This window comes from Thiothrix fructosivorans, assembly GCF_017349355.1.
In the GTDB taxonomy this organism is placed as follows: domain Bacteria; phylum Pseudomonadota; class Gammaproteobacteria; order Thiotrichales; family Thiotrichaceae; genus Thiothrix; species Thiothrix fructosivorans.
On record NZ_JAFMPM010000008.1, the window covers coordinates 633,772 to 864,457 of the forward strand.

At 51.1% G+C, this 230,686-nt stretch carries 207 protein-coding genes, 8 tRNA genes and 2 CRISPR repeat arrays (2 of these 217 running past the window's edge); of the genes, 130 read left to right on the top strand and 85 right to left on the bottom strand.

Going from position 1 to position 230,686, the window contains the following annotated elements; translation table 11 throughout:
* From cls to J1836_RS17430, 5 genes are all read left to right on the top strand, one after another.
* A protein-coding gene (gene cls, locus J1836_RS17410; RefSeq protein WP_207252382.1) for a cardiolipin synthase crosses the window boundary here: on the top strand, positions 1–400 show its 3' end. It extends 1,034 nt beyond the left edge of the window; the window shows 400 of its 1,434 coding nt (coding positions 1,035–1,434); the start codon falls outside the window, past its left edge; it ends in the stop codon at positions 398–400.
* Between the two features lie 23 nt (positions 401–423).
* Complete coding sequence (locus tag J1836_RS17415; RefSeq protein WP_207252383.1) at positions 424–1,287, top strand: DUF72 domain-containing protein; 864 nt, start codon at positions 424–426, stop codon at positions 1,285–1,287.
* A 90-nt stretch (positions 1,288–1,377) separates the two neighbouring features.
* On the top strand, positions 1,378–1,614 hold the full coding sequence (gene rpmB, locus J1836_RS17420; RefSeq protein WP_207252384.1) for a 50S ribosomal protein L28: 237 nt from the start codon (positions 1,378–1,380) through the stop codon (positions 1,612–1,614).
* 20 nt (positions 1,615–1,634) lie between these two features.
* Positions 1,635–1,805: a 50S ribosomal protein L33 gene (gene rpmG / locus J1836_RS17425; protein ID WP_028487722.1), complete on the top strand. Its 171-nt coding sequence runs from the start codon at positions 1,635–1,637 to the stop codon at positions 1,803–1,805.
* Between the two features lie 83 nt (positions 1,806–1,888).
* Positions 1,889–2,374, top strand: a complete 486-nt coding sequence (locus J1836_RS17430; RefSeq protein ID WP_207252385.1) for an SRPBCC family protein — start codon at positions 1,889–1,891, stop codon at positions 2,372–2,374.
* Here the strand turns inward: J1836_RS17430 and folK (J1836_RS17435) are convergent.
* From folK (J1836_RS17435) to J1836_RS17445, 3 genes are all read right to left on the bottom strand, one after another.
* On the bottom strand, positions 2,364–2,864 hold the full coding sequence (folK, locus tag J1836_RS17435; protein WP_207252386.1) for a 2-amino-4-hydroxy-6-hydroxymethyldihydropteridine diphosphokinase: 501 nt from the start codon (positions 2,862–2,864) through the stop codon (positions 2,364–2,366). The two genes, J1836_RS17430 and folK (J1836_RS17435), sit on opposite strands and share 11 nt — an antisense overlap.
* On the bottom strand, positions 2,846–3,217 hold the full coding sequence (folB, locus tag J1836_RS17440; RefSeq protein ID WP_207252387.1) for a dihydroneopterin aldolase: 372 nt from the start codon (positions 3,215–3,217) through the stop codon (positions 2,846–2,848). Before folB ends, folK (J1836_RS17435) begins: the two co-directional genes overlap by 19 nt.
* A 107-nt stretch (positions 3,218–3,324) precedes the next feature.
* Positions 3,325–3,600, bottom strand: coding sequence for a YMGG-like glycine zipper-containing protein (locus J1836_RS17445; RefSeq protein ID WP_207252388.1), 276 nt, complete (start codon positions 3,598–3,600; stop codon positions 3,325–3,327).
* A gap of 240 nt (positions 3,601–3,840) precedes the next feature.
* On the opposite strand from J1836_RS17445, the gene J1836_RS17450 reads away from it, so the two are divergent.
* The gene (locus J1836_RS17450) at positions 3,841–5,187 is read left to right on the top strand and encodes a glycoside hydrolase family 18 protein (protein ID WP_207252389.1); all 1,347 of its coding nucleotides are present in this window, start codon (positions 3,841–3,843) and stop codon (positions 5,185–5,187) included.
* Here J1836_RS17450 and J1836_RS17455 read toward each other — a convergent pair.
* A complete protein-coding gene (locus J1836_RS17455; protein WP_207252390.1) occupies positions 5,184–6,362 on the bottom strand; it encodes a M20 aminoacylase family protein in 1,179 nt (392 codons plus the stop codon). The two genes, J1836_RS17450 and J1836_RS17455, sit on opposite strands and share 4 nt — an antisense overlap.
* 89 nt (positions 6,363–6,451) lie before the next feature.
* On the opposite strand from J1836_RS17455, the gene J1836_RS17460 reads away from it, so the two are divergent.
* Positions 6,452–7,072, top strand: a complete 621-nt coding sequence (locus J1836_RS17460) for a hypothetical protein (RefSeq protein WP_207252391.1) — start codon at positions 6,452–6,454, stop codon at positions 7,070–7,072.
* 72 nt (positions 7,073–7,144) lie between these two features.
* A complete protein-coding gene (gene mltB, locus J1836_RS17465; protein ID WP_207252392.1) occupies positions 7,145–8,290 on the top strand; it encodes a lytic murein transglycosylase B in 1,146 nt (381 codons plus the stop codon).
* A gap of 53 nt (positions 8,291–8,343) precedes the next feature.
* Here mltB and corA read toward each other — a convergent pair whose 3' ends face one another.
* Positions 8,344–9,297: a magnesium/cobalt transporter CorA gene (corA, locus tag J1836_RS17470; protein WP_207252393.1), complete on the bottom strand. Its 954-nt coding sequence runs from the start codon at positions 9,295–9,297 to the stop codon at positions 8,344–8,346.
* A gap of 200 nt (positions 9,298–9,497) precedes the next feature.
* On the opposite strand from corA, the gene queF reads away from it, so the two are divergent.
* The 3 genes from queF to J1836_RS17485 all read left to right on the top strand — a co-directional run bounded on the left by queF (position 9,498) and on the right by J1836_RS17485 (position 13,030).
* Complete coding sequence (queF, locus tag J1836_RS17475) at positions 9,498–9,887, top strand: preQ(1) synthase (RefSeq protein WP_207252394.1); 390 nt, start codon at positions 9,498–9,500, stop codon at positions 9,885–9,887.
* Between the two features lie 170 nt (positions 9,888–10,057).
* A complete protein-coding gene (locus J1836_RS17480; RefSeq protein ID WP_242632903.1) occupies positions 10,058–10,561 on the top strand; it encodes a peptidylprolyl isomerase in 504 nt (167 codons plus the stop codon).
* Between the two features lie 99 nt (positions 10,562–10,660).
* Positions 10,661–13,030, top strand: coding sequence for a sugar-binding protein (locus tag J1836_RS17485; protein WP_207252396.1), 2,370 nt, complete (start codon positions 10,661–10,663; stop codon positions 13,028–13,030).
* Here J1836_RS17485 and J1836_RS17490 read toward each other — a convergent pair.
* The gene (locus J1836_RS17490; protein ID WP_207252397.1) at positions 13,013–13,552 is read right to left on the bottom strand and encodes a hypothetical protein; all 540 of its coding nucleotides are present in this window, start codon (positions 13,550–13,552) and stop codon (positions 13,013–13,015) included. The two genes, J1836_RS17485 and J1836_RS17490, sit on opposite strands and share 18 nt — an antisense overlap.
* A 74-nt stretch (positions 13,553–13,626) precedes the next feature.
* On the opposite strand from J1836_RS17490, the gene J1836_RS17495 reads away from it, so the two are divergent.
* The 6 genes from J1836_RS17495 (at position 13,627) to dnaE (ending at position 21,817) form a co-directional block, all read left to right on the top strand.
* Entirely contained in the window at positions 13,627–14,019 is a 393-nt protein-coding gene (locus J1836_RS17495; protein ID WP_207252398.1) for a nucleotide pyrophosphohydrolase, read from the top strand.
* 12 nt (positions 14,020–14,031) lie between these two features.
* Positions 14,032–15,276, top strand: a complete 1,245-nt coding sequence (locus J1836_RS17500) for an ISL3 family transposase (protein WP_207249679.1) — start codon at positions 14,032–14,034, stop codon at positions 15,274–15,276.
* A gap of 80 nt (positions 15,277–15,356) precedes the next feature.
* Positions 15,357–16,439, top strand: coding sequence for an AAA family ATPase (locus J1836_RS17505; protein WP_207252399.1), 1,083 nt, complete (start codon positions 15,357–15,359; stop codon positions 16,437–16,439).
* Positions 16,429–17,586, top strand: coding sequence for an AAA family ATPase (locus tag J1836_RS17510; RefSeq protein ID WP_207252400.1), 1,158 nt, complete (start codon positions 16,429–16,431; stop codon positions 17,584–17,586). Before J1836_RS17505 ends, J1836_RS17510 begins: the two co-directional genes overlap by 11 nt.
* On the top strand, positions 17,586–18,287 hold the full coding sequence (locus J1836_RS17515) for a retron system putative HNH endonuclease (RefSeq protein ID WP_207252401.1): 702 nt from the start codon (positions 17,586–17,588) through the stop codon (positions 18,285–18,287). Before J1836_RS17510 ends, J1836_RS17515 begins: the two co-directional genes overlap by 1 nt.
* The gene (gene dnaE, locus J1836_RS17520) at positions 18,284–21,817 is read left to right on the top strand and encodes a DNA polymerase III subunit alpha (RefSeq protein ID WP_207252402.1); all 3,534 of its coding nucleotides are present in this window, start codon (positions 18,284–18,286) and stop codon (positions 21,815–21,817) included. Before J1836_RS17515 ends, dnaE begins: the two co-directional genes overlap by 4 nt.
* Positions 21,818–21,823: 6 nt before the next feature.
* Here the strand turns inward: dnaE and J1836_RS17525 are convergent, their stop codons facing one another.
* Positions 21,824–22,813, bottom strand: coding sequence for a polysaccharide biosynthesis tyrosine autokinase (locus tag J1836_RS17525; RefSeq protein WP_207252403.1), 990 nt, complete (start codon positions 22,811–22,813; stop codon positions 21,824–21,826).
* A gap of 256 nt (positions 22,814–23,069) precedes the next feature.
* Here J1836_RS17525 and carA point away from each other — a divergent pair, with 256 nt between their 5' ends.
* From carA to J1836_RS17560, 7 genes are all read left to right on the top strand, one after another.
* On the top strand, positions 23,070–24,209 hold the full coding sequence (gene carA, locus J1836_RS17530; protein WP_207252404.1) for a glutamine-hydrolyzing carbamoyl-phosphate synthase small subunit: 1,140 nt from the start codon (positions 23,070–23,072) through the stop codon (positions 24,207–24,209).
* Positions 24,202–27,432, top strand: coding sequence for a carbamoyl-phosphate synthase large subunit (gene carB / locus J1836_RS17535; RefSeq protein WP_207252405.1), 3,231 nt, complete (start codon positions 24,202–24,204; stop codon positions 27,430–27,432). Before carA ends, carB begins: the two co-directional genes overlap by 8 nt.
* Before the next feature lie 4 nt (positions 27,433–27,436).
* Complete coding sequence (gene greA, locus J1836_RS17540; RefSeq protein WP_207252406.1) at positions 27,437–27,922, top strand: transcription elongation factor GreA; 486 nt, start codon at positions 27,437–27,439, stop codon at positions 27,920–27,922.
* The gene (gene cobC, locus J1836_RS17545; protein ID WP_207252407.1) at positions 27,922–28,527 is read left to right on the top strand and encodes an alpha-ribazole phosphatase family protein; all 606 of its coding nucleotides are present in this window, start codon (positions 27,922–27,924) and stop codon (positions 28,525–28,527) included. The genes greA and cobC overlap by 1 nt, the downstream gene beginning before the upstream one ends.
* Entirely contained in the window at positions 28,527–29,234 is a 708-nt protein-coding gene (locus tag J1836_RS17550) for an adenosylcobinamide-GDP ribazoletransferase (RefSeq protein ID WP_207252408.1), read from the top strand. Before cobC ends, J1836_RS17550 begins: the two co-directional genes overlap by 1 nt.
* Positions 29,235–29,315: 81 nt before the next feature.
* Positions 29,316–29,594 carry a segregation and condensation protein A gene (locus J1836_RS17555; protein WP_207252409.1) on the top strand — a complete coding sequence of 93 codons (279 nt, stop codon included), beginning with the start codon at positions 29,316–29,318 and terminating at the stop codon, positions 29,592–29,594.
* Between the two features lie 2 nt (positions 29,595–29,596).
* Positions 29,597–30,034: a DUF2384 domain-containing protein gene (locus J1836_RS17560; protein ID WP_207252410.1), complete on the top strand. Its 438-nt coding sequence runs from the start codon at positions 29,597–29,599 to the stop codon at positions 30,032–30,034.
* A 50-nt stretch (positions 30,035–30,084) separates the two neighbouring features.
* On the opposite strand, the gene grxD is transcribed toward J1836_RS17560, so the two are convergent.
* The 5 genes from grxD to J1836_RS17585 all read right to left on the bottom strand — a co-directional run bounded on the left by grxD (position 30,085) and on the right by J1836_RS17585 (position 33,899).
* Positions 30,085–30,429, bottom strand: a complete 345-nt coding sequence (gene grxD, locus J1836_RS17565) for a Grx4 family monothiol glutaredoxin (protein WP_207252411.1) — start codon at positions 30,427–30,429, stop codon at positions 30,085–30,087.
* A gap of 93 nt (positions 30,430–30,522) precedes the next feature.
* Positions 30,523–30,780 (bottom strand): EF-hand domain-containing protein, encoded by a 258-nt coding sequence (locus J1836_RS17570; RefSeq protein ID WP_207252412.1) that lies wholly within the window; start codon positions 30,778–30,780, stop codon positions 30,523–30,525.
* 146 nt (positions 30,781–30,926) lie between these two features.
* Positions 30,927–32,318: an ATP-binding protein gene (locus tag J1836_RS17575; RefSeq protein ID WP_207252413.1), complete on the bottom strand. Its 1,392-nt coding sequence runs from the start codon at positions 32,316–32,318 to the stop codon at positions 30,927–30,929.
* Positions 32,311–33,432: an FIST signal transduction protein gene (locus tag J1836_RS17580; RefSeq protein WP_207252414.1), complete on the bottom strand. Its 1,122-nt coding sequence runs from the start codon at positions 33,430–33,432 to the stop codon at positions 32,311–32,313. Before J1836_RS17580 ends, J1836_RS17575 begins: the two co-directional genes overlap by 8 nt.
* A gap of 83 nt (positions 33,433–33,515) precedes the next feature.
* Positions 33,516–33,899: a thioredoxin family protein gene (locus tag J1836_RS17585; protein ID WP_207252415.1), complete on the bottom strand. Its 384-nt coding sequence runs from the start codon at positions 33,897–33,899 to the stop codon at positions 33,516–33,518.
* Between the two features lie 42 nt (positions 33,900–33,941).
* Between J1836_RS17585 and J1836_RS17590 the strand changes: the two genes are divergently transcribed.
* From J1836_RS17590 to pbpC, 9 genes are all read left to right on the top strand, one after another.
* Positions 33,942–34,478, top strand: coding sequence for a phosphatidylglycerophosphatase A family protein (locus J1836_RS17590; protein WP_372447683.1), 537 nt, complete (start codon positions 33,942–33,944; stop codon positions 34,476–34,478).
* 246 nt (positions 34,479–34,724) lie between these two features.
* Positions 34,725–36,137, top strand: coding sequence for a glutamate--tRNA ligase (gene gltX / locus J1836_RS17595; protein WP_207252416.1), 1,413 nt, complete (start codon positions 34,725–34,727; stop codon positions 36,135–36,137).
* A gap of 95 nt (positions 36,138–36,232) precedes the next feature.
* On the top strand, positions 36,233–36,682 hold the full coding sequence (locus J1836_RS17600; protein ID WP_207252417.1) for a CBS domain-containing protein: 450 nt from the start codon (positions 36,233–36,235) through the stop codon (positions 36,680–36,682).
* A 43-nt stretch (positions 36,683–36,725) separates the two neighbouring features.
* Positions 36,726–36,801: transfer RNA gene (locus J1836_RS17605), tRNA-Ala, on the top strand.
* A 25-nt stretch (positions 36,802–36,826) separates the two neighbouring features.
* Positions 36,827–37,027, top strand: a complete 201-nt coding sequence (locus J1836_RS17610) for a hypothetical protein (RefSeq protein WP_207252418.1) — start codon at positions 36,827–36,829, stop codon at positions 37,025–37,027.
* Between the two features lie 21 nt (positions 37,028–37,048).
* Positions 37,049–37,124, top strand: a tRNA-Glu gene (locus tag J1836_RS17615).
* Between the two features lie 46 nt (positions 37,125–37,170).
* Positions 37,171–37,246, top strand: a tRNA-Glu gene (locus J1836_RS17620).
* Between the two features lie 108 nt (positions 37,247–37,354).
* A complete protein-coding gene (locus tag J1836_RS17625) occupies positions 37,355–42,220 on the top strand; it encodes an alpha-2-macroglobulin family protein (RefSeq protein ID WP_207252419.1) in 4,866 nt (1,621 codons plus the stop codon).
* 2 nt (positions 42,221–42,222) lie between these two features.
* Positions 42,223–44,574, top strand: a complete 2,352-nt coding sequence (gene pbpC / locus J1836_RS17630) for a penicillin-binding protein 1C (RefSeq protein ID WP_242632904.1) — start codon at positions 42,223–42,225, stop codon at positions 44,572–44,574.
* A 26-nt stretch (positions 44,575–44,600) separates the two neighbouring features.
* On the opposite strand, the gene J1836_RS17635 is transcribed toward pbpC, so the two are convergent.
* The 5 genes from J1836_RS17635 to purB all read right to left on the bottom strand — a co-directional run bounded on the left by J1836_RS17635 (position 44,601) and on the right by purB (position 50,013).
* On the bottom strand, positions 44,601–46,076 hold the full coding sequence (locus J1836_RS17635; protein WP_207252420.1) for an ATP-binding protein: 1,476 nt from the start codon (positions 46,074–46,076) through the stop codon (positions 44,601–44,603).
* A gap of 27 nt (positions 46,077–46,103) precedes the next feature.
* Positions 46,104–46,805, bottom strand: coding sequence for a response regulator transcription factor (locus J1836_RS17640; RefSeq protein WP_207252421.1), 702 nt, complete (start codon positions 46,803–46,805; stop codon positions 46,104–46,106).
* Between the two features lie 191 nt (positions 46,806–46,996).
* On the bottom strand, positions 46,997–47,302 hold the full coding sequence (locus tag J1836_RS17645; RefSeq protein WP_207252422.1) for a hypothetical protein: 306 nt from the start codon (positions 47,300–47,302) through the stop codon (positions 46,997–46,999).
* Positions 47,303–47,489: 187 nt separating this feature from the next.
* Positions 47,490–48,644, bottom strand: a complete 1,155-nt coding sequence (locus J1836_RS17650) for a cupin domain-containing protein (protein ID WP_242632905.1) — start codon at positions 48,642–48,644, stop codon at positions 47,490–47,492.
* Position 48,645: 1 nt separating this feature from the next.
* Positions 48,646–50,013 carry an adenylosuccinate lyase gene (gene purB / locus J1836_RS17655; RefSeq protein WP_207252423.1) on the bottom strand — a complete coding sequence of 456 codons (1,368 nt, stop codon included), beginning with the start codon at positions 50,011–50,013 and terminating at the stop codon, positions 48,646–48,648.
* A gap of 181 nt (positions 50,014–50,194) precedes the next feature.
* On the opposite strand from purB, the gene cas3 reads away from it, so the two are divergent.
* The 8 genes from cas3 (at position 50,195) to cas2 (ending at position 58,089) form a co-directional block, all read left to right on the top strand.
* A complete protein-coding gene (gene cas3, locus J1836_RS17660) occupies positions 50,195–52,435 on the top strand; it encodes a CRISPR-associated helicase Cas3' (RefSeq protein ID WP_207252424.1) in 2,241 nt (746 codons plus the stop codon).
* 12 nt (positions 52,436–52,447) lie between these two features.
* On the top strand, positions 52,448–53,110 hold the full coding sequence (gene cas5c, locus J1836_RS17665; protein WP_207252425.1) for a type I-C CRISPR-associated protein Cas5c: 663 nt from the start codon (positions 52,448–52,450) through the stop codon (positions 53,108–53,110).
* Complete coding sequence (gene cas8c / locus J1836_RS17670) at positions 53,107–54,858, top strand: type I-C CRISPR-associated protein Cas8c/Csd1 (RefSeq protein ID WP_207252426.1); 1,752 nt, start codon at positions 53,107–53,109, stop codon at positions 54,856–54,858. Before cas5c ends, cas8c begins: the two co-directional genes overlap by 4 nt.
* Positions 54,855–55,742 carry a type I-C CRISPR-associated protein Cas7/Csd2 gene (gene cas7c, locus J1836_RS17675; RefSeq protein ID WP_207252427.1) on the top strand — a complete coding sequence of 296 codons (888 nt, stop codon included), beginning with the start codon at positions 54,855–54,857 and terminating at the stop codon, positions 55,740–55,742. Before cas8c ends, cas7c begins: the two co-directional genes overlap by 4 nt.
* Positions 55,743–55,798: 56 nt before the next feature.
* Positions 55,799–56,065, top strand: a complete 267-nt coding sequence (locus J1836_RS17680) for a hypothetical protein (RefSeq protein WP_207252428.1) — start codon at positions 55,799–55,801, stop codon at positions 56,063–56,065.
* Positions 56,062–56,697 (top strand): CRISPR-associated protein Cas4, encoded by a 636-nt coding sequence (gene cas4 / locus J1836_RS17685; RefSeq protein ID WP_207252429.1) that lies wholly within the window; start codon positions 56,062–56,064, stop codon positions 56,695–56,697. The genes J1836_RS17680 and cas4 overlap by 4 nt, the downstream gene beginning before the upstream one ends.
* Positions 56,694–57,728: a type I-C CRISPR-associated endonuclease Cas1c gene (gene cas1c, locus J1836_RS17690; RefSeq protein WP_207252430.1), complete on the top strand. Its 1,035-nt coding sequence runs from the start codon at positions 56,694–56,696 to the stop codon at positions 57,726–57,728. The genes cas4 and cas1c overlap by 4 nt, the downstream gene beginning before the upstream one ends.
* Before the next feature lie 70 nt (positions 57,729–57,798).
* Positions 57,799–58,089: a CRISPR-associated endonuclease Cas2 gene (gene cas2, locus J1836_RS17695; protein ID WP_207252431.1), complete on the top strand. Its 291-nt coding sequence runs from the start codon at positions 57,799–57,801 to the stop codon at positions 58,087–58,089.
* Positions 58,090–58,349: 260 nt separating this feature from the next.
* Positions 58,350–61,323: a CRISPR direct-repeat array (repeat unit 37 nt; unit sequence ATTCTCCCGGCTTTATTAGTCGGGAGTGGATTGAAAC).
* Between the two features lie 20 nt (positions 61,324–61,343).
* Here cas2 and tnpC (J1836_RS17700) read toward each other — a convergent pair.
* The 3 genes from tnpC (J1836_RS17700) to map all read right to left on the bottom strand — a co-directional run bounded on the left by tnpC (J1836_RS17700) (position 61,344) and on the right by map (position 71,178).
* Positions 61,344–62,921: an IS66 family transposase gene (tnpC, locus tag J1836_RS17700; RefSeq protein ID WP_242632653.1), complete on the bottom strand. Its 1,578-nt coding sequence runs from the start codon at positions 62,919–62,921 to the stop codon at positions 61,344–61,346.
* Between the two features lie 85 nt (positions 62,922–63,006).
* A CRISPR array of direct repeats spans positions 63,007–67,715; the repeat unit is 37 nt; unit sequence ATTCTCCCGGCTTTATTAGTCGGGAGTGGATTGAAAC.
* A 17-nt stretch (positions 67,716–67,732) separates the two neighbouring features.
* Positions 67,733–70,369, bottom strand: a complete 2,637-nt coding sequence (glnD, locus tag J1836_RS17705; protein ID WP_207252432.1) for a [protein-PII] uridylyltransferase — start codon at positions 70,367–70,369, stop codon at positions 67,733–67,735.
* On the bottom strand, positions 70,366–71,178 hold the full coding sequence (gene map, locus J1836_RS17710; RefSeq protein WP_207252433.1) for a type I methionyl aminopeptidase: 813 nt from the start codon (positions 71,176–71,178) through the stop codon (positions 70,366–70,368). The genes glnD and map overlap by 4 nt, the downstream gene beginning before the upstream one ends.
* Positions 71,179–71,354: 176 nt before the next feature.
* Here map and rpsB point away from each other — a divergent pair, with 176 nt between their 5' ends.
* Both rpsB and tsf read left to right on the top strand, forming a co-directional pair.
* Positions 71,355–72,119, top strand: a complete 765-nt coding sequence (gene rpsB, locus J1836_RS17715; RefSeq protein ID WP_207252434.1) for a 30S ribosomal protein S2 — start codon at positions 71,355–71,357, stop codon at positions 72,117–72,119.
* A gap of 30 nt (positions 72,120–72,149) precedes the next feature.
* Complete coding sequence (gene tsf / locus J1836_RS17720; protein WP_207252435.1) at positions 72,150–73,022, top strand: translation elongation factor Ts; 873 nt, start codon at positions 72,150–72,152, stop codon at positions 73,020–73,022.
* Between the two features lie 93 nt (positions 73,023–73,115).
* Here tsf and J1836_RS17725 read toward each other — a convergent pair whose 3' ends face one another.
* On the bottom strand, positions 73,116–73,379 hold the full coding sequence (locus J1836_RS17725; RefSeq protein WP_207252436.1) for a hypothetical protein: 264 nt from the start codon (positions 73,377–73,379) through the stop codon (positions 73,116–73,118).
* 6 nt (positions 73,380–73,385) lie between these two features.
* Positions 73,386–74,669: a hypothetical protein gene (locus tag J1836_RS17730; protein WP_207252437.1), complete on the bottom strand. Its 1,284-nt coding sequence runs from the start codon at positions 74,667–74,669 to the stop codon at positions 73,386–73,388.
* Between J1836_RS17730 and pyrH the strand changes: the two genes are divergently transcribed.
* From pyrH to J1836_RS17815, 17 genes are all read left to right on the top strand, one after another.
* Entirely contained in the window at positions 74,668–75,402 is a 735-nt protein-coding gene (gene pyrH / locus J1836_RS17735) for a UMP kinase (RefSeq protein ID WP_207252438.1), read from the top strand. The two genes, J1836_RS17730 and pyrH, sit on opposite strands and share 2 nt — an antisense overlap.
* Before the next feature lie 4 nt (positions 75,403–75,406).
* On the top strand, positions 75,407–75,964 hold the full coding sequence (gene frr, locus J1836_RS17740; protein ID WP_207252439.1) for a ribosome recycling factor: 558 nt from the start codon (positions 75,407–75,409) through the stop codon (positions 75,962–75,964).
* Positions 75,965–76,008: 44 nt separating this feature from the next.
* Complete coding sequence (gene uppS / locus J1836_RS17745; RefSeq protein WP_207252440.1) at positions 76,009–76,758, top strand: polyprenyl diphosphate synthase; 750 nt, start codon at positions 76,009–76,011, stop codon at positions 76,756–76,758.
* Positions 76,751–77,569, top strand: a complete 819-nt coding sequence (locus tag J1836_RS17750; RefSeq protein WP_207252441.1) for a phosphatidate cytidylyltransferase — start codon at positions 76,751–76,753, stop codon at positions 77,567–77,569. The genes uppS and J1836_RS17750 overlap by 8 nt, the downstream gene beginning before the upstream one ends.
* The gene (gene ispC, locus J1836_RS17755; protein ID WP_207252442.1) at positions 77,559–78,734 is read left to right on the top strand and encodes a 1-deoxy-D-xylulose-5-phosphate reductoisomerase; all 1,176 of its coding nucleotides are present in this window, start codon (positions 77,559–77,561) and stop codon (positions 78,732–78,734) included. Before J1836_RS17750 ends, ispC begins: the two co-directional genes overlap by 11 nt.
* Positions 78,735–78,737: 3 nt before the next feature.
* Entirely contained in the window at positions 78,738–80,108 is a 1,371-nt protein-coding gene (gene rseP / locus J1836_RS17760) for an RIP metalloprotease RseP (RefSeq protein ID WP_207252443.1), read from the top strand.
* A 41-nt stretch (positions 80,109–80,149) separates the two neighbouring features.
* On the top strand, positions 80,150–82,402 hold the full coding sequence (gene bamA / locus J1836_RS17765; RefSeq protein ID WP_242632906.1) for an outer membrane protein assembly factor BamA: 2,253 nt from the start codon (positions 80,150–80,152) through the stop codon (positions 82,400–82,402).
* Between the two features lie 3 nt (positions 82,403–82,405).
* On the top strand, positions 82,406–83,005 hold the full coding sequence (locus J1836_RS17770; RefSeq protein WP_207252445.1) for an OmpH/Skp family outer membrane protein: 600 nt from the start codon (positions 82,406–82,408) through the stop codon (positions 83,003–83,005).
* A 4-nt stretch (positions 83,006–83,009) separates the two neighbouring features.
* Positions 83,010–83,999: a UDP-3-O-(3-hydroxymyristoyl)glucosamine N-acyltransferase gene (lpxD, locus tag J1836_RS17775; protein ID WP_207252446.1), complete on the top strand. Its 990-nt coding sequence runs from the start codon at positions 83,010–83,012 to the stop codon at positions 83,997–83,999.
* A 5-nt stretch (positions 84,000–84,004) separates the two neighbouring features.
* A complete protein-coding gene (gene fabZ / locus J1836_RS17780) occupies positions 84,005–84,457 on the top strand; it encodes a 3-hydroxyacyl-ACP dehydratase FabZ (RefSeq protein WP_207252447.1) in 453 nt (150 codons plus the stop codon).
* 5 nt (positions 84,458–84,462) lie between these two features.
* Positions 84,463–85,233 (top strand): acyl-ACP--UDP-N-acetylglucosamine O-acyltransferase, encoded by a 771-nt coding sequence (gene lpxA, locus J1836_RS17785; protein WP_207253206.1) that lies wholly within the window; start codon positions 84,463–84,465, stop codon positions 85,231–85,233.
* A 3-nt stretch (positions 85,234–85,236) separates the two neighbouring features.
* Complete coding sequence (gene lpxB / locus J1836_RS17790; RefSeq protein WP_207252448.1) at positions 85,237–86,391, top strand: lipid-A-disaccharide synthase; 1,155 nt, start codon at positions 85,237–85,239, stop codon at positions 86,389–86,391.
* Positions 86,392–86,403: 12 nt separating this feature from the next.
* On the top strand, positions 86,404–86,943 hold the full coding sequence (locus J1836_RS17795; protein ID WP_207252449.1) for a hypothetical protein: 540 nt from the start codon (positions 86,404–86,406) through the stop codon (positions 86,941–86,943).
* Positions 86,943–87,518 (top strand): ribonuclease HII, encoded by a 576-nt coding sequence (rnhB, locus tag J1836_RS17800; RefSeq protein ID WP_242632907.1) that lies wholly within the window; start codon positions 86,943–86,945, stop codon positions 87,516–87,518. The genes J1836_RS17795 and rnhB overlap by 1 nt, the downstream gene beginning before the upstream one ends.
* A 165-nt stretch (positions 87,519–87,683) precedes the next feature.
* On the top strand, positions 87,684–89,162 hold the full coding sequence (locus J1836_RS17805) for a circularly permuted type 2 ATP-grasp protein (protein ID WP_207252451.1): 1,479 nt from the start codon (positions 87,684–87,686) through the stop codon (positions 89,160–89,162).
* Positions 89,162–90,121: an alpha-E domain-containing protein gene (locus J1836_RS17810; RefSeq protein WP_207252452.1), complete on the top strand. Its 960-nt coding sequence runs from the start codon at positions 89,162–89,164 to the stop codon at positions 90,119–90,121. The genes J1836_RS17805 and J1836_RS17810 overlap by 1 nt, the downstream gene beginning before the upstream one ends.
* Positions 90,122–93,481, top strand: coding sequence for a transglutaminase family protein (locus J1836_RS17815; protein WP_207252453.1), 3,360 nt, complete (start codon positions 90,122–90,124; stop codon positions 93,479–93,481).
* A 34-nt stretch (positions 93,482–93,515) separates the two neighbouring features.
* On the opposite strand, the gene J1836_RS17820 is transcribed toward J1836_RS17815, so the two are convergent.
* Together J1836_RS17820 and J1836_RS17825 are read right to left on the bottom strand one after the other, a co-directional pair.
* A complete protein-coding gene (locus J1836_RS17820; protein ID WP_207252454.1) occupies positions 93,516–95,054 on the bottom strand; it encodes a PD-(D/E)XK nuclease domain-containing ATP-binding protein in 1,539 nt (512 codons plus the stop codon).
* Between the two features lie 30 nt (positions 95,055–95,084).
* Entirely contained in the window at positions 95,085–95,339 is a 255-nt protein-coding gene (locus J1836_RS17825; protein WP_207253207.1) for a DUF2238 domain-containing protein, read from the bottom strand.
* Between the two features lie 40 nt (positions 95,340–95,379).
* On the opposite strand from J1836_RS17825, the gene trhA reads away from it, so the two are divergent.
* Entirely contained in the window at positions 95,380–96,015 is a 636-nt protein-coding gene (trhA, locus tag J1836_RS17830; protein WP_207252455.1) for a PAQR family membrane homeostasis protein TrhA, read from the top strand.
* 59 nt (positions 96,016–96,074) lie between these two features.
* Here trhA and J1836_RS17835 read toward each other — a convergent pair whose 3' ends face one another.
* Positions 96,075–96,695: a DUF2238 domain-containing protein gene (locus J1836_RS17835; RefSeq protein ID WP_207252456.1), complete on the bottom strand. Its 621-nt coding sequence runs from the start codon at positions 96,693–96,695 to the stop codon at positions 96,075–96,077.
* A gap of 121 nt (positions 96,696–96,816) precedes the next feature.
* Here J1836_RS17835 and J1836_RS17840 point away from each other — a divergent pair, with 121 nt between their 5' ends.
* Positions 96,817–97,800 (top strand): zinc-binding metallopeptidase family protein, encoded by a 984-nt coding sequence (locus tag J1836_RS17840; protein WP_207252457.1) that lies wholly within the window; start codon positions 96,817–96,819, stop codon positions 97,798–97,800.
* Here the strand turns inward: J1836_RS17840 and J1836_RS17845 are convergent.
* Entirely contained in the window at positions 97,792–98,541 is a 750-nt protein-coding gene (locus J1836_RS17845) for a proteasome-type protease (RefSeq protein WP_207252458.1), read from the bottom strand. The two genes, J1836_RS17840 and J1836_RS17845, sit on opposite strands and share 9 nt — an antisense overlap.
* A gap of 93 nt (positions 98,542–98,634) precedes the next feature.
* Here J1836_RS17845 and J1836_RS17850 point away from each other — a divergent pair, with 93 nt between their 5' ends.
* Positions 98,635–99,363, top strand: a complete 729-nt coding sequence (locus J1836_RS17850; RefSeq protein ID WP_207252459.1) for a UDP-2,3-diacylglucosamine diphosphatase — start codon at positions 98,635–98,637, stop codon at positions 99,361–99,363.
* Complete coding sequence (locus tag J1836_RS17855; RefSeq protein WP_207252460.1) at positions 99,363–102,050, top strand: ABC transporter substrate-binding protein; 2,688 nt, start codon at positions 99,363–99,365, stop codon at positions 102,048–102,050. The genes J1836_RS17850 and J1836_RS17855 overlap by 1 nt, the downstream gene beginning before the upstream one ends.
* On the opposite strand, the gene phoR is transcribed toward J1836_RS17855, so the two are convergent.
* The 7 genes from phoR to J1836_RS17890 form a co-directional block, all read right to left on the bottom strand.
* The gene (phoR, locus tag J1836_RS17860; protein ID WP_207252461.1) at positions 102,047–103,342 is read right to left on the bottom strand and encodes a phosphate regulon sensor histidine kinase PhoR; all 1,296 of its coding nucleotides are present in this window, start codon (positions 103,340–103,342) and stop codon (positions 102,047–102,049) included. The genes J1836_RS17855 and phoR overlap by 4 nt on opposite strands.
* The gene (gene phoB / locus J1836_RS17865; protein WP_207252462.1) at positions 103,342–104,040 is read right to left on the bottom strand and encodes a phosphate regulon transcriptional regulator PhoB; all 699 of its coding nucleotides are present in this window, start codon (positions 104,038–104,040) and stop codon (positions 103,342–103,344) included. Before phoB (J1836_RS17865) ends, phoR begins: the two co-directional genes overlap by 1 nt.
* Positions 104,041–104,049: 9 nt before the next feature.
* Positions 104,050–104,760 carry a phosphate signaling complex protein PhoU gene (gene phoU / locus J1836_RS17870; protein ID WP_207252463.1) on the bottom strand — a complete coding sequence of 237 codons (711 nt, stop codon included), beginning with the start codon at positions 104,758–104,760 and terminating at the stop codon, positions 104,050–104,052.
* Positions 104,757–105,641, bottom strand: a complete 885-nt coding sequence (gene pstB, locus J1836_RS17875) for a phosphate ABC transporter ATP-binding protein PstB (RefSeq protein ID WP_207252464.1) — start codon at positions 105,639–105,641, stop codon at positions 104,757–104,759. Before pstB ends, phoU begins: the two co-directional genes overlap by 4 nt.
* A gap of 6 nt (positions 105,642–105,647) precedes the next feature.
* Positions 105,648–106,931 carry a phosphate ABC transporter permease PstA gene (gene pstA, locus J1836_RS17880; RefSeq protein ID WP_207252465.1) on the bottom strand — a complete coding sequence of 428 codons (1,284 nt, stop codon included), beginning with the start codon at positions 106,929–106,931 and terminating at the stop codon, positions 105,648–105,650.
* Between the two features lie 12 nt (positions 106,932–106,943).
* Complete coding sequence (gene pstC / locus J1836_RS17885; protein WP_207252466.1) at positions 106,944–108,332, bottom strand: phosphate ABC transporter permease subunit PstC; 1,389 nt, start codon at positions 108,330–108,332, stop codon at positions 106,944–106,946.
* 100 nt (positions 108,333–108,432) lie between these two features.
* Positions 108,433–109,212 (bottom strand): GNAT family N-acetyltransferase, encoded by a 780-nt coding sequence (locus tag J1836_RS17890; RefSeq protein WP_242632908.1) that lies wholly within the window; start codon positions 109,210–109,212, stop codon positions 108,433–108,435.
* Between the two features lie 171 nt (positions 109,213–109,383).
* Between J1836_RS17890 and J1836_RS17895 the strand changes: the two genes are divergently transcribed.
* The 6 genes from J1836_RS17895 to J1836_RS17920 all read left to right on the top strand — a co-directional run bounded on the left by J1836_RS17895 (position 109,384) and on the right by J1836_RS17920 (position 114,163).
* On the top strand, positions 109,384–109,914 hold the full coding sequence (locus tag J1836_RS17895; RefSeq protein WP_207252468.1) for a hypothetical protein: 531 nt from the start codon (positions 109,384–109,386) through the stop codon (positions 109,912–109,914).
* 120 nt (positions 109,915–110,034) lie between these two features.
* On the top strand, positions 110,035–110,766 hold the full coding sequence (locus J1836_RS17900; protein WP_207252469.1) for a cadherin: 732 nt from the start codon (positions 110,035–110,037) through the stop codon (positions 110,764–110,766).
* Between the two features lie 180 nt (positions 110,767–110,946).
* Complete coding sequence (locus tag J1836_RS17905) at positions 110,947–111,405, top strand: helix-turn-helix domain-containing protein (RefSeq protein WP_207252470.1); 459 nt, start codon at positions 110,947–110,949, stop codon at positions 111,403–111,405.
* An 85-nt stretch (positions 111,406–111,490) separates the two neighbouring features.
* Entirely contained in the window at positions 111,491–112,705 is a 1,215-nt protein-coding gene (locus J1836_RS17910; protein WP_207252471.1) for a BtaA family protein, read from the top strand.
* 2 nt (positions 112,706–112,707) lie between these two features.
* Entirely contained in the window at positions 112,708–113,406 is a 699-nt protein-coding gene (locus J1836_RS17915; RefSeq protein ID WP_207252472.1) for a class I SAM-dependent methyltransferase, read from the top strand.
* Positions 113,357–114,163, top strand: coding sequence for a UDP-2,3-diacylglucosamine diphosphatase (locus J1836_RS17920; RefSeq protein WP_207252473.1), 807 nt, complete (start codon positions 113,357–113,359; stop codon positions 114,161–114,163). Before J1836_RS17915 ends, J1836_RS17920 begins: the two co-directional genes overlap by 50 nt.
* 114 nt (positions 114,164–114,277) lie before the next feature.
* On the opposite strand, the gene J1836_RS17925 is transcribed toward J1836_RS17920, so the two are convergent.
* Complete coding sequence (locus J1836_RS17925) at positions 114,278–115,321, bottom strand: substrate-binding domain-containing protein (protein ID WP_207252474.1); 1,044 nt, start codon at positions 115,319–115,321, stop codon at positions 114,278–114,280.
* A 194-nt stretch (positions 115,322–115,515) separates the two neighbouring features.
* Between J1836_RS17925 and J1836_RS17930 the strand changes: the two genes are divergently transcribed.
* The 3 genes from J1836_RS17930 to J1836_RS17940 all read left to right on the top strand — a co-directional run bounded on the left by J1836_RS17930 (position 115,516) and on the right by J1836_RS17940 (position 118,175).
* Positions 115,516–117,342, top strand: a complete 1,827-nt coding sequence (locus J1836_RS17930) for a pyruvate kinase (RefSeq protein ID WP_207252475.1) — start codon at positions 115,516–115,518, stop codon at positions 117,340–117,342.
* Positions 117,343–117,423: 81 nt separating this feature from the next.
* On the top strand, positions 117,424–117,810 hold the full coding sequence (locus J1836_RS17935; RefSeq protein WP_207252476.1) for an acetylxylan esterase: 387 nt from the start codon (positions 117,424–117,426) through the stop codon (positions 117,808–117,810).
* Positions 117,811–117,875: 65 nt separating this feature from the next.
* On the top strand, positions 117,876–118,175 hold the full coding sequence (locus J1836_RS17940; protein WP_207252477.1) for an isoamylase early set domain-containing protein: 300 nt from the start codon (positions 117,876–117,878) through the stop codon (positions 118,173–118,175).
* A 46-nt stretch (positions 118,176–118,221) separates the two neighbouring features.
* Here the strand turns inward: J1836_RS17940 and J1836_RS17945 are convergent, their stop codons facing one another.
* A complete protein-coding gene (locus tag J1836_RS17945) occupies positions 118,222–119,037 on the bottom strand; it encodes an RMD1 family protein (protein ID WP_242632909.1) in 816 nt (271 codons plus the stop codon).
* A 98-nt stretch (positions 119,038–119,135) separates the two neighbouring features.
* A complete protein-coding gene (locus J1836_RS17950) occupies positions 119,136–120,287 on the bottom strand; it encodes an RNA-guided endonuclease InsQ/TnpB family protein (RefSeq protein ID WP_207252479.1) in 1,152 nt (383 codons plus the stop codon).
* A 140-nt stretch (positions 120,288–120,427) separates the two neighbouring features.
* Here J1836_RS17950 and J1836_RS17955 point away from each other — a divergent pair, with 140 nt between their 5' ends.
* The 7 genes from J1836_RS17955 to ppk1 all read left to right on the top strand — a co-directional run bounded on the left by J1836_RS17955 (position 120,428) and on the right by ppk1 (position 128,881).
* Positions 120,428–121,180: a lysophospholipid acyltransferase family protein gene (locus J1836_RS17955; protein ID WP_207252480.1), complete on the top strand. Its 753-nt coding sequence runs from the start codon at positions 120,428–120,430 to the stop codon at positions 121,178–121,180.
* A gap of 67 nt (positions 121,181–121,247) precedes the next feature.
* A complete protein-coding gene (locus J1836_RS17960; protein WP_207252481.1) occupies positions 121,248–123,506 on the top strand; it encodes a PhoX family protein in 2,259 nt (752 codons plus the stop codon).
* Between the two features lie 150 nt (positions 123,507–123,656).
* Complete coding sequence (phoB, locus tag J1836_RS17965; protein WP_207252482.1) at positions 123,657–124,343, top strand: phosphate regulon transcriptional regulator PhoB; 687 nt, start codon at positions 123,657–123,659, stop codon at positions 124,341–124,343.
* Between the two features lie 84 nt (positions 124,344–124,427).
* Positions 124,428–125,606 (top strand): glycosyltransferase family 4 protein, encoded by a 1,179-nt coding sequence (locus J1836_RS17970; RefSeq protein ID WP_207252483.1) that lies wholly within the window; start codon positions 124,428–124,430, stop codon positions 125,604–125,606.
* Positions 125,603–126,136, top strand: a complete 534-nt coding sequence (locus J1836_RS17975) for a phosphatase PAP2 family protein (RefSeq protein WP_207252484.1) — start codon at positions 125,603–125,605, stop codon at positions 126,134–126,136. Before J1836_RS17970 ends, J1836_RS17975 begins: the two co-directional genes overlap by 4 nt.
* 11 nt (positions 126,137–126,147) lie before the next feature.
* Positions 126,148–126,816 carry a GNAT family N-acetyltransferase gene (locus tag J1836_RS17980; RefSeq protein ID WP_207252485.1) on the top strand — a complete coding sequence of 223 codons (669 nt, stop codon included), beginning with the start codon at positions 126,148–126,150 and terminating at the stop codon, positions 126,814–126,816.
* Positions 126,785–128,881 (top strand): polyphosphate kinase 1, encoded by a 2,097-nt coding sequence (gene ppk1, locus J1836_RS17985; RefSeq protein WP_207252486.1) that lies wholly within the window; start codon positions 126,785–126,787, stop codon positions 128,879–128,881. Before J1836_RS17980 ends, ppk1 begins: the two co-directional genes overlap by 32 nt.
* Before the next feature lie 61 nt (positions 128,882–128,942).
* On the opposite strand, the gene J1836_RS17990 is transcribed toward ppk1, so the two are convergent.
* The 11 genes from J1836_RS17990 to J1836_RS18040 form a co-directional block, all read right to left on the bottom strand.
* Positions 128,943–130,028: a substrate-binding domain-containing protein gene (locus J1836_RS17990; protein ID WP_207252487.1), complete on the bottom strand. Its 1,086-nt coding sequence runs from the start codon at positions 130,026–130,028 to the stop codon at positions 128,943–128,945.
* A 65-nt stretch (positions 130,029–130,093) separates the two neighbouring features.
* On the bottom strand, positions 130,094–130,957 hold the full coding sequence (gene rapZ, locus J1836_RS17995) for an RNase adapter RapZ (protein ID WP_207252488.1): 864 nt from the start codon (positions 130,955–130,957) through the stop codon (positions 130,094–130,096).
* A gap of 4 nt (positions 130,958–130,961) precedes the next feature.
* Positions 130,962–131,450, bottom strand: coding sequence for a PTS sugar transporter subunit IIA (locus J1836_RS18000; RefSeq protein WP_207252489.1), 489 nt, complete (start codon positions 131,448–131,450; stop codon positions 130,962–130,964).
* Positions 131,451–131,456: 6 nt separating this feature from the next.
* Positions 131,457–131,792, bottom strand: coding sequence for a ribosome hibernation-promoting factor, HPF/YfiA family (gene hpf, locus J1836_RS18005; RefSeq protein WP_207252490.1), 336 nt, complete (start codon positions 131,790–131,792; stop codon positions 131,457–131,459).
* 59 nt (positions 131,793–131,851) lie between these two features.
* A complete protein-coding gene (locus J1836_RS18010; protein ID WP_207252491.1) occupies positions 131,852–133,336 on the bottom strand; it encodes an RNA polymerase factor sigma-54 in 1,485 nt (494 codons plus the stop codon).
* Positions 133,337–133,417: 81 nt separating this feature from the next.
* Positions 133,418–134,143, bottom strand: coding sequence for an LPS export ABC transporter ATP-binding protein (gene lptB / locus J1836_RS18015; protein WP_207252492.1), 726 nt, complete (start codon positions 134,141–134,143; stop codon positions 133,418–133,420).
* The gene (lptA, locus tag J1836_RS18020) at positions 134,140–134,619 is read right to left on the bottom strand and encodes a lipopolysaccharide transport periplasmic protein LptA (protein WP_242632910.1); all 480 of its coding nucleotides are present in this window, start codon (positions 134,617–134,619) and stop codon (positions 134,140–134,142) included. The genes lptB and lptA overlap by 4 nt, the downstream gene beginning before the upstream one ends.
* Positions 134,620–134,644: 25 nt before the next feature.
* Entirely contained in the window at positions 134,645–135,085 is a 441-nt protein-coding gene (locus J1836_RS18025; protein ID WP_207252494.1) for an LPS export ABC transporter periplasmic protein LptC, read from the bottom strand.
* Entirely contained in the window at positions 135,082–135,636 is a 555-nt protein-coding gene (kdsC, locus tag J1836_RS18030; protein ID WP_207252495.1) for a 3-deoxy-manno-octulosonate-8-phosphatase KdsC, read from the bottom strand. The genes J1836_RS18025 and kdsC overlap by 4 nt, the downstream gene beginning before the upstream one ends.
* The gene (locus tag J1836_RS18035) at positions 135,636–136,610 is read right to left on the bottom strand and encodes a KpsF/GutQ family sugar-phosphate isomerase (protein ID WP_207252496.1); all 975 of its coding nucleotides are present in this window, start codon (positions 136,608–136,610) and stop codon (positions 135,636–135,638) included. The genes kdsC and J1836_RS18035 overlap by 1 nt, the downstream gene beginning before the upstream one ends.
* Before the next feature lie 95 nt (positions 136,611–136,705).
* Positions 136,706–136,792: transfer RNA gene (locus J1836_RS18040), tRNA-Leu, on the bottom strand.
* Between the two features lie 108 nt (positions 136,793–136,900).
* On the opposite strand from J1836_RS18040, the gene queA reads away from it, so the two are divergent.
* Both queA and J1836_RS18050 read left to right on the top strand, forming a co-directional pair.
* On the top strand, positions 136,901–137,953 hold the full coding sequence (gene queA / locus J1836_RS18045; RefSeq protein WP_207252497.1) for a tRNA preQ1(34) S-adenosylmethionine ribosyltransferase-isomerase QueA: 1,053 nt from the start codon (positions 136,901–136,903) through the stop codon (positions 137,951–137,953).
* A gap of 209 nt (positions 137,954–138,162) precedes the next feature.
* Entirely contained in the window at positions 138,163–138,336 is a 174-nt protein-coding gene (locus J1836_RS18050; RefSeq protein WP_207252498.1) for a hypothetical protein, read from the top strand.
* On the opposite strand, the gene tnpC (J1836_RS18055) is transcribed toward J1836_RS18050, so the two are convergent.
* On the bottom strand, positions 138,300–139,796 hold the full coding sequence (gene tnpC, locus J1836_RS18055) for an IS66 family transposase (RefSeq protein WP_207250294.1): 1,497 nt from the start codon (positions 139,794–139,796) through the stop codon (positions 138,300–138,302). The genes J1836_RS18050 and tnpC (J1836_RS18055) overlap by 37 nt on opposite strands.
* A gap of 53 nt (positions 139,797–139,849) precedes the next feature.
* Here tnpC (J1836_RS18055) and J1836_RS18060 point away from each other — a divergent pair, with 53 nt between their 5' ends.
* Positions 139,850–140,590, top strand: coding sequence for a hypothetical protein (locus tag J1836_RS18060; protein WP_207252499.1), 741 nt, complete (start codon positions 139,850–139,852; stop codon positions 140,588–140,590).
* Between the two features lie 55 nt (positions 140,591–140,645).
* On the opposite strand, the gene folD is transcribed toward J1836_RS18060, so the two are convergent.
* The 3 genes from folD to ppsA are packed head-to-tail and all read right to left on the bottom strand — an operon-like array spanning position 140,646 to position 144,778.
* The gene (folD, locus tag J1836_RS18065) at positions 140,646–141,503 is read right to left on the bottom strand and encodes a bifunctional methylenetetrahydrofolate dehydrogenase/methenyltetrahydrofolate cyclohydrolase FolD (RefSeq protein ID WP_207252500.1); all 858 of its coding nucleotides are present in this window, start codon (positions 141,501–141,503) and stop codon (positions 140,646–140,648) included.
* Positions 141,504–141,548: 45 nt separating this feature from the next.
* Positions 141,549–142,394, bottom strand: a complete 846-nt coding sequence (gene ppsR / locus J1836_RS18070) for a posphoenolpyruvate synthetase regulatory kinase/phosphorylase PpsR (protein WP_207252501.1) — start codon at positions 142,392–142,394, stop codon at positions 141,549–141,551.
* Positions 142,391–144,778: a phosphoenolpyruvate synthase gene (gene ppsA, locus J1836_RS18075; protein WP_207252502.1), complete on the bottom strand. Its 2,388-nt coding sequence runs from the start codon at positions 144,776–144,778 to the stop codon at positions 142,391–142,393. The genes ppsR and ppsA overlap by 4 nt, the downstream gene beginning before the upstream one ends.
* Positions 144,779–145,031: 253 nt before the next feature.
* On the opposite strand from ppsA, the gene J1836_RS18080 reads away from it, so the two are divergent.
* Entirely contained in the window at positions 145,032–145,943 is a 912-nt protein-coding gene (locus tag J1836_RS18080; protein WP_242632972.1) for a LysR family transcriptional regulator, read from the top strand.
* Here the strand turns inward: J1836_RS18080 and J1836_RS18085 are convergent.
* From J1836_RS18085 to J1836_RS18095, 3 genes are all read right to left on the bottom strand, one after another.
* On the bottom strand, positions 145,847–146,272 hold the full coding sequence (locus J1836_RS18085) for an asparagine synthase-related protein (RefSeq protein ID WP_207252504.1): 426 nt from the start codon (positions 146,270–146,272) through the stop codon (positions 145,847–145,849). The genes J1836_RS18080 and J1836_RS18085 overlap by 97 nt on opposite strands.
* Positions 146,205–147,428, bottom strand: coding sequence for a glycosyltransferase (locus J1836_RS18090; RefSeq protein ID WP_207252505.1), 1,224 nt, complete (start codon positions 147,426–147,428; stop codon positions 146,205–146,207). The genes J1836_RS18085 and J1836_RS18090 overlap by 68 nt, the downstream gene beginning before the upstream one ends.
* Before the next feature lie 118 nt (positions 147,429–147,546).
* Positions 147,547–148,959: a hypothetical protein gene (locus J1836_RS18095; protein ID WP_207252506.1), complete on the bottom strand. Its 1,413-nt coding sequence runs from the start codon at positions 148,957–148,959 to the stop codon at positions 147,547–147,549.
* A gap of 408 nt (positions 148,960–149,367) precedes the next feature.
* On the opposite strand from J1836_RS18095, the gene ccoN reads away from it, so the two are divergent.
* The 7 genes from ccoN to hemN all read left to right on the top strand — a co-directional run bounded on the left by ccoN (position 149,368) and on the right by hemN (position 156,140).
* Entirely contained in the window at positions 149,368–150,804 is a 1,437-nt protein-coding gene (gene ccoN, locus J1836_RS18100) for a cytochrome-c oxidase, cbb3-type subunit I (RefSeq protein WP_207252507.1), read from the top strand.
* Between the two features lie 12 nt (positions 150,805–150,816).
* Entirely contained in the window at positions 150,817–151,431 is a 615-nt protein-coding gene (ccoO, locus tag J1836_RS18105) for a cytochrome-c oxidase, cbb3-type subunit II (protein ID WP_207252508.1), read from the top strand.
* 10 nt (positions 151,432–151,441) lie between these two features.
* Positions 151,442–151,621: a cbb3-type cytochrome oxidase subunit 3 gene (locus J1836_RS18110; RefSeq protein ID WP_207252509.1), complete on the top strand. Its 180-nt coding sequence runs from the start codon at positions 151,442–151,444 to the stop codon at positions 151,619–151,621.
* Positions 151,618–152,517, top strand: coding sequence for a cytochrome-c oxidase, cbb3-type subunit III (gene ccoP / locus J1836_RS18115; protein ID WP_207252510.1), 900 nt, complete (start codon positions 151,618–151,620; stop codon positions 152,515–152,517). Before J1836_RS18110 ends, ccoP begins: the two co-directional genes overlap by 4 nt.
* Before the next feature lie 65 nt (positions 152,518–152,582).
* Entirely contained in the window at positions 152,583–153,953 is a 1,371-nt protein-coding gene (gene ccoG, locus J1836_RS18120; protein WP_207252511.1) for a cytochrome c oxidase accessory protein CcoG, read from the top strand.
* Between the two features lie 11 nt (positions 153,954–153,964).
* Positions 153,965–154,462 carry a FixH family protein gene (locus tag J1836_RS18125; RefSeq protein ID WP_207252512.1) on the top strand — a complete coding sequence of 166 codons (498 nt, stop codon included), beginning with the start codon at positions 153,965–153,967 and terminating at the stop codon, positions 154,460–154,462.
* Positions 154,463–154,754: 292 nt separating this feature from the next.
* Positions 154,755–156,140, top strand: coding sequence for an oxygen-independent coproporphyrinogen III oxidase (hemN, locus tag J1836_RS18130; RefSeq protein ID WP_207252513.1), 1,386 nt, complete (start codon positions 154,755–154,757; stop codon positions 156,138–156,140).
* Here hemN and fnr read toward each other — a convergent pair.
* Positions 156,137–156,898 (bottom strand): fumarate/nitrate reduction transcriptional regulator Fnr, encoded by a 762-nt coding sequence (fnr, locus tag J1836_RS18135; RefSeq protein ID WP_207252514.1) that lies wholly within the window; start codon positions 156,896–156,898, stop codon positions 156,137–156,139. The two genes, hemN and fnr, sit on opposite strands and share 4 nt — an antisense overlap.
* Before the next feature lie 174 nt (positions 156,899–157,072).
* Here fnr and J1836_RS22025 point away from each other — a divergent pair, with 174 nt between their 5' ends.
* A complete protein-coding gene (locus J1836_RS22025; RefSeq protein WP_207252515.1) occupies positions 157,073–157,189 on the top strand; it encodes a DUF3149 domain-containing protein in 117 nt (38 codons plus the stop codon).
* Positions 157,190–157,267: 78 nt separating this feature from the next.
* Positions 157,268–158,044, top strand: a complete 777-nt coding sequence (gene pssA, locus J1836_RS18145) for a CDP-diacylglycerol--serine O-phosphatidyltransferase (protein WP_207252516.1) — start codon at positions 157,268–157,270, stop codon at positions 158,042–158,044.
* Positions 158,045–158,138: 94 nt separating this feature from the next.
* On the opposite strand, the gene J1836_RS18150 is transcribed toward pssA, so the two are convergent.
* The 5 genes from J1836_RS18150 to J1836_RS18170 form a co-directional block, all read right to left on the bottom strand.
* Positions 158,139–158,909: a hypothetical protein gene (locus J1836_RS18150; protein ID WP_207252517.1), complete on the bottom strand. Its 771-nt coding sequence runs from the start codon at positions 158,907–158,909 to the stop codon at positions 158,139–158,141.
* A gap of 106 nt (positions 158,910–159,015) precedes the next feature.
* Entirely contained in the window at positions 159,016–159,657 is a 642-nt protein-coding gene (locus J1836_RS18155) for a hypothetical protein (RefSeq protein WP_207252518.1), read from the bottom strand.
* 3 nt (positions 159,658–159,660) lie between these two features.
* On the bottom strand, positions 159,661–160,620 hold the full coding sequence (locus J1836_RS18160) for a hypothetical protein (RefSeq protein WP_207252519.1): 960 nt from the start codon (positions 160,618–160,620) through the stop codon (positions 159,661–159,663).
* Positions 160,604–160,918: a hypothetical protein gene (locus J1836_RS18165; protein ID WP_207252520.1), complete on the bottom strand. Its 315-nt coding sequence runs from the start codon at positions 160,916–160,918 to the stop codon at positions 160,604–160,606. The genes J1836_RS18160 and J1836_RS18165 overlap by 17 nt, the downstream gene beginning before the upstream one ends.
* A 122-nt stretch (positions 160,919–161,040) precedes the next feature.
* On the bottom strand, positions 161,041–161,832 hold the full coding sequence (locus J1836_RS18170; RefSeq protein WP_207252521.1) for a hypothetical protein: 792 nt from the start codon (positions 161,830–161,832) through the stop codon (positions 161,041–161,043).
* Positions 161,833–162,408: 576 nt separating this feature from the next.
* On the opposite strand from J1836_RS18170, the gene J1836_RS18175 reads away from it, so the two are divergent.
* The 6 genes from J1836_RS18175 (at position 162,409) to folK (J1836_RS18200) (ending at position 168,146) form a co-directional block, all read left to right on the top strand.
* The gene (locus J1836_RS18175) at positions 162,409–163,335 is read left to right on the top strand and encodes an SPFH domain-containing protein (protein WP_207252522.1); all 927 of its coding nucleotides are present in this window, start codon (positions 162,409–162,411) and stop codon (positions 163,333–163,335) included.
* A 108-nt stretch (positions 163,336–163,443) separates the two neighbouring features.
* Positions 163,444–164,994, top strand: coding sequence for a 2-isopropylmalate synthase (locus J1836_RS18180; RefSeq protein WP_207252523.1), 1,551 nt, complete (start codon positions 163,444–163,446; stop codon positions 164,992–164,994).
* A 6-nt stretch (positions 164,995–165,000) separates the two neighbouring features.
* Positions 165,001–165,783 (top strand): uracil-DNA glycosylase, encoded by a 783-nt coding sequence (locus tag J1836_RS18185; RefSeq protein WP_242632911.1) that lies wholly within the window; start codon positions 165,001–165,003, stop codon positions 165,781–165,783.
* Positions 165,767–166,234 (top strand): ribosomal protein S18-alanine N-acetyltransferase, encoded by a 468-nt coding sequence (gene rimI / locus J1836_RS18190; RefSeq protein WP_207252524.1) that lies wholly within the window; start codon positions 165,767–165,769, stop codon positions 166,232–166,234. The genes J1836_RS18185 and rimI overlap by 17 nt, the downstream gene beginning before the upstream one ends.
* Positions 166,235–166,332: 98 nt before the next feature.
* Positions 166,333–167,658 (top strand): polynucleotide adenylyltransferase PcnB, encoded by a 1,326-nt coding sequence (pcnB, locus tag J1836_RS18195; protein WP_207252525.1) that lies wholly within the window; start codon positions 166,333–166,335, stop codon positions 167,656–167,658.
* Positions 167,655–168,146, top strand: coding sequence for a 2-amino-4-hydroxy-6-hydroxymethyldihydropteridine diphosphokinase (gene folK, locus J1836_RS18200; protein WP_207252526.1), 492 nt, complete (start codon positions 167,655–167,657; stop codon positions 168,144–168,146). Before pcnB ends, folK (J1836_RS18200) begins: the two co-directional genes overlap by 4 nt.
* Here the strand turns inward: folK (J1836_RS18200) and J1836_RS18205 are convergent.
* From J1836_RS18205 to J1836_RS18215, 3 genes are read right to left on the bottom strand one after another with little or no spacing between them, the layout of a single operon-like run.
* Positions 168,131–171,271: an efflux RND transporter permease subunit gene (locus J1836_RS18205; RefSeq protein WP_207252527.1), complete on the bottom strand. Its 3,141-nt coding sequence runs from the start codon at positions 171,269–171,271 to the stop codon at positions 168,131–168,133. The genes folK (J1836_RS18200) and J1836_RS18205 overlap by 16 nt on opposite strands.
* On the bottom strand, positions 171,268–172,347 hold the full coding sequence (locus J1836_RS18210; RefSeq protein WP_207252528.1) for an efflux RND transporter periplasmic adaptor subunit: 1,080 nt from the start codon (positions 172,345–172,347) through the stop codon (positions 171,268–171,270). The genes J1836_RS18205 and J1836_RS18210 overlap by 4 nt, the downstream gene beginning before the upstream one ends.
* A complete protein-coding gene (locus J1836_RS18215; RefSeq protein WP_207252529.1) occupies positions 172,344–172,982 on the bottom strand; it encodes a TetR/AcrR family transcriptional regulator in 639 nt (212 codons plus the stop codon). Before J1836_RS18215 ends, J1836_RS18210 begins: the two co-directional genes overlap by 4 nt.
* Positions 172,983–173,100: 118 nt before the next feature.
* On the opposite strand from J1836_RS18215, the gene J1836_RS18220 reads away from it, so the two are divergent.
* On the top strand, positions 173,101–173,451 hold the full coding sequence (locus J1836_RS18220) for a YajD family HNH nuclease (RefSeq protein ID WP_207252530.1): 351 nt from the start codon (positions 173,101–173,103) through the stop codon (positions 173,449–173,451).
* A 23-nt stretch (positions 173,452–173,474) separates the two neighbouring features.
* Here J1836_RS18220 and J1836_RS18225 read toward each other — a convergent pair whose 3' ends face one another.
* From J1836_RS18225 to J1836_RS18235, 3 genes are read right to left on the bottom strand one after another with little or no spacing between them, the layout of a single operon-like run.
* Positions 173,475–176,546 (bottom strand): efflux RND transporter permease subunit, encoded by a 3,072-nt coding sequence (locus J1836_RS18225; protein WP_207252531.1) that lies wholly within the window; start codon positions 176,544–176,546, stop codon positions 173,475–173,477.
* 60 nt (positions 176,547–176,606) lie between these two features.
* Positions 176,607–177,170: a riboflavin biosynthesis intermediates N-glycosidase gene (ybiA, locus tag J1836_RS18230; RefSeq protein ID WP_242632912.1), complete on the bottom strand. Its 564-nt coding sequence runs from the start codon at positions 177,168–177,170 to the stop codon at positions 176,607–176,609.
* Positions 177,154–177,624 (bottom strand): hypothetical protein, encoded by a 471-nt coding sequence (locus J1836_RS18235; RefSeq protein WP_207252532.1) that lies wholly within the window; start codon positions 177,622–177,624, stop codon positions 177,154–177,156. Before J1836_RS18235 ends, ybiA begins: the two co-directional genes overlap by 17 nt.
* Positions 177,625–177,759: 135 nt before the next feature.
* On the opposite strand from J1836_RS18235, the gene rlmD reads away from it, so the two are divergent.
* The 5 genes from rlmD (at position 177,760) to J1836_RS18260 (ending at position 181,521) form a co-directional block, all read left to right on the top strand.
* The gene (gene rlmD, locus J1836_RS18240) at positions 177,760–179,109 is read left to right on the top strand and encodes a 23S rRNA (uracil(1939)-C(5))-methyltransferase RlmD (protein WP_207252533.1); all 1,350 of its coding nucleotides are present in this window, start codon (positions 177,760–177,762) and stop codon (positions 179,107–179,109) included.
* 22 nt (positions 179,110–179,131) lie between these two features.
* Positions 179,132–181,141, top strand: a complete 2,010-nt coding sequence (ligA, locus tag J1836_RS18245; RefSeq protein ID WP_207252534.1) for an NAD-dependent DNA ligase LigA — start codon at positions 179,132–179,134, stop codon at positions 181,139–181,141.
* Positions 181,142–181,213: 72 nt separating this feature from the next.
* Positions 181,214–181,288 (top strand) — tRNA-Gly (locus J1836_RS18250).
* A gap of 50 nt (positions 181,289–181,338) precedes the next feature.
* Positions 181,339–181,413 (top strand) — tRNA-Gly (locus J1836_RS18255).
* Between the two features lie 34 nt (positions 181,414–181,447).
* Positions 181,448–181,521: transfer RNA gene (locus J1836_RS18260), tRNA-Cys, on the top strand.
* Positions 181,522–181,603: 82 nt separating this feature from the next.
* On the opposite strand, the gene J1836_RS18265 is transcribed toward J1836_RS18260, so the two are convergent.
* The 3 genes from J1836_RS18265 to J1836_RS18275 all read right to left on the bottom strand — a co-directional run bounded on the left by J1836_RS18265 (position 181,604) and on the right by J1836_RS18275 (position 185,147).
* Positions 181,604–181,678 (bottom strand) — tRNA-Arg (locus J1836_RS18265).
* 20 nt (positions 181,679–181,698) lie between these two features.
* Positions 181,699–184,041, bottom strand: a complete 2,343-nt coding sequence (locus tag J1836_RS18270; protein WP_207252535.1) for a mechanosensitive ion channel family protein — start codon at positions 184,039–184,041, stop codon at positions 181,699–181,701.
* An 8-nt stretch (positions 184,042–184,049) separates the two neighbouring features.
* Positions 184,050–185,147, bottom strand: coding sequence for a polysaccharide lyase (locus J1836_RS18275; RefSeq protein WP_242632913.1), 1,098 nt, complete (start codon positions 185,145–185,147; stop codon positions 184,050–184,052).
* Positions 185,148–185,255: 108 nt separating this feature from the next.
* On the opposite strand from J1836_RS18275, the gene pyrG reads away from it, so the two are divergent.
* The 5 genes from pyrG (at position 185,256) to ispD (ending at position 190,168) form a co-directional block, all read left to right on the top strand.
* Complete coding sequence (gene pyrG, locus J1836_RS18280) at positions 185,256–186,914, top strand: CTP synthase (protein ID WP_207252536.1); 1,659 nt, start codon at positions 185,256–185,258, stop codon at positions 186,912–186,914.
* Positions 186,911–187,744, top strand: coding sequence for a 3-deoxy-8-phosphooctulonate synthase (gene kdsA, locus J1836_RS18285; RefSeq protein ID WP_207252537.1), 834 nt, complete (start codon positions 186,911–186,913; stop codon positions 187,742–187,744). The genes pyrG and kdsA overlap by 4 nt, the downstream gene beginning before the upstream one ends.
* 18 nt (positions 187,745–187,762) lie before the next feature.
* On the top strand, positions 187,763–189,043 hold the full coding sequence (gene eno, locus J1836_RS18290) for a phosphopyruvate hydratase (RefSeq protein ID WP_207252538.1): 1,281 nt from the start codon (positions 187,763–187,765) through the stop codon (positions 189,041–189,043).
* A 68-nt stretch (positions 189,044–189,111) separates the two neighbouring features.
* Entirely contained in the window at positions 189,112–189,456 is a 345-nt protein-coding gene (locus J1836_RS18295; protein WP_242632914.1) for an FtsB family cell division protein, read from the top strand.
* Positions 189,446–190,168, top strand: a complete 723-nt coding sequence (ispD, locus tag J1836_RS18300) for a 2-C-methyl-D-erythritol 4-phosphate cytidylyltransferase (protein ID WP_207252539.1) — start codon at positions 189,446–189,448, stop codon at positions 190,166–190,168. Before J1836_RS18295 ends, ispD begins: the two co-directional genes overlap by 11 nt.
* Before the next feature lie 83 nt (positions 190,169–190,251).
* On the opposite strand, the gene glcF is transcribed toward ispD, so the two are convergent.
* Genes glcF through J1836_RS18315 form a run of 3 tightly spaced genes read right to left on the bottom strand, consistent with a single transcriptional unit; the run spans position 190,252 to position 194,045 of the window.
* Positions 190,252–191,490 carry a glycolate oxidase subunit GlcF gene (gene glcF / locus J1836_RS18305; RefSeq protein WP_207252540.1) on the bottom strand — a complete coding sequence of 413 codons (1,239 nt, stop codon included), beginning with the start codon at positions 191,488–191,490 and terminating at the stop codon, positions 190,252–190,254.
* On the bottom strand, positions 191,490–192,563 hold the full coding sequence (gene glcE, locus J1836_RS18310) for a glycolate oxidase subunit GlcE (protein WP_207252541.1): 1,074 nt from the start codon (positions 192,561–192,563) through the stop codon (positions 191,490–191,492). Before glcE ends, glcF begins: the two co-directional genes overlap by 1 nt.
* A gap of 12 nt (positions 192,564–192,575) precedes the next feature.
* Complete coding sequence (locus tag J1836_RS18315) at positions 192,576–194,045, bottom strand: FAD-linked oxidase C-terminal domain-containing protein (RefSeq protein ID WP_207252542.1); 1,470 nt, start codon at positions 194,043–194,045, stop codon at positions 192,576–192,578.
* Positions 194,046–194,265: 220 nt separating this feature from the next.
* Between J1836_RS18315 and serS the strand changes: the two genes are divergently transcribed.
* From serS to J1836_RS18350, 7 genes are all read left to right on the top strand, one after another.
* A complete protein-coding gene (gene serS / locus J1836_RS18320; protein WP_207252543.1) occupies positions 194,266–195,537 on the top strand; it encodes a serine--tRNA ligase in 1,272 nt (423 codons plus the stop codon).
* A gap of 114 nt (positions 195,538–195,651) precedes the next feature.
* Complete coding sequence (gene ccoG / locus J1836_RS18325; RefSeq protein WP_207252544.1) at positions 195,652–197,052, top strand: cytochrome c oxidase accessory protein CcoG; 1,401 nt, start codon at positions 195,652–195,654, stop codon at positions 197,050–197,052.
* Positions 197,053–197,059: 7 nt separating this feature from the next.
* The gene (locus tag J1836_RS18330; RefSeq protein ID WP_207252545.1) at positions 197,060–197,881 is read left to right on the top strand and encodes a FixH family protein; all 822 of its coding nucleotides are present in this window, start codon (positions 197,060–197,062) and stop codon (positions 197,879–197,881) included.
* A gap of 6 nt (positions 197,882–197,887) precedes the next feature.
* Positions 197,888–200,320, top strand: a complete 2,433-nt coding sequence (locus J1836_RS18335; RefSeq protein ID WP_207252546.1) for a heavy metal translocating P-type ATPase — start codon at positions 197,888–197,890, stop codon at positions 200,318–200,320.
* A 43-nt stretch (positions 200,321–200,363) separates the two neighbouring features.
* Positions 200,364–200,576, top strand: a complete 213-nt coding sequence (ccoS, locus tag J1836_RS18340; RefSeq protein WP_207252547.1) for a cbb3-type cytochrome oxidase assembly protein CcoS — start codon at positions 200,364–200,366, stop codon at positions 200,574–200,576.
* Positions 200,577–200,850: 274 nt separating this feature from the next.
* The gene (locus tag J1836_RS18345) at positions 200,851–201,759 is read left to right on the top strand and encodes a selenium metabolism-associated LysR family transcriptional regulator (protein ID WP_207252548.1); all 909 of its coding nucleotides are present in this window, start codon (positions 200,851–200,853) and stop codon (positions 201,757–201,759) included.
* Between the two features lie 39 nt (positions 201,760–201,798).
* The gene (locus J1836_RS18350; protein ID WP_242632915.1) at positions 201,799–202,278 is read left to right on the top strand and encodes a hypothetical protein; all 480 of its coding nucleotides are present in this window, start codon (positions 201,799–201,801) and stop codon (positions 202,276–202,278) included.
* On the opposite strand, the gene uvrB is transcribed toward J1836_RS18350, so the two are convergent.
* The gene (gene uvrB / locus J1836_RS18355) at positions 202,225–204,249 is read right to left on the bottom strand and encodes an excinuclease ABC subunit UvrB (RefSeq protein ID WP_207252549.1); all 2,025 of its coding nucleotides are present in this window, start codon (positions 204,247–204,249) and stop codon (positions 202,225–202,227) included. The two genes, J1836_RS18350 and uvrB, sit on opposite strands and share 54 nt — an antisense overlap.
* Positions 204,242–204,838: a TetR/AcrR family transcriptional regulator gene (locus tag J1836_RS18360; RefSeq protein ID WP_207252550.1), complete on the bottom strand. Its 597-nt coding sequence runs from the start codon at positions 204,836–204,838 to the stop codon at positions 204,242–204,244. Before J1836_RS18360 ends, uvrB begins: the two co-directional genes overlap by 8 nt.
* 95 nt (positions 204,839–204,933) lie before the next feature.
* Between J1836_RS18360 and J1836_RS18365 the strand changes: the two genes are divergently transcribed.
* Together J1836_RS18365 and fghA are read left to right on the top strand one after the other, a co-directional pair.
* Positions 204,934–206,043 (top strand): S-(hydroxymethyl)glutathione dehydrogenase/class III alcohol dehydrogenase, encoded by a 1,110-nt coding sequence (locus J1836_RS18365; protein ID WP_207252551.1) that lies wholly within the window; start codon positions 204,934–204,936, stop codon positions 206,041–206,043.
* A gap of 9 nt (positions 206,044–206,052) precedes the next feature.
* The gene (gene fghA / locus J1836_RS18370; RefSeq protein ID WP_207252552.1) at positions 206,053–206,889 is read left to right on the top strand and encodes an S-formylglutathione hydrolase; all 837 of its coding nucleotides are present in this window, start codon (positions 206,053–206,055) and stop codon (positions 206,887–206,889) included.
* A 9-nt stretch (positions 206,890–206,898) separates the two neighbouring features.
* Here fghA and queE read toward each other — a convergent pair whose 3' ends face one another.
* From queE to J1836_RS18405, 7 genes are all read right to left on the bottom strand, one after another.
* On the bottom strand, positions 206,899–207,540 hold the full coding sequence (gene queE, locus J1836_RS18375) for a 7-carboxy-7-deazaguanine synthase (RefSeq protein WP_207252553.1): 642 nt from the start codon (positions 207,538–207,540) through the stop codon (positions 206,899–206,901).
* The gene (locus J1836_RS18380) at positions 207,537–208,625 is read right to left on the bottom strand and encodes a 6-carboxytetrahydropterin synthase (RefSeq protein ID WP_207252554.1); all 1,089 of its coding nucleotides are present in this window, start codon (positions 208,623–208,625) and stop codon (positions 207,537–207,539) included. Before J1836_RS18380 ends, queE begins: the two co-directional genes overlap by 4 nt.
* 154 nt (positions 208,626–208,779) lie before the next feature.
* Positions 208,780–213,648: an AlbA family DNA-binding domain-containing protein gene (locus J1836_RS18385; RefSeq protein WP_207252555.1), complete on the bottom strand. Its 4,869-nt coding sequence runs from the start codon at positions 213,646–213,648 to the stop codon at positions 208,780–208,782.
* Positions 213,649–214,046: 398 nt separating this feature from the next.
* Positions 214,047–214,646 (bottom strand): Uma2 family endonuclease, encoded by a 600-nt coding sequence (locus J1836_RS18390; RefSeq protein WP_207252556.1) that lies wholly within the window; start codon positions 214,644–214,646, stop codon positions 214,047–214,049.
* 16 nt (positions 214,647–214,662) lie between these two features.
* Positions 214,663–215,268: a Uma2 family endonuclease gene (locus tag J1836_RS18395; RefSeq protein ID WP_207252557.1), complete on the bottom strand. Its 606-nt coding sequence runs from the start codon at positions 215,266–215,268 to the stop codon at positions 214,663–214,665.
* A 24-nt stretch (positions 215,269–215,292) separates the two neighbouring features.
* Positions 215,293–215,985 carry a 7-cyano-7-deazaguanine synthase QueC gene (queC, locus tag J1836_RS18400; protein ID WP_207252558.1) on the bottom strand — a complete coding sequence of 231 codons (693 nt, stop codon included), beginning with the start codon at positions 215,983–215,985 and terminating at the stop codon, positions 215,293–215,295.
* An 11-nt stretch (positions 215,986–215,996) separates the two neighbouring features.
* Positions 215,997–217,163 carry an RNA/DNA-binding domain-containing protein gene (locus tag J1836_RS18405; RefSeq protein ID WP_207252559.1) on the bottom strand — a complete coding sequence of 389 codons (1,167 nt, stop codon included), beginning with the start codon at positions 217,161–217,163 and terminating at the stop codon, positions 215,997–215,999.
* A gap of 101 nt (positions 217,164–217,264) precedes the next feature.
* On the opposite strand from J1836_RS18405, the gene dapC reads away from it, so the two are divergent.
* Positions 217,265–218,458 (top strand): succinyldiaminopimelate transaminase, encoded by a 1,194-nt coding sequence (dapC, locus tag J1836_RS18410; RefSeq protein WP_207252560.1) that lies wholly within the window; start codon positions 217,265–217,267, stop codon positions 218,456–218,458.
* 14 nt (positions 218,459–218,472) lie between these two features.
* Complete coding sequence (gene dapD, locus J1836_RS18415; RefSeq protein ID WP_207252561.1) at positions 218,473–219,306, top strand: 2,3,4,5-tetrahydropyridine-2,6-dicarboxylate N-succinyltransferase; 834 nt, start codon at positions 218,473–218,475, stop codon at positions 219,304–219,306.
* Here the strand turns inward: dapD and J1836_RS18420 are convergent.
* Positions 219,303–220,262, bottom strand: coding sequence for a hypothetical protein (locus J1836_RS18420; protein ID WP_207252562.1), 960 nt, complete (start codon positions 220,260–220,262; stop codon positions 219,303–219,305). The genes dapD and J1836_RS18420 overlap by 4 nt on opposite strands.
* Positions 220,263–220,289: 27 nt before the next feature.
* Between J1836_RS18420 and tnpC (J1836_RS18425) the strand changes: the two genes are divergently transcribed.
* Positions 220,290–221,867: an IS66 family transposase gene (gene tnpC, locus J1836_RS18425; RefSeq protein WP_242632653.1), complete on the top strand. Its 1,578-nt coding sequence runs from the start codon at positions 220,290–220,292 to the stop codon at positions 221,865–221,867.
* Between the two features lie 4 nt (positions 221,868–221,871).
* On the opposite strand, the gene J1836_RS18430 is transcribed toward tnpC (J1836_RS18425), so the two are convergent.
* On the bottom strand, positions 221,872–222,558 hold the full coding sequence (locus tag J1836_RS18430) for a hypothetical protein (protein ID WP_207252563.1): 687 nt from the start codon (positions 222,556–222,558) through the stop codon (positions 221,872–221,874).
* Positions 222,559–222,763: 205 nt separating this feature from the next.
* On the opposite strand from J1836_RS18430, the gene J1836_RS18435 reads away from it, so the two are divergent.
* The 8 genes from J1836_RS18435 (at position 222,764) to J1836_RS18470 (ending at position 229,793) form a co-directional block, all read left to right on the top strand.
* Positions 222,764–223,417 (top strand): lytic transglycosylase domain-containing protein, encoded by a 654-nt coding sequence (locus tag J1836_RS18435; protein ID WP_207252564.1) that lies wholly within the window; start codon positions 222,764–222,766, stop codon positions 223,415–223,417.
* 166 nt (positions 223,418–223,583) lie between these two features.
* Positions 223,584–224,336 carry a MotA/TolQ/ExbB proton channel family protein gene (locus J1836_RS18440; RefSeq protein WP_207252565.1) on the top strand — a complete coding sequence of 251 codons (753 nt, stop codon included), beginning with the start codon at positions 223,584–223,586 and terminating at the stop codon, positions 224,334–224,336.
* Positions 224,333–224,767 (top strand): ExbD/TolR family protein, encoded by a 435-nt coding sequence (locus J1836_RS18445; RefSeq protein ID WP_207252566.1) that lies wholly within the window; start codon positions 224,333–224,335, stop codon positions 224,765–224,767. Before J1836_RS18440 ends, J1836_RS18445 begins: the two co-directional genes overlap by 4 nt.
* 1 nt (position 224,768) lies before the next feature.
* Entirely contained in the window at positions 224,769–226,511 is a 1,743-nt protein-coding gene (gene msbA / locus J1836_RS18450; protein ID WP_207252567.1) for a lipid A export permease/ATP-binding protein MsbA, read from the top strand.
* Complete coding sequence (lpxK, locus tag J1836_RS18455; RefSeq protein ID WP_207252568.1) at positions 226,501–227,427, top strand: tetraacyldisaccharide 4'-kinase; 927 nt, start codon at positions 226,501–226,503, stop codon at positions 227,425–227,427. Before msbA ends, lpxK begins: the two co-directional genes overlap by 11 nt.
* Positions 227,420–227,611 (top strand): Trm112 family protein, encoded by a 192-nt coding sequence (locus J1836_RS18460; protein ID WP_207252569.1) that lies wholly within the window; start codon positions 227,420–227,422, stop codon positions 227,609–227,611. The genes lpxK and J1836_RS18460 overlap by 8 nt, the downstream gene beginning before the upstream one ends.
* Positions 227,608–228,351 (top strand): 3-deoxy-manno-octulosonate cytidylyltransferase, encoded by a 744-nt coding sequence (gene kdsB / locus J1836_RS18465; protein ID WP_207252570.1) that lies wholly within the window; start codon positions 227,608–227,610, stop codon positions 228,349–228,351. The genes J1836_RS18460 and kdsB overlap by 4 nt, the downstream gene beginning before the upstream one ends.
* A gap of 149 nt (positions 228,352–228,500) precedes the next feature.
* Positions 228,501–229,793, top strand: a complete 1,293-nt coding sequence (locus tag J1836_RS18470; protein ID WP_207252571.1) for an OmpP1/FadL family transporter — start codon at positions 228,501–228,503, stop codon at positions 229,791–229,793.
* A gap of 173 nt (positions 229,794–229,966) precedes the next feature.
* Here J1836_RS18470 and J1836_RS18475 read toward each other — a convergent pair whose 3' ends face one another.
* Positions 229,967–230,272 carry a hypothetical protein gene (locus J1836_RS18475; RefSeq protein ID WP_207252572.1) on the bottom strand — a complete coding sequence of 102 codons (306 nt, stop codon included), beginning with the start codon at positions 230,270–230,272 and terminating at the stop codon, positions 229,967–229,969.
* A gap of 306 nt (positions 230,273–230,578) precedes the next feature.
* Positions 230,579–230,686: the end of a hypothetical protein gene (locus J1836_RS18480; RefSeq protein WP_207252573.1), read on the bottom strand. The gene runs 210 nt beyond the window's last position; 108 of the gene's 318 nt are visible here — the last part of the coding sequence; the start codon falls outside the window, past its right edge; its stop codon occupies positions 230,579–230,581.

Consider the following 230,686-nt stretch of genomic DNA (forward strand, 5'->3'; position numbering starts at 1 on the left):
GCAAACGGCGGCGTTGCGCGGCGTGGATGTACGTTTGTTGTTGCCGGGGCGTTCGGATCATCCTTTAGTGTTGTATGCAGGGCGTTCCTTTATAGATGAATTGCTGGATGTGGGGGTGCGGGTATTTGAAATGCACCAAGCGATGCCGCACGGTAAGGCGGTGATGATTGACGGGCATTTTGCAACCTTAGGTTCGGCGAACATGGATCAGCGCAGTTTCCGCCTGAATTTCGAGGGCAATATCTTCTTTTACGGCACGGAGATTGCGAGCAAGTTGGAAGAAGATTTCCTCGCGGCATGTGCTGGTGTGCAAGAAGTTACGCTGGTACAACGCAGCCAGTTAAGTAAGTGGCAACGCTTGGCGGAGAGTGCCGCGCGGTTGCTTGCACCTTTATTATAGAGTGGTTGAACGTGGATCAAGTGATGCCAGCATTACCGTATTACCTTGGTTTACCGTTATGGGCGAACCCGCAGTGGAAAGGTTCAGTTTTTCCTGTTGACGCGAAAGCGGCAGATTTTCTAGCGCACTATGCGCAGGTGTTTAATGCGGTGGAAGGGAATAGCACGTTTTATTCTGTACCCTCGGTTGAAATGGTGAGCCGTTGGCTGGCGGCTACGCCAGAATCGTTCCGGTTTAGTTTTAAGTTTCCGCGCACGATTACCCATCAACATCACTTGAGCCAAGCAGCACAAGAAACGCAGGTGTTTTTGCAACGCATGACACCGCTGGGACAACGCCTAGATGGGTTGATGGTGCAATTGCCAGCAACGTTTTCACCGGCTGATTTGCCAACGTTGGAAACGTTTTTGCGACGCTTGCCAACAGATTTTACGTATGCAGTGGAGGTGCGGCATCCCGCGTTTTTCACGCAGCCAGCGGTGCGTGCTGCTTATAATGCGTTGCTGGCAACGTTGGGGGTGGATCGGGTGATTTTTGATAGTCGCCCGTTACATTCTGCCGCGCCTGTCGCGGAGGCAACCCGTGATGCACAGCGCCGTAAACCCCGTTTGCCGGTGCAATTGGATACGCCGGGAAATCAGCCGGTCATCCGTTACATTGGGCATCCCGTGTTAGCGGAAAACCACGCGTGGTTGGAACGTTGGGTTGCGCAAACGGCGCGTTGGTTGATGGAAGGCAAATGCCCGCGTGTTTTCCTGCATACGCCTGATAATACCTTTGCGCCTGCATTGGCACGGCTGTTTCACCAGCAGTTACAACAACGTATCCCAACATTGCCGGATTTACCTGCTTGGATAACAACACCGCAACAAGCTACGCTTCTATAAAAAAAATTCCCGCTGGGTTGCTTGCAGAGGGGGCTTCTGGTATCCTCACGCGCCTTTAGAGTTCAAGAATCGCAGATCTGGAGTATCCCGATGTCTCGTGTATGTCAAGTAACAGGTAAGCGTCCCGTCACAGGTAACAATGTGTCGCACGCTAACAATAGAACCAAGCGCCGTTTCCTGCCTAACCTGCACGCGAAACGCTTCTGGGTCGAAAGCGAAGGACGCTGGGTTCGCCTGCGCGTTTCTGCAAAAGGTATGCGTATTATCGACAAGTTAGGTATTGATACCATTCTTGCCGACATCCGTAGCCGTGGCGAAAAAGTTTAATCTACCGGAGGTAACAGCGAATGGCTAAGAAAGGCGGTCGTGATAAAATCAAGCTGGTTTCTTCCGCAGGAACTGGATTTTTCTATACTACAACCAAAAACAAGCGGACTACGCCGGACAAATTAGAGTTCAGCAAGTACGATCCGGTTGTGCGTAAACATGTTATGTTTAAGGAAGCTAAGATCAAGTAATTGATCGGTTTCCTGCGATTCTTTCAGAAGCCCGGCCATGCCGGGTTTTTGCGTTTACGAAAACGACGATGAGACACCCTATCATGTGGATTGTAATAAGCATCGGTATCCTGCTGGCACTGATACCGTTTTTCGTCGGTCTATTGATGACACCGTATCAACAAGTTACGCGAGTGGAGTTAATCAAAGCACCCGCAGCCGCCGTATGGGAGGCGTTAACCGACTTATCCCAGCACGCGTTGTGGCGTACTGATTTGGCGAGTATGCAAATGTTGGACGATGATGACGGTTTGCGTTGGGTCGAAAAAACTGCCAGCGGTCAATCAACGGTGCTGCGTAAGCTTAAAGAAACGCCTTTGAAAGAATTACTGCTCGACATGCAGCGCAGTGGCAGCAAGGGTTCACGCCAAGTACGCTTTAGTGCTGTACCGGGTGGCACGCGTGTGACCTTCACGGAAATGTTGGAAACCCGCACCGCGTTGGGGCGCATCAAAACGCGTCTGGATGGCAATCCCGATAAGCGTTTAGATCACTTTATCCAGCAGTTGAAAGCGCATTTCACTGTGTAAGTGCGTCGCAATTCAGTGTAACCACCTGCATATCAGCACGGGATAACGTTGATGCCAGTGCCAACGCTGCGATACTGCATTGCAGGGCAGGGTGCTGTACGGTGGGGGCAATGTCTGCCAGCGGAAAAAGCACGAAGGGGTATGTCACAATATCGTTGTGTGGCAGATTGTGTTCGGGTTGCAGATTCAGCGCATCGTAGAGCAATAAATCCACATCCAGTGTGCGTGCGCTGAATTTTTTCTCGCCTCGTACCCGCCCGTGCGCCGTTTCTAATTGCCGTAAATATTGCTTTAACGCACTGGGTGTGAGCGTGGTGGCGAAACCGGCGGCTAAGTTTAGGAACGGTGTGCCGCTGAATCCAACAGCAGGCGTTTCGTAGACAGGCGAAAATACGACTTTGCCGAAGTCATGTTGCAGGTGTTGCATACACGCGCACAGGTTGGTTTCACGGTCGATATTGCTGCCAATGCTTACGTAGACGCTTGCCATTGTCGATTGCCTCGCTCAATTTTAACACCGACTTCGCTTGAGCCGCGTACTGCACCGGGTTTGCCAACGGTCACTTGAATCCACGGCACGTTTAATTCGCGCATGAGTGTTGTGGCAATGGTTTCGGCAAGGCGTTCGACCAGTTCGTAATGCGTGCCTTCCACCAATTGCATGACCAGTTTGGCAGCAGTTTTGTAGTTGAGGGTATCGTTGATGGCATCGCTAGCGGCAGGGATGCGGTTATCCCAACCCATTTCGAGGTCAATGCGAATTTTTTGCAGGATACGCTTTTCCCATTCGTAAATGCCAATACGAGCATCCAGTTTTAGGTCGCGTACATAGACTATATCCATACCGTACTCTTGTTGTCAGTGTTGGTGTGGATTGTAATACAGAAACCCACACCCTGTGCAAAAGGGTATGGGCTGAAGGGATTAAAGCCGGACGAGCCGTACTTTAATTAGTAGCCACGGTTATAAGGGACTGGCTGACGCGGTTGCTGATAGTAACGGTCTTGCTGTGCGCCGACCTGACCACCTACTGCGCTGCCGACCATTGTGCCAACGATAGTTGCAGCCGTTTTACCTTGACCTTGACCCACTTGGTTGCCAGCAACACCACCGAGGACAGCACCCGCCATTGCGCCCGTCTGTGCATTGCTCATCGGGGCAACGCCACAAGCACTCAGTGCTGCTGCCAATGCGATAGCGCTTAGTGAATAAGTCATCATTTTCATGTATAGCTCCTTAAGAAAATTCATATTTTTTGGGCTTTCGCCACGTTTTCCACGTTCTGGTGATTGGTTAGAGTGACCACCATGCAAAGTAGTTCAGGCAAATTGCCATTATTTTTGTATCTTGCCCATAAAATTTACCATAATTGCGAGCTTATCGATAATCTTTATTCATTTGTTCTATGAATAAGAATATTAAGTTAATATACAGGTTTTCAGGGCTTTAGAATTTGGGAGAAACCCATGAAGATGATTATGACAGTCAAAGTGGTGGCTGCGTTGTTGTTGAGCGTTGCGACATTGATTGTGCCTTACACTGGCAATGCGGCTGAAAAAATCACCAAGCCGTGGGTAACGGGATATTTACCCGGATACGAGCAAAGTTCCACGGGCAGTTTCGGGTTTATGGATACCGATGACTGGAATATGCTTACCCATGCTGTACATTTTGCTAGCCGTATCAATACGAATGGCACACTCGATTTCAGTACAGAAAACATGAGTGCTACTAATCGTGCAGCGGCTATAACGGTTGCCCATCAACACAATGTACCGCTTGTACTCAGCGTTTTGGCTTGGTACGACGTTTATGAGCCTGTGATTAAGAACGCGAGTACCCGCCAAACCTTGATTAACCAATTGGTGGCAACGGTTAAAGAAGGTTATGACGGTGTGGATTTAGATCTTGAGCCTATCCGTGCGGATCAAGAGGCAGCCGCTTATGAAACCTTTGTGAATGAATTGCAAACAGCATTGAAGACGGTGAATAAAACTAACAATCCTAAAATGATAGTGGAGCGTCCTTTGCTGACGGTGGCGACAGGTGTTGAGAATGTGGCTGACAATAGTGCGAGTAAATTGCGCACACTCTTGGCAAAAATTCAGGATAAGGTTGATCAGATCAATGTCATGGGCTATGACTTATCCTCGACGGCGGATGGTATCGTTTGGCACGATTCTGCGTTATACGATGGGGGACAGAAATATCCCAGTTATGCCGCTCGTTCGGTCGTGTCGGTGAGTCGTGCGATTCAGCAGTTTATTGATGGCGGGGTGCTGCCAAGTAAGTTGGGTGTGGGGATGAGTTTGGAAATACGTATCTGGCAGGGAGGGCTTGCGAAAGGCTCGACTACAGATGGTGTTACTGCCCCTATGCAGGAGTGGACAGATCCCAACAAAACATTCCAAAACTGGAATAGCACGACCTTGCGTGGCAGTGTGGCTAATTTGATGAATCCTACTTATCAATGCATGAAAAATCCAGTGACGAAAGTGATTAATTCAGCCTACACCTGCGGGTATACAGCGGAAAGGTATCGTTGGGATGACAAAGCTAAAGTCTCTTATCTGACTATTAATAACCCCGATCCTGCTTACGATGCATTCATTTCTTACATTGATGAACGGTCGGTTTATGAAAAAGTGAAGTTCACTCGAGAGAAGCAACTCGGCGGGTTAATGATTTGGCAAATGCGCTTGGATTACATGGCAAATAAACCAGCGGGTCAGCAACGCCCTATTATGAAGGCGTTGCGAAAGGCATTGCATAATACTAGCACGATTAAATACAAGCCATTGCTAGTGCCTTAACAGCACAAATGTTGCACTAGCCGCACCCAGTAACTTGCCCCTAGCGGCAAGATACTGTCGTTGAAGTCATAGTGCGGGTTATGCAGGGCGCGGCTTTCGGTCGCATCGCCATTGCCGATCCAAATATATGCGCCGGGGCGGTGCTGTAGCATGTACGCGAAGTCTTCTGCCCCCATGCTCGGCGGTGGATTCCATTGCACCGCTGCTTCGCCGACCAATTCGGTAGTGACTTGATAGCAGGCTTGCGCATTAGCAGGGTGGTTAATGGTGGCAGGGTAGCCTTCCAAAAAGCGTACCGTGGCAGTGGCATGAAAGGCTTGTGCGGTATGTTCCACCAACGTTTGCAAGCGTTGCTTCAGCAAGTGCCGATCTTGCGGGTTTAAGCTGCGAATCGTGCCGTGCAAGCTCACGGTTTCGGGAATAACATTGTACGCACTGCCGCCGATCATGCGGGTAATGCTGATAACGCCGCCGCTGGTCGGTTTCAGATTCCGCGCCACAATGCTTTGCGTAGCAGTAATCATATGACCTGCGACTAAAATCGGGTCAGTCACCGTATCCGGCATGGCTGCATGACCGCCATTGCCGTGGATTTCAATATCAAAGCTATCCGTCGATGCCATCACCGCCCCGGAATGTACCGCAAAGTGTCCCGTAGGAATTCCTGGCCAATTGTGCATTCCGTACACCTCGGCAATCGGAAAACGCTCGAATAACCCTTGTTCAATCATGCGTTTTGCGCCTGCGTTACTTTCTTCAGCGGGCTGGAAAATAAAGTAGACGACACCTGCAAAATCAGGGTTTTGCGCCAGAATCGTCGCTGCACCCAGCAGCATGGTGGTATGTCCATCATGACCACAGCCGTGCATCTTGCCGTGATGGCAGGAAGCGTGGGCAAAGGTATTTAATTCAGTCAACGGTAGGGCATCCATATCCGCCCGTAACCCAATGTGTTTACCACCGGAATATTTGCCGTGCAAAACACCGACCACACCCGTTTCGCCAATGCCGGTGTGAACCTCTAGTCCCAAAGCGCGTAAACGTTCGGTGACGCGTTCGCTGGTGCGGAACTCTTCGTAAGCCGTTTCGGGGTGGTGGTGAATATCACGCCGCCATTGCTGCATCTCGGCGTGCAGGGCGTGGCTGGCGGCAATGGGGTCAAGTCTAGCGGTCATGCTGCAATCCTTTCTTTTCGTGGGTGGTCGCGATTTTAGCGGGTAGGTCTGGTATTCTTCTCATATTACTATTCTCAGGTCGTAATCTCATGAAAACAACACAAAGTATCCTGCTGTTAGCAATACTCTTGGCGGCAAGTCATGCGCAAGCACAAGAGCCAGCGGCAGCACCACAGCAGAATCTAACGTTCCCACCCCAGCCTGTCGTGAACAATCAAGTCTACTATCCGGGTGTTGCACCCACTGGGCCGCAATTCCCGAATCAAGCGTACATGCAGAAACCGCCAATGGCGTACCCTTACGCGGTTCAACAGCCTTATGCTGCGCCCAGTTATTATTACCCCTATGCGCAACAACAACAGGCATACCGCCCGTATTATTATCCTTACCCGCAACAGCAGCAAATGATGACGCCTTACCCGATGCGTCAACCTATGCCTATGCCGCAGAAAAAAGAAACGCACGCGTGGGGCGACACCCGTTACCTCTGGCCGGATTTCTATACCGATTTCACAGGTGATTTCTGGGATAAAATGATCAATGCACCTTACGATATGGGGCGGATGCCGGGTGGTTGGCAGTTTCCCTCAATCAGTACCCCAGACCCTGTAACGGTGAGCGATGCGATTGCCAACCAAGTGCCCCCGTTTGCGGAAGAAGCAGCCAAGATGGTACCAGCAGATGATGTCGGTAATATGAGACCTTTTTAAGCTGTTATTGGCATGTTAGACTATTCGCCAGTTTTTTCTTAAAAATAATCTTAGTCTATGATGGAGGCTTGCATGTATTTGCCAAAAAATTCTATTGCTCGGGGGGCAATGGCATTACTGGTGTTGAGTTTGGGGGCGTGTAGCTCAGTACCAGAAAAAAAGGACACGGCGGATAGCAGTGCTCAGCAAGTGACCAAATCGGCGCAAGCTGCATCCAAATCCGATCAGGCACAAGCGGTCAGTTACGGCGGAAAAGGTGTTGGCAATTACTCGGCGGGGGCGTTGAGTGGTGATTTCGCGGGCGATCAGCGTTTGGTGAATTTCATCGAAAATTTGGTGCAAACGCAGGGGTTTGACCGCCAGTATTTATACGGCGTATTTTCTCAAGTGCGTAACCGCGATGACGTGTCGCGCTTGTGGGCAAGTAGCAGCAACGATCCGGGTAGCCCAAAAGGGTGGAACGCTTACCGTGATCGCTTCGTGACTGCCGCGAATATTCAACGTGGCACTGAATTCTGGCAGCAAAACGCACCTTACTTGCAACGGGCGCAACAGCAATACGGTGTTCCCGCCGAGTACATCGTTGGCATTATGGGCATCGAAACCCGTTGGGGGCGTATTCTCGGTAAGCACAAAGTCATCGACGCACTAACTACCTCGGCGATTACGAATGAGCGCCGTAGCCAGTTTTTCTTCGATGAGCTGAAAAATTACATGCTGATGACGCGCAGCGAACGTATGGATCCGCTCGCACCCAAAGGTTCATTCGCAGGGGCAATGGGTTACGGTCAATTCATGCCGAGCAGTTTCCACGGCTACGCGGTTGACTTTAATGGCGATGGGGTACGTGATTTGTGGAACCCACAAGATGCGATTGGCAGCATCGCCAATTACTTCGCCAAAAGTGGCTGGCAGCCGGGTGGTGAAGTGGCTGTGCCTGCGGAAGTCACCTCCAACACTTATGCGAGTGTGCCGGATGGCTACAAGGTTAAATACTCCATGGCTGAGCTGAACCGCATGGGCGTTGCGCCTAAATACGGTAATGGTTCCGCAGGCTCAGTGCATTTGTTGGCGTTGAGCACAGTACCGAATGGTTATAAAGAGCCTTGGGTGGGTTACAAAAACTTCTACGTGATTACGCGTTACAATCACAGTAACTACTATGCCATGACGGTGCATCTGCTGGCGCAGGCGGTACGTGAGCGTGTTGGTAAGTAAGTTTTAGGCGTGTAAACAGAGGGGCGAAAGATGTTTCGCTCTTCTGTTTGGTGTTACATCCAGCCCTTACGCTTGAAATACCAGTAAGGCGTTATCCCCGCCAGAATCATCAAACCCACTGCCATCGGGTAACCAAATACCCAATCCAATTCCGGCATCACCCGGAAATTCATCCCGTACAAACTCGCTACCAAGGTAGGTGGCAGGAATACCACGGCGGCAATTGAGAACATTTTGATGATCTTGTTTTGTTCGATATTAATGAAGCCCTGCGTGGTTCCCATCAGGAAGTTGATTTTATCGAACAGGAATGTGGTGTGTGACATCAGCGTGTCAATGTCGCGGATGACTTCGGGGATGATTTCCTGCCCCGCCTGCGTATCGCGCAATTGGCGTTGCAGGAAAGAAATCGAACGTTGCGTATCCATCAAACACAAGCGCACTTTGCCATTGCTGTCCTCTAAGGCAGCCAGATCGTCGATGGCACTTTCTAAATCGGTGGCGGTTTCCTCCAGCACTTTGTGGCTGATGATTTCCAATTCGTGGTGCAAGTCTTCGATGGTATCGGCGAGGTTTTCGACTTTTTGTTCAAAGATCGTCAGGAGCAAATGCCGTGGGGTGCGTACTTCCACTTGCCCCCGTCGCGCCCGCATTCGGAGCAAGCGGAAGTCGGCAAGTTCTTGTTCGCGCACTGTGATTAGGCGTTCGGGCTGAAGAATGAAGGCAACGGTGGTGGTTTCCATGCGCCCTTCGCTTTGTGTCACGAACAGGGAATGCACATGAATGCCGCTGCTATCCGTGAAATAACGTGCCGACGATTCGATTTCCTCAACATCGTCAGATTCGGGGAGTTCGGTGTGTAGGAGGATTTCGAGGCGGTCACGCTCTTCATCCGAGGTATCTTGCGCGTCAATCCAGCCAGTATGGGCAATCGCATAATCCAGCAGCTTATCGCCGAGTTTGTGTTCGACCAGCCTGCCATCCGTAAAGTCGAAAAATCGTAACATTGCCTGTCTCCGGTTGATGAAGCCGTCAAATCCTGCTCCTGCAAGGCGCGGCTATTGTAGCAGCCTTCGGTGAGGATGCCAGTGACAGGTGACAAAAAGGATTTTGGCAAACAGGATTCTGGACAAACCCCGTGCTGTAGTATAAACCTACGCCTTTTTTACCATCCACCCGACTGTTCATCGGGTACACAGGAGTCCTCATGTCCACTCGCCCCAGCAAAGACCTTGAAACCTTTCCCAACCCTAATCCACAACGCGATTACACCATCCGCATTGATCTGCCGGAATTCACCTGTATTTGCCCGAAAACAGGTCAACCGGATTTTGCGCAATTCAAGATTGAATACGTAGCGGATGCGCAATGCGTCGAGCTGAAATCCCTCAAGCTCTACATGTGGAGCTACCGTGAAGAGGGCGCATTCCACGAAGCCGTTACCAACAAAATTCTGGAAGATTTGGTTGCCGCCACCGACCCACGTTTCATACGTTTGACCGGCGTGTGGAATGTACGTGGCGGGGTTTACACCACCGTGATCGTCGAACACCGCAAAGCGGGTTGGCAGCCAGCTCCCAAGGTTGAACTGCCTTAGTGGGTTGGAAAAACAGGTGGTGCGCGGTATGATGCGCACTGTTTAAACACCAATAAATACAGGGCAGATACACAATGAAACGTCTTTTTACCATTCTTTTTGCAACAATGTTGAGTTTTGCGGCTACGGTTGGCGTTAACGCTGCCGAGCAAGCTACTTCTGGAGATAACATGTCTACTATTCTGATCGAAACCACCAAAGGCAATATCAAGGTCGAATTGGATGCGAAAGCTGCACCCAAGACCGTTGAAAATGTGCTGGCTTACGTCAACGAAGGGTTCTACAACGGCACGATTTTCCATCGCGTCATTCCCGGCTTCATGGTGCAAGGCGGTGGTTTTTCTGAAACGATGAAAGAAAAAGCCGACAAGCGTGCGCCTGTGAAAAACGAAGCGAACAACGGTCTGAAAAACGAACGTGGTACGTTAGCAATGGCACGTACTAGCGACCCACATTCCGCGTCTTCACAATTCTTCATCAATGTCAGCAACAATGACTTCCTGAACTTCCGCTCAGAAACCTCACAAGGTTGGGGTTACGCGGTCTTCGGTAAAGTGGTTGAAGGCATGGATGTAGTGGATGAAATTGTTAAAGTGAAAACGGGTCAGTTTGGCCCACACGGCGATGTACCTGTGCAACCGATCATTATGAACAAAGTTTCTGTGGTCGAATAAAGTGCATAGCAAGGGAGGAGTTTATCCTCCCTTGTGTTTTTTGATGTTCTCTATCCGCAAAATCTGAGCAGCTCCATAAAAGTTATCTAAACTTGTGGGATGCTAAGAAAATACCTGAAAATTTTACTCCTTCTGGTCGCATTGCTGTTTTTACTGCAAAGCAGCTTATACCTTTATCGTGTTTGGCAAGGCAGCCCCGCCTTACCGAAGACGACTGTTACGTCACCCCCCGCTGCACCCGTCGTGCTCCCAGTGATTCGACAAGCTGCTTCTCTCGGCATTAATACCAATGAAATTGGTTACACCGATGCCAGCATTCCGTTTGTCGATTTATTCCGTTCTGCCAATCCGTTTCAGGAAAATGTGCTGCACCTGAAGGCGGAAGCCGTTACTTATGACGCAAATGGTTGGCCGACTAATCTGAATGGCGGCGAAGTGGGCACGCGCTTTTTGGGTGAATTACCAGCGGATGCTATTCCGGCAGGTGAATACACCGTGCTGTATGAAGGCGATGGCGACATTCGCTACGGCAACGATGCCAAGCTCGTTACCCATACTGCTGGGCGCGATCTCATTACGTTAGATGCTGGCAGCAATGCTCGCTTGGATGCCAGCCTCATGGTTACGCGCAGCAATCCAGCTGATTACCTGCGCAATATTCGCATTCTGCCTGCGGGGGGCATTTGCCAGCATAACCCCCTTAAACGCGTTACAGATGCCAATGCGTGTGGCGGTGAGGCGGGGATGTACCTCGCTTTTGTGGATCATTACGCCAGTATCGTCTTTAACCCTGCTTATCTGGATTTTATGAAGGATTTCAAAGCGATTCGTTTCATGCCGATGTCGGGTATTACGCGTAATCCAGCCGCGCATTGGCAAGCGCGTCCGCGTTTGGAAGAGGCGACGTGGGGCGGCACGTATGGCGCACGCGGTACGCCGCTGGAAATCATGGTGGAATTGGCGAATCGCTTGCACAAGGATGCGTGGTTCAATATGCCCCATGCGGCGGATGATGAATACGTGCGCGAATACGCCGCTTATGTGCGTGATCATCTCAATCCTGAGCTGAAAATCTACCTCGAATATTCCAATGAAATTTGGAATACTAACTTCAATCATGGCGAATATACCCAGAAAAAAGGCATTGAACTGGGGCTGGGGCTAAATGCGGCAGAAGTCGGGTATGAGTATTACACCATTCGCGCCCGTGAAATATTTGCGGCGTGGGAACAGGTGTTTGGCGGGCGGGAACGTTTTATACGGGTGCTCGGCGGCTGGGATACGCGCCCCGATTTTGCCGAAAAAGTGCTGAGTTATAACGATACCTACAAAGACGTAGATGCGTTGGCGATTGCGCCGTATTTTGGCGGCAATATCAAAGGCTACCGTGAAGCGACGACGGTGGATGAGATTTTTGCGTTAACCACCGCGCCAGATTCTTACCGTTCCTTGCCCGAAGTGCTGGAAAAAGTGCAGAAGCACGCCCAACTCGCCGAACAGTTCGGTGTGGATTTGCTCGCTTACGAAGGCGGACAAGGTTTGGTGGATTGGGCAACGCGTAAACCTGAGCAACACCCCAACCCCTTATTTTTTGCAGCAAATCGTGACCCGCGTATGGGGGAGCTTTACCAAGCGTTTCTTGCGGGGTGGCAGCAGGCGGGCGGTAAACTGATGATGCTGTTTGCGGCGCCGCGTGTGTGCCAGTGGTACGGTTGTTGGGGATTGAAAGAACATATTAATCAGCCGCGTGAACAAGCGCCGAAATACGCCGCTGTGCTGGACTTTATGGCAACACATCCGCCGGTGGAACAGATGCCTACGCCTGCGAAACCCGCGCAGAATCCGCTGGCAACCGCGCCGCGTGACTCGAATGAACCGGCGATTGTGTGGCGCCCCGCCCCTGATCCCGACCGCGTATTTTTTATCGAAAACCCGATTACCTTGGATTTATTGTTGGAAGGTACGTCATGGGATAAGCGTAACCTGTTCGGTAAGTGGCAAGGCAAGTGGGATAAGGATTTTCTGTTTTTAAGCGTGCGCGTTTACGACAGCAAACGCGTCGCGGATTCGGAGAACCCTGCGGACGATGATTCGATTGGGTTTTTTATTGATACCGACAATAGCCGTAACGGTACGTTGGATGGCAAAACCGACTTCCACCTGCTGTTTGGGTGTGGTGCCGATCAAGTCGTGTTGGGTGATAATTCCGCGCCACTGTCTACCACTGCTTTGCGCAGTATCCGCTTTGATACGCGTGCGCTATACGACGGTTATGTGTTGGAAGCGTGGATTCCGTGGGCGGCGTTGGGGATAAATCCCGCCATCAAGGATCGGGTTAGCGTCAATGTCGAAATCAACGATGACGATGATGGCGGGGCGCGTGACGGTAAAATTGCGTGGATGGCGCAAGACAAACAGGCATTAACCGATCCCAAACAGTGGGGCGTGGTGTTATTTAGTGGGCGCTGAGGCATTGATCAGGCGCGGTTTGCCTTTTGGCGTGGGTGTGGTGATGAGGAGATTTTTGGCTTTTTCTTGACGCAACCGTAATACATAGCCACCTAATGCTCCACCTGCGGTGGTTAGCATTAATAACCCTAGCGTGATGAATTGCGTCAGTAGCAGCAAGCCGCCGATGCCTGCCGCCCCCGCAAAGGCTATGCCGACCTTGATATTGGCTTCGGTGGAAGAACGGCGTACTTCTTGGATCGTTTCCTGATGCGCTTGTTTGATCACCTTGGTTTTGGCACGCTCGGCATTGATGCGCAGGGCTTCGCGCTCTTTGGCGTGGCATTCTTGCAGGCGACTGAGTTCATCTTTGTTGTGGTGTGCCGCCATTGAATTGAACCACGCGGCAGTGAGTACGCCCGCAATGCCGACGGGGATCAACAGCCGCAACCAGCCCAAGCCGCTCAATTCGGCGGGCGCAATCAATACTAATACCACGGTTATGACTTGTAGCAATAAAATGCCGGGTAGAAATTTCAGCACTGTGAGTGTCCTTTTCTTCTGTCAGGTTCGGATTCGGGGATTATAATGCGTATTGGATTCAATAGGACATTACCATGCTGCCGAAAGACCTTGTGGATGAACTCATGCACTTCCGCGCCGAACGCGATTGGGCGCAGTTCCACACCCCGCGCAACCTTGCGATTTCGCTTTCGTTGGAGGCGGGCGAAGTGCTGGAATTGTTTCAGTGGGAAGACCGGCGGGGTGCGGCGTTGGATAAAATCATGCCGCAATTGCGTGATGAAGTGGCAGATGTGGCAACCTACCTGACGTATTTGTGTGCGGATTTGGGGATTGATTTGGAAGCGGCGGTGCGTGCGAAGATGGTGCAGAATCGCCGTAAATATCCGGTGGCATTGTCGAAAGGTTCGGCGAAGAAATATGGCTCTTTGGGAATTCCCGTGGAAGCCACAACATGTAGTATCATGAGGAAAACCGAGCACCCCTAGCGAGGATCCCCCATGAACAGTAGCCTGCAAATCCCGCTTGATCTCCCCAACGTCCGTTTACAGTCGAGTTCCCATGACGCACAGGGCAATTTCATTCTGGAAGTGGAAAGTAGCCTTTCATTCACGAAGTGTCGTTGCTGTGGGCACAAGATTACCGAATTCCATGGCTACGACCGACCGATCCGTTTGCGCCATTTGCCGATTCTGGGGCGTGATGTCTGGATTGAAATCCGCCCCAAACGTTACCGCTGCCGCCATTGCGAAGGTGACCCGACCACTACCCAGACGCTGGAATGGTATGACCCACGCAGCCCGCATACCCGTGCTTTTGAGGACTGGCTGTTGAAGATGTTGGGCAATTCCACCGTCATGGATGTCAGCCGCCGCTGTGGTGTCAGCTATGGTGAGGTGGAAGGGGTGCTGAAACGTCGTGTCAGCACCCAAGTGGATTGGTCTGGTTTTAAGCAATTACGCACCTTGGGCATTGATGAAATCGCCCTGAAAAAAGGCCATAAGCACTATGCCGCGATTATCAGCTCACTGGATGATCATGACCGTCCGCAGGTGTTGGCTGTGTTGCCTGACCGTCTCAAAGAAACGGTAGCTGCCTTCCTGCGCAGCATTCCTGAACACCTGCAAACCACCGTGTGCGGGGCATGTTGTGACATGAACGAGGGTTTTGCCAATGCCGTCCGGGAAACCTTGCCCAAGGTCGCTATCGTGGTAGACCGTTTCCATGTCGCACAATACTACAACCGGGAGGTGGACAATTTCCGTAAGCAGACCTTGCAGGAACTCAAACAAACACTTTCGGCAGATACCTACGCTACCTGTAAGGGGACACTCTGGCTGTTCCGTCACCACTACTGGTCATTGACCGCAGAACAGCGTGGGCAACTGGAAGAATTTCTGCTACTCGCCCCTGAGTTGAAAGATGCTTGGCTACTGCGTCATGAACTGAACCTGCTATTTGAACAGGAACAAACCAAGGCACAAGCCCAACAACAACTACAAGACTGGAAGGCCAAGGTTAAAGCATCAGGGCTGGCCTGTTTTGACAAATTCCTCAACTTGCTGGAAACATGGCAGGATGGCATCACCAACTACTTTGAAGATCGCAACACCTCCGGTTTTGTCGAAGGCATGAACAACAAGCTGAAAGTCATCAAGCGCCGCTGCTATGGGTTGTTGGATGTGAAGCGTTTCTTCCAACACATTCAGGTGGATCTGGCATTTTCAAGGAAGCAACCAGCATGAGGCTAACACTACATCTGGTGGCTTCCACGGGAATTCCCAAAGAGCCAGAAATATACCGAATTGCAAGCGGAGGGTGGCGAATGATTACCGAATTGCGTTTGGAAAACTGGAAGAGCTTTGGTGAGGCTACGCTGTATATTGACCCGCTCTCCATACTGATTGGCACGAATGCTAGTGGCAAGTCGAACGTGCTGGATGCACTTCAATTTTTGCAGAATATTGCTTCTGGTATGAATGCTAAAAATTCTCTAGAAACTATTAGAGGAGGATTGGAATGGGCGACTAGAAGACCTAATAGGAGTTTTAGGCTTGATGTTGTCATTTTAGAGAGTAATATTCGATATGATTATTGTGTGCAGTATTCAGTCGATGATTTATTGTTGCGCAATGTTTTTCCCGTGAAAATAAGAGAAGATGAGCTGGATGATGCAACTCAGAAAATATGTAAAAATTTGAGGGGTATTTTTGTTTTAGAACCCAATCCTAGTGAAATAACTGGGTATTCCTTGCTTTCTGATAAGTTGAATAACGACGCTAGTAATATAGCTGGTGTATTAGCGGCACTGCCAATAGAACGACAAAAAGAAATCGAAGATACGCTGACGCAATACGCTAGTCGTTTACCTGAGCGTGACATTCACCGCGTCTACGCCGAAAAAGTCGGGAAACTGGGTAAAGATGCAATGCTTTACTGTGATGAGAAATGGGGAGAATCTGGCGAGGTATTTACTGTTGATGCTCGCGCCATGTCTGATGGCACACTACGTTTTCTTGCCATCCTTACCGCTTTGCTGACCTTGCCGGAAGGCAGTTTGTTGGCAATCGACGAAGTGGATAACGGTTTCCATCCTTCCCGCGCCCATTTATTACTGGAAGCCCTGCAAACCATCGGCAAGCAGCGCAATATTGATGTATTAGTCGCCACGCACAACCCCGCATTACTAGACGCATTGGGAACAGAATTTGTGCCATTCGTCACCGTTGCCCACCGCGATAGCATCACGGGCGAGAGCAAACTGACGTTATTGGAAGACATCGAACAACTCCCCAAACTGTTGGCGCAAGGCACTGTCGGCAAACTTTCCACCCAAGGCTTGATTGAAAAGTCGCTGAACATGAAGCCACTAAATCAAACCGTGAAGGCTGAATTGTATGTACATTGAAAAAATCAAAATCGACAAATTTCGTGTCTTGGAAGACATCGAAATTCACTTTCAGCCGCCGGGTGGTGCAACTGCTGATCCTGAAACAGGCAATGTGGTTAATGTGATTGCAGGCGTGAATGGCACGGGTAAAACTACCATTCTTAATTTTATTCATGATTGCTTGTTTAATCCCTATGAATTTACAGCAATTAAAAAATATGGAGATGCTTTTCTTGGAGATATAGTTCTTGAAAATGATAAGATTGATTATCATTGGAGAGTTAACTCGAATTATAGAGATCAGATGCGACAATATGAAGGGATGAGTGATGTATCTAGTCATTCAAGACTGATCTATTTACCTGCTCAACTTTTTTTTAATTATCAAGGTGTTTCTTTTGATTCTGCTGAATATAAATACATTAATGTAATTAATACAAATAATATATTGGGTAATGCGGAAACTTATATTAAAGAATTCGTGTTTGCCAAAGAAAGGTCAAGCATGTTGTCAGATCCAAAAAAGAGAGCTAGTTTTGCTGTTGAGGAATTTAACAGCAAGTTCTTGAATATGCACATTCTCACTCGCTTACTTGATCTTGATGCTGCAAGATTAAATCGCCCTGTTTTTGAAAATTCTAAAGGAGATAAAGTTACAATTGATCAATTAAGTGATGGTGAGAAACAATTATATGGGCGTGTAATTGCATTAATGATATTAAATCCAAGTAATTCAATAATTTTGATTGATGAGCCTGAAATTGCATTGCATCCTGCATGGCAACAAAAAATTATGCAAATTTACAGCCGAATTGGAAAAAATAACCAGTTCATCGTGGCTACGCATTCCCCGCAAATCATTGCTAGTGTTCCCTATAAAAATCGTATTTTGTTACGCAAAGAAAATGGAAAAATCCAACCTGTTCATATGAATCAACCACCCTCTGGTGTCGATGTGAACTCTATTCTTTCTGAAATCATGGGTGCTGACCCACGTCCACCCGAATTATTGAAGCTGTATGCACAATATCGCAAACTTGTCGAAGAAAAGAAAGAAAATACACCAGAAGCATTGGCAGTGAAAGCTCAGTTATCCGAAGAGAGTGATCACTCCCGCTTCATGCAGGAAATGGCTTTTCTTATTGAGCTACGGGATGCCATCTGATGCGTCATGTGAAAAAAGGTAATAGTCCTGATTTTTTTGAAGCCTGTAAGACCAATTTGCCAGAAAATGCGGAATGGCATGAGTTCTCTGAGAATCAAGAGCTTAGTGAATGCAAAAAAGTGTTGCATCAACACTTGATAGCTGAACAGGCAGAGTTATGTATTTATTGTGAGCGCAAGATAGGCAAAGACATTTCTCATGTTGAGCATATTCACCCCAAAGATGTAAGCGGTGAGTTTGCGCATCTTACTTTTGCTTATACAAACTTAGTTGTTTCTTGTAACGGTGACTTATGTGAAACTGACAACAAAAAGATTTACAAGCCAGAGGATGTACATTCTTGTGGGCACAAAAAAGCCAATTATTTCAATGCGACACAGTTCCTGAATCCCGTACAGGATGAAAATGTTGGTGAGTACTTTGAATATAATAAAGATACTGGTGTGATGTCTGCTGCTAATGAAGATGCGAAAGCCGATTACACCATAAATTTACTCAATCTTAATTGCATCCGTTTACAAAATGATCGTGTTAACGCGGTGCAAGCTGTTTTTGATGTAATTCTTAAAACCAATAACCCTATGTTCCGGCAATTGAGTAAGCAGGAAATGGTGCGCATCTTATTGAAGCGTAATCCTCCTTTTCCGTTTATCTCCTTTCTGCGTTTCTACTTTGCTGCACATCAAGCGAGTACACCATGACCCCATTCGTCCACCTCCGCCTCCACACCGAATACTCGCTGGTCGACAGCACCATCCGCATCAAACCGCTGATGAAAGTCGCCGCGAGCAAAGACTTACCCGCCCTCGCCATTACCGACCAAAACAATTTCTTCGGCTTGGTAAAATTTTACAAAGCTGCGATGGGCGCAGGCATCAAACCCATCTTCGGTCTCGACCTGTTGCTAGCCGACGAACAAGGCACGGATACCTTATTCCACGCCATCCTGCTGTGCCAAAACAACATCGGCTACCGCAATCTCACCAAACTCGTGTCCCGCGCTTACCAACAAGGGCAAGTACTGGGTTTGCCGCGTGTGCAACGCGAGTGGATCAAAGAGTTCAGCGACGGCGTGATCATGCTCTCCGGCGGACGCGATGGTGATGTCGGGCAAGCCTTGCTCTCCGGCAACCAAGAACTCGCCGACAAGCGTCTGCAAGAATGGCTGGAAACTTTCCCCGATCGCTACTATTTAGAGCTGCAACGCACCGGGCGCGATGGCGAAGAAGACTACATCCACGCCGCCATCGACCTCGCCCTTGCGCACGACATCCCCGTAGTCGCCACCAACGACGTGCGTTTCACCGCCGAATCCGATTTTGCTTCCCACGAAGCGCGAGTGTGCATCCGTGACGGCTATGTGCTGGCAGACCCGAAACGCCCGAAACGCTACAGCCCGCAGCAATATTTACGCACGGGCGACGAAATGGCGGAACTGTTCGCCGACATTCCCAGTGCCATCAGCAACACGGTCGAAATCGCCAAACGCTGCAACGTGTCGCTGACTTTGGGCAAAAACTACCTGCCACAATTCCCGATTCCCGCAGGGCTTACCGAAGCCGAATACTTCTGCCAAGTCAGCGAAAAAGGGCTGGAAGAGCGTCTCGATTTCCTTTACGGCGACAAATACCCACGCGGCACGCCCGCCTTTGCCGAAAAGCGCAAGGTGTACGATGAACGCCTGAAAATCGAACTTGATGTTATCAATGAAATGGGGTTTCCCGGCTACTTCCTGATCGTTGCCGACTTCATCCAATGGGCAAAAGATAATGGTATCCCGGTAGGCCCAGGGCGGGGTTCAGGTGCGGGTTCACTGGTGGCGTATGCGCTGAAAATCACCGACCTTGACCCGCTCGCTTACGACTTGCTGTTTGAACGTTTTCTCAATCCAGAACGTGTGTCGATGCCAGACTTCGATATCGACTTCTGCATGGATGGGCGTGACAAAGTGATTGATTACGTTGCCAGAACTTACGGTCGCAATCAGGTGTCGCAAATCATTACCTACGGCTCGATGGCAGCAAAAGCGGTGGTGCGCGACGTGGGGCGGGTGTTGGGGCATCCCTACGGTTTTGTGGATCGGATTGCCAAACTGATTCCGTTCACCATCGGCATTACTCTGCAAGATGCCTTGGGGATTAGTGAGAAATCGAAAAAAGATTCTGAACTGATTTCCCCCGATTTGATTGAATTGTCCGAGCGCGACGAAGAAGTTAAATCCTTACTGGACTTGGCAATTTCACTGGAAGGTTTGTCACGTAACACCGGCAAACACGCGGGTGGGGTATTGATTTCCCCGACTGACTTGACCGATTTCACCGCGATTTGTTGCGAAGAAAACGGCGAAGGCGTGGTCTCGCAATTCGACAAAAATGACGTGGAAGACATCGGGCTGGTCAAGTTCGACTTTTTGGGTTTGCGCAACCTCACCATTATCGACTGGGCCTTGCAGACCATTAACCGTCAGCAAGCGGCGAAAGGCTTGCCGCCCGTCGACATTAACCGCATTCCGTTGGACGACAAAGCCAGCTTTGATTTGCTGAAAGCACAAAAAACCACTGCCGTGTTCCAGCTTGAATCACGCGGCATGAAAGACCTGATCCGCCGCTTGCAGCCTGATGTATTCGAGGATGTTGTGGCGTTGGTGGCACTGTTCCGCCCCGGCCCGTTGCAATCGGGCATGGTGGACGATTTCATCAACCGTAAGAAGGGGATTGCCAAGGTCGAATACCCGCACCCCAGTTTGGAGCAAATCCTCAAGCCGACTTACGGCGTGATTGTTTACCAAGAACAGGTTATGCAGATTGCGCAAGTCCTCGCTCAGTACACGCTGGGTGGTGCGGACATGCTGCGCCGTGCCATGGGTAAAAAGAAACCGGAGGAGATGGCGAAACAGCGTTCCATTTTCATGGAAGGCTCGCGTAATAATAATGTCGATGACGCACAGTCTGGCTATATCTTTGATTTGATGGAGAAATTCGCGGAATATGGCTTCAACAAATCGCATTCCGCCGCCTACGCGCTCGTCGCCTTCCAAACAGCATGGCTAAAAGCCCATCACCCCGCCGCATTCATGGCAGCGGTGATGTCGGCGGATATGGACAATACCGAAAAAGTCGTCACGTTGCTGGATGATTGCCGCCAATTGAATTTGCAGGTGTTGCCCCCCGACATTAACCGTTCCGAATACCAGTTCACGGTGGATGATCAAAACCGCATTATCTACGGTTTGGGGGCGGTCAAGGGCGCAGGTGAAGCGGCGCTGAGTGTGCTGGTCGAGATTCGCAACAAAGACGGCGCGTTCCAATCATTAACTGACTTGTGCCGCCGTTCCGGTTCACAAAAAGTGAATCGCCGTGTGTTGGAAACGCTGATTAAATCCGGCGCGTTCGACTCATTAGGCGGTACACGTCGCGCCATGCTCGAATTCTTGCCTGAAGCGATGCGGATGGCAGAGCAATACAACCGCAACCAAGGCACGGGGCAAACCGACTTATTCGGCGGCTTATTTGGCGGTGGCGTAGCGGAGTCGACTCCCGAAGCCACGCTACCTACGCGTGACGAGTTCCCCGAAAAAGAACGGTTGCAGCTCGAAAAAGAAACCTTGGGGCTGTACTTGACGGGGCATCCACTGGATGAATACAAGGAGGAGATTGCGGGGTTAGGCAGCCGCAAAAAGTTAGCCGATATTGCCGAAGACGATGGCACAAAATACCGCCGCGAAGCCGTCACGCTTGCCGGATTAGTCAGCAGTGTGCGTACCCAGCATACCGATAATGGCAAACGCGCCTTCGTGCAGCTTGACGACAATACCGCTTATTACGAAGTGATGATTTTCACCGATACCTTCACCCAATACGGCGCATTGTTGGAAAAAGAAGCCTGCGTGGTATTGGAAGGCACGCTCGACACCGATCAGCGTACTGGCAAAACCCGTTTGCGGGTGGAAAAAGTTCATGATATGAAATCAGTGCGGGAAAACTTCTTGCGTAAGTTGCTGCTGAAAGTGGATGCAACGCAAGCCGCGCAACACGCGGTATTGGCAAATTTGCAGCAATGCTTACAACCTGCCACGGCAGCAGGCACATTCCCGATTGCCATTGAATACCGCAATGCGGCGGCGCAATCGGAATTACGCCTCGCAGGCAGTTGGACGTTGCCGCTGGATGATGCCGGTTTACGTGATTTGCGGCAGATGTTGGGCAAGGAAAATGTTAGTTTGGTGTTTTAGACGCGACTAACGCACCTTCGTCATCACCACACCAATCATATTGGTGCGCGATTGCTTCAGCCGTTCATACGCGGCATGAAGTGGGCGGCGGCGTGTTTCATTACACGCTACCACCAATAACGTGGCATGGACGCGGTTGCCAATCAGCAACGCGTCCGCCATGCCCATCACGGGCGGTGAGTCAATAATGACCAGATCAAAATCGACATTGCCTTGCTCAGCATTCGTGATCAATTGGCTCAGACGTTCGCTGGAAAGCAATTCAACCGCGTGCGGCGTAATGGGGCCAGATGAAATGATGTGCAAATTCGGGATAAACGTCTTGCGGATCAAGCCATCAAGCGTGTTCTCCATCCCCGCGAGGTAATTACCCAAGCCTTTGGTATTGTCGCAGCCGAAATGTTTGTGCAAAGTAGGGCGGCGCAAGTCGGCATCAATCAGTAAGACTTTCGTGCCTGCTTGCGCATATTGTGTGGCGAGGTTGATACTGGTGCTGCTTTTTCCCTCAGAGGCATCCGTGCTGGTAATATTGATGACTTTGGGTTGGCTTTGCTGGGTCACGAGTAGTAAATTGTTGTGCAAGGCACGGAAGGCGGCGGCAACGGCTGAATCGGGGTATTTGGCACTTTGAAACGCATAGCTACCTGCCTGTTTGTTAATTACTGGCGCAATACCCAACAGTGGGATGGGTAAGACTCGCGCTAACATATCCCGCCCTTTAATGGTGGCATCGCTGCCTTCGCGGATAAACGCGGCAAGCACACCCGCGCACAACCCGAGGATAAAGCTCAGCACAAAGTTGCGTGGCAGGTTAGGTTGCAAACCTTCTAGTGTAAATAAGGTGAATAAAAAAACCGTGAGGTAGACACCCAGTAGGGTTTTTTCTCGCCGCTGGGTGATAACGCGAAATTTGTGAAGTTCTTCACGCAAGGATGTGCCACCTGTTTCAAAAGCAGGCACTTGGATAAAGCCCCGTTCGGATTTTTCTATGCTCATGATTGCCCCATTCCCCAATTTAGCCCTGAGTTAGTTAATTATACATAAGAAAATATAATTTGCATGACTCTGATACGGTTTCAATAAACATAATTCATTCCTCTCTATACAATAGATCAGTTCATTACCATTAAGTTTCCACGAAACCTTACATAGACACTCTGTCGGGCAACGCGTAAAATGCACTCCTACTAAATTCTTTCGACGGGATGAGCCAAGCCTCATCCCGTTTCGTATGTAGACTTCGGAGGTTCTTTTGAACAAGCAAGCACTGCTGGTGCTGGAAGACGGGAGTGTTTTCCACGGGCGTTCCATCGGCTGTGATGGCCAAACCACAGGTGAAGTGGTCTTTAATACCGCACTGACAGGCTATCAGGAAATCCTGACTGACCCGTCGTATTCACGTCAAATCGTCACGCTGACTTACCCGCATATTGGTAACGTCGGTGTCAATCAGGAAGATTGCGAATCTACCCAAGTCCACGCGGCTGGGCTGATCGTGCGCGATGTGCCAGCGGTTTACAGTAGCTGGCGGGCAGAAGAATCACTGCCTGACTATTTAGCACGCAACAACGTTGTCGCGATTGCCGACATCGACACACGCCGTTTGACGCGCATCTTGCGTGAAAAAGGCGCACAACGTGGCTGCATCATGGCAGGTGAAAACTTGTCCGTGGATGTGGCACTGGACGCGGCACGTTCCTTCCCCGGCTTAAAAGGCATGGATTTGGCGAAAGAAGTCACCGTCAAAACCAGCTATGTGTGGACAGAAGGCAGTTGGCAATTAAATCCCGCCACCCCACGCCCATCAACCGCTGACAATGCCGAATTCAATATCGTCGCTTACGATTACGGTATCAAAACCAATATCTTACGCATGTTGGTGGATCGTGGTTGCCGCGTCACCGTTGTGCCTGCACAAACCCCCGCCGCAGATGTACTGGCGATGAAACCAGATGGCGTATTCCTCTCCAACGGTCCCGGCGACCCAGAGCCATGCGATTACGCCATTGCTGCAATCCGCGAAGTATTGGAGCAAAAAGTCCCCACGTTCGGTATCTGTCTCGGTCATCAATTACTCGGTTTAGCCAGTGGCGCGAAAACTGTCAAAATGAAATTCGGGCATCACGGTGCAAACCATCCGGTGCAAGATTTGGACAGCAAGCGCGTGATGATCAGCAGCCAGAACCACGGTTTTGCGGTCGATGAAACCACGCTGCCTGCCAACGTGCGTGCTACGCATCGCTCCTTGTTTGATGGAACGTTGCAAGGCATCGAACGCACTGACTGCCCCGCAGTGAGTTTCCAAGGACACCCCGAAGCCAGCCCCGGCCCGCACGACGTAGCCCCTGTATTCGACCGTTTCATTGAGATGATGAGAGCCGCACATGCCTAAACGCACTGACATTAAAAGCATTCTGATTATTGGTGCAGGCCCGATCATTATCGGTCAGGCGTGCGAATTCGACTATTCCGGTGCGCAAGCGTGTAAAGCCTTGCGTGAGGAAGGCTACCGCGTCATTCTGGTCAACTCCAACCCCGCGACCATTATGACCGACCCGAACATGGCGGATGCGATTTACATTGAGCCAATCCGCTGGGAAACCGTCGCCAAAATCATTGAAAAAGAACGCCCTGACGCATTATTGCCAACAATGGGTGGGCAAACCGCGCTCAATTGTGCGCTTGATCTTTCCCGCCACGGCGTGCTGGAAAAGTTCGGTGTGGACATGATCGGTGCGAACGAAGTCTCCATCGACATGGCAGAAGACCGCCAGAAATTCAAAGTAGCGATGGATGAAATCGGTTTGGAATCCGCCCGTTCCGGCGTAGCCCATACGATGGACGAAGCCCGTGCGGTGCAAGCCACCCTTGGCTTCCCCGTGGTTATTCGCCCCTCATTCACGATGGGCGGCAGCGGCGGCGGTATTGCCTACAATAAGCAGGAATTTGAAACCATCGTGGCGCGTGGCTTGGATATGTCGCCGACCACCGAAGTTTTGCTGGAAGAATCCCTGCTTGGCTGGAAAGAGTATGAAATGGAAGTCGTGCGTGACCGCAATGACAACTGCATCATTATCTGTTCCATCGAAAACCTTGACCCGATGGGGATTCACACGGGTGACTCGATCACGGTAGCCCCTGCGCAAACCCTGACCGACAAGGAATACCAGTTACTGCGCAATGCGTCGATTGCAGTTCTGCGCAAAATCGGTGTCGATACTGGCGGCTCTAACGTGCAGTTTTCGGTCAACCCGAAAAACGGGCGCATTATCGTGATCGAAATGAACCCGCGTGTATCGCGCTCTTCCGCACTGGCTTCCAAAGCGACAGGCTTCCCGATTGCGAAAGTCGCGGCGAAACTGGCGGTTGGCTACACGCTGGATGAATTGCGTAACGAGATTACCGGCGGGGCAACGCCTGCGTCATTCGAGCCGTCCATCGACTACGTTGTGACCAAAATCCCGCGTTTCACCTTCGAGAAATTCCCGCAAGCCGACTCGCGTTTGACCACGCAAATGAAGTCCGTGGGCGAAGTCATGGCGATGGGGCGCACCTTCCAAGAGTCGTTCCAGAAAGCCCTGCGCGGTTTGGAAACCGGTATCGACGGCTTGAGCGAACGTATTGATCCACAAGACCCGGATGCGAAAGACACCTTGCGTCGTCAACTGACCGAAGCCAGTTCCGAACGTATTTTGTACGTGGCGGATGCCTTCCGCTTGGGTCTGAGCATCGAAGATTTGTTCGCGCAAACCAGCATTGACCCGTGGTTTTTGGTGCAAATCAAAGAGCTGGTCGATATGGAAAATGGTTTGAAAGACCGTTTGCTGAATAGCATTAGCGTCGACGAAATGCGGGCATTGAAGCGCAAAGGCTTCTCCGACCGTCGCTTGGCTAAACTGTTGCACGAAACCGAGAAAACGGTGCGGGTGGCACGTCACAAGCTCAATGTGCGCCCGGTTTACAAGCGCGTCGATACCTGCGCGGCAGAATTTGCCACCAATACCGCGTACATGTATTCCACTTACGAAGAAGAGTGCGAATCCAACCCGACCGACCGTAAGAAAATCATGGTGTTAGGCGGCGGCCCTAACCGTATCGGGCAAGGCATTGAATTCGACTACTGCTGCGTCCATGCCGCGTTAGCGTTGCGCGATGATGGCTTTGAAACCATTATGGTCAACTGCAACCCGGAAACCGTTTCCACCGACTACGACACCTCCGACCGTCTGTATTTCGAGCCGCTGACGCTCGAAGACGTGATGGAAATCGTCGATCTGGAAAAGCCTTACGGCGTGATCGTGCAATACGGTGGGCAAACCCCACTGAAACTGGCGCGTGATCTCGAAGCTCTGGGTGCGCCGATTATCGGTACCTCGCCCGATTCCATCGACTTGGCGGAAGACCGTGAACGTTTCCAACAATTGATCCACAAACTCGGCTTGAAACAGCCGCCGAACCGCACCGCTAGAAGCATTGAAGAAGCGGTACGTTTGGCAGACGAAATCGGCTACCCCTTGGTGGTGCGTCCGTCTTACGTGCTGGGCGGACGGGCGATGGAAATCGTTTACCACGAAAACGAATTGCGCCGTTACATGACCACAGCGGTGTCCGTGTCGAATGATTCGCCGGTATTGCTCGACCGTTATCTGGATGATGCGATTGAAGTGGACGTGGACGCGATTTGCGACGGCGAAAACGTGCTGATTGGCGGCATTATGCAGCACATCGAACAGGCGGGTATTCACTCCGGTGACTCGGCATGTTCCTTGCCACCGTATTCCTTGCGTGCGGACATCCAGGATCAATTGCGCGAGCAAATGGTACGCATGGGCAAAGCCCTCAACGTTATCGGCTTGATGAACGCGCAATTTGCCATCAAAGGCGACGATGTTTACGTGCTGGAAGTGAACCCGCGTGCCTCACGTACCGTGCCATTCGTGTCCAAAGCGATTGGTCGTCCGCTGGCAAAAGTCGCGGCACGTTGCATGGCTGGTCAAAGCTTGGCAAGCCAGAATACACTGAACGAAATCATCCCGTCCTACTACGCGGTGAAAGAAGCGGTATTCCCGTTCATCAAATTCCCCGGCGTTGACCCCATCCTCAGCCCAGAAATGAAATCCACGGGCGAAGTGATGGGCGTTGGCAGAACGTTTGCTGAAGCCTTCGGGAAAGCGCAATACGCAGCGGGTGAAGTTTACCCAACGTCCGGCGTGGCGTTCATCAGTGTGCGGGAAGCTGACCGCCGTCACCTGAAAGAAGTGGGTGATATGTTGATCGGACAAGGTTTCAAAGTCGTTGCCACCCGTGGTACGGCACGCGAATTGCAGAACGTCGGGGTAAAATGCGAAATCGTTAACAAAATGCGTGAAGGTCGTCCTAATATCGTTGACATGATCAAGAACGAGGAAATCGACCTGATCGTGAACACGACCGAAGGTGAGCAATCGACGCGTGACTCGTTTGAGATTCGCCGCGAAGCCTTGCAGCACAAAGTGACCTACACCACCACGATTGAGGGTGCGCGGGCGTTGTGCATGGCGATGGCCTACACTGACAGTGAACAGGTTTACTGTTTGCAAGATTTACATCGGGAAATAACAGAACAAGGGGTTTGAAGCGATGAGTACAAGACCACCGCTAACATTAAAAGGCTCAGAACGCTTGAAGGCTGAATTGCAGCGTTTGAAAACCGAAGATCGCCCGCAAATTATTCAGGCGATTGCGACAGCGCGGGAACACGGTGATTTGAAAGAAAATGCTGAATATCACGCAGCGCGTGAGCAGCAAAGTTTCTGTGAAGGACGCATCAAGGAGCTGGAAAGCAATTTGTCGATGGCGCAAATCATTGATGTTGCTGTGGTCGGTGCTGCCAACCCCGGCAAAGTCGTGTTTGGTGCAACGGTTGAGCTGGAAGCTGTCGAGTCCGGTGAAACCATCACCTACCAAATCGTGGGTGACATTGAAGCGGACATTAAGCACAACCGTATTGCTATTTCTTCGCCGATTGCGCGTGCCATGATCGGTAAGGAAGAGGGCGATGTCGCGGTGGTGCAAGCGCCCAGCGGTGTGCGTGAATACGAAATCGTTGCGGTTACTTACCAATAGTGGCTAATCACTTTACCCACATCGGCTTGCTGCAACACGGCGCGGTGGAAGCTGGGGACGTATTCTGCGGTGAATTGGAAACCCCGTTAAGCAAAGCGGGCTGGAAACAGCTTAAGCAAGCTTTCGGAAAGGCTGGTGCGGACTGGGATGCCGTTATTACGTCACCGCGAATGCAATGTGCTGCCTTTGCCGAATGGTTTGCGCAAAAGCATGATTTGCCGCTGGTGCGGGATGAACGCTTGCGGGAAATCCATTTCGGTGAGTGGGAGGGGCATACCCCGCAAGCCGTTATGTCAACCGATACCGAAAAGTTAGCCGAATGGTGGGTGAATCCTGCCCAAGTTACCCCGGCGGGGGGCGAGAGTTTTGGCGATTTTCGCGCTCGCGTCTTGGATGCTTGGACAGAATTAGCGCGGGCTTATCGGGGTGAACGGGTACTAGTGGTGACGCACGCAGGCGTGATCCGCGTCATTATGGCGCACGTTTTGCAAATGTCCGATGAGCGTTTGTTGGCATTGAATGTTGAATACGGTGCGTTGACGCGTTTGCGGGTGTTGCGTGACCGTGGTGGCGAGTGGGCAAGCCTGATTGCTCACGGTTGCTAATGTTGAGAACACTGCGCCGCTCGTTTTTAGTGGCGTTGTCAGTGTTGACGTTAATGCCAGTACCCGCTGTTGAGACGTTTTCGGTGGAGGAAAAAGGTCTGGGGTTGATCTGGTTTCCTGCGTTGGGAGCGTTGATGGGTGGGTTACTGGCGTTAGCCGCTTGGCGGTTGGAAGGGATTGAGCCGATGTTAGCATCGGTGATTTTGCTGACTATCTGGCTATTTATCAGTGAGCTGCACCATTTAGATGCGTTGGCTCACAGTATTACAACGTGGTTTTTTGGTGAAAGTGCGTTGCCCAACCCGCATTTTGGGGTTATGGGCGTCATGGCGCTTGTCATGATGGTGAAGTTTGCTGCGCTTTCGGTATTGATCGAATACAAGTTGTGGCCGTACATCTTAATGGCACCGCTGGCGGCGCGTTTATTGGTGATGGCGTTGATTGGGTTTACCCCGATTGCCCCAGCCGAAACGCAGGCGCAGGAATTCCGTGCTGAATTTCCTTATGTGGCTTTGTTTATTTGGTTGTTATTGGCATTACCGGTGGCATTGGTCGCGGGTATTCCGCTGTTTGCTTTGTTTGTGATGCTGTTGTTAATTCGTTTGCGGATGAGGCAAACCAGTGGCGGGCTGAAGTGGGAAGCGCTTGGTGCAAGCATTGTATTGCTCGAAGCGGTTGGCTTGTTTGTGGCGGCATTGACGGCTTGAATCCCCACCTTAGTGGTATGGTATTGGCTTGACTGTTAGGATAATGTCCTTACTTTGCAGGTTTTAAAGGCTTTACGCACCATGTCTGAAGAACATTTCTCCACAGAAAAACGCATCCTGATGGCGATGCGTAAAACCCTCGGCGGCATTATCCGCGATTTAACCCCTTCCGATGCCGCGACCCGTTATCCGCTCTCCGATGCGACGGTGGAAGACGTGAAAAAGTGCTTCGATCTGATTGCGGCGCGGGAACGTGAATTGGCGCAAGCAGCGGGTGTGCGTGAAGAACGCCCGCATTTTACCGATGAAGTCAGTGCACCCAAAGTCGTCTCCATTGCTGGTCTGAAAAAGAAGGATTAACCATGCAAACCTTTTCAGCCGAAGAAATGAGCGCCTTGACACGCGCGGTGATCAGCCACATGGACGAGTGGAAAATCAGCGCCGAACATATGTTGACGATTTTGGGATTGGATGCAGAAGTTCGCCCACGTCACTTACAGCAATACCGCCAAGGCGATAAAGCCTTCCCACAAACGCCGGAAATGATGGATCGGATTGATCACATTGTCGGTATTGCGGATGCGTTACGCACCACCTTCCCGTTCAGCAGCCAAATGCGGGTGATGTGGTTAAGCAAGCCGCATCGCCGCTTTCAGCGTCGTGATCCGTTAACGGTGATGTTGGAGGAAGGGGTGGATGGCTTGATGCGTGTGCGAATAGAAGTAGATTGCGCGTATGGCTATGCGATTAACGACGCACTACATGCCGCCGCAGCAGAGAAGAAAAAAGCGGTTGCTTAACACGCGAGGGCAGGGCTTGATGATTCAAGCCCCATCCTTGTTAACATTGCTTATGCGGCCGCGTCGCCTTCAGTTGCTGCGCCTTTAACCGCCTCTTTGACCATCTTCTGCAATTCGCCGTTCTGATACATTTCCAGCGTAATGTCGCAGCCGCCGATTAATTCGCCGTTGATGTAAACTTGTGGAAACGTAGGCCAGTTGGCGTATTGCGGTAAGTCTTGGAAAATTTCAGGGTCGCCCAAGACGTTAACGTAAGCAAACTCTTCGCCACACGCCATCAGTGCTTGTGACGCACGGCTGGAAAAGCCACATTGCGGCATTTGCGGTGTGCCTTTCATGAAAATGACGACAGCGTTGCTTTTAACGGCTTGGTCGATACGGTCTAGTGCGCTCATTCAAGTATTCCTCGTTATTGATAGGTGCTGGATTACATTCTACCTGTTGCCTGAAATAAATAAACGTCAGATTCCGTGAGGAATAGCGCCAACCTAGTGTTTGCGGCGTTGTTTCATGGCGGCAAATTCGGCGGTGTCGATATAACCGTCACGATTGGTGTCCACGTTATCGAATATACGGCGCGGGTTGAGACGCCCGGAGACGGGATTTTTGGCGGCATATTCCGACCAAGAAATTAGCCCATCGTTGTTGGTATCTAGGCGTTTGAAGTCTGGGTCAGTGGCAGCGGCAGCGTTACCTGCGCTAAGCAGTAAGGCAACGCTGAGAGAGAATAATGTTATCGTGTTCATAATGTACCCCTGTTTGGTTGATTTGTTGTCGGTGGAAGGGATTAACGCGGATTCTGTGGCAACGTTGACAGTCTTGCGCCAGAATGTTGGTTTTTTTCTCCACTCAACATCAGCATAGTCTCGCTATGCCAACAGGGGATGAACATTTAAGACGTAGTGGTTGGCGTTAGCCACTGTTGCAGTTTTTGCCGCAAGCTTGCCATTGAAATAGGTTTGGTCATGTAGTCATCCATGCCTGCTTGCAAGCAGTTTTCGCGGTCGCCCTGCATGGCATTGGCGGTGAGTGCAATGACGGGGGTGCGCGGTGTGTAGCGTGCTTGTTCCTGTTGACGAAACAGGCGGGTAGCTGCGTAGCCATCCATACCGGGCAATTGGCAATCCATTAGCACGAGGTCGTAGCGGTTTTTATCCAGCATAGCGACGGCTTCATGCCCATCCATCGCAATATCGAAGCTCATCCCTAGTTTGGTGAGCATGACATGCGCAACTTTGATATTGACCAGATTATCTTCAACCAGCAGCAAATGCCCATCCAAGGTGGCAGCAATAGAGCCGTTTGCTTTGGCTTGCGGAGGTTCGGGGGAAAGGCTTTGGGGCGGGTTATGTTTGTCGAACGTTAGATCGAAGTAAAAGGTGCTGCCGTGTCCCTGTGTGGATTTTACCCGAATGCAACCACCCATGAGTTGCACCAATTCTTGGGCAATCGTTAGCCCTAGCCCTGTGCCACCGTAAAGGCGTGTGGTGGATTCATCGGCTTGGCTGAAGGCGTTAAACAACACTTCGAGTTGTGCGGGGGGGATGCCCGGCCCAGTATCCGCGACCAATAAACGCAATTGGGTTTGCGTGACGTGTTCTTGCAAGCATTCAACGTACAGCGATACCGCGCCGCTGCTGGTGAATTTGACAGCATTGCCGAGTAAATTTCCCAGCACCTGTTTCAGGCGAATGGGGTCGCCGTAAAGCCATGTGTGGCAGTCTTCCGGTAGATGGCTATTCAGGGTCAAGTGCTTTTTGGTGGCAGAACCACTGAATAATAGCACCATATCGTCGGTCAACTTGCGCAAGTTGAAAGGAATACGTTCCAAAACCAGCTTGCCGGATTCAATTTTGGAGAGATCCAATACCGAGTTGATGACATCCAGCAAGATTTCCGAGGAGCTGTAAGCGGTGTGCAGGTATTCTTGCTGCTGCGGGTCTAGCGGGGTTTTCGCTAAAATATCCAACATGCCCAGGACGCCATTCATGGGGGTGCGGATCTCATGGCTCATATTGGCGAGGAAGCGCGATTTTTCTTTGGATTGTTGCAGGGCGCGAATTTTTTCCTGCGATTCTTGTTGGAGGGTGGCGTTAAGCGCGTGCATTTCTTGCGATGACACTTCTAACGAGCGTTCCAACACGTAATAAGCGTGTTTGTGCTCGTGATATGCCTGATTCACGCGATTCAGAAACGTTTGCCAACTGGCAGCATCGGGTGGTGCGTCTGGCGTTAATCCCAGACTCCGTAGCTGTCGGTTGAGGGTACGATCGTAATCACTCATGAATGGTGGTCAATGTCATGGTTTGGTTATGCAGGTCGCAGGTGCCTTTGGAAAACGGTGAAATTTCCCCGTAAGAATAAAAGCCGATTTGCGTGGTGTTTTCTGGTAGGTTATCCAACACGGCTTCGACTTCTTCCTCGGCATCTGCGCCCATGACCATGCGGCGTCCGACGCAACTGATGGAAATACACAACACGTCCTTTTCAGTGTCGGTAGCACTCATTAAAGCGGCATCTTCTGCACCTTCTACCAATTGTTCCAGATTGGCACGCATTAATTGTGCGTAAGCTCCGACGGGAATATCGCCTGCAAAAGTGAGCGATTGCGTAGCTTCGTCAACGGCGAGAATGGTACGCACCAGTTCTTTGGTTTCACCCGGTTGGCTTAAGGCGAGAGGGAAACGCAGACCTGCTGCGGGTAAGCCCTCTGCCATTTCGCCCAGATAGGTTTTGTATAAGGCGAGCGCAGGTTTGCCTGCCAATTCATACAGGATATTATGTTCGGCACGCGTCACTTCGCGGGCAGGGCCAAACGGTTTCCAGCCCCCTTTTGAGCCGTGACCAATGTTTACATTGCCGTATAAACCTAAGGCTGCCACGATGCCAGTGGTGGGTTTGCCGTTTTGCAATACCCATGTTTTGGTGAAGTGCTCTCCATCACCCGCTAAACCGCCGGTAACGGTGATGTCTGTTTTGACTACATCATTAAAGCCTTGGGTCAGTTCACTGCCGTTGACGCGCAAGCCGTCGGATAAGACAAAAATACCTTTCAAGTCATCCCGTTCTAGGCGATCTGCTAGCAATCGTCCAATATTGCGCGATTCTTTCGGGTCGTGAATACTGATGTGCGTCATGCGCAAAGTGGTGGATTCAAATTGCACCAAAGCAATCACGAGGCTACGGTCGTGAATGCTGTTGTTCAGAATCTCACCGGCACTGGAGCACCCCATGCAAATGGCTTGCGGGTACTGGGCTAACAGAGACTCGAAGGGTTTGGAGTGATCCAAGAATTCGGAATGACCGAATAGCAGAATCAAGAGCTGTTTCGATGAAATACTAGGCAGTTCCGAGGAAAAACCACCCTCAACGGTATAGGTCAGCGTATTAATTTTCATGGTAATGGTATTCCCTCAACTGTGTTTATTTTTACTGTATTATTAATACAAATAATGACACAGCTTACTGAGGTTCGCCACCCCTACGGATGGATGGAAGCCTTGAATGTTGCGAGCAGTTGGCTGTTGGTATCAATGAATTCACGCACAAAGGTTTTATTACGCGCACTGCTAAAGCGTGCGACTTCTTGACCGTTCTCGATCAAGAGCACGGTGGGAAAACCGCGTACTTGATTGCGTCCGGCAAGTTTCATATTTTCGTCTTCTTCGGTATCGAGTTTGGCAAGCAAAACGTTGCCTTGATAGTCAGCGACGACAGCTTTCAATACGGGGTCAAGGAACAGACACGGGCCGCACCAATCCGCCCAAAAGTCCACCAGAATAGGGGTGTGGGCGGAGGCTTTGAGAACACGTTCTTCAAAGTCAGCAATGCCATTAATCTCGATAACAAACGGGTGTGTGGTCATGGTGGTTTCTCCAGTTAGAGGGTGGGGCGCAATTATAGCGGCATGAGCGCAGATGTGTATAATCCTGAGCCTTACCCACAGGAATTGACGCTTATGCGAAGCCTTGTTACTGCCAAAACGGTTTTTTCGTCACCCGTACACTTTCTCGCCTTTGGGTTTGGCAGCGGCTTATCCCCGTTTGCCCCCGGCACAGCAGGCACATTGGCAGCAATTCCGCTGTATCTGTTGCTAGTGCAATTGCCCTTCTGGGGATATGTCGCGGTGTTGTTGGTCATGTCGCTGGTGGGTATTTGGATTTGCGGCGAATCGTCGCGACGCTTGGGTGTACACGATCACGGCGGCATAGTGTGGGATGAATTTGCGGGATATTTGCTAACTATGTTGGCAGCGCCCGCCGGGTGGGTGTGGATGGTGGTGGGCTTTTGCTTGTTCCGCCTGTTCGATATTTGGAAACCGTGGCCAGTACGCCGGGTGGATCGTGAGGTATCCGGCGGCTTTGGTATCATGTTTGATGATATACTGGCGGGTATTTATGCGTGGCTTGCGCTGCAAGTGTTGGCACGGTTGTTTGGCGCGTAAAGTACCCAGACAGCAGAAAGCCTTCCCGAAGGAAGGCTTTCAATACACGAAGCCTGTTATTATCATTAGGCGCTTCAGTGCGGAATAAAAAAGAAGGGGCGTAGCCCTGTTATTATTCTTCTACCCCTTTAGCCCTTGAACGAGGCTGATTATGCGAGGGTGGCACTGAATTTTAACTGAATATTTCGATTATTTTTCATTCAGTTATGCTTAAGGTATTATTTAAAAATCAATCACTGGAATGTCATGAACGTCAGAACTCGCTTTGCCCCTAGCCCGACGGGTTATTTGCACATTGGTGGCGCACGTACCGCGCTGTTTTCTTGGCTGTACGCCCGCAAGATGGGCGGCACTTTCATTTTGCGCATCGAAGACACCGACCGCGAACGTTCGACGCAGGCATCCGTGGATGCGATTTTGGAAGGCATGGCGTGGCTGGATTTAGGGCATGACGAAGGTCCATTTTACCAAACTCAACGCTTCGACCGTTACGCGGAAGTGATTGAGCAATTAGTGGAGAGTGGTCACGCCTACCGTTGCTATTGCAGCAAAGAAGAGCTGGAGCAGATGCGCGAAGAACAAATGGCGCGTAAAGAAAATCCACGTTACAACGGGCTATGGCGCGACCGTCAGGACGAAACACCGCCCGCTGGGATTGCTCCGGTGATTCGTTTCCGCAATCCGCAAACGGGTGTGGTGGAGATTAATGATTTGGTGCGCGGCAAAATCACCATCAGCAATGCCGAACTGGATGATTTAATCATTGCGCGTTCTGATGGCACGCCCACGTATAACTTGACCGTGGTGGTGGACGATATTGATATGCAGGTGACGCATGTGATTCGGGGTGACGACCATATCAGCAATACGCCGCGCCAGATCAATATCATGCAGGCATTGGGCTTTGAACCGCCCAAATTCGCGCATTTGCCGATGATTCTGGGGTCGGATGGACAGCGTTTATCCAAGCGTCATGGCGCCGTGAGTGTGATGCAGTACCGCGACGAGGGTTTCACCCCGCAAGCCTTATTGAACTATTTGGTGCGGTTGGGTTGGTCGAATGGCGATCAGGAAATTTTCTCACGTGAGGAAATGATCGAGCTGTTCTCGTTGGAAGCCATCAACCGTGCGCCGTCGGCATTTAATGCGGATAAATTGCTCTGGCTCAACCAGCACTATATCAAAACATTGCCGGTAGAAGAGCTAGAAGCGCAATTGCAATGGCATTTGCAGGCGCAACAGTTGGATGTCTCTAATGGGCCTGCGTTGGCTGATGTGATCGACGCACAACGCGAACGCGCCAAGACGCTGGTGGAAATGGTAGCAATTAGCCGTTATTTCTACGAAGAGTTTGCAGAATTCGATCCTGTTGCGGTGCAAAAGCAGTTCAAAGCGGATACGGCAGACAATCTCCAAACCGTGCATGACGAACTGGCAGCATTGTCGGCATGGCAAGGCGAACCGATTCACGCCGCTATCCAAGCAGCTTGCGAAAAGCTTGGCTTGAAACTGGGTAAGGTCGGCCCCCCATTGCGCGTGGCAGTAACAGGAAGTGCTTCTTCGCCTTCTCTGGAAATCACGCTCGAATTAATTGGGCAAGCGCGTGCTTTGGCGCGTATCCAGCGGGCGATTGGCTTTATTCGTGCGACCCAGTTTTAGGATTAATCAGCAATATCCCCCTAAGCTAATACGATTTGTGGGGGATTTTATGCTATGTTCATGTGACTGCAACCTAGCATAAATGAGGAGGATAAATGAAAGTCAAAGACATCATGAATAAAAGCGTGAAAACCGCTAATCCCAATACCCCAGTACGCGATCTTGTTGAAGTCATGTGCTTCAACAAAATCAGTGGTATGCCGGTGGTAGATGATAACAATAACGTCGTCGGTGTGATTTCTGAAAAAGATGTGTTGCGAAAAATGTTCCCTGACATTTCAGAGGTTGCTCGTGAAGAAGGTGTGCCCGATTTCGAGAAAATGGAGAAAGGCTACAGCGACGCTTTGAGCTTAAAAGCCAGTGATCTGATGAGCAAGTTGGTTGCCTCTGCAAGCCCTGAAATGCCGCTAATGAAGGCGGTTTCCATTATGTGCGTGCAGAAAATTCGCCGTATTCCTGTCGTTGAAGCAGGCAAGTTGGTAGGCATTATTAGCCTTGGCGATGTGCATAAAGCAATCTTCGCAAATTCTTTAAAAGGCGCTTGACAGAAGCGGCGGATTCCTTCAGAATTCGCCTCTCTTTAGCCGTGGGGCTATAGCTCAGCTGGGAGAGCGCTACAATGGCATTGTAGAGGTCAGCGGTTCGATCCCGCTTAGCTCCACCAAATTTGACCGATGTGCGAGGTTTTTATGGATCGCCTAGGTCGTTACAGCTTAATTGCTGGTCTGGTTATCACTGTGGTTGGCCTGATATTCGGGTTTTACTTCATGTTTACCGACAGCGATGAGCTGGCGAAAATGTTTTTAATGGCAGTGCCACTCGGTTTTTTGATTACATTTGCCGGGTTATCTACCATCATCCTGTTTTCACCAAGAGACAGTGATGAATAAGTTTTGAAAGTTTATATCAGCGACCCTATCGTCTAGAGGCCTAGGACACGACCCTTTCACGGTTGTAACTGGGGTTCGAATCCCCATAGGGTCGCCACTTTTTTCAAAGCTATGCTATACGTAGCATTACAGGTTCAATCAGCGACCCTATCGTCTAGAGGCCTAGGACACGACCCTTTCACGGTTGTAACTGGGGTTCGAATCCCCATAGGGTCGCCACTTTTTTCTCCCTCCGAATACTTCCTCTCCCCATCCCATTCTCAAGTCAAAAAAGTTTATACTACTGGCTTGCTGTGCACCTTACTCTTGCAGGGATGGAGAATAATAATGGGTTATCAATTTCGTCGCATTTTGTCTTGGTTGTGTGTCGGTCTGCTACTGTTGTCATTCGGGCAAGGTAGAGCGGAAGACGTAGCCGTAGCACCTGCTACGACACTGCCACATTACACGAACGAAGAGCTACTGACGCAAATGTTAGTGGTGGATGTGTCAGAACGTACCTTGGACAATAGTCCCGCATTAGCGGTAACGTTTTCACAGGATCTTGACCCTACCCAAGATCACAATAGCTTCATTACGCTAACGGCTGCCGGTAAGAGAGTCGAAGGCAGTTGGGTACTAGCGAACGAGCCACGCCGTCTATTTTTCAGCAATATCAAGCCACAAACAGATTATCGGATACAAATCAGACCGGGTGTGACCAGCAAGAATGCGCTTAAATTGCACAAGCCGTCGGATAGCACTCTGAAAACCCGTGATATGACACCCGCGTTTGACTTTGCCACTACTGGGAGTATTTTGCCCGCTAAATTGACGGGTGGTTTGCCAATTCGCGTGGTGAATGTCGCGGAATTGGATATTGAACTCCTGCGAGTGCAACCCGAAAAGCTGCCTGAAATGTTAAAGACCGTTTCACTCGGTGGACGCTTATCACAGTGGCAGCTTGACGATATTCACGCTGTTACCGAAAGTGTTTATTCCCGTCGTTACGTCACTGATGCCAAGCCTAATGCGCGTACTTCCTTGCTCATTCCGGTGGAAGATATTCAGGAGTTGAAAACGCCGGGGCTGTATTTTGCGGTGATGCGCGAACCGGGTCGTTTCAATGACGAGGCTTACCGCATTACCCAGTTTGTGGTGACGAATATTGGTTTGCATGTCCGTCTGTATTCACGCGGCTTAGAAATATTCGCCAATGCCTTGGATACCGGCAAACCCATGCAGGGCGTGCAACTGAAATTACAGGGCGAAAAAGAAACCCTGACGCTGGAAACGGATGCAGCGGGTCATGTCAGTTTTGAGCATCGCCCACAAGGGGAACTCTTGCTGACCGCACAGCATGAGGCGCAATTTGCCTTCCTTGATATGCGCGAATCCGCCTTGGATTTATCAGAATACCCCGTGACGGGTGTTGCGGATAAACCGATTGCCCCGTTTGTGTACAGTACGCGTGACTTATTCCGTCCCGGTGAACCGATGGACTTGTCGGTATTGTTGCGAGATCGTGATGGCAAGGCGGTTTCTGCCAACAACCTGCATTTACGCATTGTGCGCCCCGATACCAAGCCCTTGTTGGAAGAAAATCTCTTGGCGGCGAATGCTGATCTGGGTTTTTTCACCTACCGCTTAGCGATTCCTGCGGATGCGCCGACCGGAAGCTGGAAAGCAGAAATCCGTATTAACGCCAAAGATACTGCCCCCATCAGTAGTTTCACTTTCCATGTGGAAGAATTCATGCCAGAGCGCATGAAACTGGCGTTGAGCGTTGAAGATAAGCTATTGATGAAAGGCGATAAGTTGGTGGTTGCTGCGCAAGGGGATTACTTGTACGGCGCACCTGCTAGTGGGAACAAGTTGACAGCAGCACGCACGGTGAGTGTGAATCGCCATCCACTGGACACTTTCAAGGATTACTATTTTGGTGATCCTGCCGATGACAAATTGGTGAGCCACGAAGATTTGCCTGAAGTGATCCTCAATGCCACGGGTGGTGGGTTTGTGGAAAGCCCTGCCTTGGAAGGTAAGATCAGTTCACCCTTAACCATGAGTGTGATTGGCAGTTTGCACGAAACCGGCGGGCGTAGCGTAACCCGCACACTTGATGTCCCGTTTTGGCCGAGTCAAAATTTAGTCGGTATTCGTCCGTTATTTAGCAAGGATACCGTCGATGGCAATAGTGAAGCCGCCTTTGAGCTGGTGCGTCTGAATGCAGAAGGCAAAGCCGCTCCCGCCACCCAGCCGTTAGCCGTGACCTTGGTGAGTGAAGAAAAAGACTATTTCTGGGAATACAACAGTGCGGAAGGGTGGCAGCGGAAGGATATTGCCAGCGAATATCCTACCGTCCAGAAAAAAATCACGCTGGATGCGAATGCACGCGGTCAGGCGGCGTTTGCGGTGCAATCCGGTTATTACCGCTTGGAAGTGGAAGATGCGGAAACGGGTTTGAAAGCGGTTTACCCGTTCCATGCTGGTTGGGATTGGGAACAGAGTGAAAATAACGCTGCTCGCCCCGATCAGATCGAATTAGCCCTCGATAAAGCCAAATACCGTGCGGGGGATGTGGCGAAATTGAAGATTACCCCGCCTGCTGCGGGTGAAGCGCTGGTCGCGGTGGAAGGGGAGTCGTTACTGTGGTCAAAGCACCTCAGTTTACCGGCGGAAGGGCTGACCGTGGATATTCCAGTCGATGCGGCGTGGGAGCGGCATGATTTATACATCACTGTCACCGCCTTCCGCCCTGCGAGTCGCCAGCAAAACATCACGCCCAATCGAGCGCTGGGCGTGATTTTCCTGCCCTTGGATCGTGAAGAGCGGCGATTGAACGTGAAGATTGCTGCTGCTGAAAAAGTTCGTCCTGACCAAACGGTCAGCGTGACGGTGAGTGCGGATAACCTCAATAACGAAACCGCACTAGTGACGTTAGCGGCAGTGGATGCGGGTGTCTTAAGCATTACCGATTTTAAAAGCCCTGACCCGTTGGCATTTTATTTTTCACAGCACGCTTATGCGGCGAGTCTGTATGACGCTTACGGCAAGATTATTGAAAGTGTCGAGGGCGCCCCGTTGCGGCAACGCTTCGGTGGGGATGTGGCAACACGGCGCGGTGGCACATTGGCACAAGCGGATGCGCGGATTGTGGCGTTGTTTAGCGGTGCAGTGGTGTTTAACGCGGAAGGCAAAGCCAACATCGACCTGCCGTTACCGGGGTTCGATGGCACGTTGCGCTTGATGGCAGTCGCCGCTTCGGAGGAGCGCTTTGGCAGTGCGGAACGCGAGATGACCGTAGCCTCGCCTGTGGTGGCAAGTTTAGCGGCTCCACGTTTTCTGGCGGCAGGTGACAGCAGTTTCTTGACGGTGGATTTGAACAATACGACCACCGAGGCACAAACCGTGCAGGTAAATATTACCAGCAATGCGTTGCTGACGGGTGTGACAGATGCGCGTGAAGTCATCTTGGCGGCGGGTAAGCGCGAAACCTTGCGCTTACCGTTGTCAGCGCATCAAACCTTCGGGATGGGGCAGATTAATTTGGAACTGGTGGGCAAGGGTTTCACGGCACGGCGGCAGCTTCAGCTCGCGGTGCGTCCTGCCTATCCGGCGCAATACTTGGCACAAAACCGTGCATTGAAAGCGGGTGAAAGCATGGTGCTGGATGCTACCACGTTGCAAGGTTTTCTACCGGCTGGCTTAAAAGCCAATTTGAGTCTGGCGGCAACACCCGCGTTGCCTATGCGCAGTGCTTTGCAGGGCTTGTTACAGTACCCCTACGGTTGTTTAGAACAAACCACTAGCAGTGCATGGCCTTACTTGTTTTTAGATGCGAGTGTGTCCGAACAGTTAGGTTTGGCGCCGCTAGAAATGAAAGAACGCAATGAACGGGTGACAGCAGCATTGTTGCGGCTATCCGGTATGCAGTTAGCGAACGGTGGTTTCACGCTGTGGGGCGAGGCAGGTGGTGCGCAGGAAGAGTATTGGTTGACGCCGTATGTGACGGATTTCTTGCTGGATGCGCAAGAGCAAGGCTTTATCGTGCCGGATTGGTTATTGCAACGCGCTTTGCAAAATCTGGAAGAGCGCTTGGCGGAAGGCGAGCACGATACTGCCAGTCGCTATGAGTTCTCTGAAACACCGGAGCATGTGGATTTTGCGGCACGGGCTTATGCGGGTTACGTCTTGTCGCGGGTCAAACGTGCTTCGCCCGGTACGTTGAAAGTGCTGTACGACAAGGATGCAGGCAAAGCCGTCGCCGGTTTACCGCTGGTGCATTTAGGGCTGGCACTACGCAAAGGCGGTGATTTGAAGCGCGGTGATGACGCGATTCAACGCGGTTTGGCGCTGGTGCGCGATGAGCAGAAATACTTAGGCGATTACGGAAGTCGGTTGCGTGATCAAGCAGGGATGTTGTATTTGTTGTTACGCCATAAAATAGCGCTGCCCAATCAAGCGACTGAGATTACCAAGTTGGCGGATTTGCTACATAACCGTAATTATTTCAGCACCCAAGAACAATTGTTTGTGTTCTTGGCAGGTTTGCAAGTGCAGGAAAAAGCCAAAGCAAGCTGGCACGCTGCCTTGAAAGTGGGCAATGACAGCGTGGCTTTGTCAGGCAGTAAAGCTGCGTATCGTGCGGTGACGGCAGAGGAATTCCAGCAAGGGCTGAGCATTACGGCTACCGACCCGTTATACGTTGCATTGAGCGTCGATGGTTATCCCGTAGCGCCGCCCGCACCCGACAGTGACCCGATTGAAGTGCAGCGGCAGTGGTATGGGATGGATGGTAAGCCCGTCAAGCCGGAGGCGCTGCAAGTCGGTTCACTATTGTTAACGCACTTGATGGTGAGCAGTAGCACGGATATTAACGATGCGCTGGTGGTGGATTTACTGCCTGCGGGTTTCGAGCTGGAAAATACCAACCTGCAAACCAATGAGTCGCTGGAAGGGTTGCAATTGGAAGGCATGGATAAACCCGTGCTGGAATTACTGAGCAGTAGCGTGCCGCGTACTCAAGAATTCCGTGATGACCGTTACGTGGCGGCATTGCCGTTAAAAGCGAAGACCCGCCACCATTTGTTCTATCTGACGCGGGTGGTTTCCACGGGTAAATTCAGCGTGCCGCCGACCTATGTGGAAGACATGTATCGCCCAGAATTGAATGGTGTGGGGGCTACACCGGCGGCAATGGTGATTCCATAAGCGTGCTGAGGTGGCAGGTAGGGCGTTACGCGCTGTGGTTAGTTGGCGTGCCAATGCTGTGCTTGCTGCTGTTTTTATTAGCGGATCGGTGGTGGGCATTGCCTAACCCTGAGCGGGTACGCAGCGTGTTGATTCTGGCTCAAGATCGCACGCCGTTACGCGCCTTTGCGGACAGTGACGGCGTGTGGCGTTACCCCGTGACCTTGGATGAAGTGTCGCCGCTGTACGTGCAAGCCTTGCTGGCATACGAAGATCGTTGGTTTTACCAGCACCCCGGTATTAATCCGTTGGCGTTATTGCGGGCGGGGTGGCAGTGGCTGCGCGGCGGACGGGTTATTTCGGGCGGGTCAACCTTGACCATGCAGGTGGCGCGTATTCTTGAGCCACATCAACGCAATATGGGTGGCAAGCTCTGGCAAATGTTCCGTGCTTTACAGCTTGAATGGCATTACAGCAAGGCGGAGATCCTCACCTTTTACCTCAATCTTGCGCCCTTCGGGGGGCCGATTGAAGGCGTGCAAACCGCGAGCTTTGCGTGGTTACACAAACCTGCCTTGGCACTGAGTCATGCGGAAGCGGCTTTGTTGGCGGTATTGCCACAAGCGCCGTCACGCTTACGCCCCGACCGTCACCCCGAATTGGCGCAACGTTACCGCGATAAAGTGTTACAACGTATGGCAACGCAAGGCATTTGGACGCAGGCGGTGGTCGATGATGCCCTGACTGAACCCGTGATGCGTTCCCGCTTTCAACAGCCGCTGGTTGCGCCTTTGTTTGCTGAGCGCATGAAAGCGCACGCCGTTGAGCGCAAGGTGGCACGGCTGCAAACGACCTTGGATACCAATGCGCAATGGGTGGTGGAAAATGTCGTGCGGACGCGGGTGGAGAGTTTGCCGGATAAAGCGTCCATCGGTGTATTAGTGGTGGAAAATAAAACAGGGTATGTGCGGGCGTATGCCGGATCGGCTAATTTTCACAGCGTGGAACGCTTTGGGCATGTGGACATGGTGCAGGCGGTGCGTTCCCCCGGTTCAACCTTGAAGCCATTTTTGTATGGCATGGCGTTGGATGATGGCTTGGTGCATTCCGCCAGTTTGCTGAGTGATGTGCCCGTGAAGTTGACGGATTATGCGCCGCAGAATTTTGTACGGCACTTTTCGGGTGCGGTGAGTGTGGCGCAGGCGTTGCAGCAATCCTTGAATATTCCGGCGGTGGATATGCTGCAACGCTTGACCCCGACGGGTTTTGTGGCAAGGCTGCGCAATGGCGGGGTGGTGATTACTTTTCCAGAGCAAGCCGAACCGAATTTGAGCGTGATTTTGGGTGGGGCAGGCACGACGCTGGAAGATTTAGTGCGTGGCTTTAGTGCCTTTGCGCGGGCGGGGATGAGCGTTAAACCGCGTTTTCTGGCAGATGAGCCATTGGTCGAGCGGCGGCTATTATCAGCGGGGGCGGCGTGGATTATTCAGGCAATTTTGCGGGATATTCCTGCGCCAGAAGGCAGTGTAAATAGCGCGGGGATTGCGTGGAAAACAGGGACAAGCTACGGTTTTCGGGATGCGTGGGCAGTGGGCGTGAGCGATGCGTATACCGTGGGCGTGTGGACAGGTCGCCCGGATGGTACGCCGTTGCCGGGAAGTATTGGTGCGGCGGCGGCGGGACCCATTTTGTTTGATGTGTTTCGAGCGCTACCGAAACAGGCAGTAGCAAACATGCGGCATCGTCCGGCGGAAGTGACTTCAACCGATATTTGCTGGCCACTGGGTGAAAGCGCGGCAACAACTGCGCCGGAACATTGCCATGTGCGCCAGCAAGCGTGGATTTTGGAGGGGCGTGTGCCGCCAACTTTGCCACATTTACAGCACTATTCGTGGTCGGCTGGCTTGCAAACCTATTGGGTGAATCCGCAGACGGGCTTGCGCGTGACGGCTGCTTGCACTGCTCCGCAGCGGGAAACGTGCCAAGTGGCACAATGGCCGCTGGAATTGCAGCCCTGGTTGGCGAATACGGTGTTGGAACAAATCCGTTTACCCGTATTTGATGCGAGTTGCCCATCCGGTAGTGAGTATCAGGGCGGGGCGCAATTGGCGATGCGTCATTTGGATGACAGTACGCGCTTATTTTTGCCTAAAGCCCGTGCAGGGCAACCTGCTACAGGTGTGACCGTCGATTTGCGAGCAGAAGGTGGGGTGGGGCAGCATGTTTGGTTGGTAAATGGTGCACTGGCGGGTGTTGATGCAACTCAGCACGGCTTGCGCTATACGTTTACGCGTGCGGGTGATTACGATTTAACTGTATTTGATACGGCGGGATCGGTGGATAAGGTGGTGATTCGGGTGATCAGTCCGCCGTAAGCCGTGGTTATGGTTATGCAGGGGAGTTACACGGGCAGGTGGATGCGGACGCGTGCGCCGACGTAAGGCGATACCAGCAATTCGATCTTGCCACCAATCGCGGAGACGATTTCGGTGCTGACCGCCATGCCAATGCCTTGTCCGTCGCTTTTGCTGTCTTCACGCACGCCGCGTTGCAGCAATTTGGAGGGATTGTCAATCGGGAAGCCTAAGCCGTCGTCGTCGATGTCAATGACCAGCATATTGTTGTCTTGGTGGGCGGAGACTTCCACAATATCTTGGCAGAAACGGCAGGCGTTATTCAGCAGGTTGCCGAATAATTCCATCATGTCTTCCGCATCCATCCGGCACTTGGCGTATTCGTCAGCGGTGATGCGAATCTCGAATGGTTTGTCACGGTAAACTTTCTGTAAGGTTTCGCGTAAGCGGAACAGCACAGGGCGAATCGGTTGTGACAGAATCATTGCGCCTTGATTCGTGACCATAGCACGGCGTAATTGATGCCCGATAATTTCACGGATACGCTCAATTTGTTTTTCAAACACGTTAATCGCGATGCCGACATACGGGTCATGTTCAGCAGCATCGCGATGCAATTGATCCAGTTGGTGTTGCATCGCCGTCAACGGTGTTTTGATGCTGTGAGCTAGGTCATCCAGTGTGTCTTTGTAACGTTGTTTTTGACCTTTTTCGTAGCTCAGCAAGCCATTCAAAGCATTTTTAACGGGGAGTAATTCTTCGGGGTAATTGTCTTCAATCGTTTCCTTTTCGCCCGCTTCAATCGACTTGACTTCTTTTTCAAACTCTTTAATCGGCGCAACTACCCAGAAACTTAGGGCTAGCTGGGCGATCAGCACCAAGACGGCGGATAGGAAAAACAGTACCGCAAATTTCTGGCGCATGTCCTGCATTTCTTTTTCAATGTCCGCAATGGCAACGCCAACCACGAACTGATACAGACCGAAATTGGGCTGCGAAAATGTTTGAATTGCCAGTACGTATTGCTGGTTATACATCTGTTTGATGAGCGGGTCATCTTCGAGTCTCGCCGAATTTTGGGGCGGCAGTGGGTGCAGTTTAGCAAAATCAGGCTCAAAGCTGCCCGCTTGTTTTTTCTCTAAATTAAAGCGTAGGTAGTAATCATCTTCGACCAAGTCATTCGGCTTACTTAAAGTGGAAGCGCTCCAGACCACTTTACCCGTGTTAGCATCCAACACATAAGCAAAGTGATTTTGTGTGACATCATCGAGCTTATGATCACCGATCATTTTTTTCGCATTCGCCTGCATATCAGCATCGGGTAAGATCTCGAATCGACCATTCCCAACATTAAAGTTCAGAAAACCCAGTACATCGTAGGAAATTTCTTTTAGCTCATTTTGCTTTTGTTCAATTTTATAGCTCAATGAGAACCAGTACAACATGGCACCGAGCATGACAATGCCGACCATAATGACACCGAAGCCACTGATTAATTGGCGACTACGAAGGGAGCTGATCATAGGAGCGCTTACCCGATTTATTATTTATTATGTACGTGCGAGAGTGAAACGGTAGCCACGTCCACGCAGGGTTTCGATAGGTTTCAACGTATCGTCTGGATCGAGTTTGATACGCAAGCGCCGAATAAACACCTCGATAACATTGCTGTCACGGTCAGTGTCTTCTTCATACAAACTGTCGGTTAGACGCGTTTTGGAAATCACTTCGCCCGCGTGCAAGATGAGGTGTTCCAGTACGCGGTATTCGTAAGCCGTTAAAATGACTTCGGTTTCATTCACATATACGCGTTGTTCGGAGGTGTTCAGGCGAATTGGCCCACAATGGAGTTCGGCTTGTGTCCAACGCCCTGTACGGCGCAATTGCACACGCAGACGCGCAATCAATTCTTCCGTGTGGAATGGCTTGGTTACGTAGTCGTCAGCGCCTGCTTCCAAGCCCTCGACTTTACTTTGCCAACGGTCACGGGCGGTCAGAATAATGATCGGATAGTCCAAACCCTTAGCACGAATGGCACGGATAATGTCCAGCCCCAAATCATTATTAACAGCCCCACCTTTGGAATTAGGCAAGCCTAAATCAATGACCGCAACATCAATCGGGTATTCGAGGGCAACATACAGCCCTTGAGAGCCATCCGCAGCGAGGTCTACCGTAAAGCCACTTTTTTTAAGGTCTTCCGCAACCTGTTCGCGGATAATATTTTCGTCTTCTATGATGAGTACGCGCATGACAACGATTTTTCCTGTTCGTCAATCGTAATGGTTCAATAAAAAAGCAATCATACACCAGCTTACGGGGAATAAAAAACAATCAATAGTGTTTATTAGTAAAAATTATAAAAAAATACCCGGCGATTCGTGTGAATGACCGGGTATTCAAGTGAAATATTAACTGCTTTCAATGATTTTTAGCTGATACTTCAGCTACTACACGCAACCTTTATTGTTAGGTATTCCCCTTCCAGCGAGAGCATCCTAACAACATGACAATCGGGAAAACCGGGCAAGGGCTTTTCCTGAATTGACAATACTCGACCTTTGTATGTTGCTCTGACTTTCGACAGCACAGCATCGCGCCCGATGGGCTCATCGGGTTTGCTGCGTTGCAATGAAATTTTCTTTTCACTGTCCGCCGCATTCGCAATACCCGGTAGCATGGTGGTAGCAGCACCCGCAACCATCATTACGCCGCAAAATGCGGCAAGCATGGATCTTTTGGAATCCATCGTTTTTCCCCTGTTACATAAAAAATAAGCATAAGCCGCAAAAGCTATCTCTATACCGAGATGAGTAAATTATTGAGTAGTATATTAATCACTCAAAACTGAATGGGCGGTGAATACCTATTAGTTAAATTTATTTATCGTTATGATAAATATAGGAAATGCTTAAAGGATAAGCGAAACTAATTTTCTATTTTCTGGTCGTAAAAACCCCTGTTTCTAACAGTTCTTGCAAGGTGTCGAAGCACGCTGATTCCGTCAAAAAATGGGCGTAATCTTTGGGGATGAGCACGGAGGATTTGCACAGGTATTCAATAAATTGAAGGTGTTGGCTAGCAAGGTCATAATGGTTTCCATTCGCAAACAAGTGCAGTTCGTTGCCTGATAGAAAGTACATAAGCCGCGCATCTAGTGTTTTTTCAAACTTTTTTTTCTGCCGGATGAGTCTGCTCAGTTCGGCACGGCTGACCGCTTCGCCTTCTGCTTGCACGGCATTGGCTTTAGGGGAGGTTAGGTACTTTCCTAACCATTGTTGCAACGACTGTTCATCTTGCGGCAGTGCATCGACTAAAAAATCGACTAAACGATCCATATCCGTGGCGGTTAGTTCACCGGGGTTGCCTTGCTGCTGGCGTTCAGTATCGCTGAAACGTTGTTTGAGGCGTTCATCGTCCAAGGAATCTTCGAGCAACTTTTCTAGCATATCGGCTTGAGAAGGGGCGCGGAAACCAACGGAATATGTCATGCACTCGTTCAGTGCGACCCCATAATGTGGCACATTGGGTGGCAGGTAGAGCAAATCGCCCGGCTCGACAATCCACTCCTGTTCCGCGCTGAAATCACGCATGATGCGTAATTCCAAGTCAGGCAGGAAATTGTCTGGGGGCGTGGGTTGGGTGGTGATTTGCCAGCGGCGTTGCCCTTGTGCTTGCAGCAGGAATACGTCGTATTGGTCAACATGCGGGCCAACCGAACCGCCTTCCACCGCAAAGCTGATCATCAAGTCGTCGATGCGCCAGTCGGGGATGAAGCGAAACGGCTCGATAATGGCTTTTAATTCGGGCAAATGCTGATCGGTATCGTTGACTAGCAATGTCCAATGCGTTTCTGGCAAATTGCTGAAATCGTCGTCGTCGAACGCGCCGTGGCGGACTTCCCACGGGTGTGCGCCGCCTTGTTCGATAACGATACGAGCGGCATCGGTTTCACACGCCAAACCCGCGAGTTCGTCTTGCGTGATGGGCGATTGAAAATTCGGGAACGCATTACGGATTAGTAAAGGCTTTTTTTGCCAGTAATCACGCAGAAATTCTTCAACGGAAATATCACCAAACATGCCAGCCATGTTACACCGCCTTGGCTTGCGCGATGGCATTACCGATATATGTTGCTGGTGTCATCGCTATCAGCGCATCTTTGGCTTCCTGCGGCATATCCAGCGTATTGACGAATTCGCGCAAGCCTTCGGGCGTGATGCGTTGCCCACGGGTCAGAGCTTTGAGCTTTTCGTAGGGCTGTTCGATGCCGTAGCGGCGCATCACGGTTTGGATGGGTTCGGCAAGTACTTCCCAGTTGGCATCGAGGTCGGCAGCGGTGCTGGCGACGTTGACTTCGAGTTTGCTGATACCTTTTAAGGCGGATTGGTAGGCAATTAAGGAATGCCCCAAGCCTACGCCGAGGGTGCGCAACACCGTTGAGTCGGTGAGGTCACGTTGCCAGCGCGAAATCGGCAGTTTTTGTGCCAGATGCGTCATCAGCGCGTTGGCAATGCCGAGGTTGCCTTCGGCGTTTTCAAAGTCGATGGGGTTGACTTTGTGTGGCATGGTGGATGAACCGACTTCGCCCGCGATGACTTTTTGCTTGAAATGCCCTAGGGAAATGTAGCTCCACACGTCGCGGCAGAAGTCGATCAGGATAGTGTTGAAGCGCACCACAGCATCGAAGGTTTCGGCGATGTAATCGTGCGGTTCGATTTGGGTGGTGTACGGATTCCACGTCAAGCCGAGGGAAGTGACGAATTGTTCGGCGGTGGCTTGCCAGTCAATGTCGGGGTAGGCGCTGAGGTGGGCGTTGTAGTTACCGACTGCACCGTTGATTTTGCCGAAATATTGGGTGGCAAGAATCTGTTGTTGTTGGCGTTGCAGGCGATAGGCGGTATTCGCCATTTCTTTGCCCAAGGTGGTCGGGGTGGCGGGTTGTCCGTGAGTGCGTGAGAGCAGCGGGATCTCGGCATAGTCGTGCGCGAGTTGGCGGATCGCACCGAGGGTGGCAGCGAGTTCCGGCTGAATCACCTGTTCCATGCCGCCTTTGAGCATGAGGGCGTGGGAGAGGTTGTTGATGTCTTCGGAGGTGCAGGCGAAGTGGATGAATTCGCTGACGGCTTCTAGCGCAGCTTGCCCTGCAATTTTTTCTTTTAAGTAATACTCGACGGCTTTCACGTCGTGGTTGGTGGTGCGCTCGATGGCTTTGACGCGCAGCGCATCGGTTTCACCGAAGTTGCTGAGGATGCTTTCTAAAAAGGCGTTGGTGTCGGTAGAAAAGGCGGGAACTTCGCTGATTTGCGGGTGTGCGGCGAGCATTTGCAACCAGCGGATTTCGACGAGTACGCGGTGGTAAATCAAGCCGTATTCGCTGAACCACGGGCGTAATGCCGCTGTTTTGCTGGCATAACGCCCGTCAGTAGGGGAAAGAGCGGTGAGTGCAGAAAGTTCCATGCCGTATCCTGAGCCAAAAGTCTGAAAGGCTGGGATTGTACCGCAAATTCATCGGGTGTTAAGCCTGTTAATGTGGGTGGTAAGAGAGAATTGAGGGGATTCGATGAATAATTTTTGTTGTCATGGGCATAAGATGTGTTAAATAATGCGCATCAAGCAAAGTTTACAATAGGGGGCTGTATTGGAACTTTTACGTCCGATAGCGCATGTGCGTTTTGATGAAAAGGGGCTGCCAATTGAGCATTGGTTGGATGAACATCTGCACGACGTTGCTAAATTAGCAGCAGGCTATGCAGCATTGTTTGGTAAGGATTGGGCGCATGTTGCCGGAATCTGGCACGACTTAGGCAAATACAATCCTGAATTCCAACGTTACATCGGCGACAGAACTGGCTACACCGCCGCCAATGCCCACATTGAAACCGATCATGCTCCCGGCAAGGTCAATCACTCCGCTGCTGGTGCGTTGTATGCCGTGCAGAAACATTCTGCGTTGGGCAGAATTCTTGCCTATCTGGTTGCGGGTCATCACTCCGGTTTGCCGGATTGGGTGAAAGATGATGCTGACGGACGTTCATTGGAAGAAATCCTGCAAGACGGTATTCATCTGACTAAAGCCCTGCAAGTACCTATTCCTGATAACATCCTGCAAACGCAAATGCCCAAGTCTTCGCCAGTAGGTGGCATTGATAATGCAGCCTTGTGGATACGGATGCTTTTCTCCTGCCTTGTGGATGCGGATTTTCTGGATACTGAAGTCTTCATGCAGCCCGAAAAGCAGGATTTGCGCGGGCAATACCCTGACCTGAATAGCTTGCTGGCTCGATTCAACGACCACATGGCAGGCTTTGCAGCAAAAGCAGCAGATACGCCAGTTAACCATTTGCGGACGCAAATCCTACGTGATTGCCGGGAAGTCGCAGCAAAACCACCGGGTATATTTTCCCTGACCGTACCAACAGGCGGTGGTAAAACGCTTTCTGGCATGGCCTTTGCGCTGGAACATGCCATCCAGCACGGCAAGCAGCGCGTCATTTACGCCATCCCCTACACCAGCATCATTGAGCAAACCGCCAATATTTACCGCAGCATTTTTGGTAATTGCGTGGTGGAACATCACAGTAATCTTGATCCTGACAAGGAAGATGCCCAAAGCCGCTTGGCAGCGGAAAACTGGGATGCGCCGATTATTGTTACTACTAATGTGCAACTGTTTGAATCACTGTTTGCCAGCCGCACCAGCCGTTGCCGTAAGCTACATAATCTAACCAACAGCGTGATTGTGTTGGATGAAGCGCAATTGTTACCGCCGGAATTCCTGAACCCGATTCTCGGCGTGATGAAAGCCTTGGTGGAACACTACGGTGTGACGTTTGTGCTATCCACGGCTACCCAGCCTGCCTTGCACACTTACCACGACCCGTTTGGCAAAGCCGTAGTGCAAGGGTTTGAAGCCGAGCAAATCAGCGAAATCATGCCAGACCCAGAAGCCCTGTTTGCTGCACTGGAGCGGGTGGAAGTCGAGTTGCCAGATGATTTGATTACCGAACGTTCGTGGGAAGATTTAGCGGAAGAAATAGCTGAACTGGATTCCGTGCTGGTCATTGTCAACACCAAACAGCAGGCAGCAGAACTGTGTCGCTTGTTGCCTCCTGAGACTTACTACCTGACGACCAATTTGTGTGGGGAACACCGTTCTGCGAAATTGAAAGAAATCCGCCAGAGTTTGCAAGACGGTAAACCCGTGCAAGTAGTCAGTACGCAGTTGATTGAAGCCGGGGTTGATGTGGATTTCCCCGTGGTTTACCGGGCGTTAGCTGGGCTGGATTCGATTGCACAAGCGGCGGGGCGTTGCAACCGTGAGGGCAAGCTGTCGGAAAAAGGGCGCGTGGTGGTGTTTGTGCCGCCGCTCAATGCCAAATTACCGGGGCATCTGGGGCGGTCTGTTGCGGTGAGCCGTTCCCTGCTACCGACTTTCGCCGAAGCGCCGTTGCACCATTCGCATTTTCAGATTTATTTTGAGCATTTCTATGCACGGGCTGAATCGCGGGATAAACATGGCATTGTCGATTTGCTTGCCCAGAATGCGCGTGAACTGAAAATCCAGTTCCGCACGGCTGCCCAGCGTTTCCGGCTAATTGATGACGAAGGTTCAGCAGTGCTGGTGACATACGGTGATGGTGCAAAATTGATTGAGCAACTGAAAATCATCGGGCCGAAACGTAACCTGATGCGCAAGCTACAACGCTACACCGTGACGGTGCGTGAACAGGTGAGAAAGCGTCTGTTGCAAGCGGGTGACATTCGCGAGCTTGCCAATCTGCCCGGTATTTACGAGCAAATTACCCCCGGCCTGTATGACGACAAACTTGGATTATTGGTCGATGGCGTATCGCTGTCTGCCGAATCCTTATACCTATGAGGTAAAGCCAATATGCAAACGTTTTGTCTGGAAGTAGCAGGTGATTTTGCCTGTTTCACCCGACCGGAAATGAAGGTAGAGCGTGTGTCTTACGATGTCATCACGCCTTCTGCTGCCCGTGCCGTATTCGAGGCAATCTTGTGGAAGCCTGCGATTCGTTGGCATATCCGCAAAATTGAAGTGCTGAAGCCCATTCGCTGGATCAACTTGCGCCGTAACGAAGTATCAGGGGTTGTACCTGCTGGGGCAGTCAAGTCTGCAATGAAGCAAGGCAAAGGCAACCTCGGTATGTATATCGAAGAAGACCGCCAGCAACGGGCAGGCTTGTTCTTGCGGGATGTGCGTTACCGACTCCACGCTGAGTTTGAAATGCTGGACAACAACCCGGAGAACAATCCGGTCAAGTTTGCTGAAATGTTTAAACGCCGTGCCAGCAAAGGGCAATGTTTCAATCAGCCGTACCTTGGCACACGCGAATTTTCCTGTGACTTCCGTTTGGTTGAAGACGAAACAGTTCTCACACAACCATTGGCAGAAACACGGGAGCTGGGCTGGATGTTGTACGACATGGATTTTGCCGATACAGCCAACCCGATGCCGCGCTTCTTTCAGGCAAAAATGCAAGACGGTGTGATTCACGTCCCCGCATGGGACAGCGAGGAGATACGCGGATGATTCTGCAAGCACTCTACGATTACTACCAACGCAAATCAGCCAGTGCAGATTCTGCGTTAGCCCCCGCCGGATTTGAGTACAAAGAAATTCCCTTCATCCTGGAAGTCACTGCCGATGGCAAACTGGCGCAGATTGAAGATACCCGCACGGGTGATGGCAAAAAGAAGCGGGCAAAGTCTGAGCGTGTGCCGCAAGGTGTCAAGAAAACCTCCGGTGTTGCTGCCAACCTGCTGTGGGATAACGCCGAATATGTGTTGGGCATTGATACAAAAGGCAAGCCTGAGCGGGTAAAGGAACAGCAAGCCGCTTTTGCCGAACGTATCCGCCAATTGGCTATTACGGAACAGGATGAAGGCATCGCTGCGGTATTAGCTTTTCTGGAAAATCTGGATACCGAAACGTTACAGCAGCAACCGCAATGGGAAGAGATTGCTGCCACCAATCCCAACCTGACGTTTCGTTTGCAAGGGCAACTGCATCTGGTTTGCCAAAGCCGCAAGGTTCAAGCAGCGTTGATGAGTACAGGCGGTGACGATAACGCTAAAGCCACTTGCCTGTTGACGGGTGAACAAGCCGAAATTGAACGTCTGCATCCCTCCATCAAGGGTGTGTGGGGAGCGCAAAGCTCAGGTGCGAACATCATTTCTTTTAACCTTGATGCGTTTACGTCTTACGGCAAGAGTCAGAGTTTCAATGCGCCTGTCAGTAAAGAAGCGGCTTTTGCCTATACCACGGCGTTGAATCACTTGCTGAGTAAAGATTCTACGCAACGGATGCAGGTTGGTGATGCTTCCACGGTTTTCTGGGCTGAGCAAGAACATGCGCTGGTCGATGATTTCACCGCGCTATGGGGTGCTGCGGATAACAATAAAGATGACCCAGACCGCAATACCAATGCGGTAAAAGCCTTGTACAAAGCTGTCCAAGAATACGGGCGCAATCCTGCATTGGGCGAAACCACCCGCTTTTTTATTCTGGGGCTTGCACCCAATGCGGCGCGTATCAGCATCCGTTTTTGGCATGTGGGAACAGTACGGGAGGTCAGCCAGCGTATCGTCGATCATTTTGAGTATTTACGGATTGAACGCAGTGAACGCGATGTGGAATTTCTGCCGCTGTGGTTGTTGTTACGATCAACCGCGTTGCTGGGTAAAACGGAAAATGTGCCGCCTAATCTAGCGGGTGACGTTATCCGCTGCATTCTGGAAGGCTTGCCTTACCCACAAACATTATTGGCTTCGGCTGTGCGGCGTATCCGTGCAGAACAGGAAGTCACTTACCCACGGGCGGCTTTGATCAAAGCCTATTTGAACCGACTTAACCCAACGGAGAATCTTGCCGTGTCACTTGATCTTGAAAATTCAAATACGGGCTACCGTTTAGGTCGTCTGTTTGCGGTGCTGGAAAAAATACAGGAAGAAGCCCAACCCGGTATCAATGCCACCATCCGTGACCGTTATTACGGGGCAGCTTCAGCCACACCTGTCACTGTGTTTTCCACGCTGTTGAAGTTGAAAAATCATCATTTGAGCAAGCTGGATAACAAGGGGCGAGTCAGCAACTTTGAAAAGCTGTTGGGCGAAATTATGGGCGGCATTGTCGATTTCCCAGCCCATTTGCCATTGGCTGATCAAGGGCGTTTTGCGATTGGTTACTACCACCAGCGTCAAGATTTTTTCAAGAAACACACTAAAACCGAAACTACCCAACCTGAATCTGAGACTGGGGCACAAGGAGAATTGTTATGAGCCTGCAAAACCGTTATGACTTCGTACTGCTGTTTGATGTGAAAGATGGCAACCCTAATGGCGACCCGGATGCAGGCAATTTGCCGCGTGTCGATGCAGAAACCGGGCAAGGCTTGGTGACGGATGTTAGCCTGAAACGCAAAGTCCGCAATTTCATAGGATTACTGAAAGAAGAACAGCCGCCGTATGAAATCTACGTGAAGGAAAAAGCCATTCTGAACAAGCAACACGAACGCGCTTATCAAGCTATTCCCGGTGGTGCTGAACTGTTGGCTGGTGATGACAAGAAACGTAAAGGCGGCGACAAGGTGGAGGAGGCACGGCAGTGGATGTGCCATAACTTCTTTGACGTGCGTACTTTCGGCGCGGTCATGTCTACGGGGGTGAACTGCGGTCAGGTACGTGGGCCGGTACAAATCACCTTCGCCCGTTCGGTTGATCCTGTTATCGCCAGTGAACATTCCATTACCCGCATGGCTGTAGCAACGGAAAAAGAAGCGGAAAAGCAGGATGGTGACAACCGCACGATGGGGCGTAAATTCACTGTGCCGTATGGTTTGTATGTTGCGCACGGTTTCGTTTCTGCACATTTAGCCGATCAGACAGGTTTTTCAGAGGGTGATTTAGAACTGTTGTGGCAAGCACTCGGCAATATGTTCGAGCATGACCGTTCCGCAGCGCGTGGTGAAATGGCGACCCGTGGTTTGTATGTGTTCAAGCATGAAAGCAAGTTGGGTAATGCGCAGGCGTTCAGTTTGTTTGAGCGTATTAAGGCTGAATTGAAAGACAAAAACAGTGTACCGCGTAGCTTCGGTGATTATGCCGTAACGGTGGATGAGGCTGATTTGCCAAATGGTGTCGAACTGTTGAAGTTGGTAGGCTGATTTCCTACTTTGCGCTACCTGAAAAATGCTGAAATGGAAATGGTGAGGTGTTCATTATGACAAGCAAGCAAGATGAGAAACGCTGGCAAGATACACTTGATGCTTTGGAGTCAGTCAAAGTGGGTAAGGTCATTGATGGAGAGAAAGTTCACGACTGGCTAGAAAGCTGGGGAACTGCCCAAGAACAAAATGCTGCTGACGAGGTACTGGCAAAAAATCAGAAGTTGTTGCAAACCTTAGGCGGTATTCTGTCTATGCCTGCGGATGGTTCAGTGAACTACAAGCATGATGTGCAGCGTTATCTGGATGAGAAATTTAGATGACTGAACTCCTCCCCATCATGCTTTCGGCGCTGCAACACTACAGCTATTGCCCGCGCCAGTGTGCGTTGATCCATCAGGAACAGACGTTTGATGACAATGTGCATACGGTGCGCGGCAATTTGGCGCATGAGCGCGTGGATAGTGGTGAAAGTGGCACGGAATACGGGGTGCGGGTGGAGCGTTCGTTGCCGTTGTACAGCGAGCGTTATGGGCTGACGGGCAGGGCGGATGCGGTGGAATTTCTCGACGATGGCACGCCTTACCCCATCGAATACAAGCAGGGTTCGCGCCAGAAGAAGATGCACGACGATGTGCAATTGGTGGGGCAGGCGTTGTGTTTGGAGGAAATGACGGGCAAGGCTGTGCCGGAAGGGGCGGTTTTTCATCACAAAAGCCGTCGTCGCCGCGCTGTGCCGATTACGCCGGAATTGCGTGAATTCACCATTGGTTTGATTGCGCAGGTGCGGGCGTTGCTGGAATCGGGGCAGATGCCGCCGCCTGTGGATGAGCGGGCGTTATGTAAGGAATGTTCGTTGCAGGACAGTTGTCAGCCGGATTTGTTGGGCAATCGGGGGCGTATTCGCCGTTTGCATGAGCGTTTGTATGACGCGGATGATGAGGGGGATGCGTGAAACAATTACTCAATACCTTGTATGTGTCGACGGATGGGGCGTACCTGAAACTAGAGGGTGAAACGCTGGTGTTGTCGGTGGAGAAGGTGAAAAAACACCAAGTGCCGCTGCACCATTTGGGGGCGATTGTGTGTCTGGGGCGGGTGGCGATTAGCCCAGCGTTGATGGCGCGGAGCATGGAGGATGGGCGCAGTATCGTGTGGCTGAGCGAACACGGGCGCTTTCAGGCGCGGGTGGAAGGCCCGGTGAATGGCAATATTTTGTTGCGGCAGGCGCAGTTTCGGGCAGCGGATAAAGTGGAGATTGCGCTGGAGATCAGCAAGGCGTTTATTGCGGGTAAGTTGCGCAATAGCCGCAATGTGTTGTTGCGCAGTGCGCGGGATAGCAAGGATGAGGAGGCGAAAGCGCAGTTGGTGCGGGCGGCGAAGTCGCTGGGTATCAATTTGCGCAATTTGGCTCATGCGGAATCGGCGGCGTCGGTGTTGGGGCTGGAAGGCGATGCGGCGCGGGTGTATTTCGAGCAGTTCAATACCATGATTAAGCCGCAGATGCGTGAGGAGTTTGAGTACAAGGGGCGGAGTCGCCGTCCGCCGAAGGATACGGTGAATGCGCTGATTTCGTTCTTGTATGCGTTGTTGCTGAATGATTGCCGCAGTGCGTTGGAGACGGTGGGGCTTGATCCGCAGTTGGGATTTTTCCATGTGGTGCGCCCCGGTCGCCCGGCGTTGGCGTTGGATTTGTTGGAGGAGTTTCGGGCGGTGCTGGGGGATCGGCTGGCGTTGACGTTGATCAATCGTGGGCAGTTGCGCCAGAAGGATTTTGATTTTCGCCCCGGTGGTGCGGTGATGTTGAATGATACGGGGCGCAAAACGGTGATTTTGGCGTATCAGGAGCGTAAAAAGGAAACCTTGCAGCATCCGGTGTTGGAGTCGCAGGTGGAGATTGGGTTACTGCCGTTGCTTCAGGCGCGGATGTTGGCGCGGTATTTGCGCGGGGATGTAGAGGCATATATCCCGTTCTTTAACAAATGAGTGAAGAATTCCCCCCATCCCCAACCCCTTCCCCCACAAGGGGTGAAGGGGCTTTTTTGTGGAGTGAGCGATGTTGGTTTTGGTGAGTTATGATGTTTCTACGTTGGAGGCGGCGGGGCGGAAGCGCTTGCGGCGCGTGGCGAAGGTTTGCCAGAATTATGGGCAGCGGGTGCAGAAGTCGGTGTTTGAGTGCAAGGTGGATGCGATGACGCTGGAAATTTTGCAGGATGCGCTGCTGAAGGAAATCAGTCTGACGGAGGATAATTTGCGGATTTACCGTTTGACTGAGCCGCTGACCAAGAACGTGAAGGAGTTTGGTAAGTTTCGGGCGACTGACTTTGATGCGCCGTTGATTTTGTGATTGGCGCTTGTGGAAATGCGTTGTAGATCATAATCCTAGCGCACAACTTGTGAGTTTATGGTATAATTGGCGCTGACGTGTATTGCGCGAACCCGTAGCGATGGCGAATTCGCTGGGGGTTTCGCGGGATCATAACTTGTTGATTTTACTTGGAATGAAACCATGAACCCTCGCCGCGACCCATCCCTCTCATCCCCGCCTGATCGGTTCGCGCAATCTCGTCAAAAATCTCTTATATTTTATGCCCTTACACTTGGGCGATTCTCCCGGCTTTATTAGTCGGGAGTGGATTGAAACTATCAGTAAAGTGGCGGCGCGACGGGTTGCTGCGATTCTCCCGGCTTTATTAGTCGGGAGTGGATTGAAACTGTGCGATGCACCCCGTTTTCGTGCTCGGCTAGCATTCTCCCGGCTTTATTAGTCGGGAGTGGATTGAAACGCCGTATTCGTCTGGGCTTACTTGGATGCTATTGGTATATTCTCCCGGCTTTATTAGTCGGGAGTGGATTGAAACACCGCTCATCACCCCGGCAGCGTAGGCGCGTGCGTATTCTCCCGGCTTTATTAGTCGGGAGTGGATTGAAACTTTCGCAAGTTTTGCCGCCAGTCGGTGATATTTTGCATTCTCCCGGCTTTATTAGTCGGGAGTGGATTGAAACATCAATTCGTCTAAATGAATGTCCTTATTTTGCTATTCTCCCGGCTTTATTAGTCGGGAGTGGATTGAAACACGATATGGGGATGAAAAGTGAAATTGAACAAGCACATTCTCCCGGCTTTATTAGTCGGGAGTGGATTGAAACAATGTAACTCATGCGATTGGTCTGGCGATAGTGATATTCTCCCGGCTTTATTAGTCGGGAGTGGATTGAAACATCAATTCGTCTAAATGAATGTCCTTATTTTGCTATTCTCCCGGCTTTATTAGTCGGGAGTGGATTGAAACACACCAAAGCTGGGGAATACGCGTGGAAGGACCATTCTCCCGGCTTTATTAGTCGGGAGTGGATTGAAACATCCAAAGCGAATCAGTGAATATTCCCAAGGATATTCTCCCGGCTTTATTAGTCGGGAGTGGATTGAAACGCCGGTGCCGAGGTATTTAACGGTATTGTCGGCATTCTCCCGGCTTTATTAGTCGGGAGTGGATTGAAACAGCGAAAACCCTGAATGAATCAGCGAAGGCGGTGATTCTCCCGGCTTTATTAGTCGGGAGTGGATTGAAACCCGGAAAACCAACTGGCTATTTTGGCAGGGTCGAATTCTCCCGGCTTTATTAGTCGGGAGTGGATTGAAACAAGCGGGGCTGTACCGAAGTGTGTGAATTCCACAATTCTCCCGGCTTTATTAGTCGGGAGTGGATTGAAACAGGGCGCGGGTGGTGCTGGCACTGCAAGAGCGCAATTCTCCCGGCTTTATTAGTCGGGAGTGGATTGAAACACCGCATGGCCCGGTAACACGATGACTGAACACACGATTCTCCCGGCTTTATTAGTCGGGAGTGGATTGAAACTTGTACAACGACTTGTGCATCATCATCAGGGTTTCATTCTCCCGGCTTTATTAGTCGGGAGTGGATTGAAACATGAGCATTAATGACACGGGACGGCATTGTTATAAGGATTCTCCCGGCTTTATTAGTCGGGAGTGGATTGAAACCCGTGCAAAGTGGAACGTCGCCCCAATCTGGCGAATTCTCCCGGCTTTATTAGTCGGGAGTGGATTGAAACAACATCGTATTTTTTACGCCAATAGTCAGGGCCATTCTCCCGGCTTTATTAGTCGGGAGTGGATTGAAACTAGCGCTCAACTGGTTGTCACGCAGATAAAAATATTCTCCCGGCTTTATTAGTCGGGAGTGGATTGAAACCTTGATCTCTTGAGCGAACGTCACCGTAATGGCCCCCATTCTCCCGGCTTTATTAGTCGGGAGTGGATTGAAACGGCGCGTAGCTCGACCTTGAATCCGTGGTTGTAGTATTCTCCCGGCTTTATTAGTCGGGAGTGGATTGAAACATCGCGGAATGCACGGAGTGCGACTAGATTTGCGTATTCTCCCGGCTTTATTAGTCGGGAGTGGATTGAAACACGGCAGCGCGTGCTGCCCTCTCCAATATGAGTTGGGATTCTCCCGGCTTTATTAGTCGGGAGTGGATTGAAACCCTGAAAATTGCGCTGGATGCGCCAGAAATCACATTCTCCCGGCTTTATTAGTCGGGAGTGGATTGAAACAACGCCGTGCCAATCCCGCAGATATAGCGGCGCAATTCTCCCGGCTTTATTAGTCGGGAGTGGATTGAAACCTGCAAGAAAAGCTCGTGCCAACTGTCGAGTAATCAATTCTCCCGGCTTTATTAGTCGGGAGTGGATTGAAACAAAGAAGCCCGCCCCGTGCGGGCTTGTTTGGTATATTCTCCCGGCTTTATTAGTCGGGAGTGGATTGAAACTGCAACGGCTGAGTTCGGCGAGTCGCTGTATTTGCATTCTCCCGGCTTTATTAGTCGGGAGTGGATTGAAACCAGTCATCCATCAGCGTGTTAAAAATCACGGATGCATTCTCCCGGCTTTATTAGTCGGGAGTGGATTGAAACACAATGCCTTTCAGGTGATCAATGACCGCAGGAATTCTCCCGGCTTTATTAGTCGGGAGTGGATTGAAACAGATGAAATACTGTCTACTCGTGAAGAGGGTGCAGCATTCTCCCGGCTTTATTAGTCGGGAGTGGATTGAAACGCTCTCCACCAATAACCCCACTGTCCAGACCAAATATTCTCCCGGCTTTATTAGTCGGGAGTGGATTGAAACAGCAAGACACCGCCACCGCCACCAAAGCGGGTAGAATTCTCCCGGCTTTATTAGTCGGGAGTGGATTGAAACCAGCCTTGGGTGCTTGGTTAGAGTCGCGCCTGCATTCTCCCGGCTTTATTAGTCGGGAGTGGATTGAAACTCCGCTTCCGCGCCTGCAAGCCCTCCGTCCAGCATTCTCCCGGCTTTATTAGTCGGGAGTGGATTGAAACCATGAGCCATTGCAGGCTTTCAGCGGCGTATTGCTATTCTCCCGGCTTTATTAGTCGGGAGTGGATTGAAACGCGCTGCATCTTGTTCATCGGCACGACCTGACCCATTCTCCCGGCTTTATTAGTCGGGAGTGGATTGAAACATGTGCTGGTCAAAGGTGAAGATCAGCGGCTTGTCAATTCTCCCGGCTTTATTAGTCGGGAGTGGATTGAAACACCACGGGGGTGGTAATTGATCACATCCCCACCCCTTGCGGTAAAGCGGGCAGGGCAAAGCCAGCGCGGGCAGCGGTAATAACACTGGCAAGATAAGCCAAGGCAGACTGTCCACGTTTGCGGCAAGTACCGATGATGCTGGCCAGCATGGCAAACGCACGGCTCCCCGTAGCACTCTTTGTGCCATGGTTGGTTTTGCGCAGGATCACCCAATGGCGCAACGCCCGCTCAGCCTCATTATTGGTCAAGGGAAGCCACGGGTGGTCAAGGATTCGGAAAATGGCATCCCAATCATTGATGAACTCTTTCGCCAGTGCCGCCGTCTTGTCATGGGCAGATACGGCATGGATCAAGCATAATGCCCTGAATTCCAGGAGTTTTGCCTGATGGCGTTGACGGATCACGTCGGTTTGCGTCCCCACCGTGCCGCCTGCTGCCCGCCAAGCGTAAATGTCGTCCTGTAATACCCTCAGCCAAGCGAGGGTGAAGTTGCCAAACGTCCGCCCGTCTTTGTCCAGTGATTCTGCCAGCCCACGGGCTTTGCGGATCAGGTGCGCCCAGCAACGCAAGCGTTTGGGGTGGTGGCGGTAAGCGGCATAGCCATCACTCATCAGCCAGCCCCCAAAGTGGGGGCTAATCACGTTGTCGAGCATTTCAATGGTGCGCTGCCCTACGTAGAAACAAACGCTGAGGGTGGTGACGAATGTCCATAGCCACAGGGCTTCGCCACGCTCTTTCCAAGAGGTTTCATCAATATACAGCACCCCGCCGTCAGCGGTGGCTTCTGCCAACAGCCCTTCCACCAAGGCATCTTCCAATGGAGAAGCACTCGCGGCTGCTTCCTCAAAACATTGCTGCAACACCCCGACACTTAGGGGAATGCCCAACACCTCCCGCAACAGTTCTTGTGTGCCACGCAGTGACAAGCGTGAGCGCAGCCGTAGGTGGACAATAAGTGCCGCCAGATTGCCCCCAATCAGCCGCCACTCGCCCACATCAACCTCCGGGTATAACGGGTCGGGAGCTTGGCGATGCGGGATATGGCGGCTCACATGACCGCAGGTGCATACGCTATCGTGAAGGTGGTGGCGGGTGGTGATGACGGTCAGTCCGGGGTTCCCATCCGTGCCAAACTGGATGTCCACACTGTCATAGGCGGTATAAATACGGGAGACAGCCGCATCCAGGGACCTGCCACAGGCTTCACATCGGCTGGGGTAATGGTGTTCGTCTGCATTGATGGGCGGATGCCATACCCGACCATAACCCGGTGCGCCGGGTTGTTTACCCGCTTTGCGTTTGGCTGGTTGGGCTGGCTTTGTGCCCGCCACAGCTTCTGGTTCCGGGGTTGGCTTTCCTCTGGCTGCACCCACCCCTTCTGTTTCGGGCAAAGCCACCGTTTTGGGTGACGTTTCCCACGGGAAACCGCTGCTGGGTGGTTTGGAGGAGTTGTTGGAGTTTTGGTTGATCTGTTCCCGCGCTTCTTTCAGGTCATGCAACAACTTGGTCGACAGGTGCAGCAGTTCCTCCGGCGTGAGCTTGGCAAGGTACTGGCTGTTAAGCTGTTTGAGGCTGTGGTCTTTCAGTTGTTGGGTCATCGGGGGAGTGTCGCAAATTTAGTGCGTTTGGGTAAGGGGGGACTGTTCAGTTACCGGGGGTGGTGTTGGCAGAGGTTGCCTTGCGATTCTCCCGGCTTTATTAGTCGGGAGTGGATTGAAACTCCCGCAGTTGGGTACACCAACCGCACGGCAGGATATTCTCCCGGCTTTATTAGTCGGGAGTGGATTGAAACAGGGGAAAGCCCAAAATGCTTGGCAAGATCGTCCATTCTCCCGGCTTTATTAGTCGGGAGTGGATTGAAACTTCGCCGTCCATGCCCTCGAATTGCAGTGCGTACAATTCTCCCGGCTTTATTAGTCGGGAGTGGATTGAAACCCCCGGTGCGTTGGCACTGGTCGAGCAAATGCAGATTCTCCCGGCTTTATTAGTCGGGAGTGGATTGAAACGCGGTCGGCTTTTTCCATCTCTGCCGCCAGCTCATATTCTCCCGGCTTTATTAGTCGGGAGTGGATTGAAACGACCGCCACCAAACCCACCCAAAATACAACGACTAATTCTCCCGGCTTTATTAGTCGGGAGTGGATTGAAACAACGTAGTCATCAACCTTGATGAGCGCGTCAGAGGCATTCTCCCGGCTTTATTAGTCGGGAGTGGATTGAAACGATAATATCGACTTCCACAGCGTCCATTTCAACGGCGATTCTCCCGGCTTTATTAGTCGGGAGTGGATTGAAACCGAATGAAACAGGTGCAATAGGTCTTCGGCTGGTACATTCTCCCGGCTTTATTAGTCGGGAGTGGATTGAAACACGCACCAGATCAGCATTGCTACGCTTGCCAATGCATTCTCCCGGCTTTATTAGTCGGGAGTGGATTGAAACTAAAGCCGCCTGCTATGGGATAATGGCTAACGTGGATTCTCCCGGCTTTATTAGTCGGGAGTGGATTGAAACAACTGTAACAACGCTTACCGTCAAGCCTGACAAGCATTCTCCCGGCTTTATTAGTCGGGAGTGGATTGAAACAGTTTCAGATTGGGTAGAGAAAAATTAAACGGTAGTATTCTCCCGGCTTTATTAGTCGGGAGTGGATTGAAACAGCGACTCAGTGGTCGAATCAATGGTTGCTTGATAATTCTCCCGGCTTTATTAGTCGGGAGTGGATTGAAACATAAATGGAACTCGGACATGCGCTTGTGCATCCAAGATTCTCCCGGCTTTATTAGTCGGGAGTGGATTGAAACCGTGCTGACCTTGGTTGGCGGCCCCGTGGGTGCGTATTCTCCCGGCTTTATTAGTCGGGAGTGGATTGAAACCGTGCTGACCTTGGTTGGCGGCCCCGTGGGTGCGTATTCTCCCGGCTTTATTAGTCGGGAGTGGATTGAAACCCAGTGAGCAAGTTTGTTTGATTCAAAAATCTCATTCTCCCGGCTTTATTAGTCGGGAGTGGATTGAAACCCCAGCGTTTCAGCGCATACCCAGCATTCTGTGTACACATTCTCCCGGCTTTATTAGTCGGGAGTGGATTGAAACTGACTGCCTTACGCACCTTGGGTATGCGCCTGCGAGATTCTCCCGGCTTTATTAGTCGGGAGTGGATTGAAACCACCAGCTTAGTGGCATGTGCAGGCGCTCTTACGGATTCTCCCGGCTTTATTAGTCGGGAGTGGATTGAAACAACATATCCCCTTTGCGCTGGAACATGGCACCGTATTCTCCCGGCTTTATTAGTCGGGAGTGGATTGAAACAGGTTTAATGGTTTTTTGTACTATGCCGTGTTCAATTCTCCCGGCTTTATTAGTCGGGAGTGGATTGAAACCGTGGGAAAATGATCGAAGGATCAAAGCTCTGCATTCTCCCGGCTTTATTAGTCGGGAGTGGATTGAAACCCTGTGCCCATCGGTAATGCGGTGATCGGGATGGCATTCTCCCGGCTTTATTAGTCGGGAGTGGATTGAAACTGATCGCCGTAGCAACCTTGGTTGTGGTTGGTCTGATTCTCCCGGCTTTATTAGTCGGGAGTGGATTGAAACATCCCATGCTGCTTCCATTCGTGCTTTGTCTGCATTCTCCCGGCTTTATTAGTCGGGAGTGGATTGAAACTTCGGTGACGTTGATAACGATATGTCGCTAGATACATTCTCCCGGCTTTATTAGTCGGGAGTGGATTGAAACGTTCGTTGTCTGTGAGACATTAGGTTCAGGCGACATTCTCCCGGCTTTATTAGTCGGGAGTGGATTGAAACCCGTTTTGTAAGCGAAACGTTATCAGCGGTCTGCATTCTCCCGGCTTTATTAGTCGGGAGTGGATTGAAACAGAGGATCACGTAATAACCCCGGAACGTAACAGTACATTCTCCCGGCTTTATTAGTCGGGAGTGGATTGAAACGAGCGTGCGATATTGGTGCGCAACAAGATAAGAGAATTCTCCCGGCTTTATTAGTCGGGAGTGGATTGAAACCTCAGTAATCGCCCGCTCTTGATTGTGCCAGCCTAATTCTCCCGGCTTTATTAGTCGGGAGTGGATTGAAACTTGAGTTTGCCTAAAGCAAACCGCGATAAAACCACCATTCTCCCGGCTTTATTAGTCGGGAGTGGATTGAAACCGACTGGTTAAGTTGTGGCTTGCGTGTAGCAGGATTCTCCCGGCTTTATTAGTCGGGAGTGGATTGAAACACCGTCTTTGCTGTATCACCACGGCTTACCCTACATTCTCCCGGCTTTATTAGTCGGGAGTGGATTGAAACACGCAGCAGCAGTGCCTTCCCCGTTGCGTTATGCAATTCTCCCGGCTTTATTAGTCGGGAGTGGATTGAAACTTTTTGAATTGATTCTTTAGTCATCAATTCTTTTAATTCTCCCGGCTTTATTAGTCGGGAGTGGATTGAAACACTATTACAACGCTTCACAGCGATGGCAAGTTACATTCTCCCGGCTTTATTAGTCGGGAGTGGATTGAAACACCTGTGCATACCGAGGGTATCCGATTGCGCCAATATTCTCCCGGCTTTATTAGTCGGGAGTGGATTGAAACTGCCATGATCTGGCTAAGTCCGCCCACGCCTTGTTATTCTCCCGGCTTTATTAGTCGGGAGTGGATTGAAACAATGGCGCGATGTGGATGATGTTGGTGTTGGGCGATTCTCCCGGCTTTATTAGTCGGGAGTGGATTGAAACGACTGTAGACTGCATTGCAGCCAGCTTGGATTTAAGATTCTCCCGGCTTTATTAGTCGGGAGTGGATTGAAACATGCCAACATAGCGACAAACGCCACGCTAATGAAATTCTCCCGGCTTTATTAGTCGGGAGTGGATTGAAACCAGCAAATCCAGCAGCCCAGCCGTTACATAGCCAATATTCTCCCGGCTTTATTAGTCGGGAGTGGATTGAAACCTCGGAATACTCAATCCACACATCACCATGACAAGGATTCTCCCGGCTTTATTAGTCGGGAGTGGATTGAAACTGGAGTACGGAGGAACTTGCCTACTCCATCCTCAATTCTCCCGGCTTTATTAGTCGGGAGTGGATTGAAACATCTGTGCATAGCATATATGCTCTAAGGAACATAATATTCTCCCGGCTTTATTAGTCGGGAGTGGATTGAAACACCTAGCATACACAGATTAGCATATTCGCGCCACATTCTCCCGGCTTTATTAGTCGGGAGTGGATTGAAACAACTGGCATGAGCTGCAAGGTGTACGTGTAAATACATTCTCCCGGCTTTATTAGTCGGGAGTGGATTGAAACATATTTTGGGATATTCGCGACTGCTCACAATGGTTATTCTCCCGGCTTTATTAGTCGGGAGTGGATTGAAACCGTAAGTGGACAACCGCACGTCATACGACATACTAATTCTCCCGGCTTTATTAGTCGGGAGTGGATTGAAACTTCCATCGCCTGCTGCGCCACGGCTGCTTTAACATTCTCCCGGCTTTATTAGTCGGGAGTGGATTGAAACACAATCTGTGGCATTGGCATTGCTTGCCATAATCGCATTCTCCCGGCTTTATTAGTCGGGAGTGGATTGAAACACCCTGAGAGTGTTCTTTAAACCGAGGACTACGATTCTCCCGGCTTTATTAGTCGGGAGTGGATTGAAACCTATCCCAACACTCGCTAAACGTTGGGCAATAAACCATTCTCCCGGCTTTATTAGTCGGGAGTGGATTGAAACGTTAACACGGATGGCACACTCTCAAAACTGGTACATTCTCCCGGCTTTATTAGTCGGGAGTGGATTGAAACACCCTGAGAGTGTTCTTTAAACCGAGGACTACGATTCTCCCGGCTTTATTAGTCGGGAGTGGATTGAAACACCTGCGAGGGGTTAATTTATGAGCATGAAAACCGAATTCTCCCGGCTTTATTAGTCGGGAGTGGATTGAAACTCCGTATATGCGACGTTCTCCGAGCCATAATACTATTCTCCCGGCTTTATTAGTCGGGAGTGGATTGAAACAAGGGTACAACGTATTGACCGTTAGACATTGGCAAGATTCTCCCGGCTTTATTAGTCGGGAGTGGATTGAAACCACTTATCCATACACATACACCTCAGGTAGTACCATTCTCCCGGCTTTATTAGTCGGGAGTGGATTGAAACAGGGTCAAACCGTTGCGCTGGCGTTATCCCTAGCTCATTCTCCCGGCTTTATTAGTCGGGAGTGGATTGAAACACCAGTAACCAACGGCGGATTTGGTCAATCGGCGGATTCTCCCGGCTTTATTAGTCGGGAGTGGATTGAAACTTTGAGAAAATACCAATACCGGTATCATCGTTCTCATTCTCCCGGCTTTATTAGTCGGGAGTGGATTGAAACGTTGGTCGGGAGCAAAATCAACTCACCTGCAATGCCCGCTCCAACGCTTGCCGGATCTGTGTTTGTTGTACTTCATCGGTGATCATGTAGCAATCCCGCGTGGTGACGTAGAAAATATCCTGCGCCTGTTCCCCCAGCGTATTAATGCGAGCGTTATGCACCCGTATACCCAACCCATCCATCGCTTCGCCGAGTCGTGAGAGCAGCCCCGGCATATCGCCCGTATTGATTTCAATCAGCGTCAGGTTTTTTTCTGGTTGCTGGCTGAAGTGAATGCGCGTCGCTACGTCGAAATTGCGCAAAATGCGCGGCTTGCGGTGCGTTGAGTAATAGGGTTTTTCGCGCTCCAAATTTTCCGTCATGGTTTGGATAATGTGCTGCTGATCGGTATCGCTGATAATCAATTGGTTGTCAGAGCCAAGGATGTGCAGGGTATACAGGTCGAAGCCGTCCGTGGTCGACACAATCCGCGCCTGCACAACGTTGAGGTTAAGCTGTTCCAATGACGAAACCACGCGTGAAAACAAGTCATCGCGGTCGCGGCTGTAGACAAACAAGACATTGCTGCTGCCGGAAAGGGTGCGGCGGATATGAATCAACGGCGTTCTAAGCGGCGCTTCCGTGAGGATATGACGGGTATGCCACAGCACCGATTCCACCGAATGTTGCAGGTGATAATCCGCGCCCAGTTTATGCCATAACGTCAAACACTCGGTTTCCGTAAAGCCTTCTTGCAACAATTGCTCTAACGCAGCATTGCGTTTTTCCTCAATCAGCAAGGTGCTTTCGTGCGATTGCACGGTGCGATTACTCAGCAAGCGCCGCGTCGAATGGTATAACTCATGCAGCAATGCCTGTTTCCAGCTATTCCACAACTTAGGGTTTGTGCCACGAATATCTGCCACCGTCAGCAAAAATAAGCAATCTAAGCGGCTTTGCGAGGCGACAATGCCCGCAAACTCTTGCACAACGCAGGGGTCGCTAATGTCTTTGCGTTGCGCGGTCATGCTCATCAGCAAGTGATGGCGAATCAGCCAACTGACCAGCGACGCATCGTGCAAATTGAGGCTGTGTTCGCGGCAAAACGCATACGCATCGTGTGAACCCAGTTCGGAATGATCGCCTTTGCGCCCTTTGGCAATGTCGTGGAATAGCCCCGCCAGATACAGCAATTCGGGGTCACGCAACGTTCTGAACACTTCCGCGCACAACGGCAATTCCTGAGCGCCAATCGCGGTGCTGTAACGCCGCAAATTGCGCACCACCAGCAGGGTATGCTCATCCACGGTGTACATGTGGAACAAGTCATATTGCATCCGCCCGACAATATTAGCGAAAGCGGGGATGTACGCCGCCAAAATGCCGTAACGGTTCATCAAACGCATCACAAAGGTAATGCCTTTGGGCTGGCGCAATATTTGGATGAACAATTGGCGGTGACGTGCTTGCTGGCGGAAACCGGCATCAATCCGGTGCAAGTTGTGGCGGATGAGGCGCGTAGTATCCGGCGTTAGCCCCGTGACCCCTGGCATCATTTGCAGCAACAGAAAGATTTCCAGCAGCGCAGTGGGGTAGATGACAAACACATCCGGCGAATTCACCGAAATCAAATTGCCGCGCTTTTGATACCACTCGCCCAGCATTTCCGGCGGCGCAGGGTGCAGGGTGAGGATGCGTTCGCGGAAAATCCCCATCAGTATATCGCTCAAGCGTTCCAGCTCGGTGATGGTGCGGTAATAACGCTGCATAAAGGCTTCCACGGCGGCGTTATCCGTGTCATCGGTATACCCAAACAGGTGCGCAAGGCTACGTTGGTAATCAAATAGCAGCCGATCTTCTTTACGCTTGGCTAGGATATGCAGGGCAAAGCGGATGCGCCACAGGAATAAACGCCCTTCGCGCAAGATTTCAAATTCATCGTATTCCAGCAAGCGCTTTTCATGCAGTTCTTGCAAGGACATCGTGCCGTATTCCCGGTGTGTCACCCAACTGATGGTTTGAATATCGCGCAAGCCCCCACGCCCTTCCTTGAGATTGGGTTCGACGCGGTGCGAGGTATCACCGAATTTTTCGTAACGTTTTTGCTGTTCTTCCACCTTTGCTTGGAAAAATTCGCGGCTATCCCACATCTGTGTCGGGGTAATACTCGCCCGCAAGGTTTGGAAGAGGGCTTCATTACCGCACAAATAGCGTGATTCGATCAGGTTGGTAATAACGGTTTGATCGCTACGCGCCGTTTCCAAGCATTCATCGAGGGTACGTACACTGTGCCCCACGTCCAGACCGATGTCCCACAGCAGGGTGATGAAGGCAGACAGACGTTCACCACAGGCCGCTCCCGGCGTTTCCGTCAAGAGAATGAGCAAGTCAATATCAGAGGCAGGGTGTAATTCACGTCGACCGTAGCCCCCTACCGCGATGAGGGTGGCTTGCTGGTGTTGCGCGATGCCTGTTTCATGCCACAGGTGCTGCAATAATTTGTCGATGAATTCGGCATGATTAAACAGCAAACGGCGGATTTCTTGCCCTGCGTGGAAGGCTTCTTCTTGCTGTTTGCGGGCATCACGAATCGCTTGGGCGTAATCACCGATTTGGAGCTGATCACGCGCCACGAGGTCATGGTAAATCGCCAGTAATGGGTTAGCTCGCATCATAGGGTTGCTTGCCAATGGGCTTCTTCTTCACGCAGGGTGAGGATCTCAAAGCCGTCCTCTGTGACCAGTATGGTGTGTTCCCATTGCGCGGAGAGCTTGTGGTCTTTGGTAACGGCAGTCCATTGATCCGGCAGGATTTTGAGGTGGCGTTTGCCTTGATTGATCATCGGTTCGATAGTGAAAATCATCCCTGCTTCCATAATGATTTTGTCACTGTCTTTGCTGTAGTAATGCAGGATTTGCGGGGCTTCGTGGAAGCGGCTGCCGATGCCGTGTCCGCAGAATTCTTCGACTACGCTGTAATGGTGTGCGTGCGCATGTTTTTGGATGACTTTGCCGATCTCGCCAAAGGTTGCGCCGGGGCGAACTTGCAAAATACCGAGGTATAGACATTGCTGGGTGATGTGGCTTAAGCGTTTGCCTGCAATGGTCGGTTCGCCAACGTGGAACATTTTACTGGTGTCACCGTGGTAGCCGTCTTTGATCACAGTAATGTCGATATTCAACGCATCGCCGCTTTTCAGTTTTTTGTCGCCAGGGATGCCGTGACACACGACGTGGTTGAGCGAAGTACAGATGGATTTAGGGAAGGGCGGTGTACCATAGTTTAACGGGGCTGGAATCGCTTGCTGCACATTAATAATGTAATCATGGCAAATTTTATCCAACGCATCCGTGGTGATACCCGGTTTGACGTGTTCTGCAATCATATCCAGCACGTCGGCTGCCAGTTTGCCTGCTACGCGCATTTTGGCGATTTCGTCGGCTGTTTTGATAGTAATCGCTTGATCGCGTTGTGTCTTTGCCATTTGTGGTTGTTCCCGGTAGCACTGAAAAGCGTTTCATGGTATAAAGCCGCCGCGATTTCCGCAAATTGTTTTACATTAATCCACACATACATCGACACGACACGCAGGGTGCTTGCCTTAAAAACAAGTTGCGTTTGCCGGGATGTATGGAGGCATAACCCATACAGGAGCTTATCATGCCTAAAGTTACTATGCGCCAAATGCTCGAAGCAGGCGTCCATTTCGGTCACCAGACCCGTTACTGGAATCCAAAAATGGGCCAGTTCATCTTCGGTGAGCGCAATAAAATTCACATCATCAACCTTGAGCAGTCCCTGCCCATGTTCAATGATGCGACTAACTTCATCGGCAAGTTGGCTGCTAAAGGCGGCAAAATCATGTTCGTTGGCACTAAGCGTTCGGCGCGTGATGCGGTCAGCGAAGCGGCGGCTGCTTGCAAAATGCCTTACGTCAACCATCGCTGGTTGGGTGGGATGCTGACTAACTTCAAAACTGTTAAGCAATCCATCAAGCGTTTGAAAGATCTGGAGCGCATGGCTGAAGACGGCACGTTCCAGAAATTGGGCAAAAAAGAAATTCTGACCTTGACCCGCGAATCCGAAAAGCTGGAACGCAGCCTCGGCGGGATCAAAGACATGCGTGGTCTGCCGGATGCGATTTTCGTTATCGACGTAGGCTACGAAAAAATTGCAGTACAAGAAGCGAACAAGCTGGGCATTCCGGTCATTGGTATCGTGGACACGAACAACTCCTTGCAAGGCGTTGATTATGTGATTCCGGGCAACGATGACGCGATTCGCGCTATCCAATTGTACGTTTCTGCCGCTGCTGATGCGATCAACGAAGGTCACACGGCTGCTGCTGTTACCCCAATGCCTGTTGAAGCACCAGCAGAAGTTGCTGCTGACGAAGCACAAACCACTGACGCTGCTAGCGAATAAGCTAGCCCGTTCAAACAAGGAGTTACCCCAATGGCAATTACTGCTGGAATGGTGAAAGAACTGCGCGAACGTACTGGCGCAGGCATGATGGAATGCAAAAAAGCCCTGACTGAAACCAATGGTGACATGGAAGCGGCGATTGACCTGATGCGCAAATCCGGTGCAGCGAAAGCTGACAAGAAAGCCGGTCGTGTAGCAGCAGAAGGTCGTGTGGTGATTGCACTGACAGTTGACGCGAAACGCGCAGCGGTCATTGAAGTCAACAGTGAAACAGACTTTGCGGCAAAAGACAGCTTCTTCGTAGCGTTTGCTGATGAAGTGGGTGCAACTGCATTGGCAAACAATGTCGCTGACGTTGAAACCTTGTCAGCACTCACCGAAGCTAGCCGTACTGCTCTGATCGCCAAAATTGGTGAAAACGTGCAAGTGCGTCGTTTGGTGTGGGTTGATGCGGGTGACGGTCAACTGGCTACTTACCAACACGGCGCGAAAATCGGCGTAGTGGTTTGCATGGCAGGCGATGATGGTGAAGCAGGCAAGCATGTTGCGATGCACATCGCTGCGAGCCGCCCGGCTTGCGTTGACGAATCCGGTGTACCGCCTGAAATGGTGGAGCGTGAGCGCGAAATCCAGATCGACATCGCGATGCAAAGCGGCAAGGCGCGTGAAATTGCTGAAAAGATGGTGGTCGGTCGCATGAAGAAATTCATGGGCGAAATCACCTTGGTGGGTCAGCCGTTCGTGATGAACCCTGATCAAACCGTTGGCGAATTCCTCGCATCCAAAGGCGCAAGCATTTCTCAGTTTGTGCGTCTGGAAGTAGGCGAAGGCATCGAGAAGAAGCAGGATAACTTTGCTGAGGAAGTAGCGGCGCAAGCGGCTGCGGCGGCGGCAGGGAACTAAGAACCCCTCACCCAGTCCTTTGCAGGGGCATCCCTCAAGGGGCGATGGGCTAAGAGAGACGGTTTTGATAAAGGGGCATTTGCCCCTTTTTCTTTAATAGCCTGCGTGATCAGGTGGGATGGAGTCTTTTGCGGCAATCAGATAGCGCCTGCCCATTAGCCTGTCTGGCAACATGCAATCTGGGTCTAAGCCATCAATATATGCGTCCCATCCCCAATCTAGCAGGATATTTAGTAGTTGATTGTATTGGTGAACAATTTCTTCGGATCTTTCTCCTAAGCCTTTCAGGCTGCGCCATTCACCTGATAAATCTCCTAATGCCCGTTGAATATTTAACACTGCTTTATGGTTTAACATTTTTACTTACCTTATCTTTTTTGCGCCTTGATCTTGCATAGCTGGAATATAATTGATTAACTTTCCATCTTTTGATGGAATGGAAAGCCCACACTCGCCGAATGCAGTAGCACAGTTGCGAACGGTTTCTGTTGGGTGAGTGGCTTCTGGAAAGCCATATCTAACGCCACTAATTTCCCGTTGGTTAACAGCTCTATTTAGATGAGTCATCACATCCGGTGGAGTTTTGGTTGTCATGACGTACAGGTTAATTGGTGGGGCATTACTGGGATCATACTTTCCAGCGACCACATCGCGAAATAGTGTGGAGTCGTCTGTAATGACTCCAGAATAGGTTTGGTGATTCTTTAGGTTACTAATAACGTCCATTTTGGTTTCATTGCTAGACACTTTAGGGCCAAATCCATAGATGGTTTTGCCCTTATCCAGAGAAACCCCTATGTGTCCGGTATAGGCTTCTGCGCGAACGTTTGGATCAGGATTGTTTAGTACACTGCTTCTCGTGTCCCCCTTGCCTCCACGAAATCCCCAGATTTGCACTTCTTTGCTGCCAAGGTCTTTGATAGCAGAGGCGAGTTTGGGGACTGACTTTAGTAGTTGAGCACCGCCCAATATTGCTGAGCTGACTTCAGATGTGGTGGAAACATCACCAAGCGTAAAGGTCTCTGAGCCAAAGAGCGGAGTTTCAGCATGGGCATCAATGTCTGCTGTATTTTGAATCGTATTATCGCCGCCGTACAGAGATCTAACTTTATTGAAAATGGAGGCATGTTCGCTATTGGTTAATGTTGTTGGAAATAGCGTGCCGAAAGACAGACTATTAGCTGTTCTTTTGGTTACTCCGGCCATTATGTCGCCATGAATGGCGTATGCAGCGCCCTGTAAAGGAGAGTTTGTTATATTGTTGGCTTGATGACTAGCAAGTGATGCTATTCTAGAGCGATTACTAGCCAGTTGTGCATCATCCGCGAAGGAAAAATTTTTGGGGCAGTATTGTGGTGATTGTTGTGCTAGAGAGCTACTGTCACTTGGCCGATAATGTTGGGCAGCAAGTATTTGAGTATTCTTGCCCGTATTCCAATTGCTGTTCTTAGTCGTTGCTTCCATGCTGTTTTCTCCATGATCGAAGCTAAGACCGTAGCAATATTGGCTGTGGCGTATGACGGTGGTAAACGCCAGTGGTTGCCTATGGCAGATGGACGGTTGTTTGATAAGGTCATCCATCGCTTGCCCCATCTTCCCACCACCTGTATAAATGCAACCACTTTTAATCACCGTAGGTGCGCCCATGACCTCTCCAGCATCCAACCCTGCCCTTCGTTTCCGCCGTATTCTCTTGAAACTCAGTGGTGAAGCCCTTTTAGGCAACCAAGATTCCGGCATCGACCCCGACATCCTTTACCGCGTCGCAGGCGAAGCGCTTGCCGTACAACGTTCTGGCGTACAAGTCGCAATCGTCATCGGCGGCGGCAACTTGTTCCGGGGCGCGGGTTTGGCAGAAAAAGGCATGGATCGGGTACGTGGTGACCAAATGGGCATGTTGGCAACGGTGATGAATTCCCTCGCCATGCAAGACGCGATCGAAAAACTCGGCGGGAATTGCCGCGTGCTTACCGCGCTCGGCATTGATCAAGTCGGCGAACGCTACTCCGCGCATCAAGCCCGCCGTTATTTAGAGCAGGGCGACATCATTATTTGCGCCGCAGGCAGTGGCAACCCGTTTTTTACCACTGATACGGCTGCCAGCTTGCGCGGGGTTGAATTACAATGCGACTTGTTGCTGAAGGCGACCAAAGTGGACGGTATCTATGATGCTGATCCGAAAAAAAATCCTACGGCGAAACGCTTCGATCGGTTATCCTTCGAGGACGCCATCCAGCGCCAATTAGGCGTCATGGACTTAACGGCAATGGTCATGTGCCGTGATAATAAACTGCCGCTGGGTGTGTTCGATATGTTCGCACCGGGGGCGCTTGCTGCGATGGTTCGTGGTGAGATTGTTGGAACATTGGTTGAGGTTTAAGGTAATGATTGCAGACATTAAAAAAGATGCAGAGCAGCGGATGCACAAAAGTATTGACGCGCTACGCAATGATTTGACAAAAATTCGCACAGGTCGCGCTCACCCCAGTTTGCTGGATCAAATCACCGTGGATTACTACGGTTCGGAAGTTCCTTTAAGCCAAGTGGCGAATATCGGCACGGAAGATGCGCGTACCTTGAAAGTCACGCCGTGGGAAAAGCCAATGGCGGCGAAAATCGAAAAAGCGATCTTGACCTCCAATTTGGGTTTAAACCCGTCTAGCGATGGCAATGTGATTCGTGTGCCGTTGCCTGCTTTGACCGAAGAGCGTCGCCGCGATTTGGTGAAAGTGGTGAAAGGTGAAGCCGAAGGTGCGCGGGTCGCTATCCGTAATATTCGCCGTGATGCCAATTCGGACTTCAAGGCATTGCTGAAAGAGAAAGAAATCTCCGAAGATGAAGAGCGCCGTGCGACTGACGACATTCAGAAGTTAACCGACCATTTCATCAAGGAAGTGGAAACGGTGCTGGAAACCAAAGAAAAAGAATTGATGGTCGTGTAATAACGCCCGCTACCTTGAGTCTGGCGGCGGCGGATGGGGCTAGAATGACAAATACAACATCAACAGATGCCGTTCCCCGGCATGTCGCGATTGTGATGGACGGGAACGGTCGCTGGGCAAAAGCCCGTTACTTGCCGCGCCTGATGGGACACCATCGCGGTGTGGAGGCGGCACGTAAAGTGATCCGTGCGTGCAGCAGCGCAGGTGTTGAATGCCTGACGCTGTTTGCGTTCAGCAGTGAAAACTGGCGTCGCCCTGAGGAAGAAGTCAGCGGTTTAATGTCGTTGTTCATGACGGCATTAGAGCGCGAGTCTGCTGCGTTGTTTCGTCACAATGTCAGGATGGCGTTTATCGGCGACCGTAGCGAGTTTTCCGCGAGCTTGCAGGACAAAATTCAGCAAGTAGAAGCCATGACCGCGAGTTGCACCGGAATGCGCTTGCTGATTGCGGCAAACTACGGCGGACGTTGGGATATTCTGCAAGCAGTACGCACGTTGGCGACCCAAATCGCGGCGGGTGAGTTGGATGCCGCGATGCTGAATGAGCCAATGTTCGGTCGTTTGCTGTCGACGGCTGGCGTGCCCGAACCCGATTTGTTTATTCGCACAGGCGGAGAAAAACGCATCAGCAATTTCTTGATGTGGCAATTGGCATACGCGGAATTGTATTTCACGGATGTATTATGGCCGGAATTCGACGAAAACGCCTTGTCCGAAGCCTTTAAAGACTTTGCGCGACGGCAGCGGCGTTTCGGCATGACGGGTGAGCAGGTATCAGGAGGAAAACATGCTTAAACAACGAGTGATCACGGGATTGGTGCTGATTTTACTGGTGTTCGCCGGTATCCGTTTTTTGCCGACCGAGTTGTTCGGGTTGTTTTCATTGCTGTTTATCGTGGGCTTAGGTGCGTGGGAATGGGCGGGTTTGACCGGCTGTTATTTGCCCGAAAAGCGCATGGCGGGGACGATGATGATTTTGCTGGCATCCGTGCCGCTGGTATTTATTCGTCCTGATCCGGTGTGGGTCTTGGCGGTCAGTGTGCCGGTATGGCTGGCAATATTGGTAGCGTTGAAGGTGTATCCACGCAATGCGGGCTTTTACAAGAAACACGCGCTGGCAATGCGTCTCTCCGGTATTCTCGTGCTGCTACCCGCTTGGTACGCGCTCATGCACTTACATAGTATTCACTACTCCTATGTTATCTATTTGATTACGCTGATTGCGTTGGCGGATACAGCGGCGTATTTCACTGGGCGTAAGTTCGGCAAAAATAAATTAGCTCCTGATTTAAGTCCCGGTAAAACCACGGAAGGTGTCTCCGGCGCGGTGGTGGCAACGGCGCTGTGGGCAGCATTGGCGTCGTTCTGGTTGGCTATTCCCGACGGCAAAGGCTTGATATTTATGGTGCTTTCCATGTTCATCGTTTTAATGTCCGTGGCAGGTGATTTATTTGAAAGTCTGTTGAAGCGCGAAGCCGGTGTGAAAGACAGCGGACGTATTTTGCCCGGTCATGGCGGTATTTTGGATCGTATTGACAGCTTATTAGCCGCCGCGCCCTTGTTCACGCTGGGCTTGTTGTGGTTGGGGATTTACCGTGGTGTCTAAAGGAATAACGATTTTAGGGGCGAGCGGCAGCATTGGCGTGAGCACCTTGGATGTGTTGGCGCGTCACCCTGAGCGCTTCCATGTTTATGCGCTGACTGCGCATAGCAATGTCGAGAAGCTATTCGAGCAATGCCAGCAGTTTCAGCCACGTTACGCGGTGATGGTTGACCCGGTTGCAGCGGCAGTGCTGGAAAAGCGTTTGCAAGCAGCCGATAGTGATGTGGTGGTGTTGGCAGGTGCGGAAGCGCTAGATGCAGTGGCAAGCAGTCCCGATACCGATTACGTTATGGCTGCGATTGTCGGTGCAGCCGGTTTATTACCCGCGTTGGCAGCGGCACGGGCTGGCAAGCGCGTGATGTTGGCGAATAAGGAAGCCTTGGTGATGTCGGGGCAATTGTTCATTGATGCGGTACGTGAACACGGTGCGGAATTGTTGCCGATCGACAGTGAACATAATGCGGTGTTCCAATGCCTACCGAGTGACGGCAAGAATGGTGTGGAAAAGATTTTGCTGACTGCCTCCGGTGGCCCCTTCCGTACATGGGCTGCCAGCGATTTGCACGATATTACCCCCGAACAAGCTGTGGCACACCCGAATTGGTCAATGGGACAAAAGATTTCGGTCGATTCCGCTACCTTGATGAACAAAGGGCTGGAAGTGATTGAGGCGTGCTGGTTGTTTAACCTGCCTGCCGAGCGCGTCGAAGTGGTGGTACACCCACAAAGTACCATTCATTCGATGGTGTCCTATAATGATGGTTCGGTTTTGGCGCAATTGGGGAATCCCGATATGCGTACCCCGATTGCGTATGCGTTGGGGTGGCCGGAACGTTTGGCATCTGGCGTTGCGCCGTTGGATTTGTTTACGACGGCACGCTTGGATTTTGAACGACCGGACATGGCACGTTTTCCGTGCCTGCAACTGGCTTACGATGCACACACGCGTGGTGGTTATGCCACGATTGCCCTGAATGCCGCGAATGAAGTGGCGGTGAAAGCCTTTTTAGGGCGGGAAATCGGTTTTACGGATATTCCGTTACTGGTTAAGGATGTGATGCAACAAGCCTCGGCAGGTACACCGATGAACCTTGACGATATACTTATTCAGGATGAAGAAAGCCGTGCGCGTTCAGTATCTTGGATAAAAAACAAGAAAATACACTAAATCATGAATTTGCTGCTTACCATTCCTGCGTTTCTTCTCGCCATCGGTGTGCTGGTAACAGTCCACGAATTCGGACACTTTTGGGTTGCCCGTAAACTGGGCGTGAAAGTGCTGCGCTTTTCGATTGGCTTCGGTAAACCGCTGTGGCGGCGGGTGTCTAAAGATGCCGATAAAGTGGAATACGTGTTGGCAGCGCTACCGTTCGGCGGCTACGTCAAAATGCTGGATGAGCGTGAATGCGAAGACGGCTGTGAGATTCCTGAGCATGAAGTGCATCGTGCCTTCAATCGGCAGGTGTTGTGGAAACGTGCTGCGATTGTGGTCGCAGGACCGGTTGCGAATTTCTTGTTAGCGATTGCGGTGTACGCGCTGGTCTTTATGTTGGGTCAGGAGGCGATGCGTCCTTACGTCGATGTGGCAAAAGATTCTCCCTCAGCGGCAGCAGGTTTCCAACCCGGTGATCAAGTGGTGGCAATTAATGGCGTGGAAACGGCTTCGTGGGAAGATTTACGCATGTTGCTGGTCGAGGAATACCTGAAGTCCCCGCAATTAGTCTTCAGTGTCACCACGCCAGAGGGGACGCCCGTGCAACGGGATTTGAACCTGCAAGGCTTGGCGATGTTCAAGGAAGAGTCAGGGACGCTGGATAAAATCGGCATGAAGCCGTGGTTGCCACCCTATGATGTCGTGGTGGAGCAGGTTGTGCCGAATACCCCCGCTGCGCAAGCGGGTTTGCAAGCGCACGATAAAATTCTAGCGATTGATGCATTAAAACCCACAGGCGGACGTAGCTTCGTTGAGTACATTCAAGCGCACCCAGACCAAGCCGTGACCTTAAAAGTGGAACGGGCGGGAGCAGCACAAGTGCTGACAGTTACACCGCGCATCAGCACGGGCGCAACAGTGGCTACCATTGGTGCGCAATTGGCTGCACCCCCGATAACGTTACGCGATAAAGTGTATTTCACCCAGTCGTATGGCGTAATGGAATCGCTGTGGCGTGGGGCGGCGAAGACGTGGCAAATGTCCGTGGTGACTTTAAAATTGATGGGGCGTATGCTCACGGGCGAAGTTTCGCTGAACAATGTCAGTGGTCCGGTGACAATTGCCCAATTTGCAGGTCTCTCCGCGTCGATTGGGTTGACGTATTACCTCGGTTTTTTGGCGATTGTGAGCGTGAGCCTTGGTGTGTTGAATTTGCTGCCTGTACCCATGTTAGACGGTGGGCATTTGTTCTATTACCTGATCGAATGGATAAAAGGTAGCCCGGTATCAGCAGCGGTAGAAGCGGCTGGCTTCCGGTTAGGAATGGCAATCATTGGCGGACTCATGGTGCTTGCTTTGTATAATGACTTTACACGGTTATTAAATTAATTATGAAAAAACATACACTTGTAATTTCGGCTGTAAGCTGTTTGCTAGCGGTTTCACAGGCTGCTTGGGCTGCTGCATTTGTAGTCCGCGACATTGAAGTTAACGGTTTGGAACGCGTGGCAGCGGGTACGGTATTGAATTACTTGCCTGCGCGGGTCGGCGAGCAGTTTAACGATGCTAAATCCGCTGATGCGATTCGCGCTCTGTTCCAAACAGGTTTGTTTGAGGATGTGCAACTTGGTCGTCGTGGCGATGTGCTGGTGGTAACGGTGGTCGAACGCCCTGCCATTGGTGAGTTAAAAGTCACGGGCAACCGCAAAATTCCGACAGAAAAGCTCATGGAAGTGCTGAAGCTGCGCAATATCAGCAAAGGCGACACGCTCGACAAAGCCGCCTTGGCGACCATCGAACGTGAATTGGCAGAGCAATACCAAGCGATGGGGCACTACGGTGTTGCCATCAAAACCACGGTAGAAGCCTTGCCGCGTAACCGTGTCGGTGTCAATATCGCCATCAACGAAGGCAATGTTGCACGCATCCAGCAAGTGAAAATCATCGGCAACAAAGCCTTCCCCGAAGCGGTATTGTTAAAGCAACTGGAATCGGGTCCGCGCGGCGCGTTTTCTATCCCCTTCCTCAGTGACAGCGATAAATATTCCAAAGAAAAGCTGATAGGCGACTTGGATGCGCTCAATAGTTTTTACCGCGACCGTGGCTACATCAACTTTGAAATTACTTCGGCTGATGTATCCATGTCGCCGGACAAGAAAAACATTTTCTTGAATGTCAGCGTCAACGAAGGTCGGCAATACCGCATTGGTGATGTGAGCATGTCAGGCAACCCCGGCTTGTCACAAGAGCAATTGGGTAAAGCGATTAAGTTGCGTAAAGGCGAAGTCTTCTCGCAAAAAGCTTTGGAGGAAACCCGCAAAAATCTCTCCAGCAAACTGGGTTCGCAAGGTTACGCTTTCACCAAAGTCACTGCGACACCGGATTTTGACGAAGCCAATGGGCAAGTTGGCATTTTGTTATCCGTTGACCAAGGCAAGCGGACTTACGTGCGCCGCATCGACATCCGTGGTAATAACCGCACCAAGGATGAAGTGTACCGCCGTGAATTACGTCAGGTGGAAAGTTCATGGTTCTCTAAAGAGCAGGTCGAACGCTCCAAAACCCGTTTGGAACGCTTGCCGTATGTGGAAGAAGCCAGCATTGAAGCTGAACCTGTCGCGGGTACGGAAGACCAAATCGACTTGATCGTGACGGTCAAAGAACGCTCGTCTAACCAGTTTCGCGTCGGTGCAGGTTTTTCGCAATCGCAAGGCGTGTTATTCAACGTTAACTTGAATCAAGACAACTTCATGGGGACGGGTAAAAAGCTTGACGTGAACGTGGACAACAGCAAGGTTAACAAGAATTACAGCATTGGTTACACCGACCCGTATTACACACCGGATGGTATCAGCCGTGGTTTCAGCGGCTATTACAAAGAATACGATGCGGAAGCGGAAGACATTTCCAGCTATGCCTCTAACCGTTACGGCGGCAGCGTTAACTACACCGTGCCAATGAGCGAACACGATTCTGTGTATGCTAGTTTGGGTGCGGAAAAGCGTGAAATTGTGTTGGGTTCAGAACCGGCGCAACGTATCAAAGATTTCGTGGCGAAAAATGGCGAGGAATACACGCAATTACCCGTGACAGTGAGTTACGTACACGATACCCGTAACCGCACTGTTTTCCCGACCGAAGGGCAGCGCCATCGCGTTTCCCTGCAAGCGAATGCGCCTGGCAGTGATTTGCAATACCAAAAGCTGAGTTATGATGGCGCGACTTACCACCCTATTACCGATAACGTGACGTTTGTGGCAAAAGGTAAAGTCGGTACGAGCAACACGTCGGGTGGCTTGGATGAAACGCCGTTCTTCGACAAGTATTACGCGGGGGGCATTAACAGTGTGCGTGGTTTTGACCAAAGCACCTTGGGTAAACGTGATGAAAAAGATGACCCTATCGGTGGGGATTTGATGGTCACGGGTACGGCTGAAGTGCAATTCCCTGTGCCGTTCGCGGAAGATGTCAAAGGCTTGAAAATGAGCACATTCGTGGATGGCGGGAATGTGTTCGAGAAGTCCGGTGATTTTAAAAGTGATGAACTGCGTTATTCCGCTGGGGTAGGTGCAGTCTGGTTGTCGCCGATTGGCCCTCTAGAAGTCAGCTACGCGAAGCCTTTGAATGCTAAAGACGACGATAAAGAACAGAAAGTCCAATTCAGCATTGGGGCATCGTTCTAACACATGAATATACGGGGTGTGCTAGGGTTGTGGTTGGGGCTGATTCTAGCAAGTCAGTCGGTCGTGTGGGCGAATGACACGGCAACCCAGCCCGTGCGCATTGCGATTGTGAATGTGGCAACATTGCTGGATAATACCCCACAATCCAAAGCCGCCGAGGCAAAGTTAAAGCTGGACTTTGTACCCCGCGAGCAAAAACTGGCAGCCGATCAAAAGCAGATGCAGGCATTGGAAGATGACCTTGCGCTGCGTAATGAGGCGGGTTCGTTGCCCGAAGATGAAAAGTTACAGCGGCAACGTGAGTTGCGTGATCGGCAACGTAAGTATTCACGCGAGATGGAAGATTTCCGTGAAGAAGTCCGTGCTGCGCGTGATGCTGCGATTGATGCGCTACAAAACGGCATTATTCAGGCGATTGGCGAAGTCCGCGCACAGGAGAAAATCGACTTGGTATTGCGTGAGAGCAATTACATCGTTGCCAGTGACCGCATCGACATTACCAGCAAGGTCATGCAGCACTTGGAGCAAAAGTTTCAGGCACAAGCCACCCTCGCGCCACCTGCTGCTGCCGCGCCTGTCGTTGTTCCCCGCAAGCAGGAGTAAAGCCATGACACAAGGTTGTACGTTACAGGAACTCGCGGATTTCACGGGTTCGGCGTTGCAGGGTAATGCGTCGGTGCGGCTGGTATCCGTGGCTTCTATCGAAAAGGCGGGGGCGGGGGAGATTAGTTACATCCGCGATGCAAAATACCGGCATTACTTGGAAGATTCCAACGCCAGTGCGTTGATTTTGCCGCCGGATATGGCGCAAGGCTATGCAGGCGATTGCCTGGTTAACCCGAATCCTTACCTTGCGTATGCAAAAGCGGTCACCTTATTACACCCTGTGCCGCGTCCTGCGGTCGCAATTCACCCCTCGGTCGTATTGGAAGACGGTGTGGTTTTGGGCGAGGGCGTGGTGATTGAAGCGGGTTGTGTGATTGGGCGCGATTGCCAGATTGGGGCGTATAGCTGGTTGCACGCTAACGTAACCCTGTATGCTGACACGCACATCGGCAAACGCTGCATTATCCATTCGGGTGCAGTGTTGGGCGCTGATGGGTTTGGGTTTGCACCTGACCGGAAGACATGGTTTAAAATTCCGCAAGTGGGCAATGTCGTGCTGGGCGATGATGTCGAAATCGGCGCGAATACCACAATTGACCGTGCCGCGCTGGGTTCAACCCTGATCGGTAATGGCGTAAAGCTGGATAACTTGATTCAAATCGGGCATAACACCCAGATTGGTGATTATACTGCAATGGCGGCGTGTACGGCTGTGGCAGGCAGTGTGCAAATCGGTAAGCATTGTCAAATTGCAGGCATGTGTGCAATTGCGGGGCATTTGAGCATTGCGGATAATGTCGTGGTAACGGGGACGAGCATGGTGTCGCACTCGATTACCAAACCAGGGGTATATTCTTCTGGTACAACAATAGAGGAAAATGCGGTCTGGCGTAAAAACGCAGTACGTTTTAACCAGTTAGACACATTAGCACGCCGTTTACAGGCTTTAGAAAAACAGCTTGCGGCTTTACAAGAGAAAGGGAGTAGTTGAGCGCGATGGGTACAATGAACGTTGAACAAATTAGAAATTACCTGCCACACCGTTACCCGTTTTTGTTGGTGGATCGCGTGGTGGAATACGAAGTCGGTAAATCACTGACCGCGATTAAAAACGTTACCGTGAATGAGCCGTGGGTCAACGGGCATTTCCCGCATCAACCGATTATGCCGGGTGTGTTGATCATTGAAGCATTGGCACAAGCCACCGGCTTGCTGGGCTTTCGCACGATGGGTGAAGAGCCGCAAACCGATACGCTGTACTTGTTGGTAGCCGTCGATAAAGCCCGTTTCAAGCAGGCTGTTGTCCCTGGCGATCAATTGGTGATGAAAGTTGAATTGATTAAGCGCAAAGGCATTATGTGGGTTTTCAGTGCGGAAGCACGCGTTGATGGCAAACTTGCTGTATCCGCTGAACTCATGTGTGCCGCCAAAAAAGAGACGGCCGCTTGAGCAGTCTGATTCACCCTACCGCTATTGTACACCCGTCAGCGCAACTGGCTGAGGGTGTCGAAGTGGGGGCGTATAGCCTTATTGGTGCGGATGTGCGTATCGGACGTGATACCCGTATCGGTTCGCATGTGGTGGTAGAGGGACCTACGCGTATCGGCGCGGAAAATCACATCTATCAATTTGCCTCGGTGGGTGCAGCCCCACAGGATAAAAAATTCAACGGCGAACCCACCGAGCTAATCATTGGCGACCGCAATGTGATCCGCGAATGTTGCACCTTAAACCGAGGCACAGCGCAGGATAAAGGCAAGACCGTTATCGGTGATGACAATTGGATCATGGCGTATGTTCACATTGCGCACGATTGCATCATCGGCAATAACACCATTTTTGCGAATAGCGCGACCTTGGCAGGGCATGTGGAAGTGCGCGACTGGGTGATTCTGGGTGGGTTTACCTTGGTACACCAGTTTTGCACGATTGGCGAACACGCGTTTACCGGCATGGGGTCGGCAATTTCTAAAGACGTGCCGCCGTATACGATGGCAACGGGTACACCCGCTGAACCACGCAGTATCAATTTGGAAGGCTTAAAACGGCGGGGTTACACGGCGGAAGCGCTGCACCGTATTAAAGAAGCGCATCGTATTCTTTATCGCCACAACCTGACCATGCAGGAAGCCTTAGTCAAGATTGACGTGGATTACGGTGAATTTGCCGACATCCGCTTATTACTCGATTTCTGTCACAACAGCCAGCGGGGGCTGATTCGTTAAGGCATGAAGCGTATTGCCATCATTGCCGGAGAAGCATCGGGAGATTTGCTGGCAGCGCGGCTGATTCTAGCACTGCGTGAGCGTTGCCCTGACTGCCAGTTTGAAGGCATTGCTGGCACTGAAATGCAGGCGGCGGGTTGCCACAGTTTGTTTCCGCTGGAAAAACTCTCGGTGATGGGGCTGGTCGAAGTGTTGGTACATTTGCCTGAATTGCTCTCAATTCGCAAACAGTTGTTTGAGCGGTGGCGCGATAATCCGCCCGATTTGTTCATTGGTGTGGATGCGCCCGATTTCAATTTACCCCTCGCTGCCAAACTACACACTATTGGTGTTCCCACGGTGCATTACGTTAGCCCGTCAGTATGGGCGTGGCGTGCTAAGCGAGTACGCAAAATGCGCGGGAACATTGATCTGATGCTCACGCTATTTCCGTTTGAAGTGGATTTCTACCGCGAACATGGCATTACGGCTGCATTCGTCGGGCATCCGTTAGCGGATGAGGTGGTATTCGATGCGAGTCGGACAAGTGCGCGGCAAGTCTTGGGTTTGCCACAACAGCCCCGCATTCTGGCGATATTACCCGGCAGCCGTAGCGGCGAAGTTAACCGTCTTGCCCCCGATTTCTTGCAAGCGGCTTGGCAATTGCAGCAAAAATACCCCGATTTACAGTTAGTAACCCCCGCCGCGACACCGCGTTTGCGCCAAGCGTTGGAAGTTATTCGCCAACAAGTGACCCCCGCTTTGCGCCTGACCGTATTGGATGGGCAGTCGCGTACTTTGATGCAGGCGGCAGATTACATTCTGCTCGCGTCTGGCACAGCGGTATTGGAGGGAATGCTGGCGGGGCGTTTAATGGTGGCGGCGTACCGCGTTGCCCCGCTCACGGCATGGCTGATTCGTACCTTTAAGTTGCTGAAAGTGCCATTTGTGACATTGCCGAATAATCTCGCGGGTGAAGCACTCGTGCCAGAACTCTTACAAGAACAGGTTACGCCTGTGCAACTCGTCGCAGCGCTGGAAAATTTGTTTACCTTATCGCCTGAACGTCAGCAGTATATCTTGCAACGTTTCCAAGCATTGCACACGCAATTGCGCAAAAGCGCCAGTGACAGCGCCGCCAATGCTATTCTTACCCATTTTTCGCTCAAAGAATCTTAGAGACACTACATTATGGTCTACCTTACCAAACTCAAGCACACCGGCTCCGTCATCAGTTCCAGCGATAAGTTTGGGGCGAAAATGTTTGAAGTCGCGGCACGTTATTTTTCTCAGTATGCTCGCGGTATCTTTATTGGCACGGGCAGCGGGGTGGTGGCGCAATATTTCATGCAACCGCCGATTCCCTTTTCATTTGTGGAAAAACACCCGTCGTTTGTACGCCAGTTTCATGAGCGTTTTGGCGCTGATACCCCATTGTTAGCGAAGGATTTTTTCACCCTGCCCATCGACGAGAGCGAAGAAGGCTTGGGCAATTGTGTCTTGGTGTCGTGTATGCCCGTGACGGGGATGTTTTATTCCGAAAAGTTGGTGGAACAGTTCCGCGATTCCCTCAATAGCGGCTCGACGATTGTGCAGATGAGCTATACGCCGTTTATTAAGCAAATTCGTCTGTTTGACCGTTTGCAGCGTGAAGGCTTTAAAGTGCAACGCGTGAGCACGGTGTTTTTCAATATTCCACCCGCTTCCGTGTTTGTACTGAGGAAAGCGTGATGTTGATTGCAGGGGTCGATGAGGTTGGGCGCGGTCCCTTGGCGGGGGCTGTGGTTGCGGCGGCGGTCATTCTTGACCCGAATCGCCCGATTGCAGGCTTGAACGATTCCAAAAAACTTACCGCGAAACGCCGCGAGCAATTGGCGTTTGAAATCCGAGAGAAAGCGCTGGCGTGGAGTCTGGGACGAGCCGAAGTGGAGGAAATTGATGCGATCAATATCCTGCAAGCCACGTTTCTAGCCATGCAGCGGGCGTTGGAAGGTTTAGCGGTGCAGCCCGATTTGGTGAAGATTGATGGCAATCGGTGTCCGCCATCGGCGTATAAAATGGAAGCAATCGTTGGCGGCGATGCAACGGTAGCAGAAATCAGCGCTGCGTCGATCATTGCGAAAGTGGCACGGGATGCGGAACTGGTGGCGTTGGATGCGGTGTATCCGCAGTATGGCTTTGCCAAGCACAAAGGCTATGGGACAGCGGTGCATTTGGCGGCATTGCGCGAGTTTGGGGCAACGCCTATCCATCGGCGCAGTTTTGCACCCATTAGGGATATATTGGCAGCAGTTGTTTCAACTTAGAGCAAGCATTGCTCAGTATAATCGAGATTTCGCTACTATTTCGCTAGTCTCGGTAACTCTCCCCCATTCTTGGGCATGAATCTTGCTAGATGAATGACAACAATAAGGTTTGCAGGCTTTTCAAAGCCGCTATTTACAACATCGACTCCTGACTGGAATAAGTCTATGAAAAAAGAATGGAATCAATACGACCCCGGTGCGTTGTATGACGAACTGATTGCTGCGGTGCATCAACCGCGTGAAGCGAGCTACAAGCTGGTCGAGTATCTACGTCACCTTACCCCCGAACGTTTTCGTCAATGTGTGCAAGAATCCGAGGCTGTTATCCGTGAAATGGGCATAACGTTCACGGTTTACAGCGATGCGGGCAACATTGACCGCGCTTGGCCATTTGACATTATTCCACGCATTATTCCAGCAGCAGAATGGGATTGCACCGAAATAGGGCTGAAGCAACGCATACGTGCACTAAATATGTTCATCCAAGACATCTATAACGGTGGCAAGATCCTCAAAGACGGTGTAATGCCTGCGGACATCGTGCTGCAATCCAAAGGCTACCGCCAAGCGTGCATCGGTATGACTCCGCCGCACGGTGTTTGGGCGAATATTTGCGGCTCGGATTTAGTGCGTCATAGCGATGGCGTGTTGTATGTGCTGGAAGATAACTTGCGTGTGCCGTCTGGTGTGGCGTATATGCTCGAAAACCGCAACATTACCAAGCGCGTGTTGCCGGAAATCTTCAACACTTTGCCGATTCGCCCCGTTAGCAATTACCCTGCGCAATTGTACGAAATGCTCGCATCGTTGCGCCCTGATCTGGATGACCCAACCATCGCACTGATGACTCCGGGCATCTACAACTCGGCCTACTTTGAACATGCTTTCCTCGCGCAACAAGCGGGTTTGGTGCTGTTGGAAGGTGCGGATTTGGTGGTCGGCAAAGACGAGTACGTCTACATGAAAACCATCAAAGGCTTAGAGCGCGTCGATGTGATTTACCGCCGTATTGATGACGATTTCATTGACCCCGAAGTATTCCGCGAAGATTCGATGCTCGGCGTTCCCGGTATTATGCGTGCATGGAAAGCGGGCAAGGTTGCTATCGCCAATGCACCGGGATGTGGCGTAGCAGATGATAAAGTCATCTATGCCTATGTGCCGGACATGATTCGTTATTATCTCGGTGAAGAACCAACGCTGCCGAACGTGCCAACCTATGTGTGCCGTCGCGATGAAGACCGCGAATACGTGCTGGAACATTTGGCAGAATTAGTAGTGAAACCCGCCAATGAATCCGGTGGTTATGGCATGTTGGTGGGGCCGCATTCCACGCCGGAAAAAGTTGAGGAATTCCGCACATTGATTCAGGAAGACCCTAACAATTACATTGCCCAGCCGACCTTGAGCCTGTCGGTCACGCCAACGTCATGTGAAACCCCCCATCAAGAACGCATTAAAATCGCCCCGCGCCATGTGGATTTACGCCCGTTCATTCTCAGCGGCAAGGATATTTTTGTCACACCGGGTGGTTTGACCCGTGTGGCATTGGTGGAAGGTTCGTTGGTGGTGAATTCGTCGCAAGGTGGCGGCAGCAAAGATACGTGGATTGTGGGCGATGTCGTGGAAGGGGAGGAAGTCTGATGTTATCCCGTGTAGCTGAACGTGTTTACTGGATGGCGCGTTACTTAGAACGTGCCGAAAAAACTGCCCGCCTGATCAACGTGCATACCGCGTTGCTGATGGATTTACCGGGGCGCATGGAAATCAACTGGTTCACCCTGATTCGCTTGTTCAATGCTGAAAAGGTCTTCAGCGAACATTACGAATGGGGCAATGAAGCCAATATCATGCAATTCCTGATTGCGGACACCAACAACCCTTCATCGCTGGCAACGTCCTTGGCGAATGTGCGCGAAAACGTGCGTACTTCGTTGGATGTGTTGCCGGAAGAAATTTGGGAACAAGCTAACCAGATTCATTTGCTGATGACCAATAGTTTGCCGCGCATTGCTGACCGTTACGCGCGGCAGATTTTCCTGCGCGAAGTCATGAAGCATTGCCAGTGCATCCGTGGCGCGTTGGACAGCCATATGAGCCGTGACCACAGCTTCGATTTCATGCAAATCGGCAAGCATCTGGAACGCACCGACATGACCAGCCGGATTCTGGAAATGACATCCTTGCTGTTGTCGGATGATCGTAGCGACACGCTGCGTAAATATGACGGCATCTTGTGGACAAACTTGCTGCAAGCATTGAGTGCGCGGCAGATGTATTTGCAGCACATCCATTCACGGGTGGAAGGCGCGAGCGTGATGCGCTTTTTGATGAATGACACCGTATTCCCCGGCTCGGTGGGTTATTCCTTGGCGGCAATGAGCCGTCGGATGCGCTATTTGCCTGACCCCGACATGCCGATGACGATGGCGCAACGGGTGCTGGAACATTCGCAAGCGCAAGACGTTGGCGCGATTCCGGCAGAACAGGTACACACCTTGATGGACTATTTGCAGAGCGAACTGGGCGTATTGCACGCCGAGATTGCCAAGACATGGTTTTATCCTGATCGTAGTGGTCAACAGCAAACACAAGGGCTTTAAATGAGTATTCACGTCGCTTTAAACCATTACACCGGGTATAAATTTGATCGCCCGGTAAGCCTGTCGCCGCATGTGGTGCGTTTGCGCCCTGCGGTGCATTCGCGCACACCGATTCTGGCGTATTCGCTGAAAATCAAACCGGAAAAGCATTACATCAACTGGCAGCAAGACCCGTTCGGTAACTGGCTGGCACGCTTGGTGTTCCCCGAAAAAACGATGGAATTCAGCGTGGAAGTTGATGTGGTTGCCGATATGGTGACGATCGACCCGTTCGATTTCTTTGTGGAAGAGTACGCGCAGAAATTCCCGTTCAAGTACGACAAAGCCCTGCAAAAAGAGCTGATTCCGTATCTGGAAATTGCTGAAGATGGCGAGTTGCTGAAGGAATGGTTGAAAGGTGTTGACCATAAACAGCCCAACACCGTGCTGTTCCTGGTGGGAATCAATGGTCGCTTGCAGCAGGACATTGGTTACAACATTCGCCTCGAACCGGGCGTGCAATCGTGTGAAGAAACCCTGACCACGAAAACGGGTTCATGCCGCGATTCGGCGTGGTTGCTGGTACAAATTTTGCGGCATTTGGGGCTGGCGGCGCGGTTCGTGTCAGGTTATTTGGTGCAATTGACGGCTGACCAAAAGGCGTTGGATGGCCCTAGCGGGACAGAGGTGGATTTCACTGACTTGCACGCTTGGACAGAAGTGTATTTACCGGGTGCGGGCTGGATTGGGCTTGACCCGACTTCGGGGCTGTTTGCAGGTGAGGGGCATATTCCGTTGGCGTGTACGCCTTCGCCGGGTAGTGCTGCGCCGATTGATGGTTTCACCGACAAGTGCGAAGTCGAGTTCGATTTCCACAATAATGTGCGCCGGATTCTCGAAGACCCGCGTGTGACCAAGCCGTATTCGGATGAGCAATGGGCGGACGTGCTGGCACTGGGCAATCAGGTCGAAGCCGATTTGGTGCGCGGCGATGTGCGTTTGACGATGGGCGGCGAACCGACCTTTGTTTCCATCGACGATATGGATGGTGCGGAGTGGAACACGGCGGCGTTGGGCGAACACAAGCGCGAACGGGCGGGTGTGTTGTTGCGGCGGATGCAGAAAGTGTTTGCGCCGGGCAGTGCGCTGCAATTTGGGCAGGGCAAGTGGTATCCGGGCGAACCGTTCCCGCGTTGGGCGTTGGGTTGTTTCTGGCGACCGGACGGCGTGCCAGTGTGGAAAGATCCTGCACTGGTGGCGGACGATCAGAAGGATTACGGCTACAACGATACGCACGCGAAAGTGTTTGCTGAAACAGTGTGCGCCAAGCTGGCGTTGAACAAAAAGTACCTCGTGCCGGGTTACGAAGACCGTTTGTATTACTTGTGGAAAGAAGCGAACCAGCCTGCGAATGTGGATTGGTTGACCCTGAATTTGCGGGATAGTAAGCACCGGAACGATTTAGTGATGGCGTTGCAGCGCGGGTTAGATGTGCCGACAGGTTTCGCGCTGCCGTTGCGTTGGGATGATGCGACGAAAAGCTGGGCGAGTGCGCCGTGGGAATTCCGTCGCCAAGAGATGTATTTGATTCCGGGCAATTCGCCGATGGGTTTCCGTCTGCCGCTGGATAGTTTGGCGTGGACGGCTGAAGACGAGCGCGAAGTCGAGGCGCAGCCTTGCCCGTTTGAAGACCGCCCAACGTTGGCGGATTTCCACGGCGAAGTCGAGCAGCGTTACAGCGCGTATGTCGCGCCGCCTGAGCCGACCTTGCAGCACGCCGATGCGACCAAAACGATGGTGAAGGAATGGCGCGAAGTGCCGCGTACTACCTTGTGTGTGCAGGCGCGGGAAGGGCGTTTGTATGTGTTCCTGCCGCCGTTGCATTTCTTGGAGCATTATCTGGATTTGGTGGCGACGCTGGAAACCACTGCTGCTGAACTGAAGATGCCGATTTTGCTGGAAGGCTACGAGCCGCCGTCTGATCCGCGTTTGAAATCGTTCAAGGTCACGCCTGATCCGGGTGTTATCGAGGTGAATATTCACCCGGCGACGACGTGGAAGGAATTGGTTCAGAATACTGAGTTGCTGTACGAAGAGGCACGGTTGTCGCGGCTGGGTGCGGAAAAATTCATGCTGGATGGGCGGCATACTGGCACAGGCGGCGGCAATCACGTCACGCTGGGTGCGGCTACGCCGAGCGATAGCCCGTTCTTGCGCCAACCGGATGTATTGCGCAGTTTGTTGACGTTTTGGCAGCACCATCCGGCGTTGTCTTACCTGTTTTCGGGGATGTTCTTGGGGCCGACTAGCCAAGCACCACGGGTGGATGAGGCGCGGGATGAGAGTTTGTATGAGCTGGAAATCGCGTTCCAGCAAATGCCGAGCGGACACAATGATCAGCCGTGGTTGGTTGACCGTTTGCTGCGTAACTTGCTGATTGATATTACGGGCAATACGCATCGGGCGGAGTTCTGCATCGACAAGCTGTATTCGCCGGATTCTTTCAGCGGTCGCCAAGGGCTGCTGGAATTCCGTGGCTTTGAAATGCCGCCTCATGCGCGGATGTCGTTGGTACAGATGTTGCTGATCCGTACCCTGATGGTGCGTTTCTGGAATACGCCGTATGCGCATCGCTTGGTGCGTTGGGGCACGGCGTTGCACGACCGTTTCATGTTGCCGCATTACGTGTGGGAAGACATGAAGGATGTGTGTGCGGACTTGCAGGCGGCGGGGTATCCGTTCCAGTTGGAGTGGCTTGCGCCGTTCCATGAGTTCCGTTTCCCGGTGTATGGGCGCGTGCAATATTGCGGCATTGAGCTGGAATTGCGGGCGGCGCTGGAGCCGTGGAATGTGTTGGGCGAGGAGTTGAGTAGCCAAGGCACGGCGCGGTTTGTGGATTCGTCGCTGGAACGGGTGCAGGTGAAAATCAATGGTCTGACCGATTCGCGCTATGTGGTGGCGTGTAATGGGCGGCGTGTGCCGATGAAGGCGACGGGCGTGAAGGGTGAGTATGTGGCTGGGGTGCGTTTCCGCGCTTGGCAGCCGCCTTCCGCGTTGCATCCGACCATTGGGATTCATGCGCCGTTGGTGTTCGACATTATTGATACGTGGAATGGGCGTTCGGTGGGTGGGTGTACTTACCATGTGTCGCATCCGGGTGGGCGCAATTCCGAGATCTTCCCGGTGAATGCGTATGAGGCAGAAAGTCGGCGCTTCTCGCGCTTCCGTGAAGAGCATACGCCGGGCGTGATTGAGCCGAAGTTCTTGTCGGAAGCGACGCGGGCGTTCTATGAACATGGGGCGAAGCCGCAGCCGATGAGTCCACCGCCTGAAGAGGTGAATGCGGATTATCCGTATACGCTGGATTTGCGGCGAGTCTGAACGGGGATTCAGGATGGAAGGATGGGCGGGATGCTCATCCTTCTTCGACCACCCAATCATCCACGCTTTTGGTCTCGCTGCTGAAATTGATGCCGATCAGCACTTTTGGGCGCGGGTCAGTGGCGTACTCACCCGCATACCCCCGGTTTTTAATCTGATCCATTGCCGCTTTCGCAGTCTTATCCAATTTGAATTCGAGGATGAAAATGTGGGTTGGGGTCTTCACCACGCAGTCGATACGCCCATTGCTGTCGTTGACTTCTGCCTCGGCGTATTGCCCCAGATAGAAAAATGTCAGGTAAATCAGGCTGTGGTAATAGGCTTCGCGGTCTTGCAGGAAAATTTGGTAAGGGACTTTCTTGAACACCGTTTTGATGACTTCAATGATCGCAGGCACATCGTTGTCATCGAAGGCATCACTGAGTTGCACCACCATCGGGGTGGTATAGGATGGCTCGACATGCGCCCATTCTGACATCAGGAAAATCAGCATGGAATTACGCACTTCGCGGTTGGGGTAGTCCAGCCAATACATACCGCGCTTGTCTTTGCTTTGCAACGTCAAATAACCCGTCTGGAACATGACCGGAATCAGTTGCAAGGTTTCCAGATCGTAATTACCCAGCATTAACTCATCCACTTTGAACTTATCCAGCCGATACACCTTATCGCGGTGCATCAACTTGGGTAAAAACGTCGGCGTACCGGATTCAAACCAGAAATTGCGGAAATCCCCGTTCGCAAACAGGTTTAGCACCGAAAATGGGTTGTACAGGGAGGTTTGTAAATCCCACGTATAGCCGTTGTACCAATAACGGATTTTTTTCAGCAATTCAGCGCGGTTGAGTTGGCAATGCTGCTCCAATTCAGGCATGTACGGCGCGAAATAATGCTCCAATTCTTGTTGGGTGTAACCCGTCAAGGTGGCAAAACGGCGGTGCATGGTTAAATCCGCCAGATTATTCAGGTCGGAAAAAATCGACACGCGGCTGAATTTCGATACGCCCGTGATCAGCAAAAATTCCAGATACGTGTCACTGTCTTTGATGACAGAGTAGAACGTTTTCATGATCTGCTGGTTGGCTTTTGCCTGCGGGATGTCATCGAGATAGTCAATCAGCGGCTTGTCGTACTCGTCGATGAGCAGCACCACATTGCTGTGTTTGTTGGCGAGTTTTTCCAGCAATTCAGTGAACAGATTTTTCAGGGTGAGGCTGTGTAATTCGACCTGATAGTGTGTGGCGCATTGGTGTAGGGCTTGTTGCAATGCCGCATCCAGCCCTGAACCTTGATAGTCCAGCTTGTTGATGGAGAGATGCACCACCGGATGCACCTTGCCCCAATCCCACTGATCGGCAATCCACAAGCCGTCGAACAGGGCGCGATTACCTTGGTAAATTTCTTTGATGGTAGATAGCAATAGCGATTTTCCGAAGCGGCGCGGGCGCGACAGGAAGAAGTATTTCCCTGTCGTAAGTAAGCGGTGGATGGCTTCCGTTTTGTCCACATACAGGCAGTCACGGCTGCGAAGCTCGGAAAAGGTTTGGATACCGACGGGTAAGCGTTGCAACATGGCGGTGGTCTGTTTTCAGTGGCGATGGGGCTAGGATAGCATTTTCTGGGTATTTCTGATTGATGCTATCTGCCGATCATGCCACCGACCCAACACCGCCAGCGCAACCACAGCCCCCAGTAACGCCAGCGCCATATCCGATTGCGTATCCCATACATAACCTTGCGTACCCAAAAACGCTTCCGCCGATTCGCCCGAAAATGCTGCGACCGCCCATTCAATCAGCTCGTAGAGTACGACGAGTGCTGTTAAGCACGGAGTGGATGTCCGTGGTATATTGATGATTCATCGACAATCTGAGGAAATTTCGATGCAAGCCAAAAACATGACCCATTACAGTCTAGGTGAAGAAATTGCCAATGCCGTCACGCATGGCTTGGGTACTGCGGCAGCGATTGTGGCGTTGACATTAATGATGGTAAAAGCGTCAGGGACACTAGACGCGGCTAATATAGCCGGAGTAGCTGTGTATGGCGCGAGCTTGATCATTCTGTTCCTGTGTTCCACCCTGTACCACAGTTTTTATCACCCGACCGTCAAGGCAGTGTTGAAGCGGCTGGATCACAGCGCCATCTTTGTGCTGATTGCGGGAACCTATACGCCGTTTTTGATGATTACCCTGCATTCCCCATTGGCACGGGTACTGCTGTTTGTGATCTGGGGAATGGCAGTGGCTGGGGTGTTGTTCAAGGTGTTTTTTATCCACCGGCTGAAACGTGCATCCTTGGTGATTTACCTGCTGATGGGCTGGTTGTCGTTGCTGGTAGTGTATGAGCTGTATGTGGCGTTGCCAGCCCCCGGTTTTGCGCTGCTGGTGGCTGGCGGGCTTGCCTATACGGTTGGGGCGCTGTTTTATGCGGCGAAGCAATACCACTACACCCATGCTATTTGGCACCTGTTCGTGCTGGCTGGGGCTGCTTGCCATTGCGTGGCGATTGCGGTGTATGTGATCCCGGCGTAAACGCTTTGTCCAATGGCTAATAGTCAACTGGACTTGTCTGTGCCTGCCAGCCGCAAGGTTTACATCATCGACGAGCTTGACCGCAGCCTGCACACTGTCAACTGCCGATCATGCCACCGCCCCAACACCACCAGCGCCACCACAGCCCCCAGCAACGCTAGCGCCATATCCGACTGCGTATCCCACACATAGCCTTGCGTACCCAAAAATGCTTCGGCGGATGTACCCGAAAATTCCGCGACCGCCCATTCAATCAGCTCGTAGAGCGCACTGAATGCCAGACAGAAACTCACAATGAAGAAATTCATCCAGCCGCGCCCGTTAATGATGGCTTTGCGGATGAGGATTTCGCGGGCAATCAGCGCGGGCACGAAACCTTGCACAAAATGCCCTACTTTGTCGTAATTGTTACGCTCAAAGCCGAACCATTCCTTGAACCAGTCAAACAGCGGCACTTCTGCGTAGGTGTAATGCCCACCCACCATCAAGATGATGCAGTGGAACAGGATCAGCACGTACACCAGCGGCGTGAGCGGAAATGACCTGTAGGTAAACGCCAGCACTACAAGCCCAATCAGCGCAGGCACCACTTCCAGAAACCACGTGAAGTAGTCTTTTGGATGGATGCCTGACCATAACAGCGTGGCAGCAAAAATACCGAGCCAAAGCGTTTTTAACATGCGTTGTGTGCGTCCTGTTGATTGTTATGAGCGCGGATGTCCGTGGTATATTGATGCTTCACTTATCATCTGAGGAAATCCCGATGCAACCCAACGATATTACCCAATTTTGGGGTGATGGATGAAGCGTTTCCACTGTGTCTGCGGGCAAGAAGTCTTTTTTGAGGATAAGGCATGTTCCTATTGCAACAACCCGTTAGGATTTAACCCCGATACCCTGAAAATGGTGGTGCTGACGCGTTCAACGCTGCGTACTTGTGGTTTGCGGGATCATGCGGTGGGGTGTAATTGGCTGATTGCAGCGGGGGATAGCCATAAGCAATGCCGTTCTTGCCGCTTGACGCGCACTGTTCCGGCGCAAGATATTCCAATCAATGTGCGTCGTTGGTCTGTGTTAGAAAGTGCTAAACGGCGCTTGGTGTATTCGTTGATTGCACTGGGCTTGCCGGTGGTGAGTCGCACGCAAGATCTCAACTACGGGCTAGCGTTTGATTTTCTGGAAGACCAGCGCACCAATCCCTTGGTGAAAAAATCGCTGGTGTATACGGGGCATCATAACGGGGTGATTACCCTGCACGCGGTGGAGGCGGATGAAGCACATCGAGTAACCGCCCGCGAACAATTGAACGAACGTTACCGCACGGTGTTAGGGCATTTGCGTCATGAAAGCGGGCATTATTATTGGGATAAATTGATCCACAATTCAGCATGGTATTCGCGCTTTCGCTCTCTGTTCGGTGACGAGGAAAACTACCGGCAAGCGTTGGATTATTATTACGCGTGTGGCCCTGCGCCGCATTGGCAAAAACGCCATATCAGCGCTTACGCCAGCTCGCACCCGTGGGAGGATTGGGCAGAAACGTGGGCGCATTATTTACACATCATGGATACGCTGGAAACCGCGACCGAATTCGGTTTAATCCAGCAAGATGCCGTCGACGCCAGCGGTTTTACACTGTTAATGCAGGAATGGCGGCAATTGACACTGATGATGAATGCGCTAAATCGCAGCATGGGGCAGCGCGACGCTTACCCCTTCACGTTATCACGGCAGGTGATTGTGAAACTGCGGTTTATCCATCAGTTGGTGATTGGCTCAGATTGAATGCAGTGAATTGTCGGGTTGCGCGTGGTCTTGTAACCGTGGCATCGCCCGGAAGGCATGGTTCAACTGGTTCGCCCATTCGTGGCGGATAGCGAGTAAATACGGGTTTTCCGCATCCAATTTGTAATGGATGGGGGCGTTGAATTGGTCACGCGGGTAGAGCAGCATTTCAATTGGTGGCCCCACGCTGGCGTTACTTTTCATGGTGGAATCCATCGAAATCAGCGAGCACACCGCCGCATCTTCCAGCGAGGTTTCGAGGGTAAGAAAACGGTCAAGCACGGGTTTGCCGTATTTGCTTTCGCCGATTTGTAGGTAAGGTGTGTCTTCCGACGAGGTAATGTAATTGCCTTGCGGGTAGATCATGTAAAGATTGGGATTGCGTCCGCGAATTTGCCCACCCAGCATGAGGGTAGCATCCGGCACAAAGCCGGTTTGTTCGGTGTGTTTGCGGATACGGTTGACCAACACATCCCCTAAGTATTCGGCAACATCTGCCAGATAATTCAGCGTATTGATATTGCGGGGTGCGCCTTCTTGCACATCGCGGCGAATTTGCTGGATAACGCCTTGGGTGGTGGCAAGGTTGCCTGCACTCATGATCACCAAGCAGCGGTCGGGCGTGGTGGCGCAACGGTGCATCTTGCTGTACTGGCTGACATGATCAATGCCTGCGTTGGTACGGGAATCTGAGGTTAAAACAAGCCCAGCATCGAGAGAAATGCCTATACAGTATGTCATGTCAGTTCAAAGGGGTGGTTGAGGTGAAGATAACTTATTAGACTCTTTGCGTAAGGTCAATGTTCTATTGTGTTTTCAGGATAAATGATACGTATGTCGAGCTGGTTTATTGCCGATTTGCATTTAGATGCGTCCCGCGCCGGTGTGATGCGCCAATTATTGGCGTTGCTGGGGCAGATTGAGGGTAGGGCGGATGCACTCTACATGCTGGGTGATTTCTTTGAATATTGGGTCGGTGATGATGCTCTGGCTACGCCTCATGCGGCGATTTTTCAGCCGGTAGTAGCAGCTTTGCGGCAAGTGAGTGACAGTGGCGTGAAGCTGTATTTCCAACACGGCAATCGCGACTTTTTGGTGGGGGAGCGTTTTGCAGAGGTGACGGGCTGTACCTTGTTGCCAGAGCAGCACCTCATCGACTTGTATGGCACGCCGACCTTGTTATTGCACGGTGATACGCTGTGTACCGATGATGTCGAATACCAGCAAGTGCGCAAGCTGTTCCGCAACCCGCAATGGCAGCAGCAATTCCTTGCCTTACCGCTGGCGGAACGTATTCGTCAAGCCGAAGTGATGCGAGCGCAAAGCCGCCAGAGTATGCAGGGCAAGGCGGAGGCGATTTTGGATGTGAATCAGCAGACAGTAGAAGCGACCTTGCGAGCAACGGGTGTAACGTGCATGATTCACGGGCATACGCATCGCCCTGCTGTGCATGATTTCTTGCTGGATGACTTGCGATCACAGCGGGTAGTATTGGGCGATTGGCACGAAGCCAAAGGGAGTTTTTTGCGTGTGGATGCTGACACTATGACGTTGGAATGTTAATGATACGTCGCCTCATCTGGTTAGGGTTGCTGTGCTGTCTCTTTGGAAAGCTGGCAATTGCCGCGCAGCCGCCTCTGGAATCGCTTACCGTGCAATTGAAGTGGCAACCGCAGTTCCAGTTTGCGGGGTATTACGCTGCGTTGGAATACGGCTTTTTCCGTGAGGAAGGGCTGGATGTCAGCTTATTGCCCGGTGGCTCTGACATAGCGCCACTAATTGAGGTGTTGGAGGGGCGGGCGGACTACGCGATTGAGGCGGGGGAATTGGTGTACTACCGTTTGCAAGGCAAGCCAGTGGTGGCATTGGCGAGCATTTTCCAACATTCGCCCGCAATGTTAATGACTGAGGGCACGGCGGGTTTGCGCACGCCGCACGATTTAGCTCATAAACGCATTGGAATGCAGGTCGGCGGGCAGCCGATTGTAGAAATCGCTGCGATGTTTGTGAACGAAGGGGTGGCGCTGGATGCCTTGGCGTTGCAGCCGAATCGACCGGGAATGGAGGCATTGCTGTCTGGGCAGGTGGATGCGGAATACGGTTACATGACCAGTGAGCCCTTTTTCAATACGCAGGCGGGGCACGACATTCATTACATTCAGCCGATCACTTACGGGGTGGATTTTTACGGCGATACCTTGTTTACTAGCGAGCGGCATTTGCAGGAACACCCAGCGCAAGTGGCGGCGTTACGCCGTGCGGTGGTGAGAGGCTGGCAATACGCGCTGGAAAACCCCGATGACATGATCAGCGTCTTGCTGAAACGTTACCCGCAGTTGAACCGTGAGGCCTTGCAGTTTGAAGCGGTGCGTATTCATGATTTAGTGAAACCGGATATTGTCAAAATCGGTCACATGAATTCGGAACGCTGGCGGCGCATGGCGGATACGTTCATCAAGCTGGGCATGGTTAACGATACCAGCCAGTTGGATGGCTTTTTGTACGACCCCGATCAAAAGCCGGATTATCGCTGGTTGTGGTGGATACTCGGCGGGTTTGGGGTGGTTGCGCTATTGGGATTTATTGGCAGTGGTGTGGTAGCGTGGGTCAACGGGCGTTTGCAGGAAAAGAACACCTTATTGCAACAATCGGTCGCTGCCCAGCAAGCGAGTGAGCGTTTGTTGCAGGACAGCCAGCGTTCCTTGCAAAACCTGATTGGGCATCTACCGGGGATGGCTTACCGTTGCCATAACGATGCTGATTGGACGATGGAGTTTGTCAGTGAAGGCTGCGAAGCCCTGACGGGTTATCCACCCGAGTGGTTGATTGCATCGCAGCGGTTGACGTGGACGCGTTTGATTCATCCCGATGATCGTGCGGAGGTGACGGCAACGGTGGTTAAGGCCAGTGCTGCGCGGCATCTGTTCCAGTTGAGTTACCGGATACAACACCGTTCGGGGGAATGGCGTTGGGTGTGGGAACAGGGGCACTGCGTGGCTTACGATGCGGCGGGCGAGCCGCTGATATTGGAAGGCTTGATTATGGATATTACCGCACAGGTCGATGTTCAGCAGAAATTGCAGCAAGCCAAGGAACAAGCCGATGCGGCGACCCGCGCCAAATCCATTTTCCTTGCCAATATCAGCCATGAAATCCGCACGCCGTTGAATGCCGTCACGGGTTTGGCGCAATTGCTGCAACAGGAAAGTTTGCAGGGTAAGCAGCGTGAATACGCCCAACAATTGCACAGTTCTTCCAAGTTGTTGCTGGGGATTGTCGAAGATGTGATGGATTTTTCCTGTATCGAAGCGGGGGAGGTGGTGTTGCGCCTTGTGCCGTTCAATATGCAGGGAATTCTGCAAGGCATTCGACATATTGTGCAAGATACCATCGCGGACAAGGGCTTGGCGTTCACGATGGATGTGCAAGATGACATTCCCGCTGTGTTGATCGGCGACCCGTTGCGTCTGAGCCAAGTGTTGAATAATTTGCTGATTAATGCGGTTAAATTTACCAATAAGGGCGGCGTTTCCCTGCATGTGGGCTTGCAAGCGCATATGGCGGCTAAGGTTAGGTTGCAATTCAGTGTGCGTGATACGGGTATCGGAATTCCGGCAAATCAGCGCGAGAGCTTGTTTGAACCCTTCGTGCGGATTGATGCGGGTGAGTATGAGGCGGTGAAAGGCGCGGGTTTGGGCTTATCCATCAGCCGCCATTTGGTGGAATTGATGGGCGGCGCGATTAGTGTGGAAAGTATTCCCGGTGTGGGCAGTGAGTTTACGTTCTGTGCGGACTTTGGGTGTGATGCGCCGTCTACGCTGTTGCCTGACGCGGCGGTGTTATCCACGACGGCAGCGAATGCGCTATTGGTAGGGGCGCAGATTCTGGTGGTGGACGATGATGTATTGAACCTGATGATCAGCATTGAGTTGTTACATATCCTCGGCTGTATCACATCCAGTGCGGAGAATGCTGCCCAAGCAATGGTGGCACTTGAAACAGGTACGTTTGACCTCGTATTCATGGATGTTGAAATGCCGGGGATCAAAGGGGATGCCTTAACCACACAACTGCGTGCTGACCCGCGTTGGCGAGCTTTGCCGATTATTGCCATGACCGCGCACGCCCATGCCGACATCCGTAGCCAGTGTTTGGCAAGCGGGATGAGTGATTACCTTGCAAAACCGTTTGATATGGTGCAATTGCGGGCGGTGTTGGTGCGGTGGTTGGCGGGGCGCACCTTGGCTTAATCCAGCACCCGCTTTGCTGGGAAGCAAGCGCGAAACACTGTGCGTCCGGGCTTGCTTTCAATCGTCAATTTGCCGTTATGCCACTGCATAACGTGTTTAACAATCGCTAAACCCAAGCCTGTGCCGCCACTAGCGCGTGAACGTCCTTCGTCCACCCGATAAAAGCGTTCAGTCAAATGCGGCAAGTGCTTTTCAGGAATGCCAGGGCCATTGTCTTCTATGCTTAAACAGGCTTGTCCATCCGCTTCGCTTTGCCACAGGATGCGAATGCGCGTTCCCGTCGGGGTATGTTTGACCGCATTGGCGAGCAAGTTCGTGATGATGCTGTGGATGTCCTTTTCCGAACCACACACACATAAATCGGATTCGATTTGTGCTTCTAACGTGTGCGTATTCGCTGCCAACGTGTCGCGGATTGCTTGAATACCACTCTCCAACAGTGCGGGTACATCCACTTGATTGCCCATTAAGGGTGTCGTTTCCTGACTTTCCAGCCGTGACAGTGCCAGCATATCACTGATGATTTGCTGCATTCGGGCGGCTTGTTCGCGGGATTGTTGCAACGGTGCTTGGAAATAATCCGGTAATTCCGGGTCTTGCTCAAACAGCTCGATATAACCCGTCAACACCGTCAAGGGGGTGCGCAATTCATGGGAAGCGTTAGCGATAAAGGCTTTGCGGGTTTTTTGCAATTGCACACCTTCACTAATGTCACGCACGCTCAATACCCGTGAGCCACCTTGCAAGGGTAACAAACGCCCACGCAACGTCAGATTGCTATGACGCGGTGAAGGAAACGTGACTTTACGCTCGCTGTTTTCTTCTAACAATTTGTGTAAGTCAGGATTACGTAGCAGCGTATCAATGCGCTTGCCTCGGTCAACTTCATCGCGAATACCCAGCAGTTTTGCGGCTGATTTATTCGCCCACTGAATATGATTGTCAATATCCAGCAAAATGGCTGCATCGGGTAAGACGGAGAGCACATTGTCGAAGCGATTGAGTAATTCTTTTTGTTTTTGTTTGCGCTCAGCACTTTTTTGTTGGGATTTGTGGAACAAGTAGGCAATTTGTTCCCATGCACCATCACTGTCAGGCATTTCCTCTGGTTTTTGTCCATTGGTAAGCCAGCGTTGCAATTCGTAGAGTTTGTGTAACATCCAAGCAATGTAACCCAGCAATACCAGCACCATGATGGGGAATGGGTAGGGAGTCAACCACGCCAATAGAAACCCGCCACCGACGACAATTGCAAGACGGTAGCGTTCGATACTCCAATAATCATTCGACATCAATCACCTGTTGATTCGCCACTAAACAAATAACCTGCGCCGCGAATCGTTTGGATGACGTTATCGGCAGCATGGGTTTTCAACGTTTTGCGCAAGCGTAGCACATGCACATCAACAGTGCGTTCTTCGATATAGGTGTTTTGACCCCAAACAAAGTCGAGTAATTGAGCACGGGAATAGACCTTTTCTGGGTGCTGCATGAAAAATTCCAGCAAGCGGTATTCGGTCGTACCCAAATGCACGGGTGTGCCATCAATGCGTAACTGGTGCGCATCCTGATTAAGTTGCAGGCGTCCCGCGTTGATTACGCGTTGTTCATCGAAACCTTCCGAACGGCGCAACAAGGCTTTGATTCGCGCACTCAGGGCTTTGAGTGACACGGGTTTGATGAGGTAATCGTCTGCACCTGCGTCCAGCCCGTGGATCATGTCATCCTCTTCGCTTTTGGCGGTGAGCATGATAATCGGAATATCGCGGGTCAGTGGGTCACGGCGGAAGCGGCGGATGAGTTCGGGGCCGGACAAGTCCGGCAGCATCCAATCGACCAACATCAAGTCAGGTAACTGGTCTGCTGCCAGATCACGCGCAACTCGCGCATCCGCCGCTTCTTGCACCGCATAGCCTTCGCGTTCCAAGGAAAAGCGGATCATGGCACGGATCGCCGCTTCATCCTCAATGCATAGAATGCGTTTTTTCATGCAGGTGACTTAATCATTACCCAGAATTTCGTCGCGCATTTTTTCCAGATTGGTGTGGCGCACGTCCTTGCCTTTCACCAAATAGATGACGTATTCGCAGATGTTTTTGCAATGGTCGCCGATGCGTTCCATTGAGCGGGCGCACCACGTCACGTTCAAGCTGTCCTTGATATTGCGTGGGTCTTCCAGCATCCGCGTGTAGAGTTGGCGAGTAATGGAATCGAATTCCTCATCCACTTGCTGATCATTGCTAACGACCTGCATGGCTTGCTTTACATCCAAACGTGCCAGCGCATCTAACGTATCACTGAGCATGGCTTTGACGTGTTCACCCAAGTGGCGCAATGAGTTGTGTAAATCGCCGTAACTGGCTGTTTCGGTCATTTCCACCGCGTAACGTCCGACTTTTTCCGCTTCGTCGCCAATGCGCTCAAGGTCGGTAATGACCTTGATAATGGTCAGCAGCAAGCGCAAATCGCTGGCAGCCGGTTGGCGACGGGCGATAATTTCCGCACATTGCTCATCAATCGCCACTTCCATCGTATTGATTTCGTAGTCGGAGAACGAGACTTTTTCACCCAAGGCACTATCACGTTCCAGCAAGGCTTTAATGGCATCCGTGACTTGAGTTTCCACTAAGCCGCCCATCGTCATCAGTTTGCTACGAGCCGCTTCCAGTTCCTGATTGTATTGGTGCGAAGTATGTTGCGTATTATTCATCCGAAGCGTCCTGTAATGTAGTTTTCCGTTAATTGGTGCTGGGGATTGGTGAAGACCGTTTTGGTGTTGTTCACTTCCACCAGTTTGCCCATGTGGAAGTAAGCAGTCCGTTGCGAAATCCGCGCAGCCTGTTGCATCGAGTGGGTAACGATACAAATAGTAAAGCTCTGGCGCAATTCGTCAATCAATTCTTCGATAGTCGCGGTGGCAATTGGGTCAAGCGCAGAGGTCGGTTCATCCATCAGGATCACTTCCGGGCTGACCGCGATGGTGCGGGCAATGCACAGGCGTTGTTGCTGACCACCTGATAAACCTGTCCCCGGTGTTTGCAAGCGATCTTTAACTTCTTTAAACAAACCTGCTTTAGTCAAGCTGCTTTCTACGATCTCATCTAACTCGGCGCGGTTAGCTGCCAGTCCGTGCAGGCGCGGGCCATACGCCACGTTGTCGTAGATGGATTTCGGGAAGGGGTTGGGCTTTTGGAACACCATGCCGACCCGTGCACGCAACAGTACCGGATCTTGCTCTTTACCGTGAATATCTTCACCGTCCAGTCTAATGTCACCCGTGACGCGGCAGCCTGCAATGGTGTCGTTCATGCGGTTCAGACAACGCAAAAAGGTGGATTTACCGCAACCAGATGGGCCGATCATGGCAATCACTTCATTGCGCCCGATGTCCACATTCACGTCGAAAATCGCTTGCTTATTGCCGGTATAAAACACATTCACGCCCCGGCTGAAGAACTTAGTGTCTTTGCCATCAAGGAAAGGTTTACCAACTGTGCCGGTAATGTCATGCGCAAATTCTTCACGACCGCCAGCAGCAGGCTTATGGGTTTGGGGCGCGGCAGCCGCCATGTTCAAGGTTGCTTCTGTCATAAGATGTTACCAACGTCTCTCAAATTGTTTACGCAAGACAATTGCCAGCAAGTTCATCAGAATCATGAACGCCAGCAGGATAATAATGGCAGCGGACGTGCGTTCCGTAAAGGCACGTTCCGGGCTGTCTGCCCACAAATAAATTTGCACGGGAAGGATGGTTGCCGGATCGGTTATGCCGTGTGGCACATCGACGATGAACGCCACCATGCCGACCATCAGCAGCGGCGCGGATTCACCCACTGCGTGCGCCATACCGATGATTGTCCCCGTCAAAATGCCGGGCATTGCCAACGGTACAACATGGTGGAACACCGATTGGGTTTTGGATGCACCAATCCCCAACGCCCCTTCACGGATCGACGGCGGCACAGACTTCAGCGCCGCCCGACTGGCAATAATAATCGTCGGCAAAATCATCAAGGTGAGAACAAAACTGCCCACTAACGGCGAGGAACGCGGCATTCCAAAAATTTGAATAAACACCGCCAGCCCCAGCAAACCAAAGATAATCGAGGGCACAGAGGCAAGGTTATTGATATTGACCTCGATGAAATCGACCCAGAAATTGTTCTTAGGCGCGAATTCTTCCAAGTAAATCGCCGCCATAACGCCCAATGGGAAGGCAAACAACAGGGTTAAACTCATGGTGTACACCGACCCCATCAGCGCACTCAAGATACCCGCTTGCTCTGGCTCGCGGGAGTCGCCACGGGTGAAAAAGGTGGTGTTGAATTGGCTGTCGATACGCCCTTCTGCTTCCAGTTTATCCAACCAGACCAGTTGGAAATCCTTGATACGGCGATCCGCTTCGGGGGCGGTGCGGTCAACATAGCCCTTATGGAACATGTCGATGTCATCGTCCGCCAATACCCACACCGTTTGGTTGGTGCCAATCAGTTTGGGGTCAGCCAAGACCATGCGTTGCAATTCGTACTGCGCGTCGCCACTGACCAGTGATTTCAACGCCTTTTTCTGCTTGCGCTCTTCTACCGCCGGGAACAGGGCTTGCACCCCTTTTTGCACCACGCTGTTGTAACTGGCGGTACGCAATTGTTCGGGCGTGGCATCAGCCGTAACGCCCAAGGTTTGTGCGTCCAACGTCACATCCAGTTTGATGTAGGTGCTGCTGAAGGCAGGTAGACCTTTGCTGAAAATATTGAACATCAGCAACACCAAGAACATCAGGCTCAAGGCGATGGAAATAAAGCCATACGCGCGGAAACGCTTTTCGCGGGCGTAACGCTTGCCAAGGCTGGCGCGGACTTTTTCGGTAATCGTGGTACTCATACAAACTCCTGCTTACTCGTACTGTTCGCGGTATTTGCGCACGATTTGCAGCGCAAGGATGTTGAGAATCAAGGTGACAACAAACAGTGCCAAACCGAGGGCGAAGGCTGCCAGTGTTTTCGCGCTGTCAAACTCTTGGTCGCCGGTCAGCAAGGTCACGATTTGCACCGTGACGGTGGTAACAGCTTCCAGCGGGTTAACGGTGAGGTTGGCAGACAGACCCGCTGCCATCACCACGATCATGGTTTCACCAATCGCGCGGGAAGCCGCCAGCAAGAATGCGCCGACAATCCCCGGCAATGCTGCTGGCAATACCACCTGCTTGATGGTTTCGGATTTGGTTGCACCCATGCCGTAAGAGCCGTCGCGCATCGCTTGGGGTACAGCATTGATAACGTCATCCGACAGTGATGACATGAAGGGGATAATCATCACCCCCATGACGACACCTGCCGCAAGCGCACTTTCTGACGCAACGTTTAAGCCGATCATTGCGCCCACGTCACGAATGAAGGGTGCAACGGTCAAGGCGGCAAAGAAGCCGTACACGACGGTTGGGATGCCCGCCAGAATTTCCAACGCGGGTTTGACGTAGGCGCGGACAAAGGGGCTGGCGTATTCTGATAGGTAGATGGCTGACATCAGACCTAACGGCACGGCAATCAGCAAGGCAATCGCCGAAATCAGCAATGTACCGACAAATAGCGGGATTGCGCCAAACGATCCTGAACCACCCACCTGATCCGCACGGATAGCCGTTTGTGGACTCCAGTGTGTGCCGAACAAAAAGTCGGTGGCGGGGACTTGCCCAAAAAAGCGAATAGATTCAAATAGTACCGAGGTGATAATGCCCACGGTGGTGAGGATTGCCACTGCCGCACACAAGATCATCACGTATTGGATAACGTGTTCTACCTGATTACGGGCGCGGGTAGTGGGCTTGATAAAGCGCATCCCGATAGCGAAACCGATGATTGCTAGCACCAAGACCACCACGGTTTTTGCCATGTTGCTGATGCCTTGCAAACGGCTGTATTCTTCCGCAGCAACCTTCATCGCTGGGTCGGTAGCCGTTTCGATGCCATTGGCGACAAGGTTGCGGATCTGGTTGCTGATCAAGCTCACTTGGTCGCCGGACTGGTTTTGTAATTCAGTGGGCAAGTGGGCAAGCGTCATCTGGGTAATGATGGAATCGGAGAGTACCGACCACAGCAGCAGGATGATCAACGCAGGAATGCCGCACCAAATAGCGACCAGATAGCCATAGTAACCGGGCAAGGAATGCAGGTTATTACCGCCGCGTTTCGCAGGGGTAGCCAGTGCGAGGGAACGCTTCCGGCCTATGTAGTAGCTGAACGCGGCAAGCACGCTCAGTGTTAGCAAAATACCCAAGGTATTCATGAAAACTCCTGAGTTGGAACGGGTATGGTCAGGTTAATGGTTCGCGCCCCGGATTGTAGGCGTTGAATATGACAGTAATGTTACAAGGTGTCACATTACGTTAAGCAGCCCGTAACAAACCCACATCGTTGACGGGGCGGCGTTGCAAGCTGCCTTGCACAAAATGACGATGGTAACGGGTATTGAGGTTATTAACGTCCAACAGAATGAAAATATCCGCTACGTTGAAATCAGGGTCGAGGCACGGTTCACCCGCCACCCATGCACCGAGTTTCAGATAGGCTTTGAGAAGCGGCGGCATCGTAACTTTGGCGGCAGGTTGTGCAGGCAGCAAGTGCATCAATGGTTTGACGCGCAATTCAGCAGGTGCGAGGTTGTGGGTACGCGCTTCCCGCATAATGGCAGAGGCTTGTGCGCCGCCGTCGCTCATGCTGATGCTGGCGCACCCGAACATGAAATCGACGCGGTGCATTTCCATGAATTGCGCCAAACCTAACCACAACATGCCGATGCCTGCGCCATTGCGGAAGTCGGGGTGGATGCAGGTACGCCCGATTTCTATCGCATTGCCCTTCAATTGCGGAAATAAGCCGCGCAGGTCGAATTCGTTTTCGGAGTAGAAACTGCCTGCACGGCGTGCATTCGGCGTGGTGAGGATGCGCGTTGAACCGATCACCGCATTCGTGTCGGTGCGGCGTACCAGCAGGTGGTGGCAGTAGTCATCGTAATGGTCGCGGTCGATACCTTCACGAGCGCTTTCTAGGTGAGCACCTTGTTCTTTGGCGAAGATGTCGTAACGCAACAGTTGAGAGGCGTGAACATCTTGCGGTGTTGTGGCAAGTTCTACGCGCAGTTGGGGTAAGTGAATAGCGGCGGTCATGGGTTGCACTCCTTTCATAATATCGCGCCAGCTTATGAAAGGTCTGTGACAGATGAATGACGGTTATTTTGCAGTACCATGAAATGCCTAGCCCGCTTGCGCAGCAAAACCGTAAGCCTTAAGCTACTTTACGTGACATGATAAAAATAATCACTGATTGCGAGGTCATTAATGCCTAACAGCAAGTCGAATGCTGCGTTGGAACTGCACGCTTTAGGGAACGCTTACGCGGTATTTCGTGGGCAGCGCTTGCACCTATCCCAACGCCAGTTGGAAATTTTATGCATTCTCGCGCTACACCCTGAAGGTCTGTCGTTGGCAGATTTACATCATGCCTTGTGCCGTAATGTGGCGACGACTCGACCCACGACGATTAGAACGATGCTGACGGCATTACGTCATCTGCTGGATGGGCAAATCGGTTCACACCCTTATCGTTTACTCATACCTGTCTGGACAGATTTCAGGGCGTTATCCGATAGGCTGGAGCAGCACGATATTGCGGCGGCGCTCGCGCTCTACCGTGGGGCGTTGTTGCCGTTATCCATGGCTCCGGCATTAGTGGAATACCGTTATTACCTTGATGCTGGTATGGATGATTTATTGCGTACCTGCACCTCGGCGCAATTGCTGATCGACAATGCTGACAACCTCTTGTGTACCCCGCTGGTGCGCGAACGTTTATTGGCATTACTGGCTTAAAGGTTAATAAAAGGTTGGTAATAAAAACCAGTATTGCCAACCTTTCATCAACCTATCTTGCTGTAGTGTTAGCACCATAGAGAGCCGCTAACAATCCCACTACAACAAAGGATCTGTGTCATGAAAACGCATCCAAGCATTCAAATCAGTATTGCTCTATTAGCATTGGCAATCACTTCTCCCAGCGTTGCTGGTGTCCAATTTCGTATCAGCCATGATGCCAGTAGCAAAGAATACGTAGTCTACATGACCCCAGACACCGTACCTTCACCGGATATGGTGTTGTCCTCACAAGTGACGCTGAGAGTGCCGCACGGTATTGATAAGACCCGTTTTAATATTGATACATTGACCAGTGCGGTAACAGGCATCCATTGGGTTAACCATTCACGCGTGGATGCTCCTGTGGAAAGCCCTGATGCCGATTACCTGTCTTTCGGCTTACTGTATAGCGGTGGCAAACCCCCGCCCTTCGATTGGCAAGCCGGTAAAGAAAAGCGGATTTTTTCGTTCAAAAGCGCTGTGGGGTGTGTGGCGGGGGTTACCTTGATTGATAACCATGACCCTTTCAGTCAATTGCCCAATTCTGCCAATACGAATCCGGGGAATGAGTTTTCCAATATCGGTTGGTTAGGCGGGAATAGTTATACCGGTAATTACGGCAAGCCCATAACGTGCGGCAATGTGCCAACGCCATCGTCCATTTGTGAAAAAAACCCTCTGCTGTTAAGTGCTATTAAGCGCGAAGTATCGGTTCTAGCGGCATTGATCAATAAAATTGGCTCTATCAGCCAACGGCAGACCCTTCAGAAAAAGTTGAACGACTTGCGTAGTAGCTTGCAATGCAACTAAAGCTCTTAACGCACCGCAACCGACCCCTATTCACCCTATGGTTGACCCCTAGGGTGAATAGGCTTATTAAGCTGTCATACAGTATTGACACCTTGTGGCTGGATAATTAGTATCTTTCTCATTGATAAAACTCAATCATCAATAAAAAAAAACGAGTTGTCACCTGTGAGGAATACAAGAATGCCTGTCATGTCTCCACCCTTTGGATGGCGGCAACGCTGTCCGCAAAGTGAATTAGAAGTCCACGCACTTGGGTCGCCGTACATATTTTTTCGGGATAAACCACTCCACCTCAGCCCGCGTATGCTGGAAATTCTGTGTGTTCTCGCACTCAACCCCGAAGGGCTGACTTTAGAAGCCTGTCACGCGATTCTCTACGGTGATGAGCATGTCGCTACCGCTACTTTGAAAGCTGAACTTTCCCACTTGCGCACCCTGTTGGATGGACGTATCAGTGCGCGAACTTACCGTTTGGTGGGGACGGTTTGGGTCGATTTTATCGCCTTGTGGGCAGCCATTCGCCAACATCAAGTGGCTGAAGCCCGTCACTTATACCGAGGAGAACTTTTACCTCATTCTCAATCCCTCGAAATCAAGGAATGGCGTGCCTGCATCAATGCCGTGATGGCGAGGCAATAATAAAACCATCATACAAGCGTCACGTTGCCGTCATTCCCAAGCCTTAGCCTCAAGCCCACGATTCGATTTTGTTAGTGAGAGTTTCATGGCAGGTATTTCCGACGCAATGCGCGATGCTGTGCATCAACATGCCCCAACATCCTTGATGGGAATGCAGCAACGTTTATTCAGCTTTTGGTTCAATAGCTTCATCTACAACCAGATTTGGGAAGACCCAGCGGTGGATTTGCAAGCCTTGCAACTGACAGCGGAAAGCCGCGTACTGACGATTGCCTCCGGTGGTTGCAATGTATTGAATTACCTTACTGCGCATCCGGCACATATCACCGCTCTTGACCTGAACCCTTACCACTTGTCCTTGACGCGCCTGAAACTGGCGGCGATGAAACATTTGCCGGATCATGCCAGTTTTTACGATTTTGTTGGCTATGCCGACCGTGATAATAATGTAGCGCTTTATAACCGCTATATCCAGCCGCATCTGGAGGAAGAACTGGAGCGCTTCTGGCAGGGGCGTAACATCCTCGGTCAGAAGCGCATCCATATGTTTCGCGATGGACTGTATCGCCACACCCGCTTCGGCTATTTCATGCGCTTTTTGCATTGGATAGCGCGTCGAACGAACTATCAGCCCGAAAAACTACTGACGGCTGCCAGCCTATACGAACAGCAAGCGATTTTTCGCCAACACATCGCCCCATTTTTCGACAATAAACTGGTGAAGTTGTTGGGTAAATTACCGATGTCGGTGTTTAGCCTCGGCATTCCACCGCAGCAATACAAAGCGATGCAAGCGCAGGGCAACCTGATTGCGCAGTACCGCGAACGGGTGGAACGGTTGGCGTGCGCTACACCGATTCAACAGAATTACTTTGCATGGCAAGGATTTAGCCACAGCTACGACCACGAGAAACGTCAAGCGCTGCCTGATTACTTGCAAGCGGAAAACTATGCCGCGATTCGTGGTCAATTGGGCAAGGTCGATACGTACCTCGGCTCAATGATCGACTTCCTCGAACAGCAAGCCCCGCACAGCTACGACCGTTTTGTGTTCCTTGATGCCCAAGATTGGATGACGGATACGGTTCTCACCCAGTTGTGGACGCAAGTTGCACGGGTCGGCAAACCGGGCACGCGCATTATTTTCCGTACCGCTGCCGCTGAATCCCCCCTAGAAACCGCCTTGCCTGCCGCGTTGCGCAGCCAGTTTGTGTATGAAGCTGAGCTTTCCTCGCAATTATTCCAGCAAGATCGTTCGGCGATTTACGGTGGTTTCCACCTCTACCGCAAGGCAGATTGACGATGGATGCTGCACAGAAAATGGATCAGCAGTACCGTTATCAACGGTATGTTTACGACTTGTCACGCAAGTATTACCTATTAGGGCGTGATCAGTTATTAGCTGAAATGGTGGTGACACCGGGGCAAACCGTGCTGGAAATGGGTTGTGGCACGGGGCGCAATCTAGCCAAGCTGGCGTATCGCTACCCCGCCGCCCAGTTGTATGGTATTGACGCTTCCCAGCAAATGTTGGAAACGGCGCATCTGAACCTGCGCGGCACGCTGTATGAACATAAAATTACCCTGCAACAAGGGCTGGCGGGGCAAATCAGCCCAGCCGATGTTGGGCTAAGTAAACCGTTTGATCACATCGTGTTTTCGTATGTGCTGTCGATGATTCCCAGTTGGCAAGAGGTGCTGGAACACGCGTTGAGCATCCTCAAGCCCGGTGGGTATGTGCATGTGGTGGATTTTTCCGATCAGCAAACCATGCCAGCATGGTTTCGCAAGCTCTTATTGCAATGGCTGGATTGGTTTCATGTTCACCCTGATCCTGCCGTTCCCGCGTATTTGGAACAACTGGCAGCGCGACAGCATGATCAACTGCGAATGCACCACTTGAGTGGGCGTTACGCTTTGCTTGCGCATTACCAGAAAGGGGGAAATCCCAATGACTATCAATCAGAACTGCCGAACCTATCGCAGTATCTGGATTTCTGACACGCACCTCGGCTCGCGTGGGTGCAAAGCCGAGTTACTCCTCGATTTTCTCCAACACAATCACGCTGAACACCTTTATTTGGTCGGCGATATTGTGGATGGTTGGGCATTGCGCAAACGCTGGTATTGGGATGCGTTCCACGACCAGATTTTGCACTTGCTGTTTGAGCGGGCGCAACACGGTACGCATGTGACCTACGTCAGTGGCAATCATGATGAATTTATCCGTCCCTTCATTCGCCACCGCATTACCGCGATCAATTTGGAGGACGAAGTGGTGCATACCACAGCGGATGGGCGCAAGTTTTTGGTGCTGCATGGCGACCAGTTTGATGGGGTCATGCAGTTTGCCCGCTGGTTGGCTATCGTAGGGGATTGGGCTTACGAACGCTTGCTGGTGGCTAATAACGTTTACAATCGCTTGCGCCGCCGGATGGGCTACCCGTATTGGTCGTTATCGGCGTACCTCAAACACAAAACCAAATCAGCGGTGAATTTCATTTCAGCGTTTGAGGAAACTTTGGCGAAAGAAGCCAAACGGCGTGAACTGGATGGCATTATTTGCGGGCATATTCATCATGCTGAAATCCGGGAGATTGACGGTATTTTGTATTGCAACGATGGTGATTGGGTGGAAAGTTGCACGGCGTTGGTGGAAGAGTGGGATGGTAGTTTACGTGTGGTGTACTGGACACAGTTGGATGCGGTTCGTATTGATGAATCTCCATCCGTTGCGGCAGAACCCCTGGCGGCGTAGATAAAAAAAGGGAGCATCCCTGCTCCCTTAACATTTTTTGAATCTTTCGTTGTTGGAATCGTTAGTTATTGAATGGATTATTGTTATTCATTAGCTTTCCTGAGCTTCTTACTATTATTTCAATTCGTTGATAGATACTGGCTTGAGTGCCGTTGCTGCTGCAATAGACGCGCTCTTTTCTGCCGCAGGCAGGGCAACCATGCCTTTTTCTGCCAAGTAGCCTTCTGGACTCAGGGCTGCATCGCTGGCGAATTCAGCCATGAATTCTTTGATGCCTTTTACTTGGTCAACGTGGCTGTTTTTCACGTAGAAGAACAGGGGACGTGACAGTGGGTAAGCACCGCTGGCAATGTTGTCGTAGCTGATTTCTTTGCCATCAATCGCGGCGGCTTTCAGGGAGTCAGCGTTTTGCTCAAGGAAGCTGTAGCCAAAGATGCCGACGGCTTTATGGTTCGCTTGCAGCTTTTGCACGATCAGATTGTCGTTTTCGCCTGCTTCGATGTAATGACCGTCTTCACGCACAGTTGTGCAAGCCGCTTTGAAGGCTTTTTCGTCTTTTTTCTTCAGTTCAGGCATACCTTGGAACAGCAAGCAGCCTTTTTCTAAACCCAACTCGGCGAGTGCGTCACGCGTACCAGAGGTTGGTGGTGGCCCCATGACTTCGATTTTGACATCCGGCATATCAGGGTTAACGTCTTTCCAAGTGGTATAGGTGTTGGCTTGCAATTCACCGTTAGGACCTGTTGGAACGTCTTTTGCTAATGCCAAATACAATTCGCGGCGTGACAGCTTGATCGGTGGCGCATCTTTCGCTTGTGCGACAGCGATACCATCGAAACCGATTTTGACTTCAGTCACGGCATCAACACCGTTTTTCATGCAGCCTTCTAACTCGCTCTTTTTGATGCGGCGTGAAGCGTTGGTAATGTCAGGCGTTTCGATCCCATTGCCTGCACAAAACAGTTTCATACCACCGCCTGTACCGGTGGATTCCACTTTCGGTGCTGCCATGCCGGTTTTCTTAGCGAACTGTTCAGCTACTGCGGTAGAGAAAGGGTAAACGGTGGAAGAACCAACGATTTCGATATTGTCACGGGCTTGGGCTACACCGGCAGCAGCCACTAGACCCAATGCGACTGCTAGCGTGAGTTGTTTCATTTAAAAGCTCCTTGAAAAAAACTTCGGGGTTGATGTGTGCGCATCGTAGAGCGTTTCAGTGAAGGCTTTATGACGGTATTGTGAAGGAATAATGACAAGCATGGGCGTGCATCCTGTCATCAGACTGCAATATGGCAGGCGTAGCATTCCTGTGAATAAGCTAACAGGACACGCAATCCAAAAGGACAATAAGCATGGACGCGAAACATTTACTGGATCACCTCATCTGGATTCGTCGGCAGGCAGTGGTTTTTGCCGCTCACTATCCGGGGCTTGACGGGGTGGCTGCAACCCATCAGGCATCGGCATATAACCTGCTGCATTACCTCTCGGTACGTAGCCACGAATTGCGCGAGTTACAGCTTGGGTTGATTGAACGGGGTCTGAGTTCACTCGGTATTTTGGAATCGCATACGTTGGCAACCCTCAATAGCGTGATTGCTGCTCTGCAATGCTTGCAAGGTGAAGCACCCTCGGAAGCACCTGCTGCCCCTGTGTCCGTTGCTGCTAGTAGCGAGTTGCTAGAGCGTTCGACGACCGCGCTGTTTGGCTTGCGCCCAGCGCACCGCGATGTTCGTATCATGGTGACAATGCCTTCGGAAGCTGCTGACAGTCAGGTATTGATTAGCAATTTGTTGGAAACAGGTATGGATGTCATGCGGATTAACTGCGCCCATGACAATGCCGATACTTGGCAGCAAATGATCGGCAATCTGCGCTTGGCAGAAGCCAGTACGGGAAAAATCGGCAAAATCCAGCTTGATCTAGCAGGACCAAAGTTGCGTACTGGCACGATTCGAGCGGTTGGGCGGATCATCAAGCTCAAGCCTTTGCGTGACTTATTTGGGCATGTGTATATGCCGGGACGCATTTGGCTAGTTCCTGAAGGCGAAGATGCGGTTGCTGAGGATTTCCCCACGTTACAAGTTAGCGGCACGGTGTTGGCTGAAACCCGTCCGGGCGATTACATCCTGCTCACGGATGCCCGCGAAGCCCGCCGCGAATTGCGTATTGTGGCAAAACACCAGCACGCCCGCTTGGTGACGACGGAGCATACCGCTTATTTGCAGGAAAACACTAAGTTGCTGTTCGAGCGTAACGACAAAAAACTTGGCGAAGGCTTGTTAATTAATGTGCATGAAGTGACTCCTCCCCTTGTGCTGCAAGTTGGTGATCCATTGCTCCTGACCCGTGATGATGCAGCGGGGATGCCTGCGGTGCGTGACGCAACAGGTGTGCCAATCCAACCTGCTCGCATTCACTGTACGCTGGATGAAGCCTTTAGTGCCGTACAGGTAGGTCAGCAAGTGTGGCTGGATGACGGCAAGATTGGTGGTACGGTGGAAAGCAGTGATGGCGCAATGATTGGGCTGAGGATCACCCATACCTCGCCCGGTGGTGCTAAGTTACGGGAAGAAAAGGGCATCAATTTCCCCGATACCGTGTTCCACACGTCAGCCCTGACGGCTAAAGACATTGCCGATCTGGAAGCAATGGCGGGCAAGGTGGACATGGTGGCGTTGTCGTTTGTGCGTACCCCGCAAGATGTGGCAGACCTGCAAGCTCACCTGCAACGTCTTGGTATCCCCGACACGGGCATTATTCTCAAGATCGAAAATCGTGCTGCATTTGAGAACCTTCCCGCCATTTTGTTAACCGCACTGCGCTCTTCCACGGTTGGGGTAATGATTGCACGCGGTGATTTGGCGGTGGAAGTTGGTTTCGAGCGCCTCTCCGAAGTGCAGGAGGAAATCCTTTGGCTGTGCGAAGCCGCGCATATTCCGGTGATATGGGCAACCCAGATTCTGGAAAGCATGGCGAAAAAAGGTGCGCCTTCCCGTGCGGAAATCAGTGACGCTGCGATGAGCATCCGCGCCGAATGCGCCATGCTTAACAAAGGGCCACACATCGTCGAAACAGTACGTTTTCTGGACGGCATCATGCAGCGCATGGAAAGCCACTACCACAAGCGCCGCTTAATGATGCGTCCTTTGAATGTGTGTCGAAACGGCGGACTTTAGCTCAAATATTGCCATGAGCGGATGACCTGTTGCGAAAGGGGTGAGCTACAATGCCTATTCCGTGACTGTTTAGGAAGTGTTATGTCCGCTCGTTTTACGCATGGTTTTGCCTTTGACCCCGGCTATGGCTATTCGCTGGATGATTTTTTGTCGGTAGGTGCGCCGCTTGCTCCGGCGGATTTTGCGGATTTTTGGCAAGCGCGTTATGCCCGTGCGCTCCACGTGCAGCCGTGCCCACGTATTGAGCATACGGGAGTGGTGCGTGACGGCTTTGAGATCTACGATGTGCGTTATCTGTCGACAGATCAGTGGGTTATCGAAGGGTGGTTGCTGATTCCGCAAGGGCAGCCTGTGACCCGTGCTCTCGTGTTTGGGCATGGTTATGGCGGTTGTGATGCACCGGATTTTCGCTTGAAACTGGCAGGCACTGCTTTGCTGTTCCCGTGCTTGCGGGGCTTTTGTTGTTAGAAGATCGTGTTGGCATAAAGTTTGCTTGAGATTTTGTGTTCACGCTTAAGTAAAGAGATTGAGCCATGTTGAAAAAGCAATACTTGAAAACCCGCGCTGTGTGCAAAGTCACGTTCCGCATCAGTAAATCCGCCGCCCAGTCTGCCCGCGAAATTGCCTTGATAGGGGATTTCAACTATTGGCAGCGGCATCCCATGACCGCTCTAAAAAACGGTGAATTTACCACGGTGCTGGAACTGGATACGGGAAAAACGGAATACCAGTTCCGTTACGTATATGACGATAGCCGTTGGGAAAATGACTGGGAAGCCGATGGATACGTGAGTAACGGCATAGACGGGGAAAACGGGATTTTACGTATTTGAAAGCGCTGGGATTTCCCTGAAAATAAAATTGTCTGAATAATTATTTTCAATAACGCCCTTTAAAAAACAGCTCGTATAGCGTCAAGCCAATTTCAACCACGATCAAAATGGTGATATACCATTCCACCCGATGACTTTGCTGGGTTTGCAATAAATCCAGCAAGGTTTCGGCGGTATTGGAGATCACCTCCAGTTTACGTTCCAGTGCCAGATGACGTTCGCGTAGTTCAAACTCATCTTCCAAGCGTAAATACAAGCCTTCTAATTCGGGGCGTTCCCACAGCAAATCGGGTTTATCGGCGACTTCGGCACGCCCGACCATGCGTTGCTGGCTGAGTAAGGAGTCGCCGATATAGGTGAGTAACACTTGCTTGGGTTGTCCTACACGCCCTTTTTTACTGAGATTTTGTGCTAGCGGTTCGATTTTCTCGAAGGTTTTGGTAAGCCGCCCTTCATCGTCGGAGAGTACCGCACTGCGTGCCAGCATCTCTGCGACCAATTGCAGGCGTTGTATGGAGGTATCGTGTAGCCACAAGCTGCCGTCGGCATCCGCGCCTTCAAGTTTGTTAGGATCAATCCGCAAGTGTAGGGATTCTTCATCTGGGCGGTTGCGTGGCTCATGGGTTAGCGGTAACAGGCGTTGCAGGAATTGATTTTCTTGCGCCATGGTCATGCCAAAAAACACCACGACGCCATAGCGGAATAGCACCACGCAACCGTTATCGGGGACGGCAATGGTGAGTGGGTTGATGGCAAGCGTTTCATCTGCACGGAACGGTTTGGCATCAATGCGACTGCCAATCAGCGTGGCATGAATACGAATGGTGTTATCTGATTGATGATTGAGTAGTAGATTATTCACGTTATATTCCATTATGCCAATGTACAGTAAAAATTTTACCGCAGTCATGTGAAGGATTCTTGACTTCCTCCCCTCCCTGAAGGAAGGGGATTCCTAATTCATCGAGAACCGGACGAATACACCGAAATGCACGCGCCACTGACATTCTCTCCAAAGGCTAACACCGCCCGTCCGGCGGCTAAAATATTGCGAGCAGCGTTTACGTCACGGTCGTGGATTACCTTGCATTCAGGGCATTCCCAGACACGTACTGCCAATGGCAAACGATCAACTACACATCCACAACCACTGCACCGCTTACTGGAGGGGAAGAACCTGCCGATTTCGACATATGTTCTTCCCGCCCAGTTTGCTTTGTACGCAAGCTGGCGGGTAAATTCACCCCAGCTTGCATCGGCAATGTGCTTGGCTAATGTTGGGTTCTTAATCATGTTCTTCACGGCGAGGTTTTCAGCGCAAACCACTTGGTTCTCGTTAATCAGTTTGCGGGACAGCTTGTGCAAGTTGTCCGAACGGCAATCGGCGATTTTCGCGTGAATACGGGCAACCTTGCGTTTGGCTTTCAGCCGGTTCTTGCTGCCGAGTTTCTTCTTGGCAAGACGACGTTGGTATTTCGCAAGTTTGGTCGCGTATTCTGCGGTATAGCGGGGATTGCCGGATTTGAAACCGTCAGAAGTGACGAACAAATCCTTGATGCCCACGTCGATGCCCACCTTGTTATCGGTAACGGGCAACAACGTGGCATCAAATTCACACAAGCAAGACACAAAATAGCGCCCTGCCTGATCTTTGGAAACGGTAATGGTGGTGGGATCGGACGGAAGCGTCTGACTCCATTTAATCGCCAAAGGCTGTTCACACTTTGCCAGTTTCAATTCACCGTTCTTAAAGGTGAACGCGCGGTAAGTGAATTCAGCCGACTGGCGGTGTTTTTTGGATTTAAAGACGGGATATTTCGCCCGACCTTCAAAGAAGTTTTTGAACGCGGTTTGCTGGTTTCGCAAGCATTGTTGCAACGGGACACTGGAGACTTCGTTCAGAAACAGCGACTCAGGCAATTTCTTGATGGCGGTCAATCGGGCATTCGCGCCCGTATAACCGATTTTTTCTTGCGTCTGATCATAGGCATCCGTGCGGTAACGCAAGATGCTGTTGTACACGTAGCGCACACAACCGAAGGTTTGCGCCAGCAGTTTTTCTTGTTGCTGGTCGGGGTAAAACCTGAACTTGTAGGCGCGTTTCGTTTGCATGGCTCTCAGTATAGTTGATGCGGTGAGTTATGCGTGTTTAACCAAGATAGCTTAACTAAAGAGGAGCGAGAAGAGGGTCGGCTACTGCCGACGCGCTATCCCTCCCCGGCTATAAGGCCGGGGCATCTCGCGCAAGATGGATGAAACAACTACGTCGTATCGTTCGGTTAAGTCGGTTTGGTTGGCATGTGCTGCAAGGCATGATTCTCACCTCAGGGTTGGGTCTGTTGCGCCAGACAGGGGATAGCGCCTTATACCAACGCATGATGCGGTGGTGGTTGGGCAAACTTGGGCGCATTCTCGCGGTACAGATGACGTGCACGGGTACACCTGCACCACAAGGTACGTTATTGGTCGCCAATCATATTTCATGGTTGGATATTCCCGTCTTAGGGGGCGTGGTTGCGCCGCGTTTTTTATCCAAGCAAGAAGTGCGTGGCTGGGCGGTGATTGGTTGGCTAGCCCAGCAAGCGGGGACATTGTTCATTACACGCGGCAAGGCGGGGGCAGCCACACAGGCATCCGCTGCGATTTTGGTAGCCTTGCAAGCGGGGCGTTCGGTATTACTGTTTCCCGAAGGCACGACCACCACTGGGGCGGATGTGGGAACGTTTCATGCGCGTTTGTTTGCCGCCGCGCTGGATGCGGGTGTTGCGGTGCAACCGATCGCGCTGCGTTACGTGGGGAGTCAGGGTGAGCCGCATCCGATTGTACCTTTTGTTGGGCAACAATCGTTATGGGACAACTTAACCGGCGTATTGCAAGAATCATCCATTGTGGTGCAGATACACTTTCTTGAACCGATTCCAAGCACTGCAATGAATCGCAAGGCGTTAGCGACGTTGTGCGAACAACGCATCAGGCAATCAATTCTTCATAAAACTGCCACATAACGGTCAATTTTCAGCGTTACGCTCTTGCCCGTACAACAACCTTCCGAACCCTGTTGAGGATATAGGCATGAGCAATTTGGTTGATCCCGATGATATTGGTTACAACACCTCGAATAATCCGTCTTTTGAACAAATCCTCGAAGCCCGCATGACCCGTCGGGGTTTGTTGCGGGGTAGTTTTGCGCTGATGGCAGCGTCTGTCATGGGCGCAAGTTTAAGTGGTTGCGGTAGTGATAATGCTGCCGTTGAAGGCACGGCGACTGCTACAACGACGGATACTGGTACAACGACGGATACTGGTACAAGCGGCTTGACGTTGAGCTTCAACCCTGTGGCGAAAAGTGTTGCGGATGCCTTGACTGTTCCGGCGGGTTACACCGCGACGGTGTTGATGGCAACCGGTGACCCACTCAACAATGCGACACCTGCTTACAGCAATTTAGGCACGGATGATGCTGCCAGTTTTGAATTCCGAGTGGGCGACCACCATGACGGAATGCACTACTTCGGCTTGAATACCGCTGGTACGGGCATTGACAGCGGCAACGCTTCTAATGGCGTGCTGTGTTCTAATCACGAAGTTTCTGAAGATAAAGGTTTTATGCACGCAACGGGACAATCACGTCCTGTGGATGCTGATCTCACCAAAGGCGTGGATGCTGATGTGAATTTTGCGCGTCCAACGACTGAAATTGATAAGGAAGTTGCACTGCATGGCGTAACAGTCGTTAACGTTGTCAAAAATGGCACTGCTTTCCAAGTTAACCGTAGTTCCGCTTTGAACCGTCGTATCAATGCCGCAACTGATATGGAATTGACCGGCCCTGCACGTAGCAGCGACCTGATGGTGACGGCTCATTCCACCGCTGGTACAAATACACGCGGCACCATCAATAACTGTGGCAACGGTTACACCCCATGGGGTACTTACCTGACCTGTGAAGAAAACTGGGCCGGGTATTTCTACCGCCGTGAAGCCGATACGGTACGCACGGCTAAAGAAGTCGCGGCTTTCAAACGTTATGGCATGAGTAATGCGACTTCTGGGCGTTACAACTGGTCACGTCCGGGGTCAAGCGATACCACTGACTTGTACCGCCGCTGGAATGCGGGTGTAACGAGTACGACGGCTGCCAATGACTTCCGCAATGTGGCAAACACGTTTGGTTGGATTGTGGAAATTGATCCGTTCAACCCAACCTCTATGCCGAAGAAGCGTACTGCTTTCGGGCGTTTCGGTCATGAAGGTTGCTGGCCTGCGAAGCCGGTTGTGGGTAAGCCGATTGTGTTCTACATGGGTGATGACTCGCGTAACGAATACATTTACAAATTCGTTTCCACCGCGCTGTGGAGTGCTACTGATGCGAATGCCGGAGCAGCCGCAGGCGATAAGTACATGGATTCTGGCAAGCTGTACGCTGCTAAGTTCAGTGCTGATGGCACAGGTACATGGGAGTTGTTGAGTCTGAGCAATACGAAGGTTGCTACTTACGCCAGCTATGCGTTTGCCAATGAAGCCGATGTCGTGATCAATGCCCGTATCGCTGCCGATGCAGTTGGCGCGACCAAGATGGATCGCCCAGAGTGGGGAGCCGTTAACCCGCTCAACGGCGAAGTTTACATGACCCTCACCAACAACGTGTCCAGCAGTGGGCGCGGTTCGGCGGCTGTACCGTTAGATGCGGCTAACCCGCGTTACTATTCCGATGCGAAAGGGACAACGACGAGCAAAGGCAACGTCAATGGTCACATTATCCGCTGGAAAGAATCAGGTGGCGATCATGCGGCGACTGCTTTCAACTGGGATATTTACCTGTTCGGGGCGCAAGCGGATGCTGCCGCAGACGTTAACCTGTCAGGTTTGACGGCTGAAAACGACTTCTCCAGTCCTGATGGTTTGTGGTTCAGCTACGCCACACCGGGTTTATTATGGGTACAAACCGACGATGGTTATTACACCGATACCACCAACTGCATGATGTTGGCAGCCGTTCCGGGTACGGTGGGTGACGGTGCAGAAACGACGATTAACAACCAAGGTGTGCCTTCCGGTCAAACAGCGGTTAAAACCCGTGCAGGCAAAAAAGCTAGCACCACGGTATTACGTCGCTTCCTCGTTGGCCCTAAAGATTGCGAAATCACTGGGATTGCCGAAACGCCAGATGGCAAGGCGATTTTCGTCAATATCCAACATCCCGGCGAAAACAGCACATCGGCTACTGATCCAACCCAGTTCACCAGTCATTGGCCAGCGGGTGGTTCGGCGCGTCCGCGTTCTGCAACCGTGGTGATTACCCGTAACGACGGTGGCAAAGTCGGCGTTTAAGTGTTTAAGGAAAGCGAGTTATAAATAAAGGTGTTTTCAGTTTTTAGCCCGGTTAACCGCCGGGCTTTTTTATTTGTGGAGTTTTGTCATCGAATTGACACACAATTCGGGTTAAATCCCTGAATAAAATGGAATTCAGACAGGTTTAACATGAGCACAATCCTGATTGTCGATGACGAGCAGCCCATCCGTAATATGGTCGGTTTTGCTTTAGGGCGAGCGGGTTTCGCACTTCGCGAAGCCGCTGATGCTGAACAGGCTTACGCTGAAATTGAGCGCCAACGCCCCGAACTGATCCTTATGGACTGGATGCTACCGGGAACGAGCGGCTTGGACATCGTGCGGCGTTTACAACGTGACATTCACACCCAAGACATTCCGGTGATTATGCTCACCGCCCGCACGGAAGAAAACGACAAAATCAATGGCTTCAAAGCGGGTATTGATGATTACATCAGCAAACCGTTTTCACCCGCTGAATTGATTGCACGGATACAAGCGGTATTACGGCGCACTAATCACACCCAGCCTGCTGAAACTATCGACTTTAAAGGGTTGAGTTTAGACCCACTTAGCCATCGTGTAACCGCCAATGATGTGGTACTTGACTTTGGCCCTACCGAATTTCGCTTGCTGAAATTTTTTATGCAGCACCCCGACCGTGTGTATACCCGCGAGCAATTGTTGGATAACGCGTGGGGGCGCAATGTGTACGTGGAAGAGCGTACTGTGGATGTGCATATTCTGCGTCTACGCAAAACGTTAGCACCGCACGGTTTTGAGCAGTACATCCAAACCGTGCGCGGCGCGGGCTACCGTTTTTCGCCGCTGGCTTAAACACAATCGTCATAAAAACGTCACGGTCTTGCAGTATTGACCCCGCAAAATGACGGGTATATTCACTATAGGACGTGGTTTTTTGTGTCTAAGCCCCCTCTGCAACTTGTTATCTCCCAGACCCGTTTGGCGGTTGTCACGGAAACGTGGCCACCGGAAATCAATGGGGTGGCGCATACCATTAGCCATTTGGTGAATGGCTTGCGGCTGCGGGGCGGTTATCACCTTCAGTTGGTGCGCCCACGTCAAGGTGGGGATGACAAAGCCTGTCGCGAAGACGGTTTTCAAGAATACCTCGTCACGGGGCTAACGTTGCCGTTTTACAAAGAAGTGCGCCTTGGGTTTCCGCAATACCACGCGCTGCAACGTTTGTGGAAAAAGCAGCGCCCCGACATCGTGCAAATCGTGACCGAAGGGCCGTTGGGGTATTCGGCGATGAAAGCAGCGAAAAAGCTCGGTATTCCCGTGATCAGCGATTTTCACACCAATTTTGATCAGTACAGCCGCTATTACCGTTTGAGCGGGTTTTTCAATCTGGCGAAACGTTATTTGCGCCATGTGCATAACCAAACGCTGGTGACGCTTGTACCGACCCGCGAATTGCAGCAGCAACTCACCGCCAGTGGTTACACCAAACTGGGCATTTTGGAACGGGGTATCGACACGGTGCAATTCAACCCCGCACGGCGTAGTCATGCGTTGCGGTCGCGTTTAGGCATTCGCCCCGAACAATTGCTGGTCACGTTGGTATCACGCATGGCGCAGGAAAAAAATCTTGATTTGGCATTTGTGGCATTTCGTGCCATTCAACAACACGTTCCCGATGCGCGTTTTCTGCTGGTCGGCGATGGCCCCGAACGCAAACGCTTGCAGGAAGCCTACCCCGATGGCTTATTTGTGGGGATGCAAACGGGCAGTGCCTTGGCAGAACATTACGCCAGTGGCGATGTGTTTTTGTACCCCAGCACCAGCGAAACGTTTGGCAATGTGGTGTTGGAAGCGATGGCAAGCGGCTTGCCCGTCGTTACCTTCGATTATGCTGCCGCCCACGAATACTTGCGTTACGGGCAAAACGGTATGGCAGTGCCGTTAGATGATAACGCCGCTTTTGTGCAAGCCAGCGTGCAGTTGGCATTAGCCCCTGCTTTACGCCAAGCCCAAGGTCTGGCAGCGCGTGACACAGCGTTGACTTTGAGTTGGACGAAGGTGGTGGAACGCCTGCATCAAACGCTCCAAACCCTGTTACACGAGGTACGCCCATGAAGTTGTTACATCGCTTGAATGACCGTGAAATTCCATTGTGCCTGCTGTTCAACCGGATCAATCACCTTAAACCGATCAGCCTATTGTTTGCGGCGGTGAGTCGCTTGGGGAATGGCGTGTTTTGGTACGTGCTCATGCTGATGTTGCCGCTGATTTATGGCGGGGCAGCGCTGCAAGTCACGTTACACATGGGTTTGGTTGGGCTGGTGGGACTATTGATCTACAAATGGCTGAAAACATCGACGGAACGGGTACGCCCCTACAATCATAACGGCGATATTTTCCAAAACGTGGTGGCGCTCGATCAGTTTAGTTTTCCGTCGGGGCATACCTTGCACGCGGTGAGTTTTACCTTGGTATTGCTGTATTACTACCCGGAATGGGCGTTGCTGGTCGTGCCGTTTGCGGTGTTGGTGGCGTTGTCGCGGGTGATCTTGGGGCTGCATTACCCCAGTGATGTGCTGATGGGGGCGTTGCTGGGCGCGGGTTTGGCACAAGGCAGTTTTTGTATGTGGTCTTGCTTGATTTAGGAGGATGAGTCATGACATTACAACCTGTAACACTCGAAGGGCGTTTGGTACGGCTTGAACCCCTGAGCGAAGCGCATCTGCCGGAACTATTTGACGCTGCCCGTAACGAACACATTTGGAAATACATGTTCTACGGCGATATGCGTGAACAGGCGCAGATGGAGGCGTTCGTGACGCAGGCGATTCGGTTGCGCGAAGCCGGTACGGATCTGCCGTTCGCGGTGATCGACAAAGCGTCTGGGCGCACGATTGGCAGCACCCGTTTCCGCGATATTTGCATGAAACACATGAAGCTAGAGATTGGCGGTACGTGGTATGCGCCCGAATACCAACGCAGCGGCGTTAATCTCGAAAGCAAATACTTGCTGTTGCGCCATGCGTTTGAAACCTTCGGGATTTTGCGAGTGCAGTTCAAGACAGACATTCGCAATGCGCGTTCGCGTCAATCCTTAGAAAAAATGGGTGCGACTCAGGAAGGTATTTTGCGCCGCAGTGCGATCATGCCGGATGGAGTCATCCGCGATACAGCTATCTACAGTATCCTTGACACGGAGTGGGGCATGGTTAAACAAGGCATTGAAACTCGCCTGCAACGTCACGCCCCGCATCACCTACACGCTTTATTGGAATCAGGACATTATCGCTCGCATGACACGACACATTCCCACAACAAGCACTGACATTGTGCTGGACAACCCAGACTATTACATCAACCGTGAATTGAGCTTGTTGGCATTTAATTGCCGCGTGTTGGAACTGGCGAGTGACCCGACCACGCCGTTGTTGGAACGCCTGAAATTCTTGTGCATTTCCAGTTCCAACCTCGATGAATTTTTTGAAGTGCGCGTCGGGCGGCTTAAACAGCAGTTGAGCTTGGATATTGCGGCGATGGGGGCGGATAAGCTGTCGCCGCCTGCCGTGTTGCGCCAGATTGAACAGCACGTCCGCGATTTGGTGGAACGCCAATACAAACTGCTGAATGATGCGTTGATTCCGGCATTGCGTCAGGAAGGCATTTACTTCGTGCGTCGTACCCATTGGGATGAGCGCCAGCACGCGTGGTTGTCGGATTATTTTGACCGCGAATTGATGCCCTTGCTTAGCCCATTAGGGTTAGACCCTGCGCACCCGTTCCCGAATATTCTCAACAAAAGCCTGAACTTTATCGTTAGTTTGCAAGGCACGGATGCGTTCGGGCGTGAAATCGACACCGCAATTGTGCAAGCGCCGCGTACCTTGCCGCGCATTATTCGCTTGCCCGTCGATATGGCAGCGAGTGCCAACAGTTTCGTGTTTCTGTCATCAATTTTGCACGCGTTTATTGGGCGCTTGTTTCCCGGCATGGAAGTGCTGGGTAGTTACCAATTCCGCTTGACCCGCAATAGCAATATGTTCCTCGATGAAGAGGAAACCGATGATTTATTGCAAGCGATGCAGGGTGAATTGCCGCAGCGCAATTACGGTGCAGTGGTGCGGTTGGAGGTTTCCGATCATTGCCCGCAAGATAATATCGACTACTTGAGCGAACAGTTCGATTTGCAAGCCAACGATGTTTATAACGTGAATGGTCCGGTTAACCTCAACCGTTTAATGGCGATCAGCGATTTGGTGGAGCGGGCGGATTTGCGGTTTCTGCCGTTTCGCCCCGCACCCGCGCTGACGGAACGTTACCCTGATTTGTTTGAGCGCATTCGTGCGACCGATGTATTGCTGCATCACCCCTACCAAAGTTTCCAGACGCTGATTGATTTTATTGGGCAAGCTGCCAGTGACCCGAATGTATTGGCAGTGAAAATGACTTTGTACCGCACGGGCAAACAATCGGCGATTGTTGAGCATTTGGTGCGGGCGGCACGGGCAGGTAAGGAAGTGACGGTGGTGGTGGAACTCCGCGCCCGTTTTGATGAAGAAGCGAATATCAGCCTGACAACGCAGTTGCAACGCGCCGGAGCGCATGTGGTGTACGGGGTAGTCGGCTACAAAACCCACGCGAAATTGTGCATGGTGGTGCGCCGCGAAGGGCAGCAATTACGCCGTTACGCGCATTTAGGCACGGGCAATTACCACCCCGGTACAGCACGGTTGTACACCGATTTTGGCTTGTTGACTTGCCACCCCGACATTACCGAAGACGTACACAAGGTGTTTTTGATGTTGACGGGGCTGGGCAGCATTCAGGGGATGAACTACCTGCTGGTTGCACCGTTTACGTTGTATAACAGTATCTTGCAAAAGATTTCGCGGGAAATAAACCATGCGCGTGACGGCAAACCCGCGTTGATTCGGGCGCGGATGAATTCCTTGATTGAGCCGCAAACGATCCACGCTTTGTATCAGGCATCGCAAGCGGGGGTGCGGGTGGAGCTGGTGGTACGCGGTACGTGCTGTTTGCGCCCCGGCATTGCGGGGGTTTCGGACAATATTCATGTGCGCTCAGTGATGGGGCGATTTTTGGAACATCCGCGTGTGTTCTATTTCCAGAATGACGGGGATGAGGAATTGTATTGCTCCAGTGCGGATTGGATGCCCCGCAATTTTTTCCGGCGTGTCGAAGTGGCGTTCCCGATCTTGGATAGCAAGCTGCGCCAGCGGGTGATACGCGAAGCCTTTGAGCTGCACTTGCAGGACAATACCCAAGCGTGGGAATTGCAGGCGGATGGGGCTTATCTGCGTTGCCAGCCGGAAGCGGGGGAGGCGGTGGTGAGTGCGCAAAGCCGTTTGCTGGCGATGTTGACGGGGAAGTAACAAAAAAGGGAGCGACTGGCGCTCCCTAATAGTAGACGATGATAGTGTTGTTAGAAGGCAGTTACTTCAGCGCATCCGCCGCTAATGGCTTGAGTTCAGCCGCTGTTGCCGCCACGTCTTTGCGCATGGCATCTGGCATAGGGATTAAGCCTTTGTCAGCCAAATAGCCATCATTGCCCCACGCATCTTCACTGGTGAATTCAGTGACGAATTCTTTGATGCCTTTTACTTGGTCAACGTGTGCGTTTTTCACGTACATGAACAGTGGGCGCGAGACAGGGTAGCTAGCGTCAGAAATGCTTTCAAAGGTTGGCGCAATGCCGCCCACTTTTGAGCCTTTCACCTTGTCGTTGTTTTGTTCCAAGAAGCTGAAACCGAAGATACCCAGCGCATTCGTGTTGGCTTCCAGCTTTTGCACGATCAGGTTATCGTTTTCACCGGCTTCGATGTAAACGCCGTCTTCACGCATGGTGGTGCAAGCCGCTTTGTGCTCTTTTTCCTTGGCTTTAGCGTCGTCTTCTTTGCCCGCTTCTTTCAGTTTTTTGGCTTCATCCTTCATCGCATCCAATGGTGCTACGCCTTTACAGCCGCCTTCCATGACCATTTCGGCGAACGCATCACGCGTACCGGAGGTAGGCGGTGGGCCCAGTACTTCGATCTTTGTGTCTGGCAGGGCAGGGTTGATGGCTTTCCATGTTTTGTAAGGATTCGCGACCATTTCGCCTTTGTCATTCGGCACAGTTTTTGCCAATGCCATGAACATGTCTTTCAGGCTCAGGTCATAATCAGCCGCGCTTTTGGCGTTAGCAATCGCAATGCCGTCGAAGCCAACTTGAACTTCAGTGACTTTATCAACGCCATTTTTGATGCAATCATCCAATTCGCTTTTTTTCATGCGGCGTGAAGCGTTGGTGACATCGGGCGTGTCAATGCCTGCACCGGAGCAAAACAGTTTGAAACCGCCACCTGTGCCCGTCGCTTCGACTTTTGGCGCAGCATTGCCGGTTTTTTTGGCAAATGTTTCAGCAACGCTGGTGGAGAAGGGGTATACGGTGGAAGAACCCACGATTTCGATATTGTCGCGGGCGTGCGCAGCAGTCGCAGACAGTGCCAGAGCAGCCGCCATCGCGAGGGTAAGTTTCTTCATTTGCTTGTCTCCAAAGGGTTTAACTGCTGCGTACTGTAGAGGTGCAATATGACAACTGTGTGACACTAACGCACGTAATTAAGTTCGCGATGCCGCAAAATCACGTTTTCACCCAGTGTTTGGTGGAAATGCTGATAAAGCTGTTCAGCAAGGTACACCGAACGATGCCGCCCGCCGGTACAGCCGATGGATACCGTCAAGTAAGCGCGTTGGCAATTACTGTCATGGCTGGGTAGCCAATTGCTGAGGAAATCGCGGATGTCGCGGTACATGCGCTGGACTTCTTCGTGCTTTTCCAGCCATTCGATAATGCCTTTATCGCGCCCAGTCTGGGTGCGTAAGTCCGATTCCCAATAAGGGTTGGGCAAGCAACGCACGTCAAACAGGAAGTCAGAATCGGTCGGCGGGTTGTGTTTGAAGCCGAAGGATTGAATCATCAGTGACAAATGCTGCTGTTCGGTTTGACAAACTCGTGCTTTGAGCATTCGCCCCAATTCGTACACGCCAATGTGTGACGTGTCTAGGCGCAAATCAGCATCGATCGCCAAGGGTTCGAGCAAGGTGGCTTCTAAAGCAATGGCTTTGTCGAGTTCTTGTGCTTCGCTGGTCAAGGGATGCCGACGGCGGGTTTCGTTGTAACGCTTGCGCAAAACTTCGGGGTTGGCATACAGGTAAATCACTTGCGTACTAGGGACACGCTGCCGGACACGTTTGATAATGGCAGGGGTATCCAGCAAGCTGTCACGCCCGCCGCGTATGTCGATCCCGACCGCCAAATACGGTTGTTTGGCAATCTGTGGTGTGCCGAGCAAGGCTTCCAACAATTGCGAGGGCAGGTTGTCAATGCAGTAATAACCGTTGTCTTCGAGCGTGTGCAGGGCGTAACTTTTGCCCGCACCTGACATGCCACTAATAATGACTAAGTGCATAAGATTACGCTGCTAATGCACCCTTAAAGGGGTGACTGGGTGGGTTGAAGAGGCTAATGAAGTGATCCAGCAGGGTTTGTTGGTCGTGTTGACTGCAAATTTGCTCAATCAACGCTTTTTGGATGAGCGTGCTGGTCAGTTGGGTAATGAGTTCGGAATAATCGGGGGCTTGGTTGGCTGGCACAAGAATAGCCATAAACAGTTGCACGGGTTTTTTATCCGGTGCATCCATTTTGACGCCATCTTCCAGTAACAACAAAGCCCCACACGGTTTTAATACAGACATACACGCATGGGGAATAGCTACGCCATTCCCGATGGTGGTACTACCCAGCTTCTCCCGACTGGTCAGGGCGTCGAAAATCGCCGCTGCACTTAATGCCTGTTGCCCGATGGCAAGCATTTCTGCCAATTGTTCAAAGGCGCGTTTCTTGCTGGAAACGTCGGGTTTACAAGCAATGCGTTCGGCAGACAGCAGGGTAGTGATGTCCATTGGGGGTTAGTCCGTTTCTTCAGCAGCAGCAACCAATTGCGCCGCTTCCTGACGATGATGGTCTTTGGTTTTTTCCTTGTGCTTGACAATCTGTCTATCCAGCTTGTCAGTCAGGGCATCAATGGCTGCATACATATCCTCTGCAACCGCTTCGGCGAACATGTGGTTGCCGTTAACGTGGAAGGTGGCTTCTGCCTTGTGCTGTTGCTTGTTAACTTCCAGGATGAAGTGGATTTTCATTACTTGGTCAAAATGGCGCTTCAGGCGGTCTGCCTTTTCACGCACGTAGTTGCTCATGGAGTCGGTCACTTCTAGATGATGCCCAGTGATTTCTAATTGCATAATGCAAGCTCCTTGTTCAAGGTCATGAAAGAAACGGTGCTAGTCGTTACACACACCGTTTAGGTCGAAACCAACGCCTTCCGGTCATGCGATGACGGGATGGACATGGCTTCACGGTACTTGGCAACGGTTCGCCGTGCCACGTTGATACCCTGCTCGTTAAGCAGGTTAGTCAATTGGTTGTCACTCAGGGGTGAGTGTTGATTTTCCTCGTTAATCAGCTTTTTGAGCATGGCGCGGATAGCGGTAGAGGAACAGCTAGAACCTGTATCGGTATCGACTTGGCTGGAGAAAAAGTATTTGAATTCAAAAATACCGCGTGGGGTATACAGGTATTTGTTGGTGGTGACGCGGGAAATGGTGGACTCGTGCATTTCAAGTTCTTCAGCTATATCCCTGAGAATCAGCGGCTTCATCGCCTGTTCACCGTATTGCATGAAAGCGCTTTGGCGCTCAACGATGGCTTTGGCAACACTGAGCATGGTTGAATTGCGGCTTTCAACACTGCGGATCAACCAACGCGCCTGTTGCAGGTTGGCTTTGAAGTAACTGGCATCGTGTTCACTTTTTACTTGCCCCAACATCTCTGCATAGTATTGGTTAACTTGCAGGCTTGGTGTGACTTGCGCATTGAGTGAAACCACCCACTCTCCTTTGATCTTACGGACATAGGCATCAGGGACAATGTAATCCGCCTTGGTGGCTGAATAAGCACTGCCGGGGCGCGGTTGAAGACTGCGCAATAACAGGATGATCTCTTCCAATTCGCCCTGTTCTATTTTCAACCGCTTGCTGATTTCTTTATAATCCCGCCGCTCCATCAAGTCCAGATTTTTTTCGACGAGCTGGCGTGCTTTGAACAAAATTCGGCTTTCGGGCAAGTGTGCCAGTTGGATTAACAAGCATTCGCGCAAATCCCGTGCACCTACGCCAAGGGGGTCAAGCTGCTGAATAAATGTGAGTACAACTTCCACATCTTCAATGTCGATGGGCAGTTCGTCGCTGAGTGAGGCAAAAATTTCATCCAGAGGGTCACACAAATAACCAGCATCGTCGAGTGAGCCAATCAGGGTTTCAGCAATCTGTTTGTCAATGTTGGTGAGGTTGCTCATGCGGATTTGCCAGAGCAAATGTTCCTGCAAGCCGCTATCGGCGGTGTCGCCTTGGTTTTCGAGGAAGCCGGAGGCATCGCCACCACTATCGCTGTTGCTGCTGCGGGTGTCGTAGATGTCTTCCCATTCCGCATCCATGTGCATTTCGTCAGGAATTTCGGTGTCAAGGTGCGATTGTTCGACAGGGGCATCGGCGGGTGGGTCGTAATCGCTGGCTTCAACATCGAGTTCGGCAGGCGACTCGCTGGGGATTTCTGGGCGCGAGTCATCGCTTTCATCAGCGAGTTGCAGCAAGGGATTGTCTTCCAGCGCTTGCTGAATTTCGTTCTGAAGTTCCAGTGAAGACAATTGCAACAGGCGAATGGCTTGCTGTAATTGCGGGGTCATGGAAAGTGTCTGACCCAGTTTGAGATCAAATCCCTGTTTAAGCATTGTTCTTGTTATTCCTTTGTCCTATGACGCTTATGAAGCCAGTGTTTCATGAGTCTCATACTACGCTAATCGGGTAAAATTTCACAGTTTGAAGTTTTCGCCCAGATAAACGCGACGGGCTTGTTCGTCTTGCAAGATGGCTTCGGGTGTACCTTCCACCAGAATTTTACCTTCGCTAAGGATGTACGCACGGTGGCAAATGCCCAAGGTTTCGCGCACGTTATGGTCAGTAATCAGTACGCCAATATCACGTTCCACCAGATGGCGGATAATTTTTTGAATTTCCAGCACTGAAATGGGGTCAACCCCCGCAAACGGTTCATCCAGCAGGATAAACGCTGGGTCGCTGGCAAGCGCACGCGCAATTTCCGCACGGCGGCGTTCCCCACCTGACAGGCTGATGCCATGGCTATCACGCAAATGGGTCAGTTGGAATTCATCCAGCAGGCTATCCACTTTGGCTTGGCGTTGTTGGCGGTTCAAATCTTTACGCAATTCCAGCACTGCCATAATGTTTTGCGCGACCGTGAGGCTGCGGAAAATGCTGGCTTCTTGGGCAAGGTAGCCGATGCCTTCACGGGCGCGTTCGTGCATGGCTTGCGCGGTAATGTCTTTGTCGTTGAGCAAGACTTGCCCCGCATCCGCCCCAACCAAGCCGACAATCATGTAGAAGCAAGTGGTTTTGCCCGCGCCATTGGGTCCTAGCAAACCAACCACTTCGGCATTATTGACGTGCAAATCCACGCCTTTGAGGATTTGGCGTTTCTTGTAACTTTTTTGCAAGTTACGTGCCGCTAAGGTATTCATTCGGCGGCTTTATTGGTTGGGTAAAACACGGCAGACACCCGCCCTGATTTGCCTTTGCCACCTGTGCCACCGGCTTTGAGTTGCCCTGTACCCGTCAGGTATTCGATGTGGTTGCTGGTGAAGCGGTCTTGGTCTTGCAAGAGTTCCGCGTCGCCATCGAGGATCAGGCGCTTTTCCTTCACCCAATACTGCATCGTCCGCGCTTTGCCGCTGGCGCGTTTGCCGTTGTCCATTGTTTGCTTGAGACTGACGGGTGCGCCTGTCGCCATAATGCTGGTGATTTCATTGTTGGGGGCGTTGATTTCAATGTGTGCAGCAAGGATTTCTAATGTGCCTTGGCGGATAATGACATTGCCATCGTAGCTGGCTGTGCCTGCCATTTTGTCAAATACGGCGGAGTTGGCTTCAATTTGTACGGGTGCTTCTACGTCGGCTTTGAGGGCGTGCGCCGTCGTGGCTACAACGCTCAGTAGCAAGCATAATAGCCCTGTAGTTAACCTTTTATTTGACTTGGTAGGTTGAGCGCACATTGGAATCCAATCTCAGTAAATGATCATCAAGTTTAGCGGTAAGTCCGGTGGATTGCATCGTGCCTGAAGGTGAAGTCATGAACACTTCCGCATCCGTGGAAATTTCCCGTGTGGCTTGATCATACAACAAATGGTCTGACTGTAGCTTGAATCCTGCACTGGTGTTAATTTCCGGTGCAATAATGCGGCTTTGGCGTTTGCCTTGCCAATGCGACAAATGCTTGCCGGACAGTTGGTAGCTGACTTTGCCATCGGATTCTACTGCCATGATGGAAAAATCCGACAGGTAGTAGTCGATCTGGTCTTTTTCCATCGTTAATTGGCGGATGTTGGTTTTGCCAAAATAATCTTCTGCCTGCGTAATCAGCAGGATCAGCATCAGCGCAACCACCAGCGCAATGACGTGTTTCATGTCAAATAGCTTGCCAGTTTGGCTTGCAGCTTGCCGTGGGCGTGCAGTAACAGCTCGCAGACTTCACGCCCTGCACCGCGCCCGCCATGCGTTTGTGTGACCCAATGCGCGTGTTGCTTGACGTAGTAGTGCGCGTCACCGACCGCAATCGCAAAACCGACTTGCGCCATCACGGGTAAATCCACCACATCGTCACCGACATAGGCGATGTTTTCCGGTTTTAAGCCGGTTCGGGTGAGCAGTTCGGTGAAGGCGGGGCGTTTGTCACGATAGCCTTGCCAGATGCGGTCACGTGGAATTTTCAGGTTGTCAGCACGGTGCAATACCAGTTCGGATTGCCGCCCGGTGATTAGTGCCATTTCCAAGCCGCTTTCCAGCAACATGCGGATGCCGTGTCCGTCTTTGGAGTTGAAGGCTTTGTATTCCTGCCCATGATTGTCGAAGAACAGGCTGCCATCGGTCAGCACGCCGTCAATGTCGAAAATAACCAGACGGGTGTTGCGGGCGCGTTCCAGCACCGCAGCGGGGAGTGTGTCAAAAGTGTCTAACATCAGGCGATTCCAGCGCGTAAAAGATCATGCATGTGGATAATACCGATAACGCGCTCATCCTGCACGACTGGCAGTACGGTAATCGCGTGTGCTTGCATCAAGTTGAGCGCTTCGACGGCGAGGCTGTGGCTGTCAATGCTGCGAAATGGCGCGGTCATGAGCGCAGCAATCGGTTGGGCGTGTAAGTTTTCGCCTTTCTCGAAGGAGCGGCGTAAATCGCCGTCGGTAAAAATGCCCAACAATTTGCCATCGGCAGTGGTGATCGCGGTCATGCCGAGTTTTTTGCGGGTCATTTCTAGGATGGCTTGTTGCAAGGGTGCGTCAGGGCTGACTTGGGGGATGTCTGTGCCCGTGTGCATGATGTCGTGTACATGTACCAATAGGCGCTTGCCTAAACGTCCACCTGGATGAGAGCGGGCGAAATCTTCGGCGGTAAAGCCGCGTGCTTCCAACAAGGCTACGGCGAGGGCATCGCCCATCACCAAGGTGGCGGTGGTGCTGGAGGTGGGCGCGAGTCCTAATGGGCAGGCTTCTTTGTCGACCCCGATGTTAATGTGGAAATCAGCGGCTTCTGCCATCGGGGAATGCGGATTGCCGGTCATGGCGATCACACGCACGTCGAGGCGACGAATCACAGGCAAAATCGCGAGAATTTCGGCGCTTGTGCCAGAATTAGAAAGCGCAATGATCACATCGCCGTTGACGATCATACCGAGGTCACCGTGGCTGGCTTCACCGGGGTGCAGGAAGAACGCGGGTGTACCCGTGCTGGCAAGGGTGGCGGCGATTTTGTTGCCGATGTGACCAGATTTACCCATACCGGTGACAATGACGCGACCTTTGCAGGCGAGAATGGCTTCACATGCGTGTAGGAATTCATCGTCTAAGCGTGAGGGTAGGGCAGCGAGGGCAGCAATTTCGGTGTCGATGACCGCTTTCGCGAGCGCGAGTAAGTCTTTGGCGTGGTGTGACATGATGGTAAGCCCCTTATTGAATCTGCCGGAGGCGGGCACAAAAAAACCCGCTTTGGCGGGTTAGTTGTTCTCACTTATGTTTAGTTCACAATAAGTGGTGCCGAGAGCGAGACTCGAACTCGCACAATGTTACCATCGGCGGATTTTGAATCCGCTGCGTCTACCAATTCCGCCATCCCGGCTAAGATGTGAAGGCGTGCATTATACCTAACTTTTTCTATTTGTCGAAAGAAATTTTACAAACTGCTATGATTTCTTGCCATCAACTGCCAAGACTGTGATCGAACCCCATGCAACTGACTGATTTCCATTATGATCTCCCCCCTGAGCTGATTGCGTTTCAGCCCCTCGCCGAGCGTACTGCTAGCCGTTTATTGATTCTGGATAGCGCAAACGACACCTGTAGCACTAATAATGGCTGCCGTGATGGACATTTTACCGACGTGCTGGCGCTGATTCAGCCCGAAGATTTGCTGGTGTTCAACAATACCCGTGTGATTCCGGCGCGGTTGCACGGTGAAAAAGCCACGGGTGGCAAGGTCGAAGTGCTAGTGGAACGCTTGATCGACACCCACAATGCGCTGGCTCACATCCGTGCTAGCAAATCCCCCAAGCCGGGTATGCGCCTACGTTTGGAAAACGCGATTGATGCCGAAGTCACGGGGCGGCAAGGTGATTTGTTTGAGGTGCGTTTTCTACATACGGAATCGGCGCTGAGTTTGTTGGAGCAATACGGGCATATTCCCTTGCCGCCGTATATTGAGCGCGAAGATACGCTGGCGGATCGGGAACGTTACCAGACGGTATTTGCGCAGCAACCGGGGGCAGTGGCTGCACCTACCGCCGGTTTGCATTTCGATCAAGCGTTGTTGGATGCGTTGCAGCGTAAAGGCGTACAAACCGCAGCAGTGACGCTGCATGTGGGGGCGGGGACGTTTCAGCCAGTGCGCGTGCAAGATTTGTCGAAGCACATTATGCACGCCGAATACGTCGAGGTTTCTCAAGCCGTGTGTGATGCGGTGGCAGCTTGCCGTGCGCGTGGTGGACGTGTGGTGGCGGTGGGAACAACTTCGGTACGCAGTCTTGAAAGTGCGGCGCAAGACGGTGAGCTAAAACCGTTCCAAGGTGATACGCGTTTGTTCATCACGCCGGGTTACACGTTCCGTGCGGTGGATGTGATGATCACCAACTTTCATTTGCCCGAATCCACGCTATTAATGCTGGTTTCGGCGTTTGCTGGTTATGAAAACATCAAGCAAGCCTACCAACATGCCGTTCGTCAGCAATATCGCTTCTTTAGTTATGGTGACGCCATGTATCTGTCCTATAAACAAAATAAATAGCCATTTCGTCTGTGAAGGTTGTGACTTTTTTGCAACTGTAAGATCATAATCACGTAACGTAAATCTATGTTTATCAAAGATTAATCAAATCTATGCTTGATTGGTTTTAGATCAAGCTGGCAGGTTGTTTTATCCCCAAACCCTGCTGTGCTTTTTAACTTGCGAGATGACGCACCCGTTGTCAGTCGGGAAGCTGTCGGAGAGTGATTATGAAGAAAAAGAGTGTCTTGAAGAAAACGTCCCTGTCATGGCTGGGCGGTGTGGTGTTGCTGGCTGTACCGCTGTTGAGTGTTGCCGCCTTGTCGATGCCTGCCGATACGTCACTGGTGTACCGTGTGGTAAGCGTTCACGCCGTCTGTAGCGGGTTAGAAGCTAACGGTTGAGCCAAAGGGAAGCGCACCGAGACAGACTTATGAGCCAAGCCTTGTGAGCAAATGTCCCGCATCAATATCGCCATATTCATCCCCAATTGACGTGCCGTCCCCAGCACGGTCATCACCGTTGGACGGAATCTGTCACCTTGTGCCGACTGGCTGGCAAAGCTGGTTTTCCGCCATTGCACATACGGCCTGATCACCCGCTCGGCACGGTTATTGGTGAGGGGAATGCGACTATCCTTGAGGAAAGTCCAACACATCGCCTCATCCTTGAGCAAATGCTTGCATTGGTTGGTGGTGCGTTTGCAATTCTCCAATGCCAAGCCTTTGTTGAGCGTGGCTTGGAAGCTGCGGCGCAAGCGGAGTATCCGCCGTTGGTAGCGAGCGGCTTCATCGGGTTGTTGTTGCCAGCGGTGATGGGTGCGGACGGTGGTATAGGCGAGTAACAACAGGCGTTTGCCCACGCTTCCCCCTTCGCCGCAACGCCCCGCCATTTTGCGGAAGTGGCGGATCAAATGCGCCCAACACAGTTGCCGCCGTTCGGGTGGGACGTTGCCGTAACCACTGAAGTGGTCGGTGACCAGATAGCCAGTAAAGCTGCCCAACAAGGCATCGGCGGCGGCCTTGCCGCGTGAGTAATGGGTCATGAAGTAACTCACGCTATGGTCAGCCAATGCCCATAACCAGTAAGTGTTCGTACCGCGATAATGGCGGGTTTCATCGGCGTGGCATACCGCTTGTCCGCGTACATACTGACCTACTTGACGGTATAGCGGCCCCATCCACGGAATGGCTTTGCCTTGCGCCTTGCTGATAGCCCCAGTGCTAAAACGCACGTGGCACATTTCCCACAACAGAACCTGGATCTGGCGCATGGATAGGCGGAACTGACCACTCAAAATCACCACCCAGGCGATCACGCCTGCACCCATTTGACCGCTCGGCACCCAATCCGGCCACTGGCTGTGGTGCTTGATGCCGCAGGATTGGCAAACACCCTGATAAAACTGGTGTTCCGTCACGTCCGGTGGCGGCGGTGGAGCAATATCCGTGACCTGATGGCGGTAAGGGTTTCCCCAATCAATCGCCACTGCCCCACCACAGGAACAGGTGCTTTCAGGGAAATACTGTTCGGTACGGGTCACTTGTTCGGGAGGATATAACGCCCGTTCGTGACGCGGATGCCCCGGTTGCCCACCGTGTGGGCGGCTACTCCCCTTGCGTTTGGGACGCAACGCCCGTTGTTCCGGGCTGTCGGAGGACGGCGCTTTGGAACTGTTACGCGAACTGCTGCCGAATTTGGCAACCAGTTCTTCCAGTTGTTTTTGCAGCATTTCGACTTGTTGCTCCAGCACCGCCACCCGTGCCACTTGCTTCTCCAACTCAGTTATCCGTTCCTGTTGGCGCACGATCACCTGATGCGCTTCATCCAGTGTCGTGGGTAAGGTAGGAACGGCGGCTAACAAGGGGTAAATGACTCGCTGTTGGGATGGGGTGAATTTACTACAAGTTCGCTGGAATGCCTAATAGAGGGCGTGAACGCTTACTGTACCGTGTGCAGGGTATGGATGCAGGCAGTGTCCTGAAAATGTACAAAGAACCGGGCAAAGAGGTGTTGGTCAATCTCCCCCATAATGCCACGTGGATTGCACGGCGTAATGCGCAGATGACGGTGGGCGACAAGGTGTGGGAAAAAGTCAGTTGGGATGATCAAACCGGCTGGGTTTTGTCCGATGCGTTGGAAGAAGATCCCAAGGCGACCGAAGCAGCGAATATGCGTCGCCAATGTTTAGCCGACCCTGCTGTTGCAGACAAAGAATGCTGCGGCTACCCAGAAGGGGCGAAAGGCGGTTTATTCAAATCCATCCCCGTCTACGAAGTGCAAGGTTTGTCAGCTGGTGAAAGCCTGATGATGTACGTTGACCACGGTGATAACGCGATTGCGGTCGAAATTCCGCACAGTGGCAGCAGCATTGTGAAGCTGGGGCAGCGTGCGGAAGCAGGCGCATTCGCGATGGAACGGGTGCGCTGGGCGGGTCAAAATGGCTGGGTTGATGCGTCTAAAATGACTTACGACGAAGAGCGCACCAAAGCAGGCGATGCGAAACGCCAGAAATGTGGTGGTGTGTCTGGCGGGGTGGATTTCCGTGCTTCGGAAGTCGTCTGCTTGCCCGCTCCCGTCATCCGCCGTTTACAAGAGTCCGGCGCATTGGATGCTGAAACCGTCAAAAAGTTGCTAGAACAAGCAGGCAACAAATAACACATTCCGGTTACTCCCTTCGCCCCTTGTGGGGGAAGGGTTGGGGATGGGGGTCTTAAAACGAATGCTTTGCACACGCTTCCAATGTGTTTTTCATTAGCATAGCAACCGTCATTGGCCCCACACCACCCGGCACAGGCGTAATCCACGCTGCCCGTTCAGCCGCTGCCGCAAATTCCACATCGCCCGCCAGTTTGCCATTTTCCAATCGGTTAATACCGACATCAATCACGGTTGCGCCCGGTTTGATCCAATCACCTTTGACCAGCCCCGGTTTACCAGCGGCTGCGATCACAATGTCGGCTTGGCGCACAAGATCAGGGGTCATGCTACCGCTGAAGCGGTGGGTGACAGTGACGGTTGCACCAGCCAGCAATAATTCCAGCGCCATTGGGCGACCGACGATGTTGGATGCGCCGACGATCACCGCATGACGACCTTTGTAAACTTCACCCGTGCTATCCAGCAAACGCATCACGCCATAAGGCGTGCAAGGGCGCAGGCTAGGAATGCGCAATGTCAATCGGCCGACGTTGGTGGGGTGGAAACCGTCCACGTCTTTGCTGGGGGTGATTTGCTCGATGATCAGTGAGGCATCCAGATGCGCAGGTAGCGGCAGTTGTACCAGAATACCGTCAATCAGCGGGTCGCGGTTGAGTTCATCGATCAGTTCGATTAGCTCGTGCTGGGTGGTTTGCGGGGGCAGATCGTAAGAACGCGAGAGGATGCCGACTTCTTCGCAGGCTTTGCGCTTGTGGCTAACGTAGACTTGTGAAGCAGGATCTGAGCCGATCAGGATGACCGCCAGACCGGGGCGGCGTTTGCCGAGTTGCAGGCGTGCTTCGACGCCTTGTTTGACTTCGATGCGAACTTCGGCGGCGATTTTCTTTCCATCAATGAGTTGAGCTGTCATGGCGTTTCCGTGGGGCAAAGAAAAGTGCGTATTGTCGCACTTGACTTACTCCCCGTACAACTGCCGTTTCAAGCCGCTGCGGTTGAGAATGATGGTTGCCATTTCCTCAATCGACGTTGCGGTGGTGTCGATGAACGGAATCCTTTCACGCCGATACAAACTTTCCTGCCACTGAAGTTCCTGCTGGCATTGGCTCAACGAAGAATAGCGGCTATTCGGTTTGCGTTCTTGGCGAATCTTATGAAGCTGTTCTGCCGTAATCGTCAGACCAAACAGTTTGTCTTTGAAAGGCTTGATGATGGAAGGCAGGGAGGATGAATCCATGTCCTCTTCAGTTAACGGGTAGTTAGCCGCGTAGATACCGTATTGCAGCGCTAAATACAAACACGTTGGGGTTTTGCCGGAACGCGATACGCCCACCAAAATAATGTCGGCTTCTGCAAAACTTTTCGCACTGATGCCGTCATCATTGGTTTGCGCAAAGTTAACTGCCGCGATGCGCTTGGTGTACGAGGCATTGTTATTGACCCCGTGTGATCGCCCGACGGCGTGGGAGGATTGTTGTCCCAACTCTTTTTCCATCGAGTCAATGAAACTCTCGAAAAAGTCGTAGATGGCGCAGTCCGCCTGTTCAATCCACGCCCGTACAGCAGGATTGATCAAGGTACTAAATACCAATGGACGGCAACCGTCTTGTTGTGCAGTGAGGTTAATCTGCTCGGCAGCCGCTCTGGCTTTTTCTTCGGAATCCAAAAACGGGATGCCGATTTTGCGCCATTTAATCCCATCGAACTGGGTTAGCAAGCTGTGTCCCAGTGTTTCGACGGTAATGCCGGTACGGTCGGACAGGTAGAAGACTGTCCGCCGATTTTGACAATTGCCTGTAGTCATGCCTTGGCGTCATCAAGGCTGGCAAGGTGCAACCACGTATCCACCACGGTATCCGGGTTCAACGACAAGCTGCTAATGCCTTGCTCATGCAACCACACCGCGAAATCGGGGTAGTCCGATGGCCCTTGCCCGCAAATGCCGATGTATTTACCTTGCTTGTGGCAAGCATCAATCGCCATTTTCAGCAGCTTTTTCACCGCAGGGTTACGCTCATCAAACAGGTGCGCAATCAAGCCGGAATCGCGATCCAGACCCAGCGTCAACTGCGTCATGTCGTTGGAGCCGATGGAGAAGCCGTCGAAGTATTCGAGGAATTCTTCTGCCAGCACTGCGTTGGAGGGAATTTCGCACATCATAATCAGGCGCAAACCGTTTTCACCACGCTGAATACCTTGGGTTGCCAGCAAGTCGGTGACTTGCTGCGCTTCTTCCAAAGTACGGCAGAACGGGATCATGATTTCGACGTTGGTTAAACCCATTTCATTGCGGACTTTGCGCAGCGCACGGCATTCCAGCTCGAAACAATCGCGGAAATTGGCAGACAAATAGCGTGAAACGCCACGGTAGCCGATCATCGGGTTTTCTTCGTGCGGCTCGTAACGGTCGCCTGCTATCAGGTTGGCGTATTCGTTCGACTTAAAGTCGGACATGCGCACGATGACCTTGTTAGGTGCGTAGGCAGCGGCGAGGGTGGCGATGCCTTCGACCAGTTTTTCCACGTAGAAATCGACCGGGCTGGCATAACCGGCAATCTTCGCGCCGATTTTAGCTTTCAGATCCGCAGGCAGGTTATCGAATTCCAGCAGAGCTTTCGGGTGAATGCCGATGGTATTGTTAATGATGAATTCCAGTCGTGCCAAGCCTACACCCGCATTCGGCAGGCGCGAGAAGGCGAAGGCGCGGGACGGATTGCCCACGTTCATCATGATTTTCACTGACAAATCAGGCAGGTTGCCCGTGTCCGCAGTACGGATTTCAAACGGCAGCAAGCCACTGTAGATGAAGCCGGTGTCACCTTCCGCACAGGAAACGGTGATTTCGTCGCCAGCATTGATGCGCTGGGTGGCATCGCCACAGCCGACGACGGCGGGGATGCCCATTTCACGCGCAATGATTGCCGCGTGGCAGGTACGTCCGCCGCGATTGGTGACGATGGCGGAAGCGCGTTTCATGATCGGTTCCCAGTCGGGGTCGGTCATGTCTGTTACCAATACGTCGCCTTCTTTTACCTCGTTCATCTGGCTGATGCTCATGATGATGCGAGCAGGGCCTTGACCAATTTTTTGACCAATGGCGCGACCTTCGGCAACGATAGTGCCTTTTTCTTTGAGCTGGTAGCGTTCGATGATAGTGGCGGAAGCGCGGCTTTCGACGGTTTCAGGGCGGGCTTGCACGATATAAAGCTTGCCATCGCCACCATCCAATGCCCATTCAATGTCCATCGGGCGCTGGTAGTGCTTTTCGATGATCATGGCTTGGCGGGCGAGGGATTCAACCTGTGCTTCGCTCAGGCAGAAACGTTCGCGGCGGGCAGCATCGACTTCGCGGGTCAAGGTGGCTTTGTTGTGTGCGTCACCTGCGGTGGCAGCGTAGACCATTTCAATGGCTTTTGTACCCAAACGGCGTGATAGGATCGCAGGGCGACCGGCTTCGATATTGGGTTTGTAGACGTAGAATTCGTCGGGGTTGACTGCACCTTGTACCACGGTTTCGCCCAAGCCATACGCGCCAGTGACGAAGACTGCATCGCGGAAGCCTGATTCTGTGTCGAGGGTGAACAATACGCCGCTTGCGCCGATGTCGCTGCGTACCATTTTTTGTACGCCAGCCGACAAGAACACTTTGTCATGTTCAAAATGCTGGTGGACGCGGTAGGCAATCGCACGGTCGTTGTACAACGAGGCGAATACTTCCTTGATGGCGGCGATAACATTATCCAAGCCGCGCACGTTGAGGAAGGTTTCTTGCTGACCGGCGAAGGACGCATCGGGTAAGTCTTCAGCCGTGGCGGAAGAACGTACTGCGAAGGATGCTGTATCGCCCGAACCTTCTGCCAAGGTGAGGTAGGCTTCACGCACGGTTTCTAGCAATTTTTCGGGCAATGGCGTGTCCATGACCCAACCACGAATGGTTTTGCCAGCATTGGTGAGCGCGTGGATGTCGTCTACGTCGAGGGAATTTAGGAGCGCGTTGATGCGATCAGCCAGACCATCAGCGCGAATAAAATCTTGGTAGGCTTCTGTGGTAGTGGCAAAACCGTTTGGGACGCTAACGCCTGCATTGGCTAAGTTGCTGATCATTTCCCCAAGGGAGGCGTTTTTGCCGCCGACGATGTTGACATCGTGCATCCCCAACTGATCAAACCAAAGAATGTAATCTGCCATCGTGAGATCTCCGTTTTAGTCGAAGTGGGAAGTATTAATTATAGGTGATTGTTGGATAAGGAGGGAGGAAAAAGAGCGGCGTCAATTCGTGACGCCGCAAGCACCACAGTTAGCATAGATAAGCACTCGTAATGGGTGCTTAGCTGCGGCGTAAGATACCGAAAATATGTCGTACTCAAAAATCAATTGTTTCAATTATTACTATTGTATTGCACAATAATCGCCTAATGAATGAGGAGTTACCACGTTGGCAATGCACTATTACAAGCAGACACGCTATAAGCTGCTGCGGACTTTTTGTGTGGTCGCACAGAAAGAAAATATCACTCACGCTGCCGATCAGTTACACATTAGTCAACCAACAGTTTCTTTGCAAATTCAAGCGCTTGAGCGTGAGATGGGCGAGAAGTTGTTGGAGCGGCGCGGCCCTAGTGTACGCCTCACGCCTGAAGGTAAAATCCTGTATCAACTGGTGCAACCGATTGCGGCAGGCATTGATTCCCTCAAAGAAACGTTCGCGGCAAGCCTCGGTAAAATGGAGCAGGGCGAACTAAATATTGCTGCGGGTCAGTCGACGGCATTGTATGTATTGCCGAAATACCTTGAACGTTTTTACGCAGCTTACCCCGGCATTCGCATCAACCTGCACAATGTCGAAGGGCAAAGCGGCATGAAAAAGCTGCTGGAAGACCAAGTGGATTTGGCTATCGGTCCGTTATTACAGATTCCTGATACGATTGTATACAAGCCGTTTGCATCGTTTGGCTCGATTCTGATCACACCCGAAACTCACCCCTTAGCAGCATTGCAGCGTCCGATTACGTTGGAAGACATTGGTCCGTATGGCTTGATTTTGCCACCGCGCAATATGAGTACGTGGCGTATGGTCGATACCGTGTTCCGTCAACATGAAGTGCCGTATTCGGTGGCGATGGAAGCGGGTGGTTGGGAAATCGTCAAGCGTTACGTCGAAATGGGCTTGGGTGTCTCCATCGTGACCGAAGTGTGTTTGACTGGCAATGAAAAAATTGTGGCGATTCCACTCAAGGATTATTTTCCATCACGCAGTTACGGCTTGATTGCACGGCGCGGCAAGTTTTTCACCCCGCAAGCCAAGCGTTTCATTGAGATGTTTGACGAAAGCTTTTTTATGGATGACATGTAGTGCGAGTCTTGCGTCACTAAGCCGCTAAAGTCTGCCGCATTGGGATGCTTTGTGTGTACCATGCTTGAACTGCCCAATCCCGTAAACAAGTGCGCAGCCATCAACGCCACGACCAAGGATGAGCTAATCCCATTCAGCAATGCGCCCACCGGAACATCCGCCTGCCGATGTTGCTGGATGACGTGATTGAGACGTTTTTCTAGCGTATTGGCGTAGTTGTTTTTGCCCGTAAAGAGGCTGCTTAACGAGCGCGTTTGACGGTTACTGGGTGACGTTTCGACCGAATTGCGCTTGCTGGAGAGGGAATAAAACCCCGTCAGTCCGCCCATGATGTACTAACTCCTTGTAAATCGTTTGGTACTGCTGCGTCACGTCTTGGATATTGTAATGTTGTTGAATGCGTTGCATGGCGCGTACTCCCAGTTCTTTACGCCAGACTTCGCCTGCATGAATCCATTCCAACCAAGCGAAAGCGAGTGCTGAGGGGGTAGCTTCTTGGTACTGAAGGGTGCGCCCTGTATTGCCGATGATGCGTGGCAAATCGCCTACGTCTGTCGTGAGACAGGGGATACCGCACGCCATTGCTTCACCCACGCTATGCGAAAAACCGTCATCGTGTGAGGCAGTCAGTGAAAATATATCTAGCGCGTTCAGTAAGTTGGGAATGTCTTTGCGCTCACCGAGCAAGTGCAGGTGGTGGGGTATTGCTATGCGTTGCAACAGTGGTGCGAGGTGGGGGTTGTCAGCAGTGATGCCTTGTCCCGCGAGAATAAAGTGTACATTTTTTTGGTGTTGTAAGAGTAAATGCGCCGCCTCGATAAACAAGGCGTGATTCTTGAGCGGGTGATGGTGCGCAACCATGCCGATAACGATGGCATCCTCAGGAATACCGAGTCTTTGACGCATATTGGCGTGGTTGTAAGCATTGGGTGAGAACAATTGGGTATCAATGCCGTTAGGGACAACGTGCGTGTGTTGCGTATCATAGCCAATGGCGGCGTGTTGTTCAGCGCTCAGGTAGGTGTTGTACAGTATTCGCACGGGGGTATTCGAGCGTTTGACCGTTAATTCAATCACCCAGCGGGTAGTGCGTGGCTCTTGCTTAATGTCGTACAGGGTATTGTGAATATTCCAGAGGATTGGCAGGCGATTGCCGAGGGAAAGGTTTGCCAGCGATGCGGCGAGGTTGCCATGATACATCCAGCCTTGAATCACCTCCGGTTTCAGGGTGCGTAGCAATTGGGTCAGTTTGAAAATTTGCCAGCCCACGACAAGATTTGTGCTCATTTCCAACGCATGTACGCTAATGCCGTGTGCTCTAATACGTTGACAGAGTTCGGTTTCTGTCCCCAAGGAAATGACCACAGGCTCGAATTGGTGACGATCGGTGTGAGCCAGCAGTTTATACAGCATTAACGCTGTGCCGGTGCTTTCTAGGTTGGTAATAATGTGCACTACACCTATCTGTTGAACTTTTCTTGCCATCCCAATGATCCCCAACCCGTGTTTATGTAAGGCCGATGCTGTTACAGATGTCGGGTGGCAGGAAGAGGAGGCAGGATGGAAATGGGTATTTGTCGGATGAGTGTGGTTAGCTGTGCAGTTAAGGGGACACTTTGGTTTTTTGTTGGGCTATTTGTTTGTCGTCACTAGGTGTCAGGCTAAAAATCCATTCTTCGATATTGGTGTAGCCATTGACGTTGAAATCTTGGGCGGCATCTTCTTTGTCGGGTAATAGTGAGTGTGTTTCTTCCCACGCGTCGGGAATACCATCGTTATCCTTGTCAGGCAAGCTTGAACCGCTGGCGTAATCTGTCGGGCTAGCAGGGTGTGTCGTACAGTCGGGTGGTGATGGACACGTCGGTATAGTGCCTTGCTGTTCCCGCGCTTCACTAATCAGGTTTTTGTCGATGGCATCGCGGTGCGGAAGTGTTGCGCCGACGGTGGGGAAGATTTTTTTCGGCAAGGTGGGGGACTTGAACGTGGTAATCGGGGGCGCGGGGAAGCGTTCATTGGCTTCCCAGTCGGCAGTCGGCCAACCAATCAAGCCGAGGTTTATGGGCAGTGGTTCAGCTTGTTCGGGATCACGAATACTGAGGTTTTCTTCAAGAAACAGTTGGTAGTCTTTGCCTGCATTGTTGGCGACTAATTCCGGTGCTGCGCGGTTGGAATTTTTACCCATGATATAAAGATTGTGCACCAGATTAATCTGCATTTTGCCATGTTCGCTGATCAGGTTAGCGCCGTTTTGCTCCCAGTTGTAAACGAGGTTGTTAACGATGTCGATAACCCCTGTGCCTGTGTTGATGCCGGGATTATCACTTTGATTATGCGCAATCAGGTTGTGGTGCAGGCTGAGGGAGTGCGTCTTTGCGGAGTTAAACAAAAGTCCGGTGTAACCAGTGTCTACGTCGGTTTTATTGGGTGTATAGCTACGCCCTGGACCCAGAATGTTATGGCTGAAAGTAGCCTGATGGATGTCATCCGTATTCGCGATAATGCCTGTTGAACCACCGGACAGGGTGCAATGGTCGATAACAATATTGGCAGTGGTTTCTGTGGCGTTGGCTTTGCTTAGGGTGAGTGCATGGCTGCAACAGTCTGTGGCATTGCCAAGGTTGGGGTGGATACGGAGATGCTGAATAACGACATCGTGGGTAGCAATGGTCAGCAAGGCTTGTTGGATGCCTGCCACACCCGTGATTAAGATGCCGTTGTTGGGAGCGGTTTGCCCGAAGATGGAAATATAAGGGTGTTGGATGGTGAGGTTGCTTTCGAGTCGAATAATGCCGCCAACGCTAAAAATAACGATGCGCGGGTCAGGGGAGTCAATACAGTGGCGTAAACTCCCTTCTCCGTCATCATTGACATTGGTCACTTTACAGACGCTTCCGCCACGTCCACCACTGGTTTGCGTACCAAAGCCTTCCGCTCCCGGAAACACCGGCAGGGCTTGGACACTGGTTATGCCTATCAGAAAGCTGAATAAGACTCTTAGCACTGCTCTACCTATCATGGGTTTTAGGTATAGCCTAGTACAAAAGTTAGGCTTATGTCTATGATTCTTACTATTTATTCGTGCGGCTCACATACCAGACAACAGCTGCTGCAAAAATAGCGAATAAAAATGTGGGGAACAATACAAATAAGCCCTGCATGTTTTTTCCTTCAATTTATCTGTGATTTTAGTATTGGTTAAGTGGCTATAATTTATCCCAATGTCCTCGAAGATACTTGATCTATATCAACAAGTCTATAGTTCGTCACTTTTTGTGCCGCTCTCCACCCTAGGAAGTTGATTTTAGTCAAACATGGATACCCATCCCTGATGGATGCTTCAAAAGCCGAGTGTGTGATTTCACACGTTTCTGTGTGTTTTATCACGCTCGCTTCGGTGAGGTGTTTAATTGTTTCGGAGGGACTTATGCAAAACCAGCAGACCTACAATTACAAGGTCGTGCGGCAGTTTGCCATTATGACGGTGATCTGGGGGATCGTCGGCATGTTGGTGGGCGTGCTTATCGCTGCACAATTGCGTTGGCCAGAACTCAATTTTGATGTTCCGTGGTTAACGTATAGCCGTTTACGTCCATTGCATACTAATGCGGTTATTTTCGCCTTTGGCGGCTCCGCGTTGTTTGCGACTTCGCTGTATGTTGTACAGCGTACCTGCCACACACGACTGATTTCTGACAAGCTGGCTGCATTGGTTTTCTGGGGTTGGCAATTGGTGATTCTATTAGCCGCACTGAGCTTACCGTTGGGATTTACCAGTGGTAAAGAGTATGCAGAATTGGAATGGCCGATTGATTTGCTGATTACCGTGGTGTGGGTGGCTTACGCAATCCTGTTCTTCGGCACGATCATGAAGCGTCAAACACCGCATATTTACGTGGCAAACTGGTTTTATGGTGCGTTCATTTTGACCATTGCCGTGTTGCATTTGGTGAATAGTGCAGCGTTGCCAACGGCGTTGTTCGGTGGGGCGGATTGGATGAAATCGTACTCCGCTTACCCTGGAGCGATTGATGCAATGGTGCAGTGGTGGTACGGGCATAACGCGGTAGGTTTCTTCCTAACAGCAGGCTTCCTCGGCATGATGTACTACTTTGTACCGAAGCAAGCAGGGCGTCCGGTGTATTCTTACCGTTTGTCCGTGGTGCATTTCTGGGCGTTGATTTCCACGTATATGTGGGCAGGCCCGCACCATTTGCACTACACCGCACTGCCAGACTGGACTCAATCCTTGGGCATGGTGTTCTCGTTGATCCTGTTAGCGCCAAGCTGGGGTGGGATGATCAACGGGATCATGACGCTTTCCGGCGCATGGCATAAATTGCGCACTGACCCCATCCTGCGTTTCCTGATTGTTTCCCTGTCGTTCTACGGTATGTCGACGTTTGAAGGGCCGATGATGGCAATCAAAACCGTCAACGAACTTTCGCACTACACAGACTGGACAGTGGGTCACGTTCACTCCGGCGCTTTGGGCTGGGTAGCGATGATTTCCATTGGCTCGATGTATGCGCTGATTCCGACACTGTTTGGGCGTGAAAAAATGTACAGCACCAAGCTGATCGAAATGCATTTCTGGATCATGACCGTCGGTGTGGTGCTGTACATTGCTTCTATGTGGATCTCTGGTGTGATGCAAGGTTTGATGTGGCGTGCCGTTAATCCTGATGGAACGCTGACCTACAGCTTCGTTGAATCGCTGGAAGCCACTTATCCGTTCTACTTGGTGCGCTTTGTTGGTGGGGTGCTGGTGCTGAGTGGCATGTTCATGATGCTTTATAACGTGTTGAAGACCATCGCGGGTGCAAAACCTGCCGAAGATCTGATTCCCGCAGCGGCTCACTAAGGAGGAAGTGTCATGAGTAATGGTCATGCAGTGGTTGAAAAAAATGTGGGTCTGATGGCTCTGTTGATTGTGATTGTGATCAGCTTCGGGGGCTTGGCGGAAATCGTGCCGCTGTTCTTCCTGAAAGACACCACCGAGCCAGTGGCGGGTTTGAAGCCTTATAGCGCTTTGCAGTTGGAAGGACGGGACATTTATCTGCGTGAAGGTTGTTACAACTGCCATTCACAGATGATTCGTCCGTTCCGTGCTGAAACCGAGCGTTATGGGCACTATTCGGTTGCTGGCGAATTTGTCTACGACCACCCGTTCCAATGGGGTTCTAAGCGGACTGGCCCTGATTTGGCACGGGTTGGTGGGCGTTATAGCGATGATTGGCATCGCGTTCATTTGAATAATCCGCGTGATGTTGTACCGGAATCCAATATGCCCGGTTTCCCTTGGCTGAATGAAAACGTGTTGGATGGCACGGATACGGTTGCCAAGATGAAGACCATGCAAACCTTGGGTGTGCCGTATACCGATGAGGAAGTGGCTAAAGGTGCAGAGGAAGTTAAAGGTAAAACCGAAATGGTTGCTTTGATTGCCTATTTGCAGAATTTAGGCACTGCCATCAAGACGCAACGTTGAGGGTTGAGTCATGGACTACAACGATTTCCGTGGTATTTCGACGCTACTGGTGCTGATTGCCTTTCTTGCCGTGGTGGTGTGGGCGTATAGCCGTAAGCGTACTCAACGCTTCGATGCGGCTGCCAATTCCATTTTCGATAAGGATGAGGAACAAGTACACGCAGCGTCCATGAAGGAGGTAGACAAATGAGTGGTTTCTGGAGTGGTTGGATCATCCTGATCACATTGGGCAATATTTTTGCCTGTTACTGGCTGGTTCGCTGGACAACGAAAAAGCGTCCGGGTGAAGCAGCGTCGGGCGATGTCACGGGGCATCGCTGGGACGGTCTTGAAGAGTACAATAACCCGTTGCCACGTTGGTGGCTGTGGTTGTTTTACATCACCATCGTGTTTTCACTGGCGTATCTGGTGTTGTTCCCCGGTTTGGGAACATTCAAAGGCGTATTGAACTGGGGGTCGCAAGACAGCCAGTACCAAGGCGAAATGCAGCAGGCGGGGGAAACGTTTGACCCGATTTTCAAAAAGTATGCCGCTATGCCGATTGAGCAGGTCGCGAAGGATGCTGATGCACAAGGCATGGGTCGCCGTTTGTTCCTGAACTATTGTGCTCAGTGTCACGGTTCGGATGCGGGTGGTGCGGCAGGCTTCCCGAATCTGGCAGATAATGATTGGTTGTACGGTGGTACGCCGGATCAGATCAAGCAAACGATTCTGCTGGGTCGTCAAGGTGCAATGCCTGCGCACAAAGATCGGGTGGATGCGGCTGGGGTCGAAGCACTGGCGCATTACGTGATGAGCTTGAGCGGACGTAAGGAAGCGGATGCTGCGAAGGTTTCGCAAGGTCAGCAGTTGTTCACGGCGAATGCGTGCATGGCTTGCCATGGTATGGATGGTAAGGGCAATCAGGCAATGGGCGCACCGAACCTGACCGATAATACGTGGTTGTATGGCTCTTCGTTGGATACAATCAAAGAGACGATTACCAATGGGCGTAACGGCAAAATGCCTGCACACGCTGACTTCCTTGGGGAAGACAAAGTGCATTTGCTGGCCGCCTATGTATATGGCTTGTCACAAAAGCCATAAACGCGGCAAACCTCTCACCCAATCCTCTCCCAATCAGGGGGGGGATTTTGCTACAGGGTCTTACTATGTCTGCAAATAACGATAGCGGTTTCTACCAAAAGCACCAAACCATTTACCCACGCCAAACCAAAGGTTTATTCACCAATCTACGCAAGTGGAGTGTGTGGGCGTTATTGGGTCTGTATTACATCTTGCCGTGGGTAAAAATGAATGGGCAACAAATTGTGTTGTTTGATTTGCCTGCACGTAAATTCCATATTCTGGGGCAGACCTTTTGGCCGCAGGATTTTTTCTATTTAGCGGTGTTGCTGATTCTGGCGGCACTAACCTTATTTTTCGTGACCGCCCTCGCAGGGCGGGTGTGGTGTGGCTACGCTTGCCCGCAAACGGTATGGAGCGAAGTCTTTATCTGGATTGAGCAGTGGGTAGAAGGCGACCGCCCGCAGCAAATCAAGCTCGACAATGCGCCGTGGGATCGTGCCAAGATCGGCAAAAAGACCATCAAGCATGTGTTGTGGCTAATCTTTTCATTGCTGACCGGCTTTACCTTTGTGGGCTACTTTGTGCCAATGGAAACGCTATGGTTTGAAACGACCAGCGGTATTTTGAGCGGTTGGGCATTGTTCTGGGTGGTGTTTTACGGCTTTGCCACTTACGGCAATGCGGGCTTTTTGCGTGAACAAATTTGCTTGTATATGTGCCCTTATGCGCGTTTCCAAAGTGCCATGTTTGATAAAGACACGCTGATTATTTCGTATGATGAAGTGCGGGGTGAACCGCGTGGTTCGCGTAAACGCAGTGCGGCAAAGCCTAGCGATAAGGGGGATTGCGTCGATTGCACTTTGTGTGTGCAGGTGTGTCCGACAGGAATCGACATCCGTGATGGTTTGCAATACCAGTGCATTGGCTGTGCTGCGTGTATTGATGCGTGCGATAGCATTATGGATAAAATGGGCTACGAACGTGGCTTAGTGCGTTACACCACCGAACATGCGCTGAAAGGTGGTAAAACGCAGGTTCTGCGCTTACGTACCCTGATTTATGCGGCATTGCTAACGGTGATTACCGGTGCATTGCTGTATTCGGTCATGCAGCGTGTGCCATTGGAGATGGATATTATCCGTGACCGCAATGCGCTGTTTCGTGATACGGGCGATGGTAATATCGAAAATATTTATACGTTGAAAGTCATCAATATGAGCGATAAAGCGCACCCGTTTACCATTACCGTCTCTGGTGTAGAAGGCATGGCTTTGGTAGGCGCGGAAAAGGTGCAGGTTGGCGCAGGCAAGGTGGCAGAAGTACCGGTTAAAGTGATGCTCAACCCTGACTTGCTGACGGCACGTAGTCAGGAAATTATGTTCCATATCGTGGCAGCCGACGATCCGAGTTTGACACAAACCCAGAAAGCCCGCTTCCTTGGCCCAGATAAATAGGAGAATAAGTGATGCAAGTGGAAGATACAAAACCGTGGTATCAGCAATTTTGGCCGTGGGCGGTGATGTCCTTGCCTGCTACCGCCGTGGTGGCTGGTTTGTATACCTATTCCATCGCCGCAGCGGGCAGCAGTGGTCTGGTGGTGGGGGATTATTATAACGTGGGCAAGGCGATTAATGTCTCGCTTGCCAAAGGTCAACGGGCTGTTGCGATGGGATTAATGGGCAATGTGTCGATTAATGGCAAGGCGGTACGGCTGTTATTGGATAACGCTGAGGTGGAAGAGCAACAGCAGTTAACACTGAACTTTTACCATGCCACGATGCCGAATCACGATCAAGTCGTGACCTTGCAGCAAACTGGCTCAGGCGTGTGGGACGGGCAGTTGCAAGTCTTAGCGGCGGGTAAATGGCAGGTGGATGTTGTGCCGACCGATGGGAGTTGGCGTTTAACGGGAACATTGCCGAATGCGGCGGCAACCATGCTAACAGTGCAACCCGCGTTGTAATGTTGTAGATTTGCATCACCACAAAAAAATAAGGCTCTCCAAAGGTGGAGAGCCAAGTGCTTTAGGGTATGTAGAGCGTTGAAGTTTGCTGATGCAGAGGAGGTAACGAACATCGGTCTCAGCAACCTTCGGAAGTTATTACACCTGTTTTCTGTAGGGTTTACAATGCACCCGCTGGCGGTTTCTTGATACAAGTCAACGATGTTTAATGTTTTGTTTCAAGTGCTTGTATTTATGGGTGTGATACGGCATTTATGTTTACTGCTTTGGTTTCGGGCACGATAGAGGTGTTATGAGTACAGTACAGTTCGATGCAGATTTAATTCGTCGCTATGACACAGCGGGGCCGCGTTATACGTCTTACCCTACAGCGGTTGCATTCGGGTCGTTTACTGAGGATGAGTACAAAGCGCACGCTTACATGAGCAACGAAGACCCGATTCCGTTGCCATTGTCCTTGTATTTCCATGTACCGTTTTGCGATACGGTGTGCTTCTATTGCGCCTGCAACAAGATTGTGACCAAAGACCATTCCAAAGCTGCCACGTATCTGCAATACCTGTTCCGCGAAATCGAGATGCAGTCTACGTTGTATGACCGCGACCGTACTGTCGAGCAGTTGCATTGGGGCGGTGGCACGCCAACTTTCCTCAATCATGATGAAATGCGGGCGTTGATGGAAAAAACTCGCGAACATTTTTCGTTGCACATTACCGATGAGGGTGATTATTCCATCGAGATTGATCCGCGTTCGGTCACGCCAGAAACCATTGGCGTATTGCGCGAAATCGGTTTCAACCGCTTTAGTTTGGGCGTGCAGGATGTGGACGAGCGCGTGCAGATTGCGGTAAATCGTATTCAGCCGATTGAACAAACCTTGGCGATTATCGAAGCCTGCCGTGTGCAGGGGGCGAAATCCATTAGCGTGGATTTGATTTACGGGCTGCCGTTCCAAACCGTAGAAAGCTTCCGCCAGACCTTGGATACCATTATTACGTTGTCGCCAGATCGTATTTCGGTGTTTAACTACGCGCACATGCCGAATTTGTTTAAGCCGCAACGTCGTATCAATGATGCCGATTTGCCATCACCCGATGTCAAGCTGCAAATCATGCAGTTGGCAGTGGAACACCTGACTTCCGCCGGTTACGAATATATTGGAATGGATCATTTCGCCAAGCCCGACGATGAATTGGCGATTGCCCAGCATAACGGTACCTTGCACCGCAATTTCCAAGGTTACACTACCCATGCGGATTGTGATTTGGTGGCGATGGGCGTGAGTTCAATCAGCAGCGTGGCGGAATCGTATAGCCAGAACGCAAAAACCTTGGAAGAGTATTACGCGGCAATTGATGCGGGGCATTTGCCCGTGATCAAGGGCTTGACCTTGGATGATGATGATGTGTTGCGGCGCTTCATTATTCAGCAATTGGCTTGCCAGTTTGCACTGGATTTCACTCAGGTCGAACGCTTATTTAATCTGGCGTTTGCGGATTATTTCAGCCGCGAATTGGCGTTGTTGCAAACCATGACGGCGGATGATTTATTGCGGTTTACCGCCTCTGGTTTGGAGGTAACGCCGCGTGGGCGTTTCTTGATCCGCAATATTTGCATGGTATTTGATGTCAGCTTACGCAAACAAGGTGTGCAGCAACGTTTCTCGCGAGTGATTTAGGCAGAGGGTAGTACATCACTGGCGGGGCGGCAGGTGTGATGCGCTAGCTGTTTGAGGCGGTTCATATCTGAAATTTTGACCAAGCGGTGTTGCACGGCAATGATATTTTCTTCCTGTAAGCGCGAGAACATGCGGCTGAGGGTTTCAACCGCCATGCCGAGGTAGTTGGCGAGATCGTGACGCGCCATCGGCAGGTTGAATTCAGCCGGTGAAAAGCCGCGTTCCCGATTACGTTCTGACAAACTGGAGAGGAAGGTAGCAAGGCGTTCTTCGGTACGCATTTGCCCTAAGGTCAGCAGCAGCATTTGTTCACGTTCAATTTCTACACCGATTTGGCGCATCATTTGCCCGCGCATAATGGGTAATTTGCCGCATAGCTCTTGGAAATTTTCCATGCTGAGTTCGCAGACTAGCGTATCGTCGAGTGCTTGTGCATCACAGGTATGGCGATCTCGCGCAAACGCATCAAACCCTAATAAGTCGCCTGGTAGGTAAAAACCAAGGATTTGCTCTTCGCCATCGGGAGTGGATAGAGAGGTTTTGATTGCGCCCGCTTTCACGGCGAAAATGGACTGTTGGGCGTCATCACGGTGGAACAGGTAATCTTTCTTTTTGATTTTAACCGTTTTGTTGATGGAGTTTTCGAGCAGTTCCAATTCGTCACGATTCAGACCACGCGGTAAGCAGAGTTCACTCAGGCTACAATTGTGGCAAGCTACGGCATTCTTTTTGGCACTGTGTAACTGAACTGTCTTCATGCTTTATTCCGATACTGTGATGATTGTCAAAGGATTGCTGGGTTTCTGTTTGGCAACATTCTAGGACGGCCTTAATGTCAAGTTTTTTGATGTAAATCAAAACAATGCAAGCATTTTTGCCTAGACTTAGGATTGTACACGTTTATTGTGTTTCGTATAGGAGAATAGGCTACCATGACTGAGCTATTGTTTGGAAGTTGGATGGGTGTATTAACCATCGCGGTTATCGCATTCATGTTGGTAATGATGTCTTATCTTGGGTGGGTGTTCGTAAAAAAATCCAAGGAGTGAGCATTTCGATTAAAAGACATTTCACTTTGTCGGAATGCTGGCTACTATGCACCTACACCAGTAAACGGGACGAGATAAGTGGAAGACCAACCAACAGAACCTAAAGCCCAACCTAGTAAGGGCATCTATTTATTACCTAACCTTTTGACCACTGGCGCGATGTTCGGTGGTTTCTATGCGGTTGTCGCCGCCATGCAAGGAAAGTTCGAAGCGGCGGCAATCGCCGTCTTCATTGCCATGATTTTGGATGGGCTGGATGGGCGTGTGGCGCGTATGACCAATACCCAGACGGAGTTTGGGGCGCAATACGATAGCTTATCTGATTTAATTTCCTTCGGCGTTGCACCGGGTTTGGTCATGTACCAATGGGCGTTGGTGAATTTGCAGTCGTTGGGCGTGGCGTGGGGTAAAGCGGGCTGGCTAGCGGCGTTTGTGTATGTGGCGTGTGCTGCTTTGCGGCTGGCACGTTTTAATACGCAGATTGGTAAGGTCGATAAACGCTTTTTCGTCGGTTTGCCGAGTCCTGCTGCTGCTGCCGTGATGGTGGGGATGGTGTGGGTGTTCCATGATCTGGAAGTGACTGGGCGTAATGTGCAAATTCCGGCGTTTATGCTGACGCTCGCGGTGGGTTTGCTGATGGTGAGTAATGTCAGTTTCTATAGTTTTAAAGATTTTGACCTGCGCAATCGTGTGCCGTTTGTGGCGGTATTGGTGGTGTTGCTGGTGTTTGCGTTGACGACGATTGACCCGCCGAAAGTGTTGTTCGGGGTGTTTTTGTTGTATGCGTTGTCGGGGCCGCTGATGTGGGCTTGGCGGCGCTGGCGACGTTTGAAACGCCGCAAGTTAGGGGAATAGTATAGTAGCCTTGTCCTAACTCAATCTGGGCAGGAGGCGTTAGTTGTTGTGCAGAAGACGCCCTCTGTTGAATTGGCAGAAGTTTGATGCTGTTTCAGAAAGGCGGAGTGTAGCCAACGTAACTCCATGATTGTATGGCATGGTGGCTGTTGTCCTGTAACATTTCCAGAGATTGAGAATTTTTGGTGTATTGTAAAAAGGCTGTTTCAGTAAGCTGATCTTTAAGCAATGTTTTATTTTCTGCTTGTAAGTTGGAGTGTTGGTCAATTTGAGAAAAAATATCTTTCCATAACTCAACAAATTGAATGAGTGGATTATTTATCTGAGTAGTTTTGGAGCTGATAGGCACGTTGTATATTTGGGGTAGAAATAATTCGTTGTCTTTGTGATCGGTTGATGATTCTGTATCGGTATTTTTACCATCCAGTAAGGTTTTGGTATGTTGGGTGAAATTTTCTTCTTCATCTGCTCTGTGCATAAGTGCGGGAGCTTCTTCCAGCAAAAAGTCTTTAGCATATTTTGGGGTTTGCAAGTGCGTTAAGTCTGGAGTTGGCTGGTCTTTTGGGCAATCTATTTTTACAAAGCAGGTGTCTGGCAGAGACTTTTCTTTGCTAGTTTTTGAGGTAATATCAGTGAGAGAGGGGGTAATGTCTATCGCTTTTTCCTGTTTGATTTGTGCGAGATCCAGCATATTATTCAGATTTTTGTTGGAAACAGCATAGCTATTTTGTTTCAGACTGCTGACAGTGGTTGTTTTAGGTGCTATTAGGTCACTGGTTGTGGTGCAGGCGGTTGTTCCGGTAAACAGAGGCAGCAACAGCGCCAGCGGATGCGCTATCACGCTGAATTTAGTGTTCAAAGCCATTTTTCTTCTCCTTGAGCTGTTTGGCTAAAATATTTTATTGTGGCTGTAATAGAATGAACCAAGCTTAATGGCTCAACGCTTAGGGAAAAGGAGGTTAAAACCCCGTTTATGGTGAGTTGGATGGGGTGCTTTTTGTGCCATTCAAGTCAAGGTAATTACCTGCTTGGAGCTGTGTGCTCATAGTGCTTGAGCCATTAACAGAAATCGAGACAGTGGGAGCAATGAATTTTTGATTTAATGTTCCGCTGTTGGCGCCATTGATAATAGTGGCATTGCCAGCTTGAATATTGGTATTGAAGTCAGTACCTATTTTGTTGAAGCTGGCGGTATTAGTGGATAATAACTGTGAATAATTACCAGTGGCATTAGTGCCAATTTCCAATAGGTTACCGGCTTGCAAGTTATTTTTGCCAGATTGATTCAAGTTGAAAGCCCCTGTGTTTATAACCGCTTGATCACTTTTGGTGATGGCAGCCGTTGCAGAAATATAGTTGGCTGCCTGCTTGTTATTTTGTCCACCTGTTTGGTTCAACGTAAGATTACTGGATGTAGTTGTTTGCTGGGCTTCATCGATTACGTTGCTCAAAGCAATTTGGTTGATTGTTTGTACACTGCTTTCAGCGTTTGTCTGAGTTAATTCAGTATTACCTAGCGTTGCATTTTGGATGATTGTCCAGCCGTTGCCAGAACCAGTGGCTGGTATTAAAACCAGCCAGCCTGCTATATAAGTGAACCATTTGGCGTTCATATATTATTTCCTTCCAACAGTCACTCGCTGTTGGGGGGTCAGGCAGGAAGAAAAGTCGATTTCATCACCATAGGCTTTGTCTACAACCCACATGGCGGCTGCATCCAGCAGGGTTTGTTGGGCGCTATGCAACCCTTCTACCATGACTTCGCTGTAGGAATAACCATAGAAACCGTCACCCAAGGCTACACGGAAACGTTTCTTGTCGTTGGTGCGGCTAAATGTAAGGTCAAATGAGCGCGAACTTACCACCAAATTAGTGCGTGGATCAATTAGGTTAACTGCCAAGGTAAGAGATCGGGCAGAGTTGGTTTTACCGAAGTCGATTTGCCCACTTTTTTCTTCGTCAGTATCACTTTTACTACCAGCATTGTGTCCGTCGCCTTCCTGATAGAAGTTGTCACCGTCCATACGGGTAAATGAACCATCTACAACAAGTGGAATGATACTATCGGCAGGAGGAAGCTGTTTTGTTGATCTAGAAGCATCGACAATGCTGCGAAAAATAGAGGTAAACGCATGGACGTTTTTGGAAGAGGGTAGACCAAAACGGTTGAGACCCGTGTCATCCTCTTTTGTCAGTTGCTGGAAGATAGTTGGATATTTGTCTGTGACTAAACCAACGTGTGGGTGAATCTGCTCACTTAACGTGTTGATAAACTGAACTCTTCCCGCATCTGACAGTGCGCCGTTTTGGTATGGACCTTCTTTAACTGTGCCATCTGGCAGATCACGTACCAAGAAAATGTAGGCACGGGATGAGGTTGAGGCAGCCAGTCCATTGCCCATACACTGGATGGCTTGGGTGATGTTGGTACGGCTGGGTGTGGGTGTTTGAGCTAACATGGGTTCAATGTGAGTGACGCTATATGCCCCGCAGCCAGACAGTGCTAGCAGCGTAGCGGAAACAAACGTTAGCCCTATTTTTTTTCTGAAGCCAGTCTTATTATTGACAGTTTTCAAAATTCACTTCCTCAATATAAACATTACTAAAAACTTCCAGTCCACCGGCAGGAATGGGATTATCACCTTCACTATTGCTTACATACGTGCCATAAAATGCACATGATGGTTTGTCAATATTATCTACATAAAAGGTATTACCATCAGGAGATGTCACTTTATAACCATCTGTATTTTCTACTATTGGTTCAAAACCGAAATTGACCATTGATTCGTGGAGTAATGTGCCTGCATCAAGTGACTCATATTCAGCGGGTATATTTGGATAAGTTGGATACAATGGATCATCTATTGCCATGGTATTTTGCGTTGGCAACCATGACACGAAAATAATAAATCGCATGTGAGCAATTATGTTCACACTATTACTCCCTGCTTTAAAGTCAGGAAGCCCTGCTTTAGGGCTTCCTAGCTTTTCTGTTATGGATTGGTTTTTACGCCTGCATAGTTGGCTGATTGATAAGAGCTTGTTGTTCCATCTTGAGTCATCGCCAATGTACTAGCGGTTGTGTATTTTTGGTTGAGTGAACCACCACTTACTGCTGAACCATCACCAATTAACATGGCATTGCCACTTTGGAAAGCAGAGGTTGTTGATTTTTGATCCATTGTAACATCTTTAACGGTAATTGTCTGGTTGACACCTGAAGTAGCTGTTGAGACGCCGACCGATAACAAATTGCCCACTTGTGTATTTTGGGTAGAAGCGCCCTCTTGATTCATGTCCAGTGTTGTGCCAGTGGAAGTGATTTTCTGTTCTAATTTGGTTATTACTTCACCATTGACTTCATTAACGGCTTGCGTATTAGTGGCTAGGGTTGCAGCGTTTTGGTCTAATTTGATTGTACCCGCAGTCATTTGAACATCTTGTGTGAGATCTGTAACTGTTTGAGCAACTGCTCGGTTCGCTGCCTGCTTTGAGGTATCTGTACTCGCCGCTTGTATCAAATTAAGCGTGTTAGCACCCGCTTTGACAGTTTGAGTTGAGCCTGTGTCAATAATACCGTCAGTTGTGTCTAAGTTTATATTGTTTAAACTTTGAACTGAACCGCTGGTGCCAGCCGCCGCTGTATTTGTTTGTGTCAGAGTGGTATTTGCACCAACAGCAGATACATCAACATCTTGTGTTACTTTCCAGCTATCAGCCATAGCAGAAGTAGAGAGGATTGCAGTTGAGATAGCAACTGCTAACGAGAATTTTATAATTTTCATAATATTAAGTCCTTGGTCAAAAAATCAAGTAAAAAGCGAAAAATTACTTAAAATCCTTTTTCCCCAAAAACAAGCACAAAATCCCTCTGTGCAGGAGCAATGCCGCTTTATCCTGTTTGCCAAAAATTACTGAAAAATAATGAATGAACTTACTTGATAAAGTTCTGTTCATGCCCCAGTAATACCATTTTTTAAGATTAAATTTTCTTAACTTATATGCGTGATTTGTTTTTGTAAAAATATTATTTTTATGGTTAAAAACACCTGCAATTAGTTGATGGTTATTAAATAATTAATAACGTAGACGCTTTAAATTGAACTGTGTATCAATACAAGTGGAGTCAATAGATTACAAAATTCTTTTATTCATAATAGGCTCTATTTTTTGTTAATTTATTGGAATTATGTTTAGTTTGCATAGAGTTCAAGTTTATTGCCCCATGAACTGAGTGTATAGTATACAGATTGTGTCCGTTTGACTAGACTTGTGATAATATTTTTTTATCATTTATTTGTTTAATAAATAGACAGTTGGCTAGCTAAAAATGATCAAAAATAATGCATCCGAGGACTACCATGTTGATTAGTAATTTTTATTATGAGTTCTTGCTATTGGGGTTAGTAAGCACGCTCTTGTTATTGCTGTATGTGTTGTATGTCCGCATTCCAGTAGATGCCGCTTATTTGCGCACGGGCTTGGGTAAGCCTAAAGTCTTGCTGGGTAGTGGTGGCTTTGTGATTCCATTCTTGCACACACTGACGCCAGTCAGTTTGCAAACCTATAGCCTTGAATTGCACTTGCAGGGCGCAAATTCCTTGATCACCAAAGATTTGTTGCGTGTCGATGCTCTAATCGTTTTCAGTGTTAGGGTAGCGGCTCAACCTAACAGCATCCAAATGGCGGCAAGGGTACTCGGTGAAGTCAATTTGCAACGTGGCACGATCCAATCCTTGCTAGAAGCAGAGGGGACAGCCGTATTACGTGGTACGGCGGCAGTGATGTCGTTTAACACCGTGCACCAGCAACGCCATGACTTTACTGAAACGGTTAATCGGCGTCTCAATTTGCAACTGCAAAAATATGGGTTGGAAGTGGTCTCAACAGCCCTAATGAAGGTAGAACAAACGCCGAAAGACTACTATGACCCCCAACAAGTGTTGGATGCACAAGGGTTGATGTTGTTGGAAAAAGCCCAATTTGCCTATGCTAAACAGCGTCAAATCCAACGTTGGAATGCCGAATCATCTGCCCGACGGTATGAATTTGAAACAGCCGTGCAGCGTATGGTGTGGGAACGTGATGAATTCACGGCTCGCTTACAACACATTCGTTTCAAAGCCGAAGCCGATGCTAAAGCGGAACAAGAATTGGATGAAATTCATTTGGCGAAAGAGTTGGCATTTGAGATGGCACAGCGGGATGTGCAACTGATTCGCCTGCAAACCGAACAAGAGTTGATGACGGCGCAAACAGTTGTCCCGTTAAAATTAGTCAGTGCATAAATTCCTACGCCCGGTGGGGCAACACGCGCTATCATTAGCCCCACTTTCAGATTGATACAACGGTTGCCAGCCACACACACAATGCAGCCGTGTTTTAGGAGCAGGAATATGTCTAAAGACCGTTTGATTATTTTTGATACCACGTTGCGCGATGGTGAACAAAGCCCCGGCGCATCCATGACGCAGGAAGAAAAAATCCGCATCGCCTTGATGCTGGAAAAAATGCGCGTGGATGTTATCGAAGGCGGTTTCCCGATTGCCAGCCCCGGTGACTTTGAGTCGGTCAAAGCGATTGCGCAACTCGTCAAAGACAGCACCATCTGCGGGCTGGCGCGGGCGTTAGAAAAAGACATTGACCGTGCCGCAGAAGCGATTAAGCCCGCTAACTCTGGGCGTATCCACACTTTCATCGCGACCTCGCCGATTCACATGCAAAACAAATTGCGCATGACCCCAGACCAGGTGCTGGAGCAAGCCGTATTCGCCGTGAAACGCGCCCGGAATTATACCGATGACGTGGAATTTTCGTGCGAAGACGCGGGGCGTTCCGAATTCGATTTCCTGTGTCGCGTGATTGAAGCCGCGATTGCCGCAGGGGCACGTACCATCAATATCCCCGACACGGTGGGCTATCAGATTCCGGCGGTGTTTGGCGATATGGTCGGGCGTTTGATTACCACCATTCCGAATGCGGATCAGGCGGTATTCTCCGTGCATTGCCACAATGACCTCGGTTTGGCGGTCGGCAATTCCTTGGCAGCCGTCATGCAGGGCGCACGTCAGGTGGAATGCACCATCAATGGCTTAGGTGAACGCGCCGGTAACGCATCATTGGAAGAAGTGGTGATGGCGATTCGCGTGCGCCCCGACGTATTCCCTGTCGAAACACGCATCGACGCGACCCACATCGTGCCAACCTCACGCCTCGTTTCCAGTGTCACCGGCTTCCCCGTACAGCCGAATAAAGCCATCGTGGGTGCTAATGCGTTTGCGCACGAATCCGGCATTCACCAAGATGGCGTATTGAAACACCGCGAAACTTACGAAATCATGCGGGCGCAAGACGTGGGCTGGTCAGCCAACAAAATCGTGCTGGGCAAGCATTCTGGGCGTAATGCCTTCAAAACGCGCTTGCAAGAACTCGACATTGAATTGAAGTCTGAAGAAGAACTCAATGCCGCCTTTTCCCGCTTCAAAGACTTAGCAGACCGCAAACACGACATCTTCGACGAAGACTTGATGGTGTTAATGATGGATGCACGTTCCGCCCAAGAAAATGTGGTGTACGAACTCATTGCATCGCATGTTTGCTCAACCACGGGTGAATCGCCCGAAGCACGCGTCACGTTGAAAGCGCATGGCGTAGAACGCACCGCAAGCGCTATCGGCGGCGGCCCCGTGGATGCGGTTTACAAAGCGATTGAAAGCATTGTGGGTGAATCGGCGAATCTTGCGCTGTATTCCGTCAATAACATCACCAGCGGCACAGATGCACAAGGTGAAGTCACGGTGCGGCTGGAAAAAGCGGGGCGCATTATTCACGGGCATGGCGCAGATACTGACATCGTAATCGCCTCCGCCAAGGCTTACGTGGAAGCGTTGAACAAGCTTGCCAGCCAAGCCCTACGCGAACATCCGCAGCACCATCAGGGAGTGTAAACACGGGTGGATTTGCAGGTACGCCAGCGCTACATGCAGGCAATGGGGATTCCGGTGTGGATGCCTAAAGAAGTACGCGCCTTTGTCGCCGAAGATACCCCCCATCCTAACCTTCCCCCGCAGGGGGGGAAGGAACAAGAAGTGGTGCTTACGACGATTCCTTCTTTTTCTCCTTCCTCGCTCCCTTCACCCCTTGCGGGGGAAGGGCTGGGGATGGGGGGGTATTCATGGCAAGAGCTACGCGCCGCCGTCCAGTCTTGCACCCGTTGTGAGATCAGCAAAGCGCGTACCCACACGGTATTCGGTACGGGCAATCAGCAAGCGGCGTGGATGGTGATCGGCGAAGCGCCCGGCGCAGAAGAAGATCGCCAAGGCGAACCGTTTGTGGGCAAAGCAGGGCAATTGCTCAACAATATGCTGCTCGCGATTGGGATGCCGCGTGAAACGGTCTACATTGCCAACATCCTTAAATGCCGTCCACCCAATAATCGCGATCCGAAACCGGATGAAGCCGCCCATTGCCGAGGTTATTTGGAACGCCAAATCGCGCTGGTGAACCCCGCGTTGATTTTGGTGGTTGGGCGGATTGCGGCGCAAAACCTGTTGCAAACCGATGCACCATTGGCACGTTTGCGTGGTAAAGAACACCGCGCACCCCTAAACGGTATTCCCGTGGTGGTTACGTATCACCCCGCCTACCTGTTGCGCCAACCCGCTGACAAGCGCAAGGCATGGCAGGATTTATTGTTTGCTCGTGAAGTATTTGCCCGCCATGCCCCAGCACCTTGAACCTGATTTTCTGCCGCTACGCCCGATGACCTTGGATGATGTATCGGCAGTCATGGCGATTGAAAAACGCGCCTATCCGTTCCCGTGGACAGCCACGCTGTTCGTGGATTGCCTGAGACACGGCTATTCCGGCTGGTTGTATGAACACGACGGCAAACTCGCGGGTTACGCGATGATGATGTTGGTGTTGGATGAAATGCACCTGCTGAATATTTGCATCGACCCCGCTTTACAGGGCAAAGGTTTAGGCAGTCGCTTGCTGAAAACGCTGCAACGCATTGCTCGCGCCGCTCACGCGGAAACCTGTTTTTTGGAGGTGCGTCAGTCCAATTTTGCGGCTATCCACTTGTATTTAAACGCAGGTTTCAACGAAGTCGGTATCCGCAAAGGCTACTACCCCGCCGAGTTTGGGCGTGAAAATGCCATGGTCATGGCGAAAACCTTGTGCTAAGGATAGGTATTAATGTCGGCTAGTAGTATTATTACCACTTTTGTGGTGGGAGTTTCAGCGAAAGTGTGTGTAAAACGGAATTTGCAAGGTCAATCGAGATGCTAAGTCACGAGGATGCTGCTGCGCACGTACCTTCCACCGTGCATCATATACCCCCTGATAAAGTCTGCGGTCGTGCTAAAGATGTGATCCGGCGTTTGCAAAAAGCAGGTTATGAAGCCTACCTCGTTGGGGGTTGTGTCCGCGATTTGTTGCTGGGGCTCGTCCCGAAAGATTTTGATATTGCTACCAGCGCTCGTCCTGAAGAAATTCGCCGCTTGTTCAATTCTTGTCGCTTGATTGGGCGACGTTTCCGCTTGGCGCACATTTATTACGGGCGTGATTATTTAGAAGTGGCAACATTCCGCGCTCCGCATGATGACAGCGATGACGGTGGCAAGGTCAACGACGCAGGGCGCATTATTCACGACAACGTTTACGGGACACTTGATGAAGATGTGTGGCGGCGTGATTTCACTATTAACGCGTTGTTTTACAACCCGATTAGCGGTGAATTGCTAGATTTTGTGGGTGGTTTGGAAGATTTGCGCCACGGTAAAATTCGCTTGATTGGCGACCCCGAACAGCGTTTCCGTGAAGACCCGGTGCGTTTGCTACGTGCGATTCGTTTTGCCGCGAAACTGGGTTTTGAGATTGAAGAATATACGCGCCAGCCGATGACTTCACTGGCAATCTTGTTGGAAGGTGTTTCATCCGCGCGTTTGTTCGACGAAATCATTAAGTTACTGCACAGCGGCGATGGTTTGAATACCTTCCGTTTGTTGCGTGAATACGATTTGCTGCAACACCTGCTGCCTTTGACGGCGGAGAGTATTGAGGAAGATACCAGCGGCAACTTCGAGCGCATGGTGGAAATGTCGTTGGGTAATACCGATCAGCGTCTGCGTGAAGGTAAATCGGTTATGCCCGGTTTCTTGTACGCAGTGCTGCTATGGCACAAGGTGTATCTGGCAGCGCATAACTTAGAAGCCGATGGGATGCCGGAAATTCAAGCGTTGAATGTAGCGGCTACCGATGCCTTGCGTGATCAGGTTGATTTCACTGCTGTACCGCGTCGTTTCAGCAACATTACCCGTGAAATTTGGGCGTTACAGTCGCGTTTCCATTACCGTGATTTGCGCCGTGCCAGTGCGTTGCTGGGGAATCCGCGTTTTCGGGCGGCTTACGATTTTCTGTGCTTGCGTGCTGAATCGGGCGAACCGGTGCAAGAGGAAGCGGAATGGTGGACAGCATTTCAAGCGGCTCCGCACGAAGAACGTGAAGCCCTTTGCAAAGGTGTCACCGATAAAAAAGGCGGTCTACGTCGCCGTAAAAAGCGGCGGAAAACCAGCAGTAATGCCAAGTCTGCGTCTTCTGCCGAATGAGTGCCATCACTGCATATATTGGTTTGGGCAGTAATTTAGGTGATCCTGCGGCCAACCTGCATTCGGCGATTGCCCAATTGGCGGGTGCGGATGGTGTTGCATTGCGTGGTGTTTCGCGTTTTTACGTCAGCAAACCGATGGGACCGCAAGACCAGCCTGATTACGTGAATGCGGTGATTTGTGTACAAACACGGCTTGATGCGCACGCTTTGCTGCAAACCTTATTTGCGGTAGAACGGGCGCATGGGCGGGTACGCGATGCCAGCCAACGCTGGGGCGCACGCACGTTGGATCTCGATTTGCTGCTGTACGGCGATCAAGTGATTGCCACGCCGGATTTGCACGTTCCGCATACCGGCATCGGTGAACGGTCGTTCGTGTTATTGCCCTTGGCTGATCTTGCGCCGCGTCAGGTGTTTCCCGACGGGCGCACGTTGCACGCTTGCCTACAAGCCTTGGCGTGTGATGATCTTCAGCCGCTGAGTTGAGCGTCACCCGTAAAGGTTTTCCGCCCTTTTGCCAGCTTAAACCACACCGTATACAACGCAGGTAAGAACAGCAGCGTCAACAACGTTGCCACCAATAAACCGCCCATAATCGCAATCGCCATTGGTCCAAAAAACACACTTTTCGATAACGGAATCATCGCCAAAATGGCGGCGAGTGCCGTCAGCATAATGGGGCGGAAACGCCGTACTGCCGCTTCAATGACCGCCTCACGCGGCACTTGTCCCTCGTCAATATTGCGCTCAATCTGATCCAATAGAATCACCGAGTTGCGCATAATCATGCCCGATAGTGCAATCGTGCCTAGCATAGCAACGAACCCAAACGGGCGGTTAAACAACAGCAAAAACAGCGAAACGCCAATCAAGCCAAACGGTGCAGTCAACACCACCATAATAACGCGCTGAAAACTCTGCAATTGAATCATCAGCAAGGTCAACACCACCACGATGAACAACGGGAAACCCGCGCCGATGGATTCATTGCCCTTGGCACTTTCTTCCACTGCCCCACCTGTTGCCAATGTGTAGCCAAGCGGTAATTTGGCGCGAATGTCGGTGAGGCGCTTTTCAACTTCGGCGGTGACAGTTGGTGCTTGAATCTTGGTGTAAATATCACCACGTACTGTGATGGTGCGAGTACGGTTGCGATGCCACAGAATACCTTCTTCTTGCACATAGTCGATGCTGGCTAACTGCGACAAGGGCACGGTCTTGCCTGTCGACGTGGGCACATTCAACCCTGCCAGCCGCGAAATCATGTCACGTTCGCCTTCGACCCCGCGCAACAGAATGGGGATGGTTTGATCTTGTTCGCGGAATTCGCCAATCGCTGTGCCGCTTAAGGTGCTTTGCAATACCTGCGAGAGGGCCGTTTGAGTCACGCCAAGGCTGATGGCTTTCGCGGTATCCAGTTTGAGGCGAATCGCTTTGCTGCGTTCATTCCAATCCAGATGCACGTTGACCAGATGTGGGTTGGCTCGCATTACGTTCGCGACTTGTTCGCCGAGGTCACGCAATGTCCACAAATCCTCGCCGGAAACGCGAAACTGCACCGGATAACCGACTGGGGGGCCATTTTCCAAGCGAATCACCCGCCCACGCGCATGGGCAAATTGCCCGCTGTTATCCAGCAATTCAATCAATTGACTGCGTAAGGTTTCGCGGTCGGCAATGCTTTTTGTGGTAATCACGAATTGCGCAAAACTCGCGGCAGGCAATTGCTGATCCAGCGGCAAGTAAAAGCGCGGCGAACCGTTGCCGACATACGCTACAAAATTCTCGACGTGGGCTTGCTGGGTGTTCAGGTAAGTTTCCAGCTTATTCACTTCGGCTTGAGTCGCGTCTAGCGATGAACCTTCGGGCAATTTCAGGTCAACGATCAACTCCAAGCGCGTCGCATCAGGGAAAAACTGCTGTTGCACAAATTGGAACATGAAAATCGAACCGGCAAACGTCGCCACCGTTAGCACGATGACGGTTAGCGGGTATTGCACACAGCCACGAATCAAGCCGCGAAACCAGCGGTAAAATCCTTCGGCAATGTGATGTTGGGCATCAAGAAACGGTTTAAACACGCGCCCCATTGCGCTGGTTTTTTTTGTGCTAGGGTCATGCGGCACATGCTCCGGTAATAATTTGTACCCCAAATACGGGATAACAATGACCGCTGCAAACCATGAAATCACCAGCGCAATCGTCACGACTTGGAAGATGGAGCGGGTAAATTCCCCCACCGACGATTGCGCCGTGGCAATCGGCAAAAAGCCCGCTGCGGTGACTAATGTTCCCGTCAGCATCGGAATCGCGGTGGTGGTGTAGGCGAAACTGGCGGCACGAATCCGATCCCAGCCGTCTTCCATTTTCACCACCATCATTTCAATCGCGATAATGGCATCGTCCACCAGCAGCCCCAGTGCGAGCACCAATGAGCCTAATGAAATCTTGTGCAAGCCAATACCGAACAGGTGCATGACGAAAAATGTGCCCGCCAATACCAGCGGAATGGATAGTGCGACGACCGTCCCCGCTCGCATTCCCAAGCTGATAAAACTCACCGCCAACACGATAATGATGGCTTCAACCACCACTTGCAGGAATTCATTGATGGAACGTTTGACGGCGGAAGGTTGATCGTTGACGCGATGCAATGCCATGCCGATAGGAAGCTGGCTTTCGATGCGTAGCAGTGCAGCATCCAGCGATTTGCCCAGCGCGATCACATCGCCACCTTTGCGCATCGACACACCAATACCCAACGCGGCTTGCCCTTGATAGCGGAACGTGGAGTGTGGCGGATCGGCATAACCGCGTTTCACTTCGGCGACTTCGCGCAAGCGCAGGGTACGGTTGCCGATATTGATCGGCAGATTGCGAATATCTTCCAACGTGCTGAAAGCACCTTCGGGGCGCACGTAAATCCGGTCGGATGCAGTGTTATATGCGCCCACGGCGGCAATGCCGTTTTGCGCTTGCAGGACATCCACTAATTGCTGGACGCTGAAGCCGAGATTTGCCAGTTTGCTGTTGGAAAGCTCGATGGTGACGCGCTCATCTTGCTCGCCAATACTGAGGATTTTGGCAACATCTTTGACCAGCAGCAGCTCTTTGCGGATATTATCGGCGGCATCACGCAATTGGGCGAAGTTGAAGCCATCTCCCGTCAGCGCGAAAATATTGCCGTAAGTTTCACCGAATTCGTCGTTGAAGGTCGGGCCAATCACACCTTGCGGCAAGGTATGACGCATATCGCCAACACGCTTGCGGATGTCGTAAAACATATCCGGCATGGCGGAGGAGGGCGCACCGTCTTTGGCTATCACGAAAATATTGGCTTCACCAGGGCGCGAAAAGCTGCGTACCACGTCGATGTAAGCAGTTTCGAGGATGGTTTTTTCAATACGCTCGGTGACTTGCGATTCCATTTCCTGCGCGGTCGCACCTGCCCAATAGGCTTGCACCAGCATGACTTTGAAGGTGAACGGCGGGTCTTCGGATTGCCCCAATTTGTTGTAGCCGAAAATCCCTAAACCCAGCGTCAATATCATCAAATACAGCACAAAATTGCGGTGGTGTAGCGCCCATTCGGACAGGTTGAAATGGCTCATACGCCCGCCTTACCGTCATACGGAATGGGGTTGATGGTTTGCCCGTTGCTTAGTTTGTGGACTCCGGCAGCAATCACTTTTGTGCCTGTTGGTAAGCCTGTCACGGTCACACCTGCTTCGTGGAAAGTGCTGATGGTGACGGGTTGTAATTGCACCTTATTGTCGTCATTCACTACCCAAACAGCGGTTTGCTGCCCTTGCTGGAATAAAGCGGAAGCAGGCAACCAACGGCTGGCGGCGTTATTAATATTGGCGAAGCTCACATCCGCTGTCACGCCGAGGCGCAATTCAGCGGGTGGATTCAGCACGCTGATTTTGACTAAAAAGCTGCGGGTTGCGTCGGTCGTCGGGGAAATTTCGCGTACCTTACCTTGAAATAGCTTGTCCGGTTGTGACCAGAGTTTGATGTCGGTGAGTGCGCCCGTTTGCAGTGTTTGTGCGGTGGTTTCACCCACGCGAATGTGGATTTCGCGTGCACCTTCATAAGCGATGCGAGCAACAGGTGTTCCAGCAGCGACAACTTGCCCCGCTTCGATGTTCACTTGTGTCATGATGCCCGCTTGTTCGGCGCGTAATTCGGTATAGCCTGCTTGATTGCCGCTCAGTTTGAGCTGCGCTTTGGCTGCGGCAACCTTGGCGGCGGTGGCATCGTGCGCGGCTTGGGCGTTATCTAATGCGGCTTGTCCGATGAATTGCTGGCGGTGCAAGGTGTTGACGCGTGCCAATTCGGTTTTAGCATGGCTGAAATCGGCTTCAGCAGCGGCAAGGCTGGCGCGGGCGCTACTGGTGTTGAGGTTTAAATCGGTGGTATCAAGGCTGGCAAGCACTTGCCCAGCGGTGACGGTATCACCTACCTCGACATTGCGGGCGATCACTTTGCCGCCGACGCGGAAAGCGAGATCAGCTTCCACGCGTGCTTTGGTTTCGCCGGAGTAGGTGATGTTGCTGCTGCCGCTGGCGTGGTCGCTGACCGTCCATACTTGCGCTGGGCGGATGACAACAGCGGGTGTTTCGGGTTCTTTACACGCACTGAGTGCGAGTAAGCAGAGCAAAGGAAGAAAAGTGAGGTTCTTCATGAAGTCTCCGGTGTCAGTGCGCCGCGCCACAGGGCGTTTAAGGCGGTGTCCAACATAAACAGGTAGTCGTTGTTACACGCACAAATCAGCGAGCGTTCTTGCATCAATTCTTTGAGTGGGGTAGGGCGCATCAATTGCCATAACCCTAAAATGAGTGCGTAGCTTTGCAGCATTAAGGCTTGATTGACCAGCGGGAAATGGCGTTGTAACGCGGTGACGGCGGTATTGAGGCGCACATAGGTACGTTCCTCGAAGGCATAACCGACTTCCAGCGGAATATGGCGTTCCATCATGCCGTGGCATTGCGTGGCAATAGGCAGGAATGCGTTGGTAGCGGCGAGAAACTGTCGTGTGAGTGCGAACACATCTTTCATCTGCATGGGCGTATCTTGTTCAGCGCGGGTGATCATGCTCTTGAAAAAATTTTCAACGTGCCGTTCGTGGATGGCGAGGAATAATTCTTCTTTACTGCGAAAATACAAATACACCGTGCCTTTGGCTAAACCAGCGGCGGCGGCAATCTCGGCAACGTTCGCCATACGCTCAGGCTGGGCAAGCCATTGCTGTTCAGCAGCATCGAGAATGGCTTCGCGGCGTTGTTCTTTGTCTTCAGGGTTGGTGGCACGGATTTGCATATAAATGACTGCTGGTCAGTTGTGTATAGGGCAAGTCTAAATGACTCGCGGTCAGTTGTCGAGATTGTATGTAAAAATCGTATACAATACCCTGATCATTATTCGTTAGAGGAACATCATGACACCGGAACAAGCCAAAATTGTCCAAGCGGCTCGCAAAAATGCCGATGAACGCGCCAAAGGCTACCGCGAACAAGCCTTGAAACTGTATCCGTGGATTTGCGGACGCTGTACTCGCGAATTCTCGCACGCCAATTTGCGCGAATTAACCGTGCACCACCGTGACCACAACCACGACAATAATCCGCAAGATGGCAGCAACTGGGAGTTGCTGTGCTTGTATTGCCACGACAACGAGCACCAAAAGCAGATTGAAGCAGTATACGGCGGCTCAGCCGGTACAAAAGGCCCCGCTGCGGCTACACATAACCCCTTTGCTGATCTCAAAGCGAAAATGCAGAAGAAGTGAATACGTGAGGTGTGGGTCGGGCTTCAGCCCGACAAACCCTCCGTTCGCGCTTTTCCAAACAAACGTCGTATCCCTTTCAACACATCATCCACAAACGTAAACACCACCGGCACGACCAGTAAGCTCAAAAACGTCGAAGCAATCAAGCCGCCAATCAACACAATCGCCATCGGTGCACGGAAACTGGGGTCTGCCCCCAAGCCCAACGCCGTCGGCATCATCCCCGCCCCCATCGCAATCGTAGTCATCACAATCGGGCGTGCGCGTTTGTGGCACGCATCGACCAGCGCATCAAACCGCCCCAGCCCGTGTTCATGCAGCCCTAACATCGCGTAATCCACCAGCAGAATCGAGTTTTTGGTCACAATCCCCATCAGCATCAGCAAGCCAATCACCGACGGCATCGACAGGCTATTGCCCGTTACCAATAACGCCAGCAATGCGCCGCCCAGTGACAATGGCAATGCCGCCAGAATCGTGATGGGTTGTAAGAAATCGTGTAGCAGCAACACCAGCACAATGTAGATACACATAATCCCGATCAGCATTGCCGTGCCGAAACTGCCAAACAATTCCGCCATCGTTTCTGCATCACCGATATTCTGGCGTTTTACCCCAGCGGGTAGGGTTTGTAAGGATGGCAAGTTGTCCGCTTCCGCAATCACTTCGCCGAGGTTGCGCCCATTGAGTTCCACATCCAGCGTCACGTTTTGCTTGCGGTCGAAACGGTCGATTTGGGCGGGACCGCTGCCCATGCGTACTTCGGCAACATTGGCGAGGCTGACCATGCCTTTCGTGCCGGGAATCTTGATTTGGCGGATTTGCTCCAAGTCTTGGCGGAACGATTTATCCAGCCGTACCCGAATCGGAATTTGGCGTTGCGGTAAGTTCAGCTTCGGTAATTGCGCGGCAAAATCGCCATTGGTTGCTATTTGGATGGTGCTGGAAAGGGCTTGCGCCGTAATGCCTGCATTCGCTGCTCGCCCATAGTCAGGAATAATCTGGATTTCGGGGCGTTGCAAGCTGGAACTGGATGAAATATTGCCAATGCCTTGCAGGGTGCGCAAATCACGCGTCACGCCATTCGCCGCCGTTTGCAGGGCTTGCGCATCGTCGCTGGCGAGGACGATTTGCATCTTTTCACCACCTAACCCAACCGTGACACGAGCACCCGGCAAGGCTTGCAAGCGGTGGCGAATATCGGTTTCGATCACGCCCTGTTTGCGGGTACGCTCCGTGCGGTTTTTCAGGACGATGCTCAAAGTCGCTTTGCGCACGTCGGCACTTGCACCCATGGCAAACGGGCCGCCGTCGCCGCTGAAATAGCCTACGGTGGTAAACACGCGGGTAATTTCGGGAACATTAGCGAGTAATTGGCGGGCTTGCTCGGCAATCGCGTAGGTGTCGTCGAGGGTGCTGCCCGGTTGCAATTCGATTTTGGCTGCCGTTTGTACGCCGTCATCTGCTGGGATAAAGCCGGTGGGTAACAGTGGAATAATCGCCAGCGATGCTACAAATAACCCAATGGCGGCAATCAAAGTAATGAAGCGATGCCGCAAGCACCAGCGCATCAGAATTAAGTAGTTGCGCATAATCGTGCCGTCGGGTGTATTCGGCTTGGGGTGCGCTTTCATGATGTACGCTGCCATCATCGGCGTGAGCAGCCGCGCCACAATCAGCGAAAAGAAAATCGCCACGGCAGCAGTAATCCCGAATGGCTCGAAGAATTTTCCGGGTATCCCGCCCATAAACGCGGTCGGCAGGAACACCGCAATCAGCGTAAACGTGGTGGCAATTACCGCCAGACCGATTTCGTCCGCTGCTTCCATCGAGGCTTGGTAAGGCGTTTTCCCCATGCGCAAGTGGCGTTCGATATTTTCCACTTCCACAATCGCGTCATCGACCAGTACCCCGACCACCAGCGCCATTGCTAGCAAGGTCAATAAGTTGAGGGAATAGCCGAAGTAGTGCATCACCGCAAAGGTAGGAATGATGGCGAGGGGCAGGGCGGCGGCAGATACCAGCGTTGCCCGCCAGTCGCGCAGGAAAATCAGTACCACCAGAATCGCGAGGGCTGCCCCTTCGTAGAGCAAGAGCATCGAGCCGTCGTAGTTTTCTTGCACGGGCGTTACGGTGTCGAAGGCTTCCTCAAACGTGACGTGCGGGTAGGCGGTTTTAAGCTGTTCGATGGTGGCACGCGCCGAGGCGGCAACGGCAACTTCGCTTGCGCCCTTGGTGCGGGTGATTTGGAAACCGATCACGGGTTTGCCATCTAACAGCGCGTAAGTGGAGCGTTCGGCGGCAGTGTCGTTGATATGGGCAATTTGATTGAGGCGTACTTCCCGTCCGTTGGAGAGCGGAATATCGAGCGTGGCAATTTCAGCGGCGGTTTGTACGGCGGCAAGGGTGCGGATGGATTGAATGCTGCCACCGACATCGCCGCGTCCGCCGGATGCGTCTTGCTGGACTTGCAGCAATTGGCGCGATACGTCGCTGCTGGTGACACCCAAGCCGCTCATCAAGGTGGGGTCGAGGTTGACTTGCACTTCGCGATCCACACCGCCGAGTCGTGAGACGCGCCCGACCCCTTTGGTTGCCAGCAATTCTTTGGTGACTTCATTATCGACAAACCACGACAAACCTTGCTCGTCGAGCTTGTCGGAGGTCACGGTGACGGTGAGAATCGGGCTGCCCGTTGTGCTGATTTTGGACACTACCGGGTCAGTCATGGCAGCAGGCAGACTGGCGCGAATGCTATCCACCGCATTGCGTACTTCGTTTTGCGCAATTTCGTTGTCTTTGTCGATGGTGAATTCGACGCTAACGATAGCCATGCCGTCAGTGAGGTTGGCGTAAATGTGTTTGATGCCGGTGAGACTTGCCACGGCATTTTCGACTTTACGCACCACTTCGGTTTCAAGTTGCGCGGGTGATGCGCCCTCTAGCCCCATGCTGACGGTGATAATGGGGAGTTCAATGTCGGGAAATTGCTGAATACCCAAGGCTTTGAAGCCGCCAATGCCGATAAAGGTCAGCAGCGCGAACAGCAGGATAGCGGGTACGGGATTGCGAATCGACCAAGCGGATACGTTCATGGTGGTAATGACTGCCAGTCAGTTATTTGGGCTGATCTTAAGTGACCAGTGGTCAGTTGTCTAGATGGTAAGCTGCTCTCGCACTTGCATTAAGGCAAATCCGAGTAGGTTTAAGCCCTGCCACTCATGGGGGTTTTCGGCGGCTGGATGATCAGCCGCTAAGCCATTGCCCCATATTCTATCTACAGGGCTAGCTTCAACCAGTACACGATTACCAGTGTTGATCAGGAATTCGCCTAGTGCGGGGTGCTGTGAAAATTTGGCAATATTGGCGGCGACAACGATGGCAAAACGGTGTTTTACCCATACTTTTTCATCGAAATGACGAATTTCTCTTCCCAGTGCTTTAGCTGCACCGGGATTTGGCGCAGTCAAAATGCGCTGTAGTGCCTCGTGATCGGCAAATAAACGCGCTTTTTCCGCCATCATGTAATGTTCTGCCGTTGGGTAGCGGATGCCGTTAACCTCGAACGCAGATTCAAACCATTGACTGAAACATGTCTTGGTGGTGAACCCTGCTTGTGCTGGTTGGTGTCCCCAGAAGAAAAGAAATTTTGCGAACCCGCCGTGATCGAGATATTCGCAAAGCTCGGCATGAGAGGAAATGTTAACGTTGTGCATCATAATCCCAAGTGTGGATGTCACCCCATGGGCTAAACAAGAATTCAATTTTTCCTTCAGAGCCAGTGTATGTGTATGAATAGGAACAGTCTTTTTTGGAAAATTTAGCAGCCCCTAAATGATCGGGGTTGTATTTTAACTGTGCTAAATGTTTCCCGATTTTAGCGGCGGCATCTTGTTCTATATAGGTACAGGTAGGGTCTGCCAAAGTTAGCCAAGCAATGGAGAGAAATACCACCAGCAGACAAAGGGTGGCGTAAATTTTGTTGTTAAACTTGCTACTGCTTAAAGCAATAATCTCGCAATGTATGGCTGCTCCCGCGATACCTAATAAAAATAAAAAAATCAAGAGCATAGCGCTAGCTCCACCATGCCCTCTACCCAGCCATGCTAAGATGAATCCCGTCAATGTGGGGAGCGATATCCACATAACAGAGACTTTTAAATATCGGTTCATTAAATTCCCCCAACGGGATGTCAGCGATTCCGAAGGATTGTAGTCTGCCCTAGTGCCGAATACGACAAATCTCCAAGCCGTTTAGCCGCTTGTGCTATCATCGGCGGCTCTTTACAGCCGCAGCGGAGGCGGGGCATGAGCCGACACAGAAACAGAAAATCCAAGGGTGTACAAAACAGCCCCTTAGTCGAAACCACGATCGAATCCCTCACCCTCGAAGGGCAGGGCGTTGCTCACGTTGACGGCAAAACCGTGTTTATCGACGGTGCATTGCCGGGGGAAACCGTTGAATTCCGCTACACCTCACACAAGCAAAAGCACGACATCGGCAAGGTTGAAGCCATCCTCACGCCGTCGCCGGATCGTGTTGAACCTAAGTGCGAACATTTCGGCGTATGCGGTGCGTGTAGCTGGCAACACCTGTCACTGGATGCACAAATTAAGCACAAACAACGTGCCATGCTCAACAACCTCAAACACATTGGCAAGGCCGAACCGGAAACCGTGTTTGCGCCCTTGACGGCTGACGGCTGGGCATACCGTCGCAAAGCGCGTCTTGGAGCGAAATGGGTACACAAAAAGCAAAAAGCCCTCGTTGGTTTTCGCGAAAAAGAAGGTGGTTTCCTTGCTGAACTCAATCGCTGCGAAATTTTGCACCCTAGCATTGGTGAACACTTACTCGACTTCCAAGCACTGATTGCCAGCCTCGATGCTCGCGAATCTGTCCCGCAAATCGAAGTGGCTGTCGGTGATGGCGACAATGCTACCGCGCTGATTTTCCGCCACATGGAGGAGCTTTCTGAGGGTGACACCGAAAAGCTGTTGGCGTTTGGTCAGCAATTCAACTACCAGATTTATTTGCAGCCGAAAGGCCCAGAAACCGTCCATTGCATTTATCCTGAAAACCCAGAGCTGTATTACGAACACCCACAATTCAATACACGGGTTAATTTCATGCCGCTGGACTTTATCCAAGTCAACCAGCCGCTGAACCGTGCAATGGTGACGCGTGCGCTGGAATTGCTTGCGCCCGAACCGACCGATACCGTGCTGGATTTGTTTTGCGGCTTAGGCAATTTCACCCTGCCATTAGCACGAATGGCTGCACAGGTGATTGGTGTGGAAGGCGAGCAAACGATGGTGGAACGCGCCCGCGCTGCCGCTCATGCCAATGGCATCCTGAATACCGATTACCACGTGTGTAACCTGATGGGCGACAAATTGCAGCATGAACCGTGGTTGAAGAAAAACCGCTACGACAAGATTTTGCTTGACCCACCGCGTGCGGGTGCGAAAGAAATCATTGCCTACATGGGCAAGCTCAACGCGGGGCGGATTGTGTATGTGTCGTGTGACCCCGCAACGCTGGCGCGGGATACTTACGAGTTGGTGCATGAACACGGCTACCGGCTGGTTGGGGCGGGCGTGATGGATATGTTCCCGCATACCTCGCACGTTGAATCCATTGCGGTGTTTGAAAAATAAGAGAAATGACAAGGGAAAACCCATGCAACAATTACAACAACAGCTTGAAGCGCTCCGTGAACAACTGCGTTACCACAATCACTTGTACTACGTGCTGGATGACCCACAAATCCCCGATGTGGAATACGACCGCCTGTTTCGTGAGTTACAAGTGCTTGAAGCGGCGCATCCCGATCTCATTACCCCCGATTCGCCTACACAGCGCGTCGGTGGTGCAGCATTAAGTGAGTTTGGTGAAGTCAAACACGTCATCCCGATGCTGTCCTTGGGCAACGTGTTCAGCGATGAAGAATTGTTGGCGTTCGACAAACGCATTCACGACCGTCTTAAATCCGACGCAGCAACCGAATTCGTTGCCGAACCCAAGCTCGACGGTTTGGCTATCAGCATTCTCTACGAAAACGGTGTATTCACCCGTGCTGCCACCCGTGGGGATGGCGAAACCGGCGAAGATGTGACCCACAATGTGCGTACCATTGCCTCCGTGCCCTTGCGCTTGTTGGGTGAAGGCTACCCAACTGTGTTGGAAGTGCGTGGCGAAATCTACATGCCCAAAGCGGGGTTTGAAGCCTTCAATGCAAAAATGCGGGCGTTGGGCGAAAAAACGTTGGTTAACCCGCGCAATGCGGCAGCGGGCAGCTTGCGCCAGCTCGATCCGCGTCTGACGGCACAACGTCCGCTGGACATCTTTTGCTACGCGGTCGGGCAGGTTGATGGTGGCACAGTGCCGGATACCCATTACGCGATTCTGCAACAATTCCGTGTATGGGGTTTGCGGGTTTGCCCCGATATTCGCATTGTGCAGGGGGCGCAAGGCTGCCGCGACTATTTCCACGAGATTGGTGCACGGCGTAACAGCTTGCCTTATGACATCGACGGCGTGGTCTACAAAGTCAACAACATTGCCACCCAGCAGGAACTCGGTTTCATCAGCCGTGCGCCGCGTTGGGCAGTGGCACACAAATTTCCTGCACAAGAGGAAATCACTGAACTCGAAGGAGTTGATTTCCAAGTCGGGCGTACTGGCGCACTCACCCCTGTGGCACGGCTCAAACCGGTATTTGTGGGCGGGGTGACGGTCAGCAATGCGACCTTGCACAATATGGATGAAATTGAGCGCAAGGATGTGCGTGTCGGTGATTTTGTGATTGTGCGGCGGGCAGGTGATGTGATTCCTGAAGTTGCCAGCGTGATTCTCGAACGTCGCCCCGCTAGTGCGACACCGATTGTGATGCCCACCCATTGCCCGGTGTGCGGGTCAGAGGTGCAACGTCCCGAAGGTGAAGCCGTTGCCCGCTGTACTGGCGGTTTGTATTGTCCTGCGCAAGTCAAAGAAGCCATTAAACACTTCGCCTCGCGCAAAGCCCTGAATATCGACGGCTTAGGCGACAAAATGGTGGAACAATTGTTTGATGCGGGTTTAATCCGCCACGTTGACGACCTCTACAGTCTGGATGTTGATGCCGTCGCCGCGTTGGAGCGCATGGGCAAGAAATCTGCTGAGAATCTCATCGCCGCACTGGGAAGCAGCAAATCCACCACGCTAGAACGCTTTATTTACGCGCTAGGTATCCGCAATGCAGGCGAGGGCACTGCCAAAGGTTTGGCGCGTTATTTCGGCTCACTGGAAGCGATTCAAGCCGCCAACGAAGAAACGCTAAAACTCGTGCCTGACATTGGTGTGATCGTTGCGGCAAATGTTGCCCAGTTTTTCGCGGAAACACATAACCGCGATACCATCCAGCACTTGCGTGATTTGGGCGTGCATTGGGCGAACTACGAAGCGAAACCTGCCGAAGCTTTGCCATTAGCGGGCAAGACTTATGTGATTACGGGAACGCTCAGTCGGGCGCGTGAGGACATCAGAGCCGATCTGGAAGCACTGGGTGCAAAGGTATCCGGCAGTGTTTCTAAGAAGACCACCGCGTTGATTGCGGGGGAAAGTGCGGGTTCTAAATTGGATAAAGCACAGAGCCTCGGCGTGGATGTGCTGGATGAAGCCGCTTTATCGGTCTTATTGCACCGCCCATAACGAGAGCTGAAAAAAAACACTAACAGCAGTTGACAGCAACGGCTTCGATCATTATTATTCGCAGCCTGTTCAGCGGGAATAGCTCAGTGGTAGAGCACGACCTTGCCAAGGTCGGGGTCGCGAGTTCGAGCCTCGTTTCCCGCTCCAAATTCAAAGAAAGCACGCATACCATCCGTGCTTTTTGTAACAAGTCAAATGCGGGAATAGCTCAGTGGTAGAGCACGACCTTGCCAAGGTCGGGGTCGCGAGTTCGAGCCTCGTTTCCCGCTCCAATTTCTATCTGCACCGTGGTTCATCCACAACTCAGGCTGAATAGCATAGTGGTAATGTACCGGATTGCAAATCCGAGTACCTCAGTTCGATTCTGAGTTCAGCCTCCATTTCCTTATAAATCAATCACTTATCTAATCAAGCACATTCCTGCACTATCGTATGGGAAGGTTTTGCTGTGTCTGTGAAAAGTGGCGGCCCCAGTAGGAATCGAACCTACATCTACCCCTTAGGAGGGGGCCGTTTTATCCATTGAACTATGGGGCCAAACGGTGAGAGCGCGTATTCTAGCCTAAATCCGCCGGTTTGGCAGGTACTTCCTTTACCAAATGCACGGTACGCTGTGGAAACGGTATTTCAACCCCTTGATGGCGAAAGGCTTTGTCGATGGCGAGGTTTAAGTCGCTAATGACGGCCGTTTTGGCTTCTATATCGCGGATAAAGCAGCGCACTTCAAAACTCAGCGCATTATCTCCAAAGCCGAGGAAAAATACGTTAATTTTCATGTCAGTGCGCTCTTTGATAACCAACGGATGCGCATCGGCAGCTTCCCGCAAGATTTCCATAACCCGTTCGGTATCCGAGCCGTAAGCCACTCCAATCGGCAAAATGAGTCGCCCAAAATTATCGTTCAGCATCATATTGGTGACTTGCCCTGAAATGATTTCCGAATTTGGCACAATAATGTCGGAACGGTCAAACGTCTGGATGGTGGTGGAACGGATGCTGATGTCACGTACATAGCCTTCCGCCGCGCCTACCTTGATCCAATCGCCTCGGCGGATCGGGCGTTCAAACAGCAAAATCAGCCCTGATACGAAGTTATTGACGATGTTTTGCAAGCCAAAACCAATCCCGACCGACAGCGCCCCAGCGATAATAGCCAGATTCTTGAACTCGATGCCCGCGACGGACAAACCCAGTAGGATGGCGACTAGAATGCCACTATAACCGGATACCGTGGTAATGGCTTCACGCGCTCCTTTGCTCAAGGTGGTGCGGCGCAGCCAGCTTTCTGCCAGATTTTTCTTGAAGACCTGTGTCAAGCTGACTAAGAGTGACAGTACCAGCAAACCGCCAATAATCCGCAACGGTTCGAGTGTGAACCCAGCAATCTTGAAGCCGTTCGCGAGCGTAGAGAGCAGCAACGTAAAATTCTGCTCCGGCATCCCCCACAAGCGCAGCGACAAGATCAGGAATAGTCCCGAAACCACCAGTGTATTGGCGAGTCGCAACCACAGCAAACCGGGCACTATCTGTGTGCTTCTCAAGCCGAGTTGTTTACGTAGGCGTTGTTGCCAAGGGGTGCGTCCTTCATCAAGACCGTCAAAGATTTCGGTGGGGATTTTGAGTGATAGCCATGCTGCCAGCAGTAGGAACAACGTGCCAAACACGCCCGTAAACAGAAAGACCGCAAAATTGCGGTAGCCCAGCCACAGGCTTGCCACGGCAATCAGCAAGGCAGCGCCCGCCATCCAATGCAGCCGTGTGCGTTGGATGAAAAGGAAATGGTCGGACATGAGCCAGATCAGGCGAGCAAGGGCAAAACCAATCAGTGTGCCGATCACGACACGGATTAGCCCAACCAGACTACTGGGGGTGTTGACTTCGTGGCTGGCGGAATCCAGCAAGGGTGAATGAAACACGATGCCAATCAAAGTGGCAGCAATCAGCAGCCGCGCCCAAAAATACAATTGGTGTCCGGCTTGTTTATTGGCTGGGACTACGCCATCCACTTGCCCAGCACGGCGCAACAGCGAGTGCATTACGCCATAGCTCAGGCTAAACAGCAGCAACGCCAGCATGAATTGCAAGATAATCGGAACGCCGCAAGGGGAAAAGTACAGGGAAAGTGCCGCCACCCCTGCAAACAACGCAAATGGTAGAAATCGCAATAAGCTAATCCAAACCGCTGCCAGCGTGGGGCTGGTGGCGTGAATGGGTGGCATGGTTTCGCGGTATTGCCGCCGTTTTTGGATGCTCCAGAAAATGCCTGCGCTTAAACCAGTTATCCCGTAAGCGAGCGCGATCCACAGGTTTGTCCAGTTGAGCGGCAGACTGCTGAAGGTGCGCAAAATGCCGTTAATTTCGGTTTTCCATACGCCCGATTCTAACAAAATGATGGATAAATAGGTCAGCACCGAGGCAGCGGGCGCGAACAGTTGTTGTTTGAGCAGTGCTTGACGGGAGCGGCGGGTTTCTTCCAGCAAGGTGGTAGCGCGTAGATGCAGCAAGCGGCATTGCGACAGGGTTTTGTCGATTTGCTGTTTCTGGTCGGTGAGTTCTTCGCGCTTGCCTTTAACGTCGGCAGCATCGTCGGTATTGGCTTTGCCGAGGCTGTCGATGGCTTGCTGAGTTTGGGCTTGCTGCTGTTCTTGTTGGGTGATACAGGTTTGCGCCCGTTCTTCTAGCCCTACCGTGGTGGCGGTTAAGCTATCGAGATGGTTAATGTCTCTGCCACTTTGTTGCAGGAACGTTGTTTCGGCAATGTCCAACTGGCTGCTGAGGTCGTCCAGTTTGAGGTTGGAAAGCTCGGTTTCGGCTGCTTGTAATGGCAGCGCGAGCGTCAGGCAAGTCAGCAGCAGAAGCGTGCGCCAAGCGTGGATCAGGGGGGGGGTAAATTGGCTCATGATGAACTTCAGTGTGGCGTGACGGAGAGAGTGAAATCGTCCAGATACAACGCTAAATTGCGGGGTGGTGCCCATTCTGCCCCTGTGCCACCGAAGAAGACGGCGAACAGGAAGCGTTCGATCTGAAGATTGTTGCTATTACGGAAGCGTAGGTCGTGTTTGTCTAGCACCGGTTTGCCATCCAGCCACGTCGTGATAATGCCGTCACGTTTGCCGGGGGTGTTGAGGCGTACCAAGGTTTTGATGTGATACCACTGACCTTTTTCCACGGGGGGCATGTCCCACACGAGGAAGTCGCCGAAGTTTTTGGGTTGGTCAGGGTGATAGACGTATTGCCCCAGTTTGCCATCTTTATCCCACATCACGCGCACGCTCCAGCCATCGTTGCCGTTGGGTTTTACGCCGCCGACGCGGGGTTCAAAGCTGCCAATGCCGGGGAGTTTGCCACCGCGCACGAAGTCAAAATTTTCGGGGAATTTCACCCAGTACGAGTAATACAGGCTGTCAAGCTGTGCGCCGATGTGCGGTTTCCAGTTGGCGCAATCCTTTTCATTGACACAACCGGATGCGCCTTTGGGGAGTTGGAGGCGCAAGGCTTGCCCTTGGGCGTTGCGGGCTTCAGCACCGTTGACAATGCTAACGTTGTTTAAACCCATGCTCCAGCCGGGGCAGTTCCAGTCGCGGAAGTAGTCTTTTTCGGTGTAATTGCCGGGGGTGTTTTGGTCGAACGTGATGCGTAGCGGTTTGCCGGAGGTGAGCGGGGTGTTGCCATCACAATAGGCATTGCTGTGGAAGGCTTTGTAGTAGAGGTTTTCCCCTGCTTTGGTCGCGGCGCGGGTGGGGATTTGCATACTGTCGAGATACGCCCACACGGGGTGATGGGAGGGGGGGCTGGGGTTGCCGTTGTAGAGCACCAGTACTTTGTCCCACTGCTTGTCGTGAGGATTCCATTGCAACTTGGCGGCAAGCTCGAAGGGTTGCGCGGTGTTGGTGGTGGGGACTGTGCGTACCCCGCTCACGCTGTTTTCTGCGAGTATCACACTCGGCAAGAACAAGGCGATTAGCAGAGTGATCAAGGATAAATGTGAGTAGTTTGCTGTGTTCATGTGCCTTATCATAAACCAATGGCGCATTTCTTGCCTTAGCAAAACCCATCCATCTATGCTAGGATGCGCCCGCATAATTGTGACTCACACGGATGCGTATTTCCTCCTATGGCTCGATACATCTTCATTACAGGCGGCGTGGTTTCCTCACTCGGAAAAGGCATTGCTGCTGCATCATTAGGTGCAATCCTCGAAGCGCGTGGCTTAAAAGTCACGATGTTGAAACTTGACCCCTACATCAACGTTGACCCCGGCACGATGAGTCCGTTTCAACACGGCGAAGTCTTCGTCACCGAAGATGGCGCAGAAACCGACCTCGACCTTGGGCATTACGAGCGTTTTGTCGGCTTCAAAGCCAGCAAGCTCAATAACTTCACCACCGGGCGCATTTACCAAACCGTTATCAGCAAGGAACGGCGCGGCGAATACCTCGGCGCAACCGTGCAAGTGATTCCGCACATTACCGACGAAATTAAACGTTGTGTACGTGCTGGCGCGGGTGATGCCGACATTGCGATGGTCGAAATCGGCGGCACGGTCGGTGACATCGAAGCCATGCCGTTCATGGAAGCCATTCGCCAAATGGGTGTGGAAGAGGGCAGAAGTAATGCCTTGTTCATCCACCTAACGCTGTTGCCTTATGTTGCGGCGGCTGGCGAGTTAAAAACCAAGCCCACCCAGCACTCGGTGAAGGAACTGCGCTCCATCGGCATCCAGCCCGATATTCTGCTGTGCCGTAGCGAACGCCCGTTCCCCGAAAACGAGCGCAAAAAGATTGCCCTGTTCACCAATGTGGAAGAACGCGCTGTCATTTCTGCGGTAGATTTGGACAATATCTACAAAATCCCCCTGTGGCTGCACGCGCAAAAATTGGATCGCATCGTTGCCGAAAAATTTGGGCTAACCAATTTGCCAGAGGCTGACCTTTCCGACTGGAAAAATGTGGTCAGCTCAATGGAATTCCCCGAAGCGGAAATTACCGTGGCAATGGTCGGCAAATACGTCGATTTGACCGAATCCTACAAATCCCTGAACGAAGCGCTGACCCACGCGGGCATCCAAACGCATACCAAGGTCAAGATTCACTACCTCGATTCCGAACGCCTCGAATCCGACGACGAACAAGCCTTTGAAGTCTTGGGCAAAGTCGATGCGATTCTCGTCCCCGGCGGTTTTGGTAATCGCGGTGTCGAAGGCAAAATCCGTGCAGCCCAGTATGCGCGTGAAAACAAAATCCCGTACCTCGGCATTTGCTTGGGGATGCAGGTCGCGGTGATCGAATTCTCACGCCATTGCGCAGGCTTGGCTGGTGCACACAGCACCGAATTCGCGCCCGATTCGCCACATCCCGTCATCGGTTTGATTACCGAATGGCAAGCCGAAGACGGCACGATTGAAAAGCGCTCCCACGATTCTGATCTGGGCGGCACGATGCGCCTTGGCGGGCAAGCGTGCGTGTTGCAAGAAGGATCATTGGCTCGCACCACTTACGGCGCGGCGCAAATCGTGGAACGCCATCGCCACCGTTACGAATTCAACAACCATTACCGCGAGACGCTGGCAAAGCATGGGCTGGTCTTGTCCGGCACGTCCATCGACGGTAATCTGATCGAAATGGTCGAGTTGAAGGATCATCCGTGGTTCTTGGCTTGCCAGTTCCACCCGGAATTCACCTCGCGTCCACGCCAAGGGCATCCGCTGTTTAGTGGTTTTGTCAGCGCGGCACGCCGTTACCATGAAACCAAAACGAGCAGCAAACGATCATGAAACTGTGCGGATTTGACGTAGGGCTGGATCAGCCGTTTTTCCTGATTTCCGGCCCTTGCGCGATTGAAACCGAAAAACTGGCACTGGAGACCGCTAGTAAGCTGAAGGACATGACCACCCGTTTGGGCATTCCCTTCATCTACAAGTCGTCGTTTGACAAAGCCAACCGTTCGTCGCACAACAGCGCACGCGGTGTGGGCTTGGAAGCCGGTTTGCGGATTTTGGAGCGCGTCAAAACCGAGATTGGTGTACCTGTGCTCACCGATGTGCACGAAGATACGCCGATGGATGAAGTCGCCAGCGTAGTGGATGTGTTGCAAACGCCTGCGTTCTTGTGCCGCCAGACCAATTTCATCCAAATGGTGGCGCGTACTGGTAAGCCGGTGAACATCAAAAAAGGGCAGTTCCTTGCACCGTGGGATATGGGCAACGTGGTCGAAAAAGCTCGTGCTACGGGCAACCAGCAGATTATGGTGTGCGAACGTGGTTACAGCTTTGGCTACAACAACCTCGTGTCGGATATGCGCAGCTTGGCGATTATGCGTGATACGCAATGCCCGGTCGTGTTTGATGCCACGCATTCGGTGCAATTACCCGGTGGGCAGGGCAATGTATCTGGCGGGCAGCGTGAACACGTCCCCGTTTTAGCGCGTGCGGCGGTGGCGGTCGGCATTGCTGGGCTATTCATGGAATCGCACCCTGACCCCGCCAATGCCCTGAGCGATGGCCCGAATTCATGGCCGATGGATCGCATGGAAGAATTATTGATCACGCTGGTCGAGTTGGATCGCGTCATCAAGGCACAGAAATTGCTAGAAAATACTTTGTAAATTTATTGGGAAAACAACATGTCTGAAATTAAGTCAGTACGGGCGCGTGAAATCATTGACTCACGCGGTAATCCTACCGTTGAAGCGGATGTTATCCTCAGCAATGGCGTGATGGGTCGCGCGGCTGTGCCATCCGGTGCATCGACAGGTTCGCGTGAAGCAATTGAACTGCGTGACGGTGGTGCACGTTATTTGGGCAAGGGTGTCCAAACGGCGGTTGCCAACGTGAACGGCGAAATTGCCAAAGCCATTGCAGGCATGGATGTCACCGATCAAGGCGGTATCGACCGCGCCATGATCGCGCTGGATGGCACGGAAAACAAAGCCCGTTTGGGTGCAAATGCGCTGCTGGCAGTCTCTATGGCTACCGCTCATGCAGCGGCTAACGACCAAGGCTTGCCACTGTACCAATACCTCGGCAAAGCGGATTCCTACAAGCTGCCCGTGCCCATGATGAACATCATCAACGGTGGCGCACACGCTGACAATAGCGTGGACATGCAGGAATTCATGATCCTGCCCGTCACCGCACCAACCATGGCTGAAGCGATTCGTTACGGTGCAGAAGTGTTTCATAGCCTGAAATCCGTGCTGAAAAAGCGTGGTTTGAATACGGCAGTGGGCGACGAAGGTGGTTTTGCGCCTGATTTGTCTTCCAACGAACAAGCGATTGAAGTCATTCTGGAGGCGATTGACAAAGCGGGTTTCAAAGTCGGTCAAGACATTTGGCTGGGTTTGGACGTTGCCAGCTCCGAATTCTACAAAAACGGCAAATACGATCTGGAATCCGAAGGTAAGCAATTTAGCGCGGAAGAGTTCACCGCTTATCTCGAAAACTGGGTTAATCAATACCCGATTCTAAGCATTGAGGATGCGATGGCGGAAGGCGATTGGGCTGGCTGGGCGCATTTCACCAATGTGTTGGGCAAGCGTGTCCAGATCGTCGGCGATGATTTGTTCGTGACCAATACCAAAATCTTGCAAGAAGGTATCGACAAAGGTATCGCGAACTCTATTCTGATCAAAGTTAACCAGATTGGTACGCTGACGGAAACCTTGGAAGCGATCAGCATGGCGCACAAAGCGGGTTACACTACCGTCATGTCACACCGTTCGGGTGAAACGGAAGATTCCACCATTGCAGACTTGGCGGTAGCTACGAATGCTTGCCAGATCAAGACCGGCTCACTGTCGCGCTCTGACCGTATTGCCAAGTACAACCAGTTGCTGCGCATTGCCGAACAGCTCGGTAGCAAGGGCGTGTATGCAGGCAAATCAGCATTTAAACAGTTGGGCTAACCTTTCGGTTTAAATCTGCTATCCTCCTATGGCGGGCTTTGTCCCGCCATATTTATTTCTGAAATACCATGATTATGAATGTAACACGCCTATTATTTTCAGTTCTCGGTTTATTGGCTTTTGTGCTGTTTGTGCGCTTGTGGGTAGGTGCGGGGAGTTACCCCGACATCGGGCGCTTAGAACAGCAAATTGAGCAACAAAACAAAGCTAACGATGAACAAGCCGAAGTCAAACGCTTGCTGCAAATGGACGTGGTAGGCTTATCCAAAGACGATGAAGCCGTGGAAGAGCACGCCCGTAGCGAGTTGGGCATGGTGCGTGACGGCGAAACCTATTATCAGGTGATTCTACGCACCGACCCTGAAGCCACCGCACCCGTGCCACAAGTCAAGGCAGCCCCGCATGTTGAATAAGGTGTGGGTAGTGATTCCCGCTGCCGGAGTCGGGGCGCGAATGCAAGCGGATCGCCCTAAGCAATACTTGCCGCTGGTGGGTAAAACCGTGATAGAACATACGTTGGCGTGTTTTGCGGAACATCCCGCTGTGGCAGGGATCGTGGTGGCGATTACCGATGGCGACCCGTATTGGGCAGAACTCACGTCGATTGCGCTCAGTGAGCAAGGTACTATCCATACCGCTCCCGGTGGGTGTGAACGTGCTGATTCGGTGCTAAATGCGCTGGATTACTTGGTGAATACCTTGCAGGTGACAGCGGATACGCACGTTTTGGTGCATGATGCGGCTCGCCCGTGCTTGAGCCGTCACGATTTGGATGCTTTGTTGGCGGCTGGTGCGTCAGAAGCGGCGGGGGCAATTTTGGCAGTACCCGTGCGCGATACCATGAAACGTGCTCAAACGCATGGCTTGCGGATTTCCCACACCGAAGAGCGTAACGGTTTGTGGCACGCCCTCACGCCGCAAATGGCAGCGCTTGGTGTGTTGCGTGCAGCCTTGGCGGATGCGTTGCAGCGCGGTTTGGGAGTGACGGATGAAGCGTCCGCTTTAGAACACGCGGGTTTGCACCCGTTGCTAGTTGAAGGTGATGCTCGCAATATTAAAATTACCCGCCCTGCCGATTTAGCGTTGGCAACGTTTTTCCTCTCGAACGCATCCAGCGGGCAATAAAAAGCCCCGCATTGCACGGGGCTTCCCTTTTCCAATGATGCCTCTGTTTAGTAAGGCATCATTTCACCGACACTGAGCCAGTTTCATGCGCTGGTACGATCAAGCAAATGAATCCAGTGCATAACGGGCAAACTGCTGCCTTCCTGCAAATGCGTTTGGCAACCGATATTCGCGGTAACAATCATTTCTGGTGTTTGCGCGGTCAGGTTTGCCAATTTGTTACGGCGTAATTGCTGGGCAAGTTCGGGTTGTAAGATCGAATACGTTCCCGCTGAGCCGCAGCACAGGTGTTCATCCGCGACGGGAAGGAGCACGTAGCCGCAATCCGTGAGGATATTTTCTACCACACCTCGGATTTTCTGTCCGTGTTGCAGCGTGCAGGGCGGATGCCATGCTACACGCGTCGCGCTCGTGGGGGCGAGTTGCTGGTAGTTTTCTTTGATAATAATCTCACTAATGTCTTTGCACAGGTTGGCTATGCGTTCGGCTTTAATGGCGTATTCGGGGTCATGACGCAAGTGATGCGCGTATTCTTTTACCATCACACCGCAACCGCTGGCGGTGGTGACAATGGCTTCGATTGCGCCTTCTTTGCGGTATAGGTAAGGCCACCACGCATCAATATTGCGGCGCATGTAGTCGAGCGCATCGTCTGGCGCACCTAGGTGTTGGCTGACTGCACCGCAACAGCCTGCTTTGGGTGCGGCAACAAGGCTGATACCGAGTTTATCGAGGACTCGCGCCGTGGCAGCGTTGATGTCGGGGGACAGAGCGGGTTGTACGCAGCCATCCAGCACCAAAATCCAGCGGTTATGACGTGCTTTCGGCCATGTTCCGGCGGGGCGTGGTTCAGTGATTTTATTCGCCAATGTTTCGGGTAACAGCGGTTTGAAGGTGCGCCCCAGTTTCAGACCCAAGCCAAACGTGCTGCTATTGGGCAAGTAAGTGCGCAGGCGTTTACGCAAGGTGTTATCGGCACGCTCGCGCCCTGCGTGTTGTTCGGCGAGATTGCGCCCGATGTCGAGTAACTTACCGTATTCCACACCGGAGGGGCAGGTGGTTTCACAAGCACGGCACAGCAGGCAGCGGTCAAGGTGTTGCAAGGTTTTGCGCCCGCTGTCGGGCGTGTTTTCCAGATGCCCTTCCATCAATTGTTTGATGAGGTAGATACGCCCGCGTGGCCCCTCATTTTCATCGCCTAACAACTGATAGGTGGGGCAGGTGGCGTTGCAAAAGCCGCAATGCACACAGCGTCGCAAAATGTCTTCGGCAACTTTACCTTCTGGCGTTTGCCGCAAGGCGGTGAGTATCTGGGTTTGCATTACCAATCCTTGTACATGCGGCTGAGGTTGAAAATGCCGTGGGGATCCATCGCTTGTTTGAGGCGTTGTTGCACGTTGCGCATATTATCGGTTAACGGGTGGAACGGGTTAACCCCTGGCAAGCTGCCGCGATATACCGTGGCGTGACCGTCGCCTTTGTGCGCAATATTGCGGATCAGATTGACCGGAATATTGGTGTAGACCCAACGTTGCGAGCCACCCCATTCGACCAGTGAATTGCCTTCCAGACGGCTAATTACGCTAGTCGCAGGGGGGAAGGATAAACGCCAGAGAGGGCGGTCGTATTGCTGGAAAAATTCGTGCGTCTGGTTGCGCAACGCTTGCCAAAACTGGTCAGCATTATTGAGCGGTTCGCCGCCGATTTTGCGGTGCGAGGCAAAAACGTGGCTAGGAACACCGCTGAGGCGTAGGTACAAACAGCCGTCAAAATAGCAGGTAGCACTCAACGGGAAGGTGGATCGCCGCATGGTGGTGGTGAGTTCAAACGCTTCCTGACTGGGCATGTCGAGGGTCAAAGTGAGTTCGGTAACCGGGCGTGGCATGACTTTCAACGATACTTCCAGTATCACGCCGAGTGTGCCCATGGAGCCAGTGATCAGGCGCGAAATATCGTAACCCGCGACGTTTTTCATGACTTGCCCACCAAAGTTGGCGACTTTGCCGTAGCCCGTGATCAGTTTGACACCTAATACATGGTCACGTACCGAGCCTGCCCACGGGCGAGCAGGACCCGATAAACCGGCTGCGACTACGCCGCCAATGGTGGAGGCGGGGCTGAAGCAGGGCGGTTCAAACGCCAGCATTTGTCCGTTGGCGGCAAGTAGGGCTTCGATGTCTTGCAGTGGCGTGCCTGCGCGGGCGGTGATGCACAATTCCGAGGGTTCGTAGCTAATCACGCCGGTATGCGGCGACACGTTGAGGGCTGTGCCGCTGGTTTCATTGCCGTAAAAGGCTTTGCTACCGCCACCGATAATGGCTAAGGGTTGCTGCGCCGCAAGGGCTGCGGCGACCTGTGCTTGCAATGTCGAGGTTATATCGTTATCTGCGATCATGTCAGGCCCGAATCAAAATCTTGGCAGTTCAGGATGGGAAAGCTGTCCGTGATGGACGTGCATTGCACCCAGTTCTGCACAACGGTGCAAGGTAGGAACAGCTTTTCCGGGGTTTAATAATTCGTCAGGGTCGAACGCGCGTTTGACGGCATGGAAGACTTCGAGTTCTGCTTCGCCAAATTGCACACACATCGAGTCCAGCTTTTCATGCCCAACGCCGTGTTCACCCGTGATAGAACCACCGACTTTAACACATAACGCCAGAATATCAGCACCGAAACGTTCGGCTTTTTCGAGTTCGCCGGGGCGATTGGCATCGTAAAGGATGAGCGGATGCAGGTTGCCATCCCCCGCATGGAAGACGTTGGCAACACCTAGCCCGTAGATTTGCGAGAAATCGTTAATTTTTTGCAGGACATGCGCGAGGTGCTTGCGCGGGATCGTGCCATCCATGCAGTAATAGTCGGGGGAAATGCGCCCTACGGCGGGGAAGGCGGATTTGCGTCCTGCCCATAGCCGTGCGCGTTCGGTAGCGGTTTTGGCAATGTGAATCGTGCCTGCGTGGTGGGCTTTGAGGATGGCGCTGACGCGGCTTACTTGGTCGCTCACTGCGTCTTCCGTGCCATCGAGTTCGCACAGCAAGATGGCGTTAGCGTCGAGCGGGTAGCCTGCGTGGATGAAGTCTTCGGCGGCGCGAATCGCGGGTTTATCCATCATTTCCAAGCCAGCGGGAATAATGCCTCGGCTGATAATGGCGGCTACCGCATCGCCTGCGTCTTTGATGGCGGCAAAGTCTGCCATTAATACTTGCACGGTTTCAGGTTTGACGGTGAGTTTCACCATCACTTCAACCACGATGCCTAACATGCCTTCTGAGCCGGTCATGAGGGCGAGCAGGTCGTAGCCGGGGGTGTCTTGGCGGTCATTGCCGATGGTAAGCAATTCGCCCTCGATGGTGACGACTTTGATTTCGAGGATATTGTGGACGGTTAAGCCGTACTTGAGGCAATGCACCCCGCCGGAATTTTCCGCGACATTGCCGCCAATCGAGCAGGCAATTTGTGAGGAAGGGTCGGGGGCGTAAAACAAGCCGAGGTGATCGACCGCTTGGCTAATCGCGAGATTGCGTACACCGGGCTGGACGCGTGCGTGCAGGTTGGCGGTGTCGATGGCGAGGATTTGCTTGAAACGGGCAAGGCTTAACACGATGCCATCTGCGTGGGGGAGTGCGCCGCCGGATAAGCCTGTGCCTGCACCGCGTGCGACCACGGGAATTTTCAGGCGCGAACAGGTTTTCATGATCAGTTGCACTTGTTCGGTGGTGGTTGGCAGCACCACCGCCAGCGGCAAATGACGGTACGCGGTCAGACCATCACACTCGTAGGGGTGCAAATCTTCCTTCGCCGTGAGAATCGCTTCGGGCGGTAAAATGTCGTTGAGTTGCCGGAGCAACTGACGTTTGGGGTCTGTGGCAGTGTTCACGAATGGGCTGACCTTGTTGTAACGAGGGGCTAATGTAGCGTATTTCCAACAAAAACTGAATTTTAGCTGGATTTTTGGGGAATTGGGATGTATCTGATAGGCGGATACCTCTTATCCGATGACCGATGATGATGGTCTGCACCTCTGTCAAGTGTTGTGTGTCGAATGGTAATCTGGGTTAAGATAGCGCCTTTCTGAATGCCCTCACGGAACAAGAGTTATGCTAGACCCAAAACGCCTAAGAACAGAACTAGAAGAAACAGCCGCACAATTGGCACGGCGCGGTTTCAAGCTAGATGTCGACACCATCCGCAGCGTGGAAGAACGTCGCAAATCCCTGCAAATTGAAACCCAAAATCTGCAAAATGAGCGTAACTCGCGTTCCAAAACCATCGGTCAAGCCAAAGCAAAAGGCGAAGACATTGCGCCATTGCTGGCAGAAGTGGCGAATATGGGCGATACGCTTAAAACCAAAGAGCAAGAGCTGGCGCGTTTGCAAAGCGAACTCGATGCTATCGTGATGGGTATTCCTAACCTGCTGGATGCGTCCGTGCCGGATGGTAAAGATGAAAATGCCAACGTCGAAATCCGCCGCTGGGGTGAACCCACCGCAATGGATTTCATACCAAAAGACCACGTAGACCTCGGTTTGCCCAACGGTTGGATGGATTTTGATGCGGGCGCAAAACTCACCGGCTCACGCTTCGTGGTGATGCGCGGCGCAATGGCACGGATGCACCGCGCCCTGATCCAGTTCATGCTCGATACACACACCCAAGAACACGGCTATACCGAAGCCTACGTACCCTACATGGTGAATGCGGATAGCCTGCGCGGCACAGGGCAATTGCCCAAGTTTGCCGAAGACCTCTTCAAGCTGGAAGGCGAGCAAGGTTACTACCTGATTCCTACCGCTGAAGTGCCTGTCACCAATCTGGCGCGTGACACCATCGTGGATGCGGCGGAATTGCCCGTGAAATACGCGTGCCACACGCCCTGTTTCCGTTCCGAAGCGGGATCTTACGGCAAGGATACGCGTGGGCTAATTCGCCAACACCAGTTTGAAAAAGTCGAAATGGTGCAATTGGTGCGCCCTGAAGAATCGTGGGCAGCGCTCGAAACCCTCACCGGACACGCTGAAGCGATTCTGCAAAAACTCGGCTTGCCGTACCGCGTGATCGTCTTGTGTGCAGGTGATACTGGCTTTTCCTCAGCGAAAACCTACGATATTGAAGTGTGGTTGCCCGGTCAGCAAAAATACCGTGAGATTTCGTCTTGCTCATGCTTTGGGGATTTCCAAGCACGCCGCATGATGGCACGTTACCGTAACCCAGAAACCGGCAAGCCTGAATTGCTGCATACCTTGAATGGTTCGGGGTTGGCGGTTGGGCGCACGTTAGTCGCGGTGCTGGAAAATTATCAGGAAGCGGATGGGCGTATTCGCATCCCAACTGCCTTGCGTGGCTACATGGGTAATGCCGAGTATCTGTGAGAAATCAGTGAAATACTGCATCAACTTGATTCTGCGCAATGTAAAGCGTGAGCGGTAGCGTATGATGCAGTTTTTTTGCCCGTCCGGCACAGCCAACGATTGGATATTGCAACAATGAGTACTGAACACGTTATTCAGCCTAAATCTTCCCTTCAACCGCGTTCGGTAGAAGGGCGTTTTCGTAACATCAAAACGGGCATTTTAGTCTTAGCTTACGCGGTATTTTTCTTGCTACCGTGGATACGCTGGGAACGCGCGGTCGGCCCTGATCAGGCTATCCTGTTTGATATTCCGGGGCGGCGCTATTACATGTTTGATCTGGTCATGCACGCACAAGATATTTTCTGGTTAACGGCATTATTGTTCTTGGCGGCGGTGTTATTGTTCTTTGTCACGACGCTGTTTGGGCGGGTCTTCTGCGGCTATTTTTGTTTCCAAACCTTGTGGACGGATGCATTTCGTTTGATCGAACGGTTTATACAGGGTGATCGCGTAGCGCGGTTGCGATTGGATAAACAGCCGTGGAATATGGAGAAAATCCGTAAAGTCGGTTTGACGCATGGCTTGTGGTTGTTCTTGGCGATGTGGACGGGCTTGAGCTTTGCGCTGTACTGGGGCGATGCGTTTACGCTGACAGGTCAGTTCTTTACCGGTAATGCGCCATCAGCGCTGTATGGCACGGTCATTATCCTGATGACGACGACCTACTTGACCGCCGGTTGGGCAAAAGAATACGTGTGCTTACATATGTGTCCTTATTCCCGTTTCCAAAGCGTTATGTTTGACCAAGATACTATGATCGTGTCGTATGACATGAACCGTGGCGAAGGCAAAACAGGACGTGTCAAACCGATTAAAGAATTACGCGATCAAGCTACCCGCCAAGCACAAGGTCACGGCGATTGCGTGGATTGCGGTTTGTGTGTGCAAGTTTGCCCAACGGGTATCGACATTCGTGAAGGTCTGCAAATCGGTTGTATCCACTGCGCCCTGTGTATTGATGCGTGCGATGGCATTATGGATAAGCAAGGCTGGAAGCGCGGTCTGGTGCGTTATACCTCTGAGCATGGTTTAGAGGGTAAAAAGACCAAAATCCTCAAGCTGCGTACTGTAGGTTACGGTTTAGCGACGTTGCTGGCAGCCATTTACTTGGTGTGGAGCATTGCGAGCAGCAAATTACTGGAAGTGACCGCTGTACAGATTCGTAGCCCGTTATACGTCACGATGTCGGATGGGCGTATCCAAAACAGTTACGAGGTTAAAATCAACAATAAAACGATGGAAGCAGCACGCTATAGCTTGGCGATTGAGAATTTGCCGAATGCCGAGATGGAGTTGCAGATCAATGATTTGAGCTTGAAACCTGATTCGACCATGCGTGTTTTAGCAAAAATCCGTTATACTAAGCAGCCGGGTGAGCATGGTGCGAACCGTGACTTCCAGTTTAAATTGACCCCATTGGAAGGCAAGGTGACAGAGCCTGTCATTATCCCTTCACACTTTATGACTCCTTAAAGGTTGCATGGAAAATCAAAATATTGCGTTCACATTAGGGGTAGGCGTCCTAGCGTCGTTTGCCCTATTTTTCTTGTTTTACAAGGTGATGAAACGCCCCGGTAAGTTGGCATCATTGCTGACTTTCTTGGTGGTACAAGCGGTTTATGTGCCGGTTGCAGTGTTGCATTGGGCGAGTTTGGATGTGTTCGCTATCCATTTCGCGTTCTTTACGATGGCGGCGGTATTGCCCGGTATTATTGTTGGCAATAAACGCGGTGCAGCCGGTGATAAAGGGCGCTTCCATTGGGGTCCCGGCATTATTATTGGCTTTTTCATGATTTTGGTGGTGGTCGATTCCACCATTATTACCTTGGCAAACAGCGGCGCGAGTTCTGATTTTATCCGCAAATTTTTGCCTGACCCGCGTCGTGAAAGTGCGCAAAACGTAGTCTCAGCCTTCCCCGGCACAGTGTCTAATGACTACCAAAAGAAATACGATCTGTACAATAACTACATTGCCCAACTTAGGACGCAGAAAGAGCGCGGTTGGCAAGTGGCGGATGGTTGGCTGGAAAAGCCGCAACCCAGTCAGCCGACACCGTTCCGTATCCATGTAACGGATAAAGCTGGGCAGCCAGTCAGCAGTGCCAAAGTACAATTATCGTTTTTACGCCCCTCCAATAAAGCGATGGATGTGAATCTGGAGTTATTGGAAGCAGAACCCGGCTTCTATGGTCAGTCCGTCGTGTTACCTGCCCAAGGTGCGTGGACGATGGTGTTGTCGATCAAGCGTGGCGAAGAAGTCCACGAAATCAAAGGCGAAACATGGGTCGGTGATCAACCGTGAGTGTGTATGACTGAAACTGCCTTTCAGGTTGCGGCTGGCGATTGCTTCCATTGTGGGCAACCGATTCCAGCAGGTGCTTTATACCCCGTTGAGATTGATGCGCAAACCCGTAAGATGTGTTGCACGGGTTGTCAGGCAGTGGCGACAGCTATCGTCGACAATAACCTGACGGATTATTACCGTTTCCGCACCGAGATTGGCGATAAGCCTGACGATTTAGTGCCGGAAGCCCTGCGTCAGTTACAAGTGTATGACGCGCCTGAATTGCAAAAATCCTTCGTGCGCGATACCGGTGGCAATATCCGCGAAGCTTCATTGATTCTGGAAGGCATCGTTTGCGCCGCTTGCGTGTGGCTGAATGAACACCACGTTAAGCAATTGGCGGGCGTGTTAGAATTTCGCGTTAACTACTCCACCCACCGCGCTACCCTGAAATGGGATAACGCCCGCTTGCCGCTCAGTACGGTGTTGCAAGCCATCTCGGAAATCGGTTATCACGCGCATCCCTTCGACCCCGGTCGTCTTGAATCCATGCAAAAAAAGGAAAAGTCGGCGGCACTGCGGCGCATTGCCGTGGCGGGCTTGGGCATGATGCAGGTGATGATGATTGCCGTGTCGATGTATATCGGTGCGGTTTCCGACATGGATACCGAGATGCGCGGTTTTCTGCGCTGGATCAGTTTGGTGATGACCACCCCCGTTGTGTTCTATTCGGCACGCGTCTTTTTTAGCTCGGCATGGCGTGACTTACGACGTGGGCGTTTCGGCATGGATGTGCCGGTTTCGCTGGCTATCGCGATTGCTTTTTCCGCGAGTGTGTGGGCGACTTTGATGGGTGGGGGGGAAGTCTACTTTGACTCCGTGACCATGTTCACCTTTTTGTTGCTGACGGGGCGCTATTTGGAAATGGCGGCACGGCACAAAGCGGGGCAGGTAGCAGAAGAATTAGTGCGCCTGATGCCTGCTACCGCCACCCGTTTACGCAATGGTGAGCAAGAAGTTGTACCCGTTAGCCAGCTTGAGTTTGGTGATCACGTCCTAATCAAACCGGGTGAGGTTGTGCCTGCCGATGGGGTAGTGATAGAGGGCGTTAGCAGTACCAATGAGTCGTTGCTGACAGGTGAAAGCCTGCCGTGTCATAAACAGCGCGGTGATGCGCTGGTTGGTGGCACACTGAATATTGAAAGCCCGTTAACCATGCGCGTAGACAAGGTCGGCGACAACACGGTGTTGGCATCCATTATCCGCTTACTCGAACGGGCGCAGGCAGAAAAGCCCGAATTAGCGCGTTTAGCGGAAAAAGTTGCGTCACGTTTTGTACCGATTATCCTACTCACCGCCGTGGGTGTCTTTGTATGGTGGTATCAACATGAGCCATCGCAAGCCTTCTGGATTGCTTTGTCGGTGTTAGTGGTCACTTGCCCGTGTGCGTTTTCTCTAGCAACGCCCGCAGCGTTGACTGCCGCGACAGGCTTACTCACATCCAAGGGTGTGTTAACCACGCGAGGTCATGCGCTGGAAACCTTGGCAAGGGTAAATCACATTATTTTTGATAAAACCGGTACGTTGTCACACGGTCATTTAGAAGTGGTGGATTTCCAAATATTGGGTAGTACTTCAGCGTTGGTGTGTCAGCAAGTCGCGGCTGGTTTGGAAACTGCTTCTGAACATCCCGTGGCGCAGGCGATTATGCGTTTGAGTGACAGTCCTGCGCGTTTTGAAGACTTAAGCGCTGAGTCTGGGCGGGGTGTGAAAGGTGTGTACCAGCAGAAGCAGTACCGTATTGGTACACAGTCGTTTGTTCAAGAATTAACAGGCTGTGCTGTGCCAGCGGGTGTGCCCGTGCCGAATGCACGTTCACAGGTGTTTCTTGGCACGGTTGAGGATGGTTGGTTGGCGGTGATCAGTTTAGCCGATCAGTTACGTGCGGAAGCGGCGCAGATGGTTGCCGAGTTGCAAGCTTTGGGTGTTAACGTGACCTTATTGAGCGGTGATGCACCCAGTGTGGTGGCGGCGGTTGCCCAGCAATTAGCGATTCCCACCGCGCTGGGTGGACAGTTACCGGACGACAAACTTGCTTATCTGCGTGAGTTGCAAGCGCAAGGTGCGGTAGTAGCAATGGTGGGTGACGGCGTGAATGATGCGCCTGTATTGGCGGGTGCACAGGTGTCGATTGCCATGGGCAGCGGCTCACAATTAGCCCAAGCCAGCGCTGACATGGTGTTGCTATCAGAGAAGCTTCAACAATTGCCGTTTGCGATTCGCACGGCACGGCGTATGCAAGTAATTATTAAACAAAACTTTCTTTGGACAATTGCCTATAATGTGTTGGCAATTCCTTTAGCGGCAGCAGGTATTATTGCGCCGTGGATGGCAGCAATCGGTATGTCAGCTAGCTCGCTAGTCGTCGTATTGAATGCATTACGTCTGAAAAATTAACGCTTTGGGTCTATAATGGTCGGTTTACTCAGGATGTAACACGATGGAAGCTTTGTATCTGCTGATTCCGATTGCACTGGGTGTTATGGTTGTGGTGGTGATTGCCTTCATCTATACCGTCAAAAGCGGGCAATACGATGATTTAGAAGGCCCCGCTCACCGCATCCTGATGGATGATGATGACCCGCGTATCCCGCGATCACCGAAACCACCTGTGGCGCAAGCCTCAACCGGTAGCGATGATCAAAACGCTTAGTCTGGTGACGATAGAAGAGTGTGCCGCTTATCGCCGCTTAATACCTCTATATCATTTTGTTCATAAACCTGAACATATCATTAACCATAATGTGAAAATTGTTCTATGCTATCTATAACAAATTCCTCTGGTGAGAACTGGTAGGTTTTTAGATAGATTTTTTTAATCGTTGATCAGTAGTAAATATCCGGGAATGGATGACCGGAACAGGGATGGCAAGGATGGATTCCCTGTGGGGTTTGCTAGGACTGGTAATAGGAGAATAGGTAATCATATGGCTGATAGAAGATTACAGGTCTTTCATGCGGTGGCTCGACTGTTGAGCTTCACCAAGGCAGCAGAAGTGCTGCACATGACGCAACCGGCGGTCACATTCCAGATTCGTCAGTTGGAAGATCAGTTTGATACTCGTCTGTTCGACCGGACACACAACCGTGTATCCCTCACAGAAGCGGGCAAAATCGTGTTCGAGTACTCCGAGCGTATTTTCGAGCAATACAGCGAAATGGAAAATGCCATTCGTGAAATGACGAATGACATCAGTGGTTCACTGACCATCGGTGCGAGCACGACTATTTCTGAGTACATGTTGCCGTCGCTGTTGGGTGAATTCAATTCCAAGAACCCCGATGTCAGATTGCGTTTGCGTGTGTCTAACACCGAAGGCATTGTGTCAATGGTGGAAAACAACGTGATTGATCTTGGCGTTGTCGAAGGCATGGTCAACAACAAAAACTTGTTGGTAGAAGTCTGCCGTCAAGATGATTTGGTATTGATCGTTCCGCCGACACACGCCTTGGCAGGCAAAACAGCCGTCAAGTTGAAAGACGTGCTGGATTACCCGTTCATCTGCCGTGAAGAAGGTTCAGGCACACGTGAAGTGGTTCTCGACTACCTGTATGCCTTGGGTATGGATAAGCACGCGATGAACGCTTGTTTGGAACTGGGTAGCCCAGAAGCGGTAAAAGGTGCAGTTGAAGCAGGCATGGGCGTTTCCATTGTCTCCAGCGCCAGCATCGGCAAAGAACTGAAACTCGGTTCACTGGTTGCTATCCCGCTTGACCCACCCTTGACCCGTGACTTCTCTTTTGTGCGCCAGCGTCAAAAGTTCAAAGTCCGTGCGATGGAAGAATTGCTAGAGTTTGCACGCAGCTACTGCGAAAACCTCAAAAAGCAGAAATAACATCCGCAGTGGGTGCAGCTTATCTTGCTGTACCCTCGGATGATTAGCATTACACAGGAAATCCCCATGTTACCCGGTATGCCACAATCAACCGGCTCTGCCGAAGAAAAGCGTCTTCGCAAGCTATACCGCGACATGCGTTCACAGGATCAGGCAACCCTACTGCGGTTTGCCGAATTCCTCGCAGGCTCACCCACGCTTGACGCTGAACCCATGACCGAATTCCCCACTCCAGAAAGTATTCCGCGCCCCGAACAGGAAAGTGTCGTCAAAGCGATTAAGCGCCTGACTGCTACGTACCCGATGGTGCCGCGTGAGCGTTTATTGAATGAAACCTCCAGCCTGATGACCGCGCATGTGATTCATGGCAAGTCAGCGACCATGGTGATTGATGAGCTGGAAGTGATGTTTGCACAGCACTACACTACGCTGAAAATCGAATTTGAGGATAAAGCAACTCCAGCTTCACTCCAAGCCGAACACACGGGCATGGATGTGTCCAATCTGATCACGGACTGATGCCGCTTGCTCGAACTCCAAATTCTTGGCGTGCTGGAACATCTTTTCTTCCAACTTTTTGATCTGCTTAAGTGCCTGATCGGGCGTTAAGCTGCGGTATTCTGCTGCGTCTTCGGCGACTTTCTTTTCCCCTCGTGTTTTGCCTTTACCCTTAGTGGCATTGGCGTAAGCGCCTTCCATCACATCAGCAATGCGCTTACGAATGGTTTGCGGGGTAATGCCCAGTGCTTCATTGTGGGCAAGCTGTTTAGTGCGGCGTCGACTGGTTTCATTCATCGCTTTACGCATCGACTCGGTGATTTTGTCGGCATACAGAATCGCTTTGCCTTCAGAATTGCGGGCGGCGCGTCCGATGGTTTGGATCAGGGAGCGTTCGGAACGCAGGAAACCTTCCTTGTCTGCATCCAGAATCGCCACCAGTGACACTTCCGGTATATCCAAGCCTTCCCGCAGCAAGTTAATCCCGATCAGTGCATCGAATTCGCCTTTGCGCAAGTCGCGAATGATTTCGACGCGCTCTACGGTGTCGATGTCGGAATGCAGGTAACGTACCTTGATGCCGTGTTCCATCAAGTAATCGGTGAGGTCTTCCGCCATGCGTTTGGTTAGGGTCGTGACCAATACGCGTTCGTTGCGTAAGGCGCGTTCGCTGATTTCAGACATCACATTATCGACTTGCGAGAGAATGGGGCGAACTTCGACTTCGGGATCGACCAGTCCGGTGGGACGTACCACCTGTTCGGCGATATTGTCGGAATGTTCCAGCTCATATGTGCCGGGGGTGGCGGAAACATGGATGGCTTGCGGAATCAGTTTCTCGAATTCATCAAAGCGCAGTGGGCGGTTGTCGAGTGCCGAGGGCAGGCGGAAACCGTAATCGACCAGCGTGCTTTTGCGTGAATAGTCGCCTTTGTACATGCCGCCGAATTGCGGGATGGTGACGTGGGCTTCGTCGATGAACACGATGGCATTGCGTGGCAAGTAATCGAACAGGCACGGCGGCGGTTCACCGGCGGGGCGTTTCGATAGGTAACGTGAATAGTTTTCGATGCCGGAACAATAGCCGGTTTCGACGATCATTTCGATGTCGTACTGGGTGCGCTGTTCGAGGCGTTGTGCTTCCACCAAACGGTCGTTTTCACGTAATACGGTGAGGCGTTCTTTGAGTTCGGCTTTGATGTAGTCGATAGCTGCCAGCAGCACTTCACGCGGGGTAACGTAGTGCGTTTTCGGGTAAACCGTGAGGCGTGGCACGCGGCGCAGCACCTCGCCCGTCAGCGGGTCGAAATAGCTGAGGTTTTCGATTTCGTCGTCGAAGAGTTCGATGCGAATGGCTTCTTTGTCGGATTCGGCGGGGTGAATGTCGATGACTTCGCCACGTACCCGAAACGTGCCGCGTTGTAGGTCAATGTCGTTGCGGGTGTATTGCATTTCGGCGAGGCGGCGCAGCAGGGTGCGTTGGTCGATGCGGTCGCCGCGCACCAGAATCAGCAGCATTTTCAGATACGATTCGGGGTCGCCCAAGCCGTAAATCGACGAAACCGTGGCGATAATAATGACATCTTTGCGTTCGAACAGGTTGCGGGTGGCGGAAAGGCGCATTTGTTCAATGTGGTCGTTGATGGCGGAATCTTTTTCGATGTACACGTCTTTGGACGGCACATAAGCTTCCGGTTGGTAATAATCGAAGTATGAAACGAAGTATTCCACCGCATTGTTTGGAAAAAATTCCTTCATCTCGCCATAAAGCTGTGCTGCCAGTGTTTTATTGTGCACCAGAATAATCGCTGGGCGCTGGGTTTGCTGGATGATATTCGCCATCGTGAAGGTTTTGCCCGAACCTGTCACCCCCAGCAAGGTTTGGTGCAGCAAGCCGTCGTTTAAGCCATTGACCAGCGAGCGAATCGCTTCGGGTTGGTCGCCAGCGGGCTGGTAGGTGGTGTGAAGCTGGAAAGTATTCGCTTCAGTCATGGAGAATGCCTGTACGGATAGTTTGCAGCAATTGCGCGGTGTATTCCGGCAAGGGGCGTTCGATGACGCCATCCAGTCGCAACTGGATCATGCGGATTGCCCCGCCAAAGATGCTGGACGTAATGACCCACGGATCGAGCGCGACGAAATCACCGTTGTCGATGCCTTGGTGCACGATCTGACGCATTTTGGTAAACGGCGCTGAATGGCACGCCAGCGGGTCTTCGGAAATAAATTCGGTGTGCTTGGCGTGGAACGCGAAGGCGATGATATTGCGGTGGGTTTCGGTGTAGCCAAAGAGCTGCTGGATAATGGCTTCGCATTGCCGCCAAGGGGTTGGATATGCCGCGATGACCGCATCCACCAACTCGTCGATTTCATTGAGGATGTGTTTGTACAGTGCTTGCGCCACGCCTTCTTTGCCGCCGAAATGGTTGTAAATCGAGCCGATGCTGACTTGCGCACGCTTTTGCACTTCGTGGATGGAGACATTGTGGTAGCCATTTTCGACAAACAAGTCTAACGCTGCAGTCAGAATACGGCAGTCGATCGGTTCGGGCAGGGTAGGACACTTCTTTAAGTACGGCATACCGACAAGCCTAGCTAATCCCCTGACAAATAGCAATTGACAGAAATGAACATTCATTCTACTTTTGAGGAACAATACATTTAGGAGTAGAGCGTATGAAATGCCGTGCAGCCGTGGCGTGGGAGCCAAAAAAACCACTGGTGATTGAAGAAATCGAAGTCGAAAAGCCGCGTGAAGGCGAAGTCTTGTTGCGGGTAGTGGCCTCTGGTGTGTGCCATACCGATGCGTTCACCCTGTCAGGTGATGACCCAGAAGGTGCATTTCCGTGCATTCTCGGTCACGAAGGTGGTTGTATTGTGGAAGAATGTGGCCCCGGTGTGAAAAACCTGAAACCGGGTGATCACGTTATCCCGCTGTATATTCCCGAATGCGGTGAATGCGAATACTGCCATTCCACCAAATCGAATTTGTGCCAATCCATCGCTTCGACGGTGTGGACAGGCTATATGCCAGACCATACGCGCCGCTTTACCTGTAAAGGGCAGCCGATTTACCACTACATGGGCTGTTCTACGTTCTCGGAATACACCGTTGTGCCGGAAATCGCGTTGGCGAAGATCAACCCTGCCGCACCGTTGGATAAGGTGTGCTTGCTGGGCTGTGGCGTAACCACGGGGATTGGTGCGGTGCTGAATACTGCCAAGGTCGAGCCGGGTTCTACCGTTGCTGTATTCGGGCTGGGTGGCATCGGTTTGTCGTGCATCCAAGGCGCGGTTATGGCGAAAGCCGGGCGCATTATTGCCATCGACATTAACCCCGGCAAGTGGGCAATGGCGCAAGCACTGGGCGCGACCGATTTCGTTAACCCCAAAGACGTGAACGGTTCGATCAGCGAATACATCAAGGAAATCACCAACGGCGGCGTGGATTATTCCTTCGAGTGCATCGGCAATGTTCATGTGATGCGTGATGCGCTGGAATGCACGCACATGGGTTGGGGCGTTTCCACCGTAATCGGGGTGGCAGGGGCTGGGCAGGAAATTTCCACTCGTCCGTTCAATCTAGTCGTCGGGCGTACTTGGAAAGGGTCAGCTTTCGGTGGCGTGAAAGGGCGCACTGAATTGCCGGGTTATGTGGAGCGTTATATGAGCGGCGAAATCGAGCTGGATAGTATGGTTACGCACACCATGCCGCTGGATGACATTAACCGTGCGTTTGATTTAATGCACAGCGGCGAAAGTATCCGTTCCGTGATTATTTTCTAAGGATGGCGTATGAAGCTGATTGAAAGTGTTAAAGAATTCGGCGGCTATCTCAACCGTTACACTCATGATTCAGTGGCGTGCCAGAGCGAGATGACGTTTTCGGCGTACTTGCCGCCACAGGCTGCGCACGGCAATGTGCCTGCGCTGTATTGGCTGTCGGGGTTGACCTGTACCGATGATAATTTTCGGGTGAAGGCGGGTGCGCAACGTTACGCCGCCGAGCATGGCATTGCGCTGATTATTCCTGATACCAGCCCACGTGGGGATAGCGTGCCGGATGTACCAGAACATTATGATCTGGGGCAAGGTGCGGGCTTCTACGTCAATGCGATTCAGCCGCCGTGGGATAAGCATTTCCGCATGTACGATTATGTGGTGGAGGAATTGCCTCATTTGGTGGAGGCAAACTTGCCGCTGATTCCGGGGCTGAAATCCATCAGCGGGCATTCGATGGGTGGGCACGGTGCGTTGATTGCCGCGCTGAAAAATCCCATTGCATACCGTTCAGTGTCGGCCTTTGCGCCGATTTGCCATCCGCTCAATGGCGCGTGGGGCAAGGGCTGTTTCGCGGCGTATTTGGGTGAGACTACCGCGTTGTGGGAAGCCTATGATGCGACCTGCTTGGTGCAAGCAGGGGCGCGTGTGCCGGAGATCTTGATTGACCAAGGCACGGCGGATGAATTTCTGATGGAGGGGCAATTGCTGCCGGAGGTGTTCCAAGTGGCGTGTTTGCAGGCTGAGCAGACGTTGTCATTGCGGATGCAGGAAGGCTACGACCACAGCTACCACTTCATCGCCACCTTCATCGGTGAACACATGGCATGGCACGCGCAGGCGTTGAGATGAGAGGGAATTCTACGGTATCCCCAACAACTTGTGAGTTTGTACGCTGAGTTTCCACTGCGGGTGCTGCATACAATACGTAATTGCTGCCTTGGTATTCTGCGCCTGTGCCGCCCCATCCATTGCTTGCAGGTAGAAGTGCTGGAAGTCCAGCCCTGCAAAGCGTTCTGGCATGGCTAGATGTTGCGGGTACACCAATTTAAGTTCATTGCCATGCGTTAGTACGATCTCGCTGTCGGCTTTGGGGCTGACGCAGAGCCAGTCGATGCCTGCGGGGGCGGGTTTGGTGCCGTTGGTTTCTACCGCAATCTCGAAGTTTTCTTGGTGTAAAGCGTCGATCAGGGCTTTATCCAATTGCAACAGCGGTTCGCCGCCGGTGAAGACGATGAAGCGGTTCATGTCTTTTTTTACGCCGATCCACCATTCTTGAATGATCGCCGCGACCAGTGCTTTGGGATCGCGGAATTTGCCGCCGTTGATGCCATCCACGCCTACAAAGTCGGTGTCGCAGAAGTTGCAGACGGCTTTGGCGCGGTCGGCTTCAACCCCTGACCAGAGATTGCAGCCAGCGAAGCGGCAAAAGATCGCGGGGCGACCGGCGTGGAAGCCTTCGCCTTGCAGGGTGTAGAAAATTTCTTTGACGGAATAGGTCATACAGGCAATCCCGGTTCGTGTGCGCCCCATGATAGCACCACGCCACAGCCCGGTGTTTCGTACAGGTCGATGCGGTCGAGTTGCGGCAAGCCTGCGGCGGCTTGGGCGCGAATCCAACGTGCAACGCTGGCGGGGTCGGGTTCGTCTAGCCCGGTTAGGTCGTTGAGGTTGTGGTGGTCGAGCTGTTTGTAGATCGGGTTGAATTGCGTTTTTACGTCGCCGTAATCGACTGTCCAGCCCATTACGGTGTCGAGTGGGGCGGTGAGGTGCAGGCGTAGTAAGTAGCTGTGTCCGTGCAGGCGGCGCACGCTGTCGGCGGGGTCGGCGCGGTTGAGGGTTAGGGCGCTTTCAAAGCGTTGGTCTTTCCAGATGCGGTAATGTTGCCCGTCGTAGTGGCAGCCTGCGGTGACGGTTTCGTAGACGCTGACCCATGAGAGCGCGTCGAGTTCGGGCTTGAGGCGTTCCCACAGCCATGCGGCGAGGGTTTCGCTGGTGGGGTTGTTCAAGCCTTGGATGTCGTTGAGGCAGTGGTGGTGCAATTGGTCGTGCAAGGGTTGCCAGACGGCGGCGAGGCGGTCGAAGTCTACGCCCATGTCTTGCGCTTGCAGGTTTTGGTTGGCGTGTAGGATGACCTCGAAACCGTGACCGTGCATCCGTCCGCATTGGTGTCCGGGGGCGACGTTGGGGAGGCGGTGCGCGGCTTCAAAGCGGAAGCGTCGCCAGATGTGGGCGTTATCGGCAAGGTCGAGGTCTGCGCCTTGGTGCAAGGTGCTTTGCACGCCGACTGAGGCGACGCTGGGCAGGGCGAGGCGGGCGCGTATCCAACGGGCGAGGTTTTCATCCGTGGGCATCGGCAGGAATTGATTGAGGTCGTTGTAGTCGAGTGGCGCAACGCTGTGGGCGAGTTGTTGGCGTAGGGCTTCGACGGAGCTTGCACCTTGGGCGCGGACTTTGGCGAGAAAGCTGTGTCCGTGCAGGCGGCGGGCGGGGTGTGCGGCGGAAAGGGGGGATTGCCCTAGGGCATTTTCGACGCGGCAGGCGGCTTCAAAGGGGGCGGCGGCGACGTAAAACAGGGTTTCGTTCATGGGATGGAGGGGGCTTGCTGGGAATCAAGCGGGAATTATGGCGTAGGCGGGGGCGTTGCGCTATGTTTTCGGTGTGTGTTAATAAATCCGATCTCAGCGGAAGAGGCGCGACTCCTATATGTGGGTGGTTTGTGAAAATTTGTCAAAAATAAATTTATTCTATTTTTATATCAATTATTCTAATAATTACATTAAATATTAACTTGAAATTTTCAATATCAAAACTATTAAATTTCTCTGCATCATTTACAACGTTACTTGTGAAATCATTCTTAGAAATGGCAATGTTGTTTTTCCATTCAATATCATCTCTTAAATAGACTTCCTTATCTCTATCTAAAATATCAAGTTCGCTAGTATTTCTTTTTGGAGTTATATATTTGCCACATTTGCTATTTCCATTAGGGAGAAAGTTTTTTCCTATAAATATCTTTTTCCCATTCTTATCTTCTGTTGTCAAGTCTTCTTCTTTGTAATAGAATTCAATGCAAATTCTATCTAGTTCATCACTTATTTTTGGGATGCAAAAAGAATATACATTATTCCCATGATCATTAAATTCATTTTGTGCATATTTTTTTATATAAGTGTTATTATCTCTGTCAAATATAAAAATATATTTTTTTGGTTGTTCAGTTTTACAATAAGTTTGAACCATTCTATCTAGTTCTCCATCTCCCATATTCATATCTTCATATTCTTTAAAATGAATATCCAGGTCGCTATAAAGTCCATCTTTTTGAAATCGTTCTAATGCTTTCTTTAAGTGTTTCCAATCAGTTTTACCTTCTGTGATAATTAGTGGCTTATTATTGCTTTCTTTTTCCTCTTCGATTATTGAACCTATACGAATATATTTTTTATTCTCAATTAGTATATCTTTAGTTGATTTCTCCACCTGAATAGCTATAAGTATTTTTTCGTTTATTTTTATTGTTTTAAATTCAAAGATTTCAAAATAAGTTGAATACTTAATGGATTTTTGAGTTAATTCCGCAACATTAAAATCACTATTTATTCCTACTATTCCAGATTCTTCAGAATATCCAATTATTAAATAACCACCATTGGTATTTGCTAGTGATGCCATAATTTGTGCTATTTTCAAAGAAGATGGTAAAATGGCTTCACAGGCTACCTCTTCATTTTTAGGATTATTAATAATATCAATTATTTTTTCTTTCTCATTTTTAATTATCGGTATTTGATTGATTTTTGTATCTCTAAGTATTTTTCCAAAAGTTAATTTTCTAGGTGTTGATATTCCATCTTCATACCATAATTCAGATTCTGAGTATTCCAATGTGTCTAATTCTGATGGGTAGTGAATAACAACCTTTCCATTATCAGAGGGTCTTGGAATTATATAAATATCTTTACCATTTTTCAAAATACCTGAAAGTACAGTTATTGCACTATTGTCTACATTATCACAATTATATGTATCTAAGCTATTAAGGTGTTTCAAAACTCTTTCTTTTGACCGTTGCAATAATCCTTGAATATATTGCATTTTTTCTATAGATGATTCAGATGTATGATAATAGTTGTCTGAGATCTTCTTTATCTCATTAAAGTCATTTTCTGTTGTATCTAAAGTGGCTATAGCTTCTTTTTTAGAAAAGACTTCTTCTTTTTCTTTAGGCATAGAATTTGTAGGCAATTCAATTTCTTCATTTTCAAAATATTCTATTATTTCAAATTCATTATCAGCTTTTAGTAAAAATCCTAGTTTATCTTCGTAACCTTTGATGTCTAAATACCCACATAAAACCTTTGGAAGTTCTAGCATTGATGTATTTGAACTCCAAGGTGTGGTTACAAGTAATCTGTTTTCTTCTAAATGAGTTTTGACAGATTTTAAAATAATCCCATCATAAGATAATAAAAGTTTTGAGACTTCATCTATATGAAGGAAAGAAATTTTTTCCTCTAAAATTGCACTATTAAATGTATCGTCAAGTTTTTTAATCCATTTTTTTAGAAAATGAAAAATATTTTCTAATTTGCATTTCAAATCAGATTCTATTCTTTCTCCCTCAATTGCTATACTAAAACTACTCTGTCTTAATATTTCAACTCCTAAAGAAGCTAAAAGAGCTTCAATATTTGGATGAGATTTATTCTCTTCATTTAGCGCAATAAAATGATGCATCTTTTGAAAAACAGAGTTATTTCCATCTGCATAATATTTCAGTTCACTACATGAAATAATATTATCATCTTCATCAGATAAATATGATAGTGAAGCCCAAGAACTTACTATATTTTTTTCATCCGTTCCCCAGTGAGTAGATAAGTCTAAAAGAGCTTTAAAAATTAATTGAACTATTTTTTTATTATTGTTTTTTATTTTTCCATCATCATTTTTATCGTCCGTAATTTTCGTCAAAATTTCTAAATAGTCATCTAATAATAATTGAGTTTTAAATTGAAAGAATAATTTCCAATCTTGATTTAACTCTGCTCCATCAAAAACAGCAAGATATTTTCCTGCAATAACTTTTATATCATCTGTATTTAAAAATACATCTTTAGATTTTTCACAGATTCCTTTTGTTGTGGGTATACATGGATTGTTTTTTATATACCATTTAGGATAGTTTTCAACACTATTACCAGTATTTCTTCCTGGATATTGTGGATTTCCCCAATATGCCTGAGCTGTTTGAGAAAGTTTTAAAAGAGAAGTGTCATTAATTATATAACCCCAAAATAATTTAGAAAATTCTAAATTTGATAAATTAAAGATATGTTTAATATATATGTTATTTTTATATTCATCGGCAGTAAAAATAGTGTGATATGGTTGAAATTTCTTATCTGGTTCTTCAAAATATTCTTTCCTAAAGTCATACTCTTTAATCAGAATGGCTTTATTCTTTTTTTCATTAATAACAATGGGATCTATTGATTCTTGAATACCCATTTTCTTAAAAAATAGCCTAACTTCATCTTTGTCATTATCTAAAAGTAAGTAATCTTCGCTTAAAAAAATATTATCACTTAAAACTGTTTCAAGTTTAAGTTTTGGATTGTAATTATCTGAAAAATAGCACTCTGATAAAGGAAGTAAAGTACCTTTGGTTGTTAAAATCCGAAGTTTATTTAGTTGTTCAAGATAACTATTGATGTTCTCTTTCTTATATAAATTATATATGGTTTGTATTGTCTCTATAGCATTTTTGTTTGTTATATAAGTAGACGCATTTGGTATAATGGTTTTTAGTAAAAAGGAAATATCAGTTTTTTCTATCACTCCTAGCTTTTCTAACCAAGCTCTTATAGGTTGTTTGTCGATTAGTGAGGATTGTATTTTTGCGTGAAGAAATGAGAGTTCACTATCAGGATTATTCCATGTTTTATCATCAGGTGTTGGAAAGTAAATATTGTTAGGATAATTTAATTTGTTTTTATGATCATATAAAAAAGCCCAACTTGTCAATTTATCTTTAGGAAAAGAAGAGTTGGTAATTTCAGATTTATTTTTAAAATACTCTATAAGCTGAATATTTTTTTCAACTGTATGCTCGGATTTAAAATTATTAAAACTAAGAAAGGTAGGTATATCACTCCATGAAAAACTTGCCACCCCGATTTCTTTGAGTTTATAATCAGGAGTAATAAAAGGTGATTTAATTATCTTGTTTTCTCCACCAATTTTATGCTTAATGAAAGTTTTTATTATTTCACGGCCTATAAATGGTTTTTCTGATAAAAAAGTCTCGTCCATTATGGCTTCATCAACTTTTAATAATGTATTTTCTTTTGATAAAATAAATGCTACGGTTTGAATTGCTTCATCAATTCCTGCATCATAAGCATCACTTAAATCGTCATTGTAATTTAATTTTATAGGAATTAAATTATAAGCTTGACTGGAATATTCTCCTTTTACTAACGTCGCTATCCATTCGAATAGTTTGATGCTGATGGATTTAAATAGCCACTGATTCCATTTTGAATCAGTATGCAAAGATTCCCTGTTTGCTGATGTTAAAAAAGTACTATTCACCAAAATAGGTAAAGAATATCTTTTCTCATCTGTAGGCAAGTAGGCATACAATAAATTTTCATTTCGGGATAATCTTTTTAAGCTATTATTTTCTTTTTTAATAGCCAAAGTTATTTCTATGTTATTCGCGTTCTTTAATTTTTTAGGAATATTAGTATCAAATTGCAATATGGTTTTTAATTTTTCAGGTACAGATAAGGTTATATTATTTATAAGCCATTTGGCTAATATTTCAGTATCTTTTTTTAATACTAATTTATTTTCATTCCTATCTATATTAATAATTGTTGCAATTTCATTGATTTCAAATTTAATAGAATTTATTTTTTTTAGAAATAAGAACATATTAACATTTAATGACAACTCTTTAATGGCTTTTTCTATTTCATCTGGTTTTAAAACTTTTATAATGGTTGCGACATTCCAATTTCCACCAGATAGAAATATTTGTATGTCGTAATCTAAGTCGCTATTCTCTAAATTAATATAAATTGGAATAATTTGCCATGGGTATAAGAATTCTCTATCATTATCTTTCTCCCATTGTTCTTGATTTTCACTATATTCTTCTTTCCATTTCTCTTTCCATCCAAAATTATGTCCAGCATCAAATTTAAAATACTCATTGCTACTAAATATTGTAACTTTATTTGATTGACCAAAAACAGATTTAAATCCTATGCCTTTAAAGCCTGTTTTTGTTGTATCAGATTTTTTTGTACCATTGTTAATGCTACAAAGACCTTTAACATCTCTAGGACTAAATGGCTTGCCTGTATGTGCAAGAACTAAAGTGTCATTACAAAGTTTAATAATAACATCTACATTTTCCTCTTCAATAGCAGAATCATCTGCATTTTGTAATAATTCATAAACAAAACGCTTTGAGTCTGTATATAAATCAGTCGAGAGTGATTTTAGTGATTCTGCTTGATTTATTGCTTGGCTAGGGTCGAGGTAGTTTGTATTGCTCAGATATAAAGATTCAATTGTGTCTTTGATATTCATTTTTATTATTTGTGTTCCTTGGTTTTGTGGTCATAACGATGGTGTATACCATCGGCAGTTGAGTTCTCGGTTTTGATATTTTTCACGACCATTTTATTATCAATGAGTTGCGGATTTTCAAGAAACCGAGTTTTCATTTGCCGATGGTGTATTTTGGGATTGTCGTCGCTGTCTTCCAAAGCACCATATGCATCGCTGACACGCTACCGCCCTGCCACGTTAAAACCAGCATAGGGTCGGTTGCGTGTTTTTATGATTGGTATGGCAGTTGTCGTCAGTATTTGACGAATTGCCCGAAACTCTACCATAAGCTGACGAAAAATACCCACTTAATAATGCGCTGACCCAATCACGCGGACATCCGCCTCAAGAAAGCCATTGGCGCATTCTAGCTGGCGTTACGCATCCGTCTCAGCGGGTTGGGTGAAATCAACGCCTTCGTAGATGTCCGCGAGGGTCAGGGTGGCTTCGGGGCAAGGCAGCGTAATCGTTTGTTCCAATGAATCAAACCGTGCCACATCCCAAGCGCCTTCTGCATCACGGTAAAATAGCGTCACTTGTGGCTGATCTTGCGCCACGATCAGGTAAACCTGCAACGATGCCAGCTTTTGGTAAGCGATCAGCTTTTCGGTGAAATCCTTCCACTCCGTGGATTTGGAGGTGACTTCCACGATCAGACACGGTTTTTCCAGATAATATTCATCGGCTTCATCCTGCTCACAACTAACGATCACATCCGGGTAATAAAATATCTTACGTTTGCTTATCCGAACTTTGACAGTCAACATGTGCAAATAGCAGTGTGTATTTTTTGTGGCTAAGCGCAACGCAAACGCAATATTCAAAGCAATATCGTTATGCCGCAGCGAAGTACCCGCCATCGCATACACCACACCATCCACATACTCATGGCGTATTTCCGCGAGTTTTTCCCCTTCCAGATATTTCTGTTCAGTTATGTAAGTGGGATTTTCAGCGGTATTTTTTATTGCCCGCATGGTGTTGTTCCGGTTGCTACCTATCGGGTTCGGCGGGTTGCGTGAAGTCTACGCCTGCGTAAATGTCGGCGAGTGCTAAGGGTGTGTCAAGGCAGGGCAGGGTGATTTCCTGATCCAAGTCTTCAAACGCGGCGACCCACCATGTGCCGTCATCGGCTTGGCGGTAATAAAAGGTGACGTGGGGCTTGTCTTGCGCAACGATCAGATAAGCCTGCAAGGACTCTAAGGCTTGATACGCTAGCAATTTTTCGCTGCGGTCTTTCCAATCCGTGGATTTGGATGTTACCTCGACAATCAAACACGGCTGTTCCACATAATAGGCATCTGCATTATCAGGGGTGCAAGTCAGCACTACATCGGGGTAATAAAAAGATTTGCGCTTACTTGCTCGCACTTTTACGTCAGAACTATAGACATCGCACGGTGTGCCATCTTGCCGCTGTAACGGTAAATGTCTAACGATATTCAAGGCAATACGGTTATGTCGCCGACTTGTACCCGCCATCGCATATATCTGTCCGTCCACGTATTCATGGCGGAATTCAGCGGTTTTCTCTCCTTCCAGATACGCCTGTTCGGTGATGTACCCGGAATTTTCGGGAGTATTTTTTACTGCCAGCATGATGGTATCGCTCTGGTTGCTACCTTAAGTTTGATCATAGCGCAGCAATAACGGGTCAGCCACGCCCGCCTCAGCAAAGCCCTTGGCGCGGAGCAGGCAAGAGTCGCATTGCCCACACGGTTTGCCGTCATCACTGGGGTCATAGCAACTGCTGGTGAGACTGTAGTCTACGCCTAGCGCCATGCCCTTGATGATAATGTCAGCCTTGCTCATCTCCAGCAGCGGCGCGTGGATGCTGAGTTTATTGCCCTCAACCCCGCTTTTGGTCGCAAGGTTTGCCATCGTCTCAAACGCGCTGATGAATTCTGGGCGGCAATCGGGGTAGCCAGAATAATCGAGCGCATTAACCCCCACGAAGATATGGTTAGCGTGCAGCACTTCCGCCCAGCCCAGCGCGAACGACAGGAAAATCGTATTGCGGGCGGGGACGTAGGTGATCGGAATGTCGGTTTCCATCGCGGCGGTGTCGCGCCCTTTGGGAACATCAATATCAGCCGTCAACGCCGACCCGCCAAAAGCACGCAGGTTAATATCAGCAATGACGTGTTCCTTGACCTGCATCGCCGCCGCCACCCGTTGCGCGGAGGCGAGTTCGACGCTGTGGCGTTGCCCGTAGCGGAACGAGAGCGCGTAGGGTTCATAGCCTTGCGCTTTGGCAATGGCGAGGACGGTGGTGGAATCGAGTCCGCCACTGAGAAGAATGACTGCTTTTTTCATGGTCGTCTCGACTAGCTTAGAGGAGGAAAGGGTGGTCGCTGGATAATTGCTTTAAACAAATTGTTGTCACGATCATCGACAAACTCAATATCGGGGTAGGCACTTAAGGCGCGTACAATGCCGCTGCCTAAGCCCCGATAAGGCAACATGCGGCTGGCAAACGACACCAAAATCGGGTTACGGATATTGGAATTACCCAGTTTGATTTTGGTGATGGTCAAATTGTTGGGTAAATGCCCCGGACTGATAATTTCTATCCGATCTTTAAAAATAAACAGGCGGATGGTGGCAGAGACAAAATAATCCCGATGCAGCAGTGCGTTCGTAATCAGTTCTTCAAACACAATGCGGGGAATTTCCAACTCACCCAAGGAATTGACGCTTTGCCCTGCTTGTACATGATGCAGGTTACGCATGACGAAACCGATGGCTTGCTGGAACACATCCAACATTTTGCCACTCATATCCTGACTGTCCAAGTAAGTCGTGGCATTTAAGTCTGTGCCGGGAAAGGCAATGGCTTTGATGATGAAGGTGGGCAAGTGAAAACTGGGGTTACGCACAAAGAGCAATGCGCCCGCCACATTAAACACGCCATCCCGCATCAGGTTCATGTTTTCCAGCAGGGTAGGCAGGGGGATTTCTAGTTCATCGACGACAGTGTTTAAGTGTTTTTGCAGGAAAGAGGCGAAATAATCTTTATCCAAATCCTTGACCGTCAAGCCTTTGGCGGGGATTTCATCGCCATGCAACAAACCAGCCGCTTGGTACATCCGTTGGATTTCTTCGCGGGCAGTGACTTTGCGTTTGTCTGCGCCGCTTTTTATCCAGATCAAACCGTTGTTATCCATGTAAGGTTTGCTGATGCCTTGGGGGATTTGAATGACCATCACCAAGCCACCTGTCGTGGCAACATTTTCAGTTTGCGGATTGATAGGAGGGCGCACGGATTGCGAGGCTGCATTCGCAATCAGTTGGTTCAAGCGTCCGATGTCTTCACGGGTTAAGCCTGCAAATGAGCCATCATCTTTGACACCGATCAGGATCATGCCACCAATCCCGTTGCTGAATGCCACCATTTCAGCAGCCAAGGCGTTGATGTTGGTTACGTCGGACTTGAACTGATGTTGCCCGTCTTCGCCCCGGTCGATGATGGCTTGCAGTGCGGTGGTGTCCATGCTGTGTGTTGATCCTGAGATTGACGTGGTTTTCAGTTTAGCATAAAGCCTTTTCCGGTATACTGCGGCGTTTTAGCTAACATTTGGGATAGCCGCCCGTCATGAATCCTGATCTCGCTCGCTTGCAAGCCTACCCGTTTGAACGCATTCGCACCTTGCTGCAAGGTGTTAGCCCTGCCGATTTGCCCGCTGTATCGTTGGCAATGGGTGAGCCGAAACACCCGACTCCCGCGTTTATTCACGCCGCGATTACTGCGAATATGGGCGGCTTGGCGAATTACCCACTGACCAAAGGCATTGCAGCGTTACGTGAAGCCATTGCGACGTGGTTGACGCGGCGTTTTCAGCTCCCTGAAGGCGCGGTCGATGCCGAGCAACACGTCATCCCCGTCAACGGCACACGTGAAGCCTTGTTTGCGTTTGCACAAGCGGTAGTAGATCGTACTGCCGATGCCGCTGTTGTCATGCCTAACCCGTTTTACCAGATTTACGAAGGCGCGGCATTTTTAGCGGGCGCTGAACCCGTGTTCTTGAATTGCACGGTAGAGAATGGCTTCATCCCCGATTTTGCCGCTGTGCCTGCTGCGACCTGGCAGCGTTGCCAGTTGCTCTACCTGTGCAGCCCCGGCAATCCCACGGGTGCGGTGATGCCGCTGGCAACCTTGCAACAGGTGCTGAAACTGGCGGAAGAGCATGATTTTATCGTCGCCTCCGACGAATGTTATTCCGAACTCTACGCCGACGAAGCTAACCCCCCACCGGGCTTATTGCAAGCCGCTGCCGCAATGGGGAATACTGCGTGGAAACGTTGCGTGGTCTTTCATAGCTTGTCGAAACGCTCCAATGCACCGGGGATGCGTTCCGGCTTCGTGGCGGGGGATGCGGCAATTCTCCAACAGTTTTTGCTGTTTCGCACCTACCACGGTTGTGCAATGCCACCCCCGTTCCAAGCGGCAAGCGTGGCAGCGTGGGCGGATGAGGCGCATGTATTGGAAAATCGGGTGTTGTATCGGCAGAAATTCGCCGCAGTGATGGATATACTCGCACCCGTGCTGGACGTGACCTTGCCCCCCGCCGGTTTTTACCTGTGGCCAAAAACGCCGGTGGATGACACCGTGTTTACCCGCGAATTGTTTGCTCGCGCTCATGTGAATGTTGTCCCCGGCAGCTATTTGTCGCGGGAAGCCGACGGGATGAACCCCGGTGCAAACCGGATTCGTTTGGCACTGGTTGCCCCGTTGAATGAATGTATTGAAGCGGCGGAACGTATCCGGCGCGTCGTTGAAACCCTATAAATTTGGAGAAAAGAATGTCAGACGTAAGCCAACTGCAAAGCATTATCGAAGAAGCCTTCGAGCGCCGTGCCGACATCAACCCGCGCAATGCTGAAGCGCAAACCCGCGATGCGGTGAACGAGGCGTTGGAACTGCTGAATGCCGGTAAATTGCGCATTGCCACCCAACACGGCGTGGGCAACTGGGAAGTAAACCAGTGGCTGAAAAAAGCGGTGCTGCTATCGTTCCGTTTGAATGAAAACGAAGTGATGGATGGCGGTTGTACTAATTACTACGACAAAGTGCCGTCCAAATTTGCGGGCATGAGTGCGGATGAATTTGCCGCTGGTGGTGTGCGCGTTGTGCCGAATGCGATTGCACGCCGTGGTGCGTATATTGCTCCGGGCTGTGTGCTGATGCCGTCTTACGTCAATATCGGCGCGTATGTGGATAGCGGCACGATGGTGGATACGTGGGCAACCGTGGGTTCTTGCGCACAAATTGGTAAGAACGTGCATTTGTCCGGCGGCGTAGGCATCGGCGGTGTGTTAGAGCCATTGCAAGCGGGGCCAACCATTATTGAAGACAACTGCTTCATCGGCGCACGTTCTGAAGTGGTCGAAGGCGTGATCGTGGAAGAGGGCGCGGTGATTTCAATGGGCGTTTACATCGGTCAAAGCACGCGCATTTATGACCGTGAAACCGGCGAAGTCACCTATGGGCGTATTCCGGCGGGTTCGGTGGTGGTGTCCGGCAACCTGCCATCCAGCGATGGCAAGTACAGCTTATATTGCGCGGTGATCGTCAAGAAAGTTGACGCGAAAACCCGCAGCAAAGTGGGTATCAACGAACTGTTGCGCGACATCTAACGCAACATCTGGAGCAGCGCCCGATACTTGGGTGCTGCTTCTGCTGCTTGATTAATATGCTCTTTCACCCCCCAACTGCCGTAAGCCTGATAGGTGCGCGGTGCTGAAAACGCCACAAACAGGCTATTCCCCGTAATCTTTTGCCAGCCCTCTAGAAACTCGATGTACATGGCTTCCATTGGCTGTGCCCGGTTTGCGCCAACGTATTGCGGATTGGGGAACTCGCGAATGGAACGCGATTTACGATCCACCAAATGTTGCCCACCTTCATATGCAATCAATTTCACGCCGTATTGTTTGGCAAGATCCGCCTGCTTTTGCACCATTGTCAGCACGTTTTGGATGGCATACGCGTTGCGGTCATCTTTTAACAGCTTGAAGACATCTTCGGTGCTGCGCACTTCCGCTTGCTGGCGTTCGTGGACATAAAAATACGGTGCAATCGCAAACGCATCGATGTGCTCGGCAGCATTGTTATACTCCAGCAAGATGGTGCTCAGTCTGGGGTTAGCTGACCAGCCGCTGAGGACGCGCACCAGTCGGTTGGCATTGCCGAAGACTTGTTCCCAAATGCGAAACACTTCCAAGGAACGTTTGACGTAAAACTTGTGACCGGCTTGCGGCGGATCAGTATCGAGCTTTTGTTGTAGCCCCATTTGCTTGGTGTAATGCGCTTGGGTGAAGGCTGGATTCCACGCTTCGTTGGTGTATTCGACGTAGGCTTTCAAGTGGGGGCGCAGGTGTTGGCGCACATAGTCGGCGTATTGCCGCACCAGATTGTCATCCGCCGCGTGAGGCAGCGTAAACCACGCGTCAGCATTGAGGCGATTAGCTAAGGCAACCATGACTTCCAACGGTGCGCCGCGCACGCCTTCTTTGCCTGCCCACGTTGCTTGTGATACACGCGGCAATTGTTCCCACGTACTCACGTAACTGAACAGTCCCCCCTTACCCAAACGCACTAAATTTGCGACACTCCCCCGATGACCCAACAACTGAAAGACCACAGCCTCAAACAGCTTAACAGCCAGTACCTTGCCAAGCTCACGCCGGAGGAACTGCTGCACCTGTCGACCAAGTTGTTGCATGACCTGAAAGAAGCGCGGGAACAGATCAACCAAAACTCCAACAACTCCTCCAAACCACCCAGCAGCGGTTTCCCGTGGGAAACGTCACCCAAAACGGTGGCTTTGCCCGAAACAGAAGGGGTGGGTGCAGCCAGAGGAAAGCCAACCCCGGAACCAGAAGCTGTGGCGGGCACAAAGCCAGCCCAACCAGCCAAACGCAAAGCGGGTAAACAACCCGGCGCACCGGGTTATGGTCGGGTATGGCATCCGCCCATCAATGCAGACGAACACCATTACCCCAGCCGATGTGAAGCCTGTGGCAGGTCCCTGGATGCGGCTGTCTCCCGTATTTATACCGCCTATGACAGTGTGGACATCCAGTTTGGCACGGATGGGAACCCCGGACTGACCGTCATCACCACCCGCCACCACCTTCACGATAGCGTATGCACCTGCGGTCATGTGAGCCGCCATATCCCGCATCGCCAAGCTCCCGACCCGTTATACCCGGAGGTTGATGTGGGCGAGTGGCGGCTGATTGGGGGCAATCTGGCGGCACTTATTGTCCACCTACGGCTGCGCTCACGCTTGTCACTGCGTGGCACACAAGAACTGTTGCGGGAGGTGTTGGGCATTCCCCTAAGTGTCGGGGTGTTGCAGCAATGTTTTGAGGAAGCAGCCGCGAGTGCTTCTCCATTGGAAGATGCCTTGGTGGAAGGGCTGTTGGCAGAAGCCACCGCTGACGGCGGGGTGCTGTATATTGATGAAACCTCTTGGAAAGAGCGTGGCGAAGCCCTGTGGCTATGGACATTCGTCACCACCCTCAGCGTTTGTTTCTACGTAGGGCAGCGCACCATTGAAATGCTCGACAACGTGATTAGCCCCCACTTTGGGGGCTGGCTGATGAGTGATGGCTATGCCGCTTACCGCCACCACCCCAAACGCTTGCGTTGCTGGGCGCACCTGATCCGCAAAGCCCGTGGGCTGGCAGAATCACTGGACAAAGACGGGCGGACGTTTGGCAACTTCACCCTCGCTTGGCTGAGGGTATTACAGGACGACATTTACGCTTGGCGGGCAGCAGGCGGCACGGTGGGGACGCAAACCGACGTGATCCGTCAACGCCATCAGGCAAAACTCCTGGAATTCAGGGCATTATGCTTGATCCATGCCGTATCTGCCCATGACAAGACGGCGGCACTGGCGAAAGAGTTCATCAATGATTGGGATGCCATTTTCCGAATCCTTGACCACCCGTGGCTTCCCTTGACCAATAATGAGGCTGAGCGGGCGTTGCGCCATTGGGTGATCCTGCGCAAAACCAACCATGGCACAAAGAGTGCTACGGGGAGCCGTGCGTTTGCCATGCTGGCCAGCATCATCGGTACTTGCCGCAAACGTGGACAGTCTGCCTTGGCTTATCTTGCCAGTGTTATTACCGCTGCCCGCGCTGGCTTTGCCCTGCCCGCTTTACCGCAAGGGGTGGGGATGTGATCAATTACGTACTCACAGGGTTGCGAGTAATGCCCGACATATTCATGAAGCGCAGCGTTTTGAAGTCGCGCATGAAGTTGAGGTAATCAGGGTTAAACAGAATGCTGTCATAATGCGTCGCAAAATCCTGATAGTCGCCGTCGCATTGGCTGGCGCTATTGACGCGCTGAAACGGGTCGTGGGCGCAAATGCCACCCGGCAACAATACGCGAATATTGCGCAAGTGATTCTCAGGGTTAGATTGTTTGATGAGAAGCACTACTTTAAAGAATTGGTCAGCACCCGCCGCAATTTGGATAATGTCTTTGCCAGCCGTGTGCGTGATGAGTTTGGCATCGTCTTGGTAGACCAGTTCGCCTTCGCCGTCGTATAGCACGGTGTATTGACCATCGGGCAATGTCCCCGCCGGTAGCCAGTGCAATAAGTTAGTACCTGCTTGTCCGCCGTGCAAATTTTGCGGCCAGCCGTCGGCATCGTAAGCAATGCTGCCGTGGGTTAGGTTAGCATCCGCTTCTGCAAACGGCAGTGCCATTTTGAACAGGTTGACGAAGGGTACGCTGGCATCGACCTGCATGACTTCATTGGTATTCATGCCGATGGGTAAATGCGCCGCGTGTGCCGACAGTGTGGTAGATAAGAGACAGAAAACGCTGGAAATAATAAGCTGAACAAATTTTTTTATTAGTGCCACGCAGAGTACCATGCAGTCGATAAGGTTGGGCGAACTATAGCAAGATACGTGATACCCATCACTTCATTCTGTGGCGCGTTCCCACTAGAATGCCGTTTGCCAGCCGTCGGCGGAACTTTTTGGGATTAACTATCCCTAATAGGGTAAACTTGAAAGATAAGTTCGTACTAATATACTAAGTGCTGGTTTGATTTGGGGAAAATGAATGACAGGCTTGAAAAGCGCTATTTTTATTACATTACTGGGCGTTACGGCGTTCCAATCGGTTCATGCGTCTGGCTGTAGCATGAATGCGGGCGTGGTTAACAAAAATGCCGCCGCGCACGCGGAATCCATCCAAAAATATTCTGAAAAGTATGGGGTTAGCGCTGATATTGTGAAGGCGGTGATTGCCATTGAATCGTGCTACAACGCGCAAGCCGTGTCACCGATGGGGGCGCAAGGCTTGATGCAATTGATCCCCGCGACTGCCGAGCGGTTCGGGGTGGCGGATTCTTTCAATACCAGCCAAAACATCCACGGCGGCACGCGTTACTTGAGCTGGCTGATGAAGCGTTATAATGGCGATTTGTACAAGTCGATTGCGGCCTACAATGCGGGGGAAGGGGCAGTCGATAAGTATAAAGGTATCCCACCGTATGCGGAAACGCAGCAATATGTGCGCAAAGTATTATCGGTGTACAACGGTTTGAGTGGTGGCGCAATGGTGTTACCGGCAGCTTATGTCTCCAATGGTAAGCAACACGCCGTGTCCACTGCTTCTGTTGCAGAGCCGGTAACGCCATTACGCATGGGGAAACCGGGGCGTTCGGGTTGGGCTGTCGCCAAGGCGAAAGCGCCGCATTTGTTTAAGCATTGAGTATTTAAGCGCTGACCTGAATTATTCAGGTCGGGTGCAGCATTTTTCTGCATGATAACAGGCTGTTCCGTGTCGGCAGTTGTTGTTTTCTGGATTTATTCGTGTACGGAAATAACTTACTATACCCGTGTCGGCTAAATCATATAAAAATGAGGCATGAATAGAGATGTTTGAATTAATCCAGTCTGGCGGGATCATGATGTTCCCCCTGCTTCTGAGTTCCGTGATTGCATTAGCGATTATCATTGAACGCTTCCTCGCCTTGCGCGTGAGTAAAGTTGTCCCCGCGAGCGACATTGAACGCGCCCGTAAGTTGGCTGGCATCAGCAAGTTAGCCGAGGCTCAAGTCGATGAATTACGCAATGGCTCGTTGCTAGGTCGCGTGTTAGCGACAGGTTTGGAAAGCCGCGAACTCCCGCGCCATATCATGAAAGAAAACGTCGAGGAAGCGGGTCGGCACGTCGTGCAAGAATTAGAGCGCTATTTGCCTGCATTGGGCACGATTATTACCATTGCACCGATGATGGGGCTGTTGGGTACAGTGCTTGGTATGATTGGCGTGTTCAGCGCCATTAATACGGCGGGTGTTGGCAATCCACAGCAAATGGCTGGCGGTATTTCTGAAGCCTTGATTACCACGGTGGCGGGTTTGCTGATTGCGATTACGACCTTGGTGTTTGAGCGTTATTTTAAAGCCAAAGTCGATGGCTTTGTGTCAGTCATGGAACGCGAAGCCTTGCGTTTGATCGAAATTGCCAATTCTAGCCGCAAAACCACGCCTAGCCCTGTCGCTGCTGCGACACCACGCCCTGCTGCGGCTGCACCTGCTGGGACAACGCCCGCCAGTGCTGCGGCTGCTGCCGCTATTGCGCAACAACGCGCGGCGGCGGCAGCAGGGCGCGGAGGTAAATCGGTATGAAATTCCGTGCCAAGGAACGTCGTGAAAGTACCGTTGACCTGACTTCGTTGATCGACGTGGTATTCATGCTGCTGATTTTTTTCATGGTGACCACCACGTTCGATAAGAACGCCGAACTCAAGATTGAGTTGCCTACGGCTAGCAATACAGCAGCCGCTTCTGCGGAAGATAAGCTGGAATTGCTGATTGATGGGCAGGGGCGTTATTATATCAACGGACGTGAAGTATTGAACAACCAGCCGGAAACGCTGTTCCAAGCCATGAGCATGACCTTGGAGGAGATGGGCAACAATACGCCGCCGCTGGTGATTTCCGCTGATGCGGGTGTCAATTATCAAGCCGTCGTGACCGCAATGGATATTGCTGGACGGCTAGGCTTGACCAACTTCTCGATGGCGACCTCGCAATCGGCACGCAAACCACAGGACTAGGATGACCACACCGCGCACTACAGGCTGGCAAGTTTATCGACGATTGGTTGGTTATGCGCTGGGTTATTGGCAATATTTAGCACTGGCTGTGGTGGGGTTGGTGATCAGCGCTGCGACCCAGCCCTTATTTGCCTGGGGCTTAGAGCCATTGCTGGATAAGGCGATTTTGCAGCGCGATCCGACCACGATTGCATGGCTGCCCGTTGGTATTCTGGCATTATTTTTGGCGCGTGGTTTGGCGATGTTTTTGTCGGGCTACTACATTGGCTTGATTGGGCGCGAAGTCACGAAAACCTTACGGGATCAGGTCTTTGGGCACATGCTGCGGATGCCTGTGCGCTTTTTTGAAGCGTCGCAATCGGGCAAGTTACTGTCGTATGTCAGCCATCACATTGAGCAGGTATCTAACGCTAGCATTCGCGGCATTACCACCTTAGTGCAGGATTCCATGATCATCGTCGGTATGTTGGGGATGATGTTGTGGAAAAGCTGGCAATTAACCATCGGCATGTTGGTGATTGTGCCGCTGATTGCCGTGATTGTGGTGTATGCCACGCGCCGCTTACGCCATTTAAGCCATAAGGTGCAAGACTCGGTCGGTGATGTCACCCAGATTGCCAATGAAATGATCCGTGGCTACAAGGTCGTGCGCATTTTCAATGGCGAACAGTACGAAGCGCAACGTTTCAATAGCGCCAATGAACGCAATATTGAGCTGCAAATGAAGCGCATGGTGACAGAATTGCTGAGTACGCCGCTGGTACAATTCATGGTGGCGGTGGCATTGGCGGCAATGGTTTTTGTGGCCACGCGTGTAGAAACGCTATCCCCCGGCATGTTCATGTCGTTCATTATGTCGATGATTTTGCTGCTTACCCCGATCCGCAACCTCACCCAATTGAACGCACAATTGCAAACCGCGATTGCTGCCGGTGAGGGGATTTTTGAATTACTGGATAGCCCAACTGAACCTGATCACGGCACACAAACCTTGACTCCCTGCCATGGCGCGGTGACGTTCCGCGATGTATCGTTTGTGTACCCCGCTACTGACAAGCCGGTATTAAGCCATATCAATCTGACCGTGCAGCCCGGTGAAAAGATTGCGCTGGTCGGTAAATCAGGCAGCGGCAAAACCACTTTGGTGAATTTATTGCCGCGCTTCCATGACATACATAGTGGCGAGATTTTGCTGGATGGTGTGCCATTGCAAGACCTGCGTTTGCACAATTTGCGTAGCCACATTGCTTACGTCGGGCAGGACATTGTGCTGTTTAACGACAGTGTGCGTAATAATATTGCTTACGGCGAGATGCGCAGCGTGTCGGATGAACATGTTCGTGCTGCCGCCCAAGCCGCTCATGCGCTGGAATTCATTGAAAAACTACCGCACGGTTTTGATACCTTGATCGGGGATAATGGCGTGATGCTTTCCGGTGGGCAACGTCAACGCCTCTCGATTGCGCGGGCGATTTTGTCAAATGCGCCGATTTTGATTCTGGATGAAGCCACTTCGGCATTGGATACCGAATCCGAACGCCATATTCAATCGGCACTGGATAATTTGTTGAGCAATCGCACCACGTTCATGATTGCGCACCGCCTTTCTACCATCGAAAATGCTGACCGTATTTTGGTCATGCAGGATGGCGTGATTATTGAATCCGGCAAGCACAGCGAATTGCTGGCGTTACAAGGGCAATACGCACGGCTACATGCGCTGCAATTCCACGATGAAACTTGAACGTTGGTTGCTGAATGTTTGGTATGGGGATGATCGGCTAGGCAAATACCTGCTAGCGCCGCTGACAGGGCTGTTTTGTATTTTAGCGGCATTACGGCGTTGGCAACATAAACGCCAGCAAGTGAAACACCTTGTGCCGATTATTGTCGTTGGCAATATTTCGGTGGGGGGGACGGGGAAAACGCCGTTGGTGATTTGGTTGGTAGAACGCTTGCGTGCAGCGGGTTTCCAGCCGGGGGTGGTGAGCCGGGGGTATAAGAATACCCCGGATGACATCGGTGACGAACCTCGGCTCATCGTACAACGCACCAACGTCCCTCTGAGTGTCGGTAAAGACCGCAATCAAGCGATTACCGCGCTGCTGCAACAACACGCTTGCGACATCATTATTGCCGACGATGGTTTGCAGCATTACCGCATGGGGCGTGATGTGGAAATCTGTGTGGTCGATGGGCAACGTCGCTTCGGCAACGGTTGGTGCTTGCCCGCCGGCCCCTTACGTGAACCGGTTTCTCGCCTAAAGTCCTGTGATTTTGTGGTGATCAACGGTGAAACCATGCAAATGCGTGGCGATACACTGGTGAATTTAGCCACGGCAGAGACGCAACCGTTATCCGCATGGGCAGGCATCACGGTGCATGTGGTGACGGGCATTGGCAACCCGCAACGTTTCATCAGTACACTGGAACAAGCGGGTTTGCAGGTCATTCCCCACCTTTACCCGGATCATCACGCCTTCACTGGCGCAGAATTATGCTTTGACGACGCACATCCCATCCTCATGACCGAAAAAGATGCGGTAAAATGCCGTCAGTTTGCTGTGCAACACGCGTGGTATCTGCCTATTGAGGCGGTGCTGAGCGAAGATTTCGCACAAACCCTACTCACTCGTTTACAAGGATTGCCTCATGGATAAGAAATTACTGGAAATTCTCGCTTGCCCCGTCACTAAAGGTGCGCTGATTTACGATAAGGCGAAGCAAGAATTGGTGTCGAAAGCGGCACGTTTGGCATACCCGATTCGTGACGGTATTCCGGTCATGCTGGAAGAAGAAGCACGTACTTTGACGCAAGAAGAAGTCGAGGCATTGCAGGCATGAACACGGTATTGGTGATTCCAGCGCGGTATGCGTCGTCGCGCTTGCCCGGTAAACCCTTGCGTGACTTGGCGGGTAAACCGCTGATTCAGCATGTCCACGAGCGTGCTATCGCGGCGGGGTTTGCCACGGTGTTGGTGGCGACGGATGATGTGCGTATTCAACGTGTTTGCGAAAGTTTCGGGGCGCAAGTGGTCATGACCTCAACAACGCACGAAACGGGCAGTGATCGCTTAGCCGAAGTCGTGCAGCAACAAGGTTGGAGTGATGACACCATCGTGGTGAATTTGCAGGGCGATGAACCGCTCACACCTGTCGCTAATTTGCATCAATTAGCGCGTAATTTGGCGCACAATCCGCAAGCCAGTATGGCAACGTTAGCGACACCTATTACGCATCTGGACGATTTTCATAATCCCAATATCGTCAAAGTTGTGCGTGATGAGCAAGGTTTAGCCTTGTACTTTAGCCGTGCGCCGTTGCCATTTCAGCGTGATGCTGGTGTGGCATTGGCGCAATATGCGCTGCGGCATATCGGTATGTATGCGTATCGGGCGGGTTTTCTCAAAGCTTTTGCCAGCCTACAGCCGTCGTTACCGGAACAGTTGGAAAAACTGGAGCAATTGCGAGCGTTGTCGCACGGTTATCGTATCCATGTTGATATTGCAATAGAAATACCGGGAGCAGGTGTGGATACGGAAGACGATGCGCATAAAGTTTCGGCTATTCTCGGTGGTAAATAAGCGATATACATGACGATCAATATCAGAATATTCTAATAAGCATTTGTTTTTGTTTAATAATAAGCATTTGACACCTCAATACTCCTCTGTCACTATTTCGCAACAATGTTGAGAATTCGCAAAAGTATAATGGAGAGGAGTGATTATTTATGTTCAGAAAAACTACCTTGGCTGTGTCGATTTTATTAGCCATCGGTTCACAAGCCGTGTATGCAACGAACGGTCTAGCACCTACAGGTTTGGGTCAAACCCATAAAGCAATGGGTGGTGCTGCCGCTGGTTTTGCTGCGGGTACTATGAGTATGGCGACGAACCCCGCCGCCGCTTCCTTCGCACCAGAAGGTTATGATGTGGGCGTTGAAGTGTTCAAACCTAACCGTACTGCTTCGTTCAAGGGTACTGCGTTTGGTGCACCTGCGGACTCACCTGCCGATGGCAATGGTGATGAGATGTTCTTGATCCCTGAAGCGGGTTACAAGCGCGACATGAAGGGCGGCTTGTCCGTTGGTGTGGTGGCTTACGGTAACGGTGGGATGAATACTGCTTACGATCAGGGCGTGCCTTTTGGGCGTGGCTTCTTCTCCAGTACTCCGACTGCACCCGGTGCTAGTTCTTCAAGTATTGACCTCAAGCAAATCTTTGTTGCCCCGACTGCCAGCTACCGCGTGAACGATAATGTTGCGGTTGGTGCGTCGGTTAACCTCGTGGCACAGCGTTTTGAGGCCGAAGGCTTGGGTGCTTTTTCCGGTGCTAGCGTTAGCCCAACCAATTTGACCGATAAGGGTGGCTCAAAATCCACGGGTGTGGGCGCAACTATTGGTGTTCAGGGAAAATTGTCTGACAAAGTATCCGCTGGTGTTGCTTACCGTTCTAAAGTCGGCATGAGCAAGCTCGACGAATACGCGGGTTTGTTCCCCAATGGCGGTGAGTTTGATGTGCCAGCCGCAACGACTGCCGGTATTGCCTTCCAAGCAACCCCGCAAACCTTGCTGGCAGCGGACGTTGAACAGATTGCTTACAGTGATGTTGCAGCGATCGGTAATTCTTCACTCGCGTTGCATAGTGGTTCAGCGATGGGTAGCGATAATGGCCCGGGCTTCGGTTGGAATGACCAAACAGTTTACAAGGTAGGGGTTAAGCAGCAGTTGAATGATGGTCTTGCGGTGATGGCTGGTTACAACTATGGTAAAAATCCGGTAAAAAGTTCTGAAACAACGGTGAATGTTTTAGCGCCCGCCGTGGTTGAAAAACACATTTCCGTGGGTTTTGAGAAAAAATTAACGCCTAAATCCAAACTGGTTGGTTCTTATATCCATGCTTTTGAAAATACGGTGACAGGTGATGCAACACCACCACCTGCGGCGACTGCGCCACCGTTGAGTGCGTATGATCTGACAATGGATCAAGATGCGGTCGGTATTGCTTATAGCGTCGAATTCTAATTTAAGATTTATTGCACGTAAAAGTAGAAAAGCGGGGTTTAGCCCCGCTTTTCTTTTATGCCTTGGTAGAACAGTCAATAAGCCCGCACTTAACTGTTCCTAATAACCAATCTACCAGCCCTAATAATAGATTGGCTACCATCCCAAGGGTTTTTTTAGCCCGTTAATGCCACTCAGATGAGTGGGTGTTCATGTGTTCCAAACAGGTGTGACGGCAAGCGTACACGCAGTAAGGAGGATGACGTTGCTAATGACATTGCCCCATGCGCCACCCCGTCGTGTGGCGTAATAATGTAATCAGGCACACCGCAGAGCGTATCGCTGTTGGCGTGGTAAACCCGATCCATTTCTTCCCCTGCTTCAAATACCGTGAAGTACGAATTCTGATAGCGTTCAGCCTGTACGCGTGCATTGCGGCAGGCTTCTGAAAAAGTTTTGTGTGTTGAATGATAAGTACCGTCAAGAAAAACCTTGAACATGTTGAAAACTCCTGTTTGCCGTTCATGTTGCTATGGGTAAAGAATAGGGCAATTAGGCGGGGCAATATGTGACAGCAAACACACAATCAAAAAAACCATAATCAAATTTTTTTTGTTATTTTATTTTTTATTTATGATAATGGCTGTTTGATTTATTATCAGAATCCACAAAAAGAAAAAGCGGGGCAAGCCCCGCTTTGAGATGCTTTATGTGTTCAGCGAGTAGCCCCATCCGCTGAATACACAAAGACTGTTTAACGGATAAATAACATCCGTTTAGCCCTTATTTTTATAGAGTTGTTCTTTTTACATGCCCCTGGACATTCCAGTAGCGTAACGTGAAGCGGCTGCTACGTTGGCAATACCAGCTCTTCTGCGTTCAGTGACTTTCGTCACTTTCGCGGTTTCCTGCAT

What these genes read in the sequence shown, in the direction of transcription:
- ligA (WP_207252534.1), top strand. Translation starts at nt 179,132, where the DNA reads ATGCAACAATTACAACAACAGCTTGAAGCGCTCCGTGAACAACTGCGT.
- J1836_RS17635 (WP_207252420.1), bottom strand. Translation starts at nt 46,076, where the DNA reads ATGATCAGCTCCCTTCGTAGTCGCCAATTAATCAGTGGCTTCGGTGTC.
- kdsB (WP_207252570.1), top strand. Translation starts at nt 227,608, where the DNA reads ATGAACACGGTATTGGTGATTCCAGCGCGGTATGCGTCGTCGCGCTTG.
- J1836_RS17415 (WP_207252383.1), top strand. Translation starts at nt 424, where the DNA reads ATGCCAGCATTACCGTATTACCTTGGTTTACCGTTATGGGCGAACCCG.
- J1836_RS17855 (WP_207252460.1), top strand. Translation starts at nt 99,363, where the DNA reads ATGATACGTCGCCTCATCTGGTTAGGGTTGCTGTGCTGTCTCTTTGGA.
- rlmD (WP_207252533.1), top strand. Translation starts at nt 177,760, where the DNA reads ATGAGCCGACACAGAAACAGAAAATCCAAGGGTGTACAAAACAGCCCC.
- J1836_RS18010 (WP_207252491.1), bottom strand. Translation starts at nt 133,336, where the DNA reads ATGCTTAAACAGGGATTTGATCTCAAACTGGGTCAGACACTTTCCATG.
- J1836_RS17890 (WP_242632908.1), bottom strand. Translation starts at nt 109,212, where the DNA reads ATGACCGCCGCTATTCACTTACCCCAACTGCGCGTAGAACTTGCCACA.
- J1836_RS17980 (WP_207252485.1), top strand. Translation starts at nt 126,148, where the DNA reads ATGACATTACAACCTGTAACACTCGAAGGGCGTTTGGTACGGCTTGAA.
- grxD (WP_207252411.1), bottom strand. Translation starts at nt 30,429, where the DNA reads ATGAGCGCACTAGACCGTATCGACCAAGCCGTTAAAAGCAACGCTGTC.
- rpmB (WP_207252384.1), top strand. Translation starts at nt 1,378, where the DNA reads ATGTCTCGTGTATGTCAAGTAACAGGTAAGCGTCCCGTCACAGGTAAC.
- J1836_RS18225 (WP_207252531.1), bottom strand. Translation starts at nt 176,546, where the DNA reads ATGAACGTATCCGCTTGGTCGATTCGCAATCCCGTACCCGCTATCCTG.
- msbA (WP_207252567.1), top strand. Translation starts at nt 224,769, where the DNA reads ATGACCACACCGCGCACTACAGGCTGGCAAGTTTATCGACGATTGGTT.
- J1836_RS17815 (WP_207252453.1), top strand. Translation starts at nt 90,122, where the DNA reads ATGAGTATTCACGTCGCTTTAAACCATTACACCGGGTATAAATTTGAT.
- dapD (WP_207252561.1), top strand. Translation starts at nt 218,473, where the DNA reads ATGTCAGACGTAAGCCAACTGCAAAGCATTATCGAAGAAGCCTTCGAG.
- glnD (WP_207252432.1), bottom strand. Translation starts at nt 70,369, where the DNA reads ATGATGCGAGCTAACCCATTACTGGCGATTTACCATGACCTCGTGGCG.
- J1836_RS22025 (WP_207252515.1), top strand. Translation starts at nt 157,073, where the DNA reads ATGACTGAGCTATTGTTTGGAAGTTGGATGGGTGTATTAACCATCGCG.
- J1836_RS18460 (WP_207252569.1), top strand. Translation starts at nt 227,420, where the DNA reads ATGGATAAGAAATTACTGGAAATTCTCGCTTGCCCCGTCACTAAAGGT.
- J1836_RS18435 (WP_207252564.1), top strand. Translation starts at nt 222,764, where the DNA reads ATGACAGGCTTGAAAAGCGCTATTTTTATTACATTACTGGGCGTTACG.
- J1836_RS18295 (WP_242632914.1), top strand. Translation starts at nt 189,112, where the DNA reads ATGATTATGAATGTAACACGCCTATTATTTTCAGTTCTCGGTTTATTG.
- kdsA (WP_207252537.1), top strand. Translation starts at nt 186,911, where the DNA reads ATGAAACTGTGCGGATTTGACGTAGGGCTGGATCAGCCGTTTTTCCTG.
- J1836_RS18000 (WP_207252489.1), bottom strand. Translation starts at nt 131,450, where the DNA reads ATGGACATCACTACCCTGCTGTCTGCCGAACGCATTGCTTGTAAACCC.
- lptB (WP_207252492.1), bottom strand. Translation starts at nt 134,143, where the DNA reads ATGAATACCTTAGCGGCACGTAACTTGCAAAAAAGTTACAAGAAACGC.
- rimI (WP_207252524.1), top strand. Translation starts at nt 165,767, where the DNA reads ATGCCCCAGCACCTTGAACCTGATTTTCTGCCGCTACGCCCGATGACC.
- J1836_RS17645 (WP_207252422.1), bottom strand. Translation starts at nt 47,302, where the DNA reads ATGGATTCCAAAAGATCCATGCTTGCCGCATTTTGCGGCGTAATGATG.
- J1836_RS17820 (WP_207252454.1), bottom strand. Translation starts at nt 95,054, where the DNA reads ATGTTGCAACGCTTACCCGTCGGTATCCAAACCTTTTCCGAGCTTCGC.
- J1836_RS18085 (WP_207252504.1), bottom strand. Translation starts at nt 146,272, where the DNA reads ATGGGCGGACTGACGGGGTTTTATTCCCTCTCCAGCAAGCGCAATTCG.
- phoU (WP_207252463.1), bottom strand. Translation starts at nt 104,760, where the DNA reads ATGAATAATACGCAACATACTTCGCACCAATACAATCAGGAACTGGAA.
- rapZ (WP_207252488.1), bottom strand. Translation starts at nt 130,957, where the DNA reads ATGCACTTAGTCATTATTAGTGGCATGTCAGGTGCGGGCAAAAGTTAC.
- J1836_RS17580 (WP_207252414.1), bottom strand. Translation starts at nt 33,432, where the DNA reads ATGAAAATTAATACGCTGACCTATACCGTTGAGGGTGGTTTTTCCTCG.
- J1836_RS17430 (WP_207252385.1), top strand. Translation starts at nt 1,889, where the DNA reads ATGTGGATTGTAATAAGCATCGGTATCCTGCTGGCACTGATACCGTTT.
- J1836_RS17805 (WP_207252451.1), top strand. Translation starts at nt 87,684, where the DNA reads ATGAAAAAAGAATGGAATCAATACGACCCCGGTGCGTTGTATGACGAA.
- ppsA (WP_207252502.1), bottom strand. Translation starts at nt 144,778, where the DNA reads ATGGCAGATTACATTCTTTGGTTTGATCAGTTGGGGATGCACGATGTC.
- folB (WP_207252387.1), bottom strand. Translation starts at nt 3,217, where the DNA reads ATGGATATAGTCTATGTACGCGACCTAAAACTGGATGCTCGTATTGGC.
- folK (WP_207252386.1), bottom strand. Translation starts at nt 2,864, where the DNA reads ATGGCAAGCGTCTACGTAAGCATTGGCAGCAATATCGACCGTGAAACC.
- ccoG (WP_207252544.1), top strand. Translation starts at nt 195,652, where the DNA reads ATGAGTACTGAACACGTTATTCAGCCTAAATCTTCCCTTCAACCGCGT.
- J1836_RS18470 (WP_207252571.1), top strand. Translation starts at nt 228,501, where the DNA reads ATGTTCAGAAAAACTACCTTGGCTGTGTCGATTTTATTAGCCATCGGT.
- mltB (WP_207252392.1), top strand. Translation starts at nt 7,145, where the DNA reads ATGTATTTGCCAAAAAATTCTATTGCTCGGGGGGCAATGGCATTACTG.
- lpxK (WP_207252568.1), top strand. Translation starts at nt 226,501, where the DNA reads ATGAAACTTGAACGTTGGTTGCTGAATGTTTGGTATGGGGATGATCGG.
- queA (WP_207252497.1), top strand. Translation starts at nt 136,901, where the DNA reads ATGCAACTGACTGATTTCCATTATGATCTCCCCCCTGAGCTGATTGCG.
- dnaE (WP_207252402.1), top strand. Translation starts at nt 18,284, where the DNA reads ATGACCCCATTCGTCCACCTCCGCCTCCACACCGAATACTCGCTGGTC.
- folD (WP_207252500.1), bottom strand. Translation starts at nt 141,503, where the DNA reads ATGACAGCTCAACTCATTGATGGAAAGAAAATCGCCGCCGAAGTTCGC.
- J1836_RS17975 (WP_207252484.1), top strand. Translation starts at nt 125,603, where the DNA reads ATGAAGTTGTTACATCGCTTGAATGACCGTGAAATTCCATTGTGCCTG.
- J1836_RS18360 (WP_207252550.1), bottom strand. Translation starts at nt 204,838, where the DNA reads ATGCCGTACTTAAAGAAGTGTCCTACCCTGCCCGAACCGATCGACTGC.
- J1836_RS17450 (WP_207252389.1), top strand. Translation starts at nt 3,841, where the DNA reads ATGAAGATGATTATGACAGTCAAAGTGGTGGCTGCGTTGTTGTTGAGC.
- ybiA (WP_242632912.1), bottom strand. Translation starts at nt 177,170, where the DNA reads ATGATGCACAACGTTAACATTTCCTCTCATGCCGAGCTTTGCGAATAT.
- J1836_RS17960 (WP_207252481.1), top strand. Translation starts at nt 121,248, where the DNA reads ATGAGCAATTTGGTTGATCCCGATGATATTGGTTACAACACCTCGAAT.
- J1836_RS18365 (WP_207252551.1), top strand. Translation starts at nt 204,934, where the DNA reads ATGAAATGCCGTGCAGCCGTGGCGTGGGAGCCAAAAAAACCACTGGTG.
- phoR (WP_207252461.1), bottom strand. Translation starts at nt 103,342, where the DNA reads ATGTCGAATGATTATTGGAGTATCGAACGCTACCGTCTTGCAATTGTC.
- J1836_RS17895 (WP_207252468.1), top strand. Translation starts at nt 109,384, where the DNA reads ATGCCTAACAGCAAGTCGAATGCTGCGTTGGAACTGCACGCTTTAGGG.
- rnhB (WP_242632907.1), top strand. Translation starts at nt 86,943, where the DNA reads ATGTTGATTGCAGGGGTCGATGAGGTTGGGCGCGGTCCCTTGGCGGGG.
- J1836_RS18150 (WP_207252517.1), bottom strand. Translation starts at nt 158,909, where the DNA reads ATGGCTTTGAACACTAAATTCAGCGTGATAGCGCATCCGCTGGCGCTG.
- J1836_RS17750 (WP_207252441.1), top strand. Translation starts at nt 76,751, where the DNA reads ATGCTTAAACAACGAGTGATCACGGGATTGGTGCTGATTTTACTGGTG.
- J1836_RS18440 (WP_207252565.1), top strand. Translation starts at nt 223,584, where the DNA reads ATGTTTGAATTAATCCAGTCTGGCGGGATCATGATGTTCCCCCTGCTT.
- J1836_RS17510 (WP_207252400.1), top strand. Translation starts at nt 16,429, where the DNA reads ATGTACATTGAAAAAATCAAAATCGACAAATTTCGTGTCTTGGAAGAC.
- J1836_RS18275 (WP_242632913.1), bottom strand. Translation starts at nt 185,147, where the DNA reads ATGAACACAGCAAACTACTCACATTTATCCTTGATCACTCTGCTAATC.
- fnr (WP_207252514.1), bottom strand. Translation starts at nt 156,898, where the DNA reads ATGAAGACAGTTCAGTTACACAGTGCCAAAAAGAATGCCGTAGCTTGC.
- J1836_RS18175 (WP_207252522.1), top strand. Translation starts at nt 162,409, where the DNA reads ATGTTGATTAGTAATTTTTATTATGAGTTCTTGCTATTGGGGTTAGTA.
- J1836_RS18405 (WP_207252559.1), bottom strand. Translation starts at nt 217,163, where the DNA reads ATGGACACCACCGCACTGCAAGCCATCATCGACCGGGGCGAAGACGGG.
- J1836_RS18210 (WP_207252528.1), bottom strand. Translation starts at nt 172,347, where the DNA reads ATGAAGAACCTCACTTTTCTTCCTTTGCTCTGCTTACTCGCACTCAGT.
- pcnB (WP_207252525.1), top strand. Translation starts at nt 166,333, where the DNA reads ATGCTAAGTCACGAGGATGCTGCTGCGCACGTACCTTCCACCGTGCAT.
- J1836_RS18170 (WP_207252521.1), bottom strand. Translation starts at nt 161,832, where the DNA reads ATGAAAATTATAAAATTCTCGTTAGCAGTTGCTATCTCAACTGCAATC.
- cas2 (WP_207252431.1), top strand. Translation starts at nt 57,799, where the DNA reads ATGTTGGTTTTGGTGAGTTATGATGTTTCTACGTTGGAGGCGGCGGGG.
- serS (WP_207252543.1), top strand. Translation starts at nt 194,266, where the DNA reads ATGCTAGACCCAAAACGCCTAAGAACAGAACTAGAAGAAACAGCCGCA.
- J1836_RS17525 (WP_207252403.1), bottom strand. Translation starts at nt 22,813, where the DNA reads ATGAGCATAGAAAAATCCGAACGGGGCTTTATCCAAGTGCCTGCTTTT.
- J1836_RS17640 (WP_207252421.1), bottom strand. Translation starts at nt 46,805, where the DNA reads ATGCGCGTACTCATCATAGAAGACGAAAATATTATCCGCGAACAGGTT.
- tnpC (WP_242632653.1), top strand. Translation starts at nt 220,290, where the DNA reads ATGACCCAACAACTGAAAGACCACAGCCTCAAACAGCTTAACAGCCAG.
- purB (WP_207252423.1), bottom strand. Translation starts at nt 50,013, where the DNA reads ATGGAACTTTCTGCACTCACCGCTCTTTCCCCTACTGACGGGCGTTAT.
- hemN (WP_207252513.1), top strand. Translation starts at nt 154,755, where the DNA reads ATGAGTACAGTACAGTTCGATGCAGATTTAATTCGTCGCTATGACACA.
- cas8c (WP_207252426.1), top strand. Translation starts at nt 53,107, where the DNA reads ATGATTCTGCAAGCACTCTACGATTACTACCAACGCAAATCAGCCAGT.
- queE (WP_207252553.1), bottom strand. Translation starts at nt 207,540, where the DNA reads ATGACCTATTCCGTCAAAGAAATTTTCTACACCCTGCAAGGCGAAGGC.
- ppk1 (WP_207252486.1), top strand. Translation starts at nt 126,785, where the DNA reads ATGACACGACACATTCCCACAACAAGCACTGACATTGTGCTGGACAAC.
- gltX (WP_207252416.1), top strand. Translation starts at nt 34,725, where the DNA reads ATGAACGTCAGAACTCGCTTTGCCCCTAGCCCGACGGGTTATTTGCAC.
- J1836_RS17955 (WP_207252480.1), top strand. Translation starts at nt 120,428, where the DNA reads ATGAAACAACTACGTCGTATCGTTCGGTTAAGTCGGTTTGGTTGGCAT.
- pyrH (WP_207252438.1), top strand. Translation starts at nt 74,668, where the DNA reads ATGACCTCTCCAGCATCCAACCCTGCCCTTCGTTTCCGCCGTATTCTC.
- kdsC (WP_207252495.1), bottom strand. Translation starts at nt 135,636, where the DNA reads ATGTTAGACACTTTTGACACACTCCCCGCTGCGGTGCTGGAACGCGCC.
- fabZ (WP_207252447.1), top strand. Translation starts at nt 84,005, where the DNA reads ATGGGTACAATGAACGTTGAACAAATTAGAAATTACCTGCCACACCGT.
- tsf (WP_207252435.1), top strand. Translation starts at nt 72,150, where the DNA reads ATGGCAATTACTGCTGGAATGGTGAAAGAACTGCGCGAACGTACTGGC.
- ccoS (WP_207252547.1), top strand. Translation starts at nt 200,364, where the DNA reads ATGGAAGCTTTGTATCTGCTGATTCCGATTGCACTGGGTGTTATGGTT.
- J1836_RS17925 (WP_207252474.1), bottom strand. Translation starts at nt 115,321, where the DNA reads ATGAAACAACTCACGCTAGCAGTCGCATTGGGTCTAGTGGCTGCTGCC.
- J1836_RS17445 (WP_207252388.1), bottom strand. Translation starts at nt 3,600, where the DNA reads ATGAAAATGATGACTTATTCACTAAGCGCTATCGCATTGGCAGCAGCA.
- J1836_RS18380 (WP_207252554.1), bottom strand. Translation starts at nt 208,625, where the DNA reads ATGAACGAAACCCTGTTTTACGTCGCCGCCGCCCCCTTTGAAGCCGCC.
- J1836_RS17485 (WP_207252396.1), top strand. Translation starts at nt 10,661, where the DNA reads ATGCTAAGAAAATACCTGAAAATTTTACTCCTTCTGGTCGCATTGCTG.
- pstB (WP_207252464.1), bottom strand. Translation starts at nt 105,641, where the DNA reads ATGACAGAAGCAACCTTGAACATGGCGGCTGCCGCGCCCCAAACCCAT.
- glcE (WP_207252541.1), bottom strand. Translation starts at nt 192,563, where the DNA reads ATGATCGCAGATAACGATATAACCTCGACATTGCAAGCACAGGTCGCC.
- carB (WP_207252405.1), top strand. Translation starts at nt 24,202, where the DNA reads ATGCCTAAACGCACTGACATTAAAAGCATTCTGATTATTGGTGCAGGC.
- cas7c (WP_207252427.1), top strand. Translation starts at nt 54,855, where the DNA reads ATGAGCCTGCAAAACCGTTATGACTTCGTACTGCTGTTTGATGTGAAA.
- J1836_RS17625 (WP_207252419.1), top strand. Translation starts at nt 37,355, where the DNA reads ATGGGTTATCAATTTCGTCGCATTTTGTCTTGGTTGTGTGTCGGTCTG.
- ccoO (WP_207252508.1), top strand. Translation starts at nt 150,817, where the DNA reads ATGAGTAATGGTCATGCAGTGGTTGAAAAAAATGTGGGTCTGATGGCT.
- J1836_RS18125 (WP_207252512.1), top strand. Translation starts at nt 153,965, where the DNA reads ATGCAAGTGGAAGATACAAAACCGTGGTATCAGCAATTTTGGCCGTGG.
- J1836_RS17610 (WP_207252418.1), top strand. Translation starts at nt 36,827, where the DNA reads ATGGATCGCCTAGGTCGTTACAGCTTAATTGCTGGTCTGGTTATCACT.
- J1836_RS18080 (WP_242632972.1), top strand. Translation starts at nt 145,032, where the DNA reads ATGCACTATTACAAGCAGACACGCTATAAGCTGCTGCGGACTTTTTGT.
- J1836_RS17915 (WP_207252472.1), top strand. Translation starts at nt 112,708, where the DNA reads ATGGATGCTGCACAGAAAATGGATCAGCAGTACCGTTATCAACGGTAT.
- pyrG (WP_207252536.1), top strand. Translation starts at nt 185,256, where the DNA reads ATGGCTCGATACATCTTCATTACAGGCGGCGTGGTTTCCTCACTCGGA.
- J1836_RS18350 (WP_242632915.1), top strand. Translation starts at nt 201,799, where the DNA reads ATGATTAGCATTACACAGGAAATCCCCATGTTACCCGGTATGCCACAA.
- corA (WP_207252393.1), bottom strand. Translation starts at nt 9,297, where the DNA reads ATGTTACGATTTTTCGACTTTACGGATGGCAGGCTGGTCGAACACAAA.
- frr (WP_207252439.1), top strand. Translation starts at nt 75,407, where the DNA reads ATGATTGCAGACATTAAAAAAGATGCAGAGCAGCGGATGCACAAAAGT.
- J1836_RS17590 (WP_372447683.1), top strand. Translation starts at nt 33,942, where the DNA reads ATGAGCGCAGATGTGTATAATCCTGAGCCTTACCCACAGGAATTGACG.
- map (WP_207252433.1), bottom strand. Translation starts at nt 71,178, where the DNA reads ATGGCAAAGACACAACGCGATCAAGCGATTACTATCAAAACAGCCGAC.
- tnpC (WP_242632653.1), bottom strand. Translation starts at nt 62,921, where the DNA reads ATGACCCAACAACTGAAAGACCACAGCCTCAAACAGCTTAACAGCCAG.
- rseP (WP_207252443.1), top strand. Translation starts at nt 78,738, where the DNA reads ATGAATTTGCTGCTTACCATTCCTGCGTTTCTTCTCGCCATCGGTGTG.
- J1836_RS17455 (WP_207252390.1), bottom strand. Translation starts at nt 6,362, where the DNA reads ATGACCGCTAGACTTGACCCCATTGCCGCCAGCCACGCCCTGCACGCC.
- J1836_RS17480 (WP_242632903.1), top strand. Translation starts at nt 10,058, where the DNA reads ATGTCTACTATTCTGATCGAAACCACCAAAGGCAATATCAAGGTCGAA.
- J1836_RS18270 (WP_207252535.1), bottom strand. Translation starts at nt 184,041, where the DNA reads ATGAGCCAATTTACCCCCCCCCTGATCCACGCTTGGCGCACGCTTCTG.
- cas4 (WP_207252429.1), top strand. Translation starts at nt 56,062, where the DNA reads ATGACTGAACTCCTCCCCATCATGCTTTCGGCGCTGCAACACTACAGC.
- J1836_RS17560 (WP_207252410.1), top strand. Translation starts at nt 29,597, where the DNA reads ATGCAAACCTTTTCAGCCGAAGAAATGAGCGCCTTGACACGCGCGGTG.
- J1836_RS18155 (WP_207252518.1), bottom strand. Translation starts at nt 159,657, where the DNA reads ATGAACGCCAAATGGTTCACTTATATAGCAGGCTGGCTGGTTTTAATA.
- J1836_RS17950 (WP_207252479.1), bottom strand. Translation starts at nt 120,287, where the DNA reads ATGCAAACGAAACGCGCCTACAAGTTCAGGTTTTACCCCGACCAGCAA.
- ppsR (WP_207252501.1), bottom strand. Translation starts at nt 142,394, where the DNA reads ATGACTACAGGCAATTGTCAAAATCGGCGGACAGTCTTCTACCTGTCC.
- uvrB (WP_207252549.1), bottom strand. Translation starts at nt 204,249, where the DNA reads ATGACTGAAGCGAATACTTTCCAGCTTCACACCACCTACCAGCCCGCT.
- ccoG (WP_207252511.1), top strand. Translation starts at nt 152,583, where the DNA reads ATGTCTGCAAATAACGATAGCGGTTTCTACCAAAAGCACCAAACCATT.
- J1836_RS17460 (WP_207252391.1), top strand. Translation starts at nt 6,452, where the DNA reads ATGAAAACAACACAAAGTATCCTGCTGTTAGCAATACTCTTGGCGGCA.
- J1836_RS17730 (WP_207252437.1), bottom strand. Translation starts at nt 74,669, where the DNA reads ATGGGCGCACCTACGGTGATTAAAAGTGGTTGCATTTATACAGGTGGT.
- fghA (WP_207252552.1), top strand. Translation starts at nt 206,053, where the DNA reads ATGAAGCTGATTGAAAGTGTTAAAGAATTCGGCGGCTATCTCAACCGT.
- J1836_RS17770 (WP_207252445.1), top strand. Translation starts at nt 82,406, where the DNA reads ATGAATATACGGGGTGTGCTAGGGTTGTGGTTGGGGCTGATTCTAGCA.
- J1836_RS18165 (WP_207252520.1), bottom strand. Translation starts at nt 160,918, where the DNA reads ATGGCAATAGATGATCCATTGTATCCAACTTATCCAAATATACCCGCT.
- J1836_RS18205 (WP_207252527.1), bottom strand. Translation starts at nt 171,271, where the DNA reads ATGAGCCATTTCAACCTGTCCGAATGGGCGCTACACCACCGCAATTTT.
- J1836_RS17905 (WP_207252470.1), top strand. Translation starts at nt 110,947, where the DNA reads ATGCCTGTCATGTCTCCACCCTTTGGATGGCGGCAACGCTGTCCGCAA.
- pstA (WP_207252465.1), bottom strand. Translation starts at nt 106,931, where the DNA reads ATGAGTACCACGATTACCGAAAAAGTCCGCGCCAGCCTTGGCAAGCGT.
- J1836_RS18050 (WP_207252498.1), top strand. Translation starts at nt 138,163, where the DNA reads ATGAAGAAAAAGAGTGTCTTGAAGAAAACGTCCCTGTCATGGCTGGGC.
- J1836_RS17835 (WP_207252456.1), bottom strand. Translation starts at nt 96,695, where the DNA reads ATGTTAAAAACGCTTTGGCTCGGTATTTTTGCTGCCACGCTGTTATGG.
- J1836_RS17495 (WP_207252398.1), top strand. Translation starts at nt 13,627, where the DNA reads ATGCTGCCGAAAGACCTTGTGGATGAACTCATGCACTTCCGCGCCGAA.
- J1836_RS17920 (WP_207252473.1), top strand. Translation starts at nt 113,357, where the DNA reads ATGACTATCAATCAGAACTGCCGAACCTATCGCAGTATCTGGATTTCT.
- J1836_RS18330 (WP_207252545.1), top strand. Translation starts at nt 197,060, where the DNA reads ATGGAAAATCAAAATATTGCGTTCACATTAGGGGTAGGCGTCCTAGCG.
- J1836_RS18335 (WP_207252546.1), top strand. Translation starts at nt 197,888, where the DNA reads ATGACTGAAACTGCCTTTCAGGTTGCGGCTGGCGATTGCTTCCATTGT.
- eno (WP_207252538.1), top strand. Translation starts at nt 187,763, where the DNA reads ATGTCTGAAATTAAGTCAGTACGGGCGCGTGAAATCATTGACTCACGC.
- J1836_RS18345 (WP_207252548.1), top strand. Translation starts at nt 200,851, where the DNA reads ATGGCTGATAGAAGATTACAGGTCTTTCATGCGGTGGCTCGACTGTTG.
- J1836_RS17575 (WP_207252413.1), bottom strand. Translation starts at nt 32,318, where the DNA reads ATGAGTGATTACGATCGTACCCTCAACCGACAGCTACGGAGTCTGGGA.
- J1836_RS17940 (WP_207252477.1), top strand. Translation starts at nt 117,876, where the DNA reads ATGTTGAAAAAGCAATACTTGAAAACCCGCGCTGTGTGCAAAGTCACG.
- J1836_RS17795 (WP_207252449.1), top strand. Translation starts at nt 86,404, where the DNA reads ATGGTCTACCTTACCAAACTCAAGCACACCGGCTCCGTCATCAGTTCC.
- lpxB (WP_207252448.1), top strand. Translation starts at nt 85,237, where the DNA reads ATGAAGCGTATTGCCATCATTGCCGGAGAAGCATCGGGAGATTTGCTG.
- trhA (WP_207252455.1), top strand. Translation starts at nt 95,380, where the DNA reads ATGACCCATTACAGTCTAGGTGAAGAAATTGCCAATGCCGTCACGCAT.
- J1836_RS17810 (WP_207252452.1), top strand. Translation starts at nt 89,162, where the DNA reads ATGTTATCCCGTGTAGCTGAACGTGTTTACTGGATGGCGCGTTACTTA.
- ispD (WP_207252539.1), top strand. Translation starts at nt 189,446, where the DNA reads ATGTTGAATAAGGTGTGGGTAGTGATTCCCGCTGCCGGAGTCGGGGCG.
- phoB (WP_207252482.1), top strand. Translation starts at nt 123,657, where the DNA reads ATGAGCACAATCCTGATTGTCGATGACGAGCAGCCCATCCGTAATATG.
- queC (WP_207252558.1), bottom strand. Translation starts at nt 215,985, where the DNA reads ATGAAAAAAGCAGTCATTCTTCTCAGTGGCGGACTCGATTCCACCACC.
- dapC (WP_207252560.1), top strand. Translation starts at nt 217,265, where the DNA reads ATGAATCCTGATCTCGCTCGCTTGCAAGCCTACCCGTTTGAACGCATT.
- J1836_RS18235 (WP_207252532.1), bottom strand. Translation starts at nt 177,624, where the DNA reads ATGAACCGATATTTAAAAGTCTCTGTTATGTGGATATCGCTCCCCACA.
- J1836_RS18180 (WP_207252523.1), top strand. Translation starts at nt 163,444, where the DNA reads ATGTCTAAAGACCGTTTGATTATTTTTGATACCACGTTGCGCGATGGT.
- J1836_RS18390 (WP_207252556.1), bottom strand. Translation starts at nt 214,646, where the DNA reads ATGCGGGCAATAAAAAATACCGCTGAAAATCCCACTTACATAACTGAA.
- J1836_RS18090 (WP_207252505.1), bottom strand. Translation starts at nt 147,428, where the DNA reads ATGGCAAGAAAAGTTCAACAGATAGGTGTAGTGCACATTATTACCAAC.
- rpmG (WP_028487722.1), top strand. Translation starts at nt 1,635, where the DNA reads ATGGCTAAGAAAGGCGGTCGTGATAAAATCAAGCTGGTTTCTTCCGCA.
- rpsB (WP_207252434.1), top strand. Translation starts at nt 71,355, where the DNA reads ATGCCTAAAGTTACTATGCGCCAAATGCTCGAAGCAGGCGTCCATTTC.
- J1836_RS17505 (WP_207252399.1), top strand. Translation starts at nt 15,357, where the DNA reads ATGATTACCGAATTGCGTTTGGAAAACTGGAAGAGCTTTGGTGAGGCT.
- J1836_RS17935 (WP_207252476.1), top strand. Translation starts at nt 117,424, where the DNA reads ATGTCCGCTCGTTTTACGCATGGTTTTGCCTTTGACCCCGGCTATGGC.
- phoB (WP_207252462.1), bottom strand. Translation starts at nt 104,040, where the DNA reads ATGAAAAAACGCATTCTATGCATTGAGGATGAAGCGGCGATCCGTGCC.
- J1836_RS17570 (WP_207252412.1), bottom strand. Translation starts at nt 30,780, where the DNA reads ATGAACACGATAACATTATTCTCTCTCAGCGTTGCCTTACTGCTTAGC.
- J1836_RS18110 (WP_207252509.1), top strand. Translation starts at nt 151,442, where the DNA reads ATGGACTACAACGATTTCCGTGGTATTTCGACGCTACTGGTGCTGATT.
- J1836_RS17550 (WP_207252408.1), top strand. Translation starts at nt 28,527, where the DNA reads ATGTTGAGAACACTGCGCCGCTCGTTTTTAGTGGCGTTGTCAGTGTTG.
- J1836_RS17650 (WP_242632905.1), bottom strand. Translation starts at nt 48,644, where the DNA reads ATGGCTGGCATGTTTGGTGATATTTCCGTTGAAGAATTTCTGCGTGAT.
- J1836_RS17725 (WP_207252436.1), bottom strand. Translation starts at nt 73,379, where the DNA reads ATGTTAAACCATAAAGCAGTGTTAAATATTCAACGGGCATTAGGAGAT.
- J1836_RS18060 (WP_207252499.1), top strand. Translation starts at nt 139,850, where the DNA reads ATGCCTAATAGAGGGCGTGAACGCTTACTGTACCGTGTGCAGGGTATG.
- J1836_RS17500 (WP_207249679.1), top strand. Translation starts at nt 14,032, where the DNA reads ATGAACAGTAGCCTGCAAATCCCGCTTGATCTCCCCAACGTCCGTTTA.
- J1836_RS18445 (WP_207252566.1), top strand. Translation starts at nt 224,333, where the DNA reads ATGAAATTCCGTGCCAAGGAACGTCGTGAAAGTACCGTTGACCTGACT.
- J1836_RS17930 (WP_207252475.1), top strand. Translation starts at nt 115,516, where the DNA reads ATGGACGCGAAACATTTACTGGATCACCTCATCTGGATTCGTCGGCAG.
- J1836_RS17845 (WP_207252458.1), bottom strand. Translation starts at nt 98,541, where the DNA reads ATGACATACTGTATAGGCATTTCTCTCGATGCTGGGCTTGTTTTAACC.
- J1836_RS17555 (WP_207252409.1), top strand. Translation starts at nt 29,316, where the DNA reads ATGTCTGAAGAACATTTCTCCACAGAAAAACGCATCCTGATGGCGATG.
- J1836_RS18475 (WP_207252572.1), bottom strand. Translation starts at nt 230,272, where the DNA reads ATGTTCAAGGTTTTTCTTGACGGTACTTATCATTCAACACACAAAACT.
- J1836_RS18025 (WP_207252494.1), bottom strand. Translation starts at nt 135,085, where the DNA reads ATGAAACACGTCATTGCGCTGGTGGTTGCGCTGATGCTGATCCTGCTG.
- J1836_RS17680 (WP_207252428.1), top strand. Translation starts at nt 55,799, where the DNA reads ATGACAAGCAAGCAAGATGAGAAACGCTGGCAAGATACACTTGATGCT.
- J1836_RS18220 (WP_207252530.1), top strand. Translation starts at nt 173,101, where the DNA reads ATGACACCGGAACAAGCCAAAATTGTCCAAGCGGCTCGCAAAAATGCC.
- folK (WP_207252526.1), top strand. Translation starts at nt 167,655, where the DNA reads ATGAGTGCCATCACTGCATATATTGGTTTGGGCAGTAATTTAGGTGAT.
- ccoN (WP_207252507.1), top strand. Translation starts at nt 149,368, where the DNA reads ATGCAAAACCAGCAGACCTACAATTACAAGGTCGTGCGGCAGTTTGCC.
- J1836_RS17585 (WP_207252415.1), bottom strand. Translation starts at nt 33,899, where the DNA reads ATGACCACACACCCGTTTGTTATCGAGATTAATGGCATTGCTGACTTT.
- queF (WP_207252394.1), top strand. Translation starts at nt 9,498, where the DNA reads ATGTCCACTCGCCCCAGCAAAGACCTTGAAACCTTTCCCAACCCTAAT.
- J1836_RS17900 (WP_207252469.1), top strand. Translation starts at nt 110,035, where the DNA reads ATGAAAACGCATCCAAGCATTCAAATCAGTATTGCTCTATTAGCATTG.
- cas5c (WP_207252425.1), top strand. Translation starts at nt 52,448, where the DNA reads ATGCAAACGTTTTGTCTGGAAGTAGCAGGTGATTTTGCCTGTTTCACC.
- lpxD (WP_207252446.1), top strand. Translation starts at nt 83,010, where the DNA reads ATGACACAAGGTTGTACGTTACAGGAACTCGCGGATTTCACGGGTTCG.
- J1836_RS17910 (WP_207252471.1), top strand. Translation starts at nt 111,491, where the DNA reads ATGGCAGGTATTTCCGACGCAATGCGCGATGCTGTGCATCAACATGCC.
- J1836_RS18395 (WP_207252557.1), bottom strand. Translation starts at nt 215,268, where the DNA reads ATGCTGGCAGTAAAAAATACTCCCGAAAATTCCGGGTACATCACCGAA.
- J1836_RS18095 (WP_207252506.1), bottom strand. Translation starts at nt 148,959, where the DNA reads ATGATAGGTAGAGCAGTGCTAAGAGTCTTATTCAGCTTTCTGATAGGC.
- greA (WP_207252406.1), top strand. Translation starts at nt 27,437, where the DNA reads ATGAGTACAAGACCACCGCTAACATTAAAAGGCTCAGAACGCTTGAAG.
- pstC (WP_207252466.1), bottom strand. Translation starts at nt 108,332, where the DNA reads ATGAATACCTTGGGTATTTTGCTAACACTGAGCGTGCTTGCCGCGTTC.
- J1836_RS17840 (WP_207252457.1), top strand. Translation starts at nt 96,817, where the DNA reads ATGAAGCGTTTCCACTGTGTCTGCGGGCAAGAAGTCTTTTTTGAGGAT.
- J1836_RS18035 (WP_207252496.1), bottom strand. Translation starts at nt 136,610, where the DNA reads ATGTCACACCACGCCAAAGACTTACTCGCGCTCGCGAAAGCGGTCATC.
- J1836_RS18215 (WP_207252529.1), bottom strand. Translation starts at nt 172,982, where the DNA reads ATGCAAATCCGTGCCACCAACCCTGAAGACAAAGAACAACGCCGCGAA.
- J1836_RS17515 (WP_207252401.1), top strand. Translation starts at nt 17,586, where the DNA reads ATGCGTCATGTGAAAAAAGGTAATAGTCCTGATTTTTTTGAAGCCTGT.
- J1836_RS17850 (WP_207252459.1), top strand. Translation starts at nt 98,635, where the DNA reads ATGTCGAGCTGGTTTATTGCCGATTTGCATTTAGATGCGTCCCGCGCC.
- J1836_RS17600 (WP_207252417.1), top strand. Translation starts at nt 36,233, where the DNA reads ATGAAAGTCAAAGACATCATGAATAAAAGCGTGAAAACCGCTAATCCC.
- glcF (WP_207252540.1), bottom strand. Translation starts at nt 191,490, where the DNA reads ATGCAAACCCAGATACTCACCGCCTTGCGGCAAACGCCAGAAGGTAAA.
- J1836_RS18385 (WP_207252555.1), bottom strand. Translation starts at nt 213,648, where the DNA reads ATGAATATCAAAGACACAATTGAATCTTTATATCTGAGCAATACAAAC.
- hpf (WP_207252490.1), bottom strand. Translation starts at nt 131,792, where the DNA reads ATGCAATTAGAAATCACTGGGCATCATCTAGAAGTGACCGACTCCATG.
- uppS (WP_207252440.1), top strand. Translation starts at nt 76,009, where the DNA reads ATGACAAATACAACATCAACAGATGCCGTTCCCCGGCATGTCGCGATT.
- J1836_RS17990 (WP_207252487.1), bottom strand. Translation starts at nt 130,028, where the DNA reads ATGAAGAAACTTACCCTCGCGATGGCGGCTGCTCTGGCACTGTCTGCG.
- ccoP (WP_207252510.1), top strand. Translation starts at nt 151,618, where the DNA reads ATGAGTGGTTTCTGGAGTGGTTGGATCATCCTGATCACATTGGGCAAT.